The organism is Streptomyces sp. LS-MS-L19 (assembly GCF_058382285.1).
Map to the genome: position 1 here is coordinate 627433 of NZ_JBYCLL010000001.1, position 226639 is coordinate 854071.

Below are 226639 nucleotides of genomic sequence, written 5' to 3' on the forward strand. Positions count from 1 at the left end.
CCCGTCAGCGAGGAGGCCGGTGAGGTCCGGCGGTTCTGGGAGGGTCTGGGCCTTCCGGGGCTGGTCGACGTCCACACCCACTTCATGCCCGAGCGGGTCCTGCACAAGGTCTGGGACTACTTCGACTCCGTCGGACCGCTGACCGGCGGGATGGAGTGGCCGATCACGTACCGGACGGAGGAGGCGGAGCGAACGGCCCTGCTGCGGGAGTTCGGCGTCCGGGCCTTCACCGCGATGCTCTACCCCCACAAGCCGGGTATGGCCAGGTGGCTGAACGGCTGGGCCGCCGACTTCGCCGCCCGCACCCCGGACTGTCTGCACACGTGCACGCTCTACCCCGAGCCGGGCGTCGAGGCGTACGTCCGGGAGGCCGTCGAGGCGGGCGCGCGGGTGTTCAAGGCGCATGTGCAGGTGGGTGCGTACGACCCGGCCGACGAACTGCTCCAGGGGGCATGGGGCGTGCTGGCCGAGGCGGGCGTCCCGGTGGTGATCCACTGCGGTTCGGGGCCCGCGCCCGGCAAGCACACCGGCCCCGAGAACATCGCGCGGGTGCTGGCACGGCACCCGCGGCTGCGGCTGATCGTCGCGCACATGGGGATGCCGGAGTACGAGGAGTTCCTGGACCTCGCCGAGCGGTACGGGGAGGTGCGGCTGGACACGACGATGGCGTTCACCGACTTCACGGAGGCGTTCATGCCGTTCCCGGCCGAGGCCCTGCCCCGGCTCACCGACCTGGGCGACCGCGTCCTGCTCGGCTCCGACTTCCCCAACATCCCCTACGCCTACCTGCACCAGCTCCGCTCCCTGGAGCGGCTGGGGCTGGGCGAGGACTGGCTGCGGGCGGTGTGCCACGACAACGCGGCGGACCTGTTCGGCCTGTGACACCGCCCGTGAGCGGTGGCTAGCCGAGCGGCTTCTCCAGGATCGCCTTGCGGTGGCTGAACGTCTCGATGGAGTACCGGCCGTGGTAGTTGCCCATGCCGCTCTCGCCGACTCCGCCGAACGGCAGGTCGGAGACGGTGAGATGGGCGAGGGGCAGTCCGTAGCCGAGGCCGCCGGACGAGGTCTCGTCGGCGATGCGGGTCCGGGTGGTGTCGGAGTCGGTGAACACGTACAGCGCGAGGGGCTTGTCCCGGTCGTTGATGAAGTCGATCGCCGCGTCCAGGCCGGGCACGGTGACGATCGGGAGGATCGGGCCGAAGATCTCCTCCCGCATGACCGGCGCCTCGGGGTCGACGTCGGCGAGGACGGTGGGCGCGATGTACTTGGCCGTACGGTCGCTCTCGCCGCCCACGACCGTGCGGCCGGAGTCGAGCAGGCCGGTGAGGCGGTCGAAGTGCCGTTCGTTGATGATGCGGCCGTACTCGCCGGAGCGGGCCGGGTCGGCACCGAAGAGCGTCTCGACGGCCTTGACGAACAGCGGCTCCAGGGCGGCGGCGGTGTCCGGGTCGGTGAGGACGTAGTCCGGGGCGACACAGGTCTGTCCGGCGTTGAGGAACTTGCCGCGGACCAGTCGGTCGGCGACCACGGCGAGGTCGGCGTCGCGGTCGACGAACGCCGGGGACTTGCCGCCCAGTTCGAGGGTGACCGGGGTGAGGTGCTCGGCGGCGGCGCGCAGGACGATCCGGCCGACCGTGCCGTTGCCGGTGTAGAAGATGTGGTCGAAGCGCTCGGCGAGCAGGGCCGTGGTCTCGGGGACCCCGCCCTCGACGACGGCCACCGCGTCGGTGTCCAGGTAGGCGGGCAGCAGCCGGGCGATCGCCGCGGAGGTGGCGGGGGCCAGCTCGCTCGGCTTGGCGACCACCGCGTTGCCCGCGGCGAGGGCGCCGACCACCGGGGCGAGCAGCAGCTGGGCCGGGTAGTTCCAGGGGGCGATGACGAGGACGACGCCGAGCGGGTCGTACTGGGTCCAGGCGGTGGCGTCGGCGCCCAGGTGCGGCGGGACCGGCGCGGACTCGGGGCGCAGCCAGTCGGTGAGGTGGTCCAGGGTGTGGTCGATCTCGCGGATCGTGAAGTCGATCTCGGTGCGGAAGGCCTCGGTGGAACTCTTGCCCAGGTCGGCGTGGAGGGCCGCGGCCAGCTCCGTGCCCTTCTCCGTGAGCAGCTCGCGCAGGCGGCGCAGCTGGGTCGTGCGCCACTCGACGGGCTTGGTGCGGCCGCTGCGGAAGGTGGCGCGCAGTCGGGCGACGACGTCGGCGGGCTGCTCGGGGGCGGGGTGGTTCACGGGATGCCTCGCTGGGGGTGCGCGGGCCTTGCGGCCGGGTCTCGACGGTCAGATGTATATTGCAACCTTTTTGGGGTCCCGGTCCATTCCGGCTCGTCGGCACTACTTTCCGTGACGGGTCGTGAGCGATCGGCGCCGAGCCTCCAGGTACCCGCGTTCCGCCGGGTTCTCGGTGAGTTCGGCAGCCCTCGCGTAGGCGTCCGCGGCCTCCGTGGCACGGTCCAGGCGGCGCAGCAGATCGGCCCGGACGGCGTGCAGGACGTGGTAGCCGTCGAGGTCCAGGGCGTCCACGAGGGCGAGGGCGGCCGCCGGTCCGTCCGTCTCGGCCACGGCGACCGCGCGGTTGAGGGCCACGACCGGGCTGGGGGCCACGGCCATGAGCTGGTCGTAGAGCCGGCGGACCTGGTCCCAGTCGGTGGGCGCGTCGCTGTGCACGGCCTGGATGGCGGCCTGGATCTGGTACGGCCCGGGCCGGTTCCGGCGCAGACATCGCCGTACGAGTGACTGGCCCTCGGCGATCAGCTCGCGGTCCCAGCGGGCGGGGTCCTGCTCGGACAGGGGGACGAGGGCGCCGGTGTCGTCGGTGCGGGCCGCTCGGCGGGACTCGACGAGCAGCATCAGCGCGAGCAGGCCGGTGGCCTCGGGCTCGTCCGGCATCAGCTCGGTCAGCAGCCGGCCCAGGCGTACGGCCTCGTCGCACAGCTCGGGTGTGCCGCCGTAGCCCTCGTTGAAGATGAGGTAGACGACGGCGAGGACGCCGCCCAGCCGGTCCGGGAGGTCGGCGTCGCGGGGGACGCGGTAGGGGATGCGGGCGTCGCGGATCTTGGCCTTGGCGCGGACGAGGCGCTGGGCCATGGTCGGCTCGGGGACCAGGAAGGCGCGGGCGATCTGTGCGGTGCTGAGGCCGCCGAGCAGGCGGAGGGTGAGGGCGACCCGGGCCTGGGGTGCGAGCGCGGGGTGGCAGCAGGTGAAGAGGAGCCGGAGCCGTTCGTCGCGCACGGGGCCCTCCTCGGGCGGTTCGTCGCAGGCGTGCAGCAGGGCCGCCTCGGCGTGCCGGGCCGCACGGGTGGACTCACGGCGCAGCCGGTCGATGGCGCGGTTGCGGGCGGTGGTGATGATCCAGCCGGCCGGACTGGGCGGCACACCCGTCTCCGGCCAGCGGCGCACCGCCGCGGCGAAGGCGTCCTGAACCGCTTCCTCGGCGAGGTCGATGTCACCGAGGAAACGGACGAGAACGGACACGGCACGGCCGTACTCCGCGCGGAAGACGGTTTCGATGTCGGGGGCGGGCGAGCGGTCGGGGGCCGGGCCGCGGTCGGGGACCGGATTCCGGTCGGGCGCAGATCCCTGGTCGGGGCCCAGTCGGTGGTCGGGGCCCGGTCGGTGGTCGAGGCCCGGTCGGTCGTCGGGGCCCGGTCGGTCGTCGGGGCCCGGTCGGTGGTCAGGGGTCGGCCCCTTGCCGGGCGCCCGCCGGCGGCCAGGCGCCGGCCCGCGGTCGGGCGTCAGGCGATGGTCGGGAGCCGGACCGTGTTCAGGGGCCGGCCCTTGGTCGGGCGGCAGCCCAAGGTCAGGGGCCGGCCCGTCGTCAAGGGCCGGGCCCTGGTCGGGCGGCAGACGGTGGTCGGGGCCCATGTGTCCTCTTCGGTGCGGTGCCGTCGGGTCTCCTCGGCCGGTGCCGTCAGTCCTCGGACTCGTGCTGGAAGGGGCGTACCTCGATGGGCAGGGTGGTTGCCAGGGCCGCCTTGCGGGCCCACTCGAGGGCCGCGTCCAGGTCGGGGGCCTTCACCACGCAGATGCCGCCGAGCTGTTCCTTGCCCTCGGCGTACGGGCCGTCGGTGATCAGGACGTCGCCGTCGCGGGGGCGCAGCACGGTCGAGGCGTCGGGGCCGTGCAGGCCGCCGGCGAAGACCCAGGCCCCGGCCTCGCGGAGCTCCTGGTGGAAGACGTCGAGCCGTTTGCCGATCTCGGCCATCACCTCGGGCGCGGGCAGCTCGTCCCAGCCGGGCTGCATGACGTTGAGCAGGTAGTACTTCATGGCGTTCTCCTCCTGTGAGCTTGTCTCACCTCCTACACGAACGCCACACCCCCGGATCGACACCGCGCGCCAGGCGATCGGGAGAATCCTCTCCATGACCTCCGCACCGCACCCGCTCCTCGCCACCGCGCACGCCCTCGCCGACGGCCTCCTCGCCCCGCAGGCCGCGCGGGTCGACCAGGAGGGCGTGCCCGTGAGCCACATCGAGGCGATCCGGCGGTCGGGCCTGCTCGGGATGAGCGCGCCGGTGGAGTACGGCGGTGCCGGCGCCCCCGACGCCGTGGCGCGGGAGGTCCAGGAGATCCTCGCCGGGGCGTGCTGCTCGACCTGGTTCGTGCAGACCCAGCACCACACGCCGGTCAGGATGCTCGCGCAGTCCGGCCTGCCGGTGCGGGAGCGGCTGTTGCGCCCGCTGGCGAGCGGTGAGCTGCTGGGCGGTATCGCGTTCGCGCACGTCCGTGCTTTTCCGCGGGTTCCGGTGCGGGCGACGGCCGAGCGGGGCGGCTGGCGGTTCGACGGCACGGTGCCCTGGTACACCGGCTGGGGTCTGAACGACGTGCTGCTGCTGGCCGGGGTGACCGGGGACGACGAGGTGGTGTTCGCGTTCACCGAGGCCCGCGAGCAGCCGGGACTGCGGGCGTCGGAGCCGATGCGGCTGGCGGCGCTCACCGCGTCCCGCACGGTGTCCCTGACGCTGGACGGTCTGTGGCTGCCCGACGAGTCGGTGGTGCTGCGCACCCCGCAGGAGAAGTTCGCGCTGGTCGACCTGCCCCGCAACACCAACGCCTCCCCCGCCGTCTTCGGGGTGGCGTACGCGGCGCTCCGGGTACTGGCGGACGCCGGGGAGCCGGAGACCGCGGATGCCCTGCGCGGCCGCCTCGACGAGGTGCGAGGTCAGGCGTACGAGCTGGCCGGGCATCCCGTCCCGCACGAGCGCGTCGCCGAACGGCTGGCGCTCAAGACGCGGTCGTACGACCTGATGCGCGCGGCCACGACCGCGGCGGTCGTGGCCGGTGGCGGCCGGGCCACGGCCCTCGACGGCACCGCCCAACGGCTGTTCCGCGAGGGGATGTTCCTGCTCGTGCAGGGGCAGACGGCCGAGGTGCGCCAAGCGCATCTGGCCGCCCTCGCGCGGAGCTAGTCGAGCAGGGCCGCCATGAGCGCGGCGGGGGCGTCCTCCTGGACGAGGTGACCGGCGCCGGGGATCAGTTCGAGCCGCGCCCGCGGGATGCGGGCCACGAGTTCACGGCCCTTGTCCGCGGGGATCCAGGTGTCGTCCTCGCCCCAGCACACCAGGGTCGGGATCGTGATCTCCCCGTATCTGTCCTGGACTTCGTCGGTGTACCGCTGGTCGGCCTGGGCGATCTGCCGGTAGAAGGCCGCCTGGCCGGACTCGCCGAGCCAGGGTTCGACGAGCCGGTCGAGGACCGTGGGGTGCAGTCCGGGGCTGCTGGCCGAGCTCACGTACTCGCGGACCAGCGCCCGGTGCAGGGCGGGCGGCAGTCGGTCGAAGACCTCGGAGTGTTCGCCGACGAGCCGGAAGAACGGCGACCCCCAGGGGGCGAGCGCCACCGGGTCGACGAGGGTGAGCGAGCGGTAGCGGGCGCCGTGCAGCAGATGGGCCCGCAGCGCCACCGCACCGCCGAAGTCGTGCGCCACCACCCGGGGTTCGGCCAGGCCCCAGTGCGCGAGCAGCTCGGTGAAGACCCTGCCCTGGGCCGCCAGGGAGACGTCCTGGCCGTCGGACATCTCCGAGGCCCCGTAGCCGGGCATGTCCCACACGAACACGTGGTGGCGACGGGCCAGGGCGCGGACGACGGCACGCCAGACGTACGACGAGAAGGGCGTGCCGTGCAGGAGGACGACCGGATCGCGGTCGGGGTCCCCGAGGCTGTCCCAGCGGACCTCCCCGGAGCTGCTGCGGAAGGTCCTGGTCAACGACCACTCGCTCACGGGCACCTGTCCTCTCCGTCGGCATGGAGCGCCCCGTCAGGGAACCGCGCGGCCCGCCACGCATCACCCGCACCCGACGGACACTCCGACCGTTCAGCTCGCGAACGGCACCTGCGCCGAGGAGACAGAACGCTCACCGACAGGATGTCGCCACAGCCCCTGCGCCGCCAGCCGCGGCAGAACTCCCTCGCCGAACCAGTACGCCTCCTCCAGATGCGGGTAGCCGGAGAGCACGAACTCGTCGATGCCCAGGGCGTGGTACTCCTTGATCCGCTCGGCGACCTCGTCATGGCTGCCGACCAGCGCGGTGCCCGCCCCGCCGCGCACCAGACCGATGCCGGCCCACAGATTGGGGTGGATCTCCAGGCGGTCGCGCTCGCCGCCGCCGTGCAGGGCGAGCATCCGCTGCTGCCCCTCGGACTCGCTGCGGGCGAGTCCGGCCTGCACCGACCGGACGGTCTCGGGGTCGAAGCCCGCGAGGAGGCGGTTCGCCTCGGCCCAGGCCTGCTCGGAGGTGTCGCGGGTGATGACGTGCAGCCGGATCCCGAAGCGCAGGGTGCGGCCCTGCTTGGCCGCGAGGGCCCGGATCCAGGCGATCTTCTCGGCGACCTGCGCGGGCGGCTCGCCCCAGGTGAGGTACACGTCGACGTACTTGGCGGCGACCTCCCCTGCGATCGGCGAGGACCCGCCGAAGTACACCTCGGGCACCGGGTCGGGCACCCGGGCCAGCCTGGCGTCCTCGACCTGGAGGTGCTCGCCGTTCAGGTCGACGGTCTTGCCCTCCCACAACCCCCGTACCACTTCCAGGAATTCTCCGGTACGGCGGTAGCGCGCGTCCTTGTCGAGGAAGTCCCCGTAGGCGCGCTGCTCGTGGCTCTCGCCGCCCGTGACCACGTTGAGCAGGAGCCGTCCGCCAGACTGGCGCTGGAAGGTGGAGGCCATCTGGGCGGCGAGCGTCGGCGAGACGAAGCCGGGCCGGAAGGCGACCAGGAACTTCAGCCGCTCGGTGTTCTGGCTGACCATGGCGGTGGTCAGCCACGCGTCCTCGCACCAGGCGCCCGTGGGGGTGAGCGCGCCCACGAACCCCAGGTCCTCGGCCGCGCGGCCGATCTGGCTCAGGTAGGCGACCGTCGGCGGCCGGTCCCGTCCGGAGACGGTGGCGGGGGTGCCGTGACCTCCGCCCACGACATGGCGGCTGTCGCCGTTGGTGGGCAGGAACCAGTGGAAGGTGAGGGACACGTGGGGGTCTCCGATCTCTGGAAGGTGCCGCTAGAGCAGTCCGTGGCGGGGTGGCCGGGTGCCGCCCAGGACATACCGGCCGATGTGCTGGATCTTCCAGCGGGTCGGGTCGTGCAGGGTGTGGGTCCGGGCGTCACGCCAGTGCCGGTCCAGGTTCAGCGACTTGAGGGCCGCGCGCGTGCCGGAGACCTCGAAGAGGGCGCTCGCCACGTCCACCGCCGCCCGGGCCGCCGACACCTTGGCGGCCGCGACCGCGATGGACGCCTCCGCCGCCGAGTCGTCGGTCAGGTCGGCCTGCGCACGGTCGACCGTGCGGGCGGCTTCCCGCAGCAGCGCGTCCGACGCCCTTACCTCGACGGCCAGTTCACCGAAGCGCTGGATCAGCAGTGGATCCTCGGCGGCGGTCTCGACCCCGCTCTCGAACCACGGGCGGCTCTTCGTGCGGACGAACTCGGCCGCCTCCGCGAGCGCCGCCGCGGCGATCCCGGCGTCGATGGCCGCGTGCAGCAACTGGGCGACCGCTCCGTGCAGTTGCGGGCCTTCGAAGGTGAGGTGGTGCGGGAGGACCCGGTCGTCCGGGACCTCGACGCCGTCGAGGCGGACGGTGCCGCTGGCCGTCGTACGCTGACCGAGTCCGTCCCAGTCGTCGACGACCGTGACGCCGGGAGCGTCCCGGGGGACGTAGGCGACGTGCAGCTTGTCGTCGTCGGCGCGGGCCAGCACCGGGATCCAGTCGGCGAACAGGGCGCCGGTGGAGTAGTGCTTGACGCCGTCGAGGCGGTAGGAGCCGTCGGATCGGGGGTGCAGACGGGTGCGGATGTCCTGGACGTGCTTGGTGCCCGCCTCGGACTGGGCGTTGCCGAAGCGGCGGCCGGCGAGCAGTTCGGCGAAGAAGAACTTCTGTTGCCCGTCGGTGCCCTGACGGCGGATCACATTGACGTAGGCGAAGTGGCTCTGCGGGATCTGGGCCAGGCTCGCGTCGGCGGCGGCGAGCAGGCGGAAGATCTCGGCGAGGGTCGGCGCGCTCACGTCGGCCCCGCCGTGCTCGGCGGGGACGGTGACGGCGAGCAGTCCGGAGGCGGAGAGGCGGTCCAACTCCTCGTGCGGCAGCCTGCGTTCGGCGTCCCGGGCGGCGGCGCCGGCGCGGAACTCGTCGGCGAGCGACGCGGCGACCGCGAGGGCCTCCGCGTCGTCGGCGATCACATGGGCGGCCATGCGGTTCAGACCGCCGCCGCCAGGACCGGCCGTCGGCCCAGCGCGGTCGAGAACTGGTCGATGACCTGGGTCAGGGCCTCGGTCGCCGGCGGCGCCACGCTCAGCGAACCGTCCTCGAGCACGGTGATGTCCTTGTCGAGGGTGAACCAGCCCTGCACGATGTGCGCCGCGCCCATGGAGCTGAGGACGGGCCGCAGGGCGTAGTCGATGGCGAGGACGTGGGCGGTGGAGCCGCCGGTGGCCAGGGGCAGCACGGTCTTGCCGGCGAGGGCGTACTGCGGGAGCAGGTCGAGGAGCGCCTTGAGGACTCCGGAGTACGACGCCTTGTAGACCGGGGTGCCGACGACCACGCCGTCGACGCTGGCGAACAGCTCGGTGGCCTCGACGATCGCCGGGTGTGTGAAGTCCGCGCCGAGCAGGGCCTCGGCGGGGATGGTGCGCACGTCGAGCGGGATCACCTCGTGGCCCTGGGCGGCGAGGCGCCGGTCGAGGTGGCGCAGCAGCCGGTTGGTGCGGGAGGAGGCGGAGGGACTGCCGGAGACGGACAGGACGGTGGCCATGCGGTCCTCTTTCGGGGAGGAGGGGCGGGGCGCCCCCGGTTCAGGAGGGGGCGCCCCGGGGAAGCGGTCAGGAGTACCAGGTGGGTTCGGGCAGTTCGCCCTCGAGGACCCAGCGGCCGACCTCGCGCCGCTTGTAGGCGACGGGGTCGTGGAGGGTGTGGGTGCGGACGTTGCGCCAGAACCGGTCCAGGCCCTCCGAGGTGGCCGTGGAGCGGGCGCCGGTGACCTCGAAGATCCGGCTGGAGATCTCCAGGGCCACGTCGGTGGCGCGGGCCTTGACCGCGGCCACCCGGACCTCGAAGTCGCCGCGGGTCCTCTCCGTGACCGCGTCGGGGTCGTCGTGCAGCTTCTGTCCTTCGGCGGCCACGGCGTCGGCGAGGGCCTCGGCCGCCCAGAGCTTGGCGGTGAGGTCGCCGTAGGTGTCGATGACGTACGGCTCGTCGACCGCGCGCTCGAAGCCGCCGTGCAGCCAGGAGCGGGACTTCTCCCGGGTGTAGGTGGCGGCCGTCTCCAGCGCGCCGCCCGCGATGCCCAGGTAGAAGTTGACGAAGACCAGCTGGATGGTGGGGACGTTGAGGGTGTTGTAGATCCGCGGCTGGAACACCTTGTCGACGTATCCGGCCGCGTTCGCCCACGGGGTACGGACGCCGTCGAGGGTGACGCCGCCGCTCTCGGTGAGGCGCTGGCCGATGTTGTCCCAGTCGTCGTGGAAGGTCAGTCCCTCGCTGTCGGAGGGCACGATGGCGAAGACGTGCTGGTCGGTGCCTTCCAGGACGCCTTCGAGGACGGTGACGTCGGAGACCTTGCTGCCGGTGGAGAAGGTCTTGCGGCCGGTGTAGACGAGGTCGTCGCCGTCCTCGGTCACGACGACGTCCTTGTCGCGCGGGTTGACCGCGCCGCCGAAGAACCAGCGGTTGCGGCTGGCCTCCGCCTCGACGTGCTCCCACTGCTCGCGGGTGCCGACCAGGCGGGCGGCCCAGAACCACAGGTAGTGGTAGCCGAGCAGCTGGCCGATGGAGCCGTCGGCCTTGGCGACCTCGCGGACGACCCGGTAGGCGGTGGGCCAGTCCTGGCCCGCGCCGCCGTGCTCGGTGGGGCCGAGCAGGGTGACCAGTCCGGCGTCCTTGAGGAGCTGGACCTCGGCGTACGGAGTGGCCCCCGCACGGTCGCGGTCGGCGGCGTCGGTGGCGAGGACGGCGGCGACCTCGGCGGCCCGGGCGATCCAGTCCTCGGCGGTCTCGGGGGCCGGGCGGTTCTGCCAGTCGGTGTGGGTGACGGTGCTCATCTGTGTGACCTCCTCAGACCTGGGCGGTGGCGGACTCGGGGAGCTGGGCCTCCAGCTCGCGGACGAGGGGCAGCACCCGCTTGCCGAAGTACTCGACCTCCTCGTGGTAGTGCAGGAAGCCGAGGAGGAAGAGGTCGACGCCGAGCTTCTTGTAGGCGACGATCCGCTCGGCGATCTGCTCCGGGGTGCCGATGAGGCCGGTGCGGAAGCCGTCGTTGTACTGGACCAGGTCCTCGAAGGTGGAGTCCTGCCACATGCCCTTCTTGTCGCCGGTGGACTGTCCGGCCTGCTTCACGGCGGCGCCGAAGCCCTCGACGGCCTCGTGGTCGGCCTTGGCGACGATCTCCCGCAGCGTGTCGCGGGCCTCGGCCTCGGTGTCGCGGGCGATGAGGAAGCCGTTGAGGCCGAACTTCGGTGCGGTGCGGCCGACTTCGGCGGCGGACTTGCGCACGTCGGTGATCTGCTCGACGACCCCGTCGAAGTCCTTGCCGTTGGAGAAGTACCAGTCGGAGACGCGGCCGGCCATCTGCCGGGCGGCGGTGGAGTTGCCGCCCTGGAAGATCTCCGGGTGCGGGCGCTCGACGGTGTTGAGGGGCTTGGGCTTGAGGGAGAAGTCCCGCAACCGGTAGAAGTCGCCGCCGAGTTCGGCGTGGTCCTCGGTCCAGATCTTGCGCAGGGCGGTGATGAACTCCTCGGAGCGGCGGTAGCGCTCGTCGTGCTCCAGCCAGGGCTCGCCGAGGGCGGTGAACTCGCCCTTGAACCAGCCCGAGACGACGTTGACGGCGAAGCGGCCCTGGGAGAGGTGGTCGGCGGTGGCGCCGAGCTTGGCGAGGACGCCGGGGTGCCACAGGCCGGGGTGGACGGCGGCGATCACCTTCAGGCGTTCGGTGGCCAGCAGCAGGGCGAGGCTGAAGCTCGTCGACTCGTGCTGGTACTCGGCGCCGTAGCTGGCCATGTAGCGGACCTGGCTGAGGGCGTACTCGAAGCCGTTGTTCTCGGCCAGGACGGCGAGTTCGCGGTTGTAGTCGTAGCCCCAGTCGGTGCGCTGCTCGATCTTGCTGGTGACGAGTCCTCCACTGACGTTGGGGACCCAGTAGGCGAATTTCACGGGCGCGGCAGGCATGCGTGACTCCTGTTGCGGAATGTTTTCGGGCACGCCGAATTCAGGACATGGTCAGGGCATGGGTGAATTCGGCGTGGGAAAAGGGGAAAGCACGGCGGATCGAAGGGGGTTGATCAGGCCGCGGCGCAACAGGAGGCGCTGGAGACGCGCGCGAGGTCGACATGGCGTCGCCGCGTGAGGTCCAGTCGCATCTTCATGTCGTCGATCGTGACAGCCGCCCGTGAGAGGCGTCAAGGAAAACCCGACCGGTCTCGTATCGCGGACCATTGAATTTCACGAACGTGTGACAGGGAAACCCTTGAACCGGGCGGTAATTGCCGCGCATTCTGCGGGGCATGCGGACGGAACAGCTGGAATACATCGCCGCGGTGACCCGGCTCGGCTCCCTGCGCCGGGCGGCGGAGGAACTGCGCCTGTCGCAGCCCGCGTTGAGCGAGACCGTGCGGAACCTGGAGCGGGAGCTCGGGGTCGACCTGCTGGAGCGCAAGCGGTCCGGGGCGACGATGAGCGCGGAGGGCCAAGAGCTGCTGCCGCACATCGTGGGGGTGCTGGAGGCGGTGGACCGGCTGCGGGTGGCGGCGGGCGAGCAGCACCGCATCAGCCGTATGGTCCGCGTCGGCACGGTGAACGCGGCGACCGTACCGCTGCTCATCCCGGCGGTCGAGGACTTCCGGGCCGCGCATCCGGTCACCCAGGTCAAGGTGGTCGGCGCGCAGCAGACCGACATCCACCGGGCGCTGTCGGAGGGCGGGTTCGACCTGGGGCTGGTCAACCACCTCGACGGCGACGACACACCGGCCGGTTTCGAGTCGACGCAGCTGCTGCGCGGGCGGCCGGTGGTGTGCCTGCGCCCGGACAGCCCGTTGGCCGCGGGCGCGTGTGTGTCGGTGGACGATCTGCTGGATCAGCCGTTGATCGCCATGCGCAGCGGTTATGTCATGCACCGCTTCGTCCACCGGTTGCTGGGCGGCCGTGGCTCGTCCTTCGCGTACTCCACCGACGGCGCCGAGATGGGCAAGCTGATGGTGGCCGAGGGGCTGGGGGTGACCGTGCTGCCGGACTTCAGTGTGGTCGGGGACCCGCTGGAGCGGCAGGGCACGATCACCCACCGGCCGATCGAGGGGGACTCCACCCGAGTGCTGCTGATGCTCCAGCGGCGCAGGGCCGAGTCGGTGCCGCAGGCGGCCCGGGATCTGCACGAGGCGTTCGTGCGCCGGGCCCGGCAGCTGGGCGGGACACTCGCCCCGCCCGGCTGAGCCGTCCGTTCAGTCCTCGTCCCGGCCCGGGACGACCACGAGGAACGCGTCGGACTGGATGTCCATCACCACGGTCGCCGGCTCACCCTGCGCCCGCCTCTGTGCCGCGTACTCCTCTGCCGGCCACGATCCGCGCGGAGCTCCCGCAGGAAACCGCTCCAACACCTTCGCGCTCATAGCGGCAGACACCTCCAACATCGCTGACGAACCGTCTCGTACCGGTCCGGTTGCCCGGGATTCGGGCGGACATGTTCACGTCTTCGGGTTTTCGTGGACCGTGGTCGGCCACCAGACGCCGGGTCCGATGTCCCGTACCAGTGCGGGCACGAGCAGGGACCGGACGACGAGGGTGTCGAGCAGGACGCCGAAGGCGACGATGAAGGCGATCTGGGCAAGGAACGCCAGCGGGATCACCCCGAGGGCGGCGAAGGTGGCGGCCAGCACCACGCCCGCGGAGGTGATGACGCCGCCGGTGGTGACCAGGCCCCGGATCGTTCCCTGGCGCACGCCGTGGCGCAGCGACTCCTCGCGGACCCGGGACATCAGGAAGATGTTGTAGTCGACGCCTAGGGCGACGAGGAACACGAACCCGTACAGCGGCACGGAGGGGTCGGTGCCGGTGAAGCCGAGCACATGGCGGAGGACGAGGGCGGAAACGCCCAGCGTGGTCAGGAAGTTGAGGGCCACCGTGGCCACCAGGAGCACGGGCAGCAGCAGTGAGCGCAGCAGCACGACGAGGATGAACAGGATGATCGCGAGGACCACGGGGACGATGAGGGTGCGGTCGTGCTCGGCGGTGCGCAGGGTGTCGTACTGCTGGGCCGTGTAACCGCCGACCAGGGCGTCGGCGTCCGGCACCTGGTGCAGGGCGGTGCGCAGCCGGGCGACGGTCGCCTTGGCGGTATCGCTGTCGGGGGCGGCCTCGAGGGTGACGTCGACGCGCACCCGGCCGTCGACGACGAGCGGTTGGGCACCGGGGCGGCCGGAGGCGCTGACCGGGGCGGCGGAGGCGACACCCCGGGTGTCCCGCGCCGCCCGGACGACCTCGGTCAGCCGGCCGGCGTCCGCGACGACCACGGCGGGGTTGCCCGAACCTGCCGGGAAGTGCCGGCTGAGGGTCTGCTGGGCGGCGACGGAGGGGGCGTCGTCGACGAAGGTCTCGGCGAGGGGGATGCCCTTGGAGGTGAGGGCGGGTGCGAAGGCGGCGCCGGCGAGCAGCACGACGAGGGTGAGCGCCCAGACCTTGCGCGGTGCCGCGTCGACGAGGGCGGCGACCCGGTGCCAGACGCCGTTGTGGTTCTCGTCCGCGGGGCGGGGGCGGGCGGGCCAGTAGGCGGCGCGGCCCAGCAGGGCGAGTGCGGCGGGCAGGAAGGTCAGGGAGGTGAGGACGGCGCAGGCGATGCCGATGGCACCGACCGGGCCGAGGGCGCGGTTGTTGGTGAGGTCGCTCAGCAGCAGGGCGAGCAGTCCGAGTGCCACGGTGGCCGCGCTGGCGACGATCGCCGCCCAGGACCGCCGCAGGGCCGCCCGTGCGGCGGTGAACCGCTCGGTGCCCCGGGCGAGTTCCTCGCGACAGCGGGCGGTGAGCAGCAGGGCGTAGTCGGTGGCCGCGCCGATCACGAGGATGGAGAGGATGCCCTGGACCTGTCCGTCGACGCGGACGACGTCGTGGTCCGCGAGGACGTACACGACGGCGCAGGCGACGCCGAGGGCGAGGACCGAGCCGAGGATGATCACCACGGGCAGGAGCACGCTGCGGTAGACCAGCAGCAGGATGACCAGGACGACGGCCAGCGCGACGGCGAGGAGCAGTCCGTCGATGCCGGCGAAGGCGTCGGCGAGGTCGGCCTGGGTGGCGGCCGGTCCGGCGAGCTGGACGGTGGTGCCGGGGACGCGCTCGGCGGCGGACCGTATCCGGTCGAGGGTGTCGGCGAGGCCGTCGCCGAGGTCGGGACGGAGCGGGACGACTGCCTCCAGCGCCTTCCCGTCCTCGGAGGGGATCGCCGGGGACACCTCGCCGGTGACGCCCGGGGCGTCGGCGAGGGAGCGCAGCACCCGGTCGGCGTCGGCCTTCCGGTCGGTGACGGTGTCGCCGGTCCAGACGAGGATCACGGGCAGGGTCTCGTTCTGCCGGAACTTCTTCTGCTCGGCGATGACCGCGGTCGACTCGGCGCTGCGCGGCAGGAAGGCGGCCTGGTCGTTGGTGGCGACCTCGCCGAGCCGGCCGGCGAAGGGGCCCAGCGCTCCGCCGGCCACGAGCCAGACGGCGATCAGGAGGAGGGGGACGAGCACACGGGTGCGTCGGGCGGCGGGGGACATCGGTCTCCAGGGTCGGCGAACATGTATCTCAATGAAAAACAATCTCAATCATCGAGTTACATCGTGTCGGTGATCGTAGACGACGCCTGTGCTTCCCCTGTCGCCCGGTCGGCGGATGCACCCTCGGCCGGCAGATCCACCGCCGTTCGGGCGGGCCGGACTCAGCCGCCGTTCGCGCAGGCCGGATTCAGCCGCCGTTCGGCCGGGCCGCGGAGAGTTCGTCGTTGAGCGCCTCCAGGAAGCGCACCACCACCGCCAGCTCCTGCTCGTCGAAGCGGGAGCGCGCGGCCTCGGTCGCCTCGGCGAGCGGGCGGAAGTACGAGCGCGCGGCCGCCCGGGCGTCCGGCTCGTAGTGGAGGTGCACGACCCTGCGGTCCGCGCTCTCCCGGACCCGGCGGATGTGGCCCGCCCGCTCCAGCCGGTCCACGCACGCCGTCACCGCGCCCGAGGTCAGTCCGAGGTGCCGGCGCAGCCCGCTGGGGGTCATCGGCTCGTCCGCGTCCATGATCGCGGCGAGCGCCTGGATGTCCGTGGCGTGCAGACCGTGGTCGCCCGCGAAACCCTGGACGAGCCGGTTGATCTCGCCGTTCATGCGGCGCAGCCGTACCGCGAAGGCGTACAGGTCGGTCGGCGGCCCGTCCGTGCCGGTATCCGGTCGCTCGCGCTGTTCCCGCTGGTCTGCTGTGGCCACGTGATCAGCGTATAGAAGCGCTGCCCGACAGCGGGCCGGGACCGCATCCGAACCGCCCCCGGCGACGGAAGTGATCGCGAGAGGGGCGACAGGAAGGGCAGGGACGCGATGGATCACGACGGCACGCGCGCGGGGCCGCGCTGTCTGGTGACCGGTGCGACGGGATACATCGGGGGTCGCCTGGTTCCCGAGCTGCTCGACGCGGGGTACCGCGTACGGTGTCTGGCCCGCTCCCCCGGCCGGCTGCGCGACCACCCCTGGGCCGACCGCGCCGAGGTGGTGGGCGGCGACGTGACCGACCCGGCGTCCGTCGCCCGGGCCATGGACGGGGTGGACGTGGCGTACCACCTGGTGCACGCGATGGGGTCCGGCGACGACTTCGAGGAGACCGACCGCAAGGCCGCGCGGATCTTCGCCGAGGAGGCCCGGGACGCGGGCGTGCGGCGGATCGTCCACCTCAGCGGGCTCACCCCGGCCGGGGTGCCCGAGCGCGAGCTCTCCCCGCATCTGCGCTCCCGTGCCGAGGTGGCCCGCATCCTGCTCGACTCCGGGGTCCCGACCACGGTCCTGCGGGCGGCGGTCGTCATCGGCTCCGGCTCGGCCTCCTTCGAGATGCTGCGGTACCTGACCGAGCGCCTGCCCGTGATGGTCACCCCGAGCTGGGTGCACACCCGGATCCAGCCGGTGGCGGTCCGCGATGTGCTCCGGGCTCTCGTCGGCAGCGCGAGCATGCCGTCCGACGTGAGCCGCGCCTTCGACCTCGGCGGACCGGACGTGCTGACGTACCGGCAGATGATGCTCCGGTACGCGGCGATCGCCGGTCTGCCGCGCCGGGTCATCGTGCCGGTGCCGGTCCTCACCCCCGGGCTCTCCAGCCACTGGGTGGGCCTGGTGACGCCGGTGCCCGCCTCGCTCGCCCGGCCCCTCACCGAGTCACTGCGGCACGAGGTCGTCTGCCACGAGAACGACATCGCCCGCCACCTCGCCGGGCGGCCCGCCGATCCGATCGGCTTCGACGACGCCGTACGACTGGCTCTCCAGCGGGTGCGGGAGGCGCGGGTCACGACGCGGTGGTCGTCGGCGTCGGTGCCGGGGGCCCCGAGCGATCCGCTGCCCACCGACCCCGACTGGGCGGGCGGCAGCCTCTACAGCGACCACCGCGAGCTGGAGGTCGACGCCTCGCCGGAGGCGCTGTGGCGGGTCGTCGAGGGCATCGGAGGGGAGAACGGCTGGTACTCCTTCCCGCTCGCGTGGGCGGTACGGGGCTGGCTGGACCGGCTGGTGGGCGGGGTCGGACTGCGCCGGGGGCGCCGGGACGCGGCCCGGCTGCGGGTCGGTGACTCGCTGGACTTCTGGCGGGTCGAGGAGATCGAGCCGGGCCGGCTGCTGCGGCTGCGCGCCGAGATGCGGCTGCCGGGGCTGGCCTGGCTGGAGATGACCGTGGTGAGCGGCGCGGACGGCCGCACCCGGTACCGGCAGCGTGCCCTGTTCCATCCGCACGGACTGCTCGGCCAGGCGTACTGGTGGAGCGTCTCCCCCTTCCACGCGGTCGTGTTCGGCGGCATGGCCCGCAACATAGCCCGCGCGGCGGCCAGTTCACCGGCCCGAGAGCCGGATCACGCCTCCGTCCCCTGACCGTCCGGCCCCCTCTGCACCCACCCGGAGCACCCACCATGAGCATCTCGGTCGTCCTGTTCACCTGTGACCTGCGGCTGCACGACCATCCGCCGTTCACAGCGGCCCTCGACGGCACCGAGGAGGTCGTCCCGCTGTTCGTGCGGGACCGGACCGTGGCCGCCGCCGGTTTCGCCGTACCCAACCGGCTGGCGTTCCTCGCCGACTGTCTGCGCGATCTGGACGCCGGGCTGCGCGAGCGGGGCGGCCGGCTGGTGGTGCGCTCGGGCGACCCGGTCGAGGAGGTGTGCAAGGTCGCCGCCGAGGCGGACGCCGACGAGGTGCACATGGCCGCCGACGCCAGTGCGCACGCCCATCGGCGGGAGCGGCGGCTGCGGCGGGCCCTGGAGGGGGACGGCGTACGGCTGCACGTGCACGACACGGTGTCCACGGCCGTCGCCCCCGGTGCGGTGGCCCCGGCGACCTCGGACCATTTCGCCGTGTTCACGCCCTACTTCCGGCGCTGGTCGCAGGAGCGGCTGCGGGAGCCACTCGCTCCGCCGCGGACCGTGCGCGTCCCGGACGGCGTCGGATCCGAGCCGCTGCCGTCCCGCGCCGACCTGTCCGGGCTCTCCGAGGGCCTCGCCGCGGGCGGGGAGAGCACGGGCCGCAAGAGCCTCGCCGGCTGGCTGCGCTCCGGCCTGGCCGCGTACGAGGACCGGCACGACGACCTGGCCGGCGACGCGACCTCCCGGCTCTCCCCGCACCTGCACTTCGGCACCCTGTCCCCCGTCGAGCTCGTGCACCGGGCGCGCAGGGCGGGCGGTCCCGGCGCCGAGGCCTTCGTACGGCAGCTCGCCTGGCGCGACTTCCACCGTCAGGTGCTCGCGGCGCGCCCCGTCGCGGCCGGCGCCGACTACCGCACCCAGCACGACCGTTGGCGCTCCGAGGGGGAGGCCCGCGAGGACGTGGCGGCCTGGAAGGAGGGCCGGACCGGCTACCCGGTCATCGACGCGGCGATGCGCCAGCTGCGGCACGAGGGGTGGATGCACAACCGGGGCCGGCTGCTGACCGCGAGCTTCCTCGCCAAGACGCTGTACGTGGACTGGCGGGTCGGCGCCCGGCACTTCCTGGACCTGCTGGTGGACGGTGACGTGGCCAACAACCAGCTCAACTGGCAGTGGATGGCGGGCACCGGCACCGACACCAGGCCCAACCGGGTCCTCAACCCGGTCCTCCAGGCCAGACGGTACGACCCGGACGGCGCGTACGTCCGCCGCTGGGTGCCCGAACTGGCCGCGCTGGACGGGGCGTCGGTGCACGAGCCGTGGAAGCTGCGGGGACTGGACCGGGCCGCGTTCGACTACCCGGACCCGATCGTGGAACTGTCCGAGGGGCTCGCCCGGTTCAAGCGGGCCCGGGGCCGCGACTGAGTCCACGCTCCCGCTGCGGGGACCCCGGAGGCTGCGGCCGCTCGGCGCCGTACAGGCCGGCGAGCGTGTCGAGGGCGTCCTGGAAGGTCGTCGGCCGCAGCATGCCCTGACCGGTACGGCCGAGCCAGCCGGAGCCGCCCAGGATCACCAGGGGCCTCCTGCGCGCGCCCTTCACGCCCCACTGGGTGCCCGCGAGGTGCCGGGCCAGCGGGAGGCTCGCCGTGGAGCGGGCCTGCGCCCACAGGACGACGGCCGCCGGACCGAGCCGCTCCACGGCGGCGGTCAGCGCCTCGGCGGGTACGGCGGCCCCGAACATCCTGGTGGGCAGGCGCAGTTCGCTCAGCCCGGCGTTGAGCGCCTCCAGCGCGAGCGTGTGCTGCTCCCCGGGGACACAGGCCAGCACCACGGGACCGGGGCCGGGCGCGTCGCCGTGCCGGGCCGGCGGGTGGGCGCAGCGGCGCAGCGCGCTGGACATGTGCCAGGACAGCAGGTGCTCGACCTCGACGTAACGGTCCCCGGACGAGGCCCACTTGCGGCCCACCGCGTGCAGCGTCGGCACCATCACCTCCTGCCAGGCGACGGCCAGGCCATGGGTCGCGACCGCCGCCGCCAGCTGCTCCTCCACGGCGGGCGCGTCGAGGCGTACGGCGGCCCGGGCCAGGCCCCGGCACTCCTGCCGCACGTCACCCAGGGGGAGGGTGCCCGCCGCCCTGGACCGGGACGGCGGTTCCGGTGCCCTTGACGGAGGCGGACCAGCTGCCGGCTCCACCGCTGGTCGCGCGGTCGCGCTGCCCACCGTCTCCCGGGAGCCCGCCGCCTTGGCCGCGCGCGCCGCCTCGGCGGGCGGCACACCCGCGGAGGTGAGCCGGCACATCGTCTCCAGTACGGCGACATCGGGCGGGGTCCACCGGCGGTGCCGACCGTCGGTGCGGACGGCGGGTCCGATGCCGTAGCGGCGGTCCCAGGAGCGCAGCGTGGTCGGCGAGACCCCCAGCCGCCGGGCCAGGGTGCCGGTGCTGAGGCTCGTCGCGGTGTCGCCCTCCGGAATGTCACGCATGGCCCGACTATACGACGCAGAACCGATGCAAGTTGATGCCCTGGCGCACGGCCACGGACGATGGCGGCCCCTGTCACCCCGTGAGGAGCCGCCGCCTTGACCTTGCTTTCGAGCGCCCTCCCGGTGGTGCCGCCCGAGGAGTCGCCCTGCGAGGAGTCGTCCGGCGACGAGGAGTTGGCGCGGGGGCTGGCGGCGGGGGACGAGGCGTGCCTGGCGGTCGCCTACCGCCGCTGGTCGCCCCTCGTGCACACGCTGGCACGGCGCTCCCTGGGGGACGCGAAGGAGGCGGAGGACGTCACCCAGCAGGTCTTCATCGGCGTGTGGCAGGGGCGGCGGGGCTACCGGCCCGAGCGGGGGACGCTCACCGGGTGGATCGCGGGCATCACCCGCCGCAAGATCGCCGACGCCCTCCGGGCACGCGGCCGCCGGTTCGACCTGGTCGCCTCGGCGGGGCCCCGGCTCGCCCTCCCCCCGCACACCGAGGACCGGACCGAGGCGACCCTGGACGGGCTGGTCGTGCGCGCCGAGCTCGCCAAACTCCCCTCGGCCCAGCAGCGGGTGCTCCGGCTGACGTTCTACGAGGACCTGAGCCAGGTCCAGATCGCCGAACGCACGGGGTGGCCGCTGGGCACGGTGAAGAGCCACGCGCGGCGCGGAATGCACCGGCTGCGGCGCGGACTCGAATGCGCCTTCGATGCAGAAACGGTGCGTTGATCTCAGGCGTGGCCCAGGCGCTGTCCGAGGGCCCGCGAGCACTCCACGGATCGCTACACATAAAGGAAAAATAAGCGCAGAATGTACGCAGGCGGCGCTTACCGCACACCGCACCCACGCGGTCAGGCCTGTGAGTCAAAGGAGACGCGTCATGGCCAACGTCTCGCACACCCGAGGTGACATCACCAGCCACCCCGATGCTTCGGAAATGCGGGAACGCTACGCCCGCATGCTCGGCGGTCGCGATGTGGCGCTCGTGGACGGACCGGTGTTCCTGCTCGGTCTGTACTGCGCCGCATCCCCCTGGATCCTTCACTACACGACGAGCCAGCCCGCTCTCGTGACCCACAACCTCATCGTGGGCATTGCGATCGGTCTGCTCGCCCTCGGGTTCACCCAGACCCCCGAGCGCATGTACGGCCTCAGCTGGGCCTTCTGCGCGGTCGGCGTCTGGATGATCATCGCTCCCTGGGTCGTCGGTGACAGCCCCGACGCCGGTGTGGCGCTGAACAACATCATCATCGGCGCCCTCGCGGTGATCCTGGGGCTGATGTGCACCGCCACGGCGGCGAAGAGCGCCCCCAAGCCGTAGGGCGTCCCGCGGCACAGCAGACGGGAGGGCCGGTCCGCCTGACGTGGACCGACCCTCCCCCTGGCACCGAGGACGGCTCCCGGTCAGGCCGGCGTCACTTCAGGAAGGCACCCAGCTCGCGCCGGTGACCGGCCACCCACTCCCGCGCGGCGCGCACTTCTTCCACGGCCCCCTGCGCGCACAGCCGGAGCATGGCGGGCTCCCCCCGCAGCGCTCCGGCCTCGATGCCGCTCCGGCACCGGTCCTGCCACCACAACACCGTGTCCAGCAGCCCGTCCCGTCCGTCGGGGCCGTAGGCGTCGCAGATCAGCCGGATCCGGCGAGCGGTGTCCCGTACGTCGATGACGCCCGGCCCCAGGTCGAGGTACTGCCAGCACACATGGGCGAGGTCGTGGATCCGCTCGCCCGGAGCGGCCAGGTCCCAGTCGAGGAAGGCCGTGGGGCGCCACGCGGTGTACACGGTGTTCTTCGGCGCGAGGTCGTTGTGGCAGACCACGTCCTGGTCGCCGGCGAGCGCCGTCCCGTGGGTCAGGTCGTGGAAGGCACGCACGAGCCGCGCGACCTCCACCAGCGCCCCGTCCGTACGGGCGGCGGCGCGCTCGCGCGGGGTCACGGCGGCCCGGCCCTCCAGGTAGCCGAACATCTCCCGGCCGTGCCCGTCGGTGCCGAGGAAGCGCGGTGCCCCCGGCCAGTCGGCCCGCTCGAACAGCGCGAGCAACTCCCGTACGAAGTACGACCGTTGCGAGGGTGTGCGCCGCACGGTGTCGCCGATTCGGACGACCTCGTTGACCACGCCCCCACCGAGCACCGACTCCTCCACCCGACCACCTCCCCCGGACAGGATCCCCCCATGGACACGATCCGGCCAAACTCCGTGGTCCAGCGGCGACCCGGCATGTCACTCTCGGCGTATGGATCATGCGGAGGTACTGCTCGTCGGGGGTCGCGCCGGGGTCGGCAAGACGACCGTGGGGTGGGAGGTCTCGGCGCGGCTGCGGGCCGCTGGGGTCGCGCACGCCGTGATCGACGGTGACTTCATGGGGCAGGTGCATCCCGCCCCCGAGGGCGATCCGCACCGGGCGGCGATCGGCGAACGCAACCTGACCGCGGTATGGGGCAATTACGCCGAACTGGGCTACCGCCGCCTCGTGTACGTGAACACCGTGAGCGTCCTCGACGAGGCGACCGGGATGTTCCGGCGGGCCATGGGCGACACCGTGCGGATCGCACGCGTGCTGCTGACCGCCACCGACGAGACGGCGGAAGCGCGCCTGCGCGGACGGGAGTTGGGGTCCGAGTTGGAGTCGGAGGTGCGCGGCGGGGTGCGCAAGGCGCGGATGCTGGACGAACGGGCGCCCGTCGGCACCCTGCGGGTGGTGACCGACGGGCGCACCGTGACGGACATCGCGGACGAGGTGGTGGCCGCCACCGGGTGGGTCCCGGCGGTGGTCAGCTGACGTTCAGTGCCGTGTCGTCGAGGACGAACGAGGTCTGGAGGGTGGAGCCCTCCGTGCCGGTGAACTTGAGGGTGACGGTCTGGCCCGCGTAGCTCGCCAGGCTGAAGCTGCGCTGGGTGTAGCCGGAGGCCGCGTTGAGGTTGGAGTAGGTCGCGAGGGTGCCGAGGACGGTGCCGGAGCTGTTGAGGACCTGGACCTTCAGCGTGTCGTACGCCGTGCTGGTGGTGGTCTCCGCCGTGTCGACGTGCAGGTAGAAGCTGAGCGCGGCGGTGGTGCAGCCGGACGGGATGGTCACCGTCTGCGAGAGCGTGTCGGTGGTGGCGGTGCCGTAGCCGTCGAGCCAGGCGTAGTACGAGCCCGAACGGGGTGTCTGGCTGCTGGAGTTGGTGATGACACCGCTGCTGCCGCTCCAGGTGGTGCTGCCCGACTCGAAGCCATTGTTGCCGAGCAACTGGGCGGCGGTGCAGGTGCCGGAGCCGCCGCCGGTGTCACCCCCGCCGCTGCCGCTGCCGCTCGCGCCGGACAGCCACTCGGTGGCGTTCAGCGCGAGGGCCGCGTTGGTGGCGCCGGAGTCGTTCCAGCCGTCGTAGAGCGTGTTGCCGGACTGGCCGGTGCCGTCGTCGACGGGTGAGCTGTCGCCCCAGAAGGCGACCCGGCCGCTGCCGAAGGTGCTGGTCGCGAAGAAGGCGCCGGTGTTGCCGGAGTAACCGGTGCGGTAGAGCAGGCCCTTGACGGAGGAGTTGTCGGCGGGCTTGAGGGTGGCCGTGGTGCCGCTGGCGATGAGGCTCTTGGTGACGCCGCCGAAGGAGCCGTGCAGCACCGGGTTGCTGCTGTCGCTGATCGCCGAGGGGTAGTCGGAGCTGATGTTGAGCGAGTCGATGGAGAAGCCGAACGGGTCGGTGGAGTCGACGCTGTTGTTGGTCATCAGGTCGTTGAGGATCTCGACCGCGTCCTCACCGTCGTTGTTGCGGTCGGAGCCGGTGTGGTCGGAGATCATGAAGAGGCCGCCGCCGTTCTTCACGAAGGTCATGATCGCCGTCTTCTCGGCGGTGGTGAAGAGCGTGTTGGGCTCGGGCAGGACCAGGGTGTCGAAGTTCGACAGGTCGGTGGCCGAGGAGCCGCCGTAAGTGAGGGCGCTCGTCGCGGTCTTGAGGCTGTAGGAGCCGGTCTTCTGGAGGGCGACGCCCCAGGACGACAGCGCGCCGGTCCAGTCCGTCTCCGACGACGGGGAGGAGTCCTGGGAGAGCGGGTCGGGCTTGCTGGTGGAGATGATCCAGTCCGCGTTGCCCGCCTCCTCGGCGTGGCCGTCGTCGAAGAGGATCCGGTGCGGGGTGGCAGCGGCGGCGGGGGTGGCGGCGGCCTGCACGGCGACGCCTGCGGCGACCAGGGCGAGTCCGGCGAGGACCGCGCCGAGTCTGTGGCGGGGAACGGTGAGTCCGGGCATCCGGCATACCTCCGTGAGGAGTTGGGGAGGGTGGTGCTAGGGGGAGGAACTACGCGCATAGATACGCGAGTAATTTGAACGGTACATGTCATCCAGAAGTCCGGACGAGTTCGTTCCAGTTTCCTCGACGAGGGTTGACCAGGTACACGACGAGGGTTGACCGGGTGTTGACCCACGGTTGGCACGGAGCCGGACTGCGGCCGCCGTCAGCGGGCATCCGCTCTGCATCGGGGCTCGTCGGAGCCCACCGGAAAAGGGGCGGAGATGGAAGTCGACGGCATCATCAGTGCCATCGTGATCGGCATCGTGATCGGTGTGCTGGGCCGGCTCGTGGTTCCGGGCCGTCAGCGCATCGGGATCCTGTGGACCATCCTGGTCGGCATCGTGGCCGCGCTCATCGGCTCGGCGATCGCCGGGGCCTTCGACGTGGCCGACACCGACGGCGTCGACTGGGTCGAGTGGCTCATCCAGATCGGTCTCGCCGCGGTCGGCGTGGCGGCGCTGGACCGGTCGAAGGCGCACCGCTGACGGCCGTATCGAGAACAGCGCCGCCGCGGGCCGTACCGAAGAACAGCACCGCTGGCGGCCGTACCGAAGAACAGCGCGGACGGTACGGAGGAACGGCACGGGTGACAGCGCGGTGCGCCGGAGTCCGGCGCACCGCCGGCGTCACGGCGGCCAGGGCGCCACGCGCGGCCCAAATCCCGTTGCGGGCCCCAGGTCCCGGCGATTAGCTTCGACCGCTCGCCGACCTCCCTTCCGTGACGGAGACCCGCTTGTCCTTCCACCTCACCCCGCTCGCCGATCCCGAACCCGGTGCCGCCGGCCGCCGGCTGGCCTGGCTGGCCTCGGACGACGACGGGGTTCCCCTCGGGTCCGCCTTCCTCCGGCTGTTCATGAAGGAGGGGCAGGAGCACCTGGCCGAGCTGAACCTCGCGGTGCACGGGGCCGAGCGGCGGCGGGGCATCGGCACCCGGCTCCTGGAGGCCGCCGTGGACGCGGCGAGGGCGGAGCGGCGGCGGTCGGTGATCGCCCAGGCGGTGCAGGGCTCCCCCGCCGACCTGTTCCTGGCCGCGCGCGGCTTCCGGCAGGTCCTGGCGCTCACCTACGCGCGGCTCGCGCTGGCCGACCTGGACCAGGCGGCTCTCGACGCTCTCGTCGAACTCCCCCGCCCCGGTTACCGGTTGACCGCGTGGGAGGGCACTGTGCCCGAGGAGCTGGCGCGGTCGTTCGCCGACTCACGGCGTGCGATGGACGACATGCCGATGGAGGGCACGGACTTCGGGACGGTCGTCTGGGACGTGGAGCGGGTCGTCGCGGCGGCACAGGCCGTCGCGCGGCGCGGAGAGCTGCTGCACACCGTGGCCGCCGTGGCCGAGGCCGACGGCAGTGTGGTCGGTTTCTCCGAACTGGTCGTCGGTGGCGACGGGTTGGGCGACGGACAGCACTACGGCACCGCCGTGCTGCCCGAGCACCGGGGCCGCGGGCTCGCCCGCTGGATGAAGGCCGCGTCCATCCGTCACGCCCGTGAACGGCACCCGCGACTCGCGGGGTTGTGCACCGACACGGCGGACAGCAACGCGCCGATGCTCGCCGTCAACGACGCCCTCGGGTACGTACCGACGCACAAGGCCCTGGAGTACCAGCTCGACCTGTGATCACCGGGCGGTCGCGGCCCGGAGCGCGGCCAGGCCGTCGCGGCTCGCGGGGTACGCGGGCGTCCAGCCCAGCTCCCGCTCGGCCTTCGCGGCGGACACTCGCATGCTCGACGAGAACATCGTGTGCGCGTAGGACAGCGGCCTGGTCGCCCACAGCGGTACGGCCATCGGCTTCGGCAGCCCGAACTCCTCGGCCACGCACAGCAGATGACCCCGGAATCCGATCGGCGTGCGGTCCACGACGTTGTACGCCTGCCCCGGCCGACCGTGTGCGACGGCGGCGGCCACCGCGCGGCCCGCGTCGCTCAGTTCGACCCACGGCAGGACCCGGCCGCGGTCCGCGGGGGTGGGCAGCTGCCGCTTGCGCAGGAGTTCCAGGAGGGTCTCGGTGCCGCCGGGGCCGTAGAAGGCGCCGAAGCGCAGCGCAATGCCCTCCAACCCGGGCGTGCCGAAGGTGAGTTGCTCCTTGGTCCGCATCCCCGCGAGGTGCCGTTCCAGCTCCGGGGTGGTGCCACGGGGGCCGTACTCGTCCTCCTCGGTGATCACCTGGTCGCCGAAGTCGCCGTAGCCGTATCCGAAGACCATCGACTCGGCGATGAAACGGCGGGCCCCGGTCAGCCGGGCGGCCTCGATCAGGTGCGCGGTGCCCTCGGTGCGCAGGGCGTCGGTGGCGTGCATGTCGCGGTGGCGCATCGGCGGCTTGCGCAGGGCGGTCGCCGCGTGGACGACCGTGTCGAAGTGCTGCCCGTCCACCGCGCGCAGCAGGGCGTCACGGTCCATGAGGTCGGCCCGGACGCCGTTGCCGCCGCTCCGGCCGAGCCCGGTGACCTTGTGGCCCGCGTCGGTGAGGGCCCGCGCGATGTGGCGGCCGAGGACACCACTGGCGCCGGCGAGGAGGATGCTCTGGCTCTCGGCCTGCTCCGGGCTCCCGCCCTGCTCCCGGCTCTGGCCCCGCACCGGGCTCCCGCCCTGCTCCCGGCTCTCGGCCTGCTCCCGGCTCTGGCCCCGCACCGGGCTCTCGCCCTGCTCCCGGCTCTCGGCCTGCTCCCGGCTCTCGCCCCGCTGCTGGTTCTGGTTCGTCGTCATGCCGATGCGACGGATCGGGCGGCCCGGGATGTGACATCCGGGCGCACGACCTGCTCAGGGCCGGGGCTGGTACACGTGCGGCTGCGTCGTCGTCAGCGGTTCGAAGCCGAGGCGTTCCAGGATGGGGCGGCTGGTGGGCAGCGCGTCGACCTGGAGGTAGCGGTAGCCGCGGGCCACGGCGGCGCGGGCACGGTGGGCGACCAGGGCCCGGTAGATGCCGCGGCCGCGCCAGCCCTCGACGGTGCCGCCGCCCCACAGGCCGGCGAACCGGGTGCCGGGCACCAGCTCCATCCGGGCCGCGCTGACCGGCACGTCACCGGCGAGTGCGACCACCGCGACCACCGTGTCGGGGTCGTCCCGGAGCCGGGCGAGCAGTTGGTGCCGCAGGCGTGAGCTGTCGGTGCCGAAGGCCTTCTCGTGGACGTCCGCCACGAGGTCGACGCCCGCCTGGTCGGTGACCGGGAGGAACCGGACGCTCTCGGGCGGATCGACGTCCAGGGAGAGGTCGGCGACCTCGGCGATCATCAGCGTCTCCTCGGGCTCGGGCGTGAATCCGGCCGATCTGAGTCGCTGTTCGAGGTCCACGGGCAGGTCGTGGCCGTACAGCTTCCACTCGAACTCGCGGCCGAGTCCGGTGTAGTACGCGACCTGGTCGGCGATCGCCCTGTCGGCGTTCGTCTCGTCCAGATCGGACCAGACGACGCCGTTCCAGCCCTGGTCGGCGGCGACCTGGCGGACCACCCGGCCGTCCCGCTCCACACGGGCACCGGGGCCGTCCGGCTGTGCGCCTTCGCGCATGTCCCGGTCGAAGAGCGCGAGTACCGCTACATGATCCATGGGCCCACTCCATCATCCGGGCGCCCGCGCGGCAATGGCGTTTACGGCCGCCCGGCCGCCGTTCGCACCGCCGTCAGGTAGGCGCTGAGCCGGTCGCGGTTGCGGGCCAGGCAGTCGATCCGGGCCTGGATGCGGTCGACGTGGGCCTCCAGCAGGGCGGCCGTCTCCGGGGTGAGGTGCTCGGGCGGCAGCAGGATCTCCTCGGGCCCCGACAGGTACGGCAGGATCGCGCGGATCATCTCCGTGGTCAGGCCCGAGTCCAGCAGTCCCCGGATCTGCTGCACGTCCCGGACCGCCGCCTCGCCGTAGTCGCGGTAGCCGTTGCCCGCGCGCTCGGGGGCGAGCAGGTCCTGCTCCTCGTAGTAGCGCAGCAGCCTGGTCGGGACGCCGGTACGGCGGGACAGTTCACCGATCCTCATGATGTCCTCCAGGGCCGCCCTTGCCTTCACACTGATGTGAAGGTCCGAGCATGGTCGCATGTCCACGACCTCCCCGGCCAAGGGCACAGCCCTGTCCGCGTCCGCGCCCCTGCCGTGGTCCGGGCTGCTCGCCCTGTCGACGGCCGCCTTCACCGCCGTACTGACCGAACTGCTGCCCGCGGGCCTGCTGCCGCGCATGGCCCCGGCGCTGGGCGTCTCCGAGGCCCGGGTCGGCTTCCTGGTCACCGGGTACGCGCTGGCGTCCTTCGCCGCCGCGGTCCCGCTCACGGCACTGCTGCGCGGGCTGCCGCGCCGGCCGGTGCTCGTGGGCACGCTGATCGGGTTCGCGGTGAGCAACGCGGTGGTCGCGCTGTCGTCGTCGTACGCGCTCACCTTCGGGGCGCGCCTCGTGGCCGGGTGCATGGGCGGGACGCTCTGGGCGATGCTCGCCGGCTGCGCGGCTCGGATGGTGCCGCCCGAGCGGCGCGGCCGGGCGATCGCGGTCGTCCTCGCCGGGATCACCCTCGCGCTGTCCCTGGGCGTTCCGGCCGGGACGGCGCTGGCCGAGGCGGTGGGCTGGCGTCCGGCCTTCGGGGCGCTGGCCGCGGTCGCGGTGCTGCTGGCCGGGTGGACCCACGCGCGCGTGCCGGGGTTTCCGGGTGAGGCGGCGCACGCGCGCGTGCCGCTCGCCCGGGTGGCCGTGCTGCCGGGCGTCCCCGCCGTGCTGTCCGTGACGCTTTTCCTGCTGGTGGGGCACCAGGTGATGTACACGTACGTCGCTCCGTTCGCGGCGCATGCCGGGTTCGGCCGTACGGGGCTGGTGCTGCTGCTGTTCGGGGTGGCCACGGTGCCGGGGATCTGGATCACCGGGGTACTGGTGGACCGGTTTCCGCGGACGGCGCTGCTCGGCGCGCTGGGGCTGTGCGCGGCCGTGCTGCTGACGCTGGGCCTGGCCGCCGGGGTGCCCGGTGTGCTGCCGGTCGCGGTCCTCCTGTGGGGTCTCGCCTTCGGGGGTGCGCCGACGCTGATCCAGACGGCGCTGGTCGACGCCTCGGGGCCGGAGCGGGCGGACGTGGCCACCTCGTTGCAGACCACGGTGTACAACGCGGGGATCGCTGCGGGTTCGCTGACCGGGGGTGTGGTGCTGGCGGGCCCGGGGGCGGGGGCGCTGCCGTGGACCGCGCTGCCCTTGGTCGCGGTGGCCCTCGGGGTCGTGGCCTTGGGCAGGCGAAACGCGTTTCCGTCCGGGCGGCGGGGCTCCTAGGCTCGGGTCCATGGTCGTGAAGACAACCGAACTGCCGTATCTCCGCCGCTGCGTCGAGCTGGCCGAGGAGGCGCTGGAGTCCGGGGACGAGCCGTTCGGCTCGGTCCTGGTGGGCGCCGACGGCGGGATCCTCGCCGAGGACCACAACCGCGTGGCCTCCGGCGACCGCACCCGGCACCCGGAGTTCGAGCTGGCCCGCTGGTCGGCGGCCCACCTGACGCCCGAGGAGCGCGCGGCGGCGACCGTGTACACCTCCGGCGAGCACTGCCCGATGTGCGCGGCCGCGCACGCCTGGGTGGGCCTCGGCCGTATCGTGTACGTCGCCTCCTCCCAGCAACTCGCCGGTTGGCTGGGCGAGTTGGGTGTTCCGGCGCCACCGGTGCGGACCCTGCCGGTCGAAGAGATCGCCCCCGGGGTGGTCGTGGACGGCCCGGTACCCGAGTTCACCGAGCGTGTACGGCAGTTGCACCACCGGTTCCACCGGCGCTGAGCCCGATCTCCCGGGATGCAGGCCGCCATCCGCGTGCATACGATCGAAAATGATCCAGGACCAGGTGGAAGACCCGGTTTCCTCCAGCGGCCAGTGGGGGGAGGCGCTCGCCCTTGCAGTCGGCACATCGGGCGATGGTCATCCATGTCGGGCTGGTCGCCGTCGCCACCCTCGTCTACATGACGGTGCCCGCCGCCCTCAGCCCCGTGTGGGCCGTGATCGGACTCGCCGGAGTGGGCGCCGTGCTCGTGGGCATCCGGCTCAACCGGCCCGCGCACCGCTGGCCCTGGTGGACGCTGGCGGCGGGCCTGCTCACCTTCATCGCCGGCGACACGTACTACAACGTCATGGAGGAGTACTTCCACGCCTCCAACCCGTTCCCCTCCCCCTCCGACGCCCTCTACCTCACCACCTATCCGCTCTTCGCCATAGGTCTGTCCGGCCTGATCCGCTACCGCTGGGCGGGCCACGACCTGCCCAGCCTCCTCGACGCGCTGATCGTGACGGCCGGACTCGCGCTGCCCGTGTGGGTCTACCTGGTGCAGCCGCTCGCCGAGGTCGACGGCCTGACCTGGGAGCAGCGGGCCATCAGCATCGCCTACCCGCTCGGTGACGTGCTGGTCCTGGCCCTGCTGGCCCGGCTTCTCACCCCCAGCTCGGTCGAGGGGCCCAACCGGTCGGTCCAGCTGCTGGTGATCGGCACCGTCACCCTGCTCGGCTTCGACATCGCCTACGGCATCCTCCAGCTCAACGCGATCTGGCAGGCGGGTACCGCGCTGGACGCCGGGTGGATCGTCTTCTACACGGCGTGGGGCCTGGCCGCGCTGCACCCCTCGATGACCGCGCTCACCGCCGCCGTACCGCAGAAGCCGTCCCAGCTCCCGCCTCGGCACCGGCTGGTGATGCTGGCCGGGGTCACGCTCATCGCGCCGGGCATCCTCCTGTACGAGGCGGCCTCCCACAGCCCCCACCACACGGCGGTGATCGCCGCCTTCTCGGCCCTGCTGTTCCTGCTCGTCATCCTGCGGCTGGCGGGCATGGTCGTGGCGCACCGGGGTGCGGTCGCCCGCGAGCTGGCCCTGCGCCGGGCGGCCGAGTCCCTGGTGTCGGCGATACGGCAGCAGGAGGTCGTGCGGTCCTGCGAGGAGGCCGTCGGCATGCTCCTGGGCCCAGCCGTCCAGCACCGGACCCTGGTGCTCTCGGCCGAGGAGGCGGCGCCGCTGCGTCCCCGGGAGGCCCGCCGGGTGGCCCCCGCCGCCCTCGGCCCCGGCATCTCCTCGCGGCTGGACGGACTGCCGGCCGTCCAGGTGTGCCCCATGACCTCGCCCGACCGCCCGGCCACCCAGGACCCCGGCGTCCTGCTGGTGGCCGGTCCCCAGCAGGCGCTCACGGAGACGCGCGGCTCCCTGGAGATCCTCGCCTCCCACGCCGGGCTCGCCATGGAGCGGGTCCTGCTGCGCCAGGAGGTGATCCGTCGGGAGAGCGAGGCCTATTTCCGCACCCTGGTCCGCAACACCTCCGACGTCATCCTGATCCTGGAGGACGACGACACCATCCGGTACGCCAGTCCCTCCGCCGCCGCCGTCTTCGGCACCGCGGACCTCATCGGCACCTGTCTGCCGGACCTGGTGGATCCCCGGGACCGGGCCCGGGCGGTCCGCGAGCTGACCGCCGTGCGCGACAACGGGCCGCAGGGCTCCCACGACCACTGGTGGGTCCGGCACCGGGCCGGCCGGGTGGAGGTGGAGGTGCGGTGCAGCGACTTCCGGGACGAGCGGACCGTGGCGGGGCTCGTGGTCACCCTGCGCGATGTGACCGAGCAGCGCCGGCTGGAGCACGAACTGACCCAGCGGGCCTTCCACGACTCGCTCACCGGCCTGCCCAACCGGACGCTGCTCCTGGAGCGGATCGAGCGCGCACTGCTGCGCGGCCGCCGCGAGTCGTCCCTGACCTGTCTGCTCTTCATCGACCTCGACGACTTCAAGCAGGTCAACGACACGATGGGGCACTCGGCCGGCGACCATCTGCTCGTCGACGTGGGCAACCGGCTGACCCGGACCCTCAGACGCACCGACACGGCGGCCCGGCTCGGCGGCGACGAGTTCGCCGTACTGATGGAGGACGCGCGGGAGCCGCTCGACGCCGAACTCCTCGCGGCGCAGGTGGTACAGGCACTGACCAGGCCGTTCGTGCTCGGTGACGAGTCGGTGAGCCTGTCGGCCAGCGTGGGGGTGGCCACCGCCCGCGACAGCACCGACGCGGAGGAACTGCTCGGCCACGCCGACCTCGCGCTGTACGCGGCCAAGGCGGCCGGTAAACGGCAGTGGCGGCGCTTCCTGCCGATGCTGCGCGCCCGCATGGTCGAGCGGCACGATCTGCAGAGCCGGCTCGCGCGGGCGGTCGCCGCACAGGAGTTCGCGCTGCGCTACCAGCCGGTCGTGGACATCGACGCGGGCGAGGTGGTCGGGTTCGAGGCCCTGGTGCGCTGGCCGCGGGCCCCGCACCGGCCCGTCTCGCCGGAGCAGTTCATCACGCTCGCCGAGGAGACCGGGCACATCGCGCCGCTGGGCTCCTGGGTGCTGGAGAACGCCGTCGGCGACGTCGCCGGCCTCCAGCAGCTGCCGGGGCCGGCGAAAGCGCCGTACGTGAGCGTGAACGTGTCGGCCCGCCAGTTCCGCGACGCCGGGTTCCTCGACCAGGTCGGACGGGCCCTGCGGACACCGGGGCTCGCCCCGGGCTCCCTCCAGCTGGAACTCACCGAGACGCTGCTGCTGCGCCGGGACGCGCAGATCCAGGCGGTGCTCGAGTCCCTGAAGGACCTGGGGGTGCACATCGCGGTCGACGACTTCGGTACCGGGTTCTCCTCACTGCGCTATCTGCGGGACTTCCCCATCGACGTACTGAAGATCGACAAGACGTTCATCGACGACATCACGCACGACGCCCAGCAGGTCGCCCTCGTCGAGGGCATCGTCCGCATCGCCGACACCCTGGGCCTCCAGGTGATCGCGGAGGGCATCGAGGAGCCGGCCCAGCGGGACATGCTGGCCGGCATGGGCTGCCGGTTCGGGCAGGGCTTCCTGTTCGCCCGGCCGATGACGGTCGAGCAGAGCGAGCGGGCGCTGCGGCAGGGCGGCGGGCGCTTCGCGCCGGGTTTCACCACCACGAGCGGGCGTTCGGCCCGCCGTGCCCCGCCGTCGGCCGCCACCGAGAAGCGCACGGCGGGCCTCGAGCACCTGCGGCGCACCAGTCCGATGAGCGACGCGGTGATCGACGAGGTGCGCGGACGCCGGATCCGCAGCGGCGGCCAGTGGCTGACCGACTTCGCGTCCTGCAACTACCTCGGCTTCGACTGGGACCCGGAGATCGCGGCCCGTATCCACCCCGAGATACGCCGCTGGGGCACCCACCCCAGCTGGTCGCGGCTGCTGGGCAGTCCGCGGCTGTACCCGGTGCTGGAGGAGCGGCTCGCCGCACTGCTGGGCGCCCCGGACACCCTGCTGCTGCCGACCCTGACCCTCATCCACGCCTCGGTGATCCCGGTCCTGGCCGACGGCGGTCATGTCTTCGTCGAGGCGAGCGCGCACCGGACGGTGTACGACGGCTGCGTGGTCGCCCGTGGCCAGGGCGCCACCCTGCACCGCTTCCACGCCGAGCGCCCCGAGGAACTGGACGCGCTGCTCTCCTCGGTGCCCGCACGCACCACCCGCCTGGTCTGCCTGGACGGCGTCAACAGCATGACCGGCAACCTCCCCGACCTGCCGGTGCTGGCCGCGCTGTGCCGGGACCGGGGCGCCACGCTGTACGTCGACGACGCGCACGGCTTCGGTGTGATCGGGGAGCGCACGCCGGACGAGCCGTGTCCGTACGGCCGGCGCGGCAACGGTGTGGTGCGGCACACCGGGGAGTCGTACGACGGGATCGTGATGGCCGGCGGTTTCTCCAAGGCGTACTCCTCCCTGCTGGCCTTCCTCGCCGTGCCCACCGAACTGAAGAACCGCCTCAAGACAAGCGCGGCCCCCTACCTGTACTCGGGCCCCTCCCCCACCGCGTCGCTGGCCACCGCGCTGGCCGGACTCGACGTCAACGAGCGCCGGGGGGACGCGCTGCGGGCCGACATGTACCGCAAGACCGCGCGGGTGCTCGACCATCTCGCCGACCTCGACGTGCACACCTTCAACACCGACCGGCTGCCCATCCTGGAGATCCCGCTGGGGGATCCGGCCGACCTCGACGCGGTCGGCGCGTTCCTGTGGGAGGAGGGCATCTACGTGACGCTCGCCGCCCATCCGCTCGTGCCGCGCGACCGGGTCGGCTTCCGGGTGCAGATCACGGCCCTCAACTCCGACGACGACATCGACCGGCTGAACGGCACGCTGACCGCGCTGGCGAAGCGGTTCCGGCTGCGGCCGAGGCAATGAGGGGGTGAGACCGAGATGCTGACGCACAACGACGACGTGGACTGGGACCGCTGGCCGGTCGCCGACTATCTCGCCGAGAACTACCGGGACGTGCATCCCTCCGACGCGGAGGTCATCGCCCACCACTCGGCGTTCTACCGGCGCCTTCCGCCGGGCGGTGTGGCGCGCTCGGTGGAGTTCGGTGCCGGGCCGAACCTGTATCCGCTGATCCTCGCGTCGGCGGCGAGCCGACAGGTGGACGCGGTCGAGGCGGGCGCGGGCAACGTGGCGTATCTGCGCCGGCAGATCGTCTGCGGGCCCGACGCGAGCTGGCTGCCCTTCCACGCACTGTGCCGGCGGCTCAATCCCGCGCTGCCGAGGACCCTCGCGGGGTCGCTGGCGCAGGTGCGGGTGGTCCACGCGGACGTCCGCGATCTGGAGCCCGGCGGGTACGAGCTGGCGTCGATGCACTTCGTCGCCGAGGGCGCCACGGAGGACTTCGCCGAGTTCACGGAGTTCTGCCGGGCCTTCGTGCGCTGTGTGGTGCCGGGCGGGCTCCTGGTCGCCGCGTTCATGGAGAACATGCCGACCTACCGCATCGGCCCGACCTCGACCTGGCCGGGCTGCCCGGTGAACCCGGAGACCGTCGGGGACGTCTTCGCCCCCCTCACCCGCCGGCTCACCCTCACCCACGTCGCCCCCGACCCGACCCTCCCGGACTACGGCGACTCCGGGATGGTGCTGCTGAGGGGGGTGGCGGGGGCGGACAGGCGGGGGTGAGGGGGCCGGGGGGAGCGGGGCGAGTGAGCAGGCCCGGGTAAACGGGCCCAGGTGCGCAGGCCCAGGTAAGCAGGCCCAGGTAAGCAGGCCCGGGTAAACGGGCCCAGGTGCGCAGGCCCAGGTAAGCAGGCCCGGGTAAGCAGGCCCAGGTGACCGGGCCGAGGGTGACCAGGTGGCCGGCCGGCGGGGGCTTCCGGCCGTGCCGTGTCAGTGGGTGACTCGTGGGCGGGACCGGCGGTAGACCGCGGCTCCGGCGAGGACCAGCGCGGCGCTGCCCAGGGCGGCGGGCAGGATCTGGTCCGCGCCGGTGTGAGCGAGGGCGGGCCCGGTGTCCGAGGGGACGTGGGGTGCCGGGCGCGGGCCGGGGTGGTGCTGCGGTGGGGTGTGCGGTGCGGGTCCCGCGGGGGCCGGGGCCTCGGGGTGGTCGCCGGGCCCGTTCACGGACTCGTTGCCGACCGACGCGTTGCCGACGCCGACCACGTTCACGGAGTTCCCGCTCACATTGACCGGGAGGTGGGCCGGGAGCCGTACCCCGTTGCCGGACAGCAGGCCCGGTGAGTCCGCGGTGTCACCCTCGGCCCGCGCCCCACCGCCCGCCACGCGACCACCGGCCGCGGCGGCCCCGCCGGTGTCCTCGTTGCCGCAGCTGTTGCCCACGGCGGGGTTGAGGAGCCCCACCACGTCGACGGTGTTCCCGCACACGTTCACCGGGACGTGCACCGGGAGCTGCACCGCGTTGCCGGAGATCAGCCCCGGTGACCCCGCCGCGGCTCCGTCCGCAGCGCTGCCGGCGAACGCCGGCACCGTCATGGCCATCGCCCCGGACGCGGCGGCGACGGCGATCACGCCGTTTCGGGTAACCCGTCTCATCGGTTCCTGCCTTCCAGACATGGACGCGGGCACTCACCCGCACCGCGTAAAACGCAGGCGAACCATCAGAGTTATGGCTAATCGGCCTTTCACCCCATCGAGCGACATGGTTGTCGAACTTGCGGCAAAACCGACGCATGGGCACCGAGCGGCATCGAGCGGGCACAGGGTTAGGGCGCTTTCCATGATCCCGCTCCTCCGGAGGCGGCCGGGCAAAGGCCCGCATATCGTGAGCGAGGGCGCCGATGGGCGTCCTTGGAGGCATGGATGCTCGCCAAGGTGACGAGGCGACGGTGCGCGCTCTCGGGCGCCGTGGGCCTGGCCCTGCTCGGCGCCGGGCTGCCGGCGACGGCCGCGGACGGCTCGGGGCCGGACCTGTCGCGCTTCTACCACCAGAAGATCCGCTGGTCGAAGTGCGTGGGCATGGAGGCCCCCAAGGACCTCCAGTGCGGCAAGGTCACCGTCCCCGTCGACTACGCCCACCCGCGCGCCGGCACCCTCGACCTGGCGCTCGCCCGCTACCGGTCCACGGCCCAGCACAAGCGCGGCTCGGTGGTGCTGAACTTCGGGGGTCCCGGGGGCGCGGGCGTGCCCGAACTCGCGGCCGGCGGCGACGACTTCATGGACCTCACCGACGAGTACGACGTGGTGTCCTTCGATCCGCGCGGAGTGGGCCGGTCCTCCCCGGTCAGCTGCGGCGAGGGCACCGACGAGGCCCTGCGGGCCACCGACGACGACACGGCCCTCGCCAAGAACCCGCGGGACGTGCTCGGAAGACTGCGCAAGGCTGCCGCCCAGTGTGCGAAGCACTCCGGGCCCGTGCTCCCGCACATCGGCACGGTGAACGTCTCCCGCGACCTGGACGTCATGCGCCAGGCCCTCGGCGACAAGAAGCTCAACTACCTCGGCTTCTCCTACGGCAGCCGGCTCGGCGCGGTGTACGCGGCACAGTTCCCCGAGAAGGTGGGCCGGCTGGTGCTCGACGGTGTCGACACCCTCACCGAGCCGGTGTCCGAGCAGGGCGTGGCGGGCGCCGCCGGACAGCAGACGGCGCTGGAGGACTTCATCGACTGGTGCGTGAAGGACATCGCCTGCCCGTTCGGCACCGACGCGCGCGGTGCGCGGGAGCAGGTCGTACGGCTGGTGGCGTCCCTGGACGCGGATCCGGTGCCGACCGACTTCGGGCCCGCGTTCACCGGCCAGGACCTGGTGGGCGCGATCAGTCAGGCCCTGTACAGCGAGGAGCTGTGGCCGTCGCTGGAGCGGGCGCTCGCCGAACTGGTGGAGGACGGCGACACCACGGGCGTCCTCGCCTTCGCGGGCGGCGGATCCGGTTTCCTGACCCGTGCCCGTCCGCCCTCCGACGACCCGACGAACAGCCCGCTCGCCGACATCGAGGACATCCCGTTCGACAATCTTCCGGCGGCGCTGATGGCGGTCAACTGCGCGGACGATCCCGACCGCCCCGGCGCCGACCGGATCACCCGGGACCTGACCCGGCTGCGGGCCGCCTACGAGCAGGCGTCCCCCGTCTTCGGCCGCTACCGGCTCACCGAGTACCTGATGTGCTACGGCCGCCCCAAGGGCACCGACTACATCCGCGAGAAGGTGCGGGACGTCCGTACGCCGAAGATGCTGCTCGTCGGCACCCGCGGCGACCCGGCGACGCCGTACCGCTGGGCCGTGGAGACGGCGAAGCGCCTGGGCGACTCGGCCGTGGTCCTCGACAACAAGGGCGAGGGCCACACCGGTTACGGCTCCTCCTCGTGCGTGCACCGCAAGGTCGACGACTTCCTGCTGTACGGCACGCTGCCACCGGACGGCAGCTCCTGCGGCCCCGAACGCGACGACTGAGGAACACGGAGTTCGGCGTCGAAGCGGTCGCCGGGTGACCGTCAGAAGTCCACCGGGTCCCGCACGATCGGGCAGGTCATGCAGTGGCCGCCGCCGCGTCCGCGCCCGAGCTCCGCGCCGACGATGGTGACGACCTCGATGCCGGCCTTGCGCAGCAGGGTGTTGGTCTGGGTGTTGCGGTCGTAGGTGAAGACCACGCCGGGTTCGAGGGCGACGGCGTTGTTGCCGCTGTCCCACTGCTGGCGTTCGGAGGCGTACACGTCCCCGCCGGTCTCCACGACCCTCAGCTCCGGCAGCCCGAGCGCCTTGGCGACGACGTCGACGAAGGCCGCCCGTCCCTCGTCGACGACCTCGAAGCCGGGAGCCCTGTCGGAGGGGTGCAGGGAGAAGGTGTGGACGGCCTCCATGATGGCCGGGTAGAGGGTCACCAGGTCGCGGTCGGCGAAGGTGAAGACGGTGTCCAGGTGCATCGCGGAGCGCAGCTTGGGCATGCCGGCGACGATCACGTGCTCGGCGGTGCCGTTCCCGAACAGGGCGGCGGCCACCTGGGTGATCGCCTGCCGTGAGGTCCGCTCGCTCATGCCCATCAGCACCACGCCGTTGCCGACCGGCATGATGTCGCCGCCCTCGAACGTGGCCTGCCCCCAGTCGCGTTCGGGGTCGCCCCACCAGACGGTGGAGCCCGCGAAGTCGGGGTGGAGGGTGTAGACGGCCTTCATCAGCAGCGTCTCGTCGTGCCGGGCGGGCCAGTACAGCGGGTTGAGGGTGAGACCGCCGTAGAGCCAGCAGGTGGTGTCGCGGGTGTAGAGCGTGTTGGGCAGCGGCGGCATCAGGTACTCGCGCACTCCGGTCGACTCGCGGGCGAGGGCGATGTGGCCGGAGCGGTACTCCTCGGGCAGGTCGGTGGTGGCCAGGCCGCCGATCAGGTACCGGGCGAGCTGGTCCGGTTCGAGGGTCTCCAGGTAGGCGCGGGTGTCGTCGACGAGGCCGAGCCCGACCTCGCCCGCCACGATCTTGCGGTCCAGGAGCCAGTCCCTGGCCCCGGGGACCGCCATGGTCCGCGCCAGCAGGTCGTGCAGCTCGACGACGTCCACGTCCCGTTCCCGCAGCTTGTCGACGAAGTCGGCGTGGTCGCGCTGGGCGTTCTCCACCCACATCACGTCGTCGAAGAGGAGGTCGTCGGAGTTGGTCGGGGTGAGCCTGCGGTGGGCGAGGCCGGGCGCGCAGACCAGCACCTTGCGCAGCCTGCCGACCTCGGAGTGGACGCCGTATGCGGTACTGGTCACGAGGTGCACCTTTCCGAGGACTTGCCGAGGTCAGAGGCTGATCCAGCCGACCGCCAGGGCGACGATCCCGAGGACCGCGCCGGCGACCGAGACGGCGAGGATGACGAACTCCCGGGGGGAGAAGGGCCGTCGGCCCTGCTCTCGTCGGGCCATCACGAACAGCACGGTCGCGGGGGCGTAGACGATGAAGGAGACGAGGACGAACTTCAGGCCCGCCGCGTAGATGAGGAACGCGGTGTACAGCGTGGCGAGGACGGCCACCACCAGTTCGCCCCGGACCCCGACCCGCACGGCGAACGCCGCTGCCAGCAGGAACGGGATCAGGGTCAGCGCGCTGGTCAGGTCGAGGGCGAAGGTGAAGGCGTCGTCGGAGAACAGGGTGACGACGAGGAAGACCTGGCTGAGCAGGGTGCTCATCACCAGTGCGGGGACAGGTACGTCCGCCGCGGTAGAGCGCTTCAGGAACCGGGGCATGTCGTCGTCCTTGGCCGCCACGAACAGCACTTCGGCGGCCATCAGCGTCCACGCGAGATAGGCGCCGAGGACGGACACGATCAGCCCGACGCTGACGAAGACCTTGCCCCAGGTGCCGACCGCGTGCTCCAGGACGCCCGCCATGGAGGGCTGGCGCAGCTCGGCGATCTCGCTCATCGGCATGATGCCGTACGACACGATGGTCACCGAGGCGAAGATCGCGAAGACGCTGAGGAAGCCGAGGACGGTGGCCCTGCCGACGTCCTCACGGCGGCGCGCGTGCCGGGAGTAGACGCTGGCACCCTCGACGCCCAGGAACACGAAGACCGTCGCCAGCATGGTGCCCTTGACCTGCTGGAACAGTGAGCCGGCGTAGTCGGCGCCGCCGAAGTTGTCGGCGAAGACCGAGGGTTTCAGGTAGAAGAGCGCGAGGATCACGAAGAAGACGATCGGCACGACCTTGGCGACGGTGACGATCCGGTTGATCGCGGCGGCCTCCTTCACGCCCCGGCTGATGAGCGCGAAGAACAGCCACAGTCCGGCCGAGGAGAGCACCACCGCGAGGACGGTGTCGCCCTCGCCGAGCGCGGGGGCGAGGGTGCCGATCGTCGACATGATCAGCACCCAGTACGTCACGTTGCCGACGCAGGCGCTCGCCCAGTAGCCGAACGCCGAGAAGAAGCCCAGGTATTCGCCGAAGCCCGCCTTGGCGTACGCGTACACACCGGCGTCGAGGTCGGGCCTGCGGACGGCCAGGTTCTGGAAGACGAAGGCCAGCATCAGCATGCCGGTACCGGCGACGAGCCAGGCGATGAGCGCTCCGGCCACGCCCGTCTCCTGCGCGAACCGGCTGGGCAGGGAGAAGACACCGGCGCCGACCATGGATCCGACGACCATGGTGGTCAGTGTCGGGAGGCTCAGTTTCGCGGTGGTGGTGGACGCCTGGGTTTCGGTGTCGTTCTGTGCCATGAGATCATCACGTTAACAACGAAATACCCTGAATGCCCGATCAAGTTGCCCCAAATGCCTGATCGGTCGATCGGTCCTATGGTGCTGTTATGGAGCACGCACTCAGCCCTGCGACCCTCTCCGAACTGCGCCGACCGCGCACCTATCCGGCGGTGTCCGTGCTGACGCCGACACACCGCCGCGAACCCGAGAACACCCAGGATCCGGTCCGGCTGCGCAATGTGGTGGCCGAGGCCAAGAAGCAGCTGGAGAACGACCCGGCGGTCCCGCGGGAGCGGCGCATCGACGTCGCCCGGCAGCTCGATCAGGCCCTCACCGAGGTCGACCTGGCGCACGCCGAGGACGGTCTGGTGATCTTCGCCGCACCGGGCGAGCACCAGGTGTGGTCCCTGGCCCGTGCCGTACCGGAGCGGGTGGTGCTCTCGGACACCTTCCTGACCCGCAACCTCGTCTCCGCGCAGGCCTCCGAGCGCCCGTTCTGGGTGCTGTCGGTCTCCGCCGACCGTGCCACGCTGTGGAACGGCGGTGTCGACCGGGTCACCGAGCACCACGCGGGCGGATTCCCGCTGACCAGGACCCGCGAGAACTTCGACGCCGAGCGTCTGGAGCGGATCGGCGACATGCCGAGCACCTTCCGGGACGAGGGCACACGCCACTTCCTGCGGGACGCCGACACCGCGATGGCGGGACTCCTGCGGAACGACCCGCGCCCGCTCTACGTCACCGGCGAGACCGCGGCGCTGTCCGCGCTGGACGACGTCGGCAGTGTCACCAAGGACGCGGTGCACGTCCCGCACGGCGGGCTCGCGCACGGCACTCCGGACGCGGTGTGGCAGGCGGTCCGGCCGCTGGTCGCCGCGGAGGCCCGCAAGAGCACCGACGCGGTGACCCGCGAGCTCGAATCGGCGCGCGGGCGGCGGGCGTTCGCGGCCGGTGTCGACGAGATCTGGCAGAGCGCCCGGGAGGGCCGGGTACGCCTGCTGGCCGTCGAGGAGAACTACCGGGTCACGGTCCGCGACGACGGCGGCGACCATCTGGTGCCGGCCGAGAGCGGCGACCTCGACGCCCGCGAGGACATCGTGGACGAGATCGTCGAGCAGTGCCTGGAGACCGGCGCCGACGTCCGCTTCGTACCGGACGGCACGCTGGACGGGGCCGACGGCATCGCGGGAGTGCTGCGGTACTGATTCACACGCTCCCGAAGAGCGCGCTGAGCCCCTGCTCGACGGCCTCGGCGAGGTCCTCCCGTCCCTCGCCGACCACGGCGTAGGTCCGCAGCAGGAAGCGGCGCAGGGTGGGCGTGTCGAACTGGAGGAGGGCCAGGCCGTACGGCGAGTGGAACTCCACGACCGTGATGCCCCCGCCGCACGGCCAGATGTGCACGTCCCCGCCGCCGGCCGGGCCGTGCAGCCCCTCCTCCAGCAGGGCGCGGGCGAAGGTCCAGGTCGCCCCCTGTCCGTCCAGGCACACCTCGGGTGGGAAGTCGACACACATGGCCAGCGGGTCGCTGGAGCTGTAGCGCAGGGTCGCGGGGACGTGCAGTTCCCGGTTCTCCGCGGTGATCAGACGGGCGCGGGCGGGCTGCTCGAAGGTCGTGTCCATGTTCTTAGGAGCTCGCAGGCGGCCTTTGCATTACGCCGGAGCACGGGTGATTTTATGTGACGTGCGTCACATTCACACCGTCAGGTCCTGCCCACCTGTGCCAAACTCCCTAGAACACAGGGCCGTCGAACACACAAATGAACACCGGGTCGACCACCCCGACGACCCGCCAAGTCATGTAGGGAACCTACGACTTGGGCCCCCGACCGGCGTAGACGAGACGCCCTGTACGACCGCCCCGTGAAGACTGTGGCATATGCCAGAAGCACCACCGTATCGTGTGCCGCCAAATCCCTTACAGCGCGTCGCAGCCTGTGCAACAGTCGTAACGGTCCCTCCGTCCCGCCTTGGTCGAACCGTCCCGCATCGGAGTGCGTCATGCCGTCCCACCTCTCCGCGGACCGCCCCGCCGCCCAACCGCCAGGACGCGGCTCGGTCGACGCGCTCATATCGCAGGCGCGGCGGCTCAAGGGCGACGTGGACGCGGTACGACGGGACGCCCCGAGTGACGGTACGGACCCCCAGGACCGCTGGCAGCGTGCGCTCTACGACCTCGCACTGCACCAACTCAGCGATCTGGACGCCCACTTGGCGCAGCTTCGGGACGGTCCGCCACCCGTGCCGCCGGCCCCCGGCGCGGAATCCGCCGCACGACCCGCACCGCCCGCTCCCCGGCGCGGCTCGCTGCTCAGCCGGGTCGGCAGCGCGGAGTGGAACCTCCTGACGGACGAGGCGAGTTGGTCCGGGGAGCTCTACCGGATCCTGGGCCGCGACCCCGCCGCTCCGCCGCTCACCCTCGACGAACTCCCCTCCCTGGTGCTCGACCAGGACCGGCCGAGACTGACGGCCATGGTCACCGGCTGTCTGGTTGACGCCCAGCGCATCGACGGCGAGTTCCGTGTCGTGCGCCCGGACGGCGAGGTGCGCACCGTCCACATGATGGGCGAGCCCGTGCTCGCCGCCGACGGCAGCACCGCCTCGATGTGGGCCGTGCTGCGCGACGTCAGCGAACTGCGGCGCAGCGAGCGGGCGGTGAGCGAGACCCGTGACTCGTTACAACGCCACCGGCAGCGCGCGCAGAGCGAGCACCGGCTCGCGGTCGAGCTGCAGGAGGCCGTGCTGCCGCCGTGGCGTGGCTCCCTGCGGCTCCCGCACCAGGGCACCGAGACCCTGGACCTCGCCGCCCGCTACCTGCCCTCGTCGACCAGCGCCCTGATCGGCGGCGACTGGTACGACGCACTCGAACTGGCCGACGGACAGACGCTGTTGAGCGTCGGCGACCTCACCGGTCACGGAGTCGCCGTGGCCTCCGGCATGGCGACCCTCCTCGGCGCCGTCCGCGGCATGGCGATGGCCGGCACCGAGCCCGGCCACCTGATGGCCCTGCTCAACCAGTTGCTCGACGCCACCGTCCAGCCGGCCCTCGGCAGCGCGGTCTGCTGCCGCTACCGTCCCGACACCCGCACCCTGGTCTGGGCACAGGCCGGGCACCCCGCCCCGCTGCTGTTCCGGGGCGGGACGGGGCGCAGGCTGCGCTCCCCCGACGGCGTCCTCCTCGGGGCGACCTCCGGAGCCGTCTACGCGCAGGCCGAGGAGACCCTCGAACCGGGTGACCTGCTCCTGCTGCACACGGACGGACTGGTGCCCGGGCGCGACAGCACGGCTGCCGTGAACCGTCTCCTCGACCTGGCCCCCCGCTTCGGCGGGGCGCGCACCGCACAGGACTGTGTGCGGATGGTCGTGGAGGAGTTCGGTGAGACCGAGCGCGAGGACGACGCCTGCGTACTCATCGCCAAGGTGACGTCATAACAAGCTCACGCCCGTGCGCTGTGGCCACCCCTTCCCTTGGGCTTCGGCAGCGCCAGCCTGATCTCCTCGCGCAGCTCGTCGATCTTCGGATAGCTGGAGTACTCGGCGGTCAGCCGGTACATCTGGCGCAGCCGGTCCCAGGTGCGACCCGATGAGTTGGAGCCCATCGCCATCAGGGCCAACCGCGCGTACCGGTCCGCCTGTTCGGGGTCGTCCGCGATGAAGCAGGCGGACGCCATCGACAGATGGTCGAAGATCTTCGACCGCTCCCGGCCGTCGTTGCGCAGGGACAGGGCCTTCTCCGCGTAGTGCTGGGCGTGGGCGGCCGCGCCCGGCTCGAACTCCGCCAGCGTGCGGTAGGCCAGGGCCTGCATGCCGTACAGGTCCTCGTCCTTGAAGGTCTGCATCCAGCTCGGTGGCGGCACGTCGCCGCGGTCGGAGACGAAGAGGTCCTCCGCCTGGCCGAGGGTGCGGCGCATCGCCTGGCCCTTGCCCATGGACGCCTGCGCCCACGCCTCGATGGTGTGGAACATGGCCCTGGTCCGCGGCAGCACCTGCTCGCCCGAGCCGGTCTGGGCGAGCTTCATCAGGTCGAGGGCGTCGTCCGGCCTGCCCAGATGGACCATCTGGCGGGCCGCCCTGGAGAGCGCCTCGCCGGCCCGGGGCCGGTCACCGCCCTCCCGTGCCGCGTGCGCGGCGATGACGAAGTACTTCTGGGCCGTGGGTTCGAGGCCGACGTCGTGGGACATCCAGCCCGCGAGGACGGCCAGGTTGGCGGCGACGCCCCACAGGCGCCGCTGGAGGTGGTCGGGGTGCCGGTAGGCGAGCATGCCGCCCACCTCGTTGAGCTGGCCCACGACCGCCTTGCGTTGCAGCCCGCCACCGCGGGCCGCGTCCCAGGCCCGGAACACCTCGACCGAGCGCTCCAGCTCCTCGATCTCCTGCGACCCGATGGGGGCGGCCTCGTAACGGTCGAACCCAGCGGGGTCGGCGTGCAGGGGGTCGTCGAACTGGGGGGCATCGGCGGTGAGGGCCGGATCGGTGTGCAGCCAGTCGTGCATGGCACTGCTGAGTACGGATCCCGCGGTGAGCGCGGCACCCGCGCCCACCAAGCCGCGTCGGTTGAGCATGAGGTCCATTCCCGTGAATTCGGTGAGGACCGCGGCGGTTCGGTCGGGCGCCCACGGCATGCCGTCGGGAGGCTCTGCGCTCCCGTCGCCCTGCCGTTTCCCCGTACGCCCGTGCCGGACCAGACCGAGGTCCTCGATGGTCACGACACGGCCGAGACGCTCGGTGAACAGGGCCGCCAGCACCCGCGGCACCGGATCGCGCGGGATCTCTCCCGTGTCGATCCAACGCCGGACCCTGGAGGTGTCGGTCGAGAGCTGGGGGTGGCCCATGGCCGCCGCCTGCCGGTTGACCAGCCTCGCGAGTTCACCCTTGGACCAGCCGGCCAGGCCGAACAGGTCCGAGAGTCGGGTGTTGGGTTGTCCGCTCACGTCAAGCCCCCAGGTTCTCGGCTGAGTTGACAGTAGCCCCGTGTCAGTTGCTCCGGGACTATTCGCCAGGGTTCGCCAGGGTGCGCCAGATGGTGTGCCACTGGGCATATGCGGTGAGGTAGGAACGCGCCACCCCGACCCGGACCGCACAGGGACATTCCCCAGGGTGCACCCGGTGGTCCGGGCCGGGCGGCGCACTGCTTCTCCAGGCACAGCAGGCACACGAAGGGATCTGTCTCTCCCATGTACGCAGCATCGTCCTCCGTGTCCGCCCCGCCCCGGTCGCCGCACTTCCGCCCGGCGGGCGGCGGCCCCTACCTCGACCCCGCGCGGCCGACGGCCCCCGTACCGGGTACGGGCAGGACACGGCGCGTTCCGGGGCTCGGCACCCAACCGCTCAGCGGGAGACTCGACTTGTCCGGCCCCCAGGGCGCCCAGCTGCGCACGGCGATCGCGTCGGTGCACCGGATCTGCCCGGAGTTCGCCCCGGTGCAGGTGCTGCGCCGCAGCGGCCGCTCCGTGCTCCTGGTCGGTACGACGGGACGCAGCACGGCCGTCGCCAAGTGTTTACTCGACCACTCCCCGGTATGGGCCGAGCGGATCAGGCACGAGATAGCCGCTTACCGCTCGTTCGTCCGGCACCGGCCTCCGGTGCGCGTCCCCCGGCTGATCGCGGCGGACCCGGACAACTGCACCCTGGTCATCGAGCGGATGCCCGGCCGGGCGGCGGCGCTGCACCGGCATCCGGCGGAGGCCCCACCGCGCGCGGACATCAGAGCGGCACTCGGCGCGGTCTGCCGGCTCAACGCCTGGCGGCCGCCGGCGGGCACCTTCGACGCCCCGCTGGACTACGCGGCCCGGATCTCCCGCTACCACGAACTGGGACTGCTGACCGACCGGGACATGGGCGACCTGCAGAAGCTGCTGCACGGCATCGCGCACTCGGCGGGCCGGCAGGGCATGGGCCAGTTCTGTCACGGCGACGCCCTGCTCTCGAACATCCTGCTCTCACCGGCCGGTCCAGTGCTGGTGGACTGGGAGCACGCGGGCTGGTATCTGCCGGGATACGACCTGGCGACCCTGTGGTCGGTCCTCGCCGACGCCCCCGTGGCGCGTCGTCAGATCAGCCAGATCGCCCAGTCGGCGGGCCCCGCCTCACGGGACGCGTTCCTGGTGAACCTGATGCTGGTCCTGACCCGTGAGATCCGGACCTACGAGACGGCCGTGCAGCGTTCGATGCACGACTCGACCCCGGCGGCACCGGGCGTGGCCCACCCCGGTGCTGCGCCGTCCGGCGAGGAACAGCGGCTGCTGCTGAGGCGGCTGCACGACGACTGCCAGCTGGCCCGTCGGGCCGTACGCGCGGCGGTCGGCACTCGCTGACGGGGCGATGGTCCGCGGTGCGCCTGTGGAGCGGCGTACCGCGGACTTTCGTATGCCCGCACCTCGCTTCAATGGTGTACGCCACTGACGCCCCGCAGGCCCACCGGCCTCCGCCGCGAAACTCCCGTGAACCCGGATTGACAAGGGAAATCCCCTGCCCCTGGGCATGATTGACGGATCGTCGACAAGCCGGTAGCACTGACGCACGTCCGGCCCCGCTCGGCTCATCGCGCTCGATCGTCCCTGGAGGCTGCATTGCGAGGATCCGCAACCGACCCCAACAGAGCCGGCCGGAGGGTGCTCGGCACCCTGGCCGGCACCGCCCTGCTGCTGCCCCTGCTCGGCGCGGCCCCGGCGCAGTCCGGGGACTCCGCGGCCGGCCTCCAGCGGGCCTTCGCCGCGGCGGCCGCCGAGTACCACGTGCCGCAGAGCGTTCTGCTCGGCGTCTCCTATCTCCAGTCCCGCTGGGACGGTCACGCGGGCGCGCCCAGTGTGACCGGCGGCTACGGACCGATGCACCTGACCGACGCCCGTACCGCGCTCGCCTCGGCGCCGCATCACAGCGAGGGCACCGAGGACGCCCGCGGCGACAGCGCCCGCGCGGCCCTGCTCCCCGACCAGAAGGTGCCGCCGATCAGTGAGGTACCGGCCCGGCTGGAGACCCTGCCGAAGGCGGCCGGGCTGACCGGTCTGAGCGCCGGGGAACTGCGGACCGATCCGGTGGCGAACATCGCGGGCGGTGCCGCGCTGCTGGCCGCGGCCCAGAAGGAGCTGGGCGAGCCGCTGAGCGCGGACCCGGCGGACTGGTACGGCGCGGTGGCCCGCTTCTCCGGCGCGGACGACACCGCGACGGCCGCGGCCTACGCCGACGACGTGTACGACGTGCTGCGGACCGGCGAGGCGCGCACCACCGACGCCGGTCAGCAGATCGCGCTGGCCGCCCAGCCGGGTCTGGCCCCGGACACCTCCCAGCTGGCGCGGGCGGGTCTCAGGAAGCCGAAGGCGGGCGACACCGAGTGCCCGAAGACGGTGTCCTGCGAGTGGATCCCGGCGCCGTACGAGGAGTTCGGGGACAACGACTACGGCAACCACGACCTCGGGAACCGTCCGGCCGCGCAGAGCATCAAGTACATCGTCATCCATGACACGGAGGGTGCCTGGGAGGGCGTCCTCAACCTGGTGCAGGACCCGACCTATGTGTCGTGGAACTACAGTCTGCGCTCGACCGACGGTCACATCGCCCAGCATGTGAAGGCGAAGGACGTCGCCTGGCACGCAGGCAACTGGTACATCAACGCCAAGTCGATCGGCCTGGAGCACGAGGGCTTCCTCGCCAATCCGGACGCCTGGTACACGGAGGCGATGTACCGGTCCTCGGCGCGGCTGGTGAAGTACCTCTCCGCGAAGTACGGCATCCCGCTGGACCGGCAGCACATCCTCGGCCACGACAACGTGCCGGGCCCGACGACCTCGACGGTCTCGGGCATGCACACCGACCCGGGCCCGTACTGGGACTGGCGGCACTACTTCGAGCTGCTGGGCCGTCCGTTCAAGGCCACTGCCTTCAAGCAGGGCGGGCTGGTCACGATCCGGCCCGACTACGCCACCAACCAGCCGCGGTACACGGGCTGTGTGACCAGCGGCCAGCCCTGCGCGGCCCACGGTTCGAGCGAGGTGCGGCTCTACTCGGCCCCCGACGAGAGCTCTCCGCTCATCAGTGACGTCGGTGTGGGCAGGCCGCCCACGATCGACGTCAACGACCTGTCGTCGCGGGTCTCCACCGGCCAGCAGTACGCGGTCGCCGGCCGGGACGGCGACTGGACGGCGATCTGGTACCTGGGCCAGAAGGCCTGGTTCAAGAACCCGCGGACGAGCCCGACCGCGGTGGCTGCCTCCGGTCTCGTCGTGACGCCGAAGGCGGGCCTGGACAGCGTCCCGGTGTACGGACGTGCCTACCCCGAGGCCGCCGCCTATCCGGCGGGCGTGCCCGCGCAGGCGGTGTCGCCGCTGCCGTACAAGGTGCTCAAGGACCAGAAGTACGTGGTCGGTGACAAGGTGCCGGGCGAGTACTACTACGCGGTCACCTTCTCGACGGACTCGCACAAGGTCGTGGTCGGCAAGGACCTGTACTACGAGATCCAGTACGGCCACCGGGTGGCGTTCGTGCGGGCGGCGGACGTCGACCTGCGGCCCTCGGTGCGGCGCTAGGCGGGGCAGCTTCGCCGATAGGCGATGTCCGGCAGGTGGCGGCTCCACTCCTCGCGGGTGAGGCCGCCACCGGCACGTCGGCACACGGTCGCGGCGGCTCTGTCCGCATCGATCGGGTAGGTGCGCGGTGGGGTGTGGTTGCCCGCCGCGTGGAGGCTCGCGCCGTCCGCGCCGAAGGCCAGCGCCGAGACCGTGTCGCCCGGCGTCGGCAGGGGTGCTCCGATCCGGCGCCGGGACGCCACGTCCCACAGCTGGAGGGTGCCCTCGTCGCCGGCGACCGCGAGGGTTCGGCCGTCGGGGGCGAAGGCCAGCGCCGAGACGTACTGGTAGGTGGTGGTCTCGGGGTCGGCGAGCACGCCGAGGCGCCGGGTCAGGCGGCCGTCCCACAGCACGACGCGACCGGACCCGTCCCCGACGGCCAGGTAGGCGCCGTCGGGGCTGAAGGCCAGCGCGGTGCCGCCGCTGGGGAAGCGGTCGGCGGGCAGCCGGGTTCCCGAGGGCAGGCGGTAGGCCTCGCCGCCGGTGGTGACGACGAGGTCGCCGTCGGGATGCAGCGCCACCGCTCCGGAGGTGCTGGTCAGGGTCCGGGTCGTCCTGCGCCGCTCCAGGTCCCAGATCCGGACGGTGCCCGTGTCGGGGCTCGGCAGGTCGGTCAGCAGCAGGGAACGGTCACCGGGGCCGAAGGCGAGGTGGGCCGGCGGGGTCCGGCCGATGTCGGCGGCGGTCAGCACCGTGGAGACGCGTCGGCGCGGGACGTCGTAGAGCCGGAGGCGTTGCGGTGCGGGCGGCGCGTTCGTCGACTCGACGCCGTAGGCGAGGGTGCGGCCGGTGGAGTCGAAGGCGAGGTGGGCGGCGCACTCGTAGGTCTCCTCGGCCGGGTCGGGGACGCGGCACGGGGCCGTGCCGAGGTCGGCCAGGCGCCGTCCGGCAGCGGTGAGGAGCCGGAAGCGGATGTGTCCCCCGTCGGGGTCCGGGCGGGCCGTGGCCAGGAGTGCGCCGTCCGGGCTGTACGCCATGCCGATGTTCTGGGTGGTCGTCCAGTCGGAGGTGACCGCGTCGCCCAGACCGAGGGTGTGCACGCTGGGGCCCCAGGTGCCCTCGGGGCCGCCGAGGTAGCGCAGGGTCCGGCTCACGGGGTCGAGGCGGATGTCCTTGACGGTCTCGCCGGAGAGCCGGTGGCGGAAGACCGGGAAGACGGGGGTGGCCAGCCGCCAGACCAGGATCTCCTCCCCGTCCGAGGCGGCCATGAAGGCGCCGTCGGCGCTGAACTGGGCGATCTTCAGGCCGGCGTGGTCGATACGGGCGGTCTCGCGGCCGGTGTCGATGCGCCAGGCCCGGAAGCCGTCGGGGCCGATGACGCCCAGGGTGCGGCCGTCCGGGCTGAGGGTGATCTGTTCCTGGAGGCACTGCTGGGGGGATGGCGTCGGCAGCCAGGGGGCGTCGATCGCGCGCCGCGTCTCCACGTCCCACAGTCGGAGCCGGGTGCCCGGGACGCACAGTGCGAGACGGCGGTCGTCGGCGCTGACCGTCGCGTCGGGAGCGGACAGGTAGGTGAGGACCGAGGTGCGCCGCTCCTGTCTGAGCTCCGCCATGACGGCCATGAGCCGGGGCCAGCCGATATTGCCGAGGTCGACGCTCGCGGGACTCCGGGGGTCCTCGATGTCCAGCAGTTTCCGGCGGGTGAGCGGGTCCCAGAGCTGTGTGTGTCCCTGGGTGCCCTGACGGTCGTAGACGACGAGGGTGCGGCCGCTGGGGCTCATCTCCGCGCCGCCGTCGGCGTCCGTGAGGGGGGTGCGGTCCTGGCGGCCGGTGGCGAGGTCGCGGACGGTGACGCGGGTGCCGTCGAAGACCGGCAGCCAGGTGGTGTCGGCGCGCGGGAAGCCCGCTGTCCCCATCGTCCTGCCGAGGCCCGGCTGCCGGCTCAGGCTCCGGTGGGCGCTCACGTCCCAGCGGGTCACCCGGTCGGTGCCCATGCTGATCAGGGTGCGCCCGTCGGCGCTGAGCCGGCGCATGGTGCGTTTGCCGCCGTCCGGATCGGTGAACACGTCCTGCTCGCGCTGTGCGGCGGCCGCGAGCACGGCGGACCGGGTCTCGGGCAGGTCGGCCACCCGCCGTGCGGCGAGGCTCAGCCGCATCGAGGTGACCGGGTCGGAGAGTCTGAGGCTCTCCGCCACGCCGACGAGCCGGCGGGCCTCCGCCTCCAGCCTGCGCTGCTCGCCCTCCCGGTTCTGCTGCCAGGCCACGAGTCCCGCGACCAGGCAGAGGACCACCAGCAGGGCCAGCGCGCCGATCCGGCCACCGCGCCGGAGCCGTGCGCGGTGGCGTGCGTGTACCGCGGCTTGGAGGAACTCCCGTTCCAGTGGGGTGAGTTCCGTGGAGTCGCCGGTGAAGTGCTCCTCGGCGGCGGCCAGTCGCACTCCCCGGTAGAGGGCTTCCGGGTCGCGGTCGACGGCCGCCCAGGTGCCGGCCGCCTCGGTGATCCGGCGCTGGGCGCGCAGCCGTTCGCGGTCCTCGTCGATCCAGGTGCGCAGCCGGGGCCAGGCGGTGAGCACGGCTTCGTGGGCGAGGTCCACGGTCTCGTCGTCGACGGTGATCAGCCGGGCCCTGGCGAGCTGTTCGAGGACGAACCCGGTGTCGGGCCAGTCGGCGCCGGTGAGTTCGGCGCGGTCGGCGGGGCGCCGGGTGTCCGGGGTGCCCTGGCCGGGGGTGACGAGGCGCAGCAGGACCCGGCGGGCGGTGTCGGCCTGCGCCGGGGTGAGGCGCTCGTGGAGTTCCTCGGCGGTGCGGGCGATGGCCCCGTGGATCCCGCCGGCCGCCTCGTACGCCGCCTCGGTGAGTGTCCGGCCGTGGCGGCGGCGCCAGGTCTCCAGCAGGGCGTGGGACAGCAGCGGCAGCCCGCCCGGCTCGTCCGCGATCTCGTCCAACAGCCGTGCCGTCAGCGCGCGTTCGACGACCAGGCCGCCGAGGGCGGCGGGCCGGACGATGGTCTCGCGCAGTTCGTCGGCCCCCATGGGCGGGACCAGCAGTGTGGCGTCCTGGGCGGCCTCGGCGAGCCCGCGGTGGCGGGTGAGATGGCCGTAGAAGTCCGCGCGTACGGCGATCACGACGCGGGTGCGGTGTGCGGCGGCGTCGAGGAGCTGATCCAGGAAGCGGGTCCGCTCGTCGGGGTCGGCGCAGAGAGTGAAGAGTTCCTCGAACTGGTCGACCACGATCAGGGACGCCTCGGACGCCAGGGTCTCGGCGTGGGTCCGGGAGGGGTGCGGGCCCGGGGAGAGGATGTGCGCCCGGCCGCGCGTCCTCGGGATCAGACCGGCGCGCAGCAGGGAGGACTTGCCGCTGCCGGAGGGGCCGACGAGGACGACGACGGGGTTGTCGGCGACCATCCCGGCGAGCCGCTCGATCAGCCGGTCGCGGCCGAAGAACCGCTCGCGGTCACCGGTGTCGAACCTCGCCAGGCCCAGGTACGGGGCCTGACCCGGGTCGTCGGCGGCGCGGCGTTCCTCGGTCGCCTCGTCGGAGGCCTGCTGCCAGCGCCGCTCCCAGTCGGCGGTGTCGCCGTCGCAGGCGGCGACATAGGCGAGGGCGACCTGGCGGGAGGGGAGCCGGTCGCCGGCCGCGGCCTGGGCGAGGGTCGCGGTGGAGTAGTGGGCGCGTGCCGCCATGGCCCGGTAGGTGGGACCGCCGGCTTCCTGCCGTAACTTCCGCAGCTCGTACGCGAATCGGGCGACGGGCCCCTCGGTCGGGTCCAGCGGTCGCTCGCGTCGCCCCATGACTCTCCCCTGTGTTCACGTCGGCGCGGCCGGTCGCCGATCTCGCACGCTATGGACCGACGCGGGTGCGGGGCAAGGCAGTTCCGCACGTGGGACGGGAGTCCGGGAAATTGTCCGGAGTGGTGAAAGGGGGCTGCCGGACAACGTCCGGGTCGCGAAAGCTGGGATCACGGCACCCCGGGGCTTCGCCGCGGCGGGCGAAGACGGGGGAATCCCGGGTGTGACCGTGCGGGGCCGGACCGACCGACCGTGCCCGCGGGCGGCTCCGGAAGGCCAGGGACGGGGGAACTGGCCTTCCGGAGCCTACGGCGACACCGCGCGAGAGGTGTTCAGCTCTGCTGGAACAGCTCCGCCGGCAGGGGCTTGAGGAGGGCGTACAGGTCGTCCGTGATGGGGCGGTCCCAGGCGGCGATGGTCACCAGGACATTGTCGCTGCGGTCGAACTGGACGCAGGAGATCCGGCTCTCGGAGAGCTTGAGGCGGCGCACGATCAGGAGGTTGTCGCCCTGCATCACCGGCATGTCCTCGGTGTCGGTGACGGTGACCTCCTCGTCGTTCTCCAGTGCGATCAGCAGCTGCGCCACCTCGAAGGGGACCTGGCCCTCGGGGACCTCACGGGCCGGGGAGCCCTCGGGGAGGTTGCCGATGATCATCGCGGGGCCGCGGCCGCCGAAGAGGTCGTAGCGCAGGAAGACGCCCTGGCAGGTGCCGTCGGGGGCGGGCAGGAGCCCGGCGCCGAGGTTGCCGGGCCAGTCGCCCGGGTCCATGGCCAGTACGTCGAAGTCTGGACCGGCGGGAGTAGCGCTGCGGCGGCGGAGGAACGACATGCGCCCATGGTAATGGGCGGTGAGGTGGTCGTGCGGGTGCGGGCGAGTGGGGGCTAGTCGCGCAGTTCCCCGCGCCCCTGGGTGGGGTCACTCGCCGTTCTCAGACCGGTGCTGTCCGTTCCCAGCTTCCGGAAGACGGACGACAGCAGACGTACCGCCACCGGTTCGTCCACGCTCATCTCCTTCGCGATCTCCGCCTCCGTACGGCCCTCCGCCGCCAGGTCCGCCGCTCGGCGTTCGCGGGACGTGAGGGTGTCCGTCTCCGTGCTGTGCAGGCGGCGCGGGCGCAGGCCCGCCGCGGTCAGTTCGTCGCGGGCGGTCTCGATCAGTCCGTCGGCGCCGCACTGGACGGCGGTGTCCAGGCCCCGGTAGAGGTGTTCGGCCGCCTCCCGGGCGCGGCCCGTGCGGCGGAGTTCCGTGCCGAGGGCCACCAGCGCGCAGGCGAGCTCGTAGGAGGCCGGGGAGCGCTCCAGGTGGGACACGGACTCCTCCAGCAGCTTCGCCCGGGTCGAGCCCGGCGCGACCTCGGCGGCCAGCCGAAGCGCCTGGCCCACGGCCGACGGGGCGCCGAACTGGCGGGCCCGCGCGACGGCTTCGAGGGCGGTGGCGATCGCGCGGTCGGGGGCGTCCGGGGCCTCGGCGCGGGCCAGGTGGAGCTGCCAGGGGCACCACGCGGGGTTGCGCACGCCGCGGGGTTCCAGGCGGCGGCCCGCGGAGGCCAGCTCGGTGGCCGCCTCCTTGGTGAGGCCGCGGGCCAGGAGCAGTTCGCCGTACACGGTCTGGGCGTCGGGGAAGACGACGGCGGCCGGGAAGGGCGCCCCGAAGCAGTGGTCGTCGGCGACGCGGGCGGCCTCGGTGACCCGGCCGCGGGCGAGCAGCACCTCGATGAGGACGCCCAGCGCGTACCAGTGGGCCGGGGTGCCGGGGCCGACGCGTTCGGCGAGGCGCAGGCCGGCGCGGACGAAGTCCTCGGCCTCGGCGAGGCGGCCGCGGCGGAAGCGGACGTAGGCGAGCAGGGTGTAGGCGAAGGAGAGGTGGGCGCCGCGCCAGCCCTGGCGTTCGAAGTCGGCGATCCCGGCGGCGAAGAGCTCCTCGGTGCGGCCGGGGCGGTCGGCGTACATGAAGGCCAGGGCGACCAGGACCGGCACCTCGAAGCCGCGGTCGGGCTCGGCCCAGCCGAGGCCTCCGGCGAGGGCGCGCTCGGCGTGGTGGAGGGCGACGTGGGCGGGTTCGCCGCGCAGGACGGCGTCCCAGGTGCGCAGGCCGATGATGTACCGCTCGGTGAGGTCGCGGCCGGTGAGGCGGTCGGCGAGGCGGGCCATGCGGCGGGAGCGGGAGGGGTGGTCGGGTTCGTCGGCGCGGAAGGCGTCCCACATGAACTGCTCGGCGATCATGCGCAGTTTGACGCGGGCGTCGCCGGTGACCTTGATCTCGCGGGCGAGGGTGTCGGAGGCCTCGGCGAGGCGGTCGCTGTGGGCGAGGACCTGGGAGAGCCGGTAGACGATGTGGTGGCGCAGGTCGGGGGCGGCGATGGGCTCCTCGAGGGCGGCGCGCAGGTGGTTGACCGTGGTGGCCGGTTCGGTGAGCAGGGAGGCGCTGCCCAGTTCGTACAGGACGGCGGCCCGGTCCTCGAAGGCCGGGGGTTCGCGCAGGGCGCGGGCGAGGTAGCGGCGGGCCGCGTCGGGGGCGCCGGAGCGGAGGGTCTCGGCCGCGGCGGCGCGCAGCTGCTGGACGACCCAGGGGTCGCCGTCGGGGTGGGTCTCCAGGAGGTGGCGGGCGGCCGCGGCGGCGCCCCGTCCGTCGTTGACGACGCACCAGGCGGCCTGGCCGTGCAGCGCGACACGGACGCCGGGCGGGATGGCCCGGTAGACGGCGGTGGCGATGAGCGGGTGGACGAACTCCAGGGACTCGACGCCGGTGAGGATACGGGCGCCGCGCAGCGCGTCGGCCGCGTCGGCGGCCTCTTCGTGGCCGAGTCCGGCGACGGCGGCCGCGAGCCGGGGGTGGATCTCGGTGCCGAGGACCGCGCAGGCCCAGGCGAAGCGGACCGTGGAGGTGCCGAGGCGTTCGAGGCGGGCGACCAGACCGCTGCCCTTGACGGCCGCGGCGAGGTCGCGCAGGAGGTGGGCGGCGCCCTCGGTCGGGGTGACGCCGCGGTCGTGGACCTTGGCGGTCAGTTCGACCGTCTCGAAGGGGTTGCCCGCGGTGACGGCCCAGCACTCGCGGCAGAACGCGTCGTCGGCGTGGGTGCCGAGCGTCTCGCGGACGAGGCGGGCGACGGCGGCGGCGCTGAGGGGCTCCAGGTCGAGCGGGCGTCCGCCCGCCCTGCCGGGCAGTGCCCTGAACGGCTCGGCGTGGTCGGGGAGTTCGTCGGGCCGGTAGGCGACGACGACGAGGATCGGGAGTTCCTCGGCGCGGGGTGCGAACGCGGCCAGCCAGTGCAGGGATTCGGGGTCGGCCCAGTGGGCGTCGTCGAGGACGAGCACCAACGGGGTGCGCAGGACGGCGAGATGGGTGAGCACCCAGTCGAGTCCGTCGCGCAGGCCCTGCGGGTCGGGGGGTGCTCCGTCGGTGGGGGCGCACAGGCCGAGGGCGGGTCCGACGATGTCGTACCAACTGCCCAGCCGGCCGCGGAGATCGGCTTCGGCGGCGTCGGCGAACTGCGGCTGGAGGAGCTGCCGGGCGACATGGAAGGCGACCCGCTGCTCCTGGTCGCCGCCGCGGGCGGCCAGTACGGTGCAGCCGCGGGCGGCGGCGCGGCGGCGGACCTCGGCGAGGAGGGTGGTCTTGCCGATGCCGGCCCGGCCGGCGACCGCCAGCAGGGCTCCGCGCGGGCGTCCGTGGGGTTCGGCGCCGTCCGTGCGCAGCCCGGTGAGCTCTCCCAACGCCTCATCGACGGCGGCGAGTTCGCTCTCCCGCTCCAGGAGAGCCCTGCTGCTCCGCGCACTGCGCTGCATCATGGCGCACCCCCCGTCACGGTGGTGGACCCGCGCGGGGAGCGAGTGCGCACCGTGACCTACAGGCACCTCAGCGTACGCCTCCGGGGTGCCGGGTGAGCCCTGGTCCGTCGACTCGGGTCGGTGCTAGAAGAGGTGTTCGTACAGGACGGTGAGCCCGTAGAGCAGGCCCCCGGCGGCGGTCGCCGCGCTGAGCCGGAGGACGGCCCGCGTGTGGATCGTGGAGGATGTGTCCGGCCCGGACGCGGCGAGTGTCATGACCACTCCGACGGCGAGGACGAGCAGGCCCGTCAGCACGAGGGCCGCCCACCCGACGATCGCTCTCGGCCCCAGTGTCTCCAGCCCGACGTAGGGCTGATCGCGTACGGCGATGGTGGAGCCGATGCGGGCGTCGGCCTGGATCATCGCGTCGGGGTCGGTCAACCGGCCGGTGGTGGACAGCAGTTGGCCGTGGCATTCGGTGACGGGCTTGTTGTTGTAGGGCCGCACGACACCGCACGAGTCGACGTGCAGCTCACCCGGGGTCCCGGACAGTCCGAGGGCGCCCATCAGCATCAGGCCGGCGTAGCCGGTCAGCACCACGCCGAACGCGAAGGCCACCACCACGCCGAGAGCCGTACGGAATCGCTCGCCCCGCCGCTTCCACGGGCTCGCGCGCCGCGCTTCCCGAAGCGCCCGCAGCCGTTCGGCCTTCCTGAACCGCCGTCTGGCCGCCTTCGAGGCCACGGCCCCTCCCCCTACGCCTTGTGCCGTTCGTGATGCCGTGCCACCCGGGCCCGGTTGCCGCAGGACGGCTTGCACCACTCCTGCCGCGGATGATCCTTGAGGAAGTAGCGCACGCAGCGCGGGGCATGGCAAGCCCGCAGCCGTCGCCGGTCGGCTCCGGCGAGGAAGGCGGTCGCCGCCTGCGCCAGGACGGCCGTGAGGTCGGCCCCCTCGGGCAGCGGCCGCGGGTGTACGACGGGTTCGGCGTCGTCGGCCCAGTGCAGGACGGGGACGGTCGGCATCCGCGCGGCGGCGGTGTTGAGGCGCTCGACGGCCTCGGGCACCGGCATCAGGCGTGCCGCGTCGGCGGGGCTGGGGGCGCCGGGGCGCACGGCGTACGCGAAGAGGGCGCGGACGGCCGCGCGCAGGTCACGGACCGCGGCGAGGGTCGCCTCGTCGGCGACGAACCCGGCCGGGACCGGCAGGTCGTCGGTGTGGTCCCGGACCCAGGCGGTGAGTCCGGCGGGGTCGGTCAGGTCGTCGGCGACCCCGCCGTGTCCGTCGTGCCGGATGGTGAGCGCGAGATCGAGGGCGAGCCGGGCGTCCCTGGTGATCGAGTCCTGCATATGGCTAATGATAGGCATCGCTGCATCCATTAGCGCTGCACGATCCACGGACGCCGGGGCTCGCCCCCGCCCGGCGACTGCGGCTCAGGTGAGGTCGAACTCGCCTTCCCGCGCCCCGGACACGAACGCGCCCCACTCCGCCGGGGTGAAGATCAGGGAAGGGCTCTCCGGCCGGTCGCTGTTGCGCATCGCGATGAACCCCTCGACGAAGGCGATCTGGACATCCCCCAGACCACGGCTGCTCGAGTGCCAATCGGCGTTGCTCAGGTCCAGCTCCGGCTTGTCCCAGCCCATGAGCGGCTGCTGCTGGATGGTGGTCTCGGCCACGTCCGTGCTCCTCCCGATCGCTTCGTCCGCGGCCAGCCTAGCGATCCACTTCGGCCGCCGACAGGCCACGTGAGGGGGACCTTTGCGGGGGCATTTCACGCATCCGGGGGTTCGGACCCCACGAGCCACATGGAGAAGAACTGCGATCCGCCGCCGTAGGCGTGTCCGAGCACCCTGCGGGCGCCGTCCACCTGGTGCTCCCCGGCCTGACCGCGCGCCTGGAGCGCGGCCTCCGCGAAGCGGATCATGCCGGAGGCGCCGATCGGATTGGTGGAGAGCACTCCGCCCGACATGTTGACGGGCAGGTCCCCGTCCAGTTCGGTCACCCCGGCCTCGGTGAGCTTCCAGCCCTCGCCCTCGTCGGCGAAGCCGAGGTTCTCCAGCCACATGGGTTCGTACCAGGAGAACGGCACGTACATCTCGACGGCGTCGATGTCCCGGCGCGGGTCGGCGATGCCGGCCTGCCGGTACACGTCGGCCGCGCAGTCCTTGCCGGCCTGCGGCGACACGGCGTCCTTGCCGGCGAAGAGCGTCGGCTCGCTGCGCATCGCGCCGCCGAGCATCCAGGCCGGGGGCCGGGGCGCGCGGGCGGCGCCCGCCCGGTCCGTGAGCACCATCGCGCAGGCGCCGTCGGAGGACGGGCAGGTCTCGGAGTAGCGGATCGGGTCCCAGAGCATCGGCGAGGCCTGGACCTTCTCCAGGGTGATGTCGTGCACGTGCAGATGCGCGTACGGGTTCTTGAGCGCGTTGCGGCGGTCCTTGTACGCCACCAGCGAGCCGACCGTGTCGGGAGCGCCGGTGCGCCGCATGTACGCGCGCACGTGCGGCGCGAAGAAGCCGCCCGCCCCGGCCAGCAGGGGCTGCTGGAAGGGGATCGGCAGGGACAGGCCCCACATGGCGTTGGACTCGGACTGCTTCTCGAAGGCGAGGGTGAGGACGGTGCCGTGCACCCGGGCCGCGACCAGGTTGGCGGCGACCAGGGCGGTGGAGCCGCCGACGCTGCCCGCGGTGTGCACCCGCAGCATCGGCTTGCCCACCGCGCCGAGCGCGTCCGCCAGGTACAGCTCCGGCATCATCACGCCCTCGAAGAAGTCGGGCGCCTTGCCGATCACCACGGCGTCGATGTCGGCCCAGGTCAGCTCGGCGTCTTCCAGAGCCCTTGCGGCGGCCTCCCGGACGAGCCCGGCGATCGACACGTCCCGGCGCGCCGCGACGTGCTTGGTCTGGCCGATGCCTACGACGGCCACGGGCTCCTTGCTCATCGCGGATCCCCTTCCAGTACGGCGACCAGGTTCTGCTGGAGACAGGGCCCGGAGGTGGCGTGGGCGAGGGCGCGGTCGGACTCGCCCCGGTGGATCCGGGCGGCGGCCTCGCCGATGCGGGCGAGCCCGGCGGCCATCATCGGGTTGGCGGCGAGGGCGCCGCCGGACGGGTTGACGGTCGTGGCGTCGTCGAGCCCGAGCGCCTTGCGCAGCACGACCTCCTGCGAGGTGAACGGGGCGTGCAACTCGGCGGTGTCGACGGGCCGTTCGAAGACCCCGGCCTTCTCGGCGGCCAGCCGGGTGGAGGGCGAGTCGGTGAGGTCGCGGACACCGAGCGAGTGGGCCTCGATGCGGTGGTCGATGCCGCGGATCCACGCGGGCCGCTCGCACAGCTCCCTGGCCCGCTCCCCCGCCGCGAGGACGACGGCGGCGGCTCCATCGCCGATGGGCGGGCAGTCCCCGGTGCGCAGCGGCCGTACGAGGTAATCCCCTTGCGGTACAGAGCCCTTGAGCTGTGCGTGCGGGTTCTCGGTGCTGCGGCTGCGGGCGCCGATCGCCGCCAGCTCCCGCTCGTCCGTCACGCCCGCGTCGATCAGCACCTGGGCCTGGAGCGCGGCGAGGGCGACGGAGTCGGGCCACAGGGGGGCGACGTAGTACGGGTCGAGCTGCCGGGTGAGCACATCGCGCAGGGAGCCGGGCGAGGACTTGCCGTAGGAGTAGACCAGCGCGGTGTCGGCGTCCCCGGACAGCAGCTTGGTCCAGGCCTCGTACAGCGCCCAGGCCCCGTCCGTCTCGACGTGCGACTCGGAGATGGGCGGCCAGGCGCCCACGCCGTCGAGGGCCAGGGTGAAGGAGAAGGCGCGGCCCGCGAGGTAGTCGCAGGAGCCGGAGCAGGTGAAGCCGATGTCGGCGGTCTTCAGGCCGGTCTGCGCGAGGACGTCGTGCAGGACCGGCATGAGCATCTCCACCTCGGACAGTTCCTCGGTGGAGCGCAGGGTGTCGGACTGGGCGAAGGCGACGACCGCGATGTCCCGGGTCACAGCAGCTCCTTGTAGGTGTCGTACTCCGCGTCGGGTTCGCCGGTCGGCCGGTAGTGGTCCGGGTACCGGCCGCCCTCGGTCCACACCGGCTCGACCCTGAGGCCCATGCGCACCTGGTCGTAGGGGATCCCGCCGATCCGGCCGTGCAGCGCGAGGTCGGCGCCGTCGAGGGCGATGTGGGCGTAGACGTACGGCACCTCGATGTCGAGGTTCTTCGCCTTGATGTTGACGATGCAGAAGGTGGTGACGGTGCCGCGGGGGCCCACTTCCACCTGTTCGGCCGTGGCGACACCGCAGGTGGGGCAGGCTCCCCTCGGGGGCACGTAGACCTTGCGGCAGGACGGGCAGCGCTCGCCGACGGCCCGCCGCTCGGTCTCCAGCGCCTTGATGTAGGCGGTCTGGGCGCGGCCCGGTGAGTAGGTGTAGTCGAGGCGCGCCTGCGCGATGATGCCGCTGACCGGGTCGTCGAACTCACCCGCGTGGACGCGGACTTGGGCCTCGTCTCCTTCGTACGCCTCGAAGCAGGCGATGTCGGTGATGGCGCCGACGCGTTCCTCCGCCCAGCGGACGCGGACCCGCATGCCGGTGCGCACGGCCTCGGGGCCGGGGGCGTCGAGGGCGTGCAGGAGGGCCGTGTCGGCGTTGTCGAGCTTGACGAGGACCCAGGCGAAGGGGGTGTCGAGGGGCTGGCCGCGGCGCGGGGCCGGGTTCCAGGCCCAGGTGGTCACGGTGCCGGTGACACCGACGGGGACGAGCTCGGTGAGCTCCTCTGCGGTGACGGGGTCGTACTCGACCGGGGGGACCAGGGTGCGTCCGTCGTGGGTCTTCACGCCGAGGACGACTCGTTCGCGCAAGCCCGTGAGGAAGGCGCTCTGGACGGGGCCGAGGGAGCGGGTGAAGGGGAACTCGACGACGAGGGGGGCTTTGAGGACTTCGGGCATGCCCGGGCTCCTTCAGTGGCGTTGGTAGTCGGGGGGTCGCTTCTCCGCGAAGGCGCGCGCACCTTCCTTCGCGTCGGCGGTGTCGAAGATCGGCCACCCCCGCTTCAACTCGGCGGCCAGCCCCTCGCTCTCGGTCAGCTCGGCCGTCTCGTAGACCGAGGCCTTCACCGCCTCCACCGCCAACGGGCCGCAGGCGTTGATCAGTTCGGCGATCTCCAGGGCCTTGTCGAGTGCGGTGCCGTCCGGGACGACGTGCCCGATCAGGCCGATGTCCGCGGCCTCGCGTGCGGTGTAGGGGCGTCCGGTGAGCAGCATCTCCAGCGCGTGGGTGCGCGGGATCTGGCGTTGCAGCCGGACCGTGGAGCCGCCGATCGGGAACAGGCCGCGCCTGACCTCGAAGAGTCCGAAGGTCGCGGACTCCCCGGCGACCCGGATGTCGGTGCCCTGGAGCATCTCGGTGCCGCCCGCGACGCAGTGGCCCTCGACGGCCGCGATCACCGGCTTGCGGGGGCGGTGGTGGCGCAGCATGGCCTTCCAGTGCAGGTCGGGGTCGGCGTCGAGCCGCTCCCGGTAGTGCTCGCCCTCGATGCCCTTGCCGGCCAGGGCCTTGAGGTCCATGCCGGCGCAGAACGTGCCGCCCGCCCCGGTGAACACGATCGACCGGATCGAGTCGTCCGCGTCGGCCTCCACCCAGCCGTCGTACAGGCCCACGAGCATCGGCAACGAGAGCGCGTTCTTCGCCTCCGGCCTGTTGAGCGTGAGCACCAGTGTGGCGCCCTCGCGCCGGATGTCGAGGTGTTCCGTCCCACCCATCGCCCGTCTCCCCTCTGCCAGAACGAGAACAGGTTGCAGGAGCCGCCGACGCACTTCAAGAGTTTTCTGACAGACAGTCAGATTTCTTCGCGCGAACCCTTCACAGTCACGCCGCCCTTTGCTCTGATGACCGGCGAACCGTCCAGGAGCCAGGCCGTGCGAGGTCAGGAGGAGCCGGTGGAGTACAACCTTGCCGACCTGTTCGAGTCGGTGGTCGACGTGGTGCCGGACCGTGAGGCGCTGGCGTACTTCGACATTCCGGGTACGGGCGCGGAGCGCCGGCTGACGTACGCGGAGCTGGACGCCGCCGCCAACCGCATCGGCCACCATCTGCTCGACAGCGGGGTGCGGGCCGGCGAGCACGTGGGACTGCACCTCTACAACGGGGTGGAGTACGTGCAGACGCTGCTGGGCTGCATGAAGGCGCGGATCGTGCCGGTCAACGTCAACTACCGTTATGTCGAAGAGGAGTTGGTGTACCTCTACCGGGACGCGGACCTGGTGGGGCTGGTCTTCGACACGGAGTTCGCGGGCCGGGTGGCGGCCGCGCTGCCGCACGTGCCGCGGCTGCGGCATCTGGTGCGGGTCGGGGCCGCGGGGCCGGGCGGGCCGCCGGCGGCGGACTTCACCGACGCCGAGGCGTCCGGGTCCGCGGAGCGCGGGTTCACGGCCCGCTCGGGCGACGACCAGTTCATCATCTACACCGGCGGCACCACCGGCATGCCCAAGGGCGTGATGTGGCGTCAGGAGGACCTGTTCTTCTCGGGGATGGGCGGTGGGGCGCCGACCGGGGAGCCGGTCAAGCGGCCCGAGGAGCTCGCCGAGCGGGTCGCCGCGGGCGGATCCGGCCTCACCTTCTTCCCCACTCCCCCGCTGATGCACGGCACCTCCACGCTGACCACGCTCATCGGCTTCAACTTCGGCCAGCGGGTCGTGCTGCACCGCAAGTTCGTGCCGGAGGAGGTGCTGCGGACCGTGGAGGCGGAGAAGGTCAGCGCCATGTCCCTGGTGGGCGACGCGATGCTGCGGCCGCTCATCGACGCGCTGGAAGGACCGATGAAGGGCACCGACATGTCGTCGGTGTTCAGCGTGTCCTCGTCGGGCGCGATCATGTCGGACACGGTGAGCCGGCAGTTCCGCGCTCTCGTCCCGAACGCCATGCTGCTCGACAACTTCGGCTCCTCCGAGTCGGGCTTCAACGGGACCGCGACCGAGGACTCCGGCCCCGAGCGCGGCTTCCGCGTCCGGGTCAACTCCCGTACCCAGGTGGTCGATCCCGCGACCCACGAGCCCGTCGCCGTGGGCGAGGTGGGGCGGGTCGCGCAGTGCGGCCATGTCCCGCTCGGCTACTACAACGACCCGCGGAAAACCGCCGAGACCTTCTTCGAGAAGGACGGTCAGCGCTGGGTGCTGCTCGGTGACATGGCCACCGTGGACGAGGAGGGGGTGCTCACTGTCCTCGGGCGGGGCTCGCAGTGCATCAACACGGGCGGCGAGAAGGTCTACCCCGAGGAGGTGGAGCAGGCGCTCAAGGCCCATCCGGACGTGTACGACGCGCTCGTGGCCGGGGTGCCGGACGTGAAGTGGGGGCACCATGTGGCAGCCGTGGTGCAGTTGCGCGACGGCGCGGACCGGATGTCCCTGGACGCTCTCCAGACGCACTGCCGGACCCGGCTCGCGGGCTACAAGGTGCCGCGCCAGCTGGTGATCACGGAATCGATCCACCGGTCCCCGAGCGGCAAGGCGGACTACCGGTGGGCGCAGAAGGTGGCGGTGGCGGCGGACGGGTGAGGGCCGAGTCCCGACGCGTGCCGAATCCGCACCCGTACCGAATCCGTACCCGTGCCGAATCCCGACCCGCGTGCGATTGAACCGAACGTGACGTGCGACCGTACTGGTGGTGGCAGGCTCGGTCACCGGGCCCTGTTCGTCATGCCGTCGCGGCAGGACCGCACGTCACAGCAAGACCGCACGGAAGGACCACCGGGTGTCACTCTTCACTCGCTCTCGCCAACTGCCGGGTACCACTGGGGGCGAGGGGGACGCGGACAGTGGGGGTGCGACGGGGGAAGAAGTGAAGGAGGAGGCCGCTGAGGCGACCGCCTCGGCTCAGGATGCGGATGAGGCCCCTGCCGAGCCCCTGGATGAGCCCTCCTCCGCGGACGCGCCCGGCTCCCCGCGCCCCGGCTGGTTCGGCTGGCGTCGCCGCTGGCCCCGTACGGCCCGTGGGGTGTCCGTGGGGACGAGCGTGGCGGCGGGGCTGCTGGTGCTGCTCGTGCTGCTGTTCCCCAACCGGCTCGACCACATGAACCTCCGGTCGTTCTTCCGGTTGCCCGTGGAGGCGATCGTCCTCGCGGCCGTCCTGCTCGTGCTGCCGCCGAAGGCACGGCGGATCGCGGCGGTCTGCTTCGGGCTGTTCCTCGGTCTGTTCAGCCTCCTGAAGTTCATGGACATGGGCTTCTACCAGACCCTGGCCCGGCCGTTCGACCTGGTCTTCGACTGGATCATGCTGGGCAACGCGACGGACTGGCTGCGGGAGACGTTCGGCCGCACCGGCGAGGTGCTCGCGATCATCGGAGTGATCGTGCTGATGGTCGCGGTCCTCGCCCTGTGCACCCTCGCGGTGGTGCGGCTGTCGAACCTCATGTCCCGGCACCGGCCCGTGGCGGTGCGCACCACGCTCGTCCTCGCGACGGTGTGGGTGACCTGCTTCATGGTCGGCGTGCAGTTCGGCGGGGTCACCTTCGCCACCAAGGGCAACACCGAGTTCCTCGCCAACCGCGTGCAGCACGTGCGCAACGGGCTGGGGGACGCCAAGGTCTTCGAGAAGGAGTCCGCCGTCGACGCGTTCGCGGCCACTCCTCCCGACCAGCTCCTGAACGGGCTGCGCGGCAAGGACGTCCTGTTCACCTTCATCGAGAGCTACGGCCGGGTGGCGATCGACGACCCGGCGATGGCACCGGAGATGGACGCGACGCTGAAGCAGGGCGACGCGACGCTCAAGTCGGCCGGCTTCGCCTCGCGCAGCGGCTGGCTGAGCTCCCCGGTGACGGGCGCCGGCAGCTGGATGGCCCACTCGACGTTCCTGTCCGGCCTGTGGGTCAAGAACCAGCAGCGGTACCTGAACCTCACCTCCAGCAAGCGGGCGACCCTCACCAGCTACTTCCAGAAGACGGGTGACTGGCGCACGGTGGGCATCGTGCCGGGTGTGCGCAAGTCGTGGCCCGAGGGCAAGTACTTCGGCCTCGACCACATCTACGACTCGAAGCACCTCGGCTACAAGGGTCCCTACTTCAGCTGGACGCCGGTGCCGGACCAGTTCAGCCTGGAGGCCTTCCAGAAGCTGGAGCACGGCAAGAAGTACCGGGACCCGATCATGGCGGAGATCATCCTGGCCTCCAGCCACAACCCCTGGTCGCCGATCGCCCACACCATCGACTGGAACGACCTCGGCGACGGGACGGTCTTCGAGCAGATCAAGAAGGAGGGCACGAACCCGACGGAGGTCTGGAAGAGCCAGGAGCGGGTGCGCACCGAGTACCGCAAGGCCATCCAGTACTCCGTGGACAGCCTGACCCAGTGGATGCAGCGCTACGGCGACGAGAACACCGTCCTCGTCTTCCTCGGCGACCACCAGCCCGTCCCGACCGTCACGAAGGGCTCGACCAGCAGGGACGTGCCGATCACCATCGTCGCCAAGGACCCGAAGGTGCTGGACCGGGTGGCCGACTGGCACTGGACCGAGGGCCTCAAGCCCGCCGACAACGCGCCGGTGTGGGGCATGGACAAGTTCCGGGACCGCTTCATGACGGCGTTCGCGAAGTGACGGCGTCATTGAACTGACGGCGTTCATGAAGGGCTGACGGACGCCTCCAGGAAGGGCTCGACGACGGCCAGGAACTCCTCCGGCCTGGCCTCGTGCACCAGATGACCACCGCCGACGGTGACGAGACGGGCGCCGGGGATCCTCGACGCCAGCGCGGCGACCTCGCCCTGCGGAATGAGGCTGGTGGGCCCACCCGCGACGACCAGCGTGGGTATGGCGATCCGCCCCATGTGGTCCCACCACAGGGGGTCGGGCGCGTTGCGCTGCGCGTCGGTGGCCCGCAGCATGGCCCAGTCGAAGGGCGGGTCGACGTCCGGGGCGGGCGCGGGTGGTCGCGGCGGGTCGAGGGGAAGCGGCGCGGGCACGTCCTCCAGGACCAGGCGTCGTACGGCATCGGGCGCGTCCTGCGCGAGCAGGTAGGCGACGGCCCCGCCGAGCGAGTGGCCCACGACGTCGGCACGCTCCGCCCCGACCGCGGCCAGGAAGCCCAGCATGTCGTCGCGCATCGCTTCGTACGCGTACGCCCCCGGCACCTCCCCGAGCCGGTCGCTGCGGCCGTGCCCCCGCAGATCGGGGGCGTACACGCGGCGCGGGTGCGGCCCCGCGGCGAGCCGCCCGGCGATCCGGGCCCAGTCCGCGCCGTCGGCGCCACGGCAGTGCAACAGGAGCACGGGCGGCGCGTCCTGGGGTCCCCAGGCGCGGTACGCGAGGGTGATGCCGTTCGCCTTGACGGTGTCCATACCGGGAACGTATCCGGGGCGGCGCCCGGTGAAGGTCCCGCTCTGCCCAGGGCAGACGCCCCGAGCACGAACAGCGGGGGTCCGTCAGCCGGCGAACCGGTCCCGCAGCTCCCGCTTCAGGATCTTCCCGCTGGCGTTCCGCGGCAGCTCGTCCACGAACAGGACCCGCTTGGGTGCCTTGAAGTGGGCGAGCTTCTCGCGCGCGTGGGTGAGGAGTTCGGCCTCGGTGACCTCGCCGCGGGGGACGACCACCGCCGTGACGGCCTCGATCCACCGCTCGTCCGGCAGGCCGACGACGGCGACCTCGGCGACGGCCTCGTGGGTGTAGAGCGCGTCCTCGACCTCGCGTGAAGCGATCAGCACACCACCGGAGTTGATGACGTCCTTCACCCGGTCGACGATCGTGAAGTAGCCGTGCGCGTCCCGCACCGCGAGGTCGCCGGAGCGGAACCAGCCGTCCCTGAAGGCCGCTTCGGTCTCCTCGGGCTTGTCCCAGTACCCCTCGCACAGCTGCGGTGACTTGTAGACGATCTCGCCGGGCGTGCCGTCGGGCACCTCCTCGCCGTCCTCGTCCACGACCCGCGCGTCGACGAAGAGGACCGTACGGCCGCAGGAGTCCATCCGGCCCTTGTGCTCGTCGGGCGCGAGCACGGTGGCCAGCGGACCGATCTCGCTCTGCCCGAAGCAGTTGTAGAAGGCCAGCTTCGGCAGGCGCTCGCGGAGCCGTTCCAGGACGGGCACCGGCATGATCGAGGCGCCGTAGTACGCCTTGCGCAGTCCGCTGAGGTCGCGGGTGGTGAAGTCGGGGCGGTTGGACAGGCCGATCCACACCGTCGGCGGCGCGAACAGGCTGTCCGCGCGGCCCTGTTCGATCAGGTCGAAGAGGCGGTCGCCGTCGGGCCCGTCGAGGATGATGTTGGTCGCGCCGACCGCGAGGTAGGGCAGCAGGAAGACGTGCATCTGGGCCGAGTGGTACAGCGGCAGCGAGTGCACGGGCCGGTCCCCCGCGCTCAGATCGCAGGCGGTGATCGCGCTCAGGTACTCGTGCACCAGGGCGCGGTGGGTCATCATCGCGCCCTTGGGCAGGGCCGTCGTCCCGGAGGTGTACAGCAGCTGGACGAGGTCCTCGCTGCGGGGTTCGGGGCCGTCGTACGGCGAGGTCGCGTCGAGGCGTGCCAGCAGGGAGCCGTCGGCGTCCCGCAGGGGCAGCGTGCGCACACCGGACGGCAGCCGGTCCGTGAGGCCGGGATCGGCGAGGACCAGTGTGCTGCCCGACTGGCCGACGAGGTACGCCAGGTCGTCCCCGGTGAGGTTCTGGTTGACCGGCACATGCACCAGGCCGGCGCGGGCGCAGGCGAGGAAGCCGATCAGATAGGCGTCCGAGTTGTGGCCGTAGGCCCCGACCCGGTCGCCGCGTGAGAGGCCCTCGCCGAGGAGCACGCTCGCCGCGCGTGAGACCGCGTCGTCGAGTTCCTCGTACGTCCACGAGCGCTCGCCGTACTCCACCGCGACGCGCGCCGGAGTGCGCCGGGCGCTGCGGCGCAGCACCCCGTCAACCGTACTGCCGTGTCCTGGCGTCATACGGGACAACCTACCGGTTGGTACGCTCAACCGCTCCTTCCCTCAATGACGTTGGGAGGCACGATGCGCACCCGCCCCAGACGCGCCCTCGTCGCGGCCGTCGCCCTGTTCGCCGCCGCCGGTGCCCTGCCGGCCGCAGCCGCGCAGGACCAGTACCAGCAGCAGGAACAGCGCCATCCGTCCCACGGCGGTCTGTCCGCCACCATCCGCTACACCGAGTACGGCATCCCGCACATCCTCGCGAAGGACTACGCGGACCTCGGCTTCGGCACCGGGTGGGCGCAGGCCGCCGACCAGGTGTGCGCGCTCGCCGACGGCTTCGTGACCGTGCGTGGTGAGCGTGCCCGGTACTTCGGGGCCGACGCGGCCGCCGACTCCGCGCTCTCCTCCGCCACCAAGAACCTCTCCAGCGACCTGTACTTCCGCGGGGTGCGGGAGGCGGGCACGGTGGAGAAGCTGATGGCCACACCGGCACCGCTCGGTCCGAGCCATGATGTCAAGGAGCTGATGCGGGGCTTCACCGCGGGCTACAACGCCTGGCTCAAGAAGAACCGGATCACCGACCCGGCCTGCAAGGGCGCCGCATGGGTGCGCCCGGTGACGCTCCAGGACGTGGCCGCGCGCAACTTCGCGCTGGCCGTCCTCGGCGGCCAGGGGCGGGCCGTGGACGGCATCACGGCCGCGCAGCCACCCGCCTCGACGACGGCGGGGGCCGCAGCACCCGACGCGCAGAACACCGCGCGTGCCGCCCGCGAGCTCTTCGCGGCCGACTCCGCCGACATGGGCTCCAACGCCGTCGCCTTCGGCGGGACCACGACGGCCAACGGCCGCGGGCTCCTCCTCGGCAACCCGCACTACCCCTGGCAGGGCGGCCGCCGCTTCTGGCAGTCGCAGCAGACCATCCCGGGCGAACTGAACGTCGCGGGCGGCTCCCTGCTCGGCTCGGCGACGATCTCCATAGGCCACAACGCCCAGGTGGCGTGGAGCCACACGGTCGCCACCGGCGTCACCCTCAACCTCCACCAGCTGACCCTGGCCCCGGGCGACCCGACCACCTACCTGGTGGACGGCACGCCGGAGCGCATGACCGAGCGCAAGGTCACCGTCGCCGTGAAGGACGGCCAACCGGTCACCCGAACCCAGTGGTGGACGCGGTACGGCCCGGTCGTCACCTCCCTCGGCGCGGCCCTCCCGCTCCCGTGGACGACCACGACCGCCTACGCCCTCAACGACCCCAACGCCACCAACCTGCGCGGCTCCGACACGGCCCTCGGCTTCAGCAGGGCCCGCGGCACCCGGGACGTGCTCGACGCGCTGAAGCGCACCCAGGGCCTGCCGTGGGTCAACACGATCGCCGCCGACTCCCAGGGCCACACGCTGTTCACGCAGTCCCAGGTGCTCCCCCGGATCACCGACGAACTGGCGCAGCGCTGCTCCACTCCCCTGGGCCGGGTCACCTACCCCGCCTCCGGAGTCGCGGTCCTCGACGGCTCGCGCGGCGACTGCGCCCTCGGCAGCGATCCGGACGCCGTGCAGCCGGGGATCTTCGGGCCCGCGAAGATGCCGGTCCTCCAGGACGCGCCGTACGCGGAGAACTCCAACGACAGCGCCTGGCTGGCCAACGCCGAGCGGCCGCTGACCGGGTACGAGCGGGTCTTCGGCACCGTGGGCACGCAGCGGTCGATGCGCACGCGGGGCGCCCTTCAGGACGTGTCCGCTATGGCCGCGCGGGGGAAGCTGACCGTCCGGGATCTTCAGGCGCAGCAGTTCGCCGACCGGGTGCCCGCGGGCGACCTGGTGGCGGCGGACGCGGCGAAGGCCTGTGCGGCGCTGCCCGGCGGTACGGCAACGGGCAGTGACGGCAAGGTCGTTGACGTCCGCGAGGCCTGCGGGGCGCTCGCCTCCTGGGACCGCACCGCGGACACCGGCAGCCGGGGCGCGTTGCTCTTCGACCGGCTGTGGCGGAAGCTGCCCGTGGCCCAGCTGTGGAAGGTGCCGTTCTCGGCGGCCGACCCGGTGGGCACGCCCAACACGCTCGACACGGACGCGCCCGCCTTCGCCACGGCCCTCGCGGACACCGTCGCCGAGCTGAGGGCGGCCGGTATTCCGCTGAACTCCCCTCTCGGCGAGCACCAGTTCGTGGTGCGGAACGGCAAGCGCATCGCCGTTCCGGGCGGCACCGAGTCGCTGGGCGTGTGGAACAAGGTCGAGCCGGTGTGGAACCCGGCGGGCGGCGGGTACACCGAGGTGACCACGGGGTCCAGCTACATCCAGGCGGTCGGCTGGGACGGCGGCCGCTGCCCGGTGGCCCGGACCCTGCTGACGTACTCCCAGTCCTCGAACCCGAACTCCCCGCACTTCAGCGACCAGACGCGGCTGTTCTCCGCGGAGAAGTGGGTGACGTCCCGCTTCTGCGAGAAGGACATCCTGACCTCGCCCGCACTGCGGATCGTGCGGGTGCGCTCCTGAGGCCGGGCGGGCTCACACCGGCCGCGAGCGCCCCTCCCAGTAGGGTTCCCGCAGCCGGCGCTTGTACAGCTTGCCGTTGGGGTCGCGGGGCATCTCGGTGATGAAGTCGACGCTCTTCGGGCACTTGTAGCCCGCGAGCCGTTCGGCGCAGTGGGCGAGGAGGTCGGCGGCCAGGTCCGGCCCGGGGGTGTGACCCGGGGCCGGCTCCACCACGGCCTTGACCTCCTCGCCCCAGTCGTCGTGCGGGATACCGAAGGCGGCCGCGTCGGCGACGGCGGGGTGCTGGAGCAGGACGGACTCGATCTCGGCGGGGTAGATGTTGACCCCGCCGGAGATGATCATGTCGATCTTGCGGTCGCGGAGGAAGAGGTAGCCGTCCTCGTCGAGGAGGCCGAGGTCCCCGACGGTGAAGAAGTCGCCGATGCGGTTCTTCTTCGTCTTGGCCTCGTCCTTGTGGTAGGCGAAGCCGCCGGTGTTCATCTTCAGGTACACGGTGCCGAGTTCACCGGGGGGCAGCCGGTTGCCGTCGTCGTCGAAGATCGCGAGTTCGCTGATGGGCCAGGCCTTGCCGACCGTGCCGGGCTTCTTCAGCCAGTCCTCGGCGGTGGCGAAGGCTCCGCCGCCCTCGCTGGCCGCGTAGTACTCCTCCACGCAGGGCCCCCACCAGTCGAGCATCGCCCGCTTCACATGGTCGGGGCAGGGAGCGGCGCCGTGGATCGCGTGCCGCATGGACGAGACGTCGTAGCGTGCCCGGACCTCCGCGGGCAGCGCGAGCAGGCGGTGGAACTGGGTCGGGACCATGTGCGTGTGGGTGCAGCGGTGTTCGTCGATCAGCCGGAGCATCTCCTCCGGCGTCCACTTGTCCATCAGCACCAGCGGGTGGCCGATGTGCAGGGATGCGGCCGCGAACTGGAGGACGGCCGTGTGGTAGAGCGGCGAGCAGACGAGGTGGACGTTGTCGTCGAAGGGCCGGATGCCGAAGATGCCGAGGAAGCCGCCGAGATAGGCCTCCTCGGGGAGCTTGCCGGGCAGGGGCCGGCGGATACCGCGCGGGCGACCCGTGGTGCCCGAGGTGTAGTTCATGACCCAGCCGAGCTCACGGCCCTCGGGCGGCGACTCCGGTTGTCCGGCGAGGAGTTCGGCGTACGGCCGGAAGCCCTCGACCCCGCCGACGGCGTACCGGTGGGTCGCCGCAAGGCCCGCCTCGTCGGCCGCGTGCCGTGCCGCGTCGGCGAAGCGCTCGTGGGCGAGGAGCACCTTGGCGCCCGAGTCGGCGACGATCCAGGCGATCTCGGGGGCGACGAAGTGGTGGTTGATCGGGACCAGGTAGAACCCGGCCTGGCTGGCGGCGAGATGCGCGGTGAAGAACTCGGCGCTGTTGGGCAGGACGACGGCGAAGGCGTCACCGCGTTCCAGTCCGGCGGCACGCAGGCCGTGCACGAGCTGGTTGGCGGCGGCGTGCAGGCGGCCCGCGGTCCAGGACGAACCGTCGGGGGCGGTGAGAACCGTGCGTGAGGGGTCCTGGGCGGCCTGGGCCCAGAAGCCCGCGGGGGGTGTGCTCGTCACTGGCCGCTCCTTCCGGCGATGCGGTTGATGCGATCGACGGCTTTCTCGAAGCCGCGGGTGAGGTCGTCGAAGACGGCCTGGACACTGCGTTCGCTGGTCATCCGGCCGACGATCTGGCCGACGGGTGTGCCGAGCAGGGGCTCGACCTCGTACTTCTGGATGCGTGAGACGGCGTCGGCGACCAGCAAGCCCTGGAGGGGCATGGGGAGGGTGCCGGGTCCGTCGGCGGAGTCCCAGGCGTCGGTCCATTCGGTACGGAGCTGGCGTGCGGGTTTCCCGGTCAGGGCGCGGGAGCGGACGGTGTCGCCGGAGCCGGCGGCGAGGAGCTTCTCGATCAGCTTGGGTGAGGGCAGTTCGGCCTCTGTGGTGGTCAGCCATATGGATCCCAGCCACACACCCTGGGCGCCGAGTGCCAGCGCTGCCGCCACCTGCTGTCCACTGCCGATGCCGCCTGCCGCGAGCACGGGCAGCGGGTCCACGGCGTCGACGACCTCGGGGGTGAGGACCATGGAGGCGATGTCGCCGGTGTGCCCGCCGGCCTCGTAGCCCTGGGCGACCACGATGTCGATGCCGCCCTCCTGGTGCTTGACGGCGTGCCGGGCGCTGCCCGCGAGGGCGGCCACGAGGACGTTCCGCTCGTGCGCGCGGGCCACCACGTCGGCGGGCGGGGAGCCCAGAGCGTTGGCGAGCAGCCGGATCGGGTAGTCGAAGGCCACGTCCAGCTGGTTGCGGGCGACCTGCTCCATCCAGCCCGTGATGCGCCACCCGGACGCCTCGCCCTCGGCGAGTTCGGGCACGCCGTACTTGGCGAGGGTGTCCTTGACGAACTGCCGGTGCCCCTCGGGGATCATCGCCTCGACGTCGGCCTCGGTCACTCCCTCGACCTTCTTGGCGGGCATGACGACGTCCAGGCCGTACGGCTTTCCGTCGACATGTGCCTCGATCCAGTCGAGGTCGCGTTTGAGTTCGTCGGGGGCCGTGTAGCGGACCGCGCCGAGCACTCCGAAACCGCCGGCCCGGCTGATGGCCGCGGCGACAGCGGGGAACGGCGTGAAGCCGAAGACGGCGTGCTCGACTCCCAGTGTCTTGCTCAGCTCCGTCTGCATGGGCGCAGGATGCCGCAGTCCTCCGGACGACGGAAGAGGTTTTCTGATGCTCCGTCAGATTCGGGTCGCGATCGAGCGGGACTTCGGCCGGTCCGGCCCCGCGGGCCGGGGCTCAGCCGGGGACGTCCAGCCGCTGGGTGCCGATCACCGACAGCAGCCGCAGCGCCTCCTCGGACCGCGAACCCGGCGTGGCGGTGTAGATCACCACGCGCTGGTCCCGGTCGGCGATGTCGAGGACGTCGCAGTTGACGGTGACCGGCCCGACCACGGGATGGGCGAAGGTCTTGCGGAGCGTGGGCGTGTCCGTGACGTCGTGGGCGGCCCACAGCCGCGCGAACTCCGCGCTGCCGTCGAGGAGTTCGGCCACCAGGGCGGTCAGCTCGGGATCGTCGGGATAACGGGCCGCGGCGGCGCGCAGCTGCTGGACCGACGAGCGCGCGAACTCCCCGCCGTCCGACACCCCGTACAGCCGGCGGCCCTCGGGGTGCGGTCCCAGGAACACGCGGCGCACGAGGTTGCGGTCCCGGCGGGACAGCCGGGAGAAGTCCTCCATGAGTGCCGCGGCCAGGTCGTTCCAGGCGATCACCTCATGGGTCGCCGAGATGACGAAGGCGGCGGCCTGCGGCAGCCGGTGCAGCAGGTCCACGATGCTCTGGCGGACCTCGCGGGAGGGTCCGGGCGGCGGGCCCGGCGGGGTGCCGGCGAGGTGGTGGAGGTGGTCGCGCTCGGCGTCCGCCAGCCGCAGCGCACGGGCGACCTGGGCCAGGACCTCGCGGGACGGGCGGGGTGCGCGAGCCTGTTCGAGGCGGGTGTAGTACTCGGTCGAGATGTACGCCAGCTGCGCCACCTCCTCGCGGCGCAGCCCCGGGGTGCGGCGGCGCGGCCCGGCGGGCAGCCCCACGTCGGCGGGGGTGATGCGCTCGCGTCGGCTGCGCAGGAAGTCGGCCAGTTCTCGTCGGTCCACGCCCCCAGTGTGCGCGGACGCCCGGGTGGCCAGCCAGGTACCGCCGGTGCCTGGATGAGCCGTGGTGCCGGGCGCAGGCTCGTCGGCATGAACAACACGACCACCACCACTGCCCTGCTCGCCGAGAAGGTCGCCTTCATCACCGGTGCCGGACGTGGCATCGGCGCGGCCGCCGCCCGGCTGTTCGCCCGGGAGGGCGCCCGCGTCCTGCTCGCGGCCCGCACCGAGACCGAACTCAAGGCGGTGACCGAGGAGATCCGTGCCGTCGGCGGCACGGCCGACCACGTCCGCTGCGACCTGGCCGACCCGGACAGCGTCCGCGCCGCCGTGGACCGGGCCGTCGAGCTGTACGGCCGGCTCGACGTCGCCTTCAACAACGGGGCGACCATCCAGCACCCCGGGCCGATGGACGAGCTGTCCGAAGCGGACTTCGACCGTGTCGTCGCGGTCAACCTCAAGGGCCCCTGGCTCGCCATGAACGCCGAGATCGCGGCGATCCGGGCCACCGCCGGGACGGGCGCGATCGTCAACAACTCCAGCGTGGGCAGCCTGATGGCCAACCCGTGGCTGCCCGCCTACGGCGCCGCCAAGCGGGCGGTGAACAGCCTCACCGCGTCGGCCGCGGCCACGTACGGCCCGGAGGGCATCCGGGTCAACGCCGTCGCCCCTGGCGGCACGATGACCAAGATGATCGACGACTGGGAGGCCGCGACGCCGGGCATCGTCGAGCGGCTCGTCGAGCAGACCCCGCTGGGCCGGGGCGCCGACCCGCACGAGATCGCCGAGGCCGCGGCGTGGCTGCTGAGCGACCGGGCCTCGTACGTCACGGGGGTGGTGCTCAGGGTCGACGGCGGCAGCCGGGCCTGACGGACCCGGGGAAGGTCAGTCCCCGAGCTCCGCAAGGACCGCCATCGCTGCGTTGTGCCCCGGCACGCCGCTCACCCCGCCCCCGCGCACCGCGCCCGCCCCGCACAGCAGCACGTTGGCGTGCCGGGTCTCCACGCCCCAGGGGCCGGTGTCCTCCTGGGCGTACGGCCAGCTCAGCGCGCGGTGGAAGATGTTGCCGCCGGGCAGCCTGAGGTCCCGCTCCAGGTCGAGCGGGGTCTTGGCCTCGATGCAGGGCCGGCCGTCCGAGTCTGTGGCCAGGCAGTCGGCGAGCGGCTCGGCGAGGTGGGCGTCGAGCTGGGCGAGGGTCGAGGCGAGGAGTTCCTCGCGTACGGCGTCGTTGTCCCGGTCGAAGAGCCGGGCCGGGGTGTGCAGACCGAACAGCGTCAGGGTCTGGTAGCCCTGCTCGACGAGGTCGGGGCCGAGGATCGTCGGGTCCGTGAGGGAGTGGCAGTAGATCTCGGAGGGCGGGGCGTCGGGCAGCCGGCCGGCGGCGGCCTGGTCGTGGGCGGTGGCCAGCTGCTGGTAGCCCTCGGCGATGTGGAAGGTGCCGGAGAACGCCTCGCGCGGGTCGACCTCGCTGTCCTTCAGCCGCGGGAGCCGCTTGAGGAGCATGTTGACCTTGAGCTGGGCGCCCTCCGCGGGGGTGGGCGGCTGGTCGCCGGTGAGGGCGGCGAGTTCCTGCGGGGAGGCGTTGACCAGGACGTGCCGGGCGCCGATCACGCCCTCGCCGTCGGCGGTGCGGTAGCTGACCTCCGCCGCGCGCCCGTCCGTGGCGATCCCCACGACCTCGTGCCCGGTGGCGAGGACCGCGCCGGCGTCGCGGGCTGCGGCGGCGAGGGCGTCGGTGAGGGCGCCCATGCCGCCGACGGGCACGTCCCAGGCGCCGGTCCCGCCGCCGATCACGTGGTAGAGGAAGCAGCGGTTCTGCTGGAGGGAGGGGTCGTGGGCGTCGGCGAAGGTGCCGATGAGCGCGTCGGTCAGCACGACGCCCCGGACCAGGTCGTCGGAGAAACGCTCCTCCACGGCCACGCCGATCGGCTCCTCGAACAGCACCCGCCACGCCTCCTCGTCGTCCACGCGCTGGCGCAGCTCGTCCCGGGTGGGCAGCGGTTCGGTGAGGGTGGGGAAGATCTTCTTCGCGACGCGGCCCGTCATGTCGTAGAACCGCTGCCACGCCCGGTACTCGCGGTCGCCGCCGGTGAGTTCGGCGAAGGCCTCGCGGGTGCGGCGCTCACCGCCGCCGACGAGGAGTCCGGTGGAGCGGCCGTCGCGTTCCACGGGGGTGTACGACGAGACGTTGCGCGTCCGGACCCGGAAGTCCAGGCCGAGGTCCCGGACGATCTTCCTGGGCAGCAGGCTGACCAGGTAGGAGTAGCGCGACAGACGGGCGTCCACACCGGCGAAGGGCCGCGTGGAGACGGCGGCGCCGCCGGTGTTCCCGAGCCGTTCGAGCACCAGCACGGAGCGGCCGGCCCGGGCCAGGTAGGCGGCGGCGACCAGGCCGTTGTGGCCCCCGCCGACGATGACGGCGTCGTAGCTCCGGTGGAGTCCCTCGTGTGCAGGCATGGTTCTTCGTAACACGTGATGATCTAGGTCGGCCAGAGGTGCGCGGCACCCGGCGGTCACCCCGCGCCCGTGGCGCGCTGCTGTCTCAGGGCCGCCACTCTGCGGTAGAGCTCGACCGCCTCCGCGCCCCGGCCGAGCTGTTCGAGGCAGTGGGCCTCGTCGTTGCGGCTGGCGAGGGTGTCGGGGTGGTCGGCGCCGAGGACGTGCTCGCGGGCGGCGGCCACTCTGCGGTACTCGGTGAGGGCGTCCGTCCAGCGGCCGAGCCAGCCCAGGCCCACGGCGACCTCGCGTCGGCTGACCAGGGTGTCGGGGTGGTCGGGGCCGAGGACGCGCTCGCGGATCGCGCACACGTCACGGGACTCGGCGAGCGCCTCCTCCCAGCGGCCGAGGCGGCCGAGGTTGACGCCGAGTCCGTGGCGGGCGCGCAGGGTCTCGGGGTGGGCGGGGCCGTGGATACGGGTGCGGTCCTCGATCAGGTCGCGGTAGAGCTGGAGGGCGTCCGCGCTGCGGCCGAGGCGGCCGAGGCTGATGCCGACCTCGTAGCGGGCGGCGAGGGTGTCGGGATGGTCGGGTCCGAGGGCCTGGGCCCGGGCCTCGGCGACCTCGTGGTAGGTCTGGAGGGCTTCACCCCAGCGGCCCAACTGGCCCAGCGCGTAGGCGACTTCGTAGCGGGTGACCAGGGTGTCGGGGTGGTGGGGGCCGAGCACCCGGGCGCGGGCGGCGGCCACCTCGCAGGCCATGCGGTAGGAGTCCTCCAGCCGGCCGAGCCTGCTGAGGTTGAAGGCGAGGTTGTGGCGGCAGCGCAGGGTGTCGGGGTGGTCGGGGCCCATCTGGTGTTCCCTGGCCGCGAGGACCGAGTTGTAGACCTGGTGGGCGTCGAAGTGCCGGCCCAATTGGCCGAGGACGTACGCCATTTCCTGGCGGGCGGCGAGGGTGTCGGGGTGGTCGGCGCCGAGGGTGCGGGTCCTGCTCGCGGCCACGTGCTTGTACTCGCGCAGGGCGTCGGCGGCGCGGCCGGTGCGGCTGAGGGTGAACGCGACCTCGTAGCGGCTGGCCAGGGTGTCGGGGTGGTCGGGGCCGAGCAGGTGCTCGCGTTCGGCGGCGACCGCGCGGTGCACCTCGCCGGCCTCCGCCCAGCGGCCGAGGCGGCCCAGGCTGAGTCCCGCGTTGTGCCGTCCGGCGAGCGCGGTGATCGCCTGCGGGGACGGCACGGGCGGCTCCTCCGGTACGGGGTGCTCGGTGCGGCCCGTGGCGGGACGGGCGATCCACTCGCCGGTCAGGCCCGCTCCGGCGTCCGGGGGCGTGAGGGCGAGGCCCGCCCCGGTGGCCTTGTGGCCGGTGGTCATGCCGCGGGTCCAGGAGGGCAGCCGGGTCTCGCGGGGGTGCTCCGGTTCGGGTGGACGGAAGTCGGGCTGCGGGGTCACCACGGTCGGCACGTACGCCGGTGTCGTACGGCCCAGAGTGATCCGGCGCCCCAACTCGCGCGCGTCGTGCGGACGTTGCTCGGGGCGTTTGGCCAGCAGGTCCAGGATGACCTTGTCGAGGTACTCGGGGAGTTCGGCGCGGTGGCTGCGCGGCGGCCGGGGCGGGGTGTCGCGGTGGCCGACGAGGATCGCCCAGGCGTCCCCCAGGTCGAACGGCGGCACCCCGGTGGCGATCTCGTACAGCACGCACCCCAGGGAGTACAGGTCGCTGCGCTGGTCGACCTCCGAACCCCCTATCTGCTCGGGCGACATGTAGTGCGGGGTCCCCATCGCGATGCCGGTGCCGGTGAGCCGGGAGGTGAAGCCGATGTCGTGGCCGAGGCGGGCGATCCCGAAGTCGCAGATCTTCACGGTGCCGTCGGTGAGCCGGACGATGTTCGCGGGCTTGAGGTCCCGGTGCACGATGCCCTGGCGGTGGGTGTAGGCGAGTGCGGCGGCGACCTGGTCGGCGATCTCGACGACGTCGGCGACGGGCAGCGGGTGCTGTTTGTTGTCCTCCAGGAGCTGACTGAGATTGCGGCCCTCCAGGAGCTCCATCACCAGGTAGAGCACCCCGTCGGACTCGCCGAAGTCATGGACGACGGTCACCCCGCGGTGGCTGAGCGCCGCGGCCACGCGTGCCTCGCGGCGGAACCGCTCCCTCAGGACCCGGGTGAAGGTCTGGTCGTGCTGACCGCCCAGCGGCTTGAGGCACTTCACGGCGACGTGCCGGCCCAGCGACTCGTCGCGGGCCCGCCACACCTCGCCCATGCCGCCGCGCCCGATCAGATCGAGCAGTCGGTACCGCCCCTGGATGAGCCTGCTGTCCCCCATCTCCTGCGACCGCCCCCGTCGAAACTCGCCCCGCCCTCCCCTGGCCCGTCCAGTATGGCGACCTATCGTCCGACTTTGTACGGGGCGGGCCGGGAGCCGGGACCGAGCCGGGCCATGGCGCGCAGGATGTGCTTGGGCGGGAGTTGCCAGCGCAGACGTGCGGGAACGCAGCGCAGCAGGGTGCCGGTGGCACGCAACTGACGGGTGACGGTGGTGGGTTCGGGGGCTTTCCGGCCGTACAGCTCGTGGGCGTACGGCGGCAGGGCGGCGTACGCCAGCTGCGCCACGCGCCGCCACAGCACCTCGCGCGCCGGGACGAGGAGGGGGTGCGTCGGCGGGCGGAGCAGGAAGTCGTCCACTTCGCGGGCCTCGGGCGTACCCGCGAGTTCGGGTTGCACCTTCTCGAAGTAGGCGGCCATCTCGGCCTGGTTCGCGGGGACCACGTCGGGGTCCAGGCCGACCAGGCGGGCGCTGACCCGGTGTTCCGCTATGTAGCGGTCGGCCTGCTCCTCGGTGAGGCGGAAGCCGGAGCGCCGGGCGACCTGGAGGTAGGAGTCGATCTCGGCGCAGTGCACCCACAGCAGGAGTGCGGGTTCGTCGACGCCGTAGCGCTCACCGGTGTCGGGGTCGGTCGCTCCCAGCATGGTGTGGATCTTCCGGACGCGGGCGCCGGCCTTCTCGGCGGCCTCGGTGGTGCCGTAGGTCGTGGTGCCGACGAAGTTGGCGGTGCGCATCAGCCGGCCCCAGGCGTCGCGCCGGAAGTCGGAGTTCTGCATGACGCCGCGCACCGCGCGCGGGTGCAGGGCCTGGAGGTAGAGCGCGCGGACGCCGGCGACCCACATCATCGGGTCGCCGTGCAGCTGCCAGGTCACCGAGTGCGGTGTGAAGAGCCCGGGATCGGCTGCCTCGAAGTCCGCTGTGTCCGCCATACGCGCAGGCTAACGCCGTACCCGCGGCATACCCAGACCGATCCACGAGATGATCTCGCGCTGGATCTCGTTGTTGCCGCCGCCGAAGGTGAAGATGACGGCCGAGCGGTAGCCGCGCTCCAGTTCGCCGTGCAGGACGTCGCCCACCGAGCCCTCCTTGAGCGCGCCGGCCGCCGCGACGATCTCCATGAGCCACGCGTAGGCGTCCCGGCGGGCCTCGGAGCCGTAGACCTTGACGGCGGAGGCGTCCTGGGGGGTGAGGGTGCCGTCCTGGACGGCGTTCACCATCCGCCAGTTGAGGAGCTTGAGCGCGTCGAGCCGGGTGTGGGTCTGGGCGAGGCGGCGGCGCACCCACGGCAGGTCGATCACCCGGCGGCCGTCGGCGAGCTTGGTCTCCATGGCCCAGCGCTGGACGTTCTGGAGGGCGCGGATGGCCATGGTGCCGTGGGCGGCGAGGGTGACCCGCTCGTGGTTGAGCTGGTTGGTGATCAACCGCCAGCCCTGGTTCTCCTCACCGACCCGGTGGGAGACGGGGACCCGGACGTTCTCGTAGTAGCTGGCCGTGGTGTCGTGCGAGGCGAGGGTGTTGATGACGGTGCAGGAGTAGCCGGGGTCGGTGGTCGGCATCAGAAGCATGGTGATGCCCTTGTGCGGCGGGGCGTCCGGGTCGGTGCGCACGGCGAGCCACACCCAGTCGGCGGTGTCGCCGTTGGTGGTCCAGATCTTGTGCCCGTTGACGACGTACTCGTCCCCGTCGCGCACCGCGCGGGTCTTCAGGGAGGCGAGGTCGGTGCCCGCGTCGGGCTCGCTGTAGCCGATGGCGAAGTCGATCTCGCCGGAGAGGATGCGGGGCAGGAACCAGGACTTCTGCTCCTCGGTGCCGTACTGCATGATCGTCGGCCCGACGGTGTTGAGCGCCATCAGCGGCAGCGGTACGCCGGCCTGGGCGGCCTCGTCGAAGAAGATGAACTGTTCCATCGCGGTCAGGCCGCGGCCGCCGTACTCCTTGGGCCAGCCCACCCCAAGCCAGCTGTCGGTGCCGAGACGGCGGATGGTCTCGCGGTAGAAGCGCTTCTGGGCGTCCCGGTCGGTGAAGCGGGCATGTGCGTTGTCCGGGACCAGTTCCGCGAAGTAGGTGCGCAGTTCGGTGCGCAGCCGCTGCTGCTCGGGCGTGTGGTCGAGATGCACGGCGCCTCCAGGCTCCCCGGGACCGGTCCTGACGGCGCACACGGTAGAACGTGTTCCAGTAATTGGGAACGGTCAGGGGAGGGTCCGTCCGGCGCGGGAGCGCTCTCTCAGAGGGTTCGCCGTCTCAGAGGAGGGTCGCCATGAAGTCCGTGCACGCCTGGGCGCACTCGCGGCACGCCTTGGCCGCGTCCTCGGCGCCGGCATGCCGGTCCATGACCTGCGCGCACTCCAGGCACACCGAGCGGCACCACTCCAGCTGGACACGGATGCCGGCCTCGTCGAGGTGGTTCTCCTCGGAGAGCACACGGCAGGTCGCGTCGCACACCTCGGCGCACATGATGCCCTTGCGGCGCAGTAGTTCCTGCTCCTCGGTCCCGTCCGGATCGACCAGGCTCGCACGCAGCGCGCAGGCGCGCGCGCACTCGGTGCACGCCTGGGCACACGCGAAGCGGTCCTCCAGGAACCGGAAGAGCTCCTGCTGGGAAGTCGAAGTCGTCACAGGGGTCGGGTAGCCGGGGCCCGGGTCGCCAAACCCCCGGGTTCGGGGTGTTTCCGCCGTTCGGGGGGCCGGTCGGTTCGCCGGGGACGCCCGGGGTACTCGCGTGGCATGAACCAAGCCCTGAACACCGAATGGATGGACATGGCGGCGGGCCGGGGCGGCCTCGCGGCCGGAGTGATCGCCGCGGGTGTGGTGGTCGTGGCGGTGCTGATCGGCGCCTTCTGGCTGGGCTCCCGGGTCAGGCGCCGCGAGTCGCCTCCGCCGACTCCCGACGAGCAGCCGAGGCTGCCCGAGAGCGGACCGGTCCGTGAGGTCAGGGAGCACCGGGAGGCCGACGAGGTGCCGCGGAGCGACACCCGCCTGACGCCGCACGAACTGCCGAACCACGGCAACAGTCCGACCCGGACGGGCTCCTCCGGAGACCGCCCGCGCTGGGACGAGGGCAGCAGCGGATCCTTCGGCAGCGGGGGGCCCGGCGGCGGCTGACGCCGGACCGGGTGCGGGGAGCCCCGCACCGCCGGGTCCGCCTGTCGCGGCATCCCTGGAGGCGGTCGCGGCATCCCTGGGGCTTGTCGCCGCATCCCTGGAGGCTGTCGCAGCATCCCTGGAGGAGGGATCCTCCGCACCGCTGGAGGCGGTCGCCCGCTCACTCACCGAGCCGGGCGGCCGCCTCCAGCAGCAGTGCGTGCACGAAGGCCTGCGGGAGGTTGCCGCGCAGCCGGCGCTGGGCGATGTCGAACTCCTCCGCGTACAGGCCCGACGCCCCGCAGGCCCCGCGGTTGCGTTCGAACCAGCGGTACGCCTCGACGCTGCGTCCCTGCTGGTGCTCCGCGAGCGCCATCACGAACCCGCACAGCAGGAAGGCTCCCTCGGCCTCCTCCAGGGGCCGGTCGTCGTGGCGGAAGCGGTAGAGGAAGTGGTCGTCGGCCAGGTCACGGCGGCACGCGGCGAGGGTGGCCCGGGTGCGCGGGTCGGCGGCGGGCAGGGCACCGCGTACGCCGGGCAGCAGCAGGGCCGCGTCCACGGCCGGGTCGTCGGGGGTGCGCTGCCAGTGGCCGTCGGGGTGGCGGCAGGTCCGCACGGCCGCGTCGAGGAGGGTGTCCGCCAGGGTGGTGCAGTTCTCGGCGAGCGGGTGGCGGGGCGCCGCCCCGGCGACGGCACGCAGGCCCGCGACACAGATGAGCCTGCTGTGGGTCCAGTGCCGGTCGTCCAACTCCCAGATTCCCGCGTCCGGTTGACGCCAGCGGTCGGCGACGGCCCGGACGGCGGTCTCCGCGGCCTTCCAGTGGTCCTCGTCCAGGCGACCGTGGCGTTCGGCGGCCGCGAGCAGCAGGAGGGCCTCACCGAAGCAGTCGAGCTGGAACTGGTCCCCCACCTGGTTGCCGACGCGGTCGAAGCCGCCCGGATAGCCGGGCAGGTCGAGGTCGCGCTGGGCGGGGACGGGGTCGCCGTGCACGGTGTAGGCGGGCACCAGGCGGGGGCCGTCCGCGTGCAGGCGTGCGGTGACGAAGTCGACGGCGGAGTCGAGGAGGACGTGGTCGCCGGCGGCGGCAGCGGCCTGTCCGGCGTAGCTCTGGTCGCGGATCCACACGTACCGGTAGTCGTAGTTGCGGCCCTCCTCCGCGCGCTCGGGCAGGCTGGTCGTCGCCGCCGCGACCATGCCGCCGCCCCGCGTGGTGAGACCGCGCAGGACGGCGTACGCCCGGCGCGCGTCACGGGGTGCGGCGGTGCCGTCGAGCGCGGGGACCGCCTCGCGCCAGGCGGCCTCGGTGGCCGCCCAGGTCCGCCGAGGTTCCGTTAGGTCGGCCGGCAGCGGGGAGGTGGCGCACTCCAGGACCAGGTCGTGCCGCTCGCCGGGCCTCAGGTCGATGTCGAGGGTCAGCCCGTGCTCGCCGGGGACCGCTTCCGGGGCGCCCTGCCAGCGCAGACGGTGCCGGCCGGTGCGCAGCTCCCATACGCCGTCGTCACCGCGGCGGACGGAGTCGAGCTCCGCGGCGCCGTAGTCACCGTGCGGGTCGAGGAGCACGGTGAGGCGAGCGGGGCCGTCGACCGCGCGCAGCTGCCGCAGCAGGACGAGCCGGTCCGGGTCGCCGGGGAAGGCCAGTGCCTCGCGGCACTCGACGATTCCCCGGTCGGTGACCCAGCGGCTGCGCCAGATCAGGGTGCCGTCCTCGTAGTAGCCGCCGAAGACGTACCGCCCCCGCGGAGTGATGGCGTACGCACCCCGCCCGCCGACCAGCGCGGCGCAGAGCGCATCGTCGTGCCAGGCAGGAGCGCACAACCACCCGATGACACCGTCGGGCCCGATGAGCGCCCCACGCTCACCGTCCGCCAGCAGCGCGTAGTCGTGCAGCGCGTGGGGTGGAGGGAGGGTGGTCATGGCGCACGGGTACCCCGGGGGTCGGGAGATCAACGGGAGGGCCGGGGCGGAACCGCGGGGGTGAGGGGACCGCGGAGAGATGGTCAACTGCTATTCCGCTCCAGGACGTTGACCCGCCCCTCGGGCCCCAGCAGAATGAGCCCGCACCGCTTGAGAGCGCTCTCAGAGCCCCTGGCCCGCATCTCCGAGGAGTCCCATGACCGGCAGTCCCCGCCATCCCCTCAGCCGCCGTACGCTCATCGGGACCGGCCTCGGAGCCGTGGCGCTCACCGCGGTCGGCACCGGCACGGCCCGGGCGGCACAGGGCGCGTCCGGCGCGTCCGCGGTCTCCGCACCGGGCCGCGCGCGGGCCTTCCTCGCCGCCGCCATGGACGCCTACCCGGACCACGGCACGATCCGGCTCACCCAGAGCTACACGGACCAGGCGGGGCTGTTCAGCACCGCGTTCACCTACGACAACGCCCTCGCGATCCTGGCCCACCTCGCCTCCCCCGCGGGCCGTTCCCGTGCCGTGGCCCTCGGTGACGCACTGCTGTACGCCCAGGCCCATGACCCGGGGTACGACGACGGCCGACTGCGGCAGGCCTACAACGTCGGGCCGTACACCTTCTACGACGGCTCCCCGCAGCCGGACGGGTTCGTCCGGGCGGACGGTACGGCCAACGTCGGTACGCAGTTCGGCTTCACCGGTACGGCCGTGGGCGACATGGCGTGGGCCGGTATCGCGCTCGGCGCGCTCGCCGCGCGGACCGGTGAGCGGCGCTTCCTCACCGGCGCGGTGCGGATCGGCGAGTGGATCGAGCGGGTCGGGCGGACCGACGAGCCGCTCGGCGGGTACAAGTTCGGCGTCAACGGGGCCGACGAGATACTGCCGTTCACCTCGACCGAGCACAACACCGACCTGGTCGCGCTGTTCGGACGGCTGGCCCGGCTCACCGGGGACCGGGTGTGGCGGGAGCGCCGCGCGCGGGCCCGGGCCTTCGTCGAGAAGATGTGGGAGCCGGCGGGCGGCTTCTTCTACACCGGCACCAACGACGGCGTGACGATCAACAGGTCCCCGGTCCCGGAGGACACCCAGACCTGGACCCACCTCGCCCTCTCCTCCCCGGCCCACGCCCGCTCCCTCGACTGGGCCGCGTCCGAGCTGGCCGTCCTGGACACCGCGGACCGGCCCAACAGCACGGTCCCGGCCGGCCAGTCCTACGTGGGCGTCACCTTCAGCTCCGCGAGCCTGCTGGCGAACGAGGCCGCCCCGATCGCCGAGGGGCAGCCCAGGCCGGACCGCAACGGGGTCTGGTTCGAGGGCACCGCCCATCTCGCCCTCGCGCTGCGCGACCGGGGCGCGGGCGGCGACGAGAAGCGCGCCCGCCGTCTCCTCAGCTCGATCGAACGCGCGCAGGATCTCCTCGGCGCAGAGCAGACCGTCGGTGGCACACCGCTCCCCGCCCGCTCCGGAGTGGTCTCGGCGAGCAGCCCCCTCGACACGGGCTTCGGGTTCGGCTACTACCCCTACCGGCACACGGGTGCCACCGCGTGGTACCTCCTGGCCGTGTCCCGGGCCAATCCCCTGCGGGCGTGAGCCCGGGGCGCACGCCCGGGACGGTTCAGGGGGTGAGGAGGGTCTTGACGGCGCGGCGTTCGTCCATGGCCTTGTAGCCCTCGGCGACCTGGTCGAGCGGGAGGGTGAGGTCGAAGACCTTGCCGGGGTCGATACGGCCGGACAGGACCCGCTCGATGAGGTCGGGCAGGAAGCGGCGCACGGGGGCGGGGCCGCCGCGCAGGCCGACGTGGGAGAAGAACAGCTCCTGGCCGTCCACGGCGACCTCGTGCGGGACGCCGACGAAGCCGACGTTGCCGCCGGGCCGGGTGGAGTGCAGGGCCTGGCTCATCGACTCGGCGGTGCCCACGCACTCCAGCACGCTGTCGGCGCCGATGCCACCGGTGAGGTCCTTGACGCGGGCGACGCCCTCCTCGCCGCGCTCGGTGACGATGTCGGTGGCGCCGAACTCCAGGGCCAGCTTCTGCCGGGACTCGTGCCGGCTCATGGCGATGATCCGCTCGGCCCCGAGTTCCTTCGCGGCGATGACCCCGCACAGCCCGACCGCCCCGTCGCCGACCACGACAGCGGTGGAGCCGGGCTCGACCCCGGCGGCCACGGCGGCGTACCAGCCGGTGCCCATCACGTCGGAGACGGCCAGCAGGCTGGGCACGAACTCGGCTCCGGGCTGATCCTCGGTGGCGACCAGCGTGCCGTGGGCGTTGGGGATGCGCACGTACTCGGCCTGGCAGGTGCTCATGAACTCCCGGTTCAGACAGGAGGACTGCCAGCCGTTGCGGCAGTTGGCGCAGGTGTTGTCGGAGGTGGCGAAGGAGCCGACCACGAACTGGCCCGGCCTGACGTTGTCCACCGCGCTGCCGACCTCCTCGACGACGCCGACGTACTCGTGCCCCATGGGGTGCGGGTCGCCGATGGGTTCCGCGCCGCGGTAGGCCCACAGGTCCGAGCCGCACACACAGGTGGCGACGGTACGGATGACCGCGTCCGTCGGCTTCAGGATCCTCGGGTCGTCGAGCTGCTCGAAACGGACGTCTCCGGGAGCGTGGATGACTGCGCCTCGCATGACGGTGCTTCCTTCGGTTCGCGGTCGGTTCGTCATCGAGCCTCACACGCGAGGGCGCGCGCGAACAGCGGAGGAACGCATCCCTGGGAGGCGCTGATCCTGGGAGAGAAATCTCCCCCCTTGACGCGATGCGATCGGTGCCATCCTGGGAGGCATGACCAGCAACGTTCCCCTCAATGAGCTGGGAGAATTCCTCAAGAAGCGGCGCTCGGAGCTGAGCCCGCGCACCGTCGGACTGCCCGAGCAGGGCGGCCCCCGCCGGGTCGCCGGGCTGCGCCGTGAGGAGGTCGCCCGGCTCGCCTCGATCAGCACCGACTACTACACCCGGCTGGAGCAGGGCCGGATGCAGGCCTCGGCTCCCGTACTGGACGCCCTCGCCCGGGTGCTCCATCTGGACGACGACCAGCGGTCGTACCTCTTCCAGCTGGCCGGCAAGCCCGTGGGCCGCCCCCGCAACCGGGGCCGGCAGAAGGTGCAGCCGCAGTTGCAGCGGGTCCTGGACGACCTGACGGCCACGCCGGCCCTGGTCCAGGGGCGGCGCGGGGACGTCCTGGCCTGGAACTCGCCGGCGGCGGCGCTGGTCACCGACTTCTCCCGCCTCCCGGAGAAGCACCGCAACTATCCCCGGATCCAGTTCACCGACCGGGCGATGCGGACTCTGTACGCCGACTGGGAGACGTCGGCGCAGATCTGCGTGGCGCAGCTGCGGATGGAGGCGGCGAAGTATCCCGAGGACCCGCGGCTGATCGAGCTGGCGGGTGAACTGTCGCTGCGCGACCAGCAGTTCGCCCAGTGGTGGGGTGAACACCGGGTCGCGGGCCGCACGGTGGGCACCAAGACCCTGAACCATCCGGTGGTGGGGGAACTCGTCCTGGACTGGGACACCCTGACGGCGAACACGGATCCCGACCAGCACCTGACCGTGTGGACGGCGGCTCCGGGCTCCCCGACCCACGACCGCCTGCGCATCCTCGCCTCCTGGGCCGCCGAGCAGAACATGGCGGCCTCCTCACCGGTCGGCTGACCGGGAGCAGGCGGGGGCGGACGGAGGCGGGGGCGGACGGGAGCGGTCGGCCGGTTAGGCCCCGCCCCGGCCCGACTCGGAGACGTTCGTGGCCAGGAGGCGCAGCAGGCCGCGGGCCTGGTCGAACTGCGTCGGGGTCAGGCCCATGGCGTCGCCGATGGCCTTCGGGATCGTCCGAGCACGCTCACGGAGCCGGGCACCCTGGTCGGTGAGGGTGACGAGGACCGTGCGCTCGTCGTCCGGGCGCCGCTCCCGGCGGACCAGACCGGCCGACTCCAGACGCTTGATCAGCGGGGTGAGGGTGCCGTAGTCGAGCTGGAGGGCGGCTCCGATGTCCTTGATGGGGACCGTGTCGTGCTCCCACAGCACCAGGAGCACCAGGTACTGGGGGTAGGTCAGCCCGAACTCCTCCAGGAGCGGCCGGTAGCGGTTGGTCACCGCACGGGAGGCCGCGTACAGGGCGAAGCACAGCTGATCGTCCAGGAGCAGGGAGAAGTCCTGCTCGGTGCCGGTCTCGGCACTGCCCATGGCGGCCTCCTCCTCAGGGTGTCCCACGCGATCAGTATCCGAGCCACCCTAAACCACCGATGACAAAATTTCCACGTGCCAGATTTACTTGTGCACGAGGTAATCGCGCCATAGGCTTCCGGTCGTGGGCAGGGCACCCCGCCCGCTCCGCGACACGGACAAGGAGTCCGCCATGAGCGACTACACCCCGACCGCCCCGGTCCTGGAGCCCGCCGCGGCCGAGTTCGCCGCCGCCACCGCCAACCCGCCGTACCTGTTCGACCTCGGGCCCGCGGAGGGCCGCAAGGCCGTCGACGAGGTCCAGTCCGGCGACATCGCCAAGCCGCAGGTGGACGAGGAGTGGATCACGGTCACGGGCGGCCCGACCGGCTCGGTCCGCGCCAGGATCGTCAAGCCCGCCGGAGCCGGCGGCACCCTCCCGGTGATCCTCTACATCCACGGCGCCGGCTGGGTCTTCGGCAACGCCCACACCCACGACCGCCTGGTCCGCGAACTGGCGGTCGGCGCCGGGGCGGCCGTCGTCTTCCCCGAGTACGACCTCTCCCCCGAGGCCCGCTACCCCGTCGCCATCGAGCAGAACTACGCCGTCGCCCAGTGGATCGTCCGCGACGGCGCCGGCAAGGGGCTGGACGCCACCCGCATCGCCGTGGCCGGCGACAGCGTGGGGGGCAACATGAGCGCCGCCCTCACGCTCATGGCCAAGGAGCGGGGCGATGTGAGCCTCCTGCAGCAGGTGCTGTTCTACCCCGTCACCGACGCGGCGTTCGACACCCCGTCGTACCGCCAGTTCGCCGAGGGCTACTTCCTGCGGCTCGACGCCATGCAGTGGTTCTGGGACCAGTACACGACCGACCCCGCCCGGCGGGCGGAGATCACCGCCTCCCCGCTGCGCGCCACGACCGAGCAGCTCACGGGCCTGCCCCCGGCCCTCGTCATCACCGCCGAGGCCGACGTCCTGCGCGACGAGGGCGAGGCGTACGCCAACAAGCTCCGCCAGGCCGGCGTCCCCGTCACGGCCACCCGCTACCAGGGCATCATCCACGACTTCGTCATGCTCGACGCCCTGCGCGGCACGCAGGCCGCCGAGGCCGCGATCACCCAGGCGGTGACGGTCCTCCGCACCGCCTTCGCCGAGAGCCGGGCTTGAACCGACGACGTGGCTCCGCCGGCTGTCGGGGCCGGCGGGAGCCCGGACGATGTAAACGGGCGGCGGGGTCATGGTGCCTCAACCCCCTGACAGGGAAGCCGAGTTCACCCACGCGGGACCGGGCCTTCTAAAGGGCTCGGCGACCTCGCCCTGCCCGACGCGGGGCCCCGCACCCCCGAGGGGCGGCGAGCACCTCCCGGCACAGTCGCCGCTGCGCACCGCAACCGTCCCGCCGCCGCCGTGCGATCACGCCCCGCCGCACCCCGTCCGACCACGCCCAGGAGCGGTCGCGCACGTGACCTTCGGTGCCTCAAGGTCGATACTGCCGACAGCAGCGCCCGACGACCGAACACAGAACTGACAGTGGCCCACAGGACAGCGACGACCCAGGCCGGACGCCCGTCCCACAGGCTCATCAGGAGGCACTCATGAAGATGATCATCAACGTCCCGGAAACCGTCGTCGCGGACGCCCTGCGTGGCATGGCGGCGGCCCATCCGGAGCTGACCGTGGACGTCGAGAACCGCGTGATCGTACGGCGGGACGCACCCGTGGCCGGAAAGGTCGCCCTGATCTCCGGTGGCGGGTCCGGGCACGAGCCCCTGCACGGCGGTTTCGTGGGACCCGGCATGCTCTCCGCGGCCTGCCCGGGCGAGGTGTTCACCTCGCCGGTGCCGGACCAGATGGTGCGGGCGGCGGCCGCCGTGGACAGCGGGGCCGGGGTGCTGTTCATCGTGAAGAACTACACGGGTGACGTGCTCAACTTCGACATGGCGGCCGAACTCGCCGAGGACGAGGGCATCCAGGTCGCCAAGGTCCTCGTGAACGACGATGTCGCCGTCACCGACAGCCTCTACACGGCCGGCCGGCGCGGCACCGGCGCCACCCTGTTCGTGGAGAAGATCGCGGGCGCCGCGGCGGACGAAGGACAGCCGCTGGAGCGGGTGGAGGCGATCGCCCGGCAGGTCAACGAGAACTCCCGGAGTTTCGGCGTCGCCCTCAGCGCCTGCACCACGCCCGCCAAGGGCAGCCCGACCTTCGATCTGCCCGCCGGCGAGCTGGAGTTGGGGGTCGGCATCCACGGTGAGCCCGGCCGGGAGCGGCGCCCGATGATGACCTCCCGGGAGATCGCCGACTTCTCGGTGCAGGCGATCCTGGACGACATGAGCCCGCGCAATCCCGTGCTCGTCCTGGTCAACGGCATGGGTGCCACCCCGCTGTTGGAGCTGTACGGCTTCAACGCCGAGGTGCAGCGGGTGCTCGCCGACCGCGGGGTAGCCGTCGCCCGCACCCTGGTCGGCAACTACGTGACCTCGCTCGACATGGCGGGCGCCTCCGTCACCCTGTGCCAGGTGGACGAGGACCTGCTGCGGCTGTGGGACGCGCCGGTGCGGACACCGGGGCTGCGCTGGGGAGTGTGAGCAGGCGACCAACGTACCGACCACGCAAGGAGATCCAGTGCTCGACGCCGACTTCTTCCGCCGTTGGATGACGGCGACCGCCGCGTCCGTCGACCGTGAGGCGGAGCGGCTCACCGACCTCGACTCCCCCATCGGGGACGCCGACCACGGCAGCAACCTCCAGCGCGGGTTCACCGCGGTGACCGCGACCCTGGAGAAGGAGGCCCCGGGCACCCCGGGCGGGGTCCTCACCCTCGCCGGGCGCCAACTCATCTCGACGGTCGGGGGCGCTTCGGGGCCCCTGTACGGGACGCTGCTGCGGCGGACCGGCAAGGCGCTCGGGGACGCCGCCGAGGTCAGCGCGGAACAGCTCACCGAGGCGCTGCGGGCGGGCGTGGAGGCGGTCATGACGCTGGGCGGGGCCGCGACGGGCGACAAGACCATGATCGACACGCTGGTGCCCGCCGTCGACGCGCTCGGCACCGGCTTCGCCGCGGCGCGCACCGCCGCCGAGCAAGGGGCCCTGGCCACCACGCCGTTGCAGGCGCGCAAGGGCCGGGCGAGTTATCTCGGCGAACGCAGCATCGGGCACCAGGACCCGGGCGCCACCTCGGCCGCCCTCCTGATCGCGGCTCTCGCGGAGGCGGCCGGTGAGTGACGTGGCGTCGGTCGGGATCGTGCTGGTGTCGCACAGTGCCGAAGTCGCGGCTGCCGTCGCGGAGTTGGCGAAGGGACTGGCGGGCGGCGGCACCGAGGTGCCGGTCGCCGCGGCGGGCGGTACCGAGGGCGGCGGGCTCGGTACGAGCGCGGAGCTGATCGCCGCCGCGGCCGCGGCCGTGGACCGGGGCGCCGGGGTCGCCGTGCTGACCGACCTCGGCAGCGCGGTGCTCACCGTCAAGGCACTCCTGGCGGAGGGCGACGAACTCCCGGACGGCACCCGCCTGGTGGACGCCCCCTTCGTCGAGGGAGCCGTGGCCGCGGTGGTCACGGCGGCCACCGGGGCCGACCTCGCGGCGGTGGAGGCGGCCGCGGCGGAGGCGTACAGCTACCGGAAGGTCTGACGAACAACCATCCAAAGGACGGGTCCCGGCAGCCGCCGGGGCCCGTTCACCCCTCGGGATCTGCCGCTGGTCCGCCCTGTACGAACTCCCGCGCCAGCCGCTCCCCCAGCGTCACGGCGGCCTCGTGGTCCTCGATCGGCTTCACCCGGGAGTCCTTGAAGACGATGTAGGTGACGCCGGAGGGCGCACCGCCGCCGTGCGGGTCCGGGCGGATGCCGAGCGCCTTCGCGGTGGCGTAGGACGCCTCGCCGATGATGCCGCTCGGGCCCACGTCCCCGACGACGGCGTACTGCACCCGGTCCTCGTACACGACGGCGGCGACCGCCCCGCCGTGCACCCCGTGGGCGCGGTAGTCCCAGATCGGGCTCGGAGTCGGGACCACGATGTACGGCAGCTTCTCGGCACTCAGATAGCGGCCGTCGGACTGCTCGTAGGCGGTGGCGTCCGAGAAGAGCGGGTCGGTGCGGCTGTTGCACTGGCGCCCCGGCCGGCCGTCGCAGTCGATGTCCATGTCGGCCGTCCAGAACACGGCCTCCTCGGTGCCGCAGACCGGGACGGTCGCGGGCCTGTCCTCGTCGGTGCGGTAGCGGCCGCGCGAGACGGGGGTGCAGTCCCGCACCCGGGCCAGCAGGTCGGCGGCCGGGACCGTGCCCTCGCGTCGCACCACCGGCTCCGTGCGGGCGGTGGCGAGCTCCATGGCCGGGGCCGCCGTGGGGGCGAGCAGAGCGGCGCTTGCCGCGGCCAGCGTCAGCGACTGGACACGCACGATAAGGGACCTCTCCTCGGCGGCATTGACGAGCACGCAGCCCAATCTGATGCGCTTTCAGCCGAGCGGCCACCGCAGGTGGTCCGGACGGGGCAGGGGCCGGGAACCGGGGCCGTCGACGGACCCCGGCCTCCCGGCCACCCGTACGGCGCGGGAACAGCGACGACAGCGGTCCGCGCCACCAGCTCGAATTCCCCTTGCCTCGTGGAGAGTTCGGCCGCGAAGGGCTTCAGCATACGTAACCGTCCCGAGCCCGGCGCACGAGGTCGCCCCCTTGCCGCGGGCCCACCACCGGCGCCATATTGGTCCGGACCATTGCCGTGGTGTCCTCCGGGGAGGCAGAGACGTGCGAGGCGTACCCGTCCCCATGGCCCTGTGCGCGGCGCTGGTGTTCGTCGGTTCCTGCGGGTGGGGCGGGCCGGACGAGGCGGAGAGCGGTCGGCTGCCCGCAGCTCCGGTGGGCGTCACGGCGGCCGCGGGCAGCGCGACGAGCGTGCATGTGATGTGGAACGCCGTCGACGCGAGGGTCGAGCGCTACGAGGTGTATCGCGGCACCACAAAGGTCCAGGATGTGCCCGGTGCACAGCACATGGTGGATGTCACCAGGCTCCGGCCCGGCACCCCGTATGTGTTCACCGTCCGGGCCCGCGACACCGAGGGGCGTCTCGGCCCGCCGAGCCGGCAGGTACGGGCGACGACTCCCGTGGCCACGGCGGCGGACCGCTCCGCCCCGACCCGCCCCGGCGAGCTGCGCGGCCGGACGGCGGGCAGCCGGGCCGTCCAGCTGAGCTGGGCCGCCTCTTCGGACGACCGGGATGTGGTGTCGTACGACATCTACCAGGGCGGCAGCAAGATCCACAGTGTGGGCGGCACCCAGACGGCGGCCGTGGTCACGGGGCTGCGTCCCGGCACGCGCTACGCGTTCACCGTCCGGGCCCGGGACGCGGCCGACAACCTCTCGCCCGCCGGGGCGACCGTCCGCCTCACCACGCCGGGCGGCGACGACGGCCGGGACACCGCCCCGACGGACTTCCGCGCCACGACCCGGCTGGACGACGACGGGGCGTACTACCTGGACCTGGCCTGGCTCCCGCCCCGGACGGACGGGGTCGTCACCGAGTACCAGGTCCGCCTCGACGGGGCTGCGGCCACCTCGCTCGTGTTCGGTGGGACGCCTCCGCGCGGGCGGACGACGTACAGCTTCTATCTGGGGCGGGAGGCCGGGGAGCGCCACCGGGTGCGGATCCGGGCACGGCTGCCCGACGGCACCTGGGGCGGGCTGTCGGTCCAGCGGACGGTCACGACGGGGACCGCCGCCTCCCCGTGACGGCTCCTCACCCCTGCGCGGGCCGCGAGGTTCCGTCACCTGTACGGCGGCGCTCCGCATGCGGGCGGGGCCGTGAGCGCGTTGGCTGCCCCTGAGGCAGCACGGGCTTCCCCCACCTCGGCGGCGCCACGGATGTACCGCCAACCGTGCCGCCGGAGGGCAGTCCATGCGCACTATTCAGCCACTTCTCCGCTCCGGCCTGACCGTCGCGGCCGTCGCCGCGCTGCCGCTCGCCCTGACCGCCGGGCCCGCCGCGGCCGGCCCCGGGATCTCGGTGAGCACCTCCGGATCCACGGTCTCCGTCACCACGACGGCCTGCTCCCGGACCGCCACCACCGGCGGCTGGGGCACCGCCTCGCTGCTCACCAGCAGCCAGGCCAACTTCAGCCAGGGTCGTCAGGTGGCCCTGTCGGGGACCACCTCGTTGCAGTCGGCCGCCTGGTCGAGTGTGAGTCCGGGGACGTACACCGTCATCGTGATGTGCGCCTACAACAACAGCACGGCGGGCACCCAGTCGATCATCGTCTCGGGCTCCGCCACGCCGACCATCTCGGCGACGGCCTCCGCCTCCCCCTCGCGCGGTGTCATGGGCGGTCTGGGCGGGGCCAGCAAGGACTACGGCACCCTGACGCTCGCGGTCGGGGGCGGTCTGGTGGCGGTCGGCGGGGCGGCCACGGCGTGGTTCCTGCGCCGCCGCTCGCGGCCGTACCGCCTCTGAACGCCTGCGGCAGCACGGGAGTTCGTCCGACGCCTGCCGCGGCAAGGGAGTTCGTCCAACGCCGTCCGCGACACGGGAGTTCGCCGAACGCCTTCAGCTGTCGGGGAGTTCGGCCAGCTCCTCCAGTGCCTCGGTGAGCCACTGGGTCCAGAAGGTCTCCAGTTCGATACCCGCGCGCAGGACCAGGTGCTGGAGCCTGGCCTGCGCGCTGTCCTTGCCGGGCGGGAAGTCGCGCTCCTGGATCTGCTCGTACTCCGCCAACTGCCGCCGGTGCAGGTCCAGATGGCGGCGCAGATCGGCTTCGAGGCCCGCCGCGCCGACGACGGCGGCCGCGCGCAGCCGCAGCAGCAGGGCGTCCCGGTGCGGCTTGGGGTCCTGCGCCGCGGCCGTCCAGCGTTCGAGTTCGGCGCGGCCCGCGGGCAGGACCTCGTAGCTCTTCTTCTGCCCCCGGCTCGGCTGGGCCGCCGGGAGTGCCCGGATGTAGCCCTCGGCCTCCAGTTTTCCCAGCTCGCGATAGATCTGCTGGTGCGAGGCCGACCAGAAGTAGCCGATCGACTTGTCGAACCGACGGGTCAGGTCCAGCCCCGCCGACGGCCTTTCGAGCAGTGCGGTGAGGATCGCGTGCGGGAGTGACATGGGGTCATCCTAGGGACGCCGGGGCCGCCTCTAGAGAGCCGCCGCGACCTCGGTGCCCTGCTTGATGGCCCGCTTGGCGTCCAGCTCGGCGGCCACGTCGGCCCCGCCGATCAGGTGCGCGCTGCGGCCCGCGGCGACGAGCTCCTCGTACAGGTCCCGGCGCGGCTCCTGCCCGGTGCACAGCACGACGGTGTCGACCTCCAGGACGGTGCTCTCCTCGCCGACGGTGATGTGCAGACCGGCGTCGTCGACACGGTCGTAGCGCACCCCCGGGACCATGGTGACGCCCCGGTGCTTGAGCTCGGCGCGGTGGATCCAGCCGGTGGTCTTGCCGAGTCCGGCACCGACCTTGCTGGTCTTGCGCTGGAGCAGGTGGACGGTGCGCGGCGGTGCGGGGCGCTCGGGGGCGGCGAGTCCGCCGGGCGCCGCGTAGTCCATGTCGACGCCCCACTGGCGGAAGTACGTCGCCGGGTCCTCGTGCGCCTTGTCACCGCCGTCGGTGAGGAACTCGGCGACGTCGAAGCCGATGCCCCCGGCGCCGAGGATCGCGACCCGGTCGCCGACGGGGGCGTTGTCGCGCAGGACGTCGAGGTAGCCGACCACGCTGGGGTGGTCGAGGCCGGGGATGTCGGGGGTGCGCGGGGTGACGCCGGTGGCGACGACGACCTCGTCGTAGTCCGCCAGGTCCCCTGCCGCGACGGGGGTGTTGAGCCGTACGTCCACGCCGTGGGCGTCGAGCTGGTGGCGGAAGTAGCGGATCGTCTCGTCGAACTCCTGCTTGCCGGGGACCTTGCGGGCGATGTTGAGCTGGCCGCCGATCTCGCTCGCGGCGTCGAAGAGGGTGACCTCGTGGCCGCGTTCGGCGGCGGAGACCGCGCAGGCGAGACCCGCCGGACCGGCGCCGACGACCGCGACGCGCTTCTTCAGCCGGGTCGGGGACAGCACCAGCTCGGTCTCGTGGCAGGCGCGCGGGTTGACCAGGCAGGAGGTGATCTTCAGGCTGAAGGTGTGGTCGAGGCAGGCCTGGTTGCAGCCGATGCAGGTGTTGATGGCCTCGGGTCGGCCCTCCGCCGCCTTGTTCACGAAATCGGGGTCGGCGAGCATCGGGCGGGCCATCGACACCATGTCCGCGTACCCGTCGGCGAGCAACTCCTCGGCGAGTTCCGGGGTGTTGATGCGGTTGGTGGTCACGAGCGGCACGGACACCTCGCCCATGAGCCGCTTGGTCACCCAGGTGTAGGCGCCGCGCGGCACGGAGGTGGCGATGGTGGGGATACGGGCCTCGTGCCAGCCGATGCCGGTGTTGATGATGGTGGCCCCGGCGGTCTCGACGGCCTGGGCGAGGGTGATCACCTCGTCGAGCGTGGAGCCGCCCGGGACCAGGTCCAGCATGGACAGCCGGTAGACGATGATGAAGTCCTCGCCGACCGCCTCCCGCACCCGGCGCACGATCTCGACCGGGAAGCGCATGCGGTTCTCGCACGACCCTCCCCAGCGGTCGGTGCGGTGGTTGGTCCGGGTGGCGATGAACTCGTTGATGAGGTAGCCCTCGGAGCCCATGATCTCCACGCCGTCGTAGCCGGCCTGCCGGGCGAGGCGGGCCGCGCGGGCGTAGTCGTCGATGGTGCGCTCGACGTCGGCGTCGGAGAGCTCGCGGGGCGGGAAGGGGCTGATCGGCGCCTGGAGGGGGCTGGGGGCGACCAGGTCCTGGTGGTAGGCGTACCGGCCGAAGTGCAGGATCTGCATCGCGATCCGGCCGCCCTCGCGGTGCACGGCCTCGGTGATCTGCCGGTGCTGCTCGGCCTCCGCGTCGGTGGTGAGCTTGGCGCCGCCTTCCCAGGGCCGCCCCTCCTCGTTGGGCGCGATGCCGCCGGTGACGATCAGACCCACTCCGCCCCGCGCGCGGGCCGCGTAGAACTCCGCCATGCGCTCGAAGCCGCGCTCGGCCTCCTCCAGGCCGACGTGCATCGAGCCCATCAGGACGCGGTTGGGCAGCGTGGTGAAGCCCAGGTCGAGCGGGGTCAGCAGGTGCGGGTAACGGCTCATCGGGCCCCTCCGTCGCGGTCTCGTCCTCACCGTTGTAGAGGACCGCGACGCTTTTATGCAACTAGTTGCACAATGGGGTGACGAGAACCACGTGGCGCCCTCACCTGTCGGCAGGGCCGTCCACCCGGGCCACGGGGACCTCGGCCGTGGCGAGGCTCCCCAGCAGCGCGAGCGCCTGCTCGGAGGGGCTGCCCGGTTCGGCCTGGTAGACGACCAGCTGCTGGCCGGGGGCGCTGTTGACGGTCAACGACTCGTAGTCCAGGGTCAGTTCGCCGACCAGCGGATGCCGGAAGCGTTTGCTCTCGCGGGTCTTGCGGCGGATGTCGTGGCGGGCCCACAGCCTGCGGAAGTCCGCGCTGCGCAGCGACAGTTCCCCGACCGTGGCGATCATCACCGGGTCCTCGTGGGCGGTGCCCGCCGAAGCCCGCAGCGCGGCCACGGAGTTCGTCGCCACCGCTTCCCAGTCCGGGTAGAACTCCCGGGCGTCGGGATCGAGGAAGACCAGCCGCAGCAGGTCCCCGCTGTGGGCGTGGCCCGCGAACAGCGCACCGCCCAGGACGTTGTGGGCCAGCACGGTGAGACAGCGGCCCAGGACCACGGCCGGGGTGCGGTGCCAGCCCTCCATCATCCGCAGCAGGGCGGGACCGACCGCCTCCGGCCGGGGACGCGACCGGGTCCCGGCGGGCCGCGCCAGCCGGTGCAGATGGTCGGCCGCGTCCTCCTCCAGGCCCAGCGCCCGGGCGAGCGCGTCGACCACCTGCGCCGAGGGGCTGCGCTCGCGGCCCTGTTCCAGGCGGACGTAGTAGTCGGTGCTGACGCCGGCCAGCACCGCGACCTCCTCCCGGCGCAGACCCGCCACCCGGCGCCGGCTCCCGGCCGGCAGCCCGACCTCCTCGGGCCGGACGAGGGCGCGGCGGGCGCGCAAAAAGACACCCAGCGGGTTGTCACTGTCCATGCCATCGACCCTAGGTCCGGTCACGGATCCGCGGGAGCCCTCAAGGTGGCCGCGGTACTCCTGGGATCCGCTCTCCTCGGGGTGATACGGCCTGGTCAGGGCACTGGCCGACGCCCACTGTGGACGGCATGACAGACACCTGGAACCTCACCCACCGCGTCGCGGTCGTCACCGGCGCCTCCAGCGGGATCGGCGCGGCCACGGCCCGGCGTCTCGCCGTCGGCGGAGCCAGCGTCGCCCTGCTGGGCCGCCGCGAGGAGCGGCTCAAGGCACTGGCCGACGAGTTGGGCCGTACCGCCACCGGACGGCTCCTGCCGGTGGCCGTGGACCTGACCGACCCCGACGCCGTCGCCCGGGCGGCCGCCACCGTCACCGGGACGCTCGGTACCGTCGACCTGGTGGTGGCCAACGCCGGCGCCATGCTCGGCGCCCCGTTCGAGCGGGCCGCCACCGACGAGTGGGACCGCATGATCGACATCAACCTGCGCGGTCTGCTGCACACCGCCCGCGCCTTCACGGACGACCTCCTGACCGCGGCCGCGCACGGCGGCCGGGCGGACCTCGTCCACGTCGGCTCGGTCGGCGGGCACCTCCTCTTCCCCGACTGGTCCGTCTACTGCGCCACCAAGGCGGCCGTCGCCCACCTCACCCGCAACCTGCGCGCCGAACTCGGACCGCGAGGCGTCCGCGTGAAGAACATCGAACCCGGGGTCACGACGACCGAGCTGGGTGTGGACATGCGGGACACCGAGTCCCGCGCGTCGCTGTCCCGCATGCGCACCGATGTGAACGCCCTGACCGCCGAGGACATCGCGGAGTCCATCGCCTTCGCGGCGGCGGCCCCGCCCAACGTCAACATCGCGGAGACGGTGGTGGTTCCGGTGCGCCAGGGCTGATCAAAGGCAGCTCAGCGGCTCTCCAGCCGGACGTGCAGTTCCCGCTCCTGGTCCCCGGACGCGGAGGCGAGATCCCGCACCGTGAACATCGAGTCCAGCGTGGTCCGCAGCTGCTCGATCGCCCAGTAGCCGCCCTGCGCGTCGGCCTCCACGGAGGAGGACAGGCGCGCGGGCGGCGGGCAGGAACGCGCCTCGGTGACCTCGAACGTCCCCAGCCACACCATCGGCCGCGACTCGTGGAGCTGCTGCGGCACCTCGTCGGCACCCCGGTCGGACTCGAAGCATGTGGTCAGCGTGTCGAAGACGATCCGGGCGTCCTCCGCGCTGCACCCGCTGATCTCCAGGGAGACGGACTCCTCGTGCGTTCGCTCACGATCCATCGTGGTCGCTCCTCTCGTGACGATGACCGGACCGCCGGGTTCCCCGCGAACCGCGCCACACCCTCAGAAAAGCACCACCTTTCCCGGAGCACTACCGGCGGGACCGGTCCACCGCCGCAGCCACTGCGCCCGAGGCGTCACCGGTACGGCCGGTCGCGGTGCGGATCGAACAGCGGCACCGCGATGCCGGCGAGCACCAGTCCCGCGGCGACGAGGATGCCCTCCGGCAGTGCCATACCTGCGGTCAGGAGGGTCATGGCGACGCCGAGGGTGCACCAGGCGCCGGTACGCCGGTACTCGCGGGGCCGGGCGGGACGGCCCGAACCGAGTGCTCGGGCGAACCGTGGGTCGTCACGTCCCAGCCGGGCCGCGAGTTCCACGAGGTGTTCGTCGTCGGGCCGGTGCATGGCTCCTCCTTCGGACGGCCCCTACCGTTCGGCGTCCGCCCCCACCGCGACCGAAACCGGCTCCGGTGCGGTGTCGTGTCCGGGCGTCGGGGCACGACGACGGGACCCCAGGACCCGGGCCAGCAGATGGGCCCGCCCCGCGGCCACGGGGCCGAGAACGGCCAGGACAAGGACATACCCGGCGATGAAGGGCGCCAGACGTGCGTCGAGTCCCGCGCTCGCCGCCATCGCCCCGAGGATCAGGGCGAATTCGCCACGGGCGACGAGGGTGGTGGCGATGTCGGCGGCGGGCTGGGCGCCGTAGCCGTAGAGGCGGGCGACGAGCAGACCGGCGACGACGTTCATCACGATGGTCACGGCCGCCGCGGCGGCGACGGGTCCGGCGACGGACGTGACGACACCGGGGTCGATGGACAGTCCGAAGGCGAAGAAGAAGATGGCGGCGAAGGCGTCGCGCAGCGGGTGCACCAGGCGGCGGATGCGGGGTCCGGAGGGCGTGCCGGCGAGGATCAGGCCGACCATGAAGGCGCCGATGGCGTCGGCGACGCCGAGCACCTCGGAGACGCCCGCGACGAGGACGGCGGCGCCGAGGAAGCTGATGACCAGGAGTTCGTTGTCCCGGACGTGGATCAGCCTGCCGATCCAGCGGGTTCCCCAGCGGGCGGCGACGGCGAGCACGATCAGGAAGCCGAAGGCCTTGCCCGCCTGGAGGAACATCTCCACGGGTCCGCGGGCGCCGCTGATGACGGGCTGGAGCGCGGCGAGGTAGAGGGCGAGGAAGATGTCCTCCACGACGATCACGCCGAGGATCAGCCGGGTCTCGGGGCGGCCGATCCGCCCCAGGTCGATGAGGATCTTGGTGACGATCGCCGACGAGGAGATGCCGAGGACGCCGGCGAGCACCAGGGCCTCCCGGGTCCCCCAGCCCAGCGCGAACCCGAAGCCGAGGCCGGCGCCGACGTTCGCCAGGAGGTAGATGCCGCCCGCGGCGAGCAGTCGCCTGCCGCCGGTGCGCAGGTCGTCGACGTGGAACTCCAGGCCCAGGTAGAACAGCAGCAGCACCAGACCGAGCGCGGAAAGCATCTCGAAGTCGTGTGGGTCCTCGACCAGCACCAGGCCCGGGGTGTGCGGGCCGAGCAGGATGCCGGCGAGCATGAACAGCGGGATGGTCGGCAGTCCGATGCGGCCGCCGAGCCGGGCGAGGAAGGCCGCGGCGAGGAAGGCGCCGCCCATGGCGAGCAGGGTGTCAGCGTGTCCCACGGGTCACCTCCCCCGGGGGCGCGGACGGACGGGTGTGCTGTGTCGTTCGGGGATGGATGCGACAACTCCTTCGTCGGTGACGTGCGTTCCACCGTCGCATCCGGTCCCCTGGCCCCACCATCGGTGCCGACCCCCATTTCCGCGAGGGCCGGCACCCGTCGTTCAGGGGGTCAACTCCTGGTGAAGCGGTAGGTCTTGCTGTCCGTCAGCACGCAGAAGCCGGGTGAGACGACGATCACGCGCAGGGTTCCGCTGCGGCGGTCGTAGTCGATGCCCTCCGCCTCGAAGGAGCCGGAACAGGAGCTGCGCAGGGGCAGTTGGCGCAGTGCCGTGACATGTCCGGTGACGTTCGCCGAGCCGGTCGGGGCGGCGGACAGGTCGATCTGGAGGAGCGGCTTGGTGTAGCCGAAGAGCGTGCCGGCAGGGTCGTCGGAGGAACACAGCAGCCGGGTGGAAGTGACGAAGTCGCAGCCCTGTACGTCCCGTACGGCGTGGTCGAGGGTGACGGTGGCCGCCTGCGGGAGGTTCGCCGAGGGTGAGGTGCTCGCGTTGACGCCGGGCGTGGGGAAGACCAGGAAGCGGGTCATGGTGCCCCACTCGCCGGAGAGCATCCACTGCCCGTCGGGCGAGATCGCGACCCAGGAGTTGTTGAGCGCCTCGCCGGGGCTGAGGGTGTGGACGTACTCGGACCAGGTGCCGTTCGGCGCCTGCACGCGGTACATCTTCGCGGTGCCGGAGTCGGCCTGGTAGGGCTCTATGTAGTGGCCGTCGTAGGAGGCGTCGGGGTCGCCCACGTGGTTCCAGCCGCGCGTGGAGACGCCGAGGGGGATGGTGCCGATGCCGGTGTACCGGTTGGCGGAGTTGGCCGGGACCTCGACCGAGGTCAGGCCCTGGCTCTCGGTGAGGGGGTCGGCGCGGTCGGAGCCGACCTCGGTCCAGGTGTCGGCGGCGGAGGCGGGTGGCGCGGCGGCCAGGAGGGCCGTCGCGGTGAGGGTGACGAGGGCGGCGAGAACGGCGTGACCACGCTGTCTGGCGCGCAGCGGCATGGAGGACTCCCGGGGCTCCTGGGGCGGGGGGTGCGGTGGCTCGGCGGACAGTCTGGCGCCCCGGAGAGGTCATGTACAGGCCAAATGGATGAACGCGAGGACGCCGGAAGGAATTCAGAAGGACGTTCGTCACCCCGGCGCACTTCACCGGACGCGCGCCCCCGTGTTGAGGGATGGTGGAAGAACACGACCGCGTGGCCACGGAGACGGTTGAGCGCGGTAGAACAAGGGGAGTCGGCACGGGGGTACGGCGTGCCGCGAGGACGGTCTAAGGCGGTTCGTGCAATGGGTGCAGCCGGAATACCCGCGTCCGAGGGCGGGGAGCCCGCGCGCGGGGCAGTACGGCCGAGCGGGCTGCTCGACGAGTTGGGCATGGCCTCGGTGGTGCTGGACACCGAGGGCCGGATCGTGCTGTGGAGCCCGCAGGCCGAGGAGCTGTTCGGCTACCCCGCACAGGAGGCGCTGGGCCGCTACGCCGCCCATCTGATGATCCACGAACAGCACGCCGACCTGGTCGTCAAGCTGTTCGCCGACGTCATGGAGACCGGACAGAGCTGGGCCGGGGCGTTCCCCGTACGGCACAAGGACGGCAGCACCAAGCTCGTGGAGTTCCGCAACATGCGGCTGCTGGACGACCGGGGGGACGTCTACGCGCTGGGGCTGTGCGCCGACCAGGAGACGGTGCGCCGCCTCGACCGGGACGTGGCCCTGTCCACCCGAATGGTCTCCCAGTCCCCCATCGGGCTGGCCGTGCTGGACACCGAACTGCGGTACGTCTCCGTGAACCCGGCCCTGGAGCAGCTGAACGGCGTCCCGGCCGCGGACCACGTGGGGCGGAAGATCGGCGAGGTCCTCCCCCATCTCGACGTGGCCGCCTTCGAGGCAGCCGCCCTCGAGGTGATGCGGACCGGCACACCGCTGGTCGACCAGCACACGGTCGGCCACACGCCCGCGGACCCGGATACCGAGCACGCCTGGTCGGTGTCGCTGTACCGCCTGGAGGACGCGAACGGGACGGTCCTCGGCGTGGCGGGCTCCGTCCTGGACGTCACCGAGCAGCACCAGGCGACCGTGGAGGCCGAGACCGCCCGGCGCAGGCTGGCGCTCGTCGCCGACGCCTCCGCCCGCATCGGCACCACGCTGGACCTGGACCGGACCGCCCGGGAGCTGGCGGACGTGGCCGTGCCGGAGCTGGCGGACGTGGCGGCCGTGGACCTGCTGGAGGCGGTGGTGCAGGGCAGACCGAGCACCCTGCGCCCCGCCGAGCCCGCCGTGATGCGCCCGCTCGCCGTCCAGGCGGCCGGCGCCCCCGAGGCCCTGCGCGCGGCGGACCCGCCCGGCCAGGTCGCCCGGTACGCTCCCGAGCGCCTGGTCACCGAGTGCGTGCGCACCGGCAGCCCGGTCCTGGTGCCGCGGGTCGGCCCGGACGACCTCGCCCGTATCGCCCGGTCCCCGGAGGCGGCCGCGCTGCTGGCCGGGGCAGGCCTGCACTCCTATCTGGCCGTCCCGCTGATCGCGCGCGGCGAGGTGCTCGGCGCGCTCGACCTCAAGCGCGTCGGCAACCCCGAGCCCTTCGGCGAGGACGACCTGCTGCTGGCCCGTGAGCTGGCGGCCCGGGCGGCCGTGCAGATCGACAACGCCCGCTGGTACCAGGACGCCCGCAACACCGCCCTCACCCTCCAGCGCAGCCTGCTGCCCAGCCACCCCTCGGTGACCGGGGGCCTGGAGGTCGCCTCCCGTTACCAGCCCGCGGGCGCCACCGCCGAGGTCGGCGGCGACTGGTTCGACGTGATCCCGCTGGACGGCGGGAAGACCGCGCTGGTCGTGGGCGACGTGATGGGCAGCGGTATCAACGCGGCCGCCACCATGGGCCGGCTGCGCACCGCCACCAACACGCTGGCCTCACTGGACCTCGACCCGGCCAAGCTCCTCGAACACCTCGACCGGATCACCGAGGCCCTGGACCACTCCATCGCCACCTGCGTGTACGCCGTGCACGACCCGCGGCTCGGACAGTGCCGGATCGCCAACGCCGGGCATCTGCCTCCCGTACGGCTGCGCCCGGGCCGTCCGCCCGAGCTGCTGGAGCTGCCCACGGGGGCGCCGCTGGGGGTGGGCGGGGTCGCCTTCTCCACGACCACCGTCGACCTCGAACCGGGTGACCGGCTCGTCCTCTACACGGACGGTCTCGTCGAGACCCGCCAGCATCCCCTCGACGAGCGCCTGGACGCCCTCCTCGACCTCCTCGACTGCCCCGACTGTCCCCTCGAGGAGATCTGCGACCTGCTGCTGCGCACCCTGCACCAGCCGGACAACTCCGACGACGTGGCACTGCTGATCGCACGGGTGCAGACGCCGGAGGCCTGATTCTCCGGGCTCCCGCGAGACCGGGGTGCGGCTACGCCCTGGTGCCGATCACGACATGGGCGTAGAGCTCCTCGGAGACCGCCAGGCGGGGCGTCAGGCCGCCGCGGGTGAAGGCGTCGGCGGCGGCGGGGGCCTGGCGGGCGCTGGTCTCGACGAGGAGACAGCCGTCCGGGGACAGCCACTGCGGGGCCTCGGAGGCGACCCGGCGCAGGAGGTCCAGCCCGTCCGTGCCGCCGTCCAGGGCGACCAGGGGTTCGTGGTCGCGGGCCTCGGCGGGGAGGAGGGCGACCTCCTCGGTGGGGACGTAGGGGACGTTGGCCGCCAGGATGCCGACGCGGCCGCGCAGACCGGCGGGAAGGGCCTCGAAGAGGTCGCCGGTGTGGACGTGTCCGCCGGCGTCGGCGGTGTTGCGGCGGGCGCACTCCACGGCTGCCGGATCGATGTCGGCGGAGTGCAGTTCGACCGGGCCCAGCGCGGCGGCGAGGGCCGCGCCGACCGCACCCGAGCCGCAGCACAGGTCCAGCACCACCTTGGCGTCCGGCGCCTGGGCGAGGGCCTGTTCGACGAGGAACTCGGTGCGTCTGCGGGGCACGAAGACACCGGGGGCCACGGCGATGCGCAGACCGCGGAACTCCGCCCAGCCGACGACGAGTTCGAGCGGGTGGCCGGCGACCCGGCGGTCGACCATGGCGGCGAGTTCGGCCGGGGTACGGGCGGCGGCGAGGATCAGCCGGGCCTCGTCCTCCGCGAAGACACAGCCGGCCGAGCGGAGAGCGGCGACGACGGAGTCGCCGGAGGTGAAGCGGGGAGACGGTGAAGGCATGGAAGCCGAGGGCCTTTCGAGAGCCGAAGGGCGCTCCAGCGGTCACCTACCGGCGGTGATCCGCGCCGATGCGAGGAGAGAGCACCCGATCTGACACAGCGTTGATGGGTCCCACCTCCTCGGTGACTCGCGGCCGGGACTCCCCCGGCCGGACGGCCACCCTATCCCAGGGCATGATGAGTTGTACTCTACAACCAGTACCTGAGGGAGGTCCGATGCGAGCGGATACGGCCGTGGAGACGATCCAGCACGAGATGACGGTCTTCGCGCGACGGGCCCGGGCCTCGGCGAGCCGGCTGCACCCCGAGCTGTCGCTGGTGTCGTACACCCTGCTCGGGCACCTGGAGGAGCGGGACGGCTGCCGGGCCACCGACCTGGCCGCCCACTACGCCCTGGACAAGTCCACGGTGAGCCGCCAGGTCGCCGCGCTGGAGCGGGCCGGGCTCATCGAGCGGCGCCCGGACCCGGCCGATCACCGGGTCCAGGTGCTGCATCTGACCGACGCGGGCCGGAGCATCCTCGGCCAGGTCACCGTGAGCCGCCGGGCCGCCGTCGGGGAGCGGCTGGCGGAGTGGTCGCAGGAGGACCTGGAGCGGTTCGCCGGGTATCTCGTGCGGTACAACTCCTGGTCCGGTCCGACCGACAGGCCCTAGCCGACAGGCCCTAGGACACCGCCTCCGGCAACCGTTCGGGTACGCGTGCCGCCAGGAAGGCGGTCCTGCGGCGGAGCCGGAAGCCGAGGGACTCGTAGAGCCGGATCGCGTTGGTGTTCCGGGCGCCGGTGTGCAGGAAGGGTGTCTCGCCGCGCTCCCGTATGCCGTGCGCGACGGCGAGGATCAGCCGGGTCGCGAGGCCCTGGCCGCGGACCGCGGGGTCGGTGCAGACCGCGCTGATCTCGGTCCAGCCCGGCGGGTGCAGCCGCTCGCCCGCCATCGCGACCAGGGCGCCCTCCCTGCGTATGCCCAGGTAGGTACCCATCTCGATGGTGCGGGGCAGAAAGGGGCCCGGCTGGGTGCGGGCGATCAGGTCGAGGATCTCCGGCACGTCGGCGGGGCCCAGGCGGACCGCCTCCGGCTCGGGTGCGGCGGCGATGCCGTCGTCCACGAGCTGGACGCCCTCGATGTGGAAGGTGACCTCCCAGCCCTCCGGCACCTGGCCCGCGTACGCCGTCAGCGGGACCTCCGCGCCGGGACCGGCCAGCGCCGCGAGATCGGCCCAGTCGCCGGCGTCGGGCTCGTCGGGCAGGGCCAGCCACGGCGACACGTCGACCGGGTACCGCAGCACCCGCCCCCGCTTCTCGGCGAAGTGCGCGTGCGGGCCGGAGAGCGAGGCGAGGGCGGGATTGTCGAGAACGTGCGCCGCGCCGGGCACTCCGAGAGCCTCCGGAGCGCTGCTGCCCCCGCGGGCGTGCGGGACTCCGCCGTTGCCGACCACACTCGGGGTATCACTGCTCATCGGGCCACCTCGATCACCGTCTTGCCGCGGGCGTGGCCTTCCTCGACCGTGCGCAGGGCCTCGCCCGCCCTGTCGAGGGGGAAGGTTCCGGTGATGTGCGGGTCCAGGTCGCCGTCGACCACGAGTCGCGCGACCTCCTCCAGTACGGCCGCGTCGCGGGCCCGGACCACCCGTGCGCCGCCCAGTCGGCGCACCTCCTCCTCCGGTGCCCCCGCGGTGATCAGCTTGGTCCGGTCGGCGAGCAACTCGGCCGCCTCGGCCAGCACGTCACCGCCCACGAGGTCGTAGACGGCGTCCGGAGCGGACGCCCGTGCCCGCTTGGCCCAGCCGGGTCCGGAGGCGACATGGACGGCGCCGAGCGACTCGACGAAGTCCTTCTTGGCCTCGCTCGCGACCCCGACGACCTTCAGCCCGAGGGCGCGCCCGATCTGCACGGCCGCCGCACCCACTCCCCCGCCCGCGCCCGTGACCAGCAGCGTCGCCCCCTCGCCCAGATCCAGCTGGCGGACGCCGTCGTACGCGGTCGCCGCGGCGACGGGCAGGGTGGCCGCGGCCGCGTGGGAGAGCCCGGCCGGCTTGTGCGCCGCGACGGCGACCGGCACCAGGGTGTACTCGGCGTAGCCCCCGGTGAGCGTGTTGCCGAAGACCTCGTCCCCGACCGCGAACCCCTCGACGCCCTCGCCGGTCTCTGCCACCACACCGGAGACCTCGCTGCCGAGCACGGCGGGGAAGACGCGGTCGCCGCTGTCGCCGGGCCGCCGGTAACCGGAGCGGATCTTCCAGTCGACGGGGTTCACGCCCGCCGCCCGCACGGCGACCAGAAGCTGACCGGGCCCGGGGCTCGGCCGGTCCACGTCCACGAACGCCTCGGTCTCCGGTCCGCCGTACCGCGTGAAGACGTACGCCTTGGGCATCTGCTTCCTCACTCTCCTCGTACTGTCACCGGGGCAGCGACCCGGCACTCCAGCGCCAAGGAGCGGCACGCGGCGGCTATTCCCGGACCCGCGCGGTGTTCATACGGCCGCAATGATCGGGGCACTGACCTGGGGCGGAGCACGAGTGACGAGAGCGTACGGTTGTTGCATGAACGTCACCCGAGGCTTCACCGGACGCCCCCGCGTCCCCAACCCCGGACTGCCACCGGGCCAGTACGACGCGGGCGACGACTGGCCCGTGCTCTCCGCCGAGGTCACCCCGGACCTGTCGCCGGCCGACTGGACGTTCCGGGTGGACGGGCTGGTCGAACGCCCGCGCACCTGGGACTGGGACGAGGCGCACGCGCTGCCGTCGTCGGCCTACGAGGGTGACATCCACTGTGTGACGAGCTGGTCGAAGTTCGGGGTGCGGTTCGCGGGTGTGTCGCTGGACGCGTTCCTCGATGTGGTGCGGCCCCATGGGTCGGCCACCCATGCCGTCGCCTATTCGCACACCGGGTACACCACGAACCTGCCGCTCGCGGATCTGACCGGCGGCCGGGCCTGGATCGCGTGGGAGTACGACGGCAAGCCGCTGCCCGCCGAGCACGGCGGCCCGGCACGGCTGCTGGTGCCGCACCTGTATTTCTGGAAGTCCGCCAAGTGGGTCGCGGGGCTCACGCTCCTCGACCACGACGAGCCGGGATTCTGGGAGCAGAACGGCTATCACGCGCGGGGCAACCCGTGGGAGGAGCAGCGGTACTCCGGTGACTGACACCTTCGTTCCCGCCACGCGGTTCGCAGTGCCCGGACGGATCGCGGTCAGCAACCGGGCCGCCGCGCTGTGGCAGACCGCCACGCTCACCGAGATCCGCCGGGAGACGCCGTACGCGTCCACGTTCCGCTTCGCGGTGCCCGGCTGGCAGGGGCATCTGCCCGGTCAGCATCTGATGCTGCGGCTGAGGGCCCAGGACGGCTACACGGCGCAGCGGCACTACTCGATCGCGTCGCCGCCCGAGGACACCGGGCACATCGAGCTGACCCTGGACCACGTCGAGGGCGGTGAGGTGTCCGGCTGGTTCCACACGGAGGCCGTGCCCGGTGACGACGTCGAGGTGCGCGGGCCGCTGAGCGGTTTCTTCGCCTGGCCCGGGGACCGGCCGGCGCTGCTGATCGGGGCCGGGTCCGGGGTCGTACCGCTGATGTCGATGGTGCGGCACCACCGGGCGCGTGGGCTGTCCGTGCCGCTGCGGCTGCTGGTGTCGGCGCGCGGGCCGCGGGAGCTGATCTACGCGAGCGAGTTCGGCGCCGAGACCACGCCGGTGTTCACGCGGAACGCGCCGGAGGGGGTGCCGGTGGGACGGCTGACGGCCGCACATGTGGCGCCACTCCTGGCCCAACAGCCTGATGATGGGTGGGAGGCCTATGTGTGTGGATCCAACGCGTTCGCCGAGCATGCGTCGCGGCTTCTGGTGGCCGCGGGGCAGCCGGTGGACCGTATCCGGATCGAGCGTTTCGGCTGACGGGTGGGCGTGTGTGCACTCCGTGTGCAGGTGCGCTCCCCCACAAGTGAACGACGCGGGTTGAGGGGTACTACATCTTTGTGACCACTCGCTGGCGTGCGTGGTGCGGAGGTCGGCATGCGAACCCGGGTGCGCGGCTGGCGCTGGCGGCGCAATCCGCTCAGGCGCCGGTCGGACGTCGTCGAGGCGTGGACGGTACTGGCCGTCGCTCTGCTGTTGTTGCTGGTGGCCCCGCTCGCGGGCGCGGTCGTGGGCTGGTGGGCCCATGACGACGCGCGTGCGATGGCGGCCGAGCAGCGCTCGGAGCGGCATCGGGTGCGCGCGGAGGTGACCGGCAGGGTGCCGGACTCGCCGCCCGCCGTCCAGGGCGGGCGCGAGCGCTCGTACCGGGTGGCCGTGCGCTGGACGGAGGCCGGCGGGGTCGCGAAGACGGCCACCGCGCGGGTCCCGGCCGGTACCGACCAGGGCGACAAGGTCGACGTGTGGTTCGACTCCCAGGGGCGGAGTGTCGCCCCGCCGCCCGACGAGACCGCCGTCTGGCAGCACACCCTGACGATGGGTGCCTGCGGGGCGGGCGGTGCGATCGCGGTGATCCTGCTGGGCCACTCCCTCGTACGAGCCGCCGCCAACCGCCACCGGCTCACCGAGTGGGAACGCGACTGGGCCCTCACCGAACCCCAGTGGACCCGCCGCCGAGCCTGACGGCACCCACCGCGGTGACCCGACGACTCTCGACGGCCGGTCGGCCGTCCCCGAGCCCTCGCCCTCCGTCCACGACCAGCGGTCCGGTGTCCTTGACCAGCAGGTCCACCGCGTCGACATGACTGCCCGGTAATCAGCCGGTCACACAAAGGCCTGGCGATTCGTCCGACCACACACGTACGGTGTGATCATCCGGCACTGTCCCTTCGCAAAGGCGGTCCTACATGGCCCTGTTCGACCTCCCCCTCGACGAACTGCGCGAGTACCGCAGCGAGTCCACCGCCCCCGAGGACTTCGACGCGTTCTGGTCCAAGACCCTTCAGGAGGCCCGCGAGCACGACCTGGATGCCCGTTTCGAGCTCGTCGACACCGGCCTGTCCACGGTGAAGGTGTACGACGTGACGTTCGCCGGGTTCGGCGGCCAGCCGGTCAAGGGCTGGTTCACGATCCCGGCCGAGGTCTCCGCGCCGGTTCCGGTGGTCGTGGAGTTCATCGGGTACGGCGGCGGGCGCGGTCTGCCGCACGAGCATCTGCTGTGGGCGTCGTCGGGCCGTGCGCACTTCGTGATGGACACCCGGGGTCAGGGCAGCGCCTGGGGTGGCGGCGGTGGCACCGCGGACCCGGTGGCCGGCGCGCCCGCGTACCCCGGTTTCATGACCCGGGGCATCGACGCCCCCGAGAACTACTACTACCGGCGGGTGTTCACGGACGCGGTGCGCGCGGTGGAGGCGGCCCGCTCGCACCCGCTGACCGATCCGGCGCGCACGGTCGTGCTGGGCGGCAGCCAGGGCGGCGGCATCTCGATCGCGGTCGGCGGTCTGGTGCCGGACCTGGCGGCGGTCGCGCCGGACGTGCCGTTCCTGTGCGACTTCCCGCGCGCGGCGACCCTGACGGACCGGCACCCGTACCGGGAGATCGGTCTCTACCTCAAGACGCACCGCGGCCGCTCCGAGGACGTCCTCGGCACCCTCGCCTACTTCGACGGCGTGCACTTCGCGAGCCGCGCCCGCACCCCCGCGCTCTTCTCGGCGGCCCTGGAGGACCAGACCTGCCCGCCCTCCACCGTCTTCGCGGCCTTCAACGCCTGGGGCCACGAGGACAAGCAGATCGAGGTCTACGACTTCAACGACCACGAGGGCGGCGGCCCCTACCAGGAGGCGGCGAAGCTGCGCTGGCTGCGCGCCTACGCGTGAGTCCCGCCTGACACCTTCCCTCCGGTCCGACCAGTCGGTATGTTCGGCGGATCCGGGCCGCGGCCGCGCGGCCCGGACGTCCGGCGACGACGGAGGGCCCATGTCCGAGCACCAGCCAGCCATTCACGGCCACTGCGACGAGCGTTTCACCGCGGTGCGGACGGCGTTCGAGGAGAACTTCCGGGACCGTGCCGAGCTGGGCGCCGCGGTGAGCGTCTCGGTGGGCGGCGAGACGGTGGTGGACCTGTGGGGCGGCTGGGCCGACGCGGCCCGCACCCGCCCCTGGGAGCGGGACACGCTGGTCAACGTGTGGTCGACGACGAAGGGCCCGACCGCCCTGTGCGCCCACATCCTCGCCGACCGGGGCCTGCTCGACCTCGACGCCCCCGTGGCCGTCTACTGGCCGGAGTTCGCGGCGGCGGGCAAGGAGAAGGTTCTCGTACGGCACCTGCTGTCGCACCGGGCCGGACTGTCCGGCCTGCGCGAACCGCACTCCCTCGCCGAGCTCTGCGACTGGGAGCTGACCACGGAGCGGCTCGCGGCGACCGAGCCCTGGTGGGAGCCGGGCACGGTGTCCGGGTACCACGCCCTCACGTACGGCTTCCTGGTCGGGGAGGTCGTCCGGCGGGTCTCGGGGCTGCGGCCGGGCGCCTTCCTGGAGCGGGAGGTGACGGGGCCGCTCGGCATCGACTTCACGATCGGGCTGCCGGAGAAGGACGCCGGGCGGGCCGCCGAGCTGGTGCATCCGCCGGTGGTGTCGAGCAGCGAACAGGCGGCGATCTTCGCCCAGTTGACGCCGGCCGCCCTCGCCGCGCTGACCAACCCGGTGGCGGGAGCGGCGGAGGCGAACACACCCGAGTGGCGGGCCGCCGAGATCCCCGCCGCCAACGGTCACGGCACCGCCCGGGCCGTCGCCGCGCTCTACGGGATCTTCGCGGGCCGGGGCTCCTACGGCGGTCACCGCGTGCTGTCCCCGGAGGCGGCCGAGCGGGTGCGCGAGGGCCAGGGCAGCTGCCGTGACCTGGTGCTGGGCATCGGCCTCGGGAGCGACACGGAACTCGGGCTCGGGCTGTGGCTCAGCGGGGCCGACGGCTCGTACGGGCCCAATCCGCGGGCTTTCGGCCACGACGGTTTCGGCGGCTCGTGCGGTCTCGCCGACCCGGAGTCCGGGGTGTCCCTGGGATACGTGATGAACCGGATGGGCCCCCACATCGCCAACGACCCGCGGAAGACGGCCCTGGTCGACGCGTTGTACAGCGCGCTGTGACCGCGGGCGGGTGGGAGATCCGGAGCGGCTAGCCGGGCCGTCTCGCCACGACCATCCGGACCCGGGGACTGCCGTCCGGCCGCTCGCCGAACTCGGGCAGGGCGTGCAGTTCCACCTGGAGCCCGGCCCCTGCCAGCTCCCGACGCACGTCCCCGAGCCGGAAGTCGCGGTAGTACATGACGAACGGCGGCCGCCACAGGGCGTTGCGCACCCGCATCACCGCGTCGAAGCCGAGCAGCATCCAGTACGCCGGGGACGAGGGGCGGGGCGGGGCGACGATCGGGAAAGCGAAGCAGCCGCCGGGCCGCAGCACCTCGCGGGCCTGGGCGAACAGGCCGGGCAGCTCGCGCGGCAGGAAGTGCCCGAAGGCCCCGAAGCTCACGACCAGGTCGAAGGAGCCGGGGGCGAACGGCAGGGCGCGCGCGTCGCCCCGCACCCAGGACACGCGCGGCCCCCGCGACACGGTCCGCTGCCGGGCCACGTCGAGCATCCCGGCGCTGAAGTCGACGCCGGTGACGCTCTTGACGCAGACCCGGGTCAGCGCACCGACCCCGGCGCCGGTGCCGCAGCACAGGTCGAGTCCGGTGTCGAAGGGCCTCAGGCGGCGGAGCGCGGACGCGACGGCGTCCAGGACCGAGTCCGGCGTACGGAAGGGGGTGTGGTCGAACTTGGGGGCGAGCAGGTCGTAGCCGCGCTCGACGGACGACAGCGCCTGGACGGCGAGTTCACGGAGGCTGGGGCCTTCTGGGCTGAACATCCGCGACAGCTTAGGCGAGTCAGACGTGCGGGGCGCGGCGCTTGAGGATCACGAGGGCGCGTTCACACCAGCGGACGTTCTCGCTCTCCAGGGCGATACCGCCGAGCAGGGTGAGATAGGGGCCGATGCGCTCGGCGTCCCGCAGGTACTCGTCCTCGGTGCGGCCGTCCAGGAGCCGTTCGCGTACCCGCTCGTAGCGGGCGAGCTTTCCGCGGGCCCAGGACAGGCGCTCCTCGAACAGTTCCCCGGTGGCCTCGGGGTCGGTGCCGTCCATGGCCTGGATCTTGATCAGGAACTCGTCGCGGAGGGCGGCCGGCCTGCGGGGCGGTTCGGCCGCGAAGGCGCCGAGCTCGCGGCGGCCGGTCTCGGTGAGCGTGAACAGCCGCTTGTTGGGCCGGCGTTCCTGCTGCACCACCCGCGCCTCGATCAGCCCGTCCTGCGCCAGGCGCTCCAGCTCCCGGTACAGCTGCTGCGGGGTCGCGGGCCAGAAGTTCGCCAGGGAGACGTCGAAGACCTTCGACAGTTCGTAGCCCGAGGCCTCGCCCTCCAGCAGGGCCGCCAGGACGGCGTACTTGAGCGACATGTGGACACGCTAGCAGCAGGTGACTAATCTACTCCACACCTACTCAACAAATTGACTATGGAGGCTCGATGCGGGCGTTCCGAGAAGCGGTGGAGGCGGGCGACCTCGGCGCCGTCGAGGCGTTGCTGGCCGAGGACGTGGTCTTCACGAGTCCGGTGGTGTTCAAGCCGTACGAGGGCAAGGCCATCACGGCGGCGATCCTGGGCGCGGTGGTGAAGGTCTTCGAGGACTTCCGCTATGTGAGCGAGCTGAGCAGCGCGGACGGCCGCGACCATGCACTGGTGTTCTCGACCCGGGTGGGCGAACGGGCCCTGGACGGCTGCGACTTCATCCATCTCGACGAGGACGGGCTGATCGACCGGCTGATGGTGATGGTCCGTCCGCTGTCGGGTGCGCAGGCTCTGGCGGCGGAGATGGGGGCGCGGTTCGAGGAGATCGCGAAGGAGGCGGAGGCGCGGGTCGGCACTCCGTGAGCCGCCTTTCGAGGAAGCTCCGTTCGGCGTCGTTCTCCACCAGTTCCAGTGCCCGCTCGTACGCCTGGGCCGCCTCGGTCGTACGGCCGCTGCGGCGCAGCAGGTCGGCGCGGGTGGCCGGGAGCAGGTGGTAGCCGGAGAGCTCGCCCTCCCGCTCCAGCTCGGCGACCAACTCGAGCCCCGCGTCCGTGCCTTGAGCCATACCGACGGCGACCGCGCGGTTGAGGCGCACCACCGGCGAGGGCACGAAGCGGAGCAGTTCGCCGTACAGGGCGGCGATGTCGGCCCAGTCGGTGTCCGCGGCCGTGGGGGCGGTGGTGTGGCAGGCCGCGATCGCCGCCTGGATCTGGTACGGGCCCGGACGGCCCCGGCGCAGCGCGGTCTCCAGCAGGCCGGCGCCCTCGTCGATCTCGGCCCGGTCCCACGCCGTACGGTCCTGGTCCTCCAGGGTCACCAGTTCACCGGACGCGTCCACCCGGGTGCCGCGGCGGGCGTCGTGCAGCAGCAGGAGCGCGAGCAGGCCGAGGGCCTCGGGCTCGTCGGGCATCAGCCGGGCCAGCACCCGGGCCAGCCGGATCGCCTCCGCGCACAGGTTCCGTCGTACGAGATCGGCGCCCGAGGTGGCCGTGTACCCCTCGTTGAAGAGGAGGTACAGCACGCCCAGCACGCCCGTGGTGCGCTCGGGCAGCAGGTGGGCGGGCGGGACGCGGTAGGGGATGCCGGCGTTGCGGATCTTCTTCTTGGCGCGCACCAGGCGCTGCGCCATGGTCGCCTCGGGGACGAGGAAGGCGCGGGCGATCTCCGGGGTGGTCAGCCCCGCGAGGGTGCGCAGGGTCAGGGCGACCCGGGACTCGATGTGCAGCGCGGGGTGGCAGCAGGTGAAGATCAGCCGCAGCCGGTCGTCCTCGACGCCGCTGTCGTCGTCCGGCTCCCCGGGCGCCGTGAGCATCGCCGCCTCCTGTAGTTTCCGGGCTCCGACGGCCTCCCGGCGCAGCACGTCCATGGCGCGGTGGCGGGCGGTCGTGGTGAGCCAGGCGCCGGGGCGGCGCGGGACGCCGTCGCGTCGCCACCGGTCGAGGGCCTGGGCGAAGGCGTCCTGTGCGCACTCCTCGGCGAGGTCCCAGTCGCCGGTCACCCGGATCAGGGTGGCGACGACCTGGCCCCACTCCTCGCGGAACGCGGCGGCGACGGCTTCCTCCGGGGTCACTCCCACACGGGCCGCACTTCCACCGAGCCGCCCCCGAGGGCCGCCGGATGCCGGGACGCGAGGGAGATCGCCTCGTCGAGGTCGGCGACCTCGATGATGTCGATGCCGGCGATGTACTCCTTGGACTCGATGAACGGCCCGTCCGTGAGCAGGACCTCGTCGCCCTGGACGCGCACCGTGGTGGCGTCGGAGGCCGGGCGCAGCCGGGCCCCGCCCTTGACGACGTCGCGGCTGCGGACCTCGTCGATGTAGGAGAGGAAGCGGGGATCCTCGGCGATCTCGGCGGGGCTGAGCTCCTCGCCGTCGACGGGGGTGCAGATGAGCAGGACGTACTTCATGACGTGGCCTCCGTGACGTGCTCGTGGACGATCACCCAGCGCGGACCCACGTTGCGGTAGCCGGTGGTGACGCGCTGGAGCGTGCCGTCGGTGCGGACGAGGGCGTGGCCGAAGGCGATGCTCTCGTCGACGTGGATCCGGAACTCCAGGACCTCGCGGGTGACGGGACCCTTCTCCGACCGGATCTTGCGCAGGGCCTCGACGCCCCGGTCCGCCCGGCCGTCCGCGACGACCTCCGCGTCCCGCGCGTAGCAGGCGAGGGTCCGCTCGACGTCCCCGGCGCGTGCCGCGTCCGTCAGTTCGGCGTCCAGGCGCCGGATCTCCCCCTCGGCGTCCTCGTCCTCCCAGAACGGGCGCACCTCCATGGCTCCGACGGTGGCGACGGGGTGCTTGGCGGCGGCCTCGACCGCCTGGTCCAGGCTGTCGCACTCCAGGATGTCGAAGCCCGCGACGTACTCCTTGGTCTCCGCGAACGGCCCGTCGGTGCGCAGCACCTCACCGCCGCGCACCCGCACGGTGACCGCGTCGCCGGGCAGGGCCAAGCGGTGCCCGTGCAGCCGTACGCCACGGTCTCCGAGCTCGTCGACCCAGGGTTCGACGGGGGCCATGTCCGAGGCGTCGTTGGTGTCGTCGCCGCAGACGAGCAGCATGTACTTCATGGATCCTCCTGGTCCTCATGAGCTTCCTACACCCCACCGACGAACGGCACCGGCGCGAATCGACAGCGGCACCGAGAAAAATCAGAGGGGCTTCCGGCATGCGGCGCGTCGCCGCCCGGTTCCCGGTTGGATGGGGCCATGACCTCCGACGAGCACGCGCGGCTGATGCGGGTCAACCAGGCCAACTGGGACGCCCGCACCCCCGTCCACCTCGCCAGCCGGTTCTACGGCCTCGACCAGGACCTCGATCCCGAGCGCTGGTTCGCCGCCTTCGAGTGGGAGGACCTCGGCGACCTCACCGGCCGGGACGTGCTCCACCTCCAGTGCCATCTCGGCACCGAGACCCTCGCTCTGGCCCGCCGCGGTGCCCGGGCGGTGGGGCTCGACTTCTCTGCGGCGTCGGTGGCGGCCGCGCGGGAGATCGCGGCGAAGGCGGGCGTCGAGGTCGAGTATGTGCGGGCCAATGTGTACGACGCCGTCGAGACGCTGGAGGGACGGCGGTTCGACGTCGTGTACACCGGCAAGGGCGCGCTCTGCTACCTGCCGGACCTGGAGCGCTGGGCCGCGGTGGTCGCCGAACTCCTGCGCCCCGGCGGCCTGTTGTACATCGTCGAGTTCCATCCACTCCTCAACTCCCTGGGCCCGAAGCCCGCTCCGGGAGAGGGGCCGGAGCTCGTGCTGCGCCACGACTACCTCGGCGGCGACGGACCCGTGCACCGGGACGCGACCCACACCTACACCGACGGCCCCGCCGTCGAGGGCGCGACCGAGAGCGTCGAGTGGATGCACGGAATAGGAGAGGTCGTGGGCGCGTTGACGGGGACGGGACTGGGCGTCCGCCGACTCCGCGAGAGCGACGAGCTGCCCTGGCCGCGCTGGTCGCGGATGGTGCGCACGCCGTCCGGCTGGTGGCGGCTCCCCGAGCCGCGGATCCCGCTGCTGTACGGACTCCTCGCCACACGCTGAGCCGTCGTGGTACGGTCCTGCTAGCACTTGTGTACGCCCCGTCAGGGCGCCGGTGCCAGTTCTCCTTCATTCGCCGGTCGATGGACCGGCTTCTTCTCACCACCTCTTGAGGTGTCTCTCGCCGCCCGAAGGCCCTCTGACCGCCTTCCCGATGTGCGCGGCTTCCCCCCTTCCTTCCGCATGCCCCATGCCTTCCGTCCCTGAGAGGACCGACCAACATGACCACCACACTCGAACCCCGAACCCAGCAGCAGATCCCGGTCCGGGCCGTCACCGGCGTGCTCGACATCGACACGAACGGGAAGGGTCACCTCCGCGGCCCGGACCTGCTGCCCACCCCCTCCGACCTTCAGGTCTCCCCCGCACTGATCCGTCGGTTCGGCCTGCGCAAGGGCGACGTCGTCGACGGGGTGCACGGCACCCAGCGCGCCCTCACCGAGGTCGCCCGGGTCAACGGCCACACGCCCGACACCAAGCGCCCCCGCTTCCACGACCTCACCCCGCTCTTCCCGCAGGAGCGGATCCGCCTCGAACACCCGGCGTCCGGGCTGACCGGCCGGGTCGCCGACCTGATCGCCCCCGTCGGCAAGGGCCAGCGCGGGCTGATCGTGGCCCCGCCGAAGACCGGCAAGACCGTCATGCTCCAGCAGATCGCGGCCGCGGTCGCAGGCAACCACCCCGAATGCCATCTGATGGTGGTGCTGCTCGACGAGCGGCCCGAGGAGGTCACCGACATGCGGCGCTCCGTGCGCGGCGAGGTGTACGCCTCGACCTTCGACCGCTCGCCCAAGCAGCACATCGCGCTCGCCGAGCTGGTGATCGAGCGGGCCAAGCGGCTCGTCGAGGCCGGCGAGGACGTCGTGATCCTGCTCGACTCGCTGACCCGGCTGTGCCGGGCCCACAACAACGCCGCTTCCGGCAACGGCCGCACCCTCAGCGGCGGTGTCGACGCGACCGCGCTGATCGGGCCGAAGAAGTTCTTCGGTGCCGCCCGGCTCACCGAGGAGGCCGGTTCGCTCACGATCCTCGCCACCGCCCTGGTGGAGACCGGTTCGCGCGCCGACGACTTCTACTTCGAGGAGCTCAAGAGCACGGGCAACATGGAGCTGCGCCTGGACCGCGAACTCGCCTCCCGCCGTGTGTTCCCAGCCGTGGCCGTCAACCCCTCCGGCACCCGCCGCGAGGAACTCCTGCTGACCCCGGCGGAGCTGACCGCCGTGCGCGGACTGCGCCGGGCCCTTCAGAACGGCGACGGCCAGGGCAACCTGGAGACCCTGATCCAGCGCATGCGCGAGACGCCGGACAACGCGACGTTCCTGCGCCGCATCCAGCCGACACTGCCGGCCGGCTAACCCAGGCGCAGAGCCGCCCACTCCTGCTCGTCGAGAGCGAGCAGGCGGTCGGCTCGGGCCCGGTCGGGGGCCGTGGGCACGTCGCCGCCGGTCGCGAGGGCCGCGGCGGCCATCACATGGCCCAGGCGCAGCGCGGTCTCCGTACCGCGGCCTTCGAGGTGGGCCGCGAGATACCCGGCGGCGAAGGCGTCGCCGGCACCGACGCGTTCGACGATCCGTGAGTCGGGCGTGGGGACGAACACCTCCTCACCAGCGGCGGTGTACGCCGTGGCCCCGTGTTCCGCGTCCTTCACGACGACGACCGGGGCAGGGGCCAGCAGGTCGCGGATCTCCTTCGGCCGGGCGGTGCCCCACAGGGCCTCCGCCTCGTCCCGGCCGACGAAGACGATGTCGGCGTGACGGGCGGGTTCCAGCAGGGCCGTCGCCGGGTCCCGGTGACGCCACAGGGCGGGGCGGTGGTTCACGTCGAAGGAGACGGTCGCGCCGGGAACCGCCCGGCGTACGAAGATCTCCGTGACCAGGTCCGCGCAACTGTCCGACAGGGCCGCCGTGATACCGCTGAGGTGCACCACCCGGGCCCGGCACGCCGTCGCGAGGTCCGGTCCCATGCGGGTGGCCGCGGAACCCCTGCGGTAGTAGTAGGTGCCGGTGCCCGCCGGGCCGGTGTCCTTGAAGTACACGCCGGTCGGCCGGTCCGGGTCGGTCGCGACCCCGCCGACGTCGACACCCCGGCCCCTGAGTTCGGCCAGGACGCGGCGGCCGAGCGGATCGTCGCCGACGCGGCTGACCCAGGCCACCCGGTGCCCCAGCGCGGCCAGCCCGCAGGCCACGTTGGACTCGGCGCCGCCCACGTCCAGGCGCAGGACGCGCTGCCGTTCCAGGGGATCGGCGTCGGGCGGGACGAGGACGGCCATGGTCTCGCCGACGCAGACGACGTCGGGCAGGGCGTTGTCGCGGGTCCTCACGTGTCGAGCACCCGGTGCAGGAACTGCTGGGTGCGTGCCTCGGCGGGGCTGCCGAACACCTGCTCCGGCGGGCCCTGTTCGAGGACGACCCCACCGTCCATGAAGACGACCCGGTCGGCGGTGTCCCGCGCGAACCGCATCTCATGGGTGACCACGACCATCGTCATGCCCTCCTCGGCGAGCGAGCGCATGACGCCGGTGACCTCGCCGACCAGCTCCGGGTCGAGCGCGGACGTCGGCTCGTCGAAGAACATGATCGCCGGGTCCATGGCGAGGGCGCGGGCGATGGCGACGCGCTGCTGCTGGCCGCCGGAGAGCTGCGCCGGGTAGGAGTCCGCCTTGTCGGCGAGCCCGACCCGGGCCAGCACCTCGCGGCCGCGCTTCTCCGCCTCCGCCTTGCCGAGCCCGCGCACCTTGAGCAGCGCCAACGTCACGTTGCCCAGGGCGGTCTTGTGCGGGAAGAGGTTGAACTGCTGGAAGACCATGCCGACATGGCCGAAGATCTCGGGCGCGCGCTTGCGGTCGTGCAACGGCACGTCGTTGACCCAGACCTCGCCGCTGTCGGCGCGTTCCAGGTCGCACATGATGCGCAGCAGGGTGGACTTGCCGGAGCCGCTGGCGCCGATGAGGACGACGACCTCTCCGGGCGCGACGTCGATGTCGACGCCCTTGAGGACCTCCAGGTCCCCGAAGCGCTTGTGCACACCGGTCAGGGACACGCTCGCGGTCTGCCGGTCGGTGAGGGTACTGGTCATGCGAGGACGGCCTTTCTCTCCATCCGCCGTACCAGGACCGACAGCGGATAGCAGATGACGAAGTACAGGACGGCGACGGCGAGATAGGAGGTGCCGGGGTCACCGACGCGGTCGATGACGGCCTGCCCCTGGCGCACCAGCTCGACGTAGCCGATCACGACGGCGATCGAGGTGTCCTTGATCAGGGAGAGGTACTGGCCGACCAGGGGCGGCAGCACGATCGCACGGGTCTGCGGCAGGATCACGCTCAGGAAGGTCCGCACCCGCCCGAGCCCGAGGACGCGCGAGGCCTCCCACTGACCACGCGGGACGGCCTCGATGCCGGCGCGGAAGATCTCGGCGATGTAGGCGCCCTGGTAGAGGGTGAGGGCGAGCAGCGCGGCACCGAAGACGGTGATGCCGAAGCCGCTCAGGTAGGCCGCGCCGAAGTAGATGAACAGCATCTGGATCAGCAGCGGGGTGCCACGGAACACCTCGAGGTAGCCGCGGGCGAGTTGGGCCAGGACCGGGATCCGGCTGGTGCGCACGGCGGCGACGAGCAGTCCGGTGACCGTGGCGGTGACGATGGCCGCGAGGGACAGCTGGACCGTGGCCCACAGTCCGGAGAGGTACAGGTCGCGGTTGTCGGAGACGATCGACCAGTCCATCAGGCCTCCTTACGGCGCGGAAGGGCCGGCACCAGCCGTCGTACGGCGTCCAGCGCCCGGGGGCGTACGGCGGCGGGGCGCAGCGGCGGCTTGAACGCCACCCGGCCGACCAACCCGGCGGCGAACACGACCAGGTTGGTCAGGATCAGGTAGAGGATCGCCGCGATGCCGAAGACCTGGACGGTCAGCAGGGTGCGGGAGTTGATGACCATAGAGGTGCCGGTGAGTTCGGGGACCGAGATCGCCGACAGCAGCGAGGAGCCCAGGATGATCTGGACGAGCTGGTTGACCACGGCTGGATAGACGTTGCGCAGCGCCTGCGGAAGCACCACATGGGCGAAGGCACGGGACGGGCTCAACGCCAGGACACGGGCCGCCTCGCGCTGGCCGCGCGGCACAGCCTGGATGCCGGCACGGAAGATCTCGGTGAGGTAGGCGCCGACGTTGATGCCGAGGGCGAGCACGCCCGCCTGGACCGGGGTGAGCCGGAGCCCTGCGGACGGGAGCGCGAAGTAGGCGACGAACATCTGGAGCAGGACGGGGGTGTTGCGGATGACCTCGACGTAGACGGCCGCGACCGCCCGCAGCACCCGGTGACGGGATCTGCGGGCGGCGGCGCCGAGCAGGCCGAGGGCGCACGCCAGGGCGAAGGCGGCCAGCGACAGGCGCAGCGTGAGCCAGGCCGCGTCGACGTAGGTGGTCCAGTCCCTCAGGGCGTACGTCCAGTCGGTGAGCATGGGTACTCCTCAACGGGCCGTTCAGTACGAGGGGTTGAGCGGGAAGCTGCGGCTGACGCCGAACCACTTCTTGTAGAGCGCGTCGGCCTGGCCGGAGGTGTTGAACTCGCGCAGCCAGGTGTCGACCCACTGGATCCAGGTGGCGTCGCCGAGCGGGAGGCCGATGCCGTTGTACTCCAGCGGGACGACGGAGTCCTTGGTGACCTTGAGCGAGGGGTCCAGCTTGGCCTGGTAGTTGAGGAAGTTGGAGTCCTCGACCATGGCGTCGGCCTGGCCCTGCTTGACCGCGAGGACGGCCGCGGAGGAGGTGTCGTACTCCTGGATCTTCGCCTGGGGGTTGCCGGCCTTGACGGCGTCGCCGTTGGTGGAGCCCTTGGTGACGGCGACGGTCTTGCCGGTGAGGTCCTTCAGTGTGGAGATGCCGCTGGACTTCTTCACCAGCATGACCTCGCCCGCGACGATGTACGGGTCGCTGAAGGAGACCTGCTTGGCGCGCTCCGCGGTGGTGGTGAAGTTGCAGACGACCGCGTCGACCTTCTTGGTCTGGAGGTTCGGGATGCGGTTGGCGGAAGTCGTGTCGACGATCTTCACCTTGACGCCGAGGGCGGTGGCCATGGCGGTGGCCACGTCGACGTCGAAGCCCTGCGGCTTGTTGTCCTTGCTGGTCGAGCCGAACGGCGGGAACGTCAGACAGCTGGCCACGTTGAGCGTGCCGCGCTTGACGACGTCCTGGAGGGTGGAGGACTGCGCGGCGGAGGACGAGCCGGTCGAGCCGGCGGCGGAGGTGCACGCGGACAGAAGTGCGGCACCGGTCACACTGACATAAATCACCATCAACGGCCGGGTACGGTGGCGAAATCTCATGAGGGGGCACCCTTCGGGGGACGGGTTCTGCATTGCAAAACAACGTTTCGTAATGCGTTGCGCAGAAGCTAGCCCCGGGTTTTCAGGACCGTCAACCATCGATTTCAATATGTGATACTGCGTTTTGCTATGCAGCACGCTAGGATGCCCGCATGGTCACCGCCGACGACTCCGCACCCCGCCGCAACGCCTCGTCCTCCCTGCGCCGAGCCCTCGGCATCCTGATGTACCTGGCCGAGGACCGCAGCCATCCGCACGGCGCCACCCTCAGCGACCTCGCCACCGGACTGGAGCTGAGCAAGAGCACCGTCCTCAGGCTCGTCGCCCCGCTCAAGGACGTGCGGCTGGTCGACCAGGACCCGGAGTCCGGCCGCTACCGCCTCGGCCCGCACAACGCGCTGCTCGGCCAGGCCTACCTGGAGCGACGCGACACCCGCCGGATCACCTCCCCCGCACTGCACCGGCTGGCCGAGGAGAGCGGAGAGACCGTCCATCTGGTCAGCTTCGACCCGCCGGAGATCGTCTACATCGACAAGGTGGAGAGCCCGCGGGCGGTCCGTATGCACTCCCGGATCGGCGGCCGGCTGCCCGCCTACTGCACGGCGACCGGCAAGGTGTTCCTCGCCCACGCCAAGGCGGACGTGGTCGACGCGGTGATGGCGGCGGGCATGCCGGCCCGCACGCCGACCACCCTCACCACCCCCGACCAACTGCTCGCCGAACTCGACCGCATCCGGGAGCTCGGATACGCCGTCGACGACGTCGAGAACGAGCAGGACATCCGGTGCGTGGCCGCGCCGGTCCACGACCACACCGGCGCGGTCACCACGGCGGTCAGCATCTCGGGCCCCGCGACCCGGGTCACCCGCGAACGGCTCCCCGAACTGGGCACGCTGCTCATGTCCGCCACCCGCACCATCACCGCGGACCTGGGCGGCACGGCACCGGAGCCCGCACAGGGCTGACACACCGGCCGGTGTGCGGCAACCGGGTGCTCGCGGGCGCTCCTCGGCCCGGGCAGCGCGGTGTGAGGCGGGTCCGTTTCTAGCTTTGCGGTATGACAATCGGATTTCCCTCCCGGATGGCCGTCCCGGCCTGCGCCCTGTGCATGACGGGCCTGCTGGCGCTCGCCCCCGCCACGGCGGCCGCGCACACGGGCTCCGGACCCGACGCGCCCAGCGGGCCACGCACCACGGCCGTGTCACCCGCCCTGCTCTACGGCTCCGGCACCCAGGTCCGCCCGCACCGGGGCGCACCTCGGCTCCCGGACGTCTCCGCACTGTCGTGGGTGGTGGCCGACGCCCACAGCGGGGAGGTGCTCGCGGCCCACGACGCCCACCGCAAGCTGCCCCCTGCCAGCACGCTCAAGACGCTGTTCGCCCTGACCGTGCTGCCGACGCTGCCCGGCGGGCTCCGGCACACGGTCCGGCCGGAGGACCTGGCGGGCATCGGACCCGGCAGCAGTCTGGTCGGGGTCGCCGAGGGGCAGACCTACCAGGTGGCCGACCTGTGGCGCGGGGTCTTCCTCAACTCCGGCAACGACGCCGTGCACGTCCTCGCGCGGCTCAGCGGCGGCTGGCGCGCGGCGGCCGTCCGGATGCAGGCCAAGGCCAGGGCGCTGGGTGCCCGTGACACCCACGTCCGTTCCCCGGACGGCTACGACACCCCGGGCCAGGTCTCCTCGGCGTACGACCTCGCGGTCTTCGGCCGAGCGGGGCTGCGCAACGCCGACTTCGCCCGGTACTGCGGCACCGCCACGGCCACCTTCCCCGGCCGGGGCGGATGGTCGTACGGAATCCAGAACACCAACCGGCTGCTGACCGGCGCCAACGGCGTGGCCCGCTACGACGGGCTGATCGGCATCAAGAACGGCTACACGAGCCACGCGGGCAACACGCTCGTCGCCGCCGCCCGCCGGGGCGACCGCACCCTCGTCGTCACGGTGATGAACCCCCAGTCCGGCGGCGGCTTCACGGTCTACGAGGAGGCGCGGGACCTGCTCGACTGGGGGTTCGCGGCAGGCGGGCGGGTCGACCCGGTGGGCTCCCTGGACGCGCTGCGGGTGCGGCCCAGGCCGGGGCCCGAGGCCGTGCCGGTCGCGGCGGCCGTGTCACCGCGGGCCGAGGGGCCCGGCTGGCTGGCGACCTGGGCCATCCTGGGCGCGGCCGGGCTCGGGGCGGGCTCGACGGCCCTGGCGCTGCGGTCCCGGTTCGGGCGGGCGGCCCGGGGCTGACCGGCCGGCAGCCACAGCAGCAGGCCGAGGGTGATCCACGCGTACGTGTTGCTGCCGAGGAAGCCGTCGACGCCGGACGCGTCGTCGAACCACAGCCACACCACGCTGGTGCACAGCACGGCGTACAGGGCGCCCGCGATCCGCGGGTGCCCCGCGCGCACCAGGACCGCGAACGAGGGCAGCAGCCACACCAGATGGTGGACCCAGGTGATCGGGCTGACCAGGCAGGCGGTCAGTCCGGTCAGCGCGAACGCGGCCGTCCAGTCCCGCGCCGCCGCGGCCCGCCGGGCCCGTACGGCCCACACGCCCAGGGTCAGCAGCACGGCCACCGCCCACACCGCGCGGTCCGTCTCGCCGAGCCGGGCCAGCACGCCCTGCAGCGACTGGTTGGAGACGTAGTCCAGGCGGCCCACCCTGGTCGTGTCCCACATCGCGTCGGTCCAGTAGAAGCGCGAGGCGTCCGGGGCCACGACGGCCGCGAACCCCGTCGCCGCCAGGGCCACCCCCGTGGCGACCGCCGCCGGGCGCCGTCGCCCGGCGACCAGGAGCAGACCGATGAAGAGGGCCGGCGTGAGCTTCACGGCGGCGGCCAGACCGATCCCGATGCCGGCCAGGCGTTCCCGGCCGGTCGCGAGCAGCCAGGCGTCGACGAGGACGAGGGCCAGCAGCAGGAGGTTCACCTGGCCGAAGCTGAAGGTGTCGCGCAGCGGTTCGAACAGCGCGAGCGCGCAGGCGCCCAGCGCGCAGCCGTACCAGCCGTACCGCCGCCAGGCCCGGCCGGTGAGGAGGCGTACGACCACGGCCAGCGCGGCCAGGTTGAGCAGCAGGCCGACGGCGATCGCGGTGCGCAGTCCGAGCAGGGCCATCGGCAGCATGGCGACGGCCGCGAACGGCGGGTAGGTGAAGCCGTACGGCGTCCCCGGCACCCGGTAGTCGTAGAGCCGTCCGTCGTGGTGGATCCAGGCGTCGACGGCTCCGTGGTAGACGCGCAGGTCGAACCAGTCACGCAGGAGCGGCACGGTTGCCGTGAAGACGGTGACCGCGGCGGCGAGGGTCAGGACCAGCGCCAGTCGGCCGCGGTCCGTGGCCGGCGCCCTCATGCCGGGTGTCCCGTCGCCGCCGTGCGCGCGGTCTGGTGGGCCTGGACGAGCACGACCAGGGCGAGCACGCCGCCCGAGACGGCCAGGACCAGTTGGCCGCCGTCGGCCGCGCCGCCGCTCGGCAGGGTGGCGAGGGCGAGCACTCCCGTCACGGCGGCCACCCGGTGCCGTACCGAGGCGCTGGGCGCGGCGGCAGCTATGAGGAACAGTCCCCACAGGGCGTACCAGGGGCGGATCGCGGGGCCGAGGGCGGCGACGGTGGCGAGGCTCAGGCCGAGGGCGTAGACGGGCCGGGGGCGAAGGCGCAGCCATATGCAGCCGATGACGGCGACCGCCAGGACGACGCCAAGGGCGTGCCAGGCCGGTACGGCCAGCGGGGCCAGGTCGCTGCCGAGCCGCTTGAGCAGGGCCGCGGTGGCGCGACCGAGGAGACTGGTCAGGGCCCAGTTGCCAGAGGAGGCGGGGGTGCCCAGGGCGCCTATCCAGCCGTAGCCGGTGCCCGCCACGGCCGTCGCGGCGACCGTGGTGGCGGCGGCCGACGCGGCGGCCGTCCCCACGGCTCTCGCCAGACGGTCGCCGGCCCTAATCCGTAGAACGACGATCGCCGCGAGCCCGAGCACAGCGGGTGCCTTGACCAGCGCGGCGAGCGTCACGAGGACGGCGCCCAGGATCGGCCGGCGGCCCAGTGCGGCGACCAGGCCGAGGCCGAGCAGACCGAGCATGACGGCGTCGTTGTGGGCGCCCGCGACCAGGTGGAGCAGCACGAGCGGGTTGAGGGCGCCGAGCCAGAGCGCGGCGGCCGGGTCGGCGCCGCTGTGCCGGGCGAGCCGGGGCAGGGCGGCCGCCATGAGCGCCACCCCGAGCAGGGCGACGAGCCGCATCCCGAACAGACCGGCGGGGAGCTCACCGCGGGACGCCTTCGTAAGGGCGGAGGCCAGGCCGAGGAACACAGGCCCGTACGGGGCGGCCGTGTCGCGCCACATGGGGGCGACCTCGTCGGCGAGGGGGCCGCCGAGGAGGGCGGGGCCGTGGGTGTAGACGTCCATGTGGGCGTCGGCCATGGCGCCTTGGGCGAGGTAGCTGTAGACGTCCCGGCTGAACAGGGGTGGCGCGAGCAGCAGCGGGGCCGACCAGAGGACGAGGACGGCCATGAGCTCGCGAGTGCCGGGCCGCGTCGCGGGGTCGCGGACCAGGCGGCCGAGCAGCAGCCAGGCCGCGATCAGGAGCACGACACCGAAGTAGGCGCCCACCAGGCCCAGTGCCGCTTGCGGCGAGGCCGGTTGGAGGAGTTCGCGTACGGGGAGGGCTCCCGCGGTCTCACCGCCCGCGGCGAGGAACGCGGTGCCGACCAGACCGAGGATCTGGCAGCGGCGAAGATCGACGGAAACGTTGGCCAACACATCGGCAGCGTGGCAGTGCCGGGTGGCTGGAAGGCGACCGGGCGGAGACCGGGGTGTGACCGCTGCGTGGTCGGGTGCCCCGCTAGAAGACCGAGAGACCCGTCAGCGTGGTGAACCTGTCCAGGGCCGCCACTCCCGCCACCGAGTTGCCGCGCTCGTCCAGACCCGGGCTCCACACGCACAGCGTGCAGCGGCCCGGCACCACCGCGATGACACCCCCGCCCACACCGCTCTTCCCGGGCAGGCCCACCCGGTAGGCGAAGTCGCCCGCCGCGTCGTACGTCCCGCAGGTCAGCATGATCGCGTTGATCTGCTTGGCCTGGCTGCGGGTGAGGAGGCGGGTGCCGTCGGCCCGGATGCCGTGGCGGGCCAGGAAGCCGGTGGCGAGGGCCAGGTCGGCGCAGGACGCCCGGATCGAGCACTGGCGGAAGTACTGGTCGAGCAGGGTGGGGATGTCGTTGTCGATGTTGCCGTACGCGGCCATGAAGTGGGCCAGCGCCGCGTTGCGGTCACCGTGCGCCGACTCGGAGGCGGCGACCTCCTCGTCGAAGCCCAGCTCCGGGTTGCCGCTCTCCTCGCGCAGGAAGGACAGCAGTTCGCCCGCCGCGTCTCCGGTACGGCTGTGCAGGCGGTCGGTGACGACGAGGGCGCCCGCGTTGATGAACGGGTTGCGCGGGATGCCGTTCTCGTACTCCAGCTGCACCAGGGAGTTGAAGGGGTTGCCGGAGGGCTCCCGGCCCACGTGCTCCCAGAGTTCGTCGCCCTCGCGGGCCAGGTCCAGCGCGAGGGTGAAGACTTTGGTGATGGACTGCGTGGAGAACGGCTCCCGCCAGTCCCCGACCCCGTACACCGTGCCGTCCAGCTCCGCGACGGCCATGCCGAAACTGCGCGGGTCGCAGGCGGCGAGCGCCGGAATGTAGTCGGCGGCGCGGCCGCGGCCCGGGGTCCGGGCGATCTCCTCGGCGATGCGCTCCAGGACCGGCTGGAAGGTGAGCGACGACGTCGTTGTCATGATCACTATTGTGCCTCCGGGCCGGTCCTGGTGCGGATCGCGCCTGGTGAGGCCGTCAGGCCCCGGACGCCCCGCTGCCCGCGAGGATCTCCGGCCGCAGCAGGTCGGCCAGCGTCTCTGCGGGCAACAGGCCCTTCTCCAGGACGAGTTCGGCGACTCCGCGGCCCGTGGCGAGGGCCTCCTTGGCGATGTCGGTGGCGGCCGTGTAGCCGATGTGCGGGTTGAGGGCGGTGACCAGGCCGATGGAGTTCTCGACGGTCCGGCGCAGTACCTCGGTGTTGGCGGTGATGCCGTCCACGCAACGCTCGGCCAGGGTGAGGCAGGCCGCGCGCAGGTGGGTGATCGACTCGGACAGGGAGTGCAGGATGATCGGCTCGAAGGCGTTCAGCTGGAGCTGTCCGGCCTCCGCGGCCATCGTGATGGCGACGTCGTTGCCGATGACCTCGAAGGCGACCTGGTTGACGACCTCGGGGATCACCGGGTTGACCTTGCCGGGCATGATCGACGAACCGGCCTGTACCGGCGGCAGGTTGATCTCGCCGAGACCGGCCCGCGGACCGGACGACAGCAGCCTCAGGTCGTTGCAGCTCTTGCTCAGCTTGACCGCGATCCGCTTCAGTACGCCGGACATCTGGACGAACGCCCCGCAGTCCTGGGTCGCCTCGACCAGGTTGGCGGCGGTGACCAGGGGCAGCCCGGTGATCGCGGCGAGGTGGCGGCGGGCCGACTCGGCGTATCCGGCGGGAGCGTTGAGTCCGGTGCCGATGGCCGTGGCCCCCAGGTTGATCTCATGGATCAACTCGACGGCCTCGTCAAGACGGGACCGGTCCTCGTCCATCATGACGGCATAGGCCGAGAACTCTTGACCGAGCGTCATGGGCACCGCGTCCTGCAACTGTGTACGGCCCATCTTGAGCACATCACGGAACTCGACGGCCTTGCGGGCGAAGGATTCCTGCAGTACAGCCATCGCCTTGAGCAGTCCACGGACCGCGAAGACCGTCGCTATCTTGACGGCGGTCGGGTAGACGTCATTGGTCGACTGACCCAGGTTGACGTCCTCGTTGGGGTGCAGGAACGAGTACTGCCCCTTCTCGTGGCCCAGCAGCTCCAGCGCCCGGTTGGCGATGACCTCGTTGGCGTTCATGTTGGTCGAGGTGCCGGCCCCGCCCTGGATCACGTCGACCACGAACTGGTCGTGCAGTTTGCCGTCCCGGATCTCCCGGCAGGCCTCGACGATCGCGGCCGCCTTGCGGGGTTCCAGCAGCCCCAGCTCCTCGTTGGCGAGCGCGGCGGCCTCCTTGACGGCGGCCAGGGCGTCGATCAGGTGGGGGTAGGCGGAGATCGGGGTGCCGGTGATGGGGAAGTTCTCGGTGGCGCGCAGGGTGTGGACACCCCAGTAGGCGTCGGCGGGTACGTCCCGGTCGCCCAGCAGGTCGTGCTCACGGCGGCTGACGGCGGCGGTCATGAGGGTATGGGTCCTTCTTCCAGGAGGGTTCAGGTGAGGTTTTTCAGGGGCGCGGGGCTGTTTCGATGTGCGGCTCCGCCGCGTGGGCGCGACCAGCCACGTACGGCCCGCGGCCGCCGGACGACAGGCAGAGGCAGACTCTTAGGCGCAAGCCGCTTCGGCAACGGGCTCCAGCGAACGAACCGGCCGCACCTGCCCGACCTCACGGCCGCCCCCGAGCAACGCCTCCCCCTGAAACTCCGTGAGCAGATCCGCCGAGACCCCGGCACGGGCGAGCGCCGCCGCGGCGACCGGCACCCGCGCCCGGTTCGCCCCGTCGGAGATCTTCACGGCGACCGCCCGCCCGTCGGGAAGGGCCGCGACCTCGACACCCTCGAAGCCGTCCTTGGCCAGCAGCCCCGACACCGCCTTCATCAGCGCGGCCACGTCCCGACCCGCCCCGGACGCCATCTCCGCGTGCGCGCGCATCGCGTCGGCCACCCGGGCCTCGGGAGTACCGGGAGCGGCAGACGTGATCCGGGCACCGGCCCTCGCCAGACCGTGCAGGGACACCGAGAACAGCGGCGCGCCGCAGCCGTCGACGGTCACACGGGCGATCCGCTGTCCGGTGAGGTCCTCGACGATCTCGGCGATCGCCTGCTGGAGCGGGTGCGCGGGGTCGAGGTAGCCCTCCAGGGGCCAGTCGTTGAGCACGCACGTGTACAGCATCGCCGCGTGCTTCCCGGAGCAGTTCTGCGCGAGCCGGGACGGTCCGCGCCCCTGTCGGATCCACTCGTCGCGCACCTCGGACCCGAACGGCATGTCCGGGACGTTGCGCAGGGCGTCCTCGGAGACTCCCGCGAGTTCCAGGATCCGCCGCGCCCCGTCGAGGTGGCGTTCCTCGCCGGAGTGGCTGGCCGCGGCGAGCGAGAGGAGCTCGCCGTCGAGGGGCAGCCCGGCCCGGACCATGGCGACGGCCTGGACCGGCTTGAGCGCGGACCGCGGATAGAACGCGGCCTCGATGTCGCCGAGTTGGAAGCGGACGTCCCCGTCGCGGCCGAGGACCACGACGGAGCCGTAGTGGGTGCCCTCGATCAGGCCACCGCGGATGAGGTGGGCGACCGGGGCGTGGAGGGGTTCACGGACCAGGGGTGCGGCCGCGACGGAACTGCTGTACATCACTTCCTGCTTCTTCGGGCGACGTCACGCGGGTCGCGCGTGCGTGCCGGTTGGTTCGGACTCGGATTGCGCGCGAGCGATCACGCGCCTGTCGATTCGGTGCTGCCGGCCGCCCGGGCGACCCGGCCCCGGACCGCGTACCAGCCGGCGACCAGGGCCGCGACGATCAGCGGGAGACACAGCACGGTGGTGCGGCCGGCGCCCCCGTCGGCGTACATGAGGACCAGGACGGAGGCGAGGAAGGCCAGCGTCACGAGTTCGGTCCAGGGGGAACCCGGCAGTCGGTAGCCGGGGCGGGTGAGGTCGCCCTTCTCGGCCTTCTGCCAGAAGAGCAGGTGGCAGATCATGATCATGCCCCAGGTGGCGAGGATGCCGATGGCGGCGAAGTTCAGCACGATCTCGAACGCGTCGGCGGGGACGACGTAGTTCAGGCCGACGCCGAGGACGCAGATGCCGCTGGTGAGCAGGATGCCGCCGTAGGGGACCTGGCTGCGGCTCATCACCGAGGTGAACTTCGGGGCCGAGCCGGACATCGCCATGGAGCGCAGGATGCGGCCGGTGGAGTACAGGCCGGAGTTGAGCGAGGACATGGCCGCGGTGAGGACGACGAGGTTCATCACGCCGCCCGCCGCAGGGATGCCGATGTTGGACAGGACGGTCACGAAGGGGCTCTCGCCGGCCGTGTACTTGTTCCACGGCAGCAGCATCGAAAGCAGGACGACCGAGCCAACGTAGAAGAGGCCCACGCGCCACATGATCGAGTTGATCGCCTTGGGCATGATCTTCTCGGGGTTCTCGGTCTCGCCGGCGGCGACGCCGACCAGTTCGACGGAGGCGTAGGCGAAGACGACGCCCTGGATGATCAGCAGCATGGGCAGCAGGCCGTTGGGGAAGACGCCGCCGTTGTCGGTGATCAGGGCCGGGCCGGGGTGGTGGCCGTCGATGGGGTGCTGGGTGGCCAGCAGGAAGATGCCGATCAGGAGGAACGCCACGAGCGCGCCCACCTTGATGATGGCGAACCAGAACTCCAGCTCGCCGAACATCTTCACGGAGATGAGGTTCACCGTGAGGACGACCGCGAGGGCGATGAGCGCGAGCACCCACTGCGGGATGTCGGCGAACATGCCCCAGTAGTGGGTGTAGAGGGCCACGGCGGTGATGTCGGCGATGCCGGTGGTGGCCCAGTTCAGGAAGTACATCCAGCCGGCTACGTACGCGCCCTTCTCGCCGAGGAACTCCCGGGCGTAGGACACGAAGGCGCCGGACGAGGGTCGGTAGAGGACCAGTTCGCCCAGTGCGCGGACCACGAGGAAGGCGAAGACGCCGCAGACCGCGTAGGCGATGAACAGGGAGGGGCCGGCGTCGGCGAGGCGGCCGCCGGCGCCGAGGAAGAGGCCGGTGCCGATCGCGCCACCGATGGCGATCATGTTGACGTGCCGGGACTTCAGCGACTTGCTGTAGCCCTCGTCTCCGGCGTCGACATGGCCGGAACGTTTCCGCACATCGTCGTGCAGGCTCTGCTCGCTCACGCCTGGGGTTCGCTTTCCGTGGAGGGGTCCGCATCCGTGCGCGGGGAACGCACGATGTCGGTGAGGGTGGTCTCGACGCGGTCGAGGTGGTGGGACATCGCCTCGACCGCGTCGTGCTCGGAACCGTCGATCAGCGCCTCGACGATCGCGCGGTGCTCGCGGTTGGACTGCTCGCGGCGGCCGCCGAGTTCGTTGAGGAAGGCCGACTGACGCGCCAGTGCGTCCCGGATCTCCTCGATGACCCGGCGGAATACCGGGTTCTGGGCGGCCTCGGCCACGGCGAGGTGGAAGAGGGTGTCCATCGCGACCCAGGCGGTGGTGTCGGTCTCCCGCTCCATCCGGTCCAGGAGGTGGGCCAGGTGGTCGAGGTTCTCCGGGGTGCGGCGGGTGGCCGCGTACCCGGCGACGGGGATCTCGACGTGCCGGCGGACCTCCAGGAGGTCGCTGGCCGCGTAGTCGCCGAAGGTGGGGTCCTCCACCGCGTTGGCCACCACGAAGGTGCCCTTGCCGGTCTTGGAGACGGTCAGGCCCATGGTCTGCAGGGCCCTGAGGGCCTCGCGCAGGACGGGCCGGCTGATCTCCAGGGTGCGGCAGAGCTCCGCCTCGGAGGGGAGCTTGTCGCCGATGGCGTACTCCCCGCGCTCGATGGCGCCACGCAGGTGCGCCAGCACCGCCTCCATGGCGCTGATGCGCCGCGGGGGCTGTGGCTGACTGGCTGTCCGGCTGTCTGACAGGTTCACGGGAGAGATACTCCGGGCGGCGGGAGGGTGCTGTCAAGGGGGTGGACGGGGTGGGGGTGGGAGAAGGGCGGGCGCCTCGAACGGCGTGCGCGGTCAGCGTGCTGGCGGGGCGCGGGCAGTCGGGAGCCTCACACTCCGGGGAGGTAAAGGCCCACGCATCCGGTGGGAGCCCGGCTCTGCATTCCGCGAGGGATGAGCCTCCTCGCATCCGCGGCAGCCACCGTCCTTCGGGCTTCGTGAGGAGCACCGCCCAGAGGTCCCACGAGCGTCAGACATCTCCCATCGCTTGAGCGGCCAGGGCTCTCGCGAGCCGTGAGCAGGGGCCACCCGCGCGCACCGCAAGCGGTCAGCACCCTCGCAGGCCGTGAGGGGCACCGCACACGCGCCGCATGGGCGTCGGACCTCTCGCACCTTGTGGGCCGGCCAGCGCCCTCGCGTCCCCCGGACGGTCACCACCCGCGGGCCTGCGAGCGGTCGACACATTCGCGCTCCGCGAGGGTCACGGCCAGGCGTCCCTCGGGCGTCAGCCGCCTCGCACCCCGTGAGCGGCCAGCGCCCTAGCGGGCCGTGAGCAGGGGCCACCCGCGCGCACCGCAAGCGGTCGGCACCCTCGAACTCCGTGAAGGGCACCGCCCCCACGCCCCGAGAGCGACCAGCGCCCTCTCGTGCCGTGGCGATCACCCGGGGCGGTCAGCGCCGCGCTTCCCTCAAGGCTCCAGCGCCCTCCCTCTCCCCCGGTGGGCGCCGCCCGTGCACCCCGTCGCCGGGGCGGAGCGGTGGCGGACCGGGGGTCGGCGTGCGCCGCGGGGCCGAGTCCCGCGGTGGCGTCGTACAGGCCTGTGGCGAGGCCGTCCAGGACGGCGGTCCCTCGTCCAGCACGGCGGCTCGGCAGCGCGGTCTTTCGTTGGGCGCGCCCCCTCGGTAGCGCGGTCTCTCGTCGGGCGCGGCACTCGGCTGTGGCCCCCTACTCCAGCACCGCCGCCCGACGCCCCGGACCCGTTCAGCCCGTCAGCGTCCCCGTGGTCAGAAGGCCGAAGAGGAGGAGGCCCACCACGATGCGGTAGACGACGAAGGCGTTGAAGGAGTGCTTGGCGACGAACTTCAGGAGCCAGGCGATGGAGGCGTAGGCGACGACGAAGGAGACGGCCGTGCCGACGGCGAGCGGTGCCGCGCCCACGCCCGCACCGAGGGCGTCCTTGAGCTCGTAGATGCCGGCGCCGGTGAGGGCGGGGATGCCGAGGAAGAAGGAGAGGCGGGTGGCGGCGACGCGGTCCAGGTCGAGGATCAGGGCCGTCGACATGGTGGCGCCGGAGCGGGAGAAGCCCGGGAAGAGCAGCGCGAGGATCTGCGAGCTGCCGACCAGCATGGCGTCCTTGAAGGAGGTGTCGTCCTCACCGCGCTTGTGCCGGCCCATCTGGTCCGCCGCCCACATCACACCGCTGCCGACGATCAGCGAACCGGCGACCACCCACAGGGAGGCGAGCGGCCCCTCGATGAGCGGCTTGGCGGCGAGGCCCACGGCGACGATCGGAATGGTCGCGGCGATCACCCACCACGCGAACTTGTAGTCGTGGTGGTAGCGCTCCTCCTTGTGCAACAGCCCTCTCCCCCACGCGGAGACGATCCGCACGATGTCCTTGAAGAAGTACACGAGCACGGCGGCGATCGCGCCCACCTGGATGACGGCCGAGAACCCGACGACGGCGTCGTCGTCGACGGGGATGTTCATCAGCCCCTCGACGATCTTGAGATGACCGGTGGAGGAGACGGGAAGGAACTCGGTCACCCCCTCGACGGCTCCGAGGACGACGGCCTGACCGACGCTGATGACGCTCATGGGATCCAGTTCTTCTCAGGGGAAGGCAGGTGCGGAGGGCACAGTCTTACTACACGCAGGCGAGGACGAATCCCCTACGCCCACAGCACCTGCGCCAGCGCCACCCCCGCGAAGGCCGCTCCCAGACCCGCCACAAGGCTCACGGCCACGTTGGCGGCGGCATAGAGGCGCGCCCCGGTCTCCGCCAGCCGCAGGGTCTCGTACGAGAAGGTCGAGTACGTCGTCAGCGCCCCGCACAGGCCGGTGCCCAGCAACAGCTGGAGGTGGGACCCCGCGGCCCCCGCCGCCACCGCCCCGGTGAGCAGGCCGAGGACCAGGCAGCCGGTGACGTTCACGGCGAAGGTGCCCCAGGGGAAGACCGAGTCGTGCCGCGACTGCACCGCGCGGTCGGTGAGATAGCGGAGCGGGGCACCCACCACGGCCCCCGCGACGACCAGCAGCCAGTTCACAACGACTTCTTACCCTTCGTGCCCGTTTTGCCCTGAGTCGGCTCCCGGTTCCCGTCGCGGCCGACGTACCGGATGACCTCGCACTCGTCGAGGGTCACCAGGCCCTCGGTGACGAGTTCGTCGATCTGCGGCAGGAACTCCCGTACGCGCGTCTCGCTGTCGACGATGACGACGGCCACCGGCAGGTCCTCGCTGAGGGACAGCAGCCGGGAGGTGTGGATCAGGGAGGAGGCGCCGAAGCCCTCGATCCCGCGGAAGACGCTGGCCCCGGCCAGCCCGGCGGCATGGGCGCGGTGCACGATCTCGCTGTAGAGGGGTTTGTGGTGCCAGGTGTCGTTCTCGCCGATGTGGACGGTCACGCGCAGGGCTCTGCCGGTCAGCCTCGTCATGGCTGCCTCCGCTTCAGGACGCGGCGGGCCGCCGTGGACGCGAGCCACACCGCCGTGAGGGCCGCGAGCAGGGTCGCGGCGAGATAGGCCAGGCCCGTGGCGGGCCGGCCGTGGTCGACGAGTCGCTGGATGTCGACGGCGTAGGTGGAGAAGGTGGTGAAGCCGCCCAGGACGCCGGTGCCGAAGAAGGGGCGGACCAGGCGGTGGGCGGCCCACACGTCGGTGATGACGACCATGAACACGCCGATGACGGCACAGCCGACGACGTTGGTCCAGAAGGTCGCCCAGGGAAAGCCGCCCGGCTGCACCGGCCAGTGCAGCGCGAGGGCGTACCGGGCCGTCGCGCCGAGGGCGCCGCCGAGCGCGACCACCGCGACGACCGGCGCCTGGCCCTGCCACACGGACTGCCGTGGGGGCCGCGCGGGGGCGCGGAGGCTCTCCGGGGCTGTCATCGTCGTGTCTCTCCTACTCGCCGGGGCCCGGGCATGCGGGCGCGCTCCATCGCAAGTAGGGACCGTTGGCGGCGCCTTCGCCGCGGTTCGGGTACGGCGGGCCCCACCGCCGTGCCGCGAGGGTGATCGCGACCGAGGACCAGGGTAACGCCGGGGTCCGGCCGGGGTCACTTCGCGGCGGGCGGCTCGCACAGCGCGATACCGCGCTCGGAGAGGCTGCCGAGGACCAGGTGGCCGGAGGCCTCGCAGACGCTGGTGACCATGCGGAAACGGGAGCGGCGGCGGGTGAGGTGGTGGACGGTGCGGCCTTCGTCGTCGATCGCGAGGACGCCGACGAAGCCCGTGGGCCGGTAGGGGGCGCCCACGGCGACGCGGGCGGCCGCTCGGCGGGCCGCTGGGGCGGCGCGGTGCAGCAGGTCGAGCGGGGGGATGCGGGGTCCGGCGAGGGAGACCCAGATCGGCCCTTCGGGTCCGCCGCGCCAGATGTTGTCGGGCATGCCGGGGAGGTTCTCGGCGAGGGGTTCGGCGCGGCCTGCCCCCGGACCGTCGAGCCAGTAGCGGGTGAGCCGGCGGGCTCCGGTCTCGGCCACGACGAGGAAGGACTCGTCGCCGCTCGCCGCGAGGCCGTTGGCGAACTGGAGCCCCTCCAGGAGGACTTCGGGAGTGTCGTCGCCGGGTGCCAGACGCAGGAGGCGGCCGGTCCCGGTGTGTTCGACGATGTCGCCGATCCACTGGTCGAGGGGGTAACGGCGGCTGGAGACCGTGAAGTACACGCTGCCGTCGGACAGCGCGACCACGTTGCTGGCGAACCGCAGCCGCTCCCCCGCCACTTCGTCGGCGATGACGCGCACGGTGCCGTCGGCGAGATCGACGCCCAGCAGTCCGCGTTCGGCGTCGCATACCAACAGGGCGCCGTCCGGGAGGAGTTCGAGGCCGAGCGGCCTGCCGCCGGTCTCGGCGAGCGTCTCGACGCGGGGCGCGACGGGCTCCGTCAGACCGTCGACGCGCAGGATGCGGCCGTCCGCCACGCCGGTCAGGACCCGGCCGCGGGCGTCGGCGACGACGTCCTCGGGGCCGTGGCCGCCGAGGGCGACGTAGTGGCGTGGGGTCAGTGCGGTGGGACGGTCCATGGGGTGTCTGCCCTTCCGGTGCGGGTCGCTACCAGCCCTTCTCGAACATGCGCGCCACCTCGGCGATGCGCATCTCGTCGCGACGGTAGTACGTGCGCCACCGGATTCTCTTGGTGCGCACGAGGCCGGTGTTCACCAGGAGGGCGAGATGGGTCCGGGCGACCGAGCGCCGCACGCCGAGCTTGACCGCGACGGCATGGGCGGACACGCCGTCCTCGACGGGGTCGATGTGCCGCTGCGGGGGGAAGTGCGCGGCCGGGTCCTTCAGCCACTCCAGGATGTCCAGTCGCCGCCGGCCGGTCGGAGTCCTCAGCATGTCGTCCCCTCCGCCCCTCCTTCTGCGTGTCACCACTGTCCCGCAGTCGCAGCGCCTTGTCCCGGGGTCGCTGAGCTTGTCCGATATCGAACTCCTCTACGACAAGGGGCCGTTCGGCGGGTCCGGCCGATGACCGGGCAGGGGCCTTAAGGTGAGGCCCCCTCCGCCCGCGGCTCGTGGTCTCGCGGGCGGAGGGGAGTCGGTGGGAACCGTGGGGAGGCGGGTTCAGCCGTCGAGTCGTACGACCCGGACCGTGCCCGCCGGCACCGCGAGGCGGCCCGCGGCGCGTTCGCCGGTCAGCAGCTCGGTGCCCGGCGCGTCCAGGGGCACCTTGGCCTCCGTCGCCGTGTGGTTGATCACGAAGACGTAGGAACCGGAGTCCCCGTCACGCCGGACGACCTCGACGTCGTGGGGCAGGTCGGCGCGCGAGGGGAGACTGGCGTCCTCGGCGGCCCAGCCGAGCAGCGCGTCGAGACCCTGGGCGGTCAGGCGGGTGGAGACGTACCAGGCGGTGCCCTCGCCGTGGCGGTGGCGGGTGACGGCGGGGTGGCCCGCGGTCAGGCCGTCGGCGTACGTCCACACGGTCTCGGCGCCGCGCGGCACCACGAACTCGGTCCACACGTCGCCGGTGAGCTCCGAGCCGTCGGGGCCGGTGACCCGCACGAGCTGACCCGGGAGCAGCGGCGAGAACTCCTCGACGGTGAGGCCGAGGACGTCGCGCAGCGCGCCCGGGTAGGCGCCCTCGTGGACGGCGTCGTGCTCGTCGACGATGCCGGAGAAGTACGACACGACGAGCGTGCCGCCGTTCTCGACGTACTGCCTGAGGTTGTTGCCGGCCGCCTCCGTCATCAGGTACAGCGCCGGTACGACGACAAGGGGATAGGGCGACAAGTCGGCTTCCGGGTGGGCGAAGTCGACCGTGAGGTGGCGGTCGTAGAGGGCCTCGTAGAAGGCGTCGGCGCGCTCGCGGGCGTCGTGGTCCTCGCTGGGCCGCCAGTCGAGGTTCTGCGCCCACCAGGACTGCCAGTCCCACAGGACGGCCACGTCGGCCCGGGTGCGGGTGCCGCGGACGGTGCTCAACGAGTCGAGGGAGGCGCCCAGTTCGACGACCTCGCGCCACACGCGTGTGTCGGTGCCGCCGTGCGGGACCATCGCCGAGTGGAACTTCTCGGCTCCGCGCCGGGACTGGCGCCACTGGAAGAACATGGCGCCCTCGGAGCCGCGGGCCACGTGTGCGAGGGAGTTGCGGGCCATCTGGCCGGGCGCCTTGGCGGGGTTGCGGGGCTGCCAGTTGATGCCCGAGGTGGAGTGTTCGAGCAGGATCCAGGGGGCGCCGCCGGCGACCGAGCGGGTCAGGTCCGCCGCCATCGCGAGGTTGACGTGGGTGCGGCGGCCGTCGGTGATGAGGTAGTGGTCGTTGGTGACGATGTCCACCTCGCGGCCCCAGGCCCAGTAGTCGACGGAGTCGCACTGGCTGAGCGCGGTCATGAAGTTGGTGGTGACCGGGACGCCCGGGGCGAGCCGGTGCAGGATGTCCCGCTCCGCGACGAAGTTCTCGCGCATGGTCGCGTCGGCGAACCGCTTGTAGTCCAGCGCCTGGCCGGGGTTGCCGACGGTGGCGGCGGTGCGGGGCGGGTCGATCTGTTCGAGGCTCGTGTAGTGCTGGCCCCAGAAGGCGGTGCCCCAGGCCTCGTTGACACCGTCGACACCGCCGTACGTCGCCTGGAGCCAGCGGCGGAAGTGGGCGGCGCAGGAGTCGCAGTAGCAGGCGGAGACGGGGACGCCGTACTCGTTGTGCACGTGCCACATCGCGAGGGCCGGGTGGCCGGCGTAGCGCTCGGCGAGCCGGGTGGTGATGTCGGCGGCGGCCGCGCGGTAGGCGCTGTTGCTGTGGCAGATGGCGCCGCGGGAACCGAAGGCGAGGCGGGTGCCGTCGGCCGTGACGGGCAGCGCGTCCGGGTGGGCGCGGTAGAACCACGCGGGCGGTACGACCGTGGGGGTGCCGAGGTCGACGCGGATGCCGTTCTCGTGGAGCAGGTCGATGATCCGGTCCAGCCAGCCGAAGTCGTGGACGCCCGGTTCCGGCTCCAGGAGCGCCCAGGAGAAGATGCCGACGCTGACCATGGTGACCCCGGCCTCGCGCATCAGCCGGACGTCCTCGTCCCAGACGCTCTCGGGCCACTGCTCCGGGTTGTAGTCCCCGCCGAAGGCGAGCCTGGTGAGGCCCCTGGGGGTGGTCTCCGGCATGGGTCTCTCCCGAGTCAGTTGGTTGGGAACGTGCACACATGGCTCACGAAGCGTGCTGCCCAAGATAACCGCACAGAGGTAACCCTTGCCAAGTGCTTGAGTGCGAGCTTTCCTGTGCACGATCCCAGTTCGGTCGCATCCCGTCCGGAACGTCCCGCCGTCCGGCCACCCCCGTGCCGCCCCCACGGGGCTTAGAGTCGTGACCATGAACAATGCGGGGGGCCGGCGCAGACCGCCGACGATCCACGACGTGGCACGCGAGGCCGGGGTCTCGCGCGGGACCGTCTCGCGTGTGCTCAACGGCGGGCACTACGTCTCCCCCGCCGCGCAGGAGGCGGTCAACTCCGCCATCCGCAAGACGGGTTACGTCGTCAACCGGCACGCCCGCTCACTGATCACCGGACGCTCCGACTCGGTCGGCTTCCTGCTCACGGAGCCCCAGGAGCGGTTCTTCGAGGACCCCAACTTCAACGTCCTGCTGCGCGGCTGCACCCAGGCGCTGGCCGCCCACGACATCCCGTTGCTGCTGATGCTGGCGGGCACCGAGGACGAGCGGCGCCGGATCAAGCGGTTCATCACGGCCGGCCACCTCGACGGGGTGCTGCTGGTGACCAGCCACTCCGCCGACCCGGTGGCCGAGGAGCTGCACAAGGCGGGCGTGCCGGTCGTCCAGTGCGGCAAGCCGATGCGGTCCGGTTCGAAGGTGAGCTATGTGGCGGCGGACGACCGGGACGGCGCCCGTGACATGGTGCGGCACCTGCTGTCGCGGGGCCGTCGCCGGATCGGCATCGTGACGGGCCCGCTGAACTCTCCCGGCGGTGTCGACCGCCTCGCCGGTTACAAGGAGGTGCTCACGGAGGCGGGTGTCGAGATCGACGAGCGGCTCGTGGCCTCCGGTGACTACAGCCGGGGCAGCGGGGAGGCGGCCACCGAGCTGCTGCTGAGCCGGGCGCCGGACATGGACGCCGTCTTCGTCGCCTCCGACCTCATGGCCCTGGGCGCCCTGACCGCACTGCGCCGCGCGGGCCGCCGGGTCCCCGAGGACGTCTCGGTGGGCGGCTTCGACGACTCGATCGCGGCGACGGAGGCCACTCCGGCCCTCACCACGATCCGCCAGCCCTACGACCGCATCAGCGCCGAGATGGTCCGCGTGCTGCTGGCCCAGCTCGGGGGCGAGGACCCGGCGGCGGTGATCCTGCCTACGGAGCTGGTGCGGAGGGAGTCGACGTGACGCCTGCGGCCAACGGGGCGGGGCTTTGCGGATCGGGTTCGTTGGCGCGCTAGGGGGGCGACGGGCAGACGCGGGCGTTCGGGGCTGCTTCGCGGGGCGACTGAGGAGCGCGCGGGGCACGGCAAGCAGGGGCGGTGCGATCGGGGCTGCTTCGCGGGGCCCAGGCTGGTGAGCGCACGGAGCACGGCAAACAGGCGCGGGGCGATCGAGGCAGCTCCCCGGGGGCGGGCTGGAGAGCGCGCGGGGACACGGCAAACGGGCGCGGTGCGATCGGGACTGCTCCGCGGGGCCCAGGCTGGTGAGCGCACGGGAGGACGACAGGCGGGCGCGGGGCGATCGAGGCTGCTCCCCGGGGGCGGGCTGGTGAGCGCTCGGGGGACGACGGGCGGGCGTGGCGCGTGCACGAGCGCTCCGGGGCGGCTGGTGACCGCCGTGGGTGTCGCGGTGAGAGCAGCGACGCGCTGAGGGCTGAGATCGCGGCAGCGTGGGGGCCAGGGTGTGGGGTCGGGAGCAGATCACGGGTGCCTGGTCGGGCGCGGAGGACAGCCGGTGAGGGCGGGGCGCGGTGTACCGGTCCAAGTCACTAACGCCTGCGTCGTAGCCGGGCAGCCGACGCCGAGGTCGGGCAGGGCGGAAGCCCCCCGGTCCGACCACACCCCGCCGACCCGAGAACGCCCCTGGCGCGCCAACGAGAAACCCCGCCCCACTGCCCCCTCGCTCCACGCGGCCGGCGTCCGGCGTCCGGCGTCCGGCGTCCGGTCAGGATCGGAGAAGCGGTTCCCCCCTCCCCGGCCTAGCGTGAGACCACCGACGGAGCGCGTCGGGATCACCGTACGGAGGAGCACACCATGACCGCGGGACTCAAGACGATCATCTACCCCGTCAAGGACCTGGCCGCAGCGAAGGCCCTGTTCAGCGCACTGCTGGGGGTGGAGCCCTACGCGGACGAGCCGTACTACGTCGGCTTCAAGGACGCGGGGCAGGACGTCGGCCTCGACCCGAACGGACACGCCCGCGGCATGACCGGGCCGGTCCCCTACTGGCACGTGGACGACATCCGGGCGACCCTCGCCGCGCTGGTGGCGGCCGGGGCGGAGACCCTCCAGGACGTCCAGGACGTCGGCGGCGGCAAGCTGATCGCCTTCGTCAAGGACGCGGACGGCAACCTGGTGGGGATCACCCAGGACCCGCAGACCTGACCTTCCTTGCGCATGCACTAGTTGCACACTCAACGAATGACCGGATCGGTGTTACCGTTCACTTATGGCGGTGAACACGGTCGGAACCGGCCTTGAGGAACGGTGGCGGGACATCCTGTCGGTGCACGCGCGCACGATCTGCGAGATCGACCGCGTGCTGCACCCGCACGGGCTGGGCGCGAGCGATTTCGAGGTGCTCGACATCCTCGCCACCGAGTCCCCCCGCGAGGGCGACCAGTGCCGGGTGCAGAACCTCGTCGGCCGGGTGCACCTGAGCCAGAGCGCGCTGTCCCGGCTGATCGGCCGTCTGGAGAAGGACGGCCTCGTGGAGCGGTCGGTGTGCGTGGAGGACCGGCGCGGCGTGTGGGTGTCCCTCACCCGCAAGGGCCGCGACCTGCACGCGGAGGTGCTGCCGCTCCAGCGCGAGGTCCTGTCGCGGACGCTGGACGGCTAGCGCCCCCTCGACGCCCCACGATCCGCCGGACAGGCCCTAGTTGCGCCTCAGGACAGGGCCAGAACGCAGAACTCGTGGCCCTCCGGGTCGGACAGACACGTCCAGGGGACGTCCCCCTGACCGAGGTCGAGGTCGGTGGCGCCGAGGTCCCGCAGCCGGGCCACCTCCGCCGCCTTGTCGTCACCGGGGTAGGGCAGCAGGTCGAGATGGACGCGGTCCGGCACGGTCTTCCCGTCGGACGAGCGCAGGAACTCGAGATACGGACCGACGCCCCCGGCGGAGCGCAACACCGCCTGGTCGTCGGTCACTTCGTGCAGGCTCCAGTGCAGGGCCTCGCCCCAGAAGCTCGCCATGGCGCGCGGATCGACGCAGTCCACCACCACCGCGGCGATCGGTCCGGAGTCCCGGTAGACCTCCCGGGGTTCCAGCACGCAGAACTCGTTGCCCTCCGGGTCGGCGAGCACCGTCCACGGCACGTCCCCCTGGCCCACATCGGCGGGTGTCGCACCGAGAGCCCTCAGACGCGCCACCAATTCCGTCTGGTGGGCCGGGGACTCGGTCGCCAGGTCGAGGTGCGTGCGGTTCTTCGTCGGCGACTTGCGCTCCGGGACGGGGACCACGTCGATGCCGAGGGCGACCGGGTCCGGCCAGACGAGGCCTCCGGCGGGGCCCACGTAGGTGGTCACACCGGGGCGGTACGCCGTCCAGCCGAGCGCCTGCGCCCAGAACCGGCCGACCACCGGAGCGTCGACAGCCTTGATGTTCACCTGAACCGGTCGCAGCGCCATACCGACGATCCTATGCAGCCGCACCGAAGCGAGGCCGGCCGATTCCACCGGAGGCACCAAGGGATCCGGGCCCCTCCCGCCCGGCATGAGTGGCCGTCCCCGGGGTCATGCTGAACAGCAGACGCCGAGCGGGGAAGGGGCTGAGGACACCTTGGCCGTGGAAGAGGACCGCGCCGCCGAGTTCCACAGCTACGCGACGGTCTCCCTGGAGGAGGCGCACGATGCGATCGCGGCCCACTACTACGACCTGCGGCTCGAACTGGCCGGACAGGCCTCGCAGTTCGCCACGAGGCTCAACCTCGTCGAGCTCGGCGCGCTCACCGTGGGAGACGTGCGGTTCGGCACCGAGATGCGGATGAGCTTCGGCGAACCCGGCGTCTATCACGTCGCCGTGCCCTTCGGCGGCTGCTTCAGCGTCCAAGAAGGGTGTGGTCAGGTGGAGTTCGCCGGCACCGGGCGGGCCCTGGTCTTCGATCCGGCGCGGAACATCCACATCGACACCTGGTCCGCGGACTGCCAGGCCCTCACCGTGAAGGTCGACAAGGCGGCCCTGTTACGGCAGTTGGAGGTGCTGCTCGGCCGCTCGGTGCGCCGTCCGCCGCGCTTCGGGCCGTACATGGACGTCTCCCGCGGACCGGGGCTCAGCTGGATGCGGCTCGCGATGTGGAACCTGCTGGAGCGGGACGTCCCGCACGGGTTGCTGAGCCATCCCATGATCCGCGGCCGTCTCGAGCAGACCCTCCTGGAGGGGATGCTGCTCGCCACGGACCACACCTTCCGCGAGGCGCTGGAGGCCCCTCCCCCGGCGATGCGACCGGCGTCAGTCAAGCGGGTCATGGACGCCGTACAGGAACTGCCCGCCGAGCCGTACGACGCGAACCGGCTCGCGGCCATCGGGCAGGTCAGTCTGCGCACCCTGCAGGAAGCTTTCCGCAGGTATGTGGGCATGTCGCCGATGGCCTACGTCCAAGAGGTGCGGCTCCAGCGGGTGCACCGGCAGCTGCGGGCGGCGGCGCCTGGAACGACGACCGTGACGGACGTAGCCCACGAGTGGGGGTTCGTCCACCTGGGCCGTTTCGCGCGCCGGTACCGGGAGCGCTTCGGGGAGTCGCCCTCGCAGACCCTGCGCGCCGTGTGAGCCGTCGCGTCCGCCGATCCGCCGCGTTTTGCGGACATGCGCCACGCATTCCGGAGCGACGACCCCTCGGATCGGTCCTATGGTCGGGTCACGGCGATCGCAGCGCGCACTGGGGATGAGCAGGGTCGGCGCCGCTCATCTTCTGTTCCGCGTGCGAGAACCGGGGTGCGGCGGCGGGAGCAGGTCCGCACCCCTCTGCGGGCCCGGCCGCTCCCCCTCCGTCGCATGTGGTGGCCGGGCCCCACTGCGTGGTCAGCCCTGCGGCCGCGCCAGCAGCGTGCGCACGCCCTCGGACGTCAGGGTCAGCGGATGCGTCGAGCTGGCGTCGATGGACAGCGACAGATCGCCGTCGGGCCACTGCGCGGCGAGCGCGCCGAGCGGCACCAGACGGTAGCGGGAGACGAACGGCAGCAGTTCGGCCATCTCCGTCTCGGAGGTGAACACGGGCACCATGGGGGCGCCGCCGTCCTGCTGTTCCAGCACGGGCAGCGCCACGGTGGTGTCCTCGTCGGCGGCGTCGTCGGGAACCGGAATGAGCACCTCGCTGGTCGCGAGCGTGTCCAGCGCCGTCGTGTCCTCGGTGTTCTGCGTGAGCGCGTCCAGCGCCCGCTGGGCCGGTGTCGCGGTGTGGTCGTTGGCGGGTGTGTCCATGGCAGATCCCCTGGTAGCGGCGGTCGTGCGGCCCGCCCGCAGGCATGATCGCCCAGGGCGCGGTGCTGCTCGCGTACCCGAGCGTGCCGAGAGCATGCGTGCGGGGCGTCAGGGAATCAGTGCGATGTCCTCCGCGGGCGGCCCGGTGTGCGGTGACATCAGGCGGCGAGCACTTCGTCCACGGTGGCGATCCGGATCAGCGGACCGTAGAGCCCCATCACGTCCAGTGCCTTGCGGTGCGAGTCGTCGTCCGCTCCGGCGCACGCGTCGGACACCACCCACGTCTCGACCCCGGCGTCGGCTGCGGCGAGGGCGGTGGACAGGACACAGCAGTCGGTACTGACCCCGGCCAGGACCAGCCGGCCCTCGGGGTCGACCAGGGCGGCGAGTTCCGGGGTCCACTTGCCGAAGGTGGGGGCGTCCAGCACGTGGGGCGCCCGGTCGGCGAAGTCGTCGGTGAGCCGCCACAGCGGGGCGTCCGGCGGCTGGAGAGCGAAGGGCCATCGCGCGTAGTAGGCCCGCCAGGCGCCGGTGGGCTCGGCGGGGGCGACGAAGCGGGTGAAGGTGACCCGGTCGGCGAAGTCCGGCAGCAGCCGTCGTACGCCCGCCGCCGCCTCGCCGTAGCGCGGGGCCGCCCAGGGGCTGTCGGGCTCGGCGAAGACGCGCTGCATGTCGATGACGGCGAGCCGTCCCCTCGTCATACGACGTCCTCCTGGGCGCGGACCCGGCCGCGGCCGAGGGCCAGGGTGCCGAGGAAGCCGACCGCGAGCGCGGCCAGCACGCCGAGGTTGGCGTACGCCCACGCCCCGGACCTGCCGCCCAGGCCGAAGGGGTCGAGGAGATAGCCCTGCCAGTCCAGCCAGCCGGCGGCCGAGTTGGTGACCAGGCCCCAGCCGAGGGCGGTGGCGAGGACGGTGAGGATCAGCGGGGTGGGCGGTACGTCGCCGTAGCGGCCGCCGGGGCGGTAGAGGTCGGCCTCGTCGTAGTCGCGGCGGCGCAGGGCGAGGTCGGCGAGCATGATCCCGCACCAGGCGGCGATGGGGACGCCGAGGGTGGTGAGGAAGCCCATGAACTGGCCGAGGAAGTCGTCGGCGAAGAACACGATGTAGACGGCGCCGGCGATCATCAGGACGCCGTCGACGAGCGCGGCCAGCGGGCGCGGGATCCTCAGGCCCGCGGACAGCAGGGCGAGGCCGGAGGAGTAGATGTCGAGGACGGCGCCGCCGACCAGCCCGAGGACCGCGACGACGGCGAAGGGCACCAGGAACCAGGTGGGCAGGAGGATCGTGAGCGCGCCGATCGGGTCGGCGGCGACGGCGGCGCTGAGCTTGGTGGAGGAGCCCGCGAGGAGCAGGCCGAAGACCAGCAGGAGCAGCGGGGCCACCGAGGCGCCGAAGGTGGTCCAGCCGATCACGCCCCGGCTCGACGAGGTGCGGGGCAGATAGCGGGAGTAGTCGGCGGCGGCGTTGACCCAGCCGAGGCCGAAGCCGGTCATCATGAAGACCAGCGCGCCGATGAACTCCTGCGCGGAACCCGCGGACAGGGCGCTGACGGTGCTCCAGTGGATGTGATCGGCGACGAGACCGACGTAGACGACGGTCAGGACGCCGGTCACCACGGTGATCACGGTCTGGAGCCGCATGATCAGGTCGAAGCCCATCACCCCGCCGACGACCGTCAGCCCCGCGACCACGATCAGCGCGATCACCTGGGTCCCGGTGCCGCCGCCCCAGCCCAGCCGCCCGAAGACGGTCGCCGTGGCCAGGGTGGCCAGCGCGCACAGCACCGTCTCCCAGCCGACGGTGAGCACCCAGGAGACGACCGACGGCAGGCGGTTGCCGCGCACTCCGTAGGCGGCGCGGCTGAGCACCATCGTCGGGGCGGAACCCCGCTTGCCGGCGACGGCGACGAAGCCGCACAGCAGGAACGAGAAGACGATTCCGATCACCCCGGCGGCCAGCGCCTGCCAGAAGGAGATGCCGAAGCCGAGTGCGAAGGAGCCGTAGCTCAGGCCCAGGACGGACACGTTGGCGCCGAACCACGGCCAGAACAGGGTGCGCGGGGTGCCCTTGCGTTCGGCGTCGCCGATCACGTCCAGCCCGTGCGTCTCCACCTGGAGCTGCCGGGCGGTGGATCTGCTGTCGGGGGGACCCGAGGACTCTGTCATCGTCGACCTGCCTGTTCAGATGTGTTGGGGCGACGGTAGGCAGGGCCGAGGCGGGCGTCAATCAGGAGTAGCTTGCGCCGGGATGGGGACTTGATGCGCAGGCCGGGTGCGGCGGCGCGCCCATGGGAGCCGGCCCGGCCAGGCTTCTCCGGTTCAGCAACGAGCCGGGGAGGCCGCGGCGGGTCAGTCCAGGGTGCCCTTCTCGCAGACCTGGCGGGCCACCTCACGGAGCTTGACGTTGTTGTCCTCCGAATAGCGTCGCAGCACGTCGAAGGCCTGGTCCTCGGTGAGGCGGTGGCTGCCCATGAGGATGCCCATCGCCTCACCGATCACATGGCGGGTCGCGACGGCCTGCTCCATCTGGGCGTAGGTGCGGGCGGCGGACAGGGCGACCGCCGCGTGCGAGGCGAGCAGCCAGCCGGCCAGCTCACTGGCCTCGGTGAACGCGCCCGGCTCATGCGAGTAGAGGTTCAGGGCGCCGAGGTCGTCGTCCTCCGTGAACAGCAGGAAGCCCATCATGCTGCCCACGCCGAGGGCACGGGCCCGCGGAGCGAACACCGGCCATCGTTCGCTCTCCGTCGTGAGGTCGGAGATCCGGAAGGTCCGTTCGCCCTGGGAGGTGCGGGCGGCGTCGAAGCAGGGGCCTTCCGCCAGCTCTTCCTGGAGCCGGTCACTGTCGACGACCAGTTGTTCGGTGGCCGTGAGGGTCTCCACCTTCTGGTCGTGCAGCACCAGGACGCCGGCCGCCGTGCAGCCCTCGACGAGATCCGTGGCCGAGGCACTGATCCGGTCCAGCGTGTCGGTCACCTCCAGTCCAAGAGGTCCTCCACTCCACTCCTTCCGACAGAGGACCTCCTACCCGCAACTCCGAGATCCTCACAGTCCGTCGTCGAGGCGGACCGGCATCAGCATCGAGAAGGTTTCCTCGTCGTCGGGGCGGCGGATCGTGATCGGTACCGTGGGGGTGACGAGTTCCAGGGCCAGTCGGTCGTGGGAGCCGGCGGCCAAGGCGTCGATCGCGTCCAGGAGGAAGTCACGGTTGACCGCCACCCGCTCCGGGTCGCCGTCGGCGTCGGCGTCGGCGTGCAGGGTCACCGTGCCGTCGTCCTCAGCCTTGAGCACGCTGAGCGCTGGTGCCCCGTCCTCACCGGAGCGCACCGGGCCGTTCTCCAGTTCCCGCCGGAACGCGGCCGCCTCGACGAGGACGCGGCGCCCGGCGGTCCGCGGGACCAGTCGCCGGTAGTCGGGGAAGTCGTGGCCGAGGCGGGGGCCGGCCGCCTGCCGGTCCCCGGTCTCCAGGGTCACGCGGTCGCCGTCGACGGACAGCGCCACCGCTGCCTCGCCGTCCAGCAGCGCCCGCATGGCGTCGGCGAGCGGGGTGGGCACGACGAACTGCACCCGGCCGCCCTCGTGCGCGGCGATGCCGGCCCGCGCGATCGCCATGCGGTAACGGTCGGTGGCCACGACATCGAGGCTCTCCCCCTCGATGTCGAACAGGATTCCGCCGAGCATCGGCAGCTCCCGGTCCGTGCTCACGGCGAAACGTACGGCATCCAAGGCTGCCGCCAGCTCCGGGGCGGCGAGGGACAGCCGGACGGCGACGGTCTGGGGCGAGGTCATGGTGTTCTCCCGGTGATCGAGCAGGGCACGGAGCGCGGAGAACTCCTCGCGGGCGTCGGACAGCCCTTGTTCGAGACGGCCCAGGTGCGCGTCCAGCAGCTTGCGGACCAGCCCGGTGTCCGGGCCGGACCATCCGGCCAGTACCAGGCGGATGTCCGCCAGCGGCATCCCGGCCCTGCGCAGGCGCGCCAGCAGCCGGGCCTCGTCCAGCTGGCCGGGCTCGTACCAGCGGTATCCGCTGACCGGATCCACCCAGGCCGGCACCAGCACACCGGCACGGTCGTAGAACCGCAGGGCGCTCACACCGAGCCCGCTGTCCCGGGCCGTCTCACCAATGCTGCGCATGTCGTTCTCCACATCCGGAACTCTGGGCCCTGCACAAGGTCGAGGGTCAAATCCGGGATGTGAGGCGCACGGCTTCCCTTCTCGGTGGCAGCGGATCCGGGGTCAGTGGTGGTGGCCCCGGCGGCCGAGGGTGTCCACCGGGGTGGCGTCGGGGCGGGTCCACTGGGGTACGGGGCGGCTGGTGGGGCCCCACGTGGGCTTTCCGTCGGCGTCCGAGCGCCAGGACCAGCACGCGGCGAGGCCCTCGGGCCAGTCCTCCGGCTTGTCCTCCCACACCTCGCCGCGTCCGTAGGGCGTCATGTCGAGCAGGCCCATGGACCCGTTGACCCGCTCGTTGCCCCGGCCGGTCGTGGAGTAGGTGAGGAACGCGCGGTCGCCGTCGCGGAGGAAGGCGGTGAGGTGCCCCATGTCGCCGCCGACCGGCGGGGCCGCGTCACGCACCGAGTACCAGGGCTGGGTGTAGCCCATGAACGCGACATAGGCCGCCACCTCGTCCGCCTGCCCCGAGGTCAGGACGGCGAAGGAGACGCCGCGGGCGTTGAGGTAGACGGCGTCCTTGAGGTGCCAGGCCGTGGTGGTGCAGCCCTCGCACTGGCCCTGGTGCGGCGCGCCGTCGTACCACATGTGCTTGTAGACCACGAGCTCGTCGCGCCCCTGGAACAGGTCCAGGAACGGGACGGGGCCGTCTGGTCCCACGACCTCGATCGTGCCGTCGAACTCCACCATCGGCAGCCGCCGGCGCGCCGCGGCGATGGCGTCGCCCTCCCGCGTATGGGCCTTCTCGCGGACCAGCAGTTCGTCACGGGCACGCTGCCAGGTGGCCAGGTCGACCACGGGCGGGCGGCCGGGCAGCGCGGGGGTCGGGAGCGGGGTCGGGTCGTCCGGGGTGGTCGTCATGTGTCCTCCGGGGGTCTCGGGCAGGGTGCGCTTCGTACGACGGTCACCGGAACAGACTCCCGGCCCGGCCCGAACTCATCGCGCTCGCACGGGACACTTCACTTCTCCCTTCACCGGTCCGTCGGTTCTCAGCGCCCACGCGGTCACGCGGAGGCCCGGTCCATGGCGTGGTCCAGATGGGTGATGACGGCCGGCACGTCATCGCTCTCGGTTCGCCGGATCAGTTCCAGGGCCGGTCGGACGAGACCGCTCGGGCGGGCCGTCAACCGGGCGAGGACGGTGGCTCGGACGTCGAGCCGTTCGAGGGTGGCCTCGCGCTCCTGGTCGTTCTGGCCGGCCAGCAGAACGGCGTTGTACCAGGCCTCCTCGCGGGACTGGCGGACGCTGAAGTCGAGGATCCGCTCGTCGGTGCGGCCGCCGACCTTGTCCAGCAGCGACATGAACGGCGACAGTTCGCCGACGGAGTCCTGCACCACCAGGACCACGCGGGCGAGGATGTCGTTGATCAGGAGGAAGTCGCCCCGCAGCGCCTGGATGTCCGCGCCGGGGGCGGTCCGCGCGGCGGCGACGGCCAGGTCGAGGTTGATGTGGGCGTTCACCCCGAGCAGCAGGTGCTGCACGATCACGGTGTCGGTGTCGTCGAGCAGCCCGAACGCCTCGCGCCAGCACCGCGGTCCGCTGCGGTCACGGCGCCAGGTGTCGTACGCCTCGAAGTAGCGGTTGCCGAAGTGCGTGTCGAAACGGTCCATGCGGGGGCCGTCGTCGAAGAGCCCGGCGTGGATGGCCGTGCGCACCTCCACGGTCACCTGTCGGTACAGCGCCGCGAAGTAGCCGAGCCGGTCACCGGAGCGCGTGGCCTCCCCCACGATCCCGGCAAGCTCGTCCACGACGTCGTCGATGTTCTGTGCCGCCATGCCCAACTCCCCTCCGACGGACCCACGTTGGGCCCGCAGCGCCGATCACAACCTCGTTGTACCACCGCCTGCCGGAAGAAGATCCGGCCGTGCGGTGCGGGAGGTCGGCGGGTGGGGGTGAGCGGGGTGCAGGCGGGGCGGGGGCGGTGGATGGCCGGCTGCGGTGAGCAAGGTTGGGGTGGGTGCGGTCGGCTGGGGTGACGGCGACGGGGTCGGGGCCGCCGGTCGGGGTGAGCGAGGAGTCGGGGCCGCCGATCGCGACGAGGTTGTGACCGCCGCTCGCCGTACGCCAACGGGGGCGGCGGCCGTGGGCGGGGACAGACACCGCGAGGTTGCGACCACCACCCGCCGCACGCCAACGGGGGCGGCGGCCGCCGGCAGGGACAGACACCGCGAGGTTGCGACCACCAGCCGCCGCACGCACCGCGAGGTTGCCGTCGCCGACGGAAACGCGGCCACCTAGCGCGGCGAGCGCCCGGATGGGCGTGCCGTCCGTGCGACGGGGCCTGATGGGCGTGCCATCGGCGTCACGGGGCCCGGATGGACGTGCCGTCCGTGCGGCGGGGGTCGAACAGCCCCGCCCCCACCCCCGGCCCCTTCTCAGCGGCGCTTGATGCCCGGCTCCACCCCCGGGGCAAGGGTCGGTTCGGTGACGGGGACGTCGCCGAGGGCCTGGTCGACGGCGGCGAGCAGGTCCTCGGGCAGGTCGACCCCCGCCGCGGCCGCGTTGGCGTGGACCTGTTCGGGGCGGGAGGCGCCGGTGATCGCGGAGGCGACCTCCCTGCGGCGCAGGACCCAGGCGAGCGCGAGGGTGGGCATGCTCAGACCGGCCTCCTCGGCGATCGGGACGAGCCGCTGGACCCCTTCGAGGATGGCGTCGCTGTAGACGAGGTCCTGCGAGACCGCCATGTCCGCCGAGGCGAACCGGCTGCCCTCCGGCACCGGCTGCCCCGGCTTGTACTTCCCGGTCAGGACGCCCTGGGCGAGCGGGGACCAGACGATCTGGGAGATGTCGTGGGCGGCGCAGAGGTCGAACACCTCCGCCTCGGGCGCCTGCCACAGCATGGAGTACTGCGGCTGGGACGAGACGAACAGCCCGGGCCCGGCGAGGTCGATCGCCGTCTGGATCTGCTCGGGGGTCCACTCGCTGAAGCCGATGTAGCGGGCCTTGCCCTGTGCGACCACCTTCTGGAACGCCTCCACGGTGTCCTCGATCGGCACGGTGGGGTCGAAGCGGTGGGCCTGGTACAGGTCGACGTGGTCGGTCCTCAGGCGGGTGAGGGAGGCGTCGATCTGCTGCGCGATCTGCTGCGAGGACAGACCCCGGTCGGCCGGGTCGTCCGACATCGGGAAGTAGACCTTGGTGGCCAGGACGTAGGAGTCGCGCGGGTGGGCCGAGAGGATCTCTCCCCACGCGGTCTCCGCCGCTCCCCTGCCGTACGCGTTCGCGGTGTCGAAGAAGTTGATGCCCGCGTCGAAGGCCGCCTCGGTGCAGGCGCGGGTCGCGTCGGCCTCGACGCCGCCGGAGTAGGTGAGCCAGGAGCCGAGGGAGATCTCCGAGACCTCCAGGTCCGAGCTGCCGAGTGTGCGGTACCGCATGGGGGCTCCTTCGGGGCGGCGCGTGGTCCGGGCTGTTCCAGTGTGGGCCCTGCACGGCTACCCAGGTCTTGACCCTCCTCCCTCCGACGCGTACAACATTCCCGAACAGAAAACGTTTACTCCCCTCCCTCCCAATGTCTCCAACCCCAACCCCAACCCTCACCCCCCACTCCCCCTCACCCCTCGTCCTCAACAGAGAGGCCTCCCCACCATGAGAACCGCAGAGGACCGGGAAGAGCCCGCGCGCGAAAGAGTCGGCGGCCCGGGCGCACTGTCACGGCGAGGCGTCCTCAAGGGCACCGCCGTCACTGTCGGCCTGGCCGCGGCGGGGGCTGTGGCGCAGCCTGCCCACGCGGCGGAGCAGACGGCCCCGAGCAGGCGTCCGGTCCGCGCGACCGCGCGCCTGGGCGGCAACGCCATCACGATGTCCGTGGTGGACGGGGCGTTGCGGTGGTCCGCGGAGCGGGACGGGAGGACGGTCGTCGACACGTCCGGCCTCGGCCTGCGGCTGGGCGACGGGACCGTTCTCGGCGACGACGTGACGGTCGTCCGGCATCGGCACGGCACCTCCCGCACCACCTGGAACCCGGTGTACGGCCGCAACGCCACCGTCACCGACCACTACCAGGAGCAGCTCTGGGAACTGCGGGACAGCGCCTCGGGAACCCGGTTCGCCGTCCAGATCCGCGCCTACAAGTCCGGTGTCGCGCTGCGCTACCTCCTGCTCGAGCAGGAGGTAGACCCGGGCACCGTCACCGTCTCCGACGAACTGACCACGTTCGCCTTCCCCGACGGCACCACCGTCTACAGCGCCCGCGACGAGGACGCCTACCTCCCGGTCGCGCCCGGGGCCATCCCGGTCACCGGCGCGGCCGGCACGGACAACGGCCCCCTGACCGACCTGCCGCTGACCGCCACGCTAGGCGACGGGCTCATCGCCTGCGTCTGCGAGTCCGCCCGGCTGAACTTCCCCCGCCTGATGCTCGGTTCGGTGGCGGGGCAGCCCAACTCCCTGTCCGCGTTCCTGATGGAGCACACCGCCCGCGGTACCGGTCCCGTCGAGACGACCAGCACGGTCACGACCCCGTTCGCCACACCGTGGCGTGCGGTGGTGATCGGTTCCACCCACGCCGAACTGGTCGACAACGCCGAGCTGGTACTCAACCTGGCTCCGCCCAACACCCTTGCCGACACCTCGTGGATCAGGCCCGGCAAGGTCTTCCGCTGCGAGCTCACCACCGCCGCCGGCCTGGCGGGTGTCGACTTCGCGGCGGCCCGCGGTCTGGAGTACATCGAGTACGACGCGGGCTGGTACGGCCCCGAGTTCACCACCCCCGACGCGACCCGCCCGATCGCCGCGATCGACCTGCCCGCGGTCATCTCGTACGCCACGGACAAGGGCATCGGGGTCTTCCTCTACGTCAACCGGCTCGCCCTGACCGACGCGGACTCCCTCTTCGGCCTCTACAAGAGCTGGGGGGTGCGGGGCATCAAGCTCGGCTTCATCAACGACGGCACCCAGACGATGACGAACCAGATCACCGACTGGGCGAGGGCCGCGGCCGAGTACGAGCTGCTGATCGACATGCACGACGACGTCCGGCCGTTCGGCTTCGAGCGCGCCTACCCGAACTGGATCAGTCTGGAAGGCGTCCGCGGCAACGAGCAGTTCCCGACCGCCACGCACAACGTGACACTGCCCTTCGCCCGCAACATCGGCGGCCCCATCGACTACACCATCTGCTACGGCCAGTCCCGCGACAAGACGACCAACGCCCACCAGATGGCGATGGCCGCGGTGTACTACCAGCCCCTCAACTTCCTGTTCTGGTACGACAAGCCGTCCAAGTACGCCAACCCGGCGAACTGGCCGGGGCTGCCCTGGTTCAACGCCGTTCCCACGACCTGGGACGAGAGCAGGACCCTTGCGGGGTCGATCGGGGAGTACGTGGCGGTCGCGCGGCGCAGCGGCGACACCTGGTACCTGGGCGCCATGACCAACGAGTCGTCCAGGACCCTCTCGTTGCCCCTGACGTTCCTCGGCGGCGGCACCTGGACGGCGACCGTCTACGCGGACGGCACCCCGGGCACCGCGCCGTACCAGACGCCGGTCGTGGTCAGCACGCAGACGTTCACCTCGGAGAGCACGCTGACGGTGGCGCTGGCCCCGGCGGGCGGTCAGGCGGTCGTCCTCAGGCCGAGCTGACCGCGGGTCAGTCGTCGGCCGCGCGGTCCGCCCAGTCGGTCAACAGGCGGACCGTGCGGTCGACGTGCTCCTCGTGCAGATAGTGCCCGGAGTCGGGCCAGTGCTCCACGCGGGACCCGGGCACATGCAGGGTGCCGCGTTCCCACGCGGCGGCCTCCGCCGAGGTCCACACCGTGAGCGCGGGCCGGGTGCGCGCGCGGAGGTACGCCTCGCTGTGCGCACGGACGCCGACCGCTCCGGGGTCGGTGTACATCCCTGCGTACGCCTGGGCGATGACGTGGTCGGGCGTGCCGAGCATGGTGCGGACATGGGCTGTGCGCAGTCCGGCCGGGGCGTCCGCGCCGAACGCCCCCGCGACGAACCCGGCGGCTTCCCGGGCCCCGCGTTCCCGGTACGCGGCGAGCCGGGCCGGGATCCCGTCCACCTCGGCGCCGTGGGCACCGTGCGCGGGATCGAGGGCCACCACCGAACGTACGCGGGCGGGATGCCGTACGGCCAACAGGTTGACCACCTGACCGCCCATCGAGTGCCCCACGGCGACCACCGGACCGGTGGCCAGTGCCTCGACGAGGGCGGCCAGGTCTTCGGCCATCGCCGCCGGCGTGTTGCCCTCGTCGGGGACCGGGGACCGGCCGTGCCCGCGCAGATCCGGTACGACGAGACGGAATCGCCCGGCCAGGGCCTCCACGTGCGGTGACCACTCGCGGCCGTCCCCGCCCCAGCCGTGCACCAGCAGCAGGACGGGAGCGCGGGCCGGTCCGACGTCCGTATGGAAGAGGGGGACGCGGTCCGTCACGTGCTCTTCGTCGTGCATCACTGATTCTCCGGTCAGAGGGTGAACAGCAGGGTGTCGAGCGGGGGCACGACCGGGCCGGTGCGGCAGTACTCCGGGTACCACCACACCGGCCCGGTCGTGCGTCAGCCCCGGTACAGCACGAGGGTGCTGAGCGGGCCCAGCTTCGGCCTCTGCCCCGCGCCGACCTTCTTGCCGGTGGCGAGGTCGCGGGCCGGGCCGAAGTCCTGGCGGGCGGGGAGGGTGACCGTCTTGTCGTTGCTGGTGTTCATGGCGATCAGGTAGTCGCCGTACTCGCACAGATAGAAAGGGGCGCGGCCGACGAGCATGGTCTCGACGCCGTCGAAGTGGACGCCGAGGGTGGGGTCGGGGACGTCGGCGGGGACGGGGGCGAGGTGGTAGACGTCTCCTTCGAGCGCCTGGTGGAGGGTGTCGCCGGGCGGTGGGAAGCCGCCGGGCGGGATGTGGGAGGCGCCGGGGTCGTTGATGGCGTAGTCCCACAGGACCCAGTCACGGGCCGTGAAGGTGTCGTCCGTGAGACCGCCGGACCGCTCGCGGACGGTGGCCGAGCGCTGGTCGACCGGGGTGAGGTGGTGGACGCGGGCGTAGTTGTTGACGCCCTGGCGGGAGCGGAAGTAGAGGGAGGCGAAGAGGAGTTCACGGCCGTTCTTCACCGCGACGCAGCCGTTCTCCTCGTCGGTGAGGACGAAGTCGGGCCGGTCCCAGTCGGTGGGGATACGGCTGGGCCGGGCCGGCAGGGACAGGAAGGCGGGGTAGTCGCGGGAGAGGAACCGCAGGGCGTTGAGGCCGACGCGGGTCCAGGTGTGGGTGGCCTGGAGGTGCAGCTGCGGGTAGAGCTGGCCGTCGGCGACCATCTCCTGGGTCCAGCCGACGATGTCGGGGTCCTTGAACACGGCCGCCGACATCACGGGATTGGAGTCCCAGGCGGTGCGGGACGCGTACGCGGTCTCGCCCGGGTAGACCTCGTTGCGCCAGCCGATGACGGTCTCGATGCGGGAGATCCGGTGGTGGTCCTTGTCGACGTCGACGACCCGGAAGCTGCCCCGCGCCTTGGTCATCCGCACCATCTGCTCGCGCAGTTCGGGCGCGTCCTGTCCCTGGTATCCGCGCGTGACCGACTCGTACATCATGACCAGCCAGTCGATGACCTCACCGTAGCTGCCGACATAGCCGAGTTCGCGGGTGAGGCCGGCGCGGGTCACCTGGTAGTAGCCGTCGCCGAGCGGCTTGGTCGGGTTGCCATCGGCGTCCTCGGGACCGAGGTAGGGGACCATGCCGATCGACTGGTACAGGTAGTCACGGGCCTTGGCCTCGGGCAGGGCCAGGTCGGGGGCGAGGAGTCCCAGGCCCCGGTTGGTCTGGTAGAGGCCGATGGCGCAGATCTGGGCCTGGTTGCTGTAGTGCGGGAAGTGCTGACGCCAGTAGTCGCGGCTCGACTTGAGCATGTCGGCGTAGGCATCCCTGCGGAGGGGCGGCACGGGTGTGGTGGTGTCGGCGGGGGCGATGAGGGTGACGTCGTCGAACCAGGCGGTGCCGGGGCCGGACAGGCGCAGGTGCATCTCCATCTGGGTCGCGCCGGCCGGGGTGTCGAAGTCGAACTTCACGAACTCCCAGTCGTGGGTGCCCTTGCTCGCGTAGACCTTGTGGTCGCTGCCGACGAGCTTGCCGTTCGCGTCGTAGAACAGCGGGTCGATGTGGGCGCCGAGGCCGGTGACTCCGTCGGTCCTGATCCAGGCGCCGTAGGTGTAGGTGCCGGAGCCGATCCTCACCCTCACGGTGGAGTTGACGTAGCTGTAGCCGGTGGTGGTGCCGACCTGGAGCTTGAGCGAGGCGGAGCCGGAGCGGGCGACGGTGGTGTCACGGGTCCAGTTGCCGCCGCCCGCGGTGGCCCAGCCGGGCATCTGCCAGGCGGTGGGCGTGCCGGCGCCGTTCTCGAAGCCCGGGTTGGTGAGCGTGTACGGCGATCCGGTGACCTGGGTGTCGAGCCGGTCCCCCAGGTGTTCCCAGAGCAGGGCGAGCACCAGGCCGACCCGGCCGAAGCCCTGCCACTGCTGGTCGGAGCCGGTCATCACGGTGGCGTCGGACTTCCAGGCCAGGTAGCGGCCGTCGATGGCCTGGAGGACCCGGTCCAGCGCGGCCGGGTTCTGGTGGGCGGGGCTGCCGGACCACAGGTAGCCCTCGGCCAGTGACTGCATGGCCCAGCCGTCCAGCGTGGCCGGGTTGGCGGTGGCCAGGAGGTCCTGCTGGTCCTTCTGGACCCGCGCCTTGATGGCGTCGAGGACCTCCTCGCCGCCGCTGCGCGGGGTCGCGGTGGGCGCGGTGCCCTGGACCTCGCCCTGGGGCGGCACGAAGCACGGGTCGCTGTGGGTGTAGAGACGGTAGATGCCGCGCGAGGGCGTGGTCATGGTGCGGTAGAGCTGCGAGGCGTCCTGCCCGTAGGACCAGATGCGGCCCATGGCCCGGATCTCCAGCGTCACCTTCTTCCGGCCGGCGGTCATCTTCTCCGGCAGCGGCAGCGTGTGGAAGAAGAAGCGGCCCGGGGTGCGCGGCGCGGTGTCGAGGATGTCGAGACTGTCGACGGCGCCCTGGTCCTCGTATCCGACCTGCTTGCCCTCGCAGAAGAGCTGCAGGCGCCACATGTCGGTGCCGGACGCCGCCTCGTCGGAGGTGTCGTCGTAGTCGTCGCCCCACAGCCGGACGGTGACGTAGGTGGTGCCGGTCGGGCGGACGGCGACGTCGAACTTCAGCGTGCCGCCCCAGTAGGAGGCGGGCTCGGTGGGGTTGAGGACGCGGGCGCTCTGGCCCAGACCGCCGGTGATCGTGTCGGAGAGGGTCGGGGTGAGGTCATGGGCGGCCTCGGAGGCGGCGTCGCCGAAGACAACGATGTCCAGCGGGGCGGGCGCGCGTCGTCCCGCAGCCTCGGCCGCCGCGGCGGGGAGCGAGGGGAGTCCGGCCACGGCCACGGCGGCACCCGTCGCTCCGGCGTACTTCAACACCTCACGACGTCTTGGGGAGTTGGGCATGACGTTCCTTTACTTGAGGCTGCCCATGAGGATGCCGCTGCGCCAGTACTTCTGGAGCGCGAACATGAACACGGCGAGCGGGACGATCGACAGCAGGGATCCGGTGAGGACGAGGGTGTTCATGTCGCGGGAGGTCTGCGCCTGCTGCACCCAGGAGAAGAGGCCCAGGGTCACGGGGAACGAGCGCTCGCCGTTGAGCATGAAGAGGGGGAGGAAGAAGTTGTTCCAGATGTTGACGAAGTCGAGCATGAAGATGGTGATGCCGCCCGTGCGCATCAGCCGGAGCGCGATCGACGCGAAGATGCGCAGTTCGTTCGCGCCGTCGATGCGGGCCGCCTCCATCAGTTCGGTGGGCACCGAGGTGTCGGCGTAGACCTTGCCGAGGTAGACGCCGAAGGGGTTGATGAAGTACGGGATCAGCACCGCCCAGACGGTGTTGGTCAGGCCGATCTCCGCGAAGACGAGATACAGCGGGAAGGCCAGCAGGGTGCTGGGCAGCAGCGAGGCGCCGACGATCATCCCGAACAGAGCGCCGCGGCCCCGGAATCCGTACTTGGACAGGCCGTAGCCGGCGGCGAGTGAGATCAGCGTCGAACCGGCGGCGCCGACCGTGGAGTAGAGGACGGAGTTGAGGATCCAGCGTCCGAAGACACCATCGTGGTAGTCCCAGACGGCCCGGAAGTTGTCGGCGAGGTGGTTCGAGGAGAACCACAGACCGAAGGTGGAGTACAGGTCGGTCTGGCTCTTGGTGGACGACACCAGCAGGAACCAGGTCGGCGCGAGCGAGTAGAGCAGGAAGACGATCAGGAGGCCGGTGGTCAGGGCCACCGCGCGGCGGGTGGGGCGGGCACCGCCCCCGGAGGCGCCGGTGGCCTCGGTGGGCCGGCCGGCCGTGGCGACGCTGCTCATGACATCTTCCTGTTCGTGACACGGTAGAAGACGAGGGCGAGGATGCCGGTGACGGCCGCGAGAACCAGCGACTCGGCCGCCGCGTACTGGTAGTCGCCGGTCTTGAAGGCCCGGTCGAAGATCTCCAGCATCGGGGTGAAGTCGGTGCTGATGGACTCCGGCGCCACATAGCGCAGGAACAGCGGCTCGGTGAACAGCTGGAGGCGGCCGATCAGGGAGAACATGCCGGTCAGCACCAGGATCCCGGTGATGTTGGGGATCTTGACCGACCAGGCGATCCGCCACTCCCTGGCACCGTCGAGGCGGGCGGCCTCGTACAGCTCGCGCGGCAGGGCCTGGAGCGAGGCGGAGATCAGGATCATGTTGAAGCCGATGCCCTGCCAGGTGAGCAGATTCCCGAGCGAGACATAGGTGTTGAGGCCGCCGAAGAAGTCGAAGTGCAGTCCCGCGCTGTCGGCCATGTCGAGGATGGGGCTGGCGGTGGGGCTGTAGAGGAACAGCCAGATCAGCGTCGAGACCACGCCCGGGATGACGTACGGGATCAGCAGTCCCGCGCGGAAGAAGCGGACCGCGCGGGCGGCGATGCCGTCGAGGAGCAGGGCCAGCAGCAGGGAGATGCCGAGCATGACGGTGATCTGAGCGCCGCCGAACAGCAGCGTGCGCAGCATCCCGGTCCAGAAGGTGCCGTCGGCGAGGATCGAGGCGAAGTTGGAGAAGCCCGTGTAGACGATCCTCGTCGGGCCGAAGCCGATGCCGCTGCTCTTCTTCTCGTGCAGGCTCTGGCTGAAGGCGTAGGCGATCGGCAGGACGTAGGTGAGGACGAAGCCGAGGAGGAAGGGCAACAGGAACAGCAGGCCCTTGTAGGCTCCGCGGCTCCCGGTCCGGCGGGGGGAGGTCCGCCGGACCGGGGGGTCGGTGACGGTCTTCGGCGGTCGTGTGAGGGTGGACAAGGCAGTCTCCCGGTCGGATGGGTCAGCCGGCCGCGACGGCCTTGACGCCCTTGTTCTTCAGGTCGGCGAGCACCCAGTCCTGAAGACCCGTCAGCATCGCCTTGACGGTGAGCTGCTTCTTCATGACCTTGCCCCACTGCTTCTGCATCTCGGAGTACATGGCCGCGTAGTCGGGCCCGTACTGCCACTGCTCCCCCACGCGGGACGCGGCGGTCGTGATCACCCGCGCGCTGTCGGACTTCCCGTTGAACATCCCGGTCGGGATGATCTTGTCGACGTACGGCGAGACGTCCTTGACCGCCGGGAAGAGACCGGACTTGGAGGCGGGGTCGGTGAGCGCGGTCAGCGACTCCTTGCTGCTGGACAGCCAGGCCGCGAACTGGGCGGCGCGGTCCGGGTACTTGCAGCCCTTCAGTACGGCGGTGACGTCGAAGTTGCTGGACGTCTGCGGTTTCGCGGGGTCGAAGACCGGCGCGTCGGCGAGCTGCCAATCGCCCTTGGACTTGGGGAAGTTGGTGTCGTAGATCGGCAGTTGCCAGGTGGAGGTGGTCATCATGATGGTCCTGCCGAGGTCCCAGGTCTTGAAGACGCCGGGGTCGGCGTAGGAGGCGTTGGAGGCCAGGTTGTCGTCGACCAGCTGCTGGACGACGTCGGCCGCCTTGAGCGCCTCGGGCGAGGTGAAGCCGATCTTCCAGTGGTCGCCGTCGATCCCGTACCACTGCGCGCCGGCCTGCCAGGACAGGTCGACCAGGGTACTGGGGTCCTCGCCCGCCATGTTGAAGATCTTGACGTTCTTGTCCTTCTTCTGCACCGCCCTGCCCGCGGCGATCACGTCGTCCCAGGTGGTGGGCGCCTTGATGCCGTACTTCGCGAAGAGGTCCGCGCGGTAGGCGGTGAACAGCGGGGAGGAGCCGGTGGGGATGCCGTAGGTGGCGCCCCCGGGGCTCACGGAGTTCCAGGCGGGCGTGGTGTAGCGGGACTTGTAGGGGGCGGCCACCTTCGAGATGTCGGTGAGCAGGCCGTCCGCGGCGAAGTTCGCCAGGTTCATCCCGTCCATCTTCGAAAGACAGGGGGCGTTGCCCGAGGTGACCGCTGCGCGCAGCTTCTGGTAGACGGTGTCGCCGGCCGCGTTGACGAAGGTCACCTGAGTCTCCGGGTGCGCCTTGTTCCACACCGCGACCTGGTCCGAGATGCCCTCGGTCCAGCTCCAGAACTCCAGCTTCACCTTGCCCTGGGTCGTCCCGGCCGCCGAGTCGGTGTCGTCGCCGCCACCGCAGGCGCTCAGGACGAGGGAGAGGGAGAGTGCGGCGGCCGCACCGGCCACGGCTCTCGTACGGATGGTGCTCATCGGTCCTCCGGGAAGGGCGAGGCAGCGCCTGCGGTGGGGAGTGTGGGCGCGGGCGGCTGAAAGGAGAGGGGCAGCGAGGGGGGACGGTTCGATGTTGTGTAACCGTTTGCTGTGGGACGGTAGGACTCCTGAGCTGCTTTCCACAAGAGGAAGGAGCGCGAATGTTTCGTCGGGCTTTCCCCGCAGTAACCTGAAGCGCCCATCTACCTGCGCTTTCTCGATACTCCTCGATTCAGGGGCGCGCGAGAAGGGCTCAGACAGGTTCGACGCGGAGCGTTGACCGGCGGGCCGAACTGTCTCTAGCGTGGAATACGTTTACTGAAACAACGCCCTTCGAGCCGGAGATCCCTGCCCATGCCGCAGCTGCCTCGCGCCGTGTTCGCCATGAACCCGGTGCACCTTCCCGAGCTCTTCCCGCCGCCGCTCATGGCCCGGCTCCGGTCCCTGGTCCGGATCGATCCCGCCCTGGTCGTGCGGGACTTCGGCGATCCCGAGGCGGCGGAGGCCCTGGCGGGGGCGGAGGTGCTGATCACCGGTTGGGGCTGCCCTCCCGTAGACGCCCGGGCGCTCGCGGCCGCGCCCGGACTGCGGGCCCTGCTGCACGCGGGGGGCAGTGTGCGCGACTGGGTCGGCGAGGCGGTGTGGGAGCGCGGGATCGCCGTCTCCAGCGCGGTCGACGCCAACGCCCTGCCGGTGGCGGAGTACACCCTCGCCGCGATCCTGCTGTCCGGGAAGGACGCGTTCCGGTTCCAGCAGCGGTTCCGCGCCGAGCACGCCTTCCCGGCGCCCGGCGACTACGCGGCGGTGGGCAACGTCGGCAGACGGGTCGGGATCATCGGGGCGTCCAGGGTCGGCCGCCGCGTCCTGGAACTGCTCCGGCCCTTCGACTTCGCGCTGTCGCTGTACGACCCCTACGTCGACGCCTCCGAGGCGGCCGCGCTCGGTGCCGCGACCCTGCCGCTGGACGAGCTGCTGCGCACCTCCGACATCGTGAGCCTGCACGCGCCCGACACTCCCGAGACCTACCGCCTGCTCGACCGCCGGAGGCTCGCGCTGATCCCGGACGGCGGAGTGCTCGTCAACACCTCCCGGGGCGCGCTCGTCGAACCCGGCGCGCTGCAGGACGAGTTGGTGAGCGGGCGGATCGGCGCGGTGCTCGACGTGACGGAACCCGAGCCGCTGCCCGCCGACTCGCCCCTGTACCGGCTGCCGAACGTCTTCCTCACCCCGCACATCGCCGGCTCGCTGGGCAACGAGCTGGAGCGGCTGGGGCGCACGGTGGTGGAGGAACTGGCGCTGCTCGGCGCGGGGTCGCCGCTCGCCCACGGAGTGCGCAGGGCGGATCTGGCCCACAGTGCCTGAGCCCTCCACCGACTTCTTCAGAAAACGCTTACTGCTCCCCCTCGCGGCCCGTTTCGGTATCGGGTGGACTCGTGGGAACCGTCCGGTGCAGTAACGTCGAAGCCGTGACGGACGAGGAGACAGCGCCAGTCGGCGCGCCCGGGGCGAAGAAGGCCAAGCGGAAGCGGAAGCCGGCCGACCGGCCCAGCACGATTCGCGACGTGGCCGCGAAGGCCGGTGTTTCCGTAGCAACCGTTTCCCGGACACTGGCGGGCAACTACCCGGTGTCCGAGGACACCAGGCAGCGCGTCATGGCCGCCGTCGACTCGCTCCACTACGTCGTGAACGTCCACGCCAAGGCCCTGTCCGGCCGGGTCGCGGGACCCATCGCCCTGGTCCTGAGCGACATCACCGGGCCCTCCCTCGCCCATGTGGCGGCGGGCGTGGAGGAGGAGGCCGGCAACCGGGGGCGGCTGAGTCTGGTCTGCTCCACCAAGGGCGACACCAAGCGGGAGGACGATCTCGTCCAGCTGATGCGCGAGCAGCACGCGGCGGCGGTCGTCCTCGTCGGCGGCACCGTGACGGACGACGCGTACCACCGCCGGATGGCCGGCTATGCCAAGGCGCTGGACTCGGCCGGCTCCCGGTTGGTGCTGTGCGGCCGGCCGCCGCTGCCCGCGGGGGTGCCGGCGACGGTCGTGGACTACGACAACCGCGGCGGTGCCTTCCAGGCCACCGCGCATCTGCTCACGGCCGGCCACCGGCGGGTCCTCTTCCTGGGGGGCGCGGCGGGCTTCAGCAGCGCGGAGCAGCGGCGCCTCGGCTACCGTGACGCGCTGCGCGCCCACGGCGCGCCCCACGACGAGGAGTTGGACACGACCGGGAACTACACCCGGCAGTCGGGTTACCTGCGCACCCGGGAGGCGCTGCGCACGGGCGTCGGGTTCACGGCGGTGTTCGCGGGGTCCGACATGGTCGCGCTGGGGGCGCTGGCCGCCCTGCGCGAGGCGGGCAGGAGCGTCCCGCACGACGTCTCGGTGGTCGGCTTCGACGACGTCCCCTTCGCCACCGACCTGACCCCCGCCCTCACCACGGTCCGCGTGCCCTACGAGGAACTGGGCCGCACCGCCGTACGTCTCGCCCTGGAGCGGGAGGTCGGCCTCGCCTCCGACAACCACGTGGTGCTGAGTACGCAGTTGGTGATCCGGGACTCGGTGCATTCCGTCGGCTGACGGCGCAGCCGGTCGGCTGAGGGGCGCAGTGCCTTCAGGGCCGCGTCGACCGCTCCACTCTCCGCATGACCTCGCGGCAGAACGCCCCGACGCCGTCCGGCTCGTCGATGAACTGGTTCGGCTTGACGCAGAAGGTGGTGAAGCCCTGCTCCAGTTGTTCCGGTAGGGAGGCGAGGGCCGCGCCGAGGTCGGCCGGGGAGTGGTCGTCGGGGAAGACGGGGTCGGTGCCGCCGATCATCTCCAGGTCGGCGATGTCCCGGCCGGCCGCGGCCATGGCCTCCTCGAGGGTGTGCAGGTCCTCCGGGGTCGGGCGGCCCAACGGGTGGAAGCCGTGGCCGTGTTGGACCAGGCGGCGCAGGACGGGGCCGTGCAGCCGCCGGCCGCCGAACCACAGGCGCGGGCCGTCGGGGCGGTACGCCTTCGGCTCGAAGTACACGTCCCGGAACGGGTAGTGCTCGCCGTCGTGGGAGATCGGGGAGGGGCCCCACGCCTTGGCCCAGACGCTCAGGTGCTCGTCCAGGAGACGTCCGCGCCGGCCGAACGGCACCCCCAGCGCGTCGTACTCGTCCCGGCTCCAGCTGACCGTGGGCTGGACGACCAGGCGCCCCTCGCTGATCAGGTCGAGGGTGCCGAGTTCGCGGGCGAGCAGCAGCGGGTGCCGCAGCGGGGCGAGGACGGCGGCCGCGGCGAGGCGCAGCCGTGAGGTGACGGAGGCGATGGCGGCAAGCAGGAGCAGGGAGTTGGGCCAGGGGGTGAAGGGGTCCTGGTTGCCGGGGAGCGCGTACTCGCGGGGGTTGCCCATGACGCCGGCGGCCGCCGCGTCGGGACCGAGGACGATGTGCTCGCTGACCATGACCGCGTCGAAGCCGGCGTCCTCGGCCTCGCGGGCCCAGCGCACGGCGGTCGGCAGATCGGCCCGGCCGCCGGTCAGCGTCCAGTTCTCGCTGAGGACGAGCAGCATGCGGGGCGGGGTACTGGGGGCCAACTGTGGCTCCTCTTCTGCGTGTTCGGGATCAGCGTTCGTGAACGACGGCACCGTCGAAGACCGTGAGGTCGACCTGGACGTCCGTGATCTCGTGCGGGTCGAGGTCCAGGAGCGGTCGGTCCAGGACGCACAGGTCGGCCGCCTTGCCGGGCTGGAGGGTGCCCTTCCAGTCGTCGGCGAAGTCCTGCCAGGCCGGGGTGGCGGTGTAGGCGCGCAGGGCCTCGGCGAGTGTCACGCGCTGCTCGGGACCGCTGGTGCGGCCGCTGGCCTTGGACTCGCGCAGCAGCATCGCGGCCACGCCCTGCCGCCAGTCGGGCTCGGTGATCGGCGCGTCGGAGCTCGCGCACACCCGGACGCCGGCGTCGATCGCGGTCCGTACCGGCCACTGGTAGGCGGACCGCTCGGGGCCGACGACCTCGTCCATGAGGTCGGAGATGGTCCATTTGATGGCCGGGTTCATGTTGACGCCGTAGCCGTGCGCGGCCAGCTTCGCCAGGCTGCCGGCGCCGATGAAGTCGCCGTGGATGACGTAGTGCCGGGCGTCGGGGCGGGGTGCGGCGGTGTTCGCGGCGACGAAGGCCTCCACCACCGTGTCGATGGCCCGGTCCCCGGTGACGTGCACGCCCAGCTGGAATCCGGCCCGGTGCGCGATGCCGATCATCTCGCGCAGCTCCGCCACCTGGAGGGCCGGTGTGTCGCCGTGCACGCACAGGGCGCCGTGGCCGCCGCCGGGGTAGGGCTCGTTCATCCAGGCCGTGCGGTTCGGGGGCACGCCGTCGGCGAAGATCTTGACGCCGATCGCGTGGAGCCGGCGCGGGTCGGCGGACTCGGGGCGGTGCAGCTCCTCCAGGCCCTTGCGCAGGTCGTCGGCGGAGCCGCCCATGGGAGCGGGGAGCAGCAACACGCTGACCCGGGCGTGGAGTTCGCCTTCCGCCGCGAGTTCGGCGTACGCGGTCCAGTTGTCGGTGCTCAGGCCGCCGAAGAGGGTGCCGGTGCCGCCGGGGCCGAGGCCGGGTTCGGTGTAGCTGGTGATGCCGCGCGCGTGCAGCTCGCGCACCACGCCCTGGATGGCCTGGCGGCGCTGGGCGATGGTCGGGGCGGGGAGCGCGGCCTGCACGAGCCGCTGGGCCGCCTCGCGCAGGATGCCGGTCGGCTCTCCGTCGGCGTCGCGGTCCACGACACCGCCCGGCGGAGGTGTGGTGCCGGCGTCGATGCCGCACCGGCGCAGGGCCTCGGTGTTGGCCCACACCATGTGCGAGGAGAAGTCCGTGAGGCACACCGGGTGGTGCGGGGCGACCGCGTCCAGGTCGCGGCGGTGCGGGAAGCGGCGCGGGTCGGCCAGGCATTCGGCGAGGTAGCCCGGGTCCCAGCCCAGACCGGTGATCCACTCCCCCGGCCAGGCCGCCGCCGCGGCCTGTCGCACCGCGGCGGCGATGTCGGCGATCGAGCCCACGGCGGGGTGGCCGACGTCGATCGCGAACGGCGGTTTCGTCATGCCGTACGCGGCGCCGTGCAGGTGGGAGTCGTTGAGGCCGGGCAGGACGGTCCGGCCGCCGAGTTCGACGAGCCGCGTACCGGGCCCCGCCAGGGCACGCATCTCGGCGTCGCTGCCCGTGGCGAGGATCTCCCTGCCCCGTACGGCGACACCTTCGGTGACCGTGAAGTCGCCGTCGACGGTGAGGACCTGACCGCCGGTCAGGACGAGCGTGGGCGCGGCTTTGCGCATGGGGACCTCTCTCGGAAGGGAACGGGGTGCGGTCAACGGGCGGCGCGGGGCGCGAAGTACGCCAGCGCGGCGCCCGCCACCAGGGCGGTGCCCTGCGCCATCTGCTGCCAGAAGGTGGGCACGTCCAGCAGTGTCAGGCCGTTCTGGAGGCAGCCGAGGAACAGCACGCCGAGCAGGACGCCGAGGATCGAGCCGGAACCACCGGTGAGCGCGACCCCGCCGACCAGTACGGCGGTGAGCACGGCCAGTTCGAACCCGCTCCCCGAGGTCCCGGCGACCACGCTGTCCAGCACGGACGCCTTGATCGCCCCGGCCAGGGCGGCCGCGACGCCCGTGATCACGAACAGCGCGAAGGGCGTACGGCGGATGTCGATGCCGGAGAGGTGGGCGGCCTCCCGGTTGACGCCGATGGCGAAGACGTGCCGGCCGGCCGGGGTGAGCGCGAGGAACAGCGCGCCGGCCACCAGGACGAGCGCGGCGACGACGACCGGTGCGGCGACACCCGCGATCCGCGCTCCGCCCAGCCAGGCGAAACCGGTGCCGAAGCCGCTGAGCGGCAGCGGGAAGAGCTGCTGGGCCAGCCCTCGCACGGCGGTCAGCATGCCGAGCGTGACGATGAAGGCCGAGAGCCCGAAGTAGCAGCACAGGACGCCGTTCGCCGCGCCGACGGCCGCGCCGGCGGCGAGCGCGCCCAGGACGGCGACGACCGGGCTCTGCCCTTGCCCGGCCAGCCATCCGCCCACCAGTCCGCCGAGGGCGAGCGTGGAGCCGACGGACAGGTCGAGGTACCCGCTGATGAGCAGCAGCGCGGACGGCACCGCCACGATGGCCAGGGTGGCGGCGTCGGTGGCGATGCCCCGCAGGTTCGCCGGGTCGAGGAAGCTGCCCGTGGACAGCTGGAAGCCCACCACCATCACACCGAGCACGACGATCAACGGCTGCCGCCGCAGGGTCGTCAGCCCGCCGGAGGCCACGAGACGGGGACGGGTGAGCACGGAGTCGGCGGCGGTCATGCTGCTCCTTCGGCGGAGGCGGCGTGCTGGGTGCGGGTGTTCGGTGCGGGGGTGGCGTCGGTTCCGGTACGGCGGTCGGGACCTGTACCTGGAACCGGCACCTCGTCGGGGTCGCCGTGGTATCCCGTCCCGGTGTCATGGATCGCCGACAGCAGGGCCTCCTCGGTGAGTTCGGTGCCGGAGAGTTCGCCGGCGATCCGGCCCCCGGCGACGATCAGGCAGCGGTCCGCGAGGGCGACGACCTCCTCGGGGTCGCTGGACGCGAACAGGACGGCCGTGCCCCGGTCGGCCGCCAGGGTGGACACGACCTGGTAGATCTCCTGCCGGGCGCCCACGTCGACGCCCTGCGTGGGCTCGTCCAGGAGCAGGACGGCCACGCTCCGGGCCTCGTTGATCCACCGGCCGAGGACGAGTTTCTGCTGGTTGCCGCCGGAGAAGGCGGCGGCGGGGAGCCGGGGGCGGGCCGGTCGCAGGCCCACCGCCTCGGCGAGCGCCCCGAACACCCGGCGCTCGGCGCCCAGGGCGCGGACACCGGCGCGGGACAGGGGCCGTACGGAAGGCAGCAGCGCGTTGTCCTGCGCTCCCAGCACCGGGAACAGCCCCTGGCGGCGCCGGTCGGCCGGGACGAGCGCGATCCCGGCGGCCAGTGCCTGGGCGGGCCGCGCCGGGGTCACGGTACGGTCGCCGACGCGGACCGTGCCGCCTGCGGCTCGGCGTGCGCCGTACAGGCTCTCCAGGATCCGTGTCCGGCCCGAGCCGATGAGCCCGAACAGTCCGACGCGTTCGCCCTCCGCGACGGCGAGGCTCACCGGCCCGAAGCCGGGGCCGTGCAGAGCGTCGACGGTGAGGCGGGGTCGGGCGGAGGAGGAAGTGGAGGCGCGAAGGCCTGCGGTGGCGGGGATCGCAGGCTCAGCGGACGTCCGTCCGGCAGCAGGAGGCTCCCCCGCCGCGCCCCCGCTCGGCCGGCCCGCGATCGCCTCGACCAGTTCGCGTCGTGTCTGTCCCGCTCCGACCGACTGGTGGGTCACCCGTCCGTCGCGCAGCACGGTCACCGCGTCCGCGAGCCGTTCGACCTCCGACAGCAGGTGGGTGACGTAGACGATGGCCAGGCCCTGGGTGCGCAGGTCCTCGACGCGTTCGGCGAGCGCCGCGCTCTCGGCGGTGGACAGGGCGGCGGTCGGCTCGTCGAGGACGAGGACGGCGGCGCTGCGGCTGAGCGCCTTGGCGATCTCCACCAACTGGCGCTGTCCCATGGGCAGTTCGCCGACCAGGTCACGTGGGGAGCAGGTCGCCGCGACCCGCTGGAGCAGACCGGCGGCGACCTCCTCCTGGGCGCGGCGGTCGATCCGGCCGTACCGGGTCCACTCCTGGCCGAGGAAGATGTTCTCCGTGACGGTGAGGGCGTCGACCACGCTCAGCGTCTGGAAGATGATCGCGACGCCCGCGTCGATCGACTCGCGCGGGCTGAGGCGGGTGTACGACGTCCCGCCGACCTCGATCGTGCCCGCGTCCGGCGGGAAGGCTCCGCCCAGGCACTTGATGAGCGTGGACTTTCCGGCGCCGTTGTGGCCGAGCAAGGCGTGGACCTGACCCATCGGCACGGTCAGGTCCACGCCGTCCAGGGCCCGCACGCCGCCGAAAGACTTGCTCAGCCCCCGTACGCGCAGGTTCACCGGTGTCATGGCGGGCTCCTAGGCGTTCTGGGCGAGGAGGTCGTCGATGGCCGCGGTGTCGCCGGGGCCGACCAGGGCGATCGGCACCTGTGCGCCGGGGTCCGCCTTGCCCGCGGCGACCGCGAGGGGCACGTCGACGACGGCGTTCGCGATGTCGTCCGGGGCGAGGGCGGCCGAGGCCCGGTAGAAGGTGCCCTGCTTGATGGCGACCAGGGAGGGCACCGCGCCGTCCTGGCCGCCGACGAAGGTCTTCGCGTCGTCCTTCTTCCGGCCCGCCTGCTGGAGCGCCTTGAACCCGCCGTACGCGGCGGCGTCCGTGACACCGAGGACGAGGTTGAGGTCCGGGTGCTTGGCGAGGATCGCGTTGGTCTTGGCGAGGCCGGTGTCGGGGTCGATGGCCTGTTCCTGGGCGACCACGTCGACGCCGGGGGCGAGCTTGGTGAAGGCGTCGACCATGCCCTTGGTGCGCTCGCGGCCCAGTTCGATGGTGCTGTCGGTGAGGAAGGCGACCTTGCCCCTGCCGCCGAGCTGCTCCGCGGCCCACTTGGCCGCCGCCGTGCCGAGCAGGGTGCCGCCCTCGCGGAAGCTGAACTGGATGTCGGCGCTCTGGTGCTCCAGCGAGCCGCCGTAGGTGACCCAGATCAGCCCCGCGTCGAGGGCTGCCTCGGCGGTCGCCTCGGTGGCCTCGAAGACCATGGGGAAGGAGACGATCGCGGGCACCTTGCGGGCGACCCAGGTGGTGAGGTTGGTGGCCTGGGTGTCGGCGTTCGCCCCGTCGTTGGTGGTCAGCAGGGAGACGCCGTGCTTCTTCGCGGCGGTGGTGGAGAGCTTGACGAGCGTGGTGTAGAGCGGGAGTTGGGTGAAGGGGTAGTCCAGGCCGATCTTCGTCAGGCGGGCACCCGGCGAGGCCGCGGGCCGCGTGGTGGTCGAGGCGGCGGGCGGGGCCGAGCAGCCGGCCGCGGTGAGGGCGGCGGCGACGGCTCCGGAGTACGCGAGGAACTGTCTGCGCGTGGCCGAGGGGACGGTGGCGGACCGGCGTGTGGTCATGGCGGGGCTCTCCGAGGGGCGGGCCCGCTCCCGGCGGGCGTCCGACTGTGCCGAACAGAAAAGCCCCACCGGTCGCGCGCCACCATCCGTACAAATACCGACCCTGCGAGAAGCACGGCCACGCGCCGTCGGACACCGGCCCCGGGAGGTGTACGGCTCCGTCGTGCCCAGTGCGCCGGACGTCGTGCCCAGCGCGCCGGACGTCGTGCCAGTGCGCCGGACGTCTTGCCCGGCGCCCCTCGTATCCCTATCGTGGGCCGCACATATCGTTGGGCCCCAAACGACCTACCGTGCCCCTGAGCCGCTCCCCGGAGGCTCGCATGCTCAGCCATCACCAGATCGCGGCGGCCACCCGTATCGGCATGCTCACCCGCGAACGTGACACCGCGTCCGCCCGCGACCAGGCGCTGCGCGAGCTCGCCCGCGCGCTGCCGCTCGACGCCGCGACGCTGCTCACGATCGACCCGCTGAGCGGGGCCCACGTCCAGGTCGCGGGCATCGGGTACAGCGCGGAGACCTCCCGTGCGCTGGCCGCCGAGTTCGTCACCACGCCCTGGTACCGCAACGTCGTGAGCTGGGGGCTGCCGCCGTCCATCTCCGAGGACGCCGAGGACCCGGTGGAGTTCGGCCCCCGGTTCCGTCACGGGTGGTTCTACGCCGAGCGGGTCCGCCCGGCGGGCTTCCGGGACGGATTGACCGGGGCGCTGCGGCACCACGACAGGCTCGTCGGGCTGGTGCATCTGAGCACGGAGGGGGCCGACGCCTACGACATCGAGGCACGCCGGTTGCTCGCCTGCGTCATCCCGGCCCTCGCCGCGCTCGCCGACCCCGTGGCGCGCGCCGGCGACGCGCACGGTCTGCCGGACCACGGCGGGGCGGAACTCGTGACCGCCGACGGAACGGTCGAGCTGCCGGGCCGGGACCGCGCCCGGGTGCTGGCGGACGCGGAGTTCCAGGGCCTGCTGCGGGCGTTCGCCGGCACCGGCGGCCACCGGCTGCGGCTCCTGTGGCCGGCCGACGGCGTCTGGTACCGGGTCACCCTGCACCGGCACCGGCCGGACCCGGCGCTCACGGCGGACGCGGTGCTGGTGCACGAGACACCCACCGAGCTGCCGTACGGTCTCAGTCCGCGCGAGCTGGAGGTCCTCACCCGGGCCGCGACCGGGCAGACCAACCAGGCGATCGCGCAGGCGCTGTTCCTCTCGCCGCGGACCGTGCACAGCCACATCGAGCATCTGCTCCGCAAGACCGGGGCCGCCTCCCGCGCCGAGGCCACCGCCCTGGCGGTCCGTGACGGGCTGCTGCGGCCGGCGCCGGACCACCTGGCGTTCTTCGTGGAACGCTGAAGCCACCCTGCGGTTCGGACGACTGGAGTCCTCCCCTACCCTTCGGCTGATCGAGACTGATCGGAACACCTGTGGATCAGGGTCCGAGGCGGGGGACAGCACATGACATATCGACGTGCGGTGATACCGGCACTGTTCGGGGGTTTGCTCCTCACACTGCTGCTGTGGTGGGCGGGCGCGAGTGCCCAGGCGCTGCAACTGCGCGGCAGCACCAGCGTGTTGGACATCGACTCCGTGAACGATCTGCGGAGCTGGCTCGCGCCCTGGTCGTACGACCTGTCGGCGGCGTACGCGGACCCCGGCTCGGGTGACGGCACCCGGTACGCCGACCTCTACCGAACCGGGATGCAGATCAGGTTCGTGGCGGTCTTCGGGTTCTTCGTGGCCGGCGCGCTGCTGCTGGTCCGCAGGATTCCGCCGACGCGGGGCCGTACGCCCGCCACCCTGCTCGCGCTGTGGGTCTGGGGCCCGGTGGCCGGCACGCTGGCCGTCACGGTCTCCGCGCCCTGGCTGATCGCCGCCCGTGGGCGCGGCAGTTTCCGGATTCTGCCGCAGCTGGCGTCGGTGATCTCGTCGAGCGGGCCGGTCGTGGTGCTCGCGGCGCTGTTGACCGCCCTGCTCACGGTTGTCGTGGCACGTATCACCGTCAAGGGCGAGGCCCCGTTGCCCCGGCGGGCCGTGCCGCCGCGCGCCGCGCGTGTCGCCGCGAGCGTGGGGACCGCGGTGGTCGCGCTGTCGGTGGTGGTCCTGTCGTACGTGTCGGTGGCGGCCTGGATCCAGACGTCGTTCAGCGGGCGGGGACTGCTGTCCGAGCCCGGCGACCTGTTGCGCGAGTGGCTGCTGCTCGGGTTCTGGACGGGTCCGTCCGGCAGCCCGCTCGGTGACTGGCTGCTCTACCGGGCCGCCGACCTGCTCGTGCTGGTCGTGGTGTGGTGGTCGCTGCGCCTGCTGCCCGGCCTGTTGACCCGGACCACGGCACCGGCGATGGCGGTCGGTGGGGTCTGCGCCACCGTGCTCGGACAGACGGCGAGCGGGCTCCTGCGTGTGGCGGCCGACGACACGACCACCGTCTGGGGCCCGCTGCACCTGTTCTCGGGCCTCGGCGGGAACGTCCCCGCCAGCCTGACCTTCGGCACCCTGGCGGGTCTGGCGGCGTACGCGGCACTGCGGCTGACCGGGGGCGGGGACGACGGCGACGGGGACACCGCGAAGGTGCCCGAGCCGCAGGCCGCGCCGCTCAGTCCTCCGCAGGCATGACGCGGGTGACCTTGCCCTTGGGGGTCGCCTCCAGGTAGCCGGCCTGGCTGTACTCGTTGCTGAGGTAGACGGCCATGCCGAGCGGGGTGTCGAAGGTGTCGTTGGGCTGCCGCACCACCACGTAACGGGCGTTGGGGTTGTCGACGTTGAGCTTCTTCCCGGCCTCCTCGAAGAGCGCGGGCAGCTTGTCCCAGTTGAAGCCGTCGAGGCGGAAGGGCTGGTCGCCACCGGAGAGGCTGCCCTTGATGATGCCCTTCTCCACCCCCTGCCCGGCACGGTAGGTGTAGGTGTCGTAGGCGCTGTCGCTGCCCTTGACCATCACCTCGACGGACACGAAGTCGTCGTACGCGGTGAAGTCACCGAACCTGTCCCGGCCGGTGTCCTGTTCGATCGCCGCGATGGCGGTGCGGATGCCCTCCGGGGTGAGCAGGCTCGTGGTGGCCGAGCCCTTGGACTGCCGTGCGGCCGGGGCGGCGGACGGGGACCCCGTCGACGCCGGGGCCGTGGCGACGGACGAGGGCCCGGGATTCGCCGTGCCACCCGAGCCGCCCGAATCAGTCCCGAGGGGCAGCAGCCACCACACCAGGGCCCCGGCACCGGCGAGCGAGCTCGCGGTGACGCCGACCAGGAGCCCGAGGGCGGGGCGGTTCTCCCGGCGCTTTCGGACGGGTGCGGTGTTCGGCTGGGGCATGGCCGGGCCGGGCCCGGGGTGGACCGGCGGCGGCCCGAATCCGGTGGGGGCGGTCGCACTCCCGGGGGCGGCGGCTCCGCCGAAGGGAGCCGTCGGCGCGCCGAAGGCCCCCGGGTACGAAGGCGCCGAGCCGACGGGCGGCGCGGTCGACGGAAGGGAGCCGGTCGACTGCGGGCCCGGCGAGTGGGACCCGGCGGAGGGCTGGTTCAGCGAAGGGGAGCCGGCCGACGGCTGGTTCAGCGAAGGGAAGTCGGCCGACGGCGGGCTCGGCGGGTAGGAAGCGGGCTGGGGCCAGACGAGGGTCGCCGGACCGGTCTGCGCCGACTCGATCCCGGCCAGCATCCGGTCCAGCACGGCGGACGACGGCCGCGCCGCCGGATCGCGGACCAGCACGCTCATCAGTACGTCACTCAGGGCGCCGGCCCTGACCGGCGGCGGCACGTCCTCGTTGAGGACGGCGGCGAGCGTGGCCAGGGTGTTGCCGCGGCGCAGCGGGTGGTGTCCCTCCACGGCGGCGTACAGCATCATCGCCAGCGACCACAGGTCGGAGGCGGAACCGCCTTCGTGGCCCGAGATCCGCTCGGGTGCCATGAAGTCGGGGGTGCCGATGATGGAGCCGGTGGCGGTGAGGCTGGTCGTCTCACGGATCGCGGCGATGCCGAAGTCGGTGAGGACGGGGCGTCCGTCGGACCGCAGCAGGACGTTGGCGGGCTTGACGTCCCGGTGCTGGATGTCGGCCTCGTGGGCGGCGGTGAGCGCGGCCAGCACCCCCCGGCCGATCCGGGCCGCCTCCGCGGGCGGCATCGGCCCCTGGGCCAGCCGGTCGGCCAGGGAGCCGCCGGTGACCAACTCCATGACGATCCACGGGTAGGTGCCCTCGCCGCCGTCGACGATGTGGTGGATGGTGACGACGTTCGGATGGTCGATCCGGGCGAGGGCCCGCGCCTCGCGCAGCACCCGCTCCCGCAGGGTGCGCGCGCCGTGCGGGTCGTACTCGGCGAGGTCCCGGTCGGGCGGGCGGACCTCCTTGACCGCGACCATCCGGTGCAGCACCAGGTCCCTGGCCCGCCAGACCATGCCCATCCCGCCGCCGCCGAGACGGGCCTCCAACTCGAAGCGCCCGTCGACGACTCGTCTGCCGGGGCCTTCGCCTGCCTCACTCATGGGCGGGAGCATAGTTGCCGCCACCGACAGTGTTCGCCGCGCCCTGGGTCGGCGCCTCGATCACGGCCGGGCGGCGGCAGCTCAGTGAGCCGGGGTGCCCTCCGTCGTGCGGTGGGCCGTGGCGGTCTCCGCGGGCGCGGACCGGATGACCTGCGGAGCGGGCTCGGCCGCGCTCGTGCCCTCGGCCGGGGCGGCGGTGGACGGGGCCGCGCCGTCCTCCTTCATCGCCTTGGCCTCGCTCTTGAGGATGCGCATCGACTTGCCCAGGCCACGGGCGGCGTCCGGGAGTTTCTTCGATCCGAACAGCAGGAGGAAGAGGATCACCACGATCAACAGGTGCCAGGGTTCCAGTCCGTTGCGGAGCATTCCGTACGTCCCCTCTTTACGCTCATGGTTGCCAGCTTGCGCAACTGTACAACCACCAGCCCGGTCCCCGCCTCACTCGTCGGAGTCCTTCTTGTTCGTCGCCGCCGCGTACGCCTGAGCCGGTGTCATGGGGACCCCGTTGAGCGAGACGGTCTTGTAAGGGCTCACCTTGGCGCAGGTCTTGGCCTCGTCGGCGGTCTGCGCATGGGCGTTGGAGACCGCGGCCTTGGTGTCGGCGGGCGCCGGCGAGGACGAGCCGCCGGGGTAGGTGCTGCCGCTCGTCCAGTCCCCGCCGATCACCAGGGTCAGGCCCGTGCCCGTCCCCTGCTGCAGATGCGAGGCGGGCAGCCCGAGCGCCTTGGCGGCCGTCTGCGCCGCCGCCTTCTGACCGGTGCCGTAGGTGAGCGTGGTGGTCGCCGCGGGGCTGGGCGCGTTGGCCGTGGTCGTGGCGGAGCTGAAGCCCTGCTGGGTGAGCGCGGTCGCCACGTCGGAGGCGCGGCCGGTGATCGCGGTGCCGTTCTCGACGGTCACGGCGATCTGGGAGGCCGGCACCGCCGGGGCCGAGGCCGTCGCGGTGGCCGCCGCGGACTTCTTGCCCGAACCGGTGCTCAGGGACTGGTCGTCGGCGATGCTGGAGAAGAGGTCCTTGGCCCCCGAACCCACCACCACCCGGTTGCTGTTGTTCGGGTCGGGCGCGGTCTGCATCGTGGTGAAGGTCATCCGCTTGGTGGGGACCTTGTTCACGTCGGCCGCGAGCGAGATCAGCTTCTTCACGCTGCCGAGCCCGTCGTCCACGGTCAGCGCCTTGGTGGCGGCGTCGGCGAGGTCGTACACCGCGGTGGGGTCGGTGAGGGTGCCCGCGCTCTTGAACTTCCGGATCATCGCGCTGAGGAAGATGTGCTGCGAGATCGTACGACCGAGGTCGCTGCCGTCCCCGAAGCCGTGCCGGGAGCGGACGAACTCCAGGGCCGCCTCGCCCTTGAGGGTGTGGGTGCCCCTGGACAGCTTCAGGTGCGAGTAGGTGTCGTACACGTTGTCGCTGACGCACACGGAGACACCGCCGACCGCGTCGGACATCTTGACCACGCCGGAGAAGTCGAGCTTGACGAAGTGGTCGATGGGGATGCCGGTGAGCTGGTGGATGGTGGCGACCTGGCAGGCGGGGCCGTACTGGAGGGCGCTGTTGATCTGGCCGTAGTAGCCGGACGTGGACTGGCCGCTCTCACTGTCCTTGCAGGCCGGGACGTTGACCATGGTGTCGCGGGGGATGCTCATGACGGTGGCGTTGGAGCGGTCCGCGGATATGTGCACCACCATCTGCACGTCCGCGTTGCCGTTGCCGGTCTGCACGCCGGTCTGGGAGCAGCCGCCGCCGAGCTTGCAGTCCGCCTTGCTGGTGCGGCCGTCGGAGCCCATGACCAGGATGTTGATCGGGGTGCGGCCGAACGCGTCGGCCTTCTCCGAGCCGCCCTTGCCGTTGAGCGCGACGCTGTTGATGTTGCCGTTGAGGTGCTGGTAGAACCACCAGCCCGCGCCGGCCGTGGCCAGCACCAGGATGGCCAGACACAGTCCGGCGATCTTCAGCAGCCGCCTGCCGCGCCGGGCCGGGCGTGCTCGGCGCCGCGCCCTCTTGCCGCCGTGCGAGCGGGCCGCCGCCCTGGCCGCCGCCCGGCCCCCGGGCCGATGCGCTCCGCCGGATCCGCCCGCGCGCTGTCCGGGTACCTGGCCGGTGCGGCTGCGCGTGGTCTGACCGCCCGGGCTGTCCCACCGGTCGCTCATCTACCACTCCCACGAAACGGTCGGGCCTGTCAGGCCGGGCCGAGGGGTGGGCGGCCGGGCGTGCGCGGCGGTGTACAGGCAGGCCAAGCAGGAACTTCGCCTAGGTTGCGTAGTTGCGCAATCTAACAAACCCCTGGCCCGGCCAGCACCGAGCCCGGCGGATTTCACAGGTGAGGCATCTCATGGAGAAACGCGGCAACCTCCGGCACACTTCACCCTTCCGCCACGGCCCTTCCCGCCCGCGCCCAGTTGGCGTGCAGCCTGTCCAGGTACGCCTGGGCCTGGCTGCCCGGGGTCGCGCCGCGGGCGAAGGCCAGCATGGTGCCGGCGCCCGTGTTGTAGCCGAGGGCCAGCAGCTCGTCCTCGGTGTAGCGCGTCGACCGGGTGGCGGGCAGCTGGGCCTTCAGGTCGTGGAGGTACCAGGCCTCGGCCTCGACGGCGAGGTCGCGGTCGTCGGGCAGGTCCTGCCAGTTCCGGTTCGCGAAGTCCCGGCCCTTCTTGACCTCGTCGAAGGTGGCGCGGTGCATGTTCGCGATACCGAAGGCCGCGTCGGGCTTGTACTTCTGCCAGGCCCGCTCCAGGGCCGGGTCGTGGGGCTTGTACGCCTCGTTGTAGAGGATCGCCATCAGCAGCTGGGCGCTGACCCCGGTCTGCCGGGCACGGCTGCGCACCTGGGAGGCGTAGGCGGCGGGGTCGTACGACGACGAGGCCGTCGTCGGGGCGGACGGGGCCGTCGGACCGGTCGACGTGGTCGGCTTCGGAGTGGGGTCCGCAGGGGGCGCGGAGTCGCCCTGCGAGGTGCTGGCGGCGCGCACGACGACGTACAGGGCCAGCGCGAGGACCACGACGGGCAGCAGACGCCGAGGCCACGACGCCCGGACATCGGACATGCCTCTCCCCCTCTTCCGCCCGGCGTCGTCCTTCGTACCGGAGGCGGACTAAGAGCGGCGTGAGGCGATGCTGTGCGCGGTCGGGGCGGTACGGGCGGTCAGCTGGCCGACCATGACACGGACGACCGTCACGATGTCGGGATCGTCGACGTAGTAGACCTGCCGGCGGCCCTCACGGCGGGAGCGCACGAGCCCGGCGAGTCTCAGCTTCGCCAGGTGCTGACTGACCGCGGGGAGCGCGCCGCCCACCCGGTCGGCGAGGTGGGTGACATCGCTCTCGCCCTGGGACAGCGCCCACATGAGGTGCAGTCGAGCGGAGGAGGCGAGCAGTCCGAACGCGGCGGCCGCCTCGGTCAGCACCTCGGTGGACGGATCCTCGAAGCCCCCAGCGAGTGTCGCCACAGTCCTCTCCTGCCCCGCCCCGGTCACCGTCAACACACGTGCGACGTCCCAGTGTAGGGGCCCCGGGCGAAGGGCGGGCGGGGCCCTGACGCTTCATCGGTTGCGCAATGTAATAAGTCCGTGAAAGAACATCGACGACTTGTCATCAGTCGCCGTCGGGCCCCGCCACTCCCCCGTCCGGGTCCATAGGCTTGCGCAAACAGGCAACCCGAAGCATCGGGGCCGGGCGGACCGCGCCCGGCACCGACCCGACCGGAGGACTACGACGTGGGCATCATCGGCTGGATCATCCTGGGCCTGCTCGCCGGGGCCATCGCCAAGATCCTGCTGCCGGGCCGCGACCCGGGCGGGCTGATCGGCACCACCCTCATCGGCATCGCCGGGGCGTTCGTCGGCGGCTGGCTCTCCGCCCGCTTCCTGGACCGGCCCGTGGAGAGCCACTTCTTCGACCTGTACACCTGGGGCGCGGCGATCGGCGGCTCCCTGGTCCTGCTGATCGGCTACCGCCTGCTGTTCGGCAACTCGCGCGACTGACCGGGCAGTCGGCCGCGGAGCCGGGATTCGGGGACAGCGAGGGCCGCGTCGGTGGAGTGCGCCCCGCTCCGGAGGGCACTCGGGCGTCACCAACTACAGAGGAGGTGACACCTCGTGGAGATCTCAGGCGTCATCAGCGCGATCGTCATCGGCATCGTGATCGGTGTCATCGGCCGGCTCGTGGTCCCCGGCCGCCAGCACATAGGCATCCTGTGGACGATCCTGATCGGCATCGTCGCCGCCTTCATCGGCACGGGCATCGCGGCGGGTCTCGACGTCGCCGACACCAAGGGCGTCGACTGGGTCGAGTGGCTGATCCAGATCGCCGTGGCCGCGCTCGGGGTGGCCGCGCTCAGCAAGGTGAAGGTGCGTCACTGACGCGTGGTGGCGGCGGATCGGCCGCTGCCGTGATCCGGAGTACCAGGTACGGAGTGCCGGAAGGACTCGCGCCCGGATCGCTCTCCTACGCCCCGCTCCTGACCTGGCGCCTCTCCCGGAACAGCACGGCGAGCGGCACACGGACGCCGTAGCCCACCGCGCGCCGGGTGACGGAGGTGCCGCTGCTCTCCACGCGGGAGAGCTGGTGCTCGGCGAGGTCGAGCAGGGCCCGCTGCAACGGCCGGAACCCCGGCACCGTGGAGTCCGCCAGGGCCCGTGAGTCGGTCAGGGATGCTCTGGTCCTACGACAGGTCAGCGCCACCAACTCCCGTACGGCTGCGGTGTCCTGGCCCTGTTCGAGGTCGGCGCGGGTGACTCCGCAGCGGTCCAGGTCCTCCTGCGGGAGATAGAGGCGCCCCTCCTTCAGGTCGTCCGTGAGGTCGGTCAGGAAGTCCAGGCGCTGGAGGCCCTCGGCGAAGGACCGGCACCGCGACCGGAACAACTCGTCGCCGCCGCCCTCGTGTTGGAGGTCCTCGATCAGCATGAGGGCGGGCAGGGCGAGGTGGTCGACGTACCGCTGGAAGTCGGCCTCGGTGGCGTGGCCGGTGAAGTGCAGTTCCTCGGTGGTGGCCTTGAGGTAGGTGTGCACCCAGTGGTGGGGCAGCCGCCGTACGGCCACCGTGTGCAGGAAGGCCCGCAGCACCGGGTCGTCGGCGTGGCCGGAACGCAGCCCGGCGGTGACCTGCTCGGCCCAGGCGTGCCAGCGCGGCAGGCGTTGCTCCAACGGTCCCTGGTCGGCGAGGTCGTCGGTGCGGGCGAGGAAGGCGTAGGAGGCGACTATGTGCGGGTGCAGCGCCGGGGGCACCAGCAGGCGTACGGCGGCGTAGTGGGCGAGGATCCTGCGGGCGAAGACCCGGGCGGCGGTCGAGTAGTCCGCGCGCAGGGCACGGTCCCGTACTCCGGCGGCCGTCAGTCTGCGGTCCCAACTCGGCACGTCCTACCACCCTTTGCTCTCCGACGGGGTCACCTGGACCGCCACGGGCCGGGCCGGCGGGGCGTCGGGAGAGGCGGTCCGAGTGACCTTAACTCCCGACCGCGGGGATCGTTCAACCTTCCCTCGGATCACGCCAGTTGACGCGGGGCGCCGCTCAGGGCGTGCGGAGTGGTGGCCGGTGCCGGTGGGGCGGTGGGGGTGCGGTCGAGCCTCGGACGACGAGTTCGACCGGGGGGTCGTCGGTGTGCGGCGGATCGGCGTCGGGGTGCTCGACGGCGTGCACGAGCAGTCTGACGCCCTCCCGTGCGGCGGCCTCGAAGGGCTGGCGCACGGTCGTGAGGGGCGGGGAGACGTAGGCGAAGACTGGATTGCCGTCGAACCCGACGACACTGATGTCCTCAGGTACCCGTCGGCCCGCCTCCCGCAGGGCGTGGATGAGGCCGATGGCCATCTCGTCGCCCGCGGCGAACACCGCGGTCACCGCCCGGTCCGAGGCCAGCGCACGCCCCGCCGCGTAGCCGGATTCCGCCGACCAGTCGCCGTTGAGCAGCGGCGGCTCGTGCGCGTCCCGTGCGGCCAGGGCCGCCCGCCAGCCCTCGATCCGGTCCTTGGTGGCGTACCACTTCCGGGGGCCGGCGAGATGGTGGACGGTGTCGTGGCCCAGCTCCAGCAGGTGCTCGGTGGCGGCCCGTGCCAGCTCCCGGGCGCCCACGCTCACGGTCAGCGTCCGGGAGGCGGCGAACGAAGGCGGGGCGCCGAGGAAGAGGACGGGTACGTCGACGCGGAGCGGTACCTCTCCCTTGACGACGGGTTCGGAGACGATGACCCCGTCCACGCCCTGTTCGAGGAGTGACTCCAGTGCGCCGGCGATGCCTTCCGGGGCACCGTCGGGCGTGTTGATGACGCGCAGGGCGTATCCGGCGTCCCGTACGGCGTGTTCGATGTGCACCAGCAGGGAAGCGGTTCCATAGCCCGCGGTGCCCAGGGCGACGATTCCGAGGGAGCGGGTGCGCCCGGAGGCCAGGGCGCGGGCCGCCTGGTTCAGGCGGTAGCCGAGCTCCTCCGCGGCCGCGAGGACCCGGCGGCGTGCCTCGTCGGAGACGTACGGCTCGTCGTTGAGCACCCGGGAGACCGTCTTGCGCGACACCCCGGCCAGCCGAGCGACGTCGGCGCTCCGCGGCACGTGCGCGCTCCGGTCGGGCCCCGCATCCGGCGTCATGGACTCTCCTGTGGCTCGGTACCGCACCGCAGGTCAGCTGCTCTGACCGCGCAATCTGACCGCGCGGTCATATCTACGCGTCCCACGGGGAACGCGTCAAGGGTACCGGCACCGCCTTCGGTCCTTGCCGTATGCCCGAAGGATCCCGGAAACCGCTTTCCCCAGTCACCGTCGGAGACGCATCCGGCCTGATCAGAGAGCCATCGGCGGGACGGCCCCGGCCCGCCCGAGTCGGCGGACGAACCGGCCCTGGACGGACAGGGCGATCCTTCTCGCCCTGTCCGTCCCCTGCAGATATTCGGACACATGGTCTTGACAGTGACCCCACACAACGCACACTCTTCGTGACGTCCGCCGATCGTCTCTGTGCGATCACGTTTGATTCTGATCAGTTGGTGACGTCTTCCTCACCACCGTCTCATCGGGTCGCCGTACCGAAGCCCGGGTACGACCACCCTGTCAGGAGCCGTACATGCAGGACCTCTCCCCCTCGGGTCTCTCCCTCCCTTCGCCCAGCCGCCGCACTCTGTTGCGGGGTGCGGGTGGTGCCACCCTGCTCGCGGGTGCGGGTATTCCGTTGCTGAGCGCGTGTGGCGGCAGCGGCAGCTCGTCGGACCCGAAGACCGTGAGCCTGGGGTCGAACCAGTCGGATGCCGTGCCGAAGAAGGCGTACGGCGAGATCTACACGGCGTTCACGAAGCAGTCCGGGATCACGGTCAAGGTCAACACCAAGGACCACAACACGTTCCAGGAGCAGATCAACTCCTACCTCCAGGGCACGCCGGACGACGTGTTCAACTGGTTCGCCGGGTACCGGATGCAGTTCTTCGCGCAGAAGGGGCTCGCTTCCCCGATCGACGACGTGTGGGAGAAGATCGGCGGGAACTTCCCGGACGCGATGAAGAAGCTGTCCAAGGGAGCGGACGGCAAGTACTACTTCGTGCCGCTGACGACGTACCCGTGGGCGGTCTTCTACCGCAAGTCCGTCTTCGCGCAGCACGGCTACCAGGTGCCCACGACGTGGGACGAGCTGGTCGCGCTGTGCAAGCAGATGAAGAAGGACGGCCTGGTGCCGATCGCGTTCGGTGACAAGGACGCGTGGCCGGCGATGGGCACCTTCGACCAGATCAACTTCCGGCTGAACGGCTACGACTTCCATGTCGAGCTGATGGCGGGCAAGGCGTCGTGGACGGACGCGAAGGTCAAGGGTGTCTTCGATCACTGGGCGGAGCTGCTGCCGTACCACCAGGACGGTTTCATGGGCCGCACCTGGCAGGACGCGGCGCAGACGCTGGTGGCGAAGAAGGCGGGCATGTACCTGCTGGGCACGTTCGTGGCGCAGCAGTTCACCAACAAGGCCGACCTGGACGACCTGGACTTCTTCGCCTTCCCGGAGATCAACCCGGCGTACGGGCAGGACACCGTCGAGGCGCCCACCGACGGCTTCATGGTGAGCAAGTCGCCCAAGAACAAGGCGGGGGTGACCAAGCTGCTGGAGTTCCTGGGCACGCCCGAGGCGGAGGAGATCTACCTCAAGGGCGACCCGAGTGTGGTGGCCGCCTCGAACAAGGCCTCCACGGCCTCGTATTCGCCGCTGCAGAAGAAGGCGTTCGAGATGATCTCGGGGGCCAAGACCCTGACGCAGTTCATGGACCGTGACTCGCGTCCGGACTTCACCTCGACGGTGATGCAGCCCTCGCTGCAGAAGTTCCTCCAGAACCCCAAGGGCGTCGACAGTCTGCTGTCCTCGATCGAACGCCAGAAGAAGACGATCTTCGCATCCTCATGAGCATCGAAACCCAGACCCCGAAGGCGGCGCCCACCGTGCCGCCTTCGGGCCCTGCCCCCCGCAAGGTCCCCCGGGGACACAGCCGTCTGCTGACCCGCCGGGACCGGATCACCCTCGCCCTGATGGCCGGGGTGCCGACCATCCTCCATGTCGCTCTCGTATGGGTGACCGCGCTGGCGTCCATCGCGTTGGCCTTCACCAGCTGGGACGGGATCGGCTTCGACTCGATCAAGTGGGTCGGCCTGGACAACTTCCGTCAGTTGTTCACCGACAACCCGCAGTTCTGGCCGGCCGTCGAGCACAACGTCATCTGGTTCGTCGTGCTCATCCTGATCCCGACCCCGTTCGGCCTGTTCCTGGCCGTCCAGCTGGACAAGAAGATCCGCTTCTCCCGCCTCTACCAGACCGCGTTCTTCCTGCCGGTCGTGGTCTCCCTGGCGGTCACCGGGTTCGTGTGGCAGCTGGTCTACAACCCCGACACCGGCCTGATCAACAGCCTCATCGGCGCGAACAAGCCCGGCCACTACATCGACTGGATCGGCGACCCCAAACTCAACCTGTGGGCCGTGCTGATCGCCGCGTCCTGGCGCCACACCGGCTACATGATGATCCTCTACCTCGCCGGACTGAAGGGCGTCGACCCCTCCCTGCGCGAGGCGTCCTCGCTGGACGGCGCGAACGAGTGGCAGACGTTCAAGAACGTCATCTTCCCCACCCTGCGCCCCACCAACACCGTCGTCCTGGTGGTCACCATCATCGAGGCGCTGCGCGCCTTCGACCTGGTCTTCGTCTTCAACAAGGGCGCCCAGGGCACCGAACTGCTGTCGATCCTGATCACCAACAACATCATCGGCGAGTCCAGCCGGATCGGCTACGGCTCCGCGATCGCCGTGGTCCTGCTGGTCATCTCCCTCGCGGTCATCATCCCCTACCTGATCGCGACCTTCCGGAAGGAGCGGCAGGCATGAGCACCCTCGCTCTCAAAACCAAAACGCCGATCCGCCCCGCCCGGATCCTGCTGCACGTCTTCCTCGCCGGCACCGCACTGGCCTGGCTCGCCCCCCTTCTCTGGGCGATCTACGCAGCCCTGCGCCCCTACAGCGAGACCAGCAACAAGGGCTACGTGTCCTGGCCGGACAAGCTGACCTTCGACAACTTCACCAACGCCTTCCAGCAGTCCGACATGCTCCACTACCTCGGCAACACGCTGATCATCGCCATCCCGGCGGTACTGATCACGCTGCTGCTGTCGTCGATGGTCGCCTTCTACGTCTCCCGCTTCGACTTCCGCCTCAACATCGCCCTCCTGCTGGTGTTCACCGCCGGCAACCTGCTCCCCCAGCAGGTCATCATCACCCCCCTGTACCGGCTCTACCTCCTCGTCGACCTGCCCGGCATCACCATGAGCGGCAAGCTCTACGACTCCGCACTCGGCCTGGTGCTGATCCACGTCGCGTTCCAGTCCGGGTTCTGCGCCTTCGTACTCAGCAACTACATGCGCATGCTCCCGCACGAGCTGACCGAGGCCGCCCTCGTCGACGGGGCATCGGTGTGGCGGATGTACTGGCAGATCGTGCTCCCGCTGTGCAAACCGGCCATGGCCGCCCTGGGCACGTTGCTGTCCATCTGGATCTACAACGACTTCTTCTGGGCCATCGTCCTGATCTCCACCGGGGAGAACATGCCGATCACCAGCGCCCTGAACAACCTCTCCGGCCAGTACTTCACCGACCCCAACCTGGTCGCCGCCGGCGCCCTCCTCACCGCGATCCCCACCCTGATCGTCTACTTCGTACTCCAGCGCCAGTTCGTCAGCGGACTGACCCTCGGCGCCAACAAGGGCTGACCACAGCCCCGTTCGAAAGCGACTCTGAATTGACTACCGCACGCCGTCTTCGCCTTCCCGGAATCGCCTACGGCGGCGACTACAACCCCGAGCAGTGGCCCGAGGAGGTCTGGATCGAGGACGTCCGTCTCATGCGCGAGGCGGGCGTGAACATGGTCAGCGTCAACATCTTCTCGTGGGCGCTGCTGGAGCCCCGCGAGGGCGAGTTCGACTTCTCGCGCCTGGACCGGATCCTCGCCCTGCTCCACGAGCACGGCATCGCGGCCGACCTCGCGACCCCCACGGCGGCCCCACCGGCCTGGTTCTTCCGCAAGCACCCGGAAGCCCTGCCGGTCGACAAGGACGGCCGGGGACTGTCGTACGGCAGCCGCCAGACCTTCTGCCCCTCCAGCCCCGCGTACCGCGAGGCTGCGCTGCGGGTCGCCCGGGCGCTCGGGGAGCGGTACGCCGACCACCCGGCCGTGGTGATGTGGCACATCCACAACGAGTACGGCTGCCACAACGCCGAGTGCTACTGCGACACTTCGGCCGAGGCCTTCCGCCGCTGGCTGCGGGACCGGTACGGAGACCTCGCGGCCCTCAACGACGCCTGGGGGACGACCTTCTGGAGCCAGTGGTACTACGACTGGGACGAGGTCATCCCGCCCCGCGCCACCGGCGCCGTCCCCAACCCCACCCACCAGCTGGACTGGCGGCGCTTCTGCAGCGACGAGCAGCTGTCGCTGTACACCGCGGAACGGGACGTGCTGCGGGAGGCTTCCGCGGACATCCCCGCCACCACCAACTTCATGGTGAACTTCAGCATCGAGGCGCTGGACTACTGGCGCTGGGCACCGGAGTTGGACATCGTCTCCAACGACCACTACCTGCGCTCGACCGACCCGGAGTCGCAGATCGACGTCGCGCTCAGCGGTGACCTCGTGCGCTCCATGGCCGGTGGCCCGTGGCTGTTGATGGAGCACTCCACCGGGGCGGTCAACTGGCAGCCGGTCAACAGGGCCAAGGATCCCGGCGAGATGCGCCGCAACGCCCTCGCCCACGTGGCCCATGGTGCCGACGGCATCGCCTTCTTCCAGTGGCGGGCCGCGAAGGCGGGTGCCGAGCAGTGGCACTCGGCGATGCTGCCGCACGCGGGCACGGACAGCCAGATCTGGCGGGACGTCGTCCGACTCGGCGCCGATCTGGGTGCGTTGGCCGAGGTGCGGGGCAGTACGACCGCCGCCCAGGTCGCGGTGGTGTGGGACTGGAACGCCCGCTGGGCCCTGGAGCAGCCGTCCCAGCCCAGTGGCGAACTGCGCTTCGTGGACCTGGTGCGGGACTGGTACCGGCCGCTGTGGCACGCCGGCGTGGCCGTGGACTTCGTGCGACCCGACGCGGACCTGTCCTCCTACCGTCTCGTCCTCGTGCCGAGTCTCTATCTGGTCGACGACGCCGGCGCGGCCAACCTGACCGGCTTCGCCGAGCGCGGCGGCACGCTGGCCGTCGGCTTCCACAGCGGCGCCGTGGACGCCAACTGCCATGTGCGGCTGGGCGGTTACCCGGGGGCCTTCCGGGACGTCCTCGGGGTGTCCACCGACGAACTCTTCCCGCTGCTGCCCGGCGAGACGCGGCACCTCACGGGAGCGGTCCCGGAGGGCGCGAGCGCCACCCTGTGGTCCGAGCGCGTCCGGCTCGCGGGCGCCGAGGCGGTCGCCGCGTACGGCGACGGGCCCCTGGCGGGTGGACCGGCCGTCACCCGGCACGCTTCGGGCGCCGGAACCGCCTGGTACCTGGCGACGCGCCCCGACCCGGCGACCCTGGACGCGCTGCTCACCCGCATCGTCGAGGAGGCCGGCGTCCAGCCGGTCCTCGCCGGCCTGCCGACCGGTCTGGAGGCCGTCCGGCGCACCGGCGCCGACGCCGCGTACCTGTTCCTGATCGACCACGGCGGGAGCGGCGCCGAGGTCCCGGCCGAGGGCGTCGAACTGCTCACCGGCAAGGACGTCGGCGGCTGGGTCACCGTCCCGCCGGGGGGTGTCGCGGTCGTCCGCGAGCCGCGCGACCAGGGATGAAGAGGTACGGAAGAGCCGGGCATGAGCGCGGCTCTTCCGGGTAGCAGGGACATGCCTACCGGGGAGGGGCCGTCACACCTGGGGAGGTCGCGGCGGCCCTTCCCTCCCCGGGCCCCAGTCCGTCAGCACCGGGTCGCTCCCTGAGGTCGGGGGCGGCCCGGTGCGCGTCCCGGTGGGCCCGGCAGGGGAGAATGGGGCCGTACCCAACGGTCGACCTTGCGGAGGAGCGGGGAAATGCAGAACGCGCGAGCGGGACAGGTCGCCGGGCCCGAGGACCTCATCGACGTGGCACGTCTGGTCACGGCGTACTACGCACTGCACCCCGACCCGGCCGAGCCGGGGCAGCGGGTGGCGTTCGGCACCTCGGGGCACCGCGGCTCGTCCCTCGCGGCGGCCTTCAACGAGGACCACATCGCGGCCACCAGCCAGGCCATCTGTGAGTACCGTGCCGCCCAGGGCACCGACGGCCCCCTCTTCCTCGGCGCCGACACCCACGCTCTGTCGGAGCCCGCGCGGATCACGGCGCTGGAGGTCTTCGCGGCCAACGACGTGACCGTGCTCATCGACGAGGCCGACGGCTACACGCCCACCCCGGCCGTCTCGCACGCCATCCTCACCCACAACCGGTCACGCACCTCCGCGCTCGCCGACGGCGTGGTGGTCACTCCCTCGCACAACCCGCCCGCCGACGGCGGCTTCAAGTACAACCCGCCCAGCGGCGGCCCCGCCGGTTCGGAGGCGACCTCCTGGATCCAGGACCGCGCCAACGAGATCATCACGGGCGGCCTGAAGGACGTACGGCGGATCCCCTACAGCCGTGCCCTCACCGCGCCCGGCACCGGCCGCTACGACTTCCTCGGCACCTATGTGGCCGATCTGCCGAACGTGCTGGACCTGGACGCGATCCGGTCGGCCGGGGTGCGCATCGGCGCCGATCCGCTGGGCGGCGCCTCGGTGGCCTACTGGGGCCGGATCGCCGAGCAGCACGCGCTCGACCTCACGGTGGTGAACCCGCTCACCGATCCCACCTGGCGGTTCATGACGCTGGACTGGGACGGCAAGATCCGCATGGACTGCTCGTCGCCGTACGCCATGGCCTCACTGATCGAGCAGCGCGACCGCTTCGACATCGCCACCGGCAACGACGCCGACGCCGACCGGCACGGCATCGTCACCCCGGACGCGGGGCTCATGAACCCCAACCACTACCTGGCCGTGGCGATCTCGTACCTGTTCTCCCACCGGGAGCGGTGGCCCGCGGGTGCGGGGATCGGCAAGACCCTGGTGTCGTCCAGCATGATCGACCGGGTCGCGGCGGACGTCGGCCGGCCGCTGGTCGAGGTCCCCGTCGGATTCAAGTGGTTCGTGGACGGTCTGTCCGACGGCACGCTCGGCTTCGGCGGCGAGGAGTCGGCGGGCGCGTCCTTCCTGCGCCGGGACGGCTCGGTGTGGACCACCGACAAGGACGGCATCATCCTGGCCCTGCTGGCCTCCGAGATCACGGCGGTCACCGGAAAGACCCCCTCGCAGCACTACGCCGGGCTCACCGACCGCTTCGGCGCGCCCGCCTACGCGCGCGTGGACGCGCCGGCCAGCCGCGAGGAGAAGGCCCTGCTGGCCAAGCTGTCCCCGCGCCAGGTCACCGCCGACACCCTCGCCGGCGAGCCGGTCACCACGGTCCTCACCGAGGCCCCCGGCAACGGCGCCGCCCTCGGTGGCATCAAGGTCGGCACCGCCAACGCCTGGTTCGCGGCCCGTCCTTCGGGCACGGAGGACGTCTACAAGATCTACGGCGAGTCCTTCCTCGGCCCGGACCATCTGCGCCAGGTGCAGGAGGAGGCCAGGTCGGTGGTGCTGGGGGCGCTGGAGGCCTGACGCGGCTCCCCGCGGGGCGGCTCTGCCTCCGGGGCCGGCTCGTCCTCCGGGGCCCGGCTAGGCAGCGTGGCTGCTCGGTGCCCGGTCCCGGTTCCGGGGCACGCGGGTCGGTCTGGTCCGCCGTACGAGAGCCGCCGCGGCCGTGTCCCACTCGGGGTGCTCGAAGGTGAAGCCCTCGGCCCGCAGCCGCCCCGGGACCACCCGGCGGCTCTTGAGCAGCAGCTCCGTGTCCGAGCGCAGCGCGAACGCGCCCACCTCGGCCATCCAGCGGGTCGCGGGCAGTCCTGCCGGCACGCCCCAGGCCGTGCGGAGCGCCCGCATGAAGTCGCGGTGCGGGAGGGGGCCGGGCGAGGCGAGGTTCACCGGTCCCTCGATGTCGTCACGAGCGATCAGGAAGTCCACCGCTCGTACGAAGTCCTCCTCGTGGATCCAGGAGACGTACTGCGCGCCGCCCGCCACCGGGCCGCCGAGTCCGAGTCGCACCATCCGCGACAGGACGTCGAACACACCGCCCCGGTCGGGGGTCATGACCATCGCCGCGCGCAGCGCCACCTTGCGGGTGGCGGGTGTCGGCGCCTCGGTCTGCGCCCGCTCCCAGTTCTTCGCGATCTCGACGCTGTAGGCCCAGTAGTCCGGCACCCCGGTCTCGGAGCCGCCGATCACCCCGGTCGTCTCGTCGTGGGCGGCGTCGAAGCGGTGGGCGTAGATCGTCGCCGTGCTCATCTGCAACCAGACCCGCGGTGGCCGTACGGCGCCGGCGATCGCCTCTCCGACCACGCGCGCGGAATGCACCCGGGAGTCCGTCATCGCCCGCAGGTTCTCGGCGGTGTAGCGGCAGGACACGCTGCGCCCGGCCAGGTTGATCACGGCATCGCTGCCGTCGACCGCCTCGGCCCAGCGGCCGAGGGTGACGCCGTCCCAGGCGATGTGGTGCGGGCGCGTGGGACGCCGGGTCAGCACCGTCACCTCGTGGCCGGCCGCCGTCAGGGCACGGTCGAGGACCGTGCCCACTTGTCCGGTTCCCCCGGGCAGCACAACCTTCATGGGATCTCCCTCAGCAGCGTCGGGCTTCAGCATAGCCACGATTTTTGAACATGTTCAACTGAGGGGTGCGGGAGGGCCGTGTGGCGGCTCGGGGATCACGCGGCCCGGAGGTCAGGGCCGGTCGGTGCGGTCGGTGCGGTCGGTCCGCACCCGCTGCGCCACGTCGCGCAGCTTGATGTTGTGTTGCTGGGAGATGCGGCGCAGCACGTTGAACGCGTCGTCCTCGCTCATGCGGTGCCGTTCCATCAGGATGCCCATGGCCTCGCCGATGGCGTGCCGGGTCTTCATGGCGTCCTCGAGCTGGTCGATGGCGCGGGCGTCGGCCAGGGCCACGGCGGCGTGCGAGGCCAGCAGCCAGCCGGCGGTCTCGATGTCCTTGCCGAAGGCTCCGGGGCGCCGGGAGTACAGGTTCAGCGCGCCGAAGTCCTCGTCGTGGGTGTAGAGCAGCACGCCGGTCATGCTGCCGATGTCCAGTTCCCGGGCCGCCGCGGCGAACCGCGGCCAGTTCGGCTGCGACTCGCGCATGTCGGCGATCCGGAAGACCCGCTCGCCGTTCTGGCGGCCGGCGAGGTCGAAGCACGGTCCCTCGGCCAGTTCACCCTGGAGCCGGTCGGAGGCCTCGACCACGTCCCCGCAGGCGGACAGGGTCACGGCCCGGCCCTTGCGCACCGCGAGGATCCCGGCCGCGTCGCAGCCGTCGACCATTCTCACCGCCGAGGCCACGATTTCGTCCAGCGTGCCCTGCACCGAGTCCTGCGCCAGCAGGTTCCGCGCGAGCAGGGCCATCGACTCGGCGAATTCTCGCCACTCCACCGCCACCACCCGTTTCGGTCATCCGTGCGAACACCCTACCGTCGTGCCGTGCGCCCCGGCGGGCTCGGCGCCGGGGCGGGACGTGCTGTGACCCCGCGCCACGCACGGCCACCGCCGCGCCGTACCGCTTCGGAGCTGCGCCCCGGCGGCCCTGCGGACCACTCCCCCGTCGCCGTCGGCATCAAGGCCGTCGCCTACCCCGGCCCGGCCGAAACAGACCCCACCGAGCCTCACCACTTCCCTCGACGCCGTACGAGCACGGCGACGGGGGCCGCCGCGAGCAGTACCGCCAGTGCCGCGTAGCCGTAGGTGAGAGTCGTGGCCGTGGCGACGGCGGCGACGAGCAACGGGCCGCCCGCGTCGCCGAGTTCGCGGCCGAGTTCGGCGGAGCCCATGGTCTGGCCCAGGCGTTCCGGCGGGGTCGACGAGGCCAGGGCGGCGAAGCCGAGCGGGGTGATCAGTCCGGTTCCGGCGCCGATCAGGGCGGCCGCGCACAGGACGCCGGTCAGGCCCGGCAGCATCGCGCAGGCCATGCCGGCGGCGGTGACGAGCAGCCCCGCGAGCAGACCGGAGCGGGTGGTGAGGCGCCCCTCGTCGAGGGCGCGCCCGGCCCTGGGCTGGACGAGGGCGGCGCAGGCGGCGAGGACGGACACGGCGGCACCGGTGGCGACCGTGCCGAGACCCGCGGCCCGGCCCGAGACGGGCAGGAAGCCGACGCCGACGGAGAGGGCCGCGGTGGCCGCCGCCAGTGCGGCGGTCGGGGCGAGGAAGACGGGGTCCGCGAGGCGCCGCGCCAGGTCCAGCACGGTCTGCCGGGCCTTGGGCAGCGGCGGTACCACGGGTACGGCGACGGCGGCCCAGACCGCCACGGCCGCGCCCAGCACCGCCAGCACGGTGAACAGCAGCCGCAGTCCCCCGGCCCAGACCAGGACGCCGCCGAGCAGCGGGCCGAGGGTGTAGCCGATGGACTTGTAGAAGCCGTAGCTGCCGAACGCGCGGCCGTGTCTGGCGGCCGGGTTGAGCCGGGCCACCAGGGCGGACGCGGACGGGGAGAACGCCGAGGCCGCGGCGCCCTGGCCCAGACGGGCGGCCCAGAGCCAGCCGGGGCTGTCGGCGAGGACGTACAGCGCGGAGGCGGCGGCGAAGGCGACGAGGCCGCCGAGCAGCACCGGGCGCGCGCCGATCCGGTCGGCGAGGGCGCCGAACACCGGCTTGAGGAGCACCTCGGCGCCGTCGTACAGGGCGAGGAGGCCGCCCAGTACGAGCAGCGAGGTGACGGCGTCGTCGGAGAAGCCGCCGAGGTTGGCGGCGATGCCGTGGGCGCCGAAGGCGGTGGTGAAGCCCGCCGCGTACAGGGGCCGCATCTGCCGGGCCGGGGCCGCCTGCCGGGGTGCCGAGGTGGGGTTCACCGGTCGTCGGCCGGGGTCTCATGGAGGGCGGCGAAGACGCGTTCCGCGTAGTCCTCGCAGGCGGCCGCGCACTGCTTGAGGCGCTCCCCGGCCCGGGCCGCCTCGGGGGTGCCGAAGACGTCCCGGGCGGTCAGGTCGCGGTGCCAGCGCCGCAGCCGCTCCAGCGACTGCTCCTCTTCCTCCAGTTCGGCGAGGGTGAACTTGGCGATGCGGATCTCCTTGGCCAGTTCCTCCTCGAACTTGCCGCAGTCCGCCAGGAACTCCGCCCAGTCCGCGGACCGGGCCGCGCCGAACAGCTCGCGGAGCCGGGCGGCGTCCTGCGGGCCGCGCCCCGACGCGGTGAGCGTCACCGCCTGCCCGCCGGCCTTCTCGGTCAGTGCGAGCGCCCGCGCGACGCCGTCGGCGAAGACCGGCACGTCCGGTACGGCCCAGATGCCCTGGCCGAGCGAGAGCGCGCCGATCTTCCGCAGCTCGCGCCAGACCGCCACCCGGTGCCGGGACGGCTCGGCGTCCAGTTTGATCACGAGAACGAGCCAGCGGACCGGCGCTTCTTCCTTCGTCACACACCAGAATGTATCAGCTGTTACATCAACGGGATCAGCGCGTCCAGTAGCGGATGTTGCGGAAGCGGGCCTCCGCCCGTCCCGAGCCGTGGTTGTAGACGCCGTTCTTGAAGTAGCGGGTGGCCGGGCCCCGGTCGGCGACGGTCAGGACGAGGGCGTTGTCGAGGTAGACCTTGACCGTGCCGGTGCCGGTGGTCGCCTGGTGGGCGATCTTCACGTTGAACCAGGTGTCGTACGCCCCCGTTCTGAGCACCGTGCCGTCGTAGCGGCGCACGGTGCCGCCGCTCGTGTCGTAGACGTTGAGCATGATGTCGGTGGCCGGGGTGCCCGAGGGGTGGACGCCGCGCAGGATCTGCACGAAGGACGCGCCGTCCGTGCCGGAGGGCAGGTGGACGTCGGCGTCCCACATGCGGTTGCCGGTGGTGTAGTCGACCTTCCAGCGCATCTCGGTGCGCGGGTCGGTGGAACTGCCCTCTTCGAAGGGCTCGTCGGTGGCATACACCCACATCCGGTGGACCCCGCCGCTGTAGCCGTGCCGCTCGCCGAGGTCGAGGTTCCAGGGCTTCTGCCAGCTGTAACTGAACGAGGTCTGGGTCCAGCCGTCCGTGGGATCGGCGGCCGCGGCGGCGAGCGCCGTACGCGGCACAGCGAGCGCGGCCCCGCCGGCCAGCAACCCGGTCCCGGTCCGTAACAGTGATCTCCGATTCATCGTGTGCCCTTTTCGGTGAGGTGGTGCCGGGGGCGCGCCGGAGTTGGTGCGCGCCGTGCCGGAGAGAACCTCAACACATCGGAGGAGTCAATGACTTGGGGACGGCTCGCGGCTCGTCAAGGGCAAGGTTGAGACAAGCCGGCCGCCCCGCAGTCGATATACACCCGATGTATCGCCGGTCAGGCTGCCTCGCGCCTGCTGTCCGCGTGTGCGCGGATGACGTCGGCGTACCGGTGACCGGTCCCCTTGATCGTGCGCTTCTGGGTCGTGTAGTCGACGTGGACGAGGCCGAACCGCTTGTCGTAGCCGTACGCCCACTCGAAGTTGTCCAGCAGGGACCAGGCGAAGTACCCGGCCAGCGGGGCGCCCTTGCGGGCGGCGGACGCGCAGGCGACGAGGTGGTCGATCAGGTACTCCTGGCGTTCCGGGTCGTCGATCGTGCCGTCGGGGCGGACGACGTCGGGGTACGCGGAGCCGTTCTCGGTGACGTAGAGCCTGCGAGCGCCGTACTCGTGCGTCAGGCGGAGCAGCAGGGTCTCGATGCCGCTCGCGTCGATCTCCCAGTCCATGCCGGTGCGCGGGACACCGGGGCGGGCGACCTCGCGGACCCGGGGTGCGGGCGCGGCGGGGTCGTCGGCCACGGTCGCCGGCATGTAGTAGTTCAGGCCCAGCCAGTCCAGGGGCTGGGCGATCGTCGCCGAGTCGCCGGGCTTCTCCGGGAGTTCGACGCGGTAGACCTCGCGCATGTCGTCGGGGAAGCCGCGGCCGTGGATCGGGTCCAGCCACCAGCGGTTGGTGTGGCCGTCCATGCGGCGGGCGGCGGCGAGGTCCTCGGGCCGGTCGGTGGCGGCGTGGATCGTGGAGAGGTTGTTGACGATGCCGACCTGGGCGCCGGGGGCCGCCGCGCGGATCGCCCGGGTGGCCAGGCCGTGGCCGAGGAGCAGGTGGTAGGAGGCGCGGACGGCGGCGGTGAGGTCGGTCAGGCCGGGGGCCATCTTGCCCTCCAGGTGGCCGATCCACGCCGAGCACAGGGGTTCGTTGAGCGTGGTCCAGTGGTTCACCCGGTCACCCAGTCGTCCGGCCACGACCGAGGCGTACGCGGCGAAGTGCTCGGCGGTGTCGCGCGCGGGCCAGCCGCCGCGGTCCTGGAGCGCCTGGGGCAGGTCCCAGTGGTAGAGGGTGACGGACGGGGTGATGCCGGCGGCGAGGAGGCCGTCGATCAACTCGTCGTAGAAGTCGAGGCCCTTGGCGTTGACCGGGCCGTCCCCGCCGGGCACGACGCGCGGCCAGGCCACGGACAACCGGTAGGCGTTGGTGCCGAGTCGGCGCATGAGGTCGATGTCCTCGCGCCAGCGGTGGTAGTGGTCGCAGGCGACGTCGCCGGTGTCGCCGCCCGCGACCTTGCCGGGCGTGTGCGAGAAGGTGTCCCAGATCGAGGGGGCGCGTCCGTCCTCGGCGACGGCCCCCTCGATCTGGTAGGCGGCCGTGGCCGTGCCCCACAGGAAGTCCTGCGGGAGTGCGGCGAGGTCGATGGTCACGAAAGTCCTTTCGGGGTGGGTCACTTGACGGCGCCCGCCGTCAGCCCGGCGACGAGATAGCGCTGGAGGAGCAGGAACCCGGCGACCACGGGGACGCTGACGACCAGCGAGGCGGCCATGATCTGGTTCCAGTACACGTTGTTGAGGGTGGAGTAGCCCTGGAGTCCGACGGCGAGGGTGCGGGTGGTGTCGTTGGTCATGACGGAGGCGAAGAGCACCTCGCCCCACGCGGTCATGAAGGCGTAGACGGCGACCGCGACGATCCCGGGGATCGCGGCGGGCACGACCACCCGGAACAGCGCCCCGAGCGGGCCGCACCCGTCGACCAGGGCCGCCTCGTCCAGGTCGCGGGGCACCGAGTCGAGGTACCCGATCAGCATCCAGATCGAGAACGGCAGCGAGAAGGTGAGGTACGTCAGGATCAGCCCGCCGCGCGAGCCGAACAGGGCGATCCCGGTGGCGTTGCCGATGTTGACGTAGATCAGGAACAGCGGCAGCAGGAAGAGGATGCCGGGGAACATCTGCGTGGACAGCACGGTGACCGTGAAGACGCGCTTGCCCCGGAAGTCGTAGCGGCTCACCGCGTACGCGGCGAAGACCGCGATGACGACCGAGCAGACCGTCGCCGCGCCCGCCACGATCAGCGAGTTCACGAAGTAGCGGGCGAGCGGGATCGTCGACCAGATGTCGATGTACGGCCGGATGGTCACCTCGCTCGGCAGCCAGTGGAACTGCCCGGTGACGTCCGCGAGCGGCTTCAGCGAGCTGGAGACCATGACGTACACCGGCAGCAGCACGAAACCGGTGAGCAAAGTGAGGAAGATCCGCCGGGACCACAGGAACGAACGCGGCGGTGCCATGGGCGAGTGGGGGCTAGACATCGGCCGGCTTCCTTCCCCGTGAGGTCAGCAGGAGGTAGACGCCCGTCACCACGAGCAGGAACAGCAGCAGGAGGACGGACATGGCCGAGCCGGTGCCGAAGTTCCAGGTGACGAAGGAGGCTTGGTAGATGTGGACCGAGATGAGGTCCGCCGCCTCCGGGGCCGACTTGCCGAACAGGACGTACGGCGTGTTGAAGTCGTTGAAGGTCCACAGGAACAGCACCAGGAGCAGGACCTGGTTGACCGGGCGCAGGGACGGCAGCGTGATCCGGCGGATCTGCTGCCACAGGCCCGCGCCGTCCAGTGCCGCCGCCTCGTACAACTCCCCCGGGATGTTCTGGAGTCCGGCCATCACGATGAGGAAGGCGAACGGCCAGCCCTTCCACACCGACACCGTCAGCAGCGCCCAGAAGCTGTTGTCGCCGATGAGCCAGAAGGACGGCTTGTCGGTGAGGTGCAGCTGGTCGTGCAGGACGTGGTTCACCAGGCCGTTGTCGTGCTGGAACATGAACACCCAGGTGATGACGGCCGCGTAGACCGGCAGGGCGTACGGCACCAGGAACAGGGCGCGCAGCAGGCCCCGGCCGCGGAAGGTGTCCTGCATGAAGACCGCCGCCGCCGTGCCGATCAGCCAGCACAGGCCGACCGACAGCAGCGTGAAGGCGACGGTGACGAGGAACGAGTGCAGCAGGGCCTCGCCGACGGGGGCGTCGAAGTCCACCGACACCTTGTAGTTGTCGAGGCCGGACCAGGGCGCGGCGCCCCAGTCGCGGATGTAGAACTGGGTGAGCTCCTTGAAGCTCATCACGGCGCCGATCACCATCGGCACCAGGTGGACGAGGAGTTCGAGGAGCAGGGCCGGCAGCAGGAGCAGGTACGGCAGCCCGAGGCGGCGGATCCTTCCGGGGCGGCGGCGGGGATGAGGATGCGCCGCCCCGGAAGGGGTCTCGCCCACGGACTGCTCCGCGGGAGCGGTGGTGGTCATCGTGCTCACTTCGTCGGCATCTGCTGCTGGGCCTTCTCCAGCGCCGCCTTCACCGACTCGGTGGTGATCGCGCGTCCGGCGGCCGCGTCGGCGAACAGGTCCTTGACGGCGGTTCCGACGGCGGTCTCGAACTGGGACTCGTCGGCGACCTGCGGCAGCGCGGCGGCGCTGGTGGCGAGGGTGTCCTTGAGGACCTTGTTGGCGCCCGAGCTGAAGGTGGTGTCCGCCTGGACGGTCCTGACCGGCGGTATGGAGCTGTAGGCCGTGTTGAGGATCTTCTGCTCGGCGTCGCCGGTCATGAACTTCACGAACTTCTTGGCGCCGTCGATGTTGTCGGTGTTCTTGAAGACGGCGAGGTTGATGCCCATGACGGCGGAGTTGACCTGGGTGCCGGTGCCGGGGGTGCCGGACTGCACGGGCACCGGGGCGATGCCGTACTTGTCCTCGCTCATGCCCTGGGACTTCAGGTTGGCGGACGCGGACTGCCACAGGAGCATGGCCTGGTTGCCCTTGGCGAAGTCGCTCACCGACTGGTTCTGGGCGTACTCGGCGTCGCCGGTCGGGATGACCTTGTCCTTGGCCATGAGGTCGACGTACTGCTTGACCGCGGCCACGACCTTGTCGTTGGTGAAGTCGGGCTTGCCGTCGGAGGTGAAGAACTCGCCGCCGTGCTGCTTGGCGAAGACGAAGACGTGGTGGATGTTCTCCGACAGGTTCGCGCCCTCGGCTCCGAGCGCGGACTTGCCCTTGGCCTGGATCTTCTTGCCGTCGGCGACCAGCTCGTCCCAGGTGGCCGGGGGCTTGCTGATGCCGGCGTCGGCGAAGATCTGCTTGTTGTAGTAGAGGGCGTAGGCCATGGAGTAGAGCGGGACGGCGGCCGGGTCCTGGCCCTGGGCGCCGGTGGAGCCGAGCGCGGAGTCGACGAAGCGGTCCCTGCCGCCGATCGCGGCGAAGTTCTTCGCGTCCCAGGGCAGCAGCGCGCCGGTGGCCTGGAGGGAGGCGCTCCAGGTGTTGCCGATGTTGAGGACGTCGGGGCCCTGCCCCGAGGTGGTGGCGGTGAGGATCCGGTTGAGCAGGTCGGACCAGGGGACGACCTCCAGCTTGACCTTGATGCCGGTCTGCTTCTCGAACTTGTCGAGCTCGGGCTGGAGGACCTTCTTGTCGACCTCGATGCTGGCGCCCTGGTTGGAGGCCCAGTAGGTGAGGGTCTTCGGCGAGTCGTTGGACCCGTCGCTCGTCGACGATCCGCCGCCGCAGGCGGTCACGAGCGTCAGCAGCGAGGCGGTGACGGCTCCGGCGGCCGCGGCTCGGGTTCTGCGCATCTGGCGTCCCTTCCAGGGGAGACCCGCGGGTGCGTTCACTTCCCGAACGCCACCCAGGAGTTAATTTATGGCGTGATTTAAGACGCGAAGGAAACGCGCGTCAAGGGCTCTGGCCGGGGTATCTTGCAGGTCGGGGCCGATCCGGAGGGATTCACATGGCGGTGCGGAACGGGCGGACGGTGCGCGACCTGCGACGGGGCAACCGCACCGCCGTACTACAACGGTTGTATTTCGACGGCCCCATGAGCCGCTTCGCGCTCGCCCCCGCCACCGGCCTCAGCGCCGCTTCCATCAGCAACGTGGTCGCGGACCTGGTCGCGGACCAACTGGTCGAGGAGGCCGGCACCGTCGAGTCCGACGGCGGCCGCCCCCGCACACTGCTGCGCGTGGCCCCCGCTGGCGGCCACATGATCGGCGTCGACGTCGGCGAGACCCGGGTCCGCGTCGAGCTGTTCGACCTCACCCTGACGGAACTCGCCCGCACCGAACGGCCTTTGGAGCATCACGGCTACGACGTCGAGGTGGTCGTCGGCCACATCCGGGACGGCATCGCCGAGGTCCTCGCCGCCACCGACATCACCCCGGAGCAGCTGCTGGGCGTCGGGATCGGCGTCCCCGGCATCGTGGCCCGCACCTCCGGGGCGGGTGCCGTGGTCCACGGCCAGACGATCGGCTGGGACGCCGTCCCACTCGAATCCCTGCTGCGTTCGACCGGTGAACTCCCTGACTCCGTCCCGTACTTCATCGACAACGGGGCCCGCACCCTCGGCCAGGCCGAGCTGTGGTTCGGGGCCGGCCGGGGCTGCCGCAACGCGGTCGTCGTCCTCTTCGGCTCGGGCATCGGCGCCTGTCTCGTCACGGAGGACATGGAGTACGGCCGCCCCCTGGAGTGGGGCCACCTGACCGCACGGGTCCAGGGCCGCCGCTGCCGTTGCGGTGCGCTGGGCTGCCTGGAGGCGTACGCGGGCGCGGAGGCGCTGCTGGAGCGGTGGCGGGAGGAGGGGGGGCGTCCGCCGGAGGGGGTGGACGAGGAGAGCGCGCTGACGGCCATGCTGGGGGCCGCTTACCCGGGCGGGGGTGACGGGACCGGAAGTGGCCGCGAGGCCGACCCGGTGGCGCTCGCCGTGCTGGAGGAGGCCGCCGAGTACGTGGGCGCCGGGCTGTCCGACCTGATCAACCTCTTCCAGCCCGAACGCATCCTCATCGGCGGCTGGGCAGGGCTCCAGCTCGGCCCCCGGCTCCTGCCCGCCGTACGCCGGTACGCCGACGCGTACGCCCTGCGCCACCCCGCCGAGCGCGTCTCCATCGACCTCGGTGAACTCGGCCCGGACGCGGTGACGGTCGGCGCCGCGATCCTGCCGCTCGCCGAGTTCTTCGCGCGCGGCGGGCAGCGCGGCAACCGCGGACAGCTGCGGGAGGGTTGATCGCCCCCGTGCGCCCCGTGCCCCCCGTGCGTCCGGTCGATCAGGCGCGGTCGTGGAGGGTGACCTGGTAGCCGTCCGGGTCGGCGAAGGTGAAGGTCCGGCCGAAGGGGCCGTCGATCGGTGCGGAGACGATGGTCCGGCCGTCGGCGACGAGCGCGTCGTGGATCGCCTGGACGCCGGTGGCGTGGAGCCAGAGCGCGACACCGATGCCGGGCTGGGCGACGGAGGCGAGGTCGGTGCCGGGAATGATGTCGCGCAGGGCGAACGCGATCGGCTTCGTCTCGAAGACGACGGCGTGCGGAGGTCCGGCCGGCGAGCGGACGAGGCCGAGGTACCGCTCGTAGAACGCCTGGGAAGCGTCGAGGTCGCGCACTTGGAGTGAGATGAAGTCGGGGCCGGTGGCGGGCATGGTGACGCTCCTTGCTTGCAGGTCCTGCGTGTCAGTTTTCTGACATACAGCAAGCTATGTCAGAATACTGACATGAGTCAAGAAGGTGTCGGCATCGACCTGGAGACGTCACTGGGCTATCTGCTCAAAGAGGCGTCGAGCGCGCTGCGCACGGCGATGGAGGAGGTGCTGCGGCCGCTCGGGATGAGCGTGACGCACTACTCCTGCCTCGAACTCCTGGCGCAGCGACCGGGGTTGTCGAACTCCGAGCTCGCGCGGGGCGCGTTCGTGACACGGCAGACGATGAACGTGCTGCTCCAGGCCCTGGAACGGGACGGCTACGTGACCAGACCCGCGGCGGCCCCCGTCGGGAAGGCGCTGCCCACGCGGCTCACGCCCAGCGGCTGGCGAAGCCTCGAGAAGGCGAGCGCGGCCGTCCGTTCCGTCGAGGCCAGAATGCTGGCCGGTCTGACCGAGACCGAGCAGTCGGCCGCGTTCGGGGCCCTGAAGAGCATGATCCATTCCCTGCGCGAGGATGGCGGCGCCTAGGCCGTTTCACGACGCACGCGAGCCCTGTTCCCCTTCATGGGGGAACAGGGCTCGCCGTGGTCGTCCTCCGTCGTCAGACGACCATCCACTGCTGGTTCGCACCGGCGGTGCAGGTCGCCTGGTCGAGGGCCGCGCCGTTGGCGGTCGACGCCCCGGCGACTTCGAGGCACTTGCCGCTGTTGACGTTGGCGAAGGTGACGTAGCCGCCGATCACGGCCGTCCTCGTCCACAGCTGGTGGGAGGCGCCGGTGCAGGTCGACTGGACGGCCACCGCGCCGTCGGTGGTGGCGGCGCCGGAGATCTGGAGGCACTTGCCGCTGTTGACGTTCACGAGCTCGTAGGCGGAGCCGACCGCGGTCGGGACCCACTGCTGGTTGGCACCGGAGTTGCAGTTGCCGGAGTTCACGGCGGCCCCGTCCGCCGTGCTCAGGGACCAGACGTCCGCGCACTTGGCGCTGTTGCGGTTCAGCAGGTGGTTGTTCGGGGCGCCCAGTGGAGCGGCGAGGACCGGCCAGCCGCCCGCGAAGGTCACCTGGCGGATGTCGAGGGTCTCCTGACCGGAGTTGTTGCCGTCGTAGTAGTGGTAGGCGAGGAACTTGGAGGTGCCGTCGTCGTAGGCGTCGGCGCCGCCGGCCGCCACCCTGGGGTAGGCGCCGGTGAGGACGGTGGTGCCGCCGCCGGAGGCCATGTCGGTGCCGTTCTGGTCGAGGTAGGGGCCGGTGATGCTGGTGGAGCGGCCGACCACGGTGTAGTAGGTGCTGTTGACCCCGCTGCAACAGGTGCCCTTGGAGCCGAAGAGGTAGTAGTAGCCGCCGTTGAGGATGATCGTCGGGTTCTCGATGCCGACGGCGATGTGCCAGAGGTTGTTGTCGGTGGTGGAGAGCTTGCCGGTGGACTGGTCCAGGACGTGCATGTAGGTGCCGCTGCCGGTCCAGGAGCCCCAGGAGATGTAGAGCCGGCCGTCGGGGCCCCAGTCGACGTTGGGGTCGATCGGGTAGTCGACGTCCGTGACCATGCCCTGGTCGGTCCACGGGCCCTCGATGTTCGTGGCCGTGGCGAGGCCCATCACCGCGTAGTTCGAGCCCCAGAGCGAACCGGCGTAGTACAGGTGGTAACTGCCGTTGAAGTACTTGATGTCCGGGGCCCAGATGTTCGGCGGGGTCGAGCCCAGCTTGGCGGTGATCCAGGACGGGGTCGACGACCACACGTTGCCGACCTTGGTCCATCCGGAGGCCGCGGTGCCGGCGCACGTCTTGCGGAGGGTGATGGATCCGCTGGGGTTGAGCGGATCGTTCTCGAACCCGGTGGAGAAGCCGTAGTAGCAGCTGCCGACCTTGATGACGCTCGGGTCGTGCATGCGGAGGTCGCCGCTGAGGGCCTGCGCCGGACCGGCGGTGACCAGGCCGAGGAGGGTCAGCAGGGCGACCGTGATCGCGGCGAGGACGGAGCGCCCCGCGCGTCCGTGCCGCTCTCCGGTTGTTCGGGATCTGAGCATGCGAAACTCCTTTGTCCGCTGCGGTGTTGGCCCGGGGGTGGGTGTCAGGCAGTGGGGGAACCGAGGTCCGCCCGCCGGGTGGTCGTGGTGCCGGTCGGCAGGACGGTCACGTCTCCGTCGGGCCACTCGATGCGCGCCGTGGCTCCGGTGGGCACGGTCGCCGCCACGGTCAGCCCGGTCTCGTCGTGTTCCCAGCGGATCTCGACGCGCCCGTACGGCGACTCGTGGGCGGCGTGCGCCCAGGTGATGCCGCCGCCGGGCCGGGGTCGGAAGACGATCTCCCGGTAGCCGGGTTCACTCGCGTCCAGTCCGGCGACCGTGCTGTGCAGCCACTGGGCGACGGCGCCCAGGGCGTAGTGGTTGAACGAGGTCATCTCGCCGGGGTTGACCGTGCCGTCGGGCAGCATGCTGTCCCAGCGTTCCCAGACGGTGGTGGCGTCGTGCTTGAGCGCGTAGAGCCAGGACGGGCACTCCTGCTGGAGGAGCAGGGCGTACGCGGTGTGGTCGTGGCGGGTGGCGGTCAGCGCGGGTGCCACCAGCGGGGTGCCGATGAAGCCGGTCTGGATGGTGTGCCCGCCCTCGGTGACCAGTTCGGCCAGCCGCCGCCCGGCGACGGCCCGGGCCCGAGCGTCCGGGAGGAGGTCGAACTGGAGGGCCACGGCGTAGGCGGTCTGGGTGTCGCTGGTCATCAGGCCGCCGGGCAGCACGTACGCGTCGGTGAAGGCCCGCCGGACGCGGTCCGCGAGGTGCCCGTACCGGTCCCGTTCGTCGTGACGCCCGAGGACACCGGCCGTCCACGCCACATGGCGCAGGGACCAGGCGTAGTACGCCGTGGCGATCAGGTGGCGATCGGTGCGGCCGGCGCCCGGGTCGTCCGGGGGTGCGAACGGGTCGAGCCAGTCGCCGAGTTGGTAGCCCCGGCTCCACAGGCCCGACGCGTCGGCGAGTTCCGTGACGAGGTCGACCCAGCGCCGCGCGCTGTCGTACTGGGCGGCCAGGAGTCCGGTGTCGCCGGAGGCCCGGTACAGATCCCACGGGGTCAGCGCCACGACATCGCCCCAGCCGGCACCCGGTCTGGCGGGGGTCCACTGCTCGCCGCCGGGGATCTCGGGGACGTACCAGGGGACGGTCCCGTCCTCGTGCTGCTCCACGGCGACGTCCCGCAGCCAGGACGTGAGCATGCCGTGGCAGTCGTACAGGAAGGCGGCGGTGGGCGCGAAGATCTGGATGTCGCCGGTCCAGCCGAGCCGCTCGTCCCGCTGGGGGCAGTCGGTGGGGAGGTCGACGAAGTTGCCGCGCAGGCTCCACACCACGTTCTGGTGCAGGCGGTTGACCTGGTCGTTGGAGCAAGCGAACCAGCCGGTCCGCGCCATGTCGGTGTGGTACGCGCGGGCGACGATGTCGCGCCCGGGGAAGCCGCCGCCGCGCCAGCCGGTGATCTCGGCGTAGCGGAACCCGTGGAGGGTGAAGCGTGGCTCCCAGGTCTCCGGACCGCCGCCCCGCAGGGTGTAGCGGTCCGTGGACGCGGCGCCGCGCAGGGGGCGGACGCACAGTTCCCCGTCCTGGAGCACCTCGGCGTGCCGGATGACGAGCGTGTGCCCGGCCGGGCCGGAGACGGTGACGCGGACCCGGCCGACGAGGTTCTGCCCGAAGTCCACCAGCAGCCGGTCGTCGTCCAGCGCGGTCACCAGTACCGGGGTGATCTCCTCGGTGCAGCGCACGGGTGGGCCGGTGGGCGCGACCAGGGTCGCCGGGTCCCGGGGGACGACGTCCACCGGTGACCAGTGGCCGTCGTCGAATCCCGGGCTCGACCAGCCGGGCAGTTCCTCCCGGGCGTCGTACGTCTCGCCGTCGAGCAGCCCCGCGGACAGGATCGGGCCCCGGCCGGCCCGCCAGGAGGGGTCGGTGCCGATGACGGTGACGGTCCCGTCGCGGTGGACGATCTCCAGCTGGGCGAGGAGGGCTACCCGGTCGCCGTAGAGGTCGGTGTGGCCGCCGCCGAAGCCGAGGCGGCCCCGGTACCAGCCGTCGGACAGCCAGGCGCCGATGGCGTTGGCACCCGTGCGCAGGTGCTCGGTGACGTCGTGGGTCTGGTAGCGCAGCCGGTGGTGGTAGCTGGTCCACCCGGGTGCGAGCGCGTGGTCGCCCACGCGCCGGCCGTTGATCTCGATCTCGTAGAGGCCGTGGGCGGTGACGTACAGCCGGGCGCGCTCGATGTCCGTGGCGGCGGTGAACTCCTTGCGCAGCAAGGGGGGTCGACGCTCGCTGTCGGTCTCCCGCGGTGAGACCGCCCGGGCGGTCCAGTCGCCGGGGGCCAGCAGGCCCGCTTCGAGGTGCAGCGGTGGGCTCCAGTCGCCGGCCGGCCCGTCGGCTGCGCGGACCCGCACCCGGACCGCGCAGGCTTCCCGGGAGGTCAGGGGCCCCAGCGGCCAGGGGACGAGCACGGAGTCCGGCGAGGTCACCCAGTCCGTGCGGTACGTCCCCTGGGCGCGGGTCACCTCGATCTGGTAGGCGTGCTGTGTCCAGCCGGCCGGTGCCGTGGTCTTCCAGGAGAGGCGGGGCAAGGACTCGCCGATGCCGAACGGCTCCCGGTGGTGCTCCGCCGTCGGGGCGGCCACCGTGGGTACGGGCTCCGGGGTCATCCCTTCACCGCCCCGGCCGTCAGGCCCTTGATGATGCGCTGGTTGATGAGCAGGTAGAGCACCAGGGCGCCGACGACGTTGATGCTGATCGCGGCGAACAGCGGGCCGAAGGCCGTCTCGCCGTACTGGCCGGTGAAGTTGAGCAGCCCCACCTGGACGGTGCGCAGGTCGTCGTTCGTGGTGAAGGTGAGGGAGACGAGCAGATCGTTCCAGATGAAGAAGAACTGCACGAGTGCGACCGTGAAGACGGCGTTGCGCACGACGGGGAACCCGATCCGCCAGAAGGCCGTGAGCATGCCGGCGCCGTCGAGGGTGGCGGCCTCGAACATCTCGCGCGGGACCGCCCGGAAGTAGGTGGCCATCATGAACACGGTGAGCGGGAGGCCGACCGCGGTGTAGGTGATGATCAGCGGCCACATCGTGCCGGACAGCCCGCTCTGGAAGTACACCCGGAACAGGGGCAGCAGGATCATCTGGCTGGGCACCATGATGCCCAGCAGGAAGACGAGGAGCACCTGGTGGCGGCCGCGCCACACCATGACCTCCAGGGCGAAACCGGCGGCGGTGCCGAGCAGGATGATGAGCGCGAGCGAGGGCACGGTGGCCAGGAGGCTGTTGCGGACGTAGAGCGCGACATGGCCGGTCGTCCACGCGTCGGCGTAGTTGTGGAAGTCCCACTTCCCGGGCAGCGACCACGCGGGGTCGTTGACGAACTCCGACTGCGTCTTGAAGGAACTGAGCAGCAGCCACAGCAGCGGTGTCACCTCGACGGCCACCAGCAGGGCGATGAGCAGGTTGCGGGTCAGGCGCCGGGCTTGGCCGGACTTTCGGACGGTGACCGGCCGTGTGCCGGGCGGGAGTTCACGCGGCGGGGCCGTCATGGTGTCGGTCATGGGGGTTCAGCCCTTGGTCAGGTCGCGGCGCGAGAAGCGGAAGACGACGAGGGTGACGCCGAGGCAGACCACGGTGAGCAGCGAGGCGATGGTGCTGCCGTAGCCGTAGTCGCCGTAGGAGAAGGCGGTGCGGAACATGTAGAGGGTCAGGGGTGTCGTGCCGCTGCCCGGGCCGCCGTTGGTCAGGGCGAGGACCGAGTCGAACACCTTGAGGGTGCCGTTGATGCTGAACACCACCGAGGACAGCAGCACCGGCGCCGACAGCGGCAGGACGATGTGCCGGATCAGCCGCCAGCCGGTGGCGCCGTCCAGCCGGGCCGACTCGAGCGTCTCGTCGGGGATGTCGAGGAGCCCGGCGAAGATGAGGACGCCGTAGAAGCCCATGGAGCGCCACACGTCCATGACGACGAGGACGACGAAGGAGCCGCCGGCGCTCGCGAACCAGTCGCCGTGGTGGAGGCCGAGACCTTCGAGGGCGACGTTGGCCAGGCCGTTCTGCGGGGCGACGGCGAAGAGCTTCTGGAACATCAGGGCCACGGCTACCGTCGGGAGGATCACCGGGAAGAACACCAGGGTGCGCACGACCGCGGAGGACCTGCGCAGCACGAACACGTAGAGCAGCGCGAGCAGATAGCCGCAGAGGATCTGCCCGGCGCTGACGGCGAGCGCGTACTCGAAGGTGAACCACAGCGCCGAGTGGGCCTGGGGGTCGTGCCACAGCTTCTCGAAGTTGCCGAGCCCGCCGAAGGTGAAGCCCTCGATGACGTTGCCCTTGAAGAAGGTGTACCCGAGGGACCAGCCCATCGGCACCAGCATCACCAGGGTGTACACCAGCAGTGCCGGGCCGAGCAGGACGGCGATGGCACGGCGGTCTCCCAGAACTGAACGCATGACGGCTCTCTCACGAAGGGTTCGGTGCGGACGGCGGTGGCGCGGCGGGGTCAGCCGTTGTCGAGGTCGCTCTGGACCTTCTGCATGAAGTCCTTGGCGGAGAGGGAGCCGGTGACGAGCGGCGCGGCGTTGGTCTGACTGGTCTCCGTCGCCTTCGTGTTGAACAGCGCCTCGAACCACAGGGTGCTGGTCGTGGTCTTCGAGATGGTGTCCTGGACGGTCTGCGTCAGCGGCGGGAGGGTGCCGGTGTCGCCGTTGGGCTTGAACCCGGAGACGGTGCCCTGGTCCTTCAGCGATGCGGCACCGTAGTTCTTGGTGATGCAGGAGAGCCAGTCGCCGACCTTGGCGTCGTAGGACTTGGCGGAGACGGCCACGGGGAGGCCGACGTTGGCCGGGATCTGGTCCGCGCTGCCCTTGCCGCCCGCGACGGTCGGGAACGGCATGAAGCCGACGTTGTCCGCGCCGATCTTGTTCTTGGTCTTGTCGTTGAAGTCGCCGAGCGCCCAGCTGCCCATGTAGAACATGGCGGCCTTGCCGGTGAGGAACTGCTGGGTGGCGGTGTCGTAGTCGATCGATCCGACGCCCTTGCCGAAGTAGCCGGCCTTGCCGAGGTCGGCGATGGCCTGCGCGGCCTTCACATAGGCGGGGTCGGTCAGCTTGGCCTTGCCGTCGGCGACCGACTGAAGGGCGTCCGGGCCGAGTTCGCGGTAGAGGTAGCCGCTGATGAGCCGGGTGAGGGGCCAGCCGTCCTTGCCGTCGGCGGCGAACGGGGTGACTCCGGCGCGCTTGAACTTCGCGGCGGCCGCGACCAGTTGGTCGTAGGTGGTGGGCGTGGCCAGGTGCTGGCCGGCGAAGAGCTTCTTGTTGTACCAGATGCCCTCGATGTTGAACTGGTAGGGCATGACGTTGAACTTGCCGTACAGGTTCTCGACGGTCTTGATCGCGGCCGGCTGGAGGTCGTCCCACACGCCGAGGTCCTTGAGCGTCTTCTCCAGGTCGAGGACCTGGCCCGCCTTGTCCAGGGTCTTGGTGAGCTGGGGGGTGCCGCCCGCCGCGAACTGCACCGGCAGCGCGTTCTGGCCGGCGAGCAGCTGCACCTTCTGGTCGACGTTGCCTATCGGCAGCGTCTGGATCTTCAGCGGCAGGGCCTTGTTCTGCGCCGCGCAGGAGCTCTTGCTCAGGGTGGTGAGCTCCTGCTGAACGATGTGGTTGTCGTCGTTGATGGTGAGGCTGAACGCCTTCGCGTCACTACCCGAGCCGCTCCCACCGCCGCAGGCGCTCAGCAGCAGGCTCGAGGTGGCGGCGGCAACGGTGGCCAGGAGGGTGGTACGGCGGGTTCTGAGGGTCTTGTGCACGGGTGCTCCTCGGCACACAGGGCGTTGAAACGCTTCAATGGAGAGATGCGGGGAACCTATGGCTCGGTTCGGCGTGTGTCAAGGAGTTGTCGGGGGCGTTTCTGGAGGGCGTTCGGGGCGTGTGGGGGCTGTCGGTGACGGGGGGTGTGGGTGGGGCGGGGCGGGAAGCTGCTGGTCAGGCTGGGGATGGTGGGGGGTCAGCGCGAGGGGGGGGGTGATGTGGCGTCGCCGAACGGGGTGGGGTGGGGAGGGCGTTCGGATTGAGCGCGGAGCCCTGAGCGCTGGGCGTTGGTCGGCACGAGCGGCTCGGACTCTTGGTTGGCTGCGCTGACCTGGACCGATCAACCTCGGCGCATGACTGAGAGCGTCGGCGCGAACTGATCAGTTCCTGTTGTCAGTTCGGGGCGCTGGCCCGTACGACCAGCTCGGGCTCCAGCACCACCGTGGCGTGCCGGTGTTGCTTGCCCGCTGCCACCTCGTCCATCAGCAGCCGGATCGCCTCCTGGCCCATCATCCGGCCCGGCATGTCCACCGCGGTCAGCGGTACCGCCGCGGCGCCCGCCGCGCGGTTGTTCTCGCAGCCGACGACGGCGACCTGGTCCGGAACCCGGATCCCCGCCACGGTGTGCAGCTCGTGGATGATGGCGTTGGCCAGCTCGTCGGCGACGACCACCAGGCCGTCGGGCAGTTCGTCAGGCGCTCTGCGGGCGAGTTCCGCCCCGACGACGTGCCCGTGGGACGTGGTCAGGCCGACGCTGTCGATCTCCTCCAGGGTGACGCCGGGACCCGCCTCGGCGACCGCCGCACGCACACCCCTGCGCCGGTCGCGCACGGGCTGGTAGTCGTCGTGCGCGACCACGTACGCCAGCCGGGTGCGCCCGGTGTCGATGAGATGGCGGGCCGCCAGGTAGCCCACGTGCTCGTTGTTGACCAGCACCGAGCAGCAAGTGCCCGGCCGCGGGGCATAGTTGAGCAGCACGACTTGGCGGCCGTGCGAGCGGATGCGGGCGATGCCGGCCGTGGAGTCCTCCATCGGCGCCAGCAGCACGCCGGTCACCCGGGACTCGTCGAACAGGTCGAGGTAGTCGTCCTGGAGCTTCATGTCGCACGCGGTGTTCGCCAGCAGCAGGTTCTGCCCGACCGCGCGGGCGGCGTCCTGCGCGCCGTGCGCCATGTCGATGAACAGGGAGTTCTCGATGTCGGCGAGGACCATGCCGATGCTCTTGGTCGAGCCGGACACCAGTGACCGGGCGGCGTCGTTGCGCACGAAACCCAGCCGGCTGATGGCTTCGCGAACGCGTTCCGCCGTCGCGGGACTGACCTTCGCCGGGTGGTTCAGCACGTTGGAGACCGTGCCGACCGAGACGCCGGCGGCGTCGGCGACATCCTGCATGCTCGGACTGGCATGCCCCTGAACTGCTCGCGGACGGGCGGTTGCCACAGCGCTCCTCGACCTCCGGTCTCGTTCCAACCCGGGACCGCACGGCACCCACAGTGACCAGGCTGTCGCCGACAAGGCGCAGGATACATGACGCGCGTTGAAACGCTCCAAGATCGGCAGGCACCGATCTCTCTCCGGGAGGTGAGTGGCGAGCGAAAACTCCAGCTGACAGCGCTGTGAGGTTTCTGCTTCCGGATGGGCCTGCACACATCACCCGAAGATCGACGACGACCGCCTGTTCCTGACTGCGCTGCGGCTACAGCGGGGTGAACTGCTCCTTCGGCGCATCTGGTCTTGACGACCCGGCCGGAGCGTGCGAGCCTCCCACCACTGAACTGATTGAAACGCATCAATCAGTCACTCCATCGTCTGCGGCATGACTCATCCGCCTCACCTCGACCTGCCATTTCCCCTCGTTTCGCCGAACGCCCCTCCGAACGCCCCTCCGGGCGGCCCGACAGGGACCGGATACAGTGCGCGAGACGACAGCCCGGTCAGGGAGGGGCAGCGTGACCGACACCAGTAACACCCGGCCCGCCGAGGGTGAGGCGCGAGCGGCGAGGCCGAGCCGGGTGCTCCGCCTGATGCGCTACCTCCCCTTGATCGCCCCCGTCCTGTTGTGGGCCGTGCCCTGCTGGGTGCTCCTGTACGCCGGCCAGGGCTGGCCCCTGCCGGTCACACTGGCCGGCACCGCCCTCTTCGCCCTCGGTCTCCTCTGCATGCCGCTCGCGATGGTGCGCGGCCACGGCCGGCGCCAGCAGGACCGGGCGGCGATCCTCGGCGACACCCTGCTGGGCGCCGGCTGGATCCTGTTCACCTGGTCCGTCCTGCTCGGTGTGCTCCTGCGGCTCGCCCTGACCGTGGCCGGCGTCGGCGAGGGTCAGGACCGCGCCCGCGTCGTCACCTGGGCCGTCCTCGGCGTGGCCGCCGCGCTGCTGGCCTGGGGGTACGCCGAGGCCCGCCGCGTGCCGCGGGTGCGCCGGCTCGACGTGCAACTCCCGCGGCTGGGTGCCGGGTTGGACGGCCTGCGCGTCGTCCTCATCACCGACACCCACTACGGCCCCCTCGATCGCGCCCGCTGGTCGGCCCGGGTGTGCGAGACGGTGAACAGCCTGGAAGCCGACCTGGTCTGCCACACCGGCGACATCGCCGACGGCACCGCCGAACGCCGCCGCGCCCAGGCCGAACCCCTCGGGACGGTGCGAGCCACCAAGGCCCGCGTCTACGTCACCGGCAACCACGAGTACTACAGCGAGGCCCAGGGCTGGGTCGACCTGATGGACGAGCTGGGGTGGGAGCCGCTGCGCAACCGCCACCTGTTGCTCGAACGCGGCGGCGACACCCTCGTGGTCGCCGGCGTGGACGACGTCACCGCCGAGTCCTCCGGCCTGGCAGGCCACGGTGCGCACCTCGACGGAGCGCTGCACGGCGCCGACCCCGAGCTGCCCGTCCTGCTCCTGGCCCACCAGCCCAAGTTCATCGACCGGGCGGCGGCCGCCGGTGTCGACCTCCAGCTCTCCGGGCACACCCACGGCGGCCAGATCTGGCCCTTCCACCACCTGGTCCGCCTCGACCAGCCGGCCCTCGCCGGCCTCACCCACCACGACCCCCGCACCCTCCTCTACACCAGCCGCGGCACCGGCTTCTGGGGTCCGCCGTTCCGCGTCTTCGCCCCCAGCGAGATCACCCTGCTCGTCCTGCGCGCCCCGCGTCTGCCGTAGGGAGCCGGCACCAGGTGCCGTACACGGGCCGTCGCCGCGCCACGCGGCACCGGGACCGACTCCCGGTCAGCCGTCACCGTTCCTGTTGACCTCGATGGCGCGGGCAGGACACCTCAACCGGTTTCCGCCCACGTTCGTTCGCCGGCGCTTCGCGAGTCGGCCGGACGGCACCCCGGGCGCCTCCGCCGCGGCACCCCCAGGCGCGTCCGCCGCGGCACCCCCGGACGTGTCCACCGCAGGCACCCCGGACACGTCCGCCGAAGGCACCCCGTGGCGGTCCGTCTCAGGCCCTGGATCCGCCATTGACGTACGACAAAAGTGATCCGTACCATCACGAACGGCATTGAGTGTCAGCGTCAAGCCCTGGCTCGCTGACCGGCAACCCTCCCGCGCGGTGGGGTGCTCCAGGTGAAAGCCCGGCGAGGATCGCCGATGATCCCCGCAAGCGCGTGGCCCCTCGAAGGGGGCCTGAGATGTGGAGGACGGGTATGCGGCACGGTGGTGACCACGATGCCTCCTTCGCCCTCACCTCGGTGTTCTCCCGGCTCTCGCGCCGACGCCACATCGATCTGAAGCGCTCGACCAGCTGCCTCTGTCAGGCCTGACGGTTCTTCCCGCCGCCGTCGAGGCCCGGCACGCGCCGGTCGTCACCGCACCCTTTCGCGGCTGACCCCGCTTCACCCTGATCCCTTTCTGCACAGCGCTCCCCCGCCACCGGTCCCGCACCGGCCGGGACCGCACACCCATGCACGGCCGTGCCTCGTACGGCACCTCCATGCCTGGTGACACGAGTAGGAGAACCCTCCGTGACAGCACTTCCGGTTTTCAGATCCCCTCGTTGGGCGGCGCTGACCGCTCTTCTCACCACCAGCGTGCTGCTGACCGCCTGCGGGTCGGGCACCGACGGCTCCGGCACCGGCAGCACTCAGCCGAAGTCCGGTGGCACCCTGACCTTCGCGGTGGGGTCCGACGCCGGCTGCGTGGACCCGCAGCAGGTCGCCAGCAACGAGACCATCTACTCGGTGCGCCAGATCGTCGACTCACTGACGGACCAGGACCCCAGGACCGGCAAGATCGTGCCGTGGCTGGCGAAGAGCTGGGAAGTCAGCCCCGACGCCCGGACGTTCACCTTCCATCTGCGCCCGGGAGTCACCTTCAGCGACGGCTCGAAGCTGACCGCGCAGGTGGTCAAGGACAACTTCGACGCGGTGCCGAGGCTCGGCGCCCTCGCCACCCTCGCCCAGGGCTATCTGAGCGGCGTCAAGAGCACCACCGCGGTCGACCCGCTCACCGTGAAGGTGACCTTCGAACAGCCCAACGCCCAGTTCCTCCAGGCCGCTTCGACGCACTCGCTGGGCATCGAGTCGTCGGCCAGCGTGAAGAAGACCCCGCAGCAGAAGTGCAGCGACGGGGTCATCGGGTCCGGGCCGTTCGTGCTGAAGCAGTACGTGCAGAACCAGTCGGTCACCCTGGCCAGACGCAGCGGGTACGACTGGGGATCCTCCCTGTGGTCCAAGAACGGGGAGGCGTATCTGGACAAGCTGGTCTTCAAGGTCGTGCCCGAGGCGGGGGTGCGCGCCGGCAGCCTCCAGTCCGGGCAGGTGGACGCCATCGCCAGCGTCGGCAAGGCCAACGAGGCAGCGCTCAGGGGCGGACAGGTCGCCCTCCTGCGGCGGGCCAACCCCGGTGTGGTGTTCGGCCTGTCGTTCAACAACTCTCGTCCGGTTCTCAAGGACGCCAAGGTACGCCAGGCGATCCTGCACGCCGTCGACCGGCAACAGATCGCCGACGCCGTGTTCCCGACCGGCACCCGGGCGGCGACCAGCATCCTCGCGCACACCACGCCCGACTACACCAGCCTCGCCCGGGACCTGACGCTCGACGCCGCCAAGGCGAAGTCCCTGCTGGACGAGGCCGGTTGGAGGACCGGCCCCGACGGCATCCGGGTGAAGAACGGCAAGAAGCTTAGCCTCGCCATCACCTGGATCCCCAACGCGGCCACCAACCAGCCCGCGCTGGAACTCGTCCAGCAGCAACTCAAGGCCGTCGGCATCGAGGTGACCCTCAAGCAGGTCCAGGTCACCCAGCTGGCACCGGCACTCCAGGCCGGTGACTTCGACGCGGCGTGGGGGAACGTCACCCGCGCCGACCCGGACATCCTGCGCAGTTCCTTCTCCACCCGGCTGGCCAACTTCTACCGCCTCCCGGCGACCGGCCTGGACACGGCGCTGTCCGCACAGGCGGCGACCACGGACCCGGCCAAGCGTGCGCAACTGGTCTCCGAGGCGCAGCAGTTGATCGTGCGCAATGCCTACTACGCGCCGGTCGTGGAGCTCCAGACCCAGCTCGGCGTCACGAAGAAGGTGCACGACCTGAACTTCGACGCCTCCAGCCGGATCCAGCTGCACGACACCTGGATCGGCTAGCCCGTGCGCCGCTATGTGATCAAGCGGCTCGCGCAGGCGGCCGGGGTGCTGTGGGCGGCCTACACGGTCTCCTTCCTGGTCCTGGACTATCTGCCGGGCGACCCGGTGACGGCGATGGCCAGTGCAGGGATGGACTCGGGCCAGGTCGACCCGAAGCAACTGGCCGCGCTGCGGCACGAGTACGGCTTCGACAAGCCGGTGCTGGTGCAGTACGCCGAGTACCTGGGCCGGGCGGTGCGCGGGGACTTCGGCGACTCGGTGTCCACGGGCCGCCCGGTGACCTCGACGCTGGCCGACGCGCTGCCGGGGACCCTCCAGCTGACCGGCGCGGCACTGCTGCTCGCGGTGCTGCTCGGCGGGGGCCTGGCGGTGGTGGCGACGTACACCTCCCGGCGGTGGCTGCGGCAGCTCCTGCTGACGCTGCCCCCGCTGGGGGTGTCGGTCCCGACGTTCTGGGTGGGACTGCTGCTCGTGGAGACGTTCTCGTTCCGGCTGCAGTGGTTCCCCGCCTTCGGCAACGACGGGCTGAAGGGGCTGGTGCTGCCGGCCGTGACCCTGGCGGTCCCGACCGGTGCGCAGGTCGCCCAGGTGCTGGCCAAGAGCCTGCTGACCGCGCTGGACCAGGCGTATGTGGAGACCGCGCGGGCCAAGGGCGCCGGGCGGTGGCGGGTCCATGTGCGGCACGCGCTGCGCAACGCGTCCCTGCCCGCGCTGACGGTCGTCGGCCTGCTGGTGGGGCAGCTGATCGCCGGTTCGGTGGTGGTCGAGACGGTGTTCTCCCGCGACGGCCTCGGCCGGGTGACCGCGGCGGCCGTCACGGTCCAGGACATCCCGGTGGTGCAGGGGGTGGTGGCGTTCGGGGCGCTGATCTTCGTGACCACGAACCTGGTCATCGACCTGGTCTACCCGCTCCTCGACCCGCGGATCGTGGTGGCCTCGGACGGAAGGGCGAGCTTCGCATGAGCCAGACCTTTGTCGACGACCCGGCCGAGGCCGCCCTCGGTCTCGCCCGCCCGCTCGACCCGGGACCCGGTCACGGGCCCGCGCGCCGCGTCGACGTACGACGGCTGCTGCGGTTCGTGCTGCGCCGCCCCGGCCTCCTGCTCTCGGCCGTCGTCCTCGTGCTGGTGGTCCTGGCCTCGTTCTGGCCGGACCTGTTCACCTCGCAGGACCCGCTGAAAGGGGTGCCGGCGCAGAACTTCCGCGGCCCGAGCGGCGCGCACTGGTTCGGCACGGACGACCTGGGCCGGGACGTGTTCTCGCGTGTCGTGCACGGCGCCCAACTGTCCCTGAAGGCAACGCTGATCGCGGTGCTGGTCGCGTTCGTGGTCGGCGGGCTGCTGGGGGTGGTCGCCGGGTTCGTGGGCCGCTGGGTGGACGACGTGCTGATGCGCTTCGTCGACGTGCTGCTGTCCATCCCGGCGCTGTTCCTGTCGCTGGCCCTGGTCACCGCGCTGGGCTACGGCACGGTGAAGGTGGCGGTCGCGGTCGGTATCGCCAGCGTCGCCGCGTTCGCGCGGGTGGCGCGCTCGGAGGTGCTGCGGGTGCGGCAGGCGGTCTTCGTGGAGGCGTCGCGCGCGAGCGGGGCCCGCTGGTACTCGGTCCTCGCCCGCCATGTGCTGCCCAACGCGGCGGGCCCGGTGATCGTCCTGGCCACCCTCGACTTCGGCTCCTCCATCCTGGCCGTGTCCGCGCTGAGCTTCCTCGGCTACGGCGCTCCCCCACCGGCCCCGGAGTGGGGCACGTTGATCTCCGACGGCCGCAACTACCTCGCCAACGCCTGGTGGTTGACCGCGCTGCCGGGACTGGCGATCGCCGCGACCGTACTGGCCACCAACCGCATCGCCCGGGCACTGGACGGCGAATGGGCGAGGCAGCGATGAGCGAGGAACCGAGGACCGGTGAGCACATGACCACACCCCTGCTGGAGATCCGCGGCCTGTCGGTGTCGTACCGGACCCGGGGCGGCACGGTCCCGGCCGTCCAGGGCGTCGACCTGGACGTCCGGCCGGGACAAGTGACCGCCGTCGTGGGCGAGTCGGGCTCCGGGAAGAGCACCACCGCGCACGCGATCACCCGGCTGCTGCCGGGCAACGGCCGTATCGACGCGGGCACGGTCCGCTTCGGCCGGCACGACCTGGCCACCCTGTCGGAGGCGGAGCTGCGCACCGTGCGCGGGGCCAGGATCGGGCTGGTGCCGCAGGACCCGTCGGTCTCGCTCAATCCGGTCAAGCGGATCGGCGACCAGGTGGCCGAGGTGCTGCGCATCCACCACCTGGCGACCCGCCGCTCGGCCCCGGCCGAGGCGATCGCCGTCCTGGACCGGGCCGGGCTGCCGGACGCGGCCGTCCGGGCCCGGCAGTACCCGCACGAACTGTCCGGCGGCATGCGGCAACGCGCCCTGATCGCCATCGCCATCGCCGCGCAACCCGAGCTGATCATCGCCGACGAGCCGACCAGCGCGCTCGACGTCACCGTGCAGCGGGTCATCCTCGACCATCTTCAGCGTCTCACCGAGGAGTCGGGCACCGCGGTCCTGCTCGTGACCCATGACCTGGGGGTCGCCGCCGACCGTTCACAGCGGCTGGTGGTCATGTCGCAGGGCAGGGTGGTGGAGGCGGGCCCGACCCGTGACGTCCTCGCCGACCCGCAGCACGAGTACACCCGCCGACTCCTGGCGAGCGCACCGAGCTTGACCACCGCCCAGCCCCGCACCCCGGTCTCCACCCCGAAGGCCGACACGGCTCCGCTGCTCGAAGTCCGCAACCTCGTCAAAGAGTTCAGGCTCCCTCGCGCCGGGGACGGTCCCCGGACCCTGCGCGCGGTGGACGACGTCAGCTTCACCCTCCACCGCGGCCGGACCCTGGCCCTGGTCGGCGAGTCCGGCTCGGGCAAGTCCACCACCGCCCGGCTGACGCTCCGCCTGACGGACGCCACGGCCGGGAAGGTCCTGTTCGACGGCACCGACGTCACCACCGCGCGGGGCACCGAAGCCCGGCGGCTGCGCCGGCGCGCCCAGCTCGTCTACCAGAACCCGTACGCGTCCCTCGACCCGCGTTTCTCCATCGGCGAAGTGATCACCGAGCCGCTGCGCGCCTTCAAGGTCGGTGACCGGGCCTCCCGGCTCGACCGGGCCCGCGAGCTGCTCGACCGGGTGGCGCTCCCCGCCGCCACGCTGGAGCGCCGGCCGGCGGAGCTGTCGGGCGGGCAGCGGCAGCGCGTGGCGATCGCCCGCGCGCTCGCCCTCTCCCCCGACCTGGTGGTGTGCGACGAGCCCGTCTCCGCGCTCGACGTGTCCGTGCAGACCCAAGTCCTGGCACTACTGGCCGAGTTGCAGGCGGACACGGGTGTGGCCTGTCTGTTCATCTCGCACGACCTGGCCGTGGTGCGGCAGATCGCCCACGAGGTCGCCGTGATGCGGGCCGGGCGGATCGTGGAGACGGGGCCGCCGGACGAGCTGTTCACCCGCCCCCGCCACGAGTACACCCGCGAGCTGCTGGCGGCGATCCCGGGTGGCCGTGTCCACTCCCCCGTCGCCGGGGCCACCACGACCCGAGAGTCAGTATGAGCACTCCCACGATCACTTCCCTGGCCTTTCTGACCCCGGGCAACTTCGCCGACGACGACCCGTACACCGGACTGGAGGAGACACTCCAGCTCTTCGAGTACGGCGAGCGGTCGGGCTTCGACGGCGCCTGGATACGGCAGCGGCACCTCGAACACGGTGTCGGCTCGGCCGCCGTGTTCCTCGCCGCGGCCGGCCAGCGCACCGAGCGGATCGAACTGGGCACCGCGGTCATCCCGATCGGCTACGAGAGCCCCTTCCGCCTGGCCGAGGACCTGGCCCTGGCCGACGTGCTGTCCCGGGGGCGGCTCCAGGTCGGCTTCAGCACCGGCATGCCGCACGCCGAACTCCTCGGCGACCTGGTGTACGACGGAGACTGGCGCGGCTTCGACCTGTCGTACGGCAGGATCGCCCGGCTCGTCGACAACCTGCGCGGCGACCACCTGGGCGGCCCGGACACCGTGATCCACTCGCCCGGCAACGTCCAGCGGCCGCGGTTGCAGCCGCACGACCCCGGTCTGGTGGAGCGGATCTGGTACGGCGGAGGCAGTCTGCGCTCGGTCCGCTGGGCCGCCGGGAACGGCCTCAACCTGCTGTCCGGCAACATCGTCTCCGGTGAGGACACCGACGACTTCAGCACGGCCCAGCTGAACCTGCTCGCCGAGTACCGGCGCACCCTGGGCGACGACAGGAAAGCGGCGCGGGTGGCGCTCGGGCGGGTGATCGTGCCGTTCGACAGCGCCGACGCGGCCACCCGCAACCGCTACCGCGCGTACGCGGCCAGTCGGCACGAACGCACACTGAAGCCGCGGACCCTGGCGGCGCTGGGCTCCAAGCGCTTCCTGTTCGCCCCGGACGTGGTCGGCACCGCCGAACAGATCCTGGAGCAGCTGGCGGCCGATCCCGTGCTCGCACAGGTGTCGGAGCTGCGCCTGGAGCTGCCGTACGAGTTCCAACGCGAGGAATACGAACAGATCCTGCACGACGTACGGCAGCTGATCGCACCCGAGCTGGGCTGGCGCCCCGCCGCCCCGGTGGACGTGACAGCGGGCCGGTGAGTCCCGTCCGGTCAGGGGTTCGTCCAGGCCTCGGGGTCCTCCGCGAGGCTCACGACCTCGTCGGGCAGCTTGGCCGCGGCCACGTGGGCCAGGGTGACCTCGCCGAGGATCTTGCGCACGTTGGCGCGTACGGCGATCCACAGCGGCAGCAGTGACTCCGCGGGACCGCCGTAGGAGAGCTCGGGTGGCCGCACGCCCCGTACCGACACCAGGGGGCCGTCCGCCACCCGGATGACGTCGGCGATGGCGATCGAGTCCGCCGGACGGGCGAGCCGGTAGCCGCCCTTTCCGCCCCGCTGGCTGACCACGAGACCGCCACGGCGCATGTCGCCGAGGATGCCCTCCAGGAACTTGTGCGGGATGCCCTGTGCCGCGGCGATCGCCTCGGCCTTGAGCGAGGCCTCGTCCCCTGCCGCGGCCAGCTCCAGTGCCGCCCGCACCGCGTAGTCCGCTCGCGCCGAGATCCGCATGCCGCGATTATCCCTCACTGCCGTGTCAGCCCGTCACCGGCCGCACCGTCAGGCGGGGAGGGCGAAGGGCGGATGCGCGCCGTTGAGGAAGTAGTCCCCGATCTCGCGCAGTCTGTGGGTGGCCGGTTCGCGCAGGGTGTGGGTCCGGGCGTCGCGCCAGAAGCGGTCGAACCCGTGCCGTGTGGAGGCGGCGTCGACGCCGACGACGTCCAGGGCGCGGGTGGTGATCTCCTGGGCGGCCCGGGACGCCGCGGCCTCCGCGACGCTCGCGAGGACGGCGATCTCCGCGCTCTCGTCGTCGTCGAGGTCCTCGCCCCGCGCGAGGCCGCGCAGCAGGGCGTCCACGGCCTGGTCGGCGAGGGCGGACGCGGCACGGGCGACGACGGCGAGCTCGCCGTACACGGTCAGCGCGTGCGGATCCTGCGGGGCGGCGCCCGGCCAGGGCTGGGTCGAGAAGGGCTGCCAGGACGACCGTACGGCCCTTCCGTGCTCCTGCACCTCGGCCAGCAGTCCCTCGGCGACGCCGAGACAGAACTGGGCGGACACCAGACGCGCGGTCGGCACGGCGAGCGAGGCGAAGGGTGACAGGGCGCCCTCGTCCGGCGAGAGCGAGCCGAACACGTCGTCCGCGGCGACCGGCACGGAGTCGAACTCCACGGCGCCGCCGGCCGCCAGGCGCCGGCCGAAGGTGTCCCCGCCGCTGCCGCTCACGACACCCGGGTGGGCGGGGTCCACGAGGACGGCCAGCGGCTCACCGGTGCCGTACCTGGCGGCTCGGACCACCAGCCGGTCGGCGATCCCTACGCCGGTGGCGTACCTCTGGTAGCCGCTCAGCAGACAGCCGTTGGCCGTCGGGGTGAGGACGAGCGGCGGTTCGTGGGAGGCGATGCCGCCTCCCCAGCACCACTGTGCCTGCGTCGACTCCCGCTCGACACGGGCGGCATGTTCGGGGTCGGCGAAGAAGCGGGCGCTGAAGGACAGGAAGTAGTGGTGACCCAGCAGGTGGCCGATGGCCCCGTCGGCCGCGGCGACGGTCCGGACGACCGCGTAGGCCGTGCGCCAGTCCGCGCCTCCGCCCCGCTGCCCGGCCGGCGCCAGCAGTGCCAGCAGCCCCGACTCGCGCAGCCGTGCGACCTCGTCGAGCGGTGCCTTGCCCGCCTGTTCGCGCGCGACCGCGTCCGTGGCCAGGTCGTCCGCGACCTCACGGGCGATGTGCAGCCAGTCGACCTGCCCGGCGGCCGCGTCGGTCATCTCGTCCGCCGTCACCGTCATGTCCGCACCCGCTTCACGTGACGGCGGGTGTCGCTGCACCTCGGTGCTGGGGTCATGGCGTCTTCCTCCGGAGGAACGAGGACGACGCGGTGCCCGGCGGGGCAGCGTGGGAGTGCGGGTGCGCGATGACGCGTCGGCTTCCTCATCCTCACCCTCGGCTCCGACCACCGTCAACAGTTCCCTAGTAAATCGATAGGAAAACTAGGGATGAAGGTTCCACTCCGGCTGATTCACGCTCCCCGATGGCGAGTTCGCGGGGGCGGGCAGCCGCCTCGGCGGTCGCGACGACGCCGCGCGACGCCCGTCAGGCGGCCCCCAGCAGCACCGTACGGCTGCCCAGGGCGGTCGAGAACTGGTCCGTGACCTGTGCCAGCGCCTCGGCCGGGCCCGGCGCGACGGTCAGGGTGCCGTCCTCGCCCACCCTGATGTCCTTGTCCAACGTGAACCAGCCCGGCGTAATGTGCGCGGCCCCCATGGAGGCGAGGACCGGACGCAGGGCGTAGTCGATGGCCAGCACGTGGGCCACGCTTCCCCCGGTGGCCAGGGGAAGCACGGTCTTGCCCGCGAGGGCGTACTGCGGCAGCAGGTCGAGCAGCGACTTCAGCAGCCCGGAGTAGGCGGCCTTGTAGACCGGGGTGCCGATCACCACCCCGTCCGCCTGCTCGAACAGGGCGGCGGCCCGGACGATCGCCGCATGAGTGACGTCGGCCCCGAGCAGCGCCTCGGCGGGAAGGGTGCGCACGTCCAGCGGGATCACGTCGTGCCCCTGGGCGACGAGCCGTTCGTCCAGGTGGCGCAGCAGCCGAGCGGTGCGTGAGGTGGCGGAGGGGCTTCCGGAGACGGACAGGATCGTGGCCATGGGAGGACCTTTCGGTTCGTCGTGTCTGGTACGTGCGGTCAGTGGCCCCGTCGGCGCCATTCCGCCGCGAGCAGTTCGTACGAGCGGACCCGGTCCGTGTGGTCGTGGGTGATCGTCGTGATGAGCAACTCGTCCGCGCCCGTGGCCTCCTGAAGTTGTTCCAACTGGTCGGCGACCCGGCCCGGCGAGCCGACGAACTGGGTGTCGAGGCGGTCCTGGACGAGGGCCCGGTCCTCGTCGGACCAGGTGTGGGCGCGGGCTTCCTCCGGCGTCGGGAACTCGATGGCTCCCTCGGCGGTACGGATGCTGCGCACCCACAGGCCGTAGCCGGTGGCCAGTTCACGGGCCGTTGCGTCGTCCTCGGCGACGACGACGTCCGCCGAGACGCTGACGTACGGCTTCTCGAGGACCTCGGAGGGCTGGAAGAAGGCCCGGTAGCCCTCCACCGCCTCCAGGACGGTGGCCGGGCTGACGTGGTAGTTCGCCGCGAACCGCAGTCCGTTGCGGGCCGCGACCGAGGCGCTCTCACCACCGCTGCTGCCCAGGATCCACACCTCCACGTCGGCGCCCTCCCCCGGCACGACGTGCGCCTCGACGCCCTCCGGCGAGCGGTAGGTTCCGGCCAGCAGGGCGAGGATGTCGTCGATCTGCTCGGCGTAGTCCTGCGACTGGGCGCCCGGCAGCAGGAGCAGCCGGCGTTGCAGTGCGATGCGGGGTGAGCCGAGCAGATGCTCGAAGGAGAAGCGCGGTGGGATCAGCAGGCCGTTCGGGGTGCGACCGTCGACGACCGGGGTCGCCGTCGGCAACGGCGCGGCCGGCTGTCCCGGCGGGCGGCCGCCCGAGCGGCCCAGGCCCAGGTCGAAGCGGCCCGGGTGCAGTGCGTCGAGCAGGCCGAACTCCTCCACCGTGGACAGCGCCGTGCGGTGTCCGAGCTGCACGGCCCCGGCGCCGAGCCGGATGGTGGAGGTGGCGGACGCGGTCAGCGCCAGGACGACGGCGGGTGACGTGCCGGCCACCCCGGGATTGAGGTGGTGCTCGGCGAACCAGTAGCGGGCATACCCGGAGCGCTCGGCCCGCTGGGCGAGGTCGACGGAGTTGCGCAGGGCGTCGGCCGCCGTCGAGCCGGACGGGATCGGGACCAGGTCGAGGATGCCGAGGGGGATGTCAGACACGGGCGGTCTCCTGCTCCTGAGGGATCGGTGCGGCCGGAAACACGGGGCCCCAGGCGAACGGCGGGTCCGGGATCTCGCGGCGCAGCACGGGGGCGGCCTCGGACTGGAACAGCTCCAGCGAGGCACGGTGCCGGGACTCCGTCAGCCCGCTCGCGTCGGCATGCAGGTGGAGCACGGTGTGCCCGAACTGCTCGTGGTAGCGGTGCACCTTCTCGATGACCTGCTGCGGGCTGCCGATCAGGGCGGAGCTGCGGTCGACGAAGTCCTCCAGGGTCTCGAAGACCACGGGAAGGCCCGCCTGCCTGTAGAAGGCCAGGTTGGCCTCGAAGATCGGCCGGTAGGCGGCGAGAGCCTGCTGGGAGGTCGGGGCGACGTGGATGCCTGCCGTGCCCGCGCCGACCGCGATCCGTGCCGGGTCGTGGCCGTAGTGCTCCCAGCGCTCCCGGTAGTAGCGGATCAACTCGGCGTACGGTTCGATCGGGTTGGTGACATTCGCCGAGAACAGCGGGTCGCCGTAGCGGGCGGCCAGGTCGACCGACTCCCTGCTGGTGGCGCTGCCGTGCCAGACCCGGACCGGCCGCTGGTACGGCCGTGGCCACACCTCGGCGTCGGTCAGCGGTGGGCGGAAGCGGGTGTCGGCGGTGACCCTGTCCTGGCGCCAGAGCTTCCGGAAGACCTCGTAGCTCTCGGCGTTGCGGTCCCACTGGTCCTCGGGCGTGACGTCGAACAGGTCGCGCTGGGCGGCGCCGTTGCCCTTGCCGATGATCAGGTCGAGCCGGCCGGCCGACAGGTGGTCGAGGGTGGCGTAGTCCTCGTACGCCCGGACCGGGTCCAGCAGGCTGAGCGTCGTGACGGCCGTGAACAGGCGGATCCGCTTCGTCAGTGCGGCCACATGGCTCAGTACGACGGTCGGCGACGAGGAGATGAACGGCCGTTCGTGCCGCTCCCCCACGCCGAAGCCGTCGAAGCCCAGCTCCTCGGCCAGCAGGGCGTTGTCGAGGACCTCGCGGAAGCGCTCGTGGGTGGACTTCCGCACCCCGGTGACGGGGTCCGGGCGGTGCACGATGAGCGTGATGGCGAGGAACTTCACGACGCCGCCCGCTGTTCGTCCTCGACGTCGTCGGGGTGGGCGAGGCCGAGGTGGTGGCGCAGGGTCGGGCCCTCGTAGTCGGTGCGGAAGACGCCCTGTTCCTGCAGGAGGGGGACGACCTGGTCGGCGAAGGCGTCGAGGCCGGTCGGGGTGATGTGCGGGACGAGGATGAAGCCGTCGCTCGCGTCGGCCTGCACGTACTCGTTGATGGTGCGGGCGATGGTCTGGGGTGAGCCGATGAAGTTCTGCCGGTTGCCGGTGTTGATGACCAGGTCGCGGATGGACCACTTGTTGGCCTCGGCGAGCTCACGCCACTCGCGGGCGGTGGCCAGCGGGTCCCGGTACATCCGCACCTGGGCACGGCCCTTGGAGATGTGGTTGTCGCTGACGTCCGGGTCGATGTCGGGCAGCGGCCCTTCGGGGTCGTAGGCGGACAGGTCGCGGTTCCACACGAATTCCAGGTGCTTGATGGCGGTGGCGCCGCTGACCTGCTGGCGGCGCACGATCCGTGCGAGTTCCTCGGCCTCGGCGTCGGTGTCGGCGAGGGCGAAGGACGCGGCGGGCAGGATCAGCAACTGGTCGTGGCGGCGGCCGTACTTGGCGAGGCGGTTCTTGACGTCGGTGTAGAAGGCCTGGCCCTCCTTGAGGGTGGCGTACCGGCTGAAGATGGCGTCGGCGCTCGATGCGGCGAACTCGCGGCCCTCCTCGGAGTCACCGGCCTGGAAGACGACCGGGCGGCCCTGCGGGGAGCGCGGGACGTTGAACTGGCCGTGGATGTCGAAGTGTTGCCCGGTGTGCACGAACGAGCCGGCCTTCGCGTCCCGCAGGAAGACGCCCGAGGCCTGGTCGGCGAGGATCTCGTCGCCCTGCCAGGAGTCGAAGAGTTCCTGGGTGGTGGCGAGGAACTCCTTGGCGCGGGAGTAGCGCTCCTCCTGGGGCAGGAAGCCGCCGCGGCGGAAGTTCTCGCCGGTGAAGGCGTCCCAGGAGGTGACGACGTTCCACGCGGAGCGGCCGCCGGAGAGGTGGTCGAGGCTGGCGAACTGGCGGGCCACCTCGTAGGGCTCGTTGAAGGTGGAGTTGATGGTGCCGGTCAGCCCGAGGTGCTCGGTGACCGCGGCCAGCGCGGCCAGGATCGTGAAGGTGTCGGGGCGGCCGACCACGTCCAGGTCGTAGATCTTGCCGCCCTGTTCGCGGAGCCTGAGACCCTCGGCGAGGAACAGGAAGTCGAACTTGGCGCGTTCGGCGGTGCGCGCGAAGTGCGCGAAGGAACTGAACTCGATGTGGCTGCCGGCCTCGGGGTCGCTCCACACGGTGGTGTTGTTGACGCCGGGGAAGTGCGCGGCGAGGTGGATCTGCTTCAGGGGCTTGGACATGGGTGCGGGGGTCCTTCCGGGCTGGCTCAGGCGGACGCGGCGGCGTAGCGGTTGGCGGGGCGAGCGAGGCCCAGCAGACCGCGCAGGGTGTCGGCCTCATACGCGGTGCGGAACAGGCCCCGGCGCTGGAGTTCGGGCACCAGACCGCGGGTGATGGCGGGCAGGTCGTGCCCTGCGACGGCGGGCCGCAGCCGGAAGCCGGTGAGCCCGGCCGCATGGAACTCGCCCAGGAGATCGGCGAGTTGGGCCGGAGTGCCGGTGAAGACACGGGCGTCACTGGTGTACGGCTCGCCCGCGAGCGCGTCGAGACGGTCCCGGCGGGCGGCCGCCGCGGCCGGGTCCTCGTCGAGGAAGACGACCAAGTCGCCGAAGACATGCAGGAGTTCACCCGTACGCCCGGCCGCCTCCTGCTCCGCGCGGATCTCGGCGACGATCGCCCGGGCCTGCTCGGCGTCGTGCGGGGTGACGTAACCGACGTCCGCCTGGCGGGCGATGAGCCGGTACGGCACGGTCTGGTGCCCCAGGGCGGTGACCAGGGGCTGGCCCTGCGGCGGGCGGGGGGTGATGGAGGGGCCCTTGACGCTGAAGTGCTTGCCCTCGAAGTCGATGTAGTGCAGCTTGTCCCGGTCGATGAATCGGCCGGTGGCGGCGTCGCGGATCTCGGCGTCGTCCTCCCAGCTGTCCCACAGCCGGCGTACGACCTCCACGTGGTCGGCGGCCTCGTCGAAGAGGTCGGTGAGCCGTTCCTGTCCGGCCGGGGTCTGCAGCTCCTCCAGGCTGAGCGGCGGGAAGGTGCGGCGGCCGAAGTGCGCGGCCTCGTGCGGCCGGGGTGAGATCTGCACGCGCAGA

General features: G+C 71.9%; 199 protein-coding genes, 2 pseudogenes and 1 riboswitch (2 of these 202 running past the window's edge). Of the genes and pseudogenes, 70 read left to right on the forward strand and 131 right to left on the reverse strand.

All coding sequences use genetic code 11. From position 1 onward, the window contains the following. Positions 1-882, forward strand: partial view of an amidohydrolase family protein gene (locus AC2XR2_RS02780; protein WP_491514129.1) — the 3' portion only. 21 nt of this gene lie to the left of the window's left edge; only the last 882 of its 903 coding nucleotides appear in the window; the start codon falls outside the window, past its left edge; its stop codon occupies positions 880-882. 19 nt (positions 883-901) lie between these two features. On the opposite strand, the gene AC2XR2_RS02785 is transcribed toward AC2XR2_RS02780, so the two are convergent. From AC2XR2_RS02785 to AC2XR2_RS02795, 3 genes are all read right to left on the reverse strand, one after another. Next, positions 902-2224, reverse strand: a complete 1323-nt coding sequence (locus AC2XR2_RS02785) for an aldehyde dehydrogenase family protein (protein ID WP_491514130.1) — start codon at positions 2222-2224, stop codon at positions 902-904. A 102-nt stretch (positions 2225-2326) separates the two neighbouring features. Beyond that, the gene (locus tag AC2XR2_RS02790) at positions 2327-3502 is read right to left on the reverse strand and encodes an RNA polymerase sigma factor (protein WP_491518392.1); all 1176 of its coding nucleotides are present in this window, start codon (positions 3500-3502) and stop codon (positions 2327-2329) included. A 400-nt stretch (positions 3503-3902) separates the two neighbouring features. Beyond that, positions 3903-4259 (reverse strand): YciI family protein, encoded by a 357-nt coding sequence (locus AC2XR2_RS02795; RefSeq protein ID WP_330268975.1) that lies wholly within the window; start codon positions 4257-4259, stop codon positions 3903-3905. A gap of 94 nt (positions 4260-4353) precedes the next feature. Here AC2XR2_RS02795 and AC2XR2_RS02800 point away from each other — a divergent pair, with 94 nt between their 5' ends. Further along, positions 4354-5400 (forward strand): acyl-CoA dehydrogenase family protein, encoded by a 1047-nt coding sequence (locus tag AC2XR2_RS02800; protein ID WP_491514131.1) that lies wholly within the window; start codon positions 4354-4356, stop codon positions 5398-5400. Here the strand turns inward: AC2XR2_RS02800 and AC2XR2_RS02805 are convergent. The 7 genes from AC2XR2_RS02805 to AC2XR2_RS02835 form a co-directional block, all read right to left on the reverse strand. After that, positions 5397-6212, reverse strand: coding sequence for an alpha/beta fold hydrolase (locus tag AC2XR2_RS02805; protein ID WP_491518393.1), 816 nt, complete (start codon positions 6210-6212; stop codon positions 5397-5399). The two genes, AC2XR2_RS02800 and AC2XR2_RS02805, sit on opposite strands and share 4 nt — an antisense overlap. 93 nt (positions 6213-6305) lie before the next feature. Further along, the gene (locus tag AC2XR2_RS02810; RefSeq protein WP_491514132.1) at positions 6306-7451 is read right to left on the reverse strand and encodes an LLM class flavin-dependent oxidoreductase; all 1146 of its coding nucleotides are present in this window, start codon (positions 7449-7451) and stop codon (positions 6306-6308) included. Between the two features lie 30 nt (positions 7452-7481). Continuing rightward, complete coding sequence (locus AC2XR2_RS02815) at positions 7482-8666, reverse strand: SfnB family sulfur acquisition oxidoreductase (protein WP_491514133.1); 1185 nt, start codon at positions 8664-8666, stop codon at positions 7482-7484. Between the two features lie 5 nt (positions 8667-8671). After that, positions 8672-9226 (reverse strand): NADPH-dependent FMN reductase, encoded by a 555-nt coding sequence (gene ssuE, locus AC2XR2_RS02820; RefSeq protein WP_491514134.1) that lies wholly within the window; start codon positions 9224-9226, stop codon positions 8672-8674. Positions 9227-9293: 67 nt separating this feature from the next. Continuing rightward, the gene (locus tag AC2XR2_RS02825; protein ID WP_491514135.1) at positions 9294-10511 is read right to left on the reverse strand and encodes an acyl-CoA dehydrogenase family protein; all 1218 of its coding nucleotides are present in this window, start codon (positions 10509-10511) and stop codon (positions 9294-9296) included. Positions 10512-10524: 13 nt separating this feature from the next. Continuing rightward, entirely contained in the window at positions 10525-11634 is a 1110-nt protein-coding gene (gene sfnG, locus AC2XR2_RS02830) for a dimethylsulfone monooxygenase SfnG (RefSeq protein WP_449351415.1), read from the reverse strand. A 113-nt stretch (positions 11635-11747) separates the two neighbouring features. After that, positions 11748-11831 (reverse strand): putative leader peptide, encoded by an 84-nt coding sequence (locus AC2XR2_RS02835; protein WP_350760414.1) that lies wholly within the window; start codon positions 11829-11831, stop codon positions 11748-11750. A 138-nt stretch (positions 11832-11969) separates the two neighbouring features. On the opposite strand from AC2XR2_RS02835, the gene AC2XR2_RS02840 reads away from it, so the two are divergent. Further along, positions 11970-12890 (forward strand): LysR family transcriptional regulator, encoded by a 921-nt coding sequence (locus AC2XR2_RS02840; RefSeq protein WP_491514136.1) that lies wholly within the window; start codon positions 11970-11972, stop codon positions 12888-12890. Positions 12891-12899: 9 nt separating this feature from the next. On the opposite strand, the gene AC2XR2_RS02845 is transcribed toward AC2XR2_RS02840, so the two are convergent. The 3 genes from AC2XR2_RS02845 to AC2XR2_RS02855 form a co-directional block, all read right to left on the reverse strand. Further along, positions 12900-13088, reverse strand: coding sequence for a DUF8839 family protein (locus AC2XR2_RS02845; protein ID WP_030325729.1), 189 nt, complete (start codon positions 13086-13088; stop codon positions 12900-12902). Positions 13089-13142: 54 nt separating this feature from the next. Beyond that, a complete protein-coding gene (locus AC2XR2_RS02850) occupies positions 13143-15209 on the reverse strand; it encodes an MMPL family transporter (RefSeq protein WP_491514137.1) in 2067 nt (688 codons plus the stop codon). A 187-nt stretch (positions 15210-15396) separates the two neighbouring features. Continuing rightward, on the reverse strand, positions 15397-15900 hold the full coding sequence (locus tag AC2XR2_RS02855; protein WP_330268966.1) for a MarR family winged helix-turn-helix transcriptional regulator: 504 nt from the start codon (positions 15898-15900) through the stop codon (positions 15397-15399). Positions 15901-16008: 108 nt separating this feature from the next. Here AC2XR2_RS02855 and AC2XR2_RS02860 point away from each other — a divergent pair, with 108 nt between their 5' ends. Further along, a complete protein-coding gene (locus AC2XR2_RS02860) occupies positions 16009-17535 on the forward strand; it encodes an SDR family oxidoreductase (protein WP_491514138.1) in 1527 nt (508 codons plus the stop codon). Positions 17536-17573: 38 nt separating this feature from the next. Beyond that, positions 17574-18947 carry a cryptochrome/photolyase family protein gene (locus AC2XR2_RS02865; RefSeq protein ID WP_381296253.1) on the forward strand — a complete coding sequence of 458 codons (1374 nt, stop codon included), beginning with the start codon at positions 17574-17576 and terminating at the stop codon, positions 18945-18947. Here the strand turns inward: AC2XR2_RS02865 and AC2XR2_RS02870 are convergent. After that, positions 18922-20004 (reverse strand): MerR family transcriptional regulator, encoded by a 1083-nt coding sequence (locus tag AC2XR2_RS02870; RefSeq protein ID WP_491514139.1) that lies wholly within the window; start codon positions 20002-20004, stop codon positions 18922-18924. The genes AC2XR2_RS02865 and AC2XR2_RS02870 overlap by 26 nt on opposite strands. Positions 20005-20100: 96 nt before the next feature. Here AC2XR2_RS02870 and AC2XR2_RS02875 point away from each other — a divergent pair, with 96 nt between their 5' ends. Both AC2XR2_RS02875 and AC2XR2_RS02880 read left to right on the forward strand, forming a co-directional pair. Further along, positions 20101-20718 (forward strand): sigma-70 family RNA polymerase sigma factor, encoded by a 618-nt coding sequence (locus AC2XR2_RS02875; RefSeq protein WP_491514140.1) that lies wholly within the window; start codon positions 20101-20103, stop codon positions 20716-20718. 151 nt (positions 20719-20869) lie between these two features. Then, a complete protein-coding gene (locus AC2XR2_RS02880; protein WP_491514141.1) occupies positions 20870-21310 on the forward strand; it encodes an SPW repeat protein in 441 nt (146 codons plus the stop codon). 94 nt (positions 21311-21404) lie between these two features. Here AC2XR2_RS02880 and AC2XR2_RS02885 read toward each other — a convergent pair whose 3' ends face one another. After that, positions 21405-22130: a phosphotransferase gene (locus AC2XR2_RS02885; RefSeq protein WP_491514142.1), complete on the reverse strand. Its 726-nt coding sequence runs from the start codon at positions 22128-22130 to the stop codon at positions 21405-21407. Positions 22131-22221: 91 nt separating this feature from the next. On the opposite strand from AC2XR2_RS02885, the gene AC2XR2_RS02890 reads away from it, so the two are divergent. Beyond that, the gene (locus tag AC2XR2_RS02890) at positions 22222-22767 is read left to right on the forward strand and encodes an ATP-binding protein (RefSeq protein ID WP_491514143.1); all 546 of its coding nucleotides are present in this window, start codon (positions 22222-22224) and stop codon (positions 22765-22767) included. Here AC2XR2_RS02890 and AC2XR2_RS02895 read toward each other — a convergent pair. After that, positions 22760-24211 (reverse strand): hydrolase, encoded by a 1452-nt coding sequence (locus AC2XR2_RS02895; RefSeq protein ID WP_491514144.1) that lies wholly within the window; start codon positions 24209-24211, stop codon positions 22760-22762. The two genes, AC2XR2_RS02890 and AC2XR2_RS02895, sit on opposite strands and share 8 nt — an antisense overlap. 264 nt (positions 24212-24475) lie before the next feature. On the opposite strand from AC2XR2_RS02895, the gene AC2XR2_RS02900 reads away from it, so the two are divergent. Both AC2XR2_RS02900 and AC2XR2_RS02905 read left to right on the forward strand, forming a co-directional pair. Beyond that, the gene (locus tag AC2XR2_RS02900) at positions 24476-24739 is read left to right on the forward strand and encodes a GlsB/YeaQ/YmgE family stress response membrane protein (protein ID WP_491514145.1); all 264 of its coding nucleotides are present in this window, start codon (positions 24476-24478) and stop codon (positions 24737-24739) included. Between the two features lie 248 nt (positions 24740-24987). Further along, positions 24988-25869, forward strand: coding sequence for a GNAT family N-acetyltransferase (locus AC2XR2_RS02905; RefSeq protein WP_381296349.1), 882 nt, complete (start codon positions 24988-24990; stop codon positions 25867-25869). On the opposite strand, the gene AC2XR2_RS02910 is transcribed toward AC2XR2_RS02905, so the two are convergent. The 3 genes from AC2XR2_RS02910 to AC2XR2_RS02920 are packed head-to-tail and all read right to left on the reverse strand — an operon-like array spanning position 25870 to position 28211. After that, on the reverse strand, positions 25870-26955 hold the full coding sequence (locus AC2XR2_RS02910) for an NAD-dependent epimerase/dehydratase family protein (RefSeq protein WP_491514146.1): 1086 nt from the start codon (positions 26953-26955) through the stop codon (positions 25870-25872). It abuts the gene before it with no gap. A gap of 54 nt (positions 26956-27009) precedes the next feature. Beyond that, positions 27010-27792, reverse strand: coding sequence for a GNAT family N-acetyltransferase (locus tag AC2XR2_RS02915; protein WP_491514147.1), 783 nt, complete (start codon positions 27790-27792; stop codon positions 27010-27012). Between the two features lie 41 nt (positions 27793-27833). Continuing rightward, a complete protein-coding gene (locus tag AC2XR2_RS02920; RefSeq protein WP_381296239.1) occupies positions 27834-28211 on the reverse strand; it encodes a MerR family transcriptional regulator in 378 nt (125 codons plus the stop codon). A gap of 58 nt (positions 28212-28269) precedes the next feature. On the opposite strand from AC2XR2_RS02920, the gene AC2XR2_RS02925 reads away from it, so the two are divergent. From AC2XR2_RS02925 to AC2XR2_RS02940, 4 genes are all read left to right on the forward strand, one after another. Next, positions 28270-29475, forward strand: a complete 1206-nt coding sequence (locus AC2XR2_RS02925) for an MFS transporter (protein WP_491514148.1) — start codon at positions 28270-28272, stop codon at positions 29473-29475. Between the two features lie 10 nt (positions 29476-29485). Continuing rightward, positions 29486-29965 (forward strand): nucleoside deaminase, encoded by a 480-nt coding sequence (locus AC2XR2_RS02930; protein WP_491514149.1) that lies wholly within the window; start codon positions 29486-29488, stop codon positions 29963-29965. A gap of 134 nt (positions 29966-30099) precedes the next feature. Then, the gene (locus AC2XR2_RS02935) at positions 30100-34386 is read left to right on the forward strand and encodes an aminotransferase class I/II-fold pyridoxal phosphate-dependent enzyme (RefSeq protein WP_491518394.1); all 4287 of its coding nucleotides are present in this window, start codon (positions 30100-30102) and stop codon (positions 34384-34386) included. 15 nt (positions 34387-34401) lie between these two features. Next, entirely contained in the window at positions 34402-35145 is a 744-nt protein-coding gene (locus AC2XR2_RS02940; protein WP_491514150.1) for a class I SAM-dependent methyltransferase, read from the forward strand. Between the two features lie 207 nt (positions 35146-35352). On the opposite strand, the gene AC2XR2_RS02945 is transcribed toward AC2XR2_RS02940, so the two are convergent. Next, positions 35353-36015, reverse strand: a complete 663-nt coding sequence (locus AC2XR2_RS02945; RefSeq protein ID WP_491514151.1) for a chaplin — start codon at positions 36013-36015, stop codon at positions 35353-35355. A gap of 267 nt (positions 36016-36282) precedes the next feature. On the opposite strand from AC2XR2_RS02945, the gene AC2XR2_RS02950 reads away from it, so the two are divergent. Continuing rightward, complete coding sequence (locus tag AC2XR2_RS02950) at positions 36283-37869, forward strand: alpha/beta hydrolase (RefSeq protein ID WP_491514152.1); 1587 nt, start codon at positions 36283-36285, stop codon at positions 37867-37869. Between the two features lie 41 nt (positions 37870-37910). Here the strand turns inward: AC2XR2_RS02950 and AC2XR2_RS02955 are convergent, their stop codons facing one another. Further along, positions 37911-39155: an arginine deiminase gene (locus tag AC2XR2_RS02955; RefSeq protein WP_491514153.1), complete on the reverse strand. Its 1245-nt coding sequence runs from the start codon at positions 39153-39155 to the stop codon at positions 37911-37913. A 30-nt stretch (positions 39156-39185) separates the two neighbouring features. Then, complete coding sequence (locus AC2XR2_RS02960; RefSeq protein ID WP_491514154.1) at positions 39186-40598, reverse strand: basic amino acid/polyamine antiporter; 1413 nt, start codon at positions 40596-40598, stop codon at positions 39186-39188. A gap of 89 nt (positions 40599-40687) precedes the next feature. Here AC2XR2_RS02960 and AC2XR2_RS02965 point away from each other — a divergent pair, with 89 nt between their 5' ends. Next, the gene (locus AC2XR2_RS02965; RefSeq protein WP_381296221.1) at positions 40688-41785 is read left to right on the forward strand and encodes a baeRF3 domain-containing protein; all 1098 of its coding nucleotides are present in this window, start codon (positions 40688-40690) and stop codon (positions 41783-41785) included. A 1-nt stretch (position 41786) separates the two neighbouring features. Here AC2XR2_RS02965 and AC2XR2_RS02970 read toward each other — a convergent pair whose 3' ends face one another. After that, the gene (locus AC2XR2_RS02970; protein WP_491514155.1) at positions 41787-42200 is read right to left on the reverse strand and encodes an SsgA family sporulation/cell division regulator; all 414 of its coding nucleotides are present in this window, start codon (positions 42198-42200) and stop codon (positions 41787-41789) included. Positions 42201-42578: 378 nt separating this feature from the next. On the opposite strand from AC2XR2_RS02970, the gene AC2XR2_RS02975 reads away from it, so the two are divergent. Further along, entirely contained in the window at positions 42579-44009 is a 1431-nt protein-coding gene (locus tag AC2XR2_RS02975; protein WP_491514156.1) for a PP2C family protein-serine/threonine phosphatase, read from the forward strand. Between the two features lie 5 nt (positions 44010-44014). Here the strand turns inward: AC2XR2_RS02975 and AC2XR2_RS02980 are convergent, their stop codons facing one another. Further along, the gene (locus tag AC2XR2_RS02980; protein WP_330268946.1) at positions 44015-45508 is read right to left on the reverse strand and encodes a DNA-binding protein NsdB; all 1494 of its coding nucleotides are present in this window, start codon (positions 45506-45508) and stop codon (positions 44015-44017) included. Positions 45509-45751: 243 nt separating this feature from the next. Here AC2XR2_RS02980 and AC2XR2_RS02985 point away from each other — a divergent pair, with 243 nt between their 5' ends. Both AC2XR2_RS02985 and AC2XR2_RS02990 read left to right on the forward strand, forming a co-directional pair. Continuing rightward, the gene (locus tag AC2XR2_RS02985; RefSeq protein ID WP_491514157.1) at positions 45752-46891 is read left to right on the forward strand and encodes an aminoglycoside phosphotransferase family protein; all 1140 of its coding nucleotides are present in this window, start codon (positions 45752-45754) and stop codon (positions 46889-46891) included. A gap of 255 nt (positions 46892-47146) precedes the next feature. Then, on the forward strand, positions 47147-49099 hold the full coding sequence (locus tag AC2XR2_RS02990; RefSeq protein ID WP_491514158.1) for an N-acetylmuramoyl-L-alanine amidase: 1953 nt from the start codon (positions 47147-47149) through the stop codon (positions 49097-49099). Here the strand turns inward: AC2XR2_RS02990 and AC2XR2_RS02995 are convergent. From AC2XR2_RS02995 to AC2XR2_RS03040, 10 genes are all read right to left on the reverse strand, one after another. Beyond that, positions 49096-52869: an nSTAND1 domain-containing NTPase gene (locus tag AC2XR2_RS02995; protein WP_491514159.1), complete on the reverse strand. Its 3774-nt coding sequence runs from the start codon at positions 52867-52869 to the stop codon at positions 49096-49098. The two genes, AC2XR2_RS02990 and AC2XR2_RS02995, sit on opposite strands and share 4 nt — an antisense overlap. Positions 52870-53198: 329 nt before the next feature. Then, entirely contained in the window at positions 53199-53696 is a 498-nt protein-coding gene (locus tag AC2XR2_RS03000) for a hypothetical protein (protein ID WP_449351393.1), read from the reverse strand. 53 nt (positions 53697-53749) lie between these two features. Then, positions 53750-56656, reverse strand: coding sequence for a helix-turn-helix transcriptional regulator (locus AC2XR2_RS03005; RefSeq protein WP_491514160.1), 2907 nt, complete (start codon positions 56654-56656; stop codon positions 53750-53752). Between the two features lie 123 nt (positions 56657-56779). Further along, a complete protein-coding gene (locus AC2XR2_RS03010; RefSeq protein WP_491514161.1) occupies positions 56780-57379 on the reverse strand; it encodes a hypothetical protein in 600 nt (199 codons plus the stop codon). An 11-nt stretch (positions 57380-57390) separates the two neighbouring features. Further along, positions 57391-57984 (reverse strand): CGNR zinc finger domain-containing protein, encoded by a 594-nt coding sequence (locus AC2XR2_RS03015; protein WP_491514162.1) that lies wholly within the window; start codon positions 57982-57984, stop codon positions 57391-57393. A gap of 84 nt (positions 57985-58068) precedes the next feature. Next, the gene (locus AC2XR2_RS03020) at positions 58069-58311 is read right to left on the reverse strand and encodes a DUF397 domain-containing protein (RefSeq protein ID WP_020138535.1); all 243 of its coding nucleotides are present in this window, start codon (positions 58309-58311) and stop codon (positions 58069-58071) included. A gap of 95 nt (positions 58312-58406) precedes the next feature. Beyond that, positions 58407-59573: a thiolase family protein gene (locus AC2XR2_RS03025; RefSeq protein WP_491514163.1), complete on the reverse strand. Its 1167-nt coding sequence runs from the start codon at positions 59571-59573 to the stop codon at positions 58407-58409. Then, positions 59570-60613 carry a thiolase family protein gene (locus AC2XR2_RS03030; RefSeq protein ID WP_491514164.1) on the reverse strand — a complete coding sequence of 348 codons (1044 nt, stop codon included), beginning with the start codon at positions 60611-60613 and terminating at the stop codon, positions 59570-59572. The genes AC2XR2_RS03025 and AC2XR2_RS03030 overlap by 4 nt, the downstream gene beginning before the upstream one ends. After that, positions 60610-61554 carry a Zn-ribbon domain-containing OB-fold protein gene (locus AC2XR2_RS03035; protein ID WP_449351388.1) on the reverse strand — a complete coding sequence of 315 codons (945 nt, stop codon included), beginning with the start codon at positions 61552-61554 and terminating at the stop codon, positions 60610-60612. Before AC2XR2_RS03035 ends, AC2XR2_RS03030 begins: the two co-directional genes overlap by 4 nt. A 12-nt stretch (positions 61555-61566) precedes the next feature. Then, entirely contained in the window at positions 61567-62367 is an 801-nt protein-coding gene (locus AC2XR2_RS03040; RefSeq protein ID WP_449351387.1) for a crotonase/enoyl-CoA hydratase family protein, read from the reverse strand. Between the two features lie 177 nt (positions 62368-62544). On the opposite strand from AC2XR2_RS03040, the gene AC2XR2_RS03045 reads away from it, so the two are divergent. Then, a complete protein-coding gene (locus AC2XR2_RS03045) occupies positions 62545-64158 on the forward strand; it encodes an acyl-CoA synthetase (protein ID WP_449351386.1) in 1614 nt (537 codons plus the stop codon). Between the two features lie 349 nt (positions 64159-64507). Then, positions 64508-66193, forward strand: a complete 1686-nt coding sequence (locus AC2XR2_RS03050; RefSeq protein ID WP_491518395.1) for an alkaline phosphatase family protein — start codon at positions 64508-64510, stop codon at positions 66191-66193. Between the two features lie 23 nt (positions 66194-66216). On the opposite strand, the gene AC2XR2_RS03055 is transcribed toward AC2XR2_RS03050, so the two are convergent. Continuing rightward, entirely contained in the window at positions 66217-66933 is a 717-nt protein-coding gene (locus tag AC2XR2_RS03055; RefSeq protein ID WP_491514165.1) for an alpha/beta fold hydrolase, read from the reverse strand. Between the two features lie 84 nt (positions 66934-67017). Continuing rightward, entirely contained in the window at positions 67018-68514 is a 1497-nt protein-coding gene (locus AC2XR2_RS03060; protein WP_491514166.1) for an acyl-CoA synthetase, read from the reverse strand. Between the two features lie 63 nt (positions 68515-68577). Here AC2XR2_RS03060 and AC2XR2_RS03065 point away from each other — a divergent pair, with 63 nt between their 5' ends. Next, a complete protein-coding gene (locus AC2XR2_RS03065) occupies positions 68578-70983 on the forward strand; it encodes a penicillin acylase family protein (protein ID WP_491514167.1) in 2406 nt (801 codons plus the stop codon). Positions 70984-70995: 12 nt separating this feature from the next. Here the strand turns inward: AC2XR2_RS03065 and AC2XR2_RS03070 are convergent, their stop codons facing one another. The 3 genes from AC2XR2_RS03070 to AC2XR2_RS03080 all read right to left on the reverse strand — a co-directional run bounded on the left by AC2XR2_RS03070 (position 70996) and on the right by AC2XR2_RS03080 (position 74619). Beyond that, positions 70996-72549 (reverse strand): acyl-CoA synthetase, encoded by a 1554-nt coding sequence (locus tag AC2XR2_RS03070; RefSeq protein WP_491514168.1) that lies wholly within the window; start codon positions 72547-72549, stop codon positions 70996-70998. Further along, a complete protein-coding gene (locus AC2XR2_RS03075) occupies positions 72546-73655 on the reverse strand; it encodes a nitronate monooxygenase (protein WP_381296189.1) in 1110 nt (369 codons plus the stop codon). The genes AC2XR2_RS03070 and AC2XR2_RS03075 overlap by 4 nt, the downstream gene beginning before the upstream one ends. Before the next feature lie 112 nt (positions 73656-73767). Continuing rightward, positions 73768-74619, reverse strand: coding sequence for a helix-turn-helix transcriptional regulator (locus tag AC2XR2_RS03080; RefSeq protein WP_491514169.1), 852 nt, complete (start codon positions 74617-74619; stop codon positions 73768-73770). Positions 74620-74673: 54 nt separating this feature from the next. Here AC2XR2_RS03080 and AC2XR2_RS03085 point away from each other — a divergent pair, with 54 nt between their 5' ends. Then, a complete protein-coding gene (locus AC2XR2_RS03085) occupies positions 74674-75486 on the forward strand; it encodes an SDR family NAD(P)-dependent oxidoreductase (protein ID WP_491514170.1) in 813 nt (270 codons plus the stop codon). 15 nt (positions 75487-75501) lie between these two features. Here the strand turns inward: AC2XR2_RS03085 and AC2XR2_RS03090 are convergent, their stop codons facing one another. From AC2XR2_RS03090 to AC2XR2_RS03110, 5 genes are all read right to left on the reverse strand, one after another. Further along, positions 75502-77073, reverse strand: coding sequence for a phytoene desaturase family protein (locus AC2XR2_RS03090; RefSeq protein WP_491514171.1), 1572 nt, complete (start codon positions 77071-77073; stop codon positions 75502-75504). A gap of 56 nt (positions 77074-77129) precedes the next feature. Beyond that, entirely contained in the window at positions 77130-79370 is a 2241-nt protein-coding gene (locus tag AC2XR2_RS03095) for a serine/threonine-protein kinase (protein WP_491514172.1), read from the reverse strand. Positions 79371-79432: 62 nt separating this feature from the next. Then, entirely contained in the window at positions 79433-80299 is an 867-nt protein-coding gene (locus AC2XR2_RS03100; protein ID WP_449351379.1) for an oxygenase MpaB family protein, read from the reverse strand. 9 nt (positions 80300-80308) lie between these two features. Next, the gene (locus tag AC2XR2_RS03105; RefSeq protein WP_491514173.1) at positions 80309-81487 is read right to left on the reverse strand and encodes an acyl-CoA dehydrogenase family protein; all 1179 of its coding nucleotides are present in this window, start codon (positions 81485-81487) and stop codon (positions 80309-80311) included. Between the two features lie 124 nt (positions 81488-81611). Further along, on the reverse strand, positions 81612-81986 hold the full coding sequence (locus AC2XR2_RS03110) for a four-helix bundle copper-binding protein (RefSeq protein ID WP_330268921.1): 375 nt from the start codon (positions 81984-81986) through the stop codon (positions 81612-81614). 108 nt (positions 81987-82094) lie between these two features. Between AC2XR2_RS03110 and AC2XR2_RS03115 the strand changes: the two genes are divergently transcribed. After that, the gene (locus AC2XR2_RS03115; protein WP_330268920.1) at positions 82095-82472 is read left to right on the forward strand and encodes a DUF6479 family protein; all 378 of its coding nucleotides are present in this window, start codon (positions 82095-82097) and stop codon (positions 82470-82472) included. 160 nt (positions 82473-82632) lie between these two features. Here AC2XR2_RS03115 and AC2XR2_RS03120 read toward each other — a convergent pair whose 3' ends face one another. After that, complete coding sequence (locus AC2XR2_RS03120; RefSeq protein WP_491514174.1) at positions 82633-84366, reverse strand: glycoside hydrolase family 15 protein; 1734 nt, start codon at positions 84364-84366, stop codon at positions 82633-82635. Positions 84367-84562: 196 nt separating this feature from the next. On the opposite strand from AC2XR2_RS03120, the gene AC2XR2_RS03125 reads away from it, so the two are divergent. Then, positions 84563-85945, forward strand: a complete 1383-nt coding sequence (locus tag AC2XR2_RS03125; RefSeq protein ID WP_491514175.1) for a Tat pathway signal sequence domain protein — start codon at positions 84563-84565, stop codon at positions 85943-85945. A 25-nt stretch (positions 85946-85970) separates the two neighbouring features. Here the strand turns inward: AC2XR2_RS03125 and AC2XR2_RS03130 are convergent, their stop codons facing one another. Further along, entirely contained in the window at positions 85971-86987 is a 1017-nt protein-coding gene (locus AC2XR2_RS03130; RefSeq protein WP_381296173.1) for a zinc-dependent alcohol dehydrogenase family protein, read from the reverse strand. A 154-nt stretch (positions 86988-87141) separates the two neighbouring features. Here AC2XR2_RS03130 and AC2XR2_RS03135 point away from each other — a divergent pair, with 154 nt between their 5' ends. Next, a complete protein-coding gene (locus AC2XR2_RS03135; RefSeq protein WP_491514176.1) occupies positions 87142-88011 on the forward strand; it encodes a helix-turn-helix domain-containing protein in 870 nt (289 codons plus the stop codon). Positions 88012-88065: 54 nt separating this feature from the next. On the opposite strand, the gene AC2XR2_RS03140 is transcribed toward AC2XR2_RS03135, so the two are convergent. Then, a complete protein-coding gene (locus tag AC2XR2_RS03140; protein ID WP_491518396.1) occupies positions 88066-88539 on the reverse strand; it encodes a MarR family winged helix-turn-helix transcriptional regulator in 474 nt (157 codons plus the stop codon). Positions 88540-88711: 172 nt separating this feature from the next. On the opposite strand from AC2XR2_RS03140, the gene AC2XR2_RS03145 reads away from it, so the two are divergent. From AC2XR2_RS03145 to AC2XR2_RS03160, 4 genes are all read left to right on the forward strand, one after another. After that, a complete protein-coding gene (locus AC2XR2_RS03145) occupies positions 88712-89686 on the forward strand; it encodes an alpha/beta hydrolase (protein ID WP_491514177.1) in 975 nt (324 codons plus the stop codon). A gap of 428 nt (positions 89687-90114) precedes the next feature. Then, positions 90115-91107: a dihydroxyacetone kinase subunit DhaK gene (gene dhaK / locus AC2XR2_RS03150; protein ID WP_381296167.1), complete on the forward strand. Its 993-nt coding sequence runs from the start codon at positions 90115-90117 to the stop codon at positions 91105-91107. A gap of 37 nt (positions 91108-91144) precedes the next feature. Continuing rightward, positions 91145-91744 carry a dihydroxyacetone kinase subunit DhaL gene (dhaL, locus tag AC2XR2_RS03155; RefSeq protein WP_381296165.1) on the forward strand — a complete coding sequence of 200 codons (600 nt, stop codon included), beginning with the start codon at positions 91145-91147 and terminating at the stop codon, positions 91742-91744. Further along, positions 91737-92147 (forward strand): PTS sugar transporter subunit IIA domain-containing protein, encoded by a 411-nt coding sequence (locus tag AC2XR2_RS03160; RefSeq protein ID WP_381296163.1) that lies wholly within the window; start codon positions 91737-91739, stop codon positions 92145-92147. Before dhaL ends, AC2XR2_RS03160 begins: the two co-directional genes overlap by 8 nt. A 46-nt stretch (positions 92148-92193) precedes the next feature. Here the strand turns inward: AC2XR2_RS03160 and AC2XR2_RS03165 are convergent, their stop codons facing one another. After that, a complete protein-coding gene (locus tag AC2XR2_RS03165; RefSeq protein ID WP_449351375.1) occupies positions 92194-92913 on the reverse strand; it encodes a glycoside hydrolase family 75 protein in 720 nt (239 codons plus the stop codon). 346 nt (positions 92914-93259) lie between these two features. Here AC2XR2_RS03165 and AC2XR2_RS03170 point away from each other — a divergent pair, with 346 nt between their 5' ends. Then, positions 93260-94240 carry a fibronectin type III domain-containing protein gene (locus AC2XR2_RS03170; protein WP_491514178.1) on the forward strand — a complete coding sequence of 327 codons (981 nt, stop codon included), beginning with the start codon at positions 93260-93262 and terminating at the stop codon, positions 94238-94240. 166 nt (positions 94241-94406) lie between these two features. Next, complete coding sequence (locus AC2XR2_RS03175) at positions 94407-94958, forward strand: hypothetical protein (protein ID WP_449351373.1); 552 nt, start codon at positions 94407-94409, stop codon at positions 94956-94958. 93 nt (positions 94959-95051) lie between these two features. Here the strand turns inward: AC2XR2_RS03175 and AC2XR2_RS03180 are convergent, their stop codons facing one another. The 3 genes from AC2XR2_RS03180 to AC2XR2_RS03190 form a co-directional block, all read right to left on the reverse strand. Continuing rightward, positions 95052-95594 (reverse strand): PadR family transcriptional regulator, encoded by a 543-nt coding sequence (locus tag AC2XR2_RS03180; RefSeq protein WP_491514179.1) that lies wholly within the window; start codon positions 95592-95594, stop codon positions 95052-95054. Positions 95595-95624: 30 nt separating this feature from the next. Beyond that, complete coding sequence (locus tag AC2XR2_RS03185; RefSeq protein WP_491514180.1) at positions 95625-97640, reverse strand: NADPH-dependent 2,4-dienoyl-CoA reductase; 2016 nt, start codon at positions 97638-97640, stop codon at positions 95625-95627. Between the two features lie 100 nt (positions 97641-97740). Beyond that, positions 97741-98595 (reverse strand): helix-turn-helix transcriptional regulator, encoded by an 855-nt coding sequence (locus AC2XR2_RS03190; RefSeq protein WP_381296152.1) that lies wholly within the window; start codon positions 98593-98595, stop codon positions 97741-97743. A 128-nt stretch (positions 98596-98723) separates the two neighbouring features. Here AC2XR2_RS03190 and AC2XR2_RS03195 point away from each other — a divergent pair, with 128 nt between their 5' ends. Beyond that, on the forward strand, positions 98724-99491 hold the full coding sequence (locus AC2XR2_RS03195) for an SDR family oxidoreductase (RefSeq protein WP_491514181.1): 768 nt from the start codon (positions 98724-98726) through the stop codon (positions 99489-99491). 11 nt (positions 99492-99502) lie between these two features. Here AC2XR2_RS03195 and AC2XR2_RS03200 read toward each other — a convergent pair whose 3' ends face one another. From AC2XR2_RS03200 to AC2XR2_RS03215, 4 genes are all read right to left on the reverse strand, one after another. Beyond that, positions 99503-99871, reverse strand: a complete 369-nt coding sequence (locus AC2XR2_RS03200) for a hypothetical protein (protein WP_330268903.1) — start codon at positions 99869-99871, stop codon at positions 99503-99505. A 137-nt stretch (positions 99872-100008) separates the two neighbouring features. After that, on the reverse strand, positions 100009-100278 hold the full coding sequence (locus AC2XR2_RS03205; RefSeq protein ID WP_491514182.1) for a DUF3040 domain-containing protein: 270 nt from the start codon (positions 100276-100278) through the stop codon (positions 100009-100011). Between the two features lie 21 nt (positions 100279-100299). Next, on the reverse strand, positions 100300-101538 hold the full coding sequence (locus AC2XR2_RS03210; protein ID WP_491514183.1) for a cation:proton antiporter: 1239 nt from the start codon (positions 101536-101538) through the stop codon (positions 100300-100302). A gap of 170 nt (positions 101539-101708) precedes the next feature. Further along, the gene (locus AC2XR2_RS03215; RefSeq protein ID WP_491514184.1) at positions 101709-102584 is read right to left on the reverse strand and encodes a hypothetical protein; all 876 of its coding nucleotides are present in this window, start codon (positions 102582-102584) and stop codon (positions 101709-101711) included. Positions 102585-102869: 285 nt separating this feature from the next. On the opposite strand from AC2XR2_RS03215, the gene AC2XR2_RS03220 reads away from it, so the two are divergent. Continuing rightward, the gene (locus tag AC2XR2_RS03220) at positions 102870-104951 is read left to right on the forward strand and encodes a SpoIIE family protein phosphatase (RefSeq protein ID WP_491514185.1); all 2082 of its coding nucleotides are present in this window, start codon (positions 102870-102872) and stop codon (positions 104949-104951) included. A gap of 31 nt (positions 104952-104982) precedes the next feature. Here AC2XR2_RS03220 and AC2XR2_RS03225 read toward each other — a convergent pair whose 3' ends face one another. After that, complete coding sequence (locus AC2XR2_RS03225) at positions 104983-105774, reverse strand: putative protein N(5)-glutamine methyltransferase (protein ID WP_491514186.1); 792 nt, start codon at positions 105772-105774, stop codon at positions 104983-104985. A 215-nt stretch (positions 105775-105989) separates the two neighbouring features. On the opposite strand from AC2XR2_RS03225, the gene AC2XR2_RS03230 reads away from it, so the two are divergent. Continuing rightward, positions 105990-106427: a MarR family winged helix-turn-helix transcriptional regulator gene (locus AC2XR2_RS03230; RefSeq protein WP_491514187.1), complete on the forward strand. Its 438-nt coding sequence runs from the start codon at positions 105990-105992 to the stop codon at positions 106425-106427. Between the two features lie 10 nt (positions 106428-106437). Here the strand turns inward: AC2XR2_RS03230 and AC2XR2_RS03235 are convergent, their stop codons facing one another. Beyond that, entirely contained in the window at positions 106438-107229 is a 792-nt protein-coding gene (locus AC2XR2_RS03235; protein ID WP_491514188.1) for a GNAT family N-acetyltransferase, read from the reverse strand. Next, positions 107226-108143 carry an NADP-dependent oxidoreductase gene (locus tag AC2XR2_RS03240; RefSeq protein ID WP_491514189.1) on the reverse strand — a complete coding sequence of 306 codons (918 nt, stop codon included), beginning with the start codon at positions 108141-108143 and terminating at the stop codon, positions 107226-107228. The genes AC2XR2_RS03235 and AC2XR2_RS03240 overlap by 4 nt, the downstream gene beginning before the upstream one ends. A gap of 169 nt (positions 108144-108312) precedes the next feature. Here AC2XR2_RS03240 and AC2XR2_RS03245 point away from each other — a divergent pair, with 169 nt between their 5' ends. The 5 genes from AC2XR2_RS03245 to AC2XR2_RS03265 all read left to right on the forward strand — a co-directional run bounded on the left by AC2XR2_RS03245 (position 108313) and on the right by AC2XR2_RS03265 (position 112828). Next, positions 108313-108918 (forward strand): sulfite oxidase-like oxidoreductase, encoded by a 606-nt coding sequence (locus AC2XR2_RS03245; protein ID WP_330268894.1) that lies wholly within the window; start codon positions 108313-108315, stop codon positions 108916-108918. Continuing rightward, positions 108911-109666, forward strand: coding sequence for a ferredoxin reductase (locus AC2XR2_RS03250; RefSeq protein WP_491514190.1), 756 nt, complete (start codon positions 108911-108913; stop codon positions 109664-109666). Before AC2XR2_RS03245 ends, AC2XR2_RS03250 begins: the two co-directional genes overlap by 8 nt. Before the next feature lie 117 nt (positions 109667-109783). Then, positions 109784-110368, forward strand: coding sequence for an Rv1733c family protein (locus AC2XR2_RS03255; protein WP_381296135.1), 585 nt, complete (start codon positions 109784-109786; stop codon positions 110366-110368). 224 nt (positions 110369-110592) lie between these two features. Then, complete coding sequence (locus tag AC2XR2_RS03260) at positions 110593-111561, forward strand: acetylxylan esterase (protein WP_330268890.1); 969 nt, start codon at positions 110593-110595, stop codon at positions 111559-111561. Positions 111562-111661: 100 nt separating this feature from the next. Further along, positions 111662-112828: a serine hydrolase domain-containing protein gene (locus AC2XR2_RS03265; protein WP_449351365.1), complete on the forward strand. Its 1167-nt coding sequence runs from the start codon at positions 111662-111664 to the stop codon at positions 112826-112828. Positions 112829-112856: 28 nt separating this feature from the next. Here the strand turns inward: AC2XR2_RS03265 and AC2XR2_RS03270 are convergent, their stop codons facing one another. After that, positions 112857-113585, reverse strand: a complete 729-nt coding sequence (locus AC2XR2_RS03270; protein ID WP_491514191.1) for a class I SAM-dependent methyltransferase — start codon at positions 113583-113585, stop codon at positions 112857-112859. A 19-nt stretch (positions 113586-113604) separates the two neighbouring features. After that, entirely contained in the window at positions 113605-114168 is a 564-nt protein-coding gene (locus AC2XR2_RS03275; protein ID WP_449350286.1) for a PadR family transcriptional regulator, read from the reverse strand. Positions 114169-114236: 68 nt separating this feature from the next. Between AC2XR2_RS03275 and AC2XR2_RS03280 the strand changes: the two are divergent. Next, positions 114237-114467, forward strand: a pseudogene (locus AC2XR2_RS03280) (nuclear transport factor 2 family protein); the annotation flags it as partial. A gap of 28 nt (positions 114468-114495) precedes the next feature. Here the strand turns inward: AC2XR2_RS03280 and AC2XR2_RS03285 are convergent. From AC2XR2_RS03285 to AC2XR2_RS03295, 3 genes are read right to left on the reverse strand one after another with little or no spacing between them, the layout of a single operon-like run. Beyond that, on the reverse strand, positions 114496-115848 hold the full coding sequence (locus AC2XR2_RS03285; RefSeq protein ID WP_491518397.1) for an RNA polymerase sigma factor: 1353 nt from the start codon (positions 115846-115848) through the stop codon (positions 114496-114498). After that, positions 115845-116186, reverse strand: coding sequence for a YciI family protein (locus tag AC2XR2_RS03290; RefSeq protein ID WP_381296129.1), 342 nt, complete (start codon positions 116184-116186; stop codon positions 115845-115847). Before AC2XR2_RS03290 ends, AC2XR2_RS03285 begins: the two co-directional genes overlap by 4 nt. Then, positions 116183-116845 (reverse strand): YciI family protein, encoded by a 663-nt coding sequence (locus AC2XR2_RS03295; RefSeq protein ID WP_381296127.1) that lies wholly within the window; start codon positions 116843-116845, stop codon positions 116183-116185. The genes AC2XR2_RS03290 and AC2XR2_RS03295 overlap by 4 nt, the downstream gene beginning before the upstream one ends. 138 nt (positions 116846-116983) lie before the next feature. Between AC2XR2_RS03295 and AC2XR2_RS03300 the strand changes: the two genes are divergently transcribed. Together AC2XR2_RS03300 and rho are read left to right on the forward strand one after the other, a co-directional pair. Further along, positions 116984-117811 (forward strand): class I SAM-dependent methyltransferase, encoded by an 828-nt coding sequence (locus AC2XR2_RS03300; RefSeq protein ID WP_491514192.1) that lies wholly within the window; start codon positions 116984-116986, stop codon positions 117809-117811. A gap of 218 nt (positions 117812-118029) precedes the next feature. Further along, positions 118030-119163, forward strand: a complete 1134-nt coding sequence (gene rho / locus AC2XR2_RS03305; protein WP_381296123.1) for a transcription termination factor Rho — start codon at positions 118030-118032, stop codon at positions 119161-119163. On the opposite strand, the gene AC2XR2_RS03310 is transcribed toward rho, so the two are convergent. The 5 genes from AC2XR2_RS03310 to AC2XR2_RS03330 are packed head-to-tail and all read right to left on the reverse strand — an operon-like array spanning position 119160 to position 123131. Further along, positions 119160-120128 (reverse strand): sugar kinase, encoded by a 969-nt coding sequence (locus tag AC2XR2_RS03310; protein ID WP_381296121.1) that lies wholly within the window; start codon positions 120126-120128, stop codon positions 119160-119162. The two genes, rho and AC2XR2_RS03310, sit on opposite strands and share 4 nt — an antisense overlap. Further along, entirely contained in the window at positions 120125-120883 is a 759-nt protein-coding gene (locus AC2XR2_RS03315; RefSeq protein ID WP_381296119.1) for an amino acid ABC transporter ATP-binding protein, read from the reverse strand. Before AC2XR2_RS03315 ends, AC2XR2_RS03310 begins: the two co-directional genes overlap by 4 nt. Further along, positions 120880-121530 (reverse strand): amino acid ABC transporter permease, encoded by a 651-nt coding sequence (locus AC2XR2_RS03320; RefSeq protein WP_330268881.1) that lies wholly within the window; start codon positions 121528-121530, stop codon positions 120880-120882. Before AC2XR2_RS03320 ends, AC2XR2_RS03315 begins: the two co-directional genes overlap by 4 nt. Beyond that, positions 121530-122267: an amino acid ABC transporter permease gene (locus AC2XR2_RS03325; protein WP_449350282.1), complete on the reverse strand. Its 738-nt coding sequence runs from the start codon at positions 122265-122267 to the stop codon at positions 121530-121532. Before AC2XR2_RS03325 ends, AC2XR2_RS03320 begins: the two co-directional genes overlap by 1 nt. A 21-nt stretch (positions 122268-122288) precedes the next feature. Continuing rightward, entirely contained in the window at positions 122289-123131 is an 843-nt protein-coding gene (locus AC2XR2_RS03330; RefSeq protein WP_491514193.1) for an ABC transporter substrate-binding protein, read from the reverse strand. Between the two features lie 152 nt (positions 123132-123283). Between AC2XR2_RS03330 and AC2XR2_RS03335 the strand changes: the two genes are divergently transcribed. Together AC2XR2_RS03335 and AC2XR2_RS03340 are read left to right on the forward strand one after the other, a co-directional pair. Then, positions 123284-124096, forward strand: coding sequence for an IclR family transcriptional regulator (locus AC2XR2_RS03335; RefSeq protein ID WP_381296111.1), 813 nt, complete (start codon positions 123284-123286; stop codon positions 124094-124096). 143 nt (positions 124097-124239) lie between these two features. After that, positions 124240-125025 (forward strand): annotated as a pseudogene (locus AC2XR2_RS03340) (D-alanyl-D-alanine carboxypeptidase family protein); the annotation flags it as partial. Between the two features lie 83 nt (positions 125026-125108). Here the strand turns inward: AC2XR2_RS03340 and AC2XR2_RS03345 are convergent. The 14 genes from AC2XR2_RS03345 to AC2XR2_RS03410 form a co-directional block, all read right to left on the reverse strand. Next, a complete protein-coding gene (locus tag AC2XR2_RS03345) occupies positions 125109-126464 on the reverse strand; it encodes a glycosyltransferase 87 family protein (RefSeq protein WP_491514194.1) in 1356 nt (451 codons plus the stop codon). Further along, positions 126461-127864 (reverse strand): polyprenol phosphomannose-dependent alpha 1,6 mannosyltransferase MptB, encoded by a 1404-nt coding sequence (mptB, locus tag AC2XR2_RS03350; RefSeq protein ID WP_491514195.1) that lies wholly within the window; start codon positions 127862-127864, stop codon positions 126461-126463. The genes AC2XR2_RS03345 and mptB overlap by 4 nt, the downstream gene beginning before the upstream one ends. 82 nt (positions 127865-127946) lie before the next feature. Further along, positions 127947-128876 carry a glutaminase gene (locus AC2XR2_RS03355; RefSeq protein ID WP_381296105.1) on the reverse strand — a complete coding sequence of 310 codons (930 nt, stop codon included), beginning with the start codon at positions 128874-128876 and terminating at the stop codon, positions 127947-127949. Positions 128877-128931: 55 nt separating this feature from the next. After that, complete coding sequence (gene aspA, locus AC2XR2_RS03360) at positions 128932-130344, reverse strand: aspartate ammonia-lyase (RefSeq protein WP_491514196.1); 1413 nt, start codon at positions 130342-130344, stop codon at positions 128932-128934. 141 nt (positions 130345-130485) lie between these two features. After that, positions 130486-131502, reverse strand: coding sequence for an asparaginase (locus AC2XR2_RS03365; protein WP_491514197.1), 1017 nt, complete (start codon positions 131500-131502; stop codon positions 130486-130488). A gap of 80 nt (positions 131503-131582) precedes the next feature. Further along, on the reverse strand, positions 131583-133031 hold the full coding sequence (locus AC2XR2_RS03370; protein WP_330268872.1) for an amino acid permease: 1449 nt from the start codon (positions 133029-133031) through the stop codon (positions 131583-131585). After that, positions 133028-133711 (reverse strand): FadR/GntR family transcriptional regulator, encoded by a 684-nt coding sequence (locus tag AC2XR2_RS03375; RefSeq protein ID WP_330269821.1) that lies wholly within the window; start codon positions 133709-133711, stop codon positions 133028-133030. The genes AC2XR2_RS03370 and AC2XR2_RS03375 overlap by 4 nt, the downstream gene beginning before the upstream one ends. A gap of 1060 nt (positions 133712-134771) precedes the next feature. Continuing rightward, positions 134772-135608, reverse strand: coding sequence for an undecaprenyl-diphosphate phosphatase (locus AC2XR2_RS03380; RefSeq protein ID WP_491514198.1), 837 nt, complete (start codon positions 135606-135608; stop codon positions 134772-134774). Between the two features lie 74 nt (positions 135609-135682). Then, entirely contained in the window at positions 135683-136057 is a 375-nt protein-coding gene (gene crcB / locus AC2XR2_RS03385; RefSeq protein ID WP_330268870.1) for a fluoride efflux transporter CrcB, read from the reverse strand. Continuing rightward, the gene (locus tag AC2XR2_RS03390; protein ID WP_491514199.1) at positions 136054-136446 is read right to left on the reverse strand and encodes a DUF190 domain-containing protein; all 393 of its coding nucleotides are present in this window, start codon (positions 136444-136446) and stop codon (positions 136054-136056) included. Before AC2XR2_RS03390 ends, crcB (AC2XR2_RS03385) begins: the two co-directional genes overlap by 4 nt. Then, positions 136443-136898: a fluoride efflux transporter CrcB gene (gene crcB / locus AC2XR2_RS03395; RefSeq protein ID WP_491514200.1), complete on the reverse strand. Its 456-nt coding sequence runs from the start codon at positions 136896-136898 to the stop codon at positions 136443-136445. The genes AC2XR2_RS03390 and crcB (AC2XR2_RS03395) overlap by 4 nt, the downstream gene beginning before the upstream one ends. A gap of 167 nt (positions 136899-137065) precedes the next feature. Then, positions 137066-138028, reverse strand: a complete 963-nt coding sequence (locus AC2XR2_RS03400) for an SMP-30/gluconolactonase/LRE family protein (RefSeq protein WP_491514201.1) — start codon at positions 138026-138028, stop codon at positions 137066-137068. Between the two features lie 28 nt (positions 138029-138056). Further along, the gene (locus AC2XR2_RS03405; protein WP_381296092.1) at positions 138057-138344 is read right to left on the reverse strand and encodes a helix-turn-helix domain-containing protein; all 288 of its coding nucleotides are present in this window, start codon (positions 138342-138344) and stop codon (positions 138057-138059) included. A gap of 225 nt (positions 138345-138569) precedes the next feature. Then, positions 138570-140591: a beta-galactosidase gene (locus tag AC2XR2_RS03410; protein ID WP_491514202.1), complete on the reverse strand. Its 2022-nt coding sequence runs from the start codon at positions 140589-140591 to the stop codon at positions 138570-138572. A 199-nt stretch (positions 140592-140790) separates the two neighbouring features. Between AC2XR2_RS03410 and AC2XR2_RS03415 the strand changes: the two genes are divergently transcribed. From AC2XR2_RS03415 to AC2XR2_RS03425, 3 genes are all read left to right on the forward strand, one after another. Continuing rightward, the gene (locus AC2XR2_RS03415) at positions 140791-141822 is read left to right on the forward strand and encodes a LacI family DNA-binding transcriptional regulator (protein WP_491514203.1); all 1032 of its coding nucleotides are present in this window, start codon (positions 140791-140793) and stop codon (positions 141820-141822) included. A gap of 848 nt (positions 141823-142670) precedes the next feature. Continuing rightward, complete coding sequence (locus AC2XR2_RS03420; RefSeq protein WP_030324491.1) at positions 142671-143021, forward strand: VOC family protein; 351 nt, start codon at positions 142671-142673, stop codon at positions 143019-143021. Positions 143022-143085: 64 nt separating this feature from the next. After that, entirely contained in the window at positions 143086-143475 is a 390-nt protein-coding gene (locus AC2XR2_RS03425; protein WP_381296087.1) for a MarR family winged helix-turn-helix transcriptional regulator, read from the forward strand. 47 nt (positions 143476-143522) lie between these two features. Here the strand turns inward: AC2XR2_RS03425 and AC2XR2_RS03430 are convergent, their stop codons facing one another. Then, entirely contained in the window at positions 143523-144263 is a 741-nt protein-coding gene (locus AC2XR2_RS03430) for a VOC family protein (RefSeq protein WP_491514204.1), read from the reverse strand. A gap of 157 nt (positions 144264-144420) precedes the next feature. Between AC2XR2_RS03430 and AC2XR2_RS03435 the strand changes: the two genes are divergently transcribed. Then, complete coding sequence (locus AC2XR2_RS03435; RefSeq protein ID WP_491514205.1) at positions 144421-145401, forward strand: AraC family transcriptional regulator; 981 nt, start codon at positions 144421-144423, stop codon at positions 145399-145401. A 252-nt stretch (positions 145402-145653) separates the two neighbouring features. On the opposite strand, the gene AC2XR2_RS03440 is transcribed toward AC2XR2_RS03435, so the two are convergent. The 8 genes from AC2XR2_RS03440 to AC2XR2_RS03475 form a co-directional block, all read right to left on the reverse strand. Then, positions 145654-146052, reverse strand: a complete 399-nt coding sequence (locus AC2XR2_RS03440) for an SseB family protein (protein ID WP_491514206.1) — start codon at positions 146050-146052, stop codon at positions 145654-145656. 158 nt (positions 146053-146210) lie between these two features. Next, positions 146211-146753: a cysteine hydrolase family protein gene (locus AC2XR2_RS03445; RefSeq protein WP_491514207.1), complete on the reverse strand. Its 543-nt coding sequence runs from the start codon at positions 146751-146753 to the stop codon at positions 146211-146213. Next, a complete protein-coding gene (locus AC2XR2_RS03450; RefSeq protein ID WP_491514208.1) occupies positions 146750-148219 on the reverse strand; it encodes a purine-cytosine permease family protein in 1470 nt (489 codons plus the stop codon). Before AC2XR2_RS03450 ends, AC2XR2_RS03445 begins: the two co-directional genes overlap by 4 nt. Positions 148220-148402: 183 nt before the next feature. Next, positions 148403-149026, reverse strand: a complete 624-nt coding sequence (locus AC2XR2_RS03455; RefSeq protein ID WP_491514209.1) for a GAF and ANTAR domain-containing protein — start codon at positions 149024-149026, stop codon at positions 148403-148405. 69 nt (positions 149027-149095) lie between these two features. Next, entirely contained in the window at positions 149096-150184 is a 1089-nt protein-coding gene (locus AC2XR2_RS03460) for a DNA polymerase III subunit beta family protein (RefSeq protein ID WP_491514210.1), read from the reverse strand. A gap of 102 nt (positions 150185-150286) precedes the next feature. After that, the gene (locus AC2XR2_RS03465) at positions 150287-151081 is read right to left on the reverse strand and encodes a DUF899 family protein (protein ID WP_381296074.1); all 795 of its coding nucleotides are present in this window, start codon (positions 151079-151081) and stop codon (positions 150287-150289) included. 143 nt (positions 151082-151224) lie between these two features. Next, entirely contained in the window at positions 151225-151995 is a 771-nt protein-coding gene (locus AC2XR2_RS03470) for a DUF5995 family protein (protein WP_491514211.1), read from the reverse strand. A 600-nt stretch (positions 151996-152595) separates the two neighbouring features. Beyond that, positions 152596-153594, reverse strand: a complete 999-nt coding sequence (locus AC2XR2_RS03475) for an aldo/keto reductase family protein (RefSeq protein ID WP_491514212.1) — start codon at positions 153592-153594, stop codon at positions 152596-152598. 211 nt (positions 153595-153805) lie between these two features. Between AC2XR2_RS03475 and AC2XR2_RS03480 the strand changes: the two genes are divergently transcribed. Further along, entirely contained in the window at positions 153806-155800 is a 1995-nt protein-coding gene (locus AC2XR2_RS03480) for a glycoside hydrolase family 97 protein (protein WP_491514213.1), read from the forward strand. A 7-nt stretch (positions 155801-155807) separates the two neighbouring features. On the opposite strand, the gene AC2XR2_RS03485 is transcribed toward AC2XR2_RS03480, so the two are convergent. The 5 genes from AC2XR2_RS03485 to AC2XR2_RS03505 form a co-directional block, all read right to left on the reverse strand. Beyond that, positions 155808-156614, reverse strand: a complete 807-nt coding sequence (locus AC2XR2_RS03485) for an alpha/beta fold hydrolase (RefSeq protein WP_491514214.1) — start codon at positions 156612-156614, stop codon at positions 155808-155810. A 104-nt stretch (positions 156615-156718) separates the two neighbouring features. Then, positions 156719-159637, reverse strand: coding sequence for a Tat pathway signal sequence domain protein (locus tag AC2XR2_RS03490; RefSeq protein ID WP_491514215.1), 2919 nt, complete (start codon positions 159635-159637; stop codon positions 156719-156721). Positions 159638-159646: 9 nt separating this feature from the next. After that, on the reverse strand, positions 159647-160546 hold the full coding sequence (locus tag AC2XR2_RS03495) for a carbohydrate ABC transporter permease (RefSeq protein ID WP_381296063.1): 900 nt from the start codon (positions 160544-160546) through the stop codon (positions 159647-159649). Then, positions 160543-161496, reverse strand: a complete 954-nt coding sequence (locus AC2XR2_RS03500; RefSeq protein WP_381296061.1) for a carbohydrate ABC transporter permease — start codon at positions 161494-161496, stop codon at positions 160543-160545. The genes AC2XR2_RS03495 and AC2XR2_RS03500 overlap by 4 nt, the downstream gene beginning before the upstream one ends. 22 nt (positions 161497-161518) lie before the next feature. Next, a complete protein-coding gene (locus tag AC2XR2_RS03505) occupies positions 161519-162844 on the reverse strand; it encodes an ABC transporter substrate-binding protein (protein ID WP_491514216.1) in 1326 nt (441 codons plus the stop codon). A 354-nt stretch (positions 162845-163198) separates the two neighbouring features. On the opposite strand from AC2XR2_RS03505, the gene AC2XR2_RS03510 reads away from it, so the two are divergent. Beyond that, on the forward strand, positions 163199-164206 hold the full coding sequence (locus AC2XR2_RS03510) for a hydroxyacid dehydrogenase (protein WP_491514217.1): 1008 nt from the start codon (positions 163199-163201) through the stop codon (positions 164204-164206). Between the two features lie 245 nt (positions 164207-164451). Next, a complete protein-coding gene (locus AC2XR2_RS03515; protein ID WP_491518398.1) occupies positions 164452-165417 on the forward strand; it encodes a LacI family DNA-binding transcriptional regulator in 966 nt (321 codons plus the stop codon). Positions 165418-165451: 34 nt separating this feature from the next. Here the strand turns inward: AC2XR2_RS03515 and AC2XR2_RS03520 are convergent, their stop codons facing one another. The 5 genes from AC2XR2_RS03520 to AC2XR2_RS03540 are packed head-to-tail and all read right to left on the reverse strand — an operon-like array spanning position 165452 to position 171861. Continuing rightward, positions 165452-166378 carry a TIGR03619 family F420-dependent LLM class oxidoreductase gene (locus AC2XR2_RS03520; protein ID WP_491518399.1) on the reverse strand — a complete coding sequence of 309 codons (927 nt, stop codon included), beginning with the start codon at positions 166376-166378 and terminating at the stop codon, positions 165452-165454. 52 nt (positions 166379-166430) lie between these two features. Continuing rightward, positions 166431-168128 carry an amidohydrolase gene (locus AC2XR2_RS03525; protein ID WP_491514218.1) on the reverse strand — a complete coding sequence of 566 codons (1698 nt, stop codon included), beginning with the start codon at positions 168126-168128 and terminating at the stop codon, positions 166431-166433. A gap of 32 nt (positions 168129-168160) precedes the next feature. Then, positions 168161-169141 carry an ABC transporter permease gene (locus AC2XR2_RS03530; RefSeq protein WP_491514219.1) on the reverse strand — a complete coding sequence of 327 codons (981 nt, stop codon included), beginning with the start codon at positions 169139-169141 and terminating at the stop codon, positions 168161-168163. Then, complete coding sequence (locus AC2XR2_RS03535) at positions 169138-170823, reverse strand: sugar ABC transporter ATP-binding protein (RefSeq protein WP_491514220.1); 1686 nt, start codon at positions 170821-170823, stop codon at positions 169138-169140. Before AC2XR2_RS03535 ends, AC2XR2_RS03530 begins: the two co-directional genes overlap by 4 nt. Positions 170824-170832: 9 nt before the next feature. Continuing rightward, positions 170833-171861, reverse strand: a complete 1029-nt coding sequence (locus AC2XR2_RS03540; protein ID WP_491514221.1) for a sugar ABC transporter substrate-binding protein — start codon at positions 171859-171861, stop codon at positions 170833-170835. 320 nt (positions 171862-172181) lie between these two features. Between AC2XR2_RS03540 and AC2XR2_RS03545 the strand changes: the two genes are divergently transcribed. Both AC2XR2_RS03545 and AC2XR2_RS03550 read left to right on the forward strand, forming a co-directional pair. Then, complete coding sequence (locus tag AC2XR2_RS03545) at positions 172182-173207, forward strand: helix-turn-helix transcriptional regulator (protein ID WP_491514222.1); 1026 nt, start codon at positions 172182-172184, stop codon at positions 173205-173207. Positions 173208-173309: 102 nt separating this feature from the next. After that, a complete protein-coding gene (locus AC2XR2_RS03550) occupies positions 173310-174464 on the forward strand; it encodes a hypothetical protein (RefSeq protein ID WP_491514223.1) in 1155 nt (384 codons plus the stop codon). On the opposite strand, the gene AC2XR2_RS03555 is transcribed toward AC2XR2_RS03550, so the two are convergent. The 5 genes from AC2XR2_RS03555 to AC2XR2_RS03575 form a co-directional block, all read right to left on the reverse strand. Further along, positions 174445-176319 (reverse strand): serine/threonine-protein kinase, encoded by a 1875-nt coding sequence (locus AC2XR2_RS03555; protein WP_491514224.1) that lies wholly within the window; start codon positions 176317-176319, stop codon positions 174445-174447. The two genes, AC2XR2_RS03550 and AC2XR2_RS03555, sit on opposite strands and share 20 nt — an antisense overlap. An 81-nt stretch (positions 176320-176400) precedes the next feature. Next, a complete protein-coding gene (gene tatA, locus AC2XR2_RS03560; protein ID WP_381296043.1) occupies positions 176401-176685 on the reverse strand; it encodes a Sec-independent protein translocase subunit TatA in 285 nt (94 codons plus the stop codon). 72 nt (positions 176686-176757) lie between these two features. Next, positions 176758-178464: an LCP family protein gene (locus AC2XR2_RS03565; protein ID WP_491514225.1), complete on the reverse strand. Its 1707-nt coding sequence runs from the start codon at positions 178462-178464 to the stop codon at positions 176758-176760. Positions 178465-178676: 212 nt separating this feature from the next. Next, the gene (locus AC2XR2_RS03570; protein WP_491514226.1) at positions 178677-179354 is read right to left on the reverse strand and encodes a lytic transglycosylase domain-containing protein; all 678 of its coding nucleotides are present in this window, start codon (positions 179352-179354) and stop codon (positions 178677-178679) included. A 48-nt stretch (positions 179355-179402) separates the two neighbouring features. Then, positions 179403-179756 carry an ArsR/SmtB family transcription factor gene (locus AC2XR2_RS03575; RefSeq protein WP_491514227.1) on the reverse strand — a complete coding sequence of 118 codons (354 nt, stop codon included), beginning with the start codon at positions 179754-179756 and terminating at the stop codon, positions 179403-179405. Positions 179757-180023: 267 nt separating this feature from the next. Here AC2XR2_RS03575 and AC2XR2_RS03580 point away from each other — a divergent pair, with 267 nt between their 5' ends. Together AC2XR2_RS03580 and AC2XR2_RS03585 are read left to right on the forward strand one after the other, a co-directional pair. After that, entirely contained in the window at positions 180024-180290 is a 267-nt protein-coding gene (locus AC2XR2_RS03580; protein ID WP_123758879.1) for a GlsB/YeaQ/YmgE family stress response membrane protein, read from the forward strand. Between the two features lie 114 nt (positions 180291-180404). Beyond that, the gene (locus AC2XR2_RS03585; RefSeq protein ID WP_330268840.1) at positions 180405-180668 is read left to right on the forward strand and encodes a GlsB/YeaQ/YmgE family stress response membrane protein; all 264 of its coding nucleotides are present in this window, start codon (positions 180405-180407) and stop codon (positions 180666-180668) included. Between the two features lie 85 nt (positions 180669-180753). Here AC2XR2_RS03585 and AC2XR2_RS03590 read toward each other — a convergent pair whose 3' ends face one another. After that, a complete protein-coding gene (locus AC2XR2_RS03590; protein WP_491514228.1) occupies positions 180754-181662 on the reverse strand; it encodes a squalene/phytoene synthase family protein in 909 nt (302 codons plus the stop codon). A 154-nt stretch (positions 181663-181816) separates the two neighbouring features. Continuing rightward, complete coding sequence (locus AC2XR2_RS03595) at positions 181817-182881, reverse strand: LacI family DNA-binding transcriptional regulator (RefSeq protein WP_491514229.1); 1065 nt, start codon at positions 182879-182881, stop codon at positions 181817-181819. A gap of 472 nt (positions 182882-183353) precedes the next feature. On the opposite strand from AC2XR2_RS03595, the gene AC2XR2_RS03600 reads away from it, so the two are divergent. The 5 genes from AC2XR2_RS03600 to pgm all read left to right on the forward strand — a co-directional run bounded on the left by AC2XR2_RS03600 (position 183354) and on the right by pgm (position 190442). Then, positions 183354-184670, forward strand: coding sequence for an ABC transporter substrate-binding protein (locus AC2XR2_RS03600; RefSeq protein ID WP_491514230.1), 1317 nt, complete (start codon positions 183354-183356; stop codon positions 184668-184670). Continuing rightward, positions 184667-185638 (forward strand): carbohydrate ABC transporter permease, encoded by a 972-nt coding sequence (locus AC2XR2_RS03605; RefSeq protein WP_491514231.1) that lies wholly within the window; start codon positions 184667-184669, stop codon positions 185636-185638. Before AC2XR2_RS03600 ends, AC2XR2_RS03605 begins: the two co-directional genes overlap by 4 nt. Continuing rightward, entirely contained in the window at positions 185635-186516 is an 882-nt protein-coding gene (locus tag AC2XR2_RS03610; protein WP_330268835.1) for a carbohydrate ABC transporter permease, read from the forward strand. The genes AC2XR2_RS03605 and AC2XR2_RS03610 overlap by 4 nt, the downstream gene beginning before the upstream one ends. A gap of 29 nt (positions 186517-186545) precedes the next feature. After that, entirely contained in the window at positions 186546-188567 is a 2022-nt protein-coding gene (locus AC2XR2_RS03615; protein ID WP_491514232.1) for a beta-galactosidase, read from the forward strand. A 234-nt stretch (positions 188568-188801) separates the two neighbouring features. Continuing rightward, a complete protein-coding gene (gene pgm / locus AC2XR2_RS03620; protein WP_381299543.1) occupies positions 188802-190442 on the forward strand; it encodes a phosphoglucomutase (alpha-D-glucose-1,6-bisphosphate-dependent) in 1641 nt (546 codons plus the stop codon). 57 nt (positions 190443-190499) lie between these two features. Here pgm and AC2XR2_RS03625 read toward each other — a convergent pair whose 3' ends face one another. From AC2XR2_RS03625 to AC2XR2_RS03665, 9 genes are all read right to left on the reverse strand, one after another. Further along, positions 190500-191486, reverse strand: coding sequence for an epimerase (locus AC2XR2_RS03625; RefSeq protein WP_491514233.1), 987 nt, complete (start codon positions 191484-191486; stop codon positions 190500-190502). A gap of 111 nt (positions 191487-191597) precedes the next feature. Continuing rightward, positions 191598-192299 carry a GAF and ANTAR domain-containing protein gene (locus AC2XR2_RS03630; RefSeq protein ID WP_449352335.1) on the reverse strand — a complete coding sequence of 234 codons (702 nt, stop codon included), beginning with the start codon at positions 192297-192299 and terminating at the stop codon, positions 191598-191600. A gap of 230 nt (positions 192300-192529) precedes the next feature. Further along, the gene (locus tag AC2XR2_RS03635) at positions 192530-193663 is read right to left on the reverse strand and encodes an MFS transporter (RefSeq protein WP_491518400.1); all 1134 of its coding nucleotides are present in this window, start codon (positions 193661-193663) and stop codon (positions 192530-192532) included. 41 nt (positions 193664-193704) lie between these two features. Beyond that, positions 193705-194271 carry a Chromate resistance protein ChrB gene (locus tag AC2XR2_RS03640; RefSeq protein ID WP_330268830.1) on the reverse strand — a complete coding sequence of 189 codons (567 nt, stop codon included), beginning with the start codon at positions 194269-194271 and terminating at the stop codon, positions 193705-193707. Positions 194272-194305: 34 nt separating this feature from the next. Then, positions 194306-194980: a polysaccharide lyase family 7 protein gene (locus AC2XR2_RS03645; protein WP_381299539.1), complete on the reverse strand. Its 675-nt coding sequence runs from the start codon at positions 194978-194980 to the stop codon at positions 194306-194308. A 179-nt stretch (positions 194981-195159) separates the two neighbouring features. After that, positions 195160-196518 carry a GH1 family beta-glucosidase gene (locus AC2XR2_RS03650; protein WP_491514234.1) on the reverse strand — a complete coding sequence of 453 codons (1359 nt, stop codon included), beginning with the start codon at positions 196516-196518 and terminating at the stop codon, positions 195160-195162. 20 nt (positions 196519-196538) lie between these two features. Continuing rightward, positions 196539-197378 (reverse strand): carbohydrate ABC transporter permease, encoded by an 840-nt coding sequence (locus AC2XR2_RS03655; RefSeq protein ID WP_330269816.1) that lies wholly within the window; start codon positions 197376-197378, stop codon positions 196539-196541. A gap of 13 nt (positions 197379-197391) precedes the next feature. Then, positions 197392-198384 (reverse strand): carbohydrate ABC transporter permease, encoded by a 993-nt coding sequence (locus AC2XR2_RS03660; RefSeq protein ID WP_491514235.1) that lies wholly within the window; start codon positions 198382-198384, stop codon positions 197392-197394. Between the two features lie 5 nt (positions 198385-198389). Beyond that, the gene (locus tag AC2XR2_RS03665; protein ID WP_491514236.1) at positions 198390-199706 is read right to left on the reverse strand and encodes an ABC transporter substrate-binding protein; all 1317 of its coding nucleotides are present in this window, start codon (positions 199704-199706) and stop codon (positions 198390-198392) included. Between the two features lie 155 nt (positions 199707-199861). Between AC2XR2_RS03665 and AC2XR2_RS03670 the strand changes: the two genes are divergently transcribed. Continuing rightward, positions 199862-201130 (forward strand): ROK family protein, encoded by a 1269-nt coding sequence (locus AC2XR2_RS03670; protein ID WP_491514237.1) that lies wholly within the window; start codon positions 199862-199864, stop codon positions 201128-201130. 40 nt (positions 201131-201170) lie between these two features. Here AC2XR2_RS03670 and AC2XR2_RS03675 read toward each other — a convergent pair whose 3' ends face one another. After that, entirely contained in the window at positions 201171-201539 is a 369-nt protein-coding gene (locus AC2XR2_RS03675) for a VOC family protein (RefSeq protein WP_491514238.1), read from the reverse strand. Positions 201540-201611: 72 nt separating this feature from the next. Here AC2XR2_RS03675 and AC2XR2_RS03680 point away from each other — a divergent pair, with 72 nt between their 5' ends. Next, on the forward strand, positions 201612-202067 hold the full coding sequence (locus tag AC2XR2_RS03680; RefSeq protein ID WP_491514239.1) for a MarR family winged helix-turn-helix transcriptional regulator: 456 nt from the start codon (positions 201612-201614) through the stop codon (positions 202065-202067). Positions 202068-202140: 73 nt separating this feature from the next. Here AC2XR2_RS03680 and AC2XR2_RS03685 read toward each other — a convergent pair whose 3' ends face one another. The 6 genes from AC2XR2_RS03685 to AC2XR2_RS03710 all read right to left on the reverse strand — a co-directional run bounded on the left by AC2XR2_RS03685 (position 202141) and on the right by AC2XR2_RS03710 (position 210736). Beyond that, positions 202141-203562 (reverse strand): family 43 glycosylhydrolase, encoded by a 1422-nt coding sequence (locus tag AC2XR2_RS03685; protein WP_491514240.1) that lies wholly within the window; start codon positions 203560-203562, stop codon positions 202141-202143. A 44-nt stretch (positions 203563-203606) separates the two neighbouring features. Beyond that, the gene (locus AC2XR2_RS03690; RefSeq protein ID WP_491514241.1) at positions 203607-206204 is read right to left on the reverse strand and encodes a family 78 glycoside hydrolase catalytic domain; all 2598 of its coding nucleotides are present in this window, start codon (positions 206202-206204) and stop codon (positions 203607-203609) included. Beyond that, positions 206201-207097 carry a carbohydrate ABC transporter permease gene (locus AC2XR2_RS03695; protein WP_449348469.1) on the reverse strand — a complete coding sequence of 299 codons (897 nt, stop codon included), beginning with the start codon at positions 207095-207097 and terminating at the stop codon, positions 206201-206203. The genes AC2XR2_RS03690 and AC2XR2_RS03695 overlap by 4 nt, the downstream gene beginning before the upstream one ends. Before the next feature lie 6 nt (positions 207098-207103). Then, complete coding sequence (locus AC2XR2_RS03700) at positions 207104-207988, reverse strand: carbohydrate ABC transporter permease (RefSeq protein ID WP_491514242.1); 885 nt, start codon at positions 207986-207988, stop codon at positions 207104-207106. Between the two features lie 50 nt (positions 207989-208038). Then, positions 208039-209343, reverse strand: a complete 1305-nt coding sequence (locus AC2XR2_RS03705; protein WP_491514243.1) for an ABC transporter substrate-binding protein — start codon at positions 209341-209343, stop codon at positions 208039-208041. 394 nt (positions 209344-209737) lie between these two features. Beyond that, complete coding sequence (locus tag AC2XR2_RS03710) at positions 209738-210736, reverse strand: LacI family DNA-binding transcriptional regulator (protein WP_449348466.1); 999 nt, start codon at positions 210734-210736, stop codon at positions 209738-209740. A 557-nt stretch (positions 210737-211293) separates the two neighbouring features. Here AC2XR2_RS03710 and AC2XR2_RS03715 point away from each other — a divergent pair. The 7 genes from AC2XR2_RS03715 (at position 211294) to AC2XR2_RS03745 (ending at position 219554) form a co-directional block, all read left to right on the forward strand. Continuing rightward, entirely contained in the window at positions 211294-212505 is a 1212-nt protein-coding gene (locus AC2XR2_RS03715) for a metallophosphoesterase (RefSeq protein ID WP_491514244.1), read from the forward strand. Positions 212506-212844: 339 nt separating this feature from the next. Next, a riboswitch (SAM riboswitch) is annotated at positions 212845-212959 on the forward strand. A gap of 34 nt (positions 212960-212993) precedes the next feature. Continuing rightward, complete coding sequence (locus AC2XR2_RS03720; protein WP_491514245.1) at positions 212994-213110, forward strand: putative leader peptide; 117 nt, start codon at positions 212994-212996, stop codon at positions 213108-213110. Between the two features lie 201 nt (positions 213111-213311). After that, positions 213312-214931, forward strand: a complete 1620-nt coding sequence (locus tag AC2XR2_RS03725; protein WP_491514246.1) for an ABC transporter substrate-binding protein — start codon at positions 213312-213314, stop codon at positions 214929-214931. Positions 214932-214934: 3 nt separating this feature from the next. After that, a complete protein-coding gene (locus AC2XR2_RS03730) occupies positions 214935-215894 on the forward strand; it encodes an ABC transporter permease (protein ID WP_491514247.1) in 960 nt (319 codons plus the stop codon). Then, positions 215891-216814: an ABC transporter permease gene (locus AC2XR2_RS03735; RefSeq protein ID WP_491514248.1), complete on the forward strand. Its 924-nt coding sequence runs from the start codon at positions 215891-215893 to the stop codon at positions 216812-216814. The genes AC2XR2_RS03730 and AC2XR2_RS03735 overlap by 4 nt, the downstream gene beginning before the upstream one ends. Further along, a complete protein-coding gene (locus AC2XR2_RS03740; protein WP_491514249.1) occupies positions 216811-218499 on the forward strand; it encodes a dipeptide ABC transporter ATP-binding protein in 1689 nt (562 codons plus the stop codon). The genes AC2XR2_RS03735 and AC2XR2_RS03740 overlap by 4 nt, the downstream gene beginning before the upstream one ends. Next, positions 218496-219554: an LLM class flavin-dependent oxidoreductase gene (locus tag AC2XR2_RS03745; protein ID WP_491514250.1), complete on the forward strand. Its 1059-nt coding sequence runs from the start codon at positions 218496-218498 to the stop codon at positions 219552-219554. Before AC2XR2_RS03740 ends, AC2XR2_RS03745 begins: the two co-directional genes overlap by 4 nt. A gap of 11 nt (positions 219555-219565) precedes the next feature. Here the strand turns inward: AC2XR2_RS03745 and AC2XR2_RS03750 are convergent, their stop codons facing one another. The 7 genes from AC2XR2_RS03750 to AC2XR2_RS03780 all read right to left on the reverse strand — a co-directional run. Then, the gene (locus AC2XR2_RS03750; protein ID WP_381299521.1) at positions 219566-220024 is read right to left on the reverse strand and encodes an RrF2 family transcriptional regulator; all 459 of its coding nucleotides are present in this window, start codon (positions 220022-220024) and stop codon (positions 219566-219568) included. 48 nt (positions 220025-220072) lie between these two features. Continuing rightward, the gene (locus tag AC2XR2_RS03755; RefSeq protein ID WP_491514251.1) at positions 220073-221296 is read right to left on the reverse strand and encodes an acyl-CoA dehydrogenase family protein; all 1224 of its coding nucleotides are present in this window, start codon (positions 221294-221296) and stop codon (positions 220073-220075) included. A gap of 304 nt (positions 221297-221600) precedes the next feature. Then, positions 221601-222155 (reverse strand): NADPH-dependent FMN reductase, encoded by a 555-nt coding sequence (gene ssuE / locus AC2XR2_RS03760; RefSeq protein ID WP_491514252.1) that lies wholly within the window; start codon positions 222153-222155, stop codon positions 221601-221603. Positions 222156-222193: 38 nt separating this feature from the next. Further along, entirely contained in the window at positions 222194-223327 is a 1134-nt protein-coding gene (locus tag AC2XR2_RS03765) for an LLM class flavin-dependent oxidoreductase (RefSeq protein ID WP_491514253.1), read from the reverse strand. Further along, the gene (locus AC2XR2_RS03770; protein ID WP_491514254.1) at positions 223320-224417 is read right to left on the reverse strand and encodes an LLM class flavin-dependent oxidoreductase; all 1098 of its coding nucleotides are present in this window, start codon (positions 224415-224417) and stop codon (positions 223320-223322) included. The genes AC2XR2_RS03765 and AC2XR2_RS03770 overlap by 8 nt, the downstream gene beginning before the upstream one ends. Then, positions 224414-225790 (reverse strand): NtaA/DmoA family FMN-dependent monooxygenase, encoded by a 1377-nt coding sequence (locus AC2XR2_RS03775; RefSeq protein ID WP_491514255.1) that lies wholly within the window; start codon positions 225788-225790, stop codon positions 224414-224416. Before AC2XR2_RS03775 ends, AC2XR2_RS03770 begins: the two co-directional genes overlap by 4 nt. Positions 225791-225816: 26 nt before the next feature. Further along, positions 225817-226639: the 3' portion of an LLM class flavin-dependent oxidoreductase gene (locus AC2XR2_RS03780; protein WP_491514256.1), read on the reverse strand. Its footprint extends 386 nt past the window's final position; 823 of the gene's 1209 nt are visible here — the last part of the coding sequence; the start codon falls outside the window, past its right edge; the stop codon is at positions 225817-225819.

Coding starts and splice junctions, on each gene's coding strand:
- AC2XR2_RS03750 (WP_381299521.1), bottom strand. CDS start 220,024: ATGCGGATCTCGGCGCGAGCGGACTACGCGGTGCGGGCGGCACTGGAG.
- AC2XR2_RS03065 (WP_491514167.1), top strand. CDS start 68,578: ATGCGCACCCGCCCCAGACGCGCCCTCGTCGCGGCCGTCGCCCTGTTC.
- AC2XR2_RS03445 (WP_491514207.1), bottom strand. CDS start 146,753: ATGACGAGGGGACGGCTCGCCGTCATCGACATGCAGCGCGTCTTCGCC.
- AC2XR2_RS03205 (WP_491514182.1), bottom strand. CDS start 100,278: ATGCACCGGCCCGACGACGAACACCTCGTGGAACTCGCGGCCCGGCTG.
- AC2XR2_RS03390 (WP_491514199.1), bottom strand. CDS start 136,446: ATGACGAGGCTGACCGGCAGAGCCCTGCGCGTGACCGTCCACATCGGC.
- AC2XR2_RS03520 (WP_491518399.1), bottom strand. CDS start 166,378: ATGCTGCTCGTCCTCAGCGAGAACTGGACGCTGACCGGCGGCCGGGCC.
- AC2XR2_RS03260 (WP_330268890.1), top strand. CDS start 110,593: ATGGCCCTGTTCGACCTCCCCCTCGACGAACTGCGCGAGTACCGCAGC.
- AC2XR2_RS03565 (WP_491514225.1), bottom strand. CDS start 178,464: ATGAGCGACCGGTGGGACAGCCCGGGCGGTCAGACCACGCGCAGCCGC.
- AC2XR2_RS03740 (WP_491514249.1), top strand. CDS start 216,811: ATGAGCGAGGAACCGAGGACCGGTGAGCACATGACCACACCCCTGCTG.
- AC2XR2_RS03600 (WP_491514230.1), top strand. CDS start 183,354: ATGCAGGACCTCTCCCCCTCGGGTCTCTCCCTCCCTTCGCCCAGCCGC.
- AC2XR2_RS02945 (WP_491514151.1), bottom strand. CDS start 36,015: ATGAGACGGGTTACCCGAAACGGCGTGATCGCCGTCGCCGCCGCGTCC.
- AC2XR2_RS03490 (WP_491514215.1), bottom strand. CDS start 159,637: ATGCCCAACTCCCCAAGACGTCGTGAGGTGTTGAAGTACGCCGGAGCG.
- ssuE (WP_491514252.1), bottom strand. CDS start 222,155: ATGGCCACGATCCTGTCCGTCTCCGGAAGCCCCTCCGCCACCTCACGC.
- sfnG (WP_449351415.1), bottom strand. CDS start 11,634: ATGCCTGCCGCGCCCGTGAAATTCGCCTACTGGGTCCCCAACGTCAGT.
- AC2XR2_RS03270 (WP_491514191.1), bottom strand. CDS start 113,585: ATGTTCAGCCCAGAAGGCCCCAGCCTCCGTGAACTCGCCGTCCAGGCG.
- AC2XR2_RS03475 (WP_491514212.1), bottom strand. CDS start 153,594: ATGCGGTACCGCACACTCGGCAGCTCGGACCTGGAGGTCTCGGAGATC.
- AC2XR2_RS03420 (WP_030324491.1), top strand. CDS start 142,671: ATGACCGCGGGACTCAAGACGATCATCTACCCCGTCAAGGACCTGGCC.
- AC2XR2_RS03550 (WP_491514223.1), top strand. CDS start 173,310: ATGACATATCGACGTGCGGTGATACCGGCACTGTTCGGGGGTTTGCTC.
- AC2XR2_RS03380 (WP_491514198.1), bottom strand. CDS start 135,608: ATGAGCGTCATCAGCGTCGGTCAGGCCGTCGTCCTCGGAGCCGTCGAG.
- AC2XR2_RS03075 (WP_381296189.1), bottom strand. CDS start 73,655: ATGCAGACGGAGCTGAGCAAGACACTGGGAGTCGAGCACGCCGTCTTC.
- AC2XR2_RS03610 (WP_330268835.1), top strand. CDS start 185,635: ATGAGCACCCTCGCTCTCAAAACCAAAACGCCGATCCGCCCCGCCCGG.
- AC2XR2_RS03240 (WP_491514189.1), bottom strand. CDS start 108,143: ATGCCCAAGGCGTACGTCTTCACGCGGTACGGCGGACCGGAGACCGAG.
- AC2XR2_RS03090 (WP_491514171.1), bottom strand. CDS start 77,073: ATGCCTGCACACGAGGGACTCCACCGGAGCTACGACGCCGTCATCGTC.
- AC2XR2_RS03330 (WP_491514193.1), bottom strand. CDS start 123,131: ATGAGATTTCGCCACCGTACCCGGCCGTTGATGGTGATTTATGTCAGT.
- AC2XR2_RS03540 (WP_491514221.1), bottom strand. CDS start 171,861: ATGACCACACGCCGGTCCGCCACCGTCCCCTCGGCCACGCGCAGACAG.
- AC2XR2_RS03255 (WP_381296135.1), top strand. CDS start 109,784: ATGCGAACCCGGGTGCGCGGCTGGCGCTGGCGGCGCAATCCGCTCAGG.
- AC2XR2_RS03180 (WP_491514179.1), bottom strand. CDS start 95,594: ATGTCACTCCCGCACGCGATCCTCACCGCACTGCTCGAAAGGCCGTCG.
- AC2XR2_RS03440 (WP_491514206.1), bottom strand. CDS start 146,052: ATGGACACACCCGCCAACGACCACACCGCGACACCGGCCCAGCGGGCG.
- AC2XR2_RS03745 (WP_491514250.1), top strand. CDS start 218,496: ATGAGCACTCCCACGATCACTTCCCTGGCCTTTCTGACCCCGGGCAAC.
- AC2XR2_RS03405 (WP_381296092.1), bottom strand. CDS start 138,344: ATGCTGAGGACTCCGACCGGCCGGCGGCGACTGGACATCCTGGAGTGG.
- AC2XR2_RS02915 (WP_491514147.1), bottom strand. CDS start 27,792: ATGGATCATGTAGCGGTACTCGCGCTCTTCGACCGGGACATGCGCGAA.
- AC2XR2_RS03345 (WP_491514194.1), bottom strand. CDS start 126,464: ATGAGGGCGCCGGCCACGGACCGCGGCCGACTGGCGCTGGTCCTGACC.
- AC2XR2_RS03570 (WP_491514226.1), bottom strand. CDS start 179,354: ATGTCCGATGTCCGGGCGTCGTGGCCTCGGCGTCTGCTGCCCGTCGTG.
- AC2XR2_RS03595 (WP_491514229.1), bottom strand. CDS start 182,881: ATGACGCCGGATGCGGGGCCCGACCGGAGCGCGCACGTGCCGCGGAGC.
- AC2XR2_RS03175 (WP_449351373.1), top strand. CDS start 94,407: ATGCGCACTATTCAGCCACTTCTCCGCTCCGGCCTGACCGTCGCGGCC.
- AC2XR2_RS03220 (WP_491514185.1), top strand. CDS start 102,870: ATGGGTGCAGCCGGAATACCCGCGTCCGAGGGCGGGGAGCCCGCGCGC.
- AC2XR2_RS03295 (WP_381296127.1), bottom strand. CDS start 116,845: ATGAAGTACATGCTGCTCGTCTGCGGCGACGACACCAACGACGCCTCG.
- AC2XR2_RS03710 (WP_449348466.1), bottom strand. CDS start 210,736: ATGCAGGATGTCGCCGACGCCGCCGGCGTCTCGGTCGGCACGGTCTCC.
- AC2XR2_RS03375 (WP_330269821.1), bottom strand. CDS start 133,711: ATGGAGGCGGTGCTGGCGCACCTGCGTGGCGCCATCGAGCGCGGGGAG.
- AC2XR2_RS03290 (WP_381296129.1), bottom strand. CDS start 116,186: ATGAAGTACGTCCTGCTCATCTGCACCCCCGTCGACGGCGAGGAGCTC.
- AC2XR2_RS03680 (WP_491514239.1), top strand. CDS start 201,612: ATGAGTCAAGAAGGTGTCGGCATCGACCTGGAGACGTCACTGGGCTAT.
- AC2XR2_RS02795 (WP_330268975.1), bottom strand. CDS start 4,259: ATGAAGTACTACCTGCTCAACGTCATGCAGCCCGGCTGGGACGAGCTG.
- AC2XR2_RS03195 (WP_491514181.1), top strand. CDS start 98,724: ATGACAGACACCTGGAACCTCACCCACCGCGTCGCGGTCGTCACCGGC.
- AC2XR2_RS03265 (WP_449351365.1), top strand. CDS start 111,662: ATGTCCGAGCACCAGCCAGCCATTCACGGCCACTGCGACGAGCGTTTC.
- AC2XR2_RS02800 (WP_491514131.1), top strand. CDS start 4,354: ATGACCTCCGCACCGCACCCGCTCCTCGCCACCGCGCACGCCCTCGCC.
- AC2XR2_RS03035 (WP_449351388.1), bottom strand. CDS start 61,554: ATGCCCGAAGTCCTCAAAGCCCCCCTCGTCGTCGAGTTCCCCTTCACC.
- AC2XR2_RS03230 (WP_491514187.1), top strand. CDS start 105,990: ATGCGAGCGGATACGGCCGTGGAGACGATCCAGCACGAGATGACGGTC.
- ssuE (WP_491514134.1), bottom strand. CDS start 9,226: ATGGCCACCGTCCTGTCCGTCTCCGGCAGTCCCTCCGCCTCCTCCCGC.
- AC2XR2_RS02890 (WP_491514143.1), top strand. CDS start 22,222: ATGGATCATGCGGAGGTACTGCTCGTCGGGGGTCGCGCCGGGGTCGGC.
- AC2XR2_RS03040 (WP_449351387.1), bottom strand. CDS start 62,367: ATGGGTGGGACGGAACACCTCGACATCCGGCGCGAGGGCGCCACACTG.
- AC2XR2_RS03215 (WP_491514184.1), bottom strand. CDS start 102,584: ATGCCGCTGCGCGCCAGACAGCGTGGTCACGCCGTTCTCGCCGCCCTC.
- AC2XR2_RS03545 (WP_491514222.1), top strand. CDS start 172,182: ATGCTCAGCCATCACCAGATCGCGGCGGCCACCCGTATCGGCATGCTC.
- AC2XR2_RS03140 (WP_491518396.1), bottom strand. CDS start 88,539: ATGGGCAGTGCCGAGACCGGCACCGAGCAGGACTTCTCCCTGCTCCTG.
- AC2XR2_RS02960 (WP_491514154.1), bottom strand. CDS start 40,598: ATGGCACAGAACGACACCGAAACCCAGGCGTCCACCACCACCGCGAAA.
- AC2XR2_RS03695 (WP_449348469.1), bottom strand. CDS start 207,097: ATGACCGACACCATGACGGCCCCGCCGCGTGAACTCCCGCCCGGCACA.
- AC2XR2_RS03190 (WP_381296152.1), bottom strand. CDS start 98,595: ATGGACAGTGACAACCCGCTGGGTGTCTTTTTGCGCGCCCGCCGCGCC.
- crcB (WP_491514200.1), bottom strand. CDS start 136,898: ATGACAGCCCCGGAGAGCCTCCGCGCCCCCGCGCGGCCCCCACGGCAG.
- AC2XR2_RS03355 (WP_381296105.1), bottom strand. CDS start 128,876: ATGACAACGACGTCGTCGCTCACCTTCCAGCCGGTCCTGGAGCGCATC.
- AC2XR2_RS03085 (WP_491514170.1), top strand. CDS start 74,674: ATGAGCCGTGGTGCCGGGCGCAGGCTCGTCGGCATGAACAACACGACC.
- AC2XR2_RS03495 (WP_381296063.1), bottom strand. CDS start 160,546: ATGAGCAGCGTCGCCACGGCCGGCCGGCCCACCGAGGCCACCGGCGCC.
- AC2XR2_RS03690 (WP_491514241.1), bottom strand. CDS start 206,204: ATGACCCCGGAGCCCGTACCCACGGTGGCCGCCCCGACGGCGGAGCAC.
- AC2XR2_RS02950 (WP_491514152.1), top strand. CDS start 36,283: ATGCTCGCCAAGGTGACGAGGCGACGGTGCGCGCTCTCGGGCGCCGTG.
- AC2XR2_RS02860 (WP_491514138.1), top strand. CDS start 16,009: ATGGATCACGACGGCACGCGCGCGGGGCCGCGCTGTCTGGTGACCGGT.
- AC2XR2_RS03665 (WP_491514236.1), bottom strand. CDS start 199,706: ATGCGCAGAACCCGAGCCGCGGCCGCCGGAGCCGTCACCGCCTCGCTG.
- pgm (WP_381299543.1), top strand. CDS start 188,802: ATGCAGAACGCGCGAGCGGGACAGGTCGCCGGGCCCGAGGACCTCATC.
- dhaK (WP_381296167.1), top strand. CDS start 90,115: ATGAAGATGATCATCAACGTCCCGGAAACCGTCGTCGCGGACGCCCTG.
- AC2XR2_RS03635 (WP_491518400.1), bottom strand. CDS start 193,663: ATGCGGCCCCTGTACGCGGCGGGCTTCACCACCGCCTTCGGCGCCCAC.
- AC2XR2_RS03005 (WP_491514160.1), bottom strand. CDS start 56,656: ATGATGCAGCGCAGTGCGCGGAGCAGCAGGGCTCTCCTGGAGCGGGAG.
- AC2XR2_RS03100 (WP_449351379.1), bottom strand. CDS start 80,299: ATGGCGGACACAGCGGACTTCGAGGCAGCCGATCCCGGGCTCTTCACA.
- AC2XR2_RS02935 (WP_491518394.1), top strand. CDS start 30,100: ATGGTCATCCATGTCGGGCTGGTCGCCGTCGCCACCCTCGTCTACATG.
- tatA (WP_381296043.1), bottom strand. CDS start 176,685: ATGCTCCGCAACGGACTGGAACCCTGGCACCTGTTGATCGTGGTGATC.
- AC2XR2_RS02985 (WP_491514157.1), top strand. CDS start 45,752: ATGTACGCAGCATCGTCCTCCGTGTCCGCCCCGCCCCGGTCGCCGCAC.
- AC2XR2_RS03645 (WP_381299539.1), bottom strand. CDS start 194,980: ATGAATCGGAGATCACTGTTACGGACCGGGACCGGGTTGCTGGCCGGC.
- AC2XR2_RS02840 (WP_491514136.1), top strand. CDS start 11,970: ATGCGGACGGAACAGCTGGAATACATCGCCGCGGTGACCCGGCTCGGC.
- AC2XR2_RS03535 (WP_491514220.1), bottom strand. CDS start 170,823: ATGACACCGGTGAACCTGCGCGTACGGGGGCTGAGCAAGTCTTTCGGC.
- AC2XR2_RS03525 (WP_491514218.1), bottom strand. CDS start 168,128: ATGCGCAAAGCCGCGCCCACGCTCGTCCTGACCGGCGGTCAGGTCCTC.
- AC2XR2_RS03060 (WP_491514166.1), bottom strand. CDS start 68,514: ATGACGCCAGGACACGGCAGTACGGTTGACGGGGTGCTGCGCCGCAGC.
- AC2XR2_RS03115 (WP_330268920.1), top strand. CDS start 82,095: ATGAACCAAGCCCTGAACACCGAATGGATGGACATGGCGGCGGGCCGG.
- AC2XR2_RS03450 (WP_491514208.1), bottom strand. CDS start 148,219: ATGACAGAGTCCTCGGGTCCCCCCGACAGCAGATCCACCGCCCGGCAG.
- AC2XR2_RS03430 (WP_491514204.1), bottom strand. CDS start 144,263: ATGGCGCTGCGACCGGTTCAGGTGAACATCAAGGCTGTCGACGCTCCG.
- AC2XR2_RS03245 (WP_330268894.1), top strand. CDS start 108,313: ATGAACGTCACCCGAGGCTTCACCGGACGCCCCCGCGTCCCCAACCCC.
- AC2XR2_RS02940 (WP_491514150.1), top strand. CDS start 34,402: ATGCTGACGCACAACGACGACGTGGACTGGGACCGCTGGCCGGTCGCC.
- AC2XR2_RS02970 (WP_491514155.1), bottom strand. CDS start 42,200: ATGGACACGACCTTCGAGCAGCCCGCCCGCGCCCGTCTGATCACCGCG.
- AC2XR2_RS03400 (WP_491514201.1), bottom strand. CDS start 138,028: ATGGACCGTCCCACCGCACTGACCCCACGCCACTACGTCGCCCTCGGC.
- AC2XR2_RS03700 (WP_491514242.1), bottom strand. CDS start 207,988: ATGCGTTCAGTTCTGGGAGACCGCCGTGCCATCGCCGTCCTGCTCGGC.
- AC2XR2_RS03315 (WP_381296119.1), bottom strand. CDS start 120,883: ATGACCAGTACCCTCACCGACCGGCAGACCGCGAGCGTGTCCCTGACC.
- AC2XR2_RS03720 (WP_491514245.1), top strand. CDS start 212,994: ATGCGGCACGGTGGTGACCACGATGCCTCCTTCGCCCTCACCTCGGTG.
- AC2XR2_RS02920 (WP_381296239.1), bottom strand. CDS start 28,211: ATGAGGATCGGTGAACTGTCCCGCCGTACCGGCGTCCCGACCAGGCTG.
- AC2XR2_RS03325 (WP_449350282.1), bottom strand. CDS start 122,267: ATGCTCACCGACTGGACGTACGCCCTGAGGGACTGGACCACCTACGTC.
- AC2XR2_RS03225 (WP_491514186.1), bottom strand. CDS start 105,774: ATGCCTTCACCGTCTCCCCGCTTCACCTCCGGCGACTCCGTCGTCGCC.
- AC2XR2_RS03480 (WP_491514213.1), top strand. CDS start 153,806: ATGAGAACCGCAGAGGACCGGGAAGAGCCCGCGCGCGAAAGAGTCGGC.
- AC2XR2_RS03470 (WP_491514211.1), bottom strand. CDS start 151,995: ATGGCGGCACAGAACATCGACGACGTCGTGGACGAGCTTGCCGGGATC.
- AC2XR2_RS02925 (WP_491514148.1), top strand. CDS start 28,270: ATGTCCACGACCTCCCCGGCCAAGGGCACAGCCCTGTCCGCGTCCGCG.
- AC2XR2_RS03185 (WP_491514180.1), bottom strand. CDS start 97,640: ATGAGCCGTTACCCGCACCTGCTGACCCCGCTCGACCTGGGCTTCACC.
- AC2XR2_RS03505 (WP_491514216.1), bottom strand. CDS start 162,844: ATGAGCACCATCCGTACGAGAGCCGTGGCCGGTGCGGCCGCCGCACTC.
- AC2XR2_RS03425 (WP_381296087.1), top strand. CDS start 143,086: ATGGCGGTGAACACGGTCGGAACCGGCCTTGAGGAACGGTGGCGGGAC.
- AC2XR2_RS03275 (WP_449350286.1), bottom strand. CDS start 114,168: ATGTCGCTCAAGTACGCCGTCCTGGCGGCCCTGCTGGAGGGCGAGGCC.
- AC2XR2_RS03755 (WP_491514251.1), bottom strand. CDS start 221,296: ATGACGGTGACGGCGGACGAGATGACCGACGCGGCCGCCGGGCAGGTC.
- AC2XR2_RS03335 (WP_381296111.1), top strand. CDS start 123,284: ATGGTCACCGCCGACGACTCCGCACCCCGCCGCAACGCCTCGTCCTCC.
- AC2XR2_RS03775 (WP_491514255.1), bottom strand. CDS start 225,790: ATGTCCAAGCCCCTGAAGCAGATCCACCTCGCCGCGCACTTCCCCGGC.
- AC2XR2_RS03685 (WP_491514240.1), bottom strand. CDS start 203,562: ATGCTCAGATCCCGAACAACCGGAGAGCGGCACGGACGCGCGGGGCGC.
- AC2XR2_RS02930 (WP_491514149.1), top strand. CDS start 29,486: ATGGTCGTGAAGACAACCGAACTGCCGTATCTCCGCCGCTGCGTCGAG.
- AC2XR2_RS03320 (WP_330268881.1), bottom strand. CDS start 121,530: ATGGACTGGTCGATCGTCTCCGACAACCGCGACCTGTACCTCTCCGGA.
- AC2XR2_RS03365 (WP_491514197.1), bottom strand. CDS start 131,502: ATGTACAGCAGTTCCGTCGCGGCCGCACCCCTGGTCCGTGAACCCCTC.
- AC2XR2_RS03235 (WP_491514188.1), bottom strand. CDS start 107,229: ATGAGCAGTGATACCCCGAGTGTGGTCGGCAACGGCGGAGTCCCGCAC.
- AC2XR2_RS03095 (WP_491514172.1), bottom strand. CDS start 79,370: ATGGGGGACAGCAGGCTCATCCAGGGGCGGTACCGACTGCTCGATCTG.
- AC2XR2_RS03485 (WP_491514214.1), bottom strand. CDS start 156,614: ATGCACGACGAAGAGCACGTGACGGACCGCGTCCCCCTCTTCCATACG.
- AC2XR2_RS02910 (WP_491514146.1), bottom strand. CDS start 26,955: ATGACGACGAACCAGAACCAGCAGCGGGGCGAGAGCCGGGAGCAGGCC.
- AC2XR2_RS03125 (WP_491514175.1), top strand. CDS start 84,563: ATGACCGGCAGTCCCCGCCATCCCCTCAGCCGCCGTACGCTCATCGGG.
- AC2XR2_RS03000 (WP_449351393.1), bottom strand. CDS start 53,696: ATGTCGTTCCTCCGCCGCCGCAGCGCTACTCCCGCCGGTCCAGACTTC.
- AC2XR2_RS03530 (WP_491514219.1), bottom strand. CDS start 169,141: ATGACCGCCGCCGACTCCGTGCTCACCCGTCCCCGTCTCGTGGCCTCC.
- AC2XR2_RS02835 (WP_350760414.1), bottom strand. CDS start 11,831: ATGAAGATGCGACTGGACCTCACGCGGCGACGCCATGTCGACCTCGCG.
- AC2XR2_RS03675 (WP_491514238.1), bottom strand. CDS start 201,539: ATGCCCGCCACCGGCCCCGACTTCATCTCACTCCAAGTGCGCGACCTC.
- AC2XR2_RS02825 (WP_491514135.1), bottom strand. CDS start 10,511: ATGAGCACCGTCACCCACACCGACTGGCAGAACCGCCCGGCCCCCGAG.
- AC2XR2_RS02975 (WP_491514156.1), top strand. CDS start 42,579: ATGCCGTCCCACCTCTCCGCGGACCGCCCCGCCGCCCAACCGCCAGGA.
- AC2XR2_RS02870 (WP_491514139.1), bottom strand. CDS start 20,004: ATGCGTGACATTCCGGAGGGCGACACCGCGACGAGCCTCAGCACCGGC.
- AC2XR2_RS03135 (WP_491514176.1), top strand. CDS start 87,142: ATGACCAGCAACGTTCCCCTCAATGAGCTGGGAGAATTCCTCAAGAAG.
- AC2XR2_RS02965 (WP_381296221.1), top strand. CDS start 40,688: ATGGAGCACGCACTCAGCCCTGCGACCCTCTCCGAACTGCGCCGACCG.
- AC2XR2_RS03015 (WP_491514162.1), bottom strand. CDS start 57,984: ATGCAGGACTCGATCACCAGGGACGCCCGGCTCGCCCTCGATCTCGCG.
- AC2XR2_RS02845 (WP_030325729.1), bottom strand. CDS start 13,088: ATGTTGGAGGTGTCTGCCGCTATGAGCGCGAAGGTGTTGGAGCGGTTT.
- AC2XR2_RS03660 (WP_491514235.1), bottom strand. CDS start 198,384: ATGACCACCACCGCTCCCGCGGAGCAGTCCGTGGGCGAGACCCCTTCC.
- AC2XR2_RS02815 (WP_491514133.1), bottom strand. CDS start 8,666: ATGGCCGCCCATGTGATCGCCGACGACGCGGAGGCCCTCGCGGTCGCC.
- AC2XR2_RS02850 (WP_491514137.1), bottom strand. CDS start 15,209: ATGTCCCCCGCCGCCCGACGCACCCGTGTGCTCGTCCCCCTCCTCCTG.
- AC2XR2_RS02995 (WP_491514159.1), bottom strand. CDS start 52,869: ATGGGGCGACGCGAGCGACCGCTGGACCCGACCGAGGGGCCCGTCGCC.
- AC2XR2_RS03410 (WP_491514202.1), bottom strand. CDS start 140,591: ATGCCGGAGACCACCCCCAGGGGCCTCACCAGGCTCGCCTTCGGCGGG.
- AC2XR2_RS03510 (WP_491514217.1), top strand. CDS start 163,199: ATGCCGCAGCTGCCTCGCGCCGTGTTCGCCATGAACCCGGTGCACCTT.
- AC2XR2_RS02900 (WP_491514145.1), top strand. CDS start 24,476: ATGGAAGTCGACGGCATCATCAGTGCCATCGTGATCGGCATCGTGATC.
- AC2XR2_RS02865 (WP_381296253.1), top strand. CDS start 17,574: ATGAGCATCTCGGTCGTCCTGTTCACCTGTGACCTGCGGCTGCACGAC.
- AC2XR2_RS03145 (WP_491514177.1), top strand. CDS start 88,712: ATGAGCGACTACACCCCGACCGCCCCGGTCCTGGAGCCCGCCGCGGCC.
- AC2XR2_RS02880 (WP_491514141.1), top strand. CDS start 20,870: ATGGCCAACGTCTCGCACACCCGAGGTGACATCACCAGCCACCCCGAT.
- AC2XR2_RS03555 (WP_491514224.1), bottom strand. CDS start 176,319: ATGAGTGAGGCAGGCGAAGGCCCCGGCAGACGAGTCGTCGACGGGCGC.
- AC2XR2_RS03025 (WP_491514163.1), bottom strand. CDS start 59,573: ATGAGCAAGGAGCCCGTGGCCGTCGTAGGCATCGGCCAGACCAAGCAC.
- AC2XR2_RS03300 (WP_491514192.1), top strand. CDS start 116,984: ATGACCTCCGACGAGCACGCGCGGCTGATGCGGGTCAACCAGGCCAAC.
- AC2XR2_RS03055 (WP_491514165.1), bottom strand. CDS start 66,933: ATGGACACCGTCAAGGCGAACGGCATCACCCTCGCGTACCGCGCCTGG.
- AC2XR2_RS03465 (WP_381296074.1), bottom strand. CDS start 151,081: ATGACGACCACCCCGGACGACCCGACCCCGCTCCCGACCCCCGCGCTG.
- AC2XR2_RS03625 (WP_491514233.1), bottom strand. CDS start 191,486: ATGAAGGTTGTGCTGCCCGGGGGAACCGGACAAGTGGGCACGGTCCTC.
- AC2XR2_RS03655 (WP_330269816.1), bottom strand. CDS start 197,378: ATGGCACCGCCGCGTTCGTTCCTGTGGTCCCGGCGGATCTTCCTCACT.
- aspA (WP_491514196.1), bottom strand. CDS start 130,344: ATGACCGCCGCCGTCAGCCGCCGTGAGCACGACCTGCTGGGCGACCGG.
- AC2XR2_RS03200 (WP_330268903.1), bottom strand. CDS start 99,871: ATGGATCGTGAGCGAACGCACGAGGAGTCCGTCTCCCTGGAGATCAGC.
- AC2XR2_RS03130 (WP_381296173.1), bottom strand. CDS start 86,987: ATGCGAGGCGCAGTCATCCACGCTCCCGGAGACGTCCGTTTCGAGCAG.
- AC2XR2_RS03605 (WP_491514231.1), top strand. CDS start 184,667: ATGAGCATCGAAACCCAGACCCCGAAGGCGGCGCCCACCGTGCCGCCT.
- AC2XR2_RS03670 (WP_491514237.1), top strand. CDS start 199,862: ATGGCGGTGCGGAACGGGCGGACGGTGCGCGACCTGCGACGGGGCAAC.
- AC2XR2_RS02895 (WP_491514144.1), bottom strand. CDS start 24,211: ATGCCCGGACTCACCGTTCCCCGCCACAGACTCGGCGCGGTCCTCGCC.
- AC2XR2_RS03735 (WP_491514248.1), top strand. CDS start 215,891: ATGAGCCAGACCTTTGTCGACGACCCGGCCGAGGCCGCCCTCGGTCTC.
- AC2XR2_RS03460 (WP_491514210.1), bottom strand. CDS start 150,184: ATGCGCAGCATTGGTGAGACGGCCCGGGACAGCGGGCTCGGTGTGAGC.
- AC2XR2_RS03120 (WP_491514174.1), bottom strand. CDS start 84,366: ATGACCACCCTCCCTCCACCCCACGCGCTGCACGACTACGCGCTGCTG.
- rho (WP_381296123.1), top strand. CDS start 118,030: ATGACCACCACACTCGAACCCCGAACCCAGCAGCAGATCCCGGTCCGG.